General features: G+C 64.3%; 223 protein-coding genes and 1 tRNA gene (1 of these 224 running past the window's edge). 92 read left to right on the forward strand and 132 right to left on the reverse strand.

Features of this window, described 5'->3' with window-relative positions; all coding sequences use genetic code 11:
• From BMI87_RS10570 to rpmC, 18 genes are all read right to left on the reverse strand, one after another.
• Positions 1-936, reverse strand: the 5' portion of a protein-coding gene (locus BMI87_RS10570) for a DUF2252 domain-containing protein (protein WP_078521262.1). 513 nt of this gene lie to the left of the window's left edge; the window shows 936 of its 1,449 coding nt (coding positions 1-936); the start codon lies at positions 934-936; the stop codon falls past the left edge of the window.
• An 83-nt stretch (positions 937-1,019) separates the two neighbouring features.
• Positions 1,020-1,955 (reverse strand): asparaginase, encoded by a 936-nt coding sequence (locus tag BMI87_RS10575; RefSeq protein WP_078521264.1) that lies wholly within the window; start codon positions 1,953-1,955, stop codon positions 1,020-1,022.
• 10 nt (positions 1,956-1,965) lie between these two features.
• The gene (locus tag BMI87_RS10580; RefSeq protein ID WP_078521266.1) at positions 1,966-2,511 is read right to left on the reverse strand and encodes a biotin transporter BioY; all 546 of its coding nucleotides are present in this window, start codon (positions 2,509-2,511) and stop codon (positions 1,966-1,968) included.
• A gap of 1 nt (position 2,512) precedes the next feature.
• A complete protein-coding gene (locus BMI87_RS10585) occupies positions 2,513-3,127 on the reverse strand; it encodes an energy-coupling factor transporter transmembrane protein EcfT (RefSeq protein WP_078521269.1) in 615 nt (204 codons plus the stop codon).
• Positions 3,102-3,848: an energy-coupling factor ABC transporter ATP-binding protein gene (locus BMI87_RS10590; protein ID WP_246832687.1), complete on the reverse strand. Its 747-nt coding sequence runs from the start codon at positions 3,846-3,848 to the stop codon at positions 3,102-3,104. Before BMI87_RS10590 ends, BMI87_RS10585 begins: the two co-directional genes overlap by 26 nt.
• Before the next feature lie 105 nt (positions 3,849-3,953).
• Positions 3,954-5,594: a BCCT family transporter gene (locus BMI87_RS10595; protein WP_078521273.1), complete on the reverse strand. Its 1,641-nt coding sequence runs from the start codon at positions 5,592-5,594 to the stop codon at positions 3,954-3,956.
• A gap of 39 nt (positions 5,595-5,633) precedes the next feature.
• Positions 5,634-6,110 carry a universal stress protein gene (locus tag BMI87_RS10600; protein WP_246831750.1) on the reverse strand — a complete coding sequence of 159 codons (477 nt, stop codon included), beginning with the start codon at positions 6,108-6,110 and terminating at the stop codon, positions 5,634-5,636.
• 824 nt (positions 6,111-6,934) lie between these two features.
• A complete protein-coding gene (gene rpmD, locus BMI87_RS10605; protein WP_075773858.1) occupies positions 6,935-7,120 on the reverse strand; it encodes a 50S ribosomal protein L30 in 186 nt (61 codons plus the stop codon).
• 12 nt (positions 7,121-7,132) lie between these two features.
• Positions 7,133-7,702 (reverse strand): 30S ribosomal protein S5, encoded by a 570-nt coding sequence (gene rpsE / locus BMI87_RS10610; RefSeq protein ID WP_075773857.1) that lies wholly within the window; start codon positions 7,700-7,702, stop codon positions 7,133-7,135.
• Positions 7,703-7,816: 114 nt separating this feature from the next.
• Positions 7,817-8,176 carry a 50S ribosomal protein L18 gene (gene rplR / locus BMI87_RS10615; RefSeq protein ID WP_075773856.1) on the reverse strand — a complete coding sequence of 120 codons (360 nt, stop codon included), beginning with the start codon at positions 8,174-8,176 and terminating at the stop codon, positions 7,817-7,819.
• Positions 8,177-8,187: 11 nt separating this feature from the next.
• On the reverse strand, positions 8,188-8,721 hold the full coding sequence (gene rplF / locus BMI87_RS10620; RefSeq protein WP_078521275.1) for a 50S ribosomal protein L6: 534 nt from the start codon (positions 8,719-8,721) through the stop codon (positions 8,188-8,190).
• A gap of 10 nt (positions 8,722-8,731) precedes the next feature.
• Positions 8,732-9,130: a 30S ribosomal protein S8 gene (gene rpsH / locus BMI87_RS10625; protein WP_152845393.1), complete on the reverse strand. Its 399-nt coding sequence runs from the start codon at positions 9,128-9,130 to the stop codon at positions 8,732-8,734.
• 10 nt (positions 9,131-9,140) lie between these two features.
• Positions 9,141-9,446 carry a 30S ribosomal protein S14 gene (gene rpsN / locus BMI87_RS10630; protein ID WP_075773854.1) on the reverse strand — a complete coding sequence of 102 codons (306 nt, stop codon included), beginning with the start codon at positions 9,444-9,446 and terminating at the stop codon, positions 9,141-9,143.
• Positions 9,447-9,465: 19 nt separating this feature from the next.
• Positions 9,466-10,023 carry a 50S ribosomal protein L5 gene (rplE, locus tag BMI87_RS10635; protein WP_078521278.1) on the reverse strand — a complete coding sequence of 186 codons (558 nt, stop codon included), beginning with the start codon at positions 10,021-10,023 and terminating at the stop codon, positions 9,466-9,468.
• Positions 10,023-10,328 (reverse strand): 50S ribosomal protein L24, encoded by a 306-nt coding sequence (rplX, locus tag BMI87_RS10640; RefSeq protein ID WP_078521279.1) that lies wholly within the window; start codon positions 10,326-10,328, stop codon positions 10,023-10,025. The genes rplE and rplX overlap by 1 nt, the downstream gene beginning before the upstream one ends.
• Positions 10,328-10,696: a 50S ribosomal protein L14 gene (gene rplN, locus BMI87_RS10645; protein ID WP_075773851.1), complete on the reverse strand. Its 369-nt coding sequence runs from the start codon at positions 10,694-10,696 to the stop codon at positions 10,328-10,330. The genes rplX and rplN overlap by 1 nt, the downstream gene beginning before the upstream one ends.
• 76 nt (positions 10,697-10,772) lie before the next feature.
• Positions 10,773-11,006, reverse strand: a complete 234-nt coding sequence (gene rpsQ, locus BMI87_RS10650) for a 30S ribosomal protein S17 (protein ID WP_078521280.1) — start codon at positions 11,004-11,006, stop codon at positions 10,773-10,775.
• A 12-nt stretch (positions 11,007-11,018) separates the two neighbouring features.
• Positions 11,019-11,219 (reverse strand): 50S ribosomal protein L29, encoded by a 201-nt coding sequence (rpmC, locus tag BMI87_RS10655; RefSeq protein ID WP_078521281.1) that lies wholly within the window; start codon positions 11,217-11,219, stop codon positions 11,019-11,021.
• 188 nt (positions 11,220-11,407) lie between these two features.
• Here rpmC and BMI87_RS10660 point away from each other — a divergent pair, with 188 nt between their 5' ends.
• The 3 genes from BMI87_RS10660 to BMI87_RS10670 all read left to right on the forward strand — a co-directional run bounded on the left by BMI87_RS10660 (position 11,408) and on the right by BMI87_RS10670 (position 13,266).
• Positions 11,408-12,043 (forward strand): 2OG-Fe(II) oxygenase family protein, encoded by a 636-nt coding sequence (locus tag BMI87_RS10660; RefSeq protein ID WP_078521283.1) that lies wholly within the window; start codon positions 11,408-11,410, stop codon positions 12,041-12,043.
• Positions 12,044-12,125: 82 nt separating this feature from the next.
• Positions 12,126-12,659 carry a flavodoxin domain-containing protein gene (locus BMI87_RS10665; RefSeq protein ID WP_078521285.1) on the forward strand — a complete coding sequence of 178 codons (534 nt, stop codon included), beginning with the start codon at positions 12,126-12,128 and terminating at the stop codon, positions 12,657-12,659.
• 121 nt (positions 12,660-12,780) lie between these two features.
• Positions 12,781-13,266, forward strand: coding sequence for a hypothetical protein (locus BMI87_RS10670; RefSeq protein WP_078521286.1), 486 nt, complete (start codon positions 12,781-12,783; stop codon positions 13,264-13,266).
• 79 nt (positions 13,267-13,345) lie between these two features.
• Here the strand turns inward: BMI87_RS10670 and rplP are convergent, their stop codons facing one another.
• The 5 genes from rplP to rplB are packed head-to-tail and all read right to left on the reverse strand — an operon-like array spanning position 13,346 to position 15,988.
• On the reverse strand, positions 13,346-13,759 hold the full coding sequence (rplP, locus tag BMI87_RS10675) for a 50S ribosomal protein L16 (RefSeq protein WP_075773846.1): 414 nt from the start codon (positions 13,757-13,759) through the stop codon (positions 13,346-13,348).
• Between the two features lie 14 nt (positions 13,760-13,773).
• The gene (gene rpsC / locus BMI87_RS10680; RefSeq protein ID WP_078521288.1) at positions 13,774-14,481 is read right to left on the reverse strand and encodes a 30S ribosomal protein S3; all 708 of its coding nucleotides are present in this window, start codon (positions 14,479-14,481) and stop codon (positions 13,774-13,776) included.
• The gene (gene rplV, locus BMI87_RS10685) at positions 14,481-14,861 is read right to left on the reverse strand and encodes a 50S ribosomal protein L22 (protein WP_078521290.1); all 381 of its coding nucleotides are present in this window, start codon (positions 14,859-14,861) and stop codon (positions 14,481-14,483) included. Before rplV ends, rpsC begins: the two co-directional genes overlap by 1 nt.
• Before the next feature lie 5 nt (positions 14,862-14,866).
• On the reverse strand, positions 14,867-15,145 hold the full coding sequence (rpsS, locus tag BMI87_RS10690) for a 30S ribosomal protein S19 (protein WP_078521291.1): 279 nt from the start codon (positions 15,143-15,145) through the stop codon (positions 14,867-14,869).
• Between the two features lie 3 nt (positions 15,146-15,148).
• Complete coding sequence (gene rplB, locus BMI87_RS10695) at positions 15,149-15,988, reverse strand: 50S ribosomal protein L2 (RefSeq protein WP_078521293.1); 840 nt, start codon at positions 15,986-15,988, stop codon at positions 15,149-15,151.
• 255 nt (positions 15,989-16,243) lie between these two features.
• Between rplB and BMI87_RS10700 the strand changes: the two genes are divergently transcribed.
• Positions 16,244-16,549, forward strand: a complete 306-nt coding sequence (locus tag BMI87_RS10700) for an SH3 domain-containing protein (protein ID WP_078521295.1) — start codon at positions 16,244-16,246, stop codon at positions 16,547-16,549.
• 131 nt (positions 16,550-16,680) lie between these two features.
• Here the strand turns inward: BMI87_RS10700 and BMI87_RS10705 are convergent, their stop codons facing one another.
• From BMI87_RS10705 to secE, 21 genes are all read right to left on the reverse strand, one after another.
• On the reverse strand, positions 16,681-16,977 hold the full coding sequence (locus BMI87_RS10705; protein WP_078521296.1) for a 50S ribosomal protein L23: 297 nt from the start codon (positions 16,975-16,977) through the stop codon (positions 16,681-16,683).
• On the reverse strand, positions 16,974-17,594 hold the full coding sequence (gene rplD / locus BMI87_RS10710) for a 50S ribosomal protein L4 (protein ID WP_075773839.1): 621 nt from the start codon (positions 17,592-17,594) through the stop codon (positions 16,974-16,976). The genes BMI87_RS10705 and rplD overlap by 4 nt, the downstream gene beginning before the upstream one ends.
• Positions 17,594-18,457 carry a 50S ribosomal protein L3 gene (rplC, locus tag BMI87_RS10715; RefSeq protein WP_078521298.1) on the reverse strand — a complete coding sequence of 288 codons (864 nt, stop codon included), beginning with the start codon at positions 18,455-18,457 and terminating at the stop codon, positions 17,594-17,596. The genes rplD and rplC overlap by 1 nt, the downstream gene beginning before the upstream one ends.
• Before the next feature lie 10 nt (positions 18,458-18,467).
• Entirely contained in the window at positions 18,468-18,776 is a 309-nt protein-coding gene (gene rpsJ, locus BMI87_RS10720; protein WP_036639457.1) for a 30S ribosomal protein S10, read from the reverse strand.
• 213 nt (positions 18,777-18,989) lie between these two features.
• A complete protein-coding gene (tuf, locus tag BMI87_RS10725) occupies positions 18,990-20,165 on the reverse strand; it encodes an elongation factor Tu (protein WP_078521300.1) in 1,176 nt (391 codons plus the stop codon).
• A gap of 60 nt (positions 20,166-20,225) precedes the next feature.
• A complete protein-coding gene (gene fusA / locus BMI87_RS10730; protein ID WP_078521302.1) occupies positions 20,226-22,349 on the reverse strand; it encodes an elongation factor G in 2,124 nt (707 codons plus the stop codon).
• 18 nt (positions 22,350-22,367) lie between these two features.
• Positions 22,368-22,838, reverse strand: a complete 471-nt coding sequence (gene rpsG / locus BMI87_RS10735; protein ID WP_075773836.1) for a 30S ribosomal protein S7 — start codon at positions 22,836-22,838, stop codon at positions 22,368-22,370.
• Positions 22,839-22,850: 12 nt separating this feature from the next.
• A complete protein-coding gene (gene rpsL, locus BMI87_RS10740; RefSeq protein ID WP_038074720.1) occupies positions 22,851-23,222 on the reverse strand; it encodes a 30S ribosomal protein S12 in 372 nt (123 codons plus the stop codon).
• A 244-nt stretch (positions 23,223-23,466) separates the two neighbouring features.
• Positions 23,467-24,204, reverse strand: a complete 738-nt coding sequence (locus BMI87_RS10745) for a phosphatase PAP2 family protein (RefSeq protein WP_168175198.1) — start codon at positions 24,202-24,204, stop codon at positions 23,467-23,469.
• Entirely contained in the window at positions 24,185-25,633 is a 1,449-nt protein-coding gene (locus BMI87_RS10750; RefSeq protein WP_078521306.1) for a glycosyltransferase family 39 protein, read from the reverse strand. Before BMI87_RS10750 ends, BMI87_RS10745 begins: the two co-directional genes overlap by 20 nt.
• Positions 25,608-25,913 (reverse strand): lipid-A-disaccharide synthase N-terminal domain-containing protein, encoded by a 306-nt coding sequence (locus BMI87_RS10755; protein WP_078521308.1) that lies wholly within the window; start codon positions 25,911-25,913, stop codon positions 25,608-25,610. The genes BMI87_RS10750 and BMI87_RS10755 overlap by 26 nt, the downstream gene beginning before the upstream one ends.
• A gap of 5 nt (positions 25,914-25,918) precedes the next feature.
• Positions 25,919-26,668 carry a glycosyltransferase family 2 protein gene (locus BMI87_RS10760; RefSeq protein ID WP_078521310.1) on the reverse strand — a complete coding sequence of 250 codons (750 nt, stop codon included), beginning with the start codon at positions 26,666-26,668 and terminating at the stop codon, positions 25,919-25,921.
• Positions 26,669-26,785: 117 nt separating this feature from the next.
• Positions 26,786-27,496 carry a hypothetical protein gene (locus BMI87_RS10765; protein WP_078521312.1) on the reverse strand — a complete coding sequence of 237 codons (711 nt, stop codon included), beginning with the start codon at positions 27,494-27,496 and terminating at the stop codon, positions 26,786-26,788.
• A 138-nt stretch (positions 27,497-27,634) separates the two neighbouring features.
• Positions 27,635-31,861, reverse strand: coding sequence for a DNA-directed RNA polymerase subunit beta' (rpoC, locus tag BMI87_RS10770; RefSeq protein WP_078521314.1), 4,227 nt, complete (start codon positions 31,859-31,861; stop codon positions 27,635-27,637).
• Between the two features lie 50 nt (positions 31,862-31,911).
• Positions 31,912-36,048: a DNA-directed RNA polymerase subunit beta gene (rpoB, locus tag BMI87_RS10775; protein WP_078521316.1), complete on the reverse strand. Its 4,137-nt coding sequence runs from the start codon at positions 36,046-36,048 to the stop codon at positions 31,912-31,914.
• Between the two features lie 248 nt (positions 36,049-36,296).
• Positions 36,297-36,671 carry a 50S ribosomal protein L7/L12 gene (gene rplL / locus BMI87_RS10780; RefSeq protein WP_078521318.1) on the reverse strand — a complete coding sequence of 125 codons (375 nt, stop codon included), beginning with the start codon at positions 36,669-36,671 and terminating at the stop codon, positions 36,297-36,299.
• A gap of 66 nt (positions 36,672-36,737) precedes the next feature.
• On the reverse strand, positions 36,738-37,250 hold the full coding sequence (rplJ, locus tag BMI87_RS10785; protein WP_078521320.1) for a 50S ribosomal protein L10: 513 nt from the start codon (positions 37,248-37,250) through the stop codon (positions 36,738-36,740).
• A 258-nt stretch (positions 37,251-37,508) separates the two neighbouring features.
• Positions 37,509-38,207 (reverse strand): 50S ribosomal protein L1, encoded by a 699-nt coding sequence (rplA, locus tag BMI87_RS10790; protein ID WP_075773827.1) that lies wholly within the window; start codon positions 38,205-38,207, stop codon positions 37,509-37,511.
• A gap of 3 nt (positions 38,208-38,210) precedes the next feature.
• A complete protein-coding gene (gene rplK / locus BMI87_RS10795) occupies positions 38,211-38,663 on the reverse strand; it encodes a 50S ribosomal protein L11 (RefSeq protein WP_078521322.1) in 453 nt (150 codons plus the stop codon).
• Between the two features lie 106 nt (positions 38,664-38,769).
• Positions 38,770-39,309 carry a transcription termination/antitermination protein NusG gene (gene nusG / locus BMI87_RS10800; RefSeq protein ID WP_075773825.1) on the reverse strand — a complete coding sequence of 180 codons (540 nt, stop codon included), beginning with the start codon at positions 39,307-39,309 and terminating at the stop codon, positions 38,770-38,772.
• Positions 39,310-39,551: 242 nt separating this feature from the next.
• The gene (gene secE / locus BMI87_RS10805; RefSeq protein WP_075773824.1) at positions 39,552-39,737 is read right to left on the reverse strand and encodes a preprotein translocase subunit SecE; all 186 of its coding nucleotides are present in this window, start codon (positions 39,735-39,737) and stop codon (positions 39,552-39,554) included.
• 249 nt (positions 39,738-39,986) lie between these two features.
• On the opposite strand from secE, the gene BMI87_RS10810 reads away from it, so the two are divergent.
• Positions 39,987-40,481 (forward strand): DUF4405 domain-containing protein, encoded by a 495-nt coding sequence (locus BMI87_RS10810; protein ID WP_078521324.1) that lies wholly within the window; start codon positions 39,987-39,989, stop codon positions 40,479-40,481.
• Positions 40,482-40,589: 108 nt separating this feature from the next.
• Positions 40,590-42,959 (forward strand): glycosyltransferase, encoded by a 2,370-nt coding sequence (locus tag BMI87_RS10815; protein ID WP_078521326.1) that lies wholly within the window; start codon positions 40,590-40,592, stop codon positions 42,957-42,959.
• A gap of 3 nt (positions 42,960-42,962) precedes the next feature.
• Here the strand turns inward: BMI87_RS10815 and BMI87_RS10820 are convergent, their stop codons facing one another.
• On the reverse strand, positions 42,963-44,030 hold the full coding sequence (locus BMI87_RS10820; RefSeq protein WP_078521328.1) for a DUF2793 domain-containing protein: 1,068 nt from the start codon (positions 44,028-44,030) through the stop codon (positions 42,963-42,965).
• Between the two features lie 145 nt (positions 44,031-44,175).
• Between BMI87_RS10820 and BMI87_RS10825 the strand changes: the two genes are divergently transcribed.
• Positions 44,176-45,573: a phosphomannomutase gene (locus BMI87_RS10825; RefSeq protein ID WP_078521330.1), complete on the forward strand. Its 1,398-nt coding sequence runs from the start codon at positions 44,176-44,178 to the stop codon at positions 45,571-45,573.
• Here BMI87_RS10825 and BMI87_RS10830 read toward each other — a convergent pair.
• The 3 genes from BMI87_RS10830 to BMI87_RS10840 all read right to left on the reverse strand — a co-directional run bounded on the left by BMI87_RS10830 (position 45,570) and on the right by BMI87_RS10840 (position 50,169).
• Positions 45,570-48,296, reverse strand: coding sequence for a DUF4214 domain-containing protein (locus BMI87_RS10830; RefSeq protein WP_078521332.1), 2,727 nt, complete (start codon positions 48,294-48,296; stop codon positions 45,570-45,572). The two genes, BMI87_RS10825 and BMI87_RS10830, sit on opposite strands and share 4 nt — an antisense overlap.
• A 134-nt stretch (positions 48,297-48,430) precedes the next feature.
• The gene (locus BMI87_RS10835; RefSeq protein ID WP_078521334.1) at positions 48,431-49,084 is read right to left on the reverse strand and encodes an ABC transporter ATP-binding protein; all 654 of its coding nucleotides are present in this window, start codon (positions 49,082-49,084) and stop codon (positions 48,431-48,433) included.
• Between the two features lie 5 nt (positions 49,085-49,089).
• Positions 49,090-50,169: a hypothetical protein gene (locus BMI87_RS10840; protein WP_078521336.1), complete on the reverse strand. Its 1,080-nt coding sequence runs from the start codon at positions 50,167-50,169 to the stop codon at positions 49,090-49,092.
• 225 nt (positions 50,170-50,394) lie between these two features.
• Here BMI87_RS10840 and BMI87_RS10845 point away from each other — a divergent pair, with 225 nt between their 5' ends.
• Positions 50,395-51,192, forward strand: coding sequence for an ABC transporter permease (locus tag BMI87_RS10845; protein ID WP_078521338.1), 798 nt, complete (start codon positions 50,395-50,397; stop codon positions 51,190-51,192).
• Here BMI87_RS10845 and BMI87_RS10850 read toward each other — a convergent pair.
• The 3 genes from BMI87_RS10850 to BMI87_RS10860 all read right to left on the reverse strand — a co-directional run bounded on the left by BMI87_RS10850 (position 51,158) and on the right by BMI87_RS10860 (position 54,977).
• Entirely contained in the window at positions 51,158-52,327 is a 1,170-nt protein-coding gene (locus BMI87_RS10850; RefSeq protein WP_146681579.1) for a hypothetical protein, read from the reverse strand. The genes BMI87_RS10845 and BMI87_RS10850 overlap by 35 nt on opposite strands.
• Positions 52,324-54,810 (reverse strand): glycosyltransferase, encoded by a 2,487-nt coding sequence (locus BMI87_RS10855; protein ID WP_168175199.1) that lies wholly within the window; start codon positions 54,808-54,810, stop codon positions 52,324-52,326. The genes BMI87_RS10850 and BMI87_RS10855 overlap by 4 nt, the downstream gene beginning before the upstream one ends.
• 91 nt (positions 54,811-54,901) lie before the next feature.
• A tRNA-Trp gene (locus BMI87_RS10860) sits at positions 54,902-54,977 on the reverse strand.
• Between the two features lie 163 nt (positions 54,978-55,140).
• On the opposite strand from BMI87_RS10860, the gene BMI87_RS10865 reads away from it, so the two are divergent.
• On the forward strand, positions 55,141-55,701 hold the full coding sequence (locus tag BMI87_RS10865) for a type 1 glutamine amidotransferase domain-containing protein (RefSeq protein WP_078521344.1): 561 nt from the start codon (positions 55,141-55,143) through the stop codon (positions 55,699-55,701).
• Positions 55,702-55,711: 10 nt separating this feature from the next.
• Here BMI87_RS10865 and BMI87_RS10870 read toward each other — a convergent pair whose 3' ends face one another.
• The 4 genes from BMI87_RS10870 to tuf (BMI87_RS10885) all read right to left on the reverse strand — a co-directional run bounded on the left by BMI87_RS10870 (position 55,712) and on the right by tuf (BMI87_RS10885) (position 59,754).
• Complete coding sequence (locus BMI87_RS10870; RefSeq protein WP_078521346.1) at positions 55,712-56,698, reverse strand: zinc transporter ZntB; 987 nt, start codon at positions 56,696-56,698, stop codon at positions 55,712-55,714.
• A gap of 70 nt (positions 56,699-56,768) precedes the next feature.
• The gene (locus BMI87_RS10875) at positions 56,769-57,437 is read right to left on the reverse strand and encodes a CatB-related O-acetyltransferase (protein ID WP_078521348.1); all 669 of its coding nucleotides are present in this window, start codon (positions 57,435-57,437) and stop codon (positions 56,769-56,771) included.
• Positions 57,438-57,560: 123 nt separating this feature from the next.
• Positions 57,561-58,436, reverse strand: a complete 876-nt coding sequence (locus BMI87_RS10880; RefSeq protein WP_108722450.1) for an alpha/beta fold hydrolase — start codon at positions 58,434-58,436, stop codon at positions 57,561-57,563.
• Between the two features lie 142 nt (positions 58,437-58,578).
• Entirely contained in the window at positions 58,579-59,754 is a 1,176-nt protein-coding gene (tuf, locus tag BMI87_RS10885) for an elongation factor Tu (protein WP_078521352.1), read from the reverse strand.
• A 167-nt stretch (positions 59,755-59,921) separates the two neighbouring features.
• On the opposite strand from tuf (BMI87_RS10885), the gene BMI87_RS10890 reads away from it, so the two are divergent.
• Entirely contained in the window at positions 59,922-61,295 is a 1,374-nt protein-coding gene (locus BMI87_RS10890) for a cytochrome P450 (RefSeq protein ID WP_078521354.1), read from the forward strand.
• Positions 61,296-61,427: 132 nt separating this feature from the next.
• Here the strand turns inward: BMI87_RS10890 and parC are convergent, their stop codons facing one another.
• Positions 61,428-63,656: a DNA topoisomerase IV subunit A gene (gene parC / locus BMI87_RS10895; RefSeq protein WP_078521356.1), complete on the reverse strand. Its 2,229-nt coding sequence runs from the start codon at positions 63,654-63,656 to the stop codon at positions 61,428-61,430.
• A 168-nt stretch (positions 63,657-63,824) separates the two neighbouring features.
• On the opposite strand from parC, the gene BMI87_RS10900 reads away from it, so the two are divergent.
• The 4 genes from BMI87_RS10900 (at position 63,825) to BMI87_RS10915 (ending at position 66,150) form a co-directional block, all read left to right on the forward strand.
• A complete protein-coding gene (locus BMI87_RS10900) occupies positions 63,825-64,352 on the forward strand; it encodes an SH3 domain-containing protein (RefSeq protein WP_078542599.1) in 528 nt (175 codons plus the stop codon).
• Positions 64,353-64,473: 121 nt separating this feature from the next.
• Positions 64,474-65,313 (forward strand): SDR family NAD(P)-dependent oxidoreductase, encoded by an 840-nt coding sequence (locus BMI87_RS10905; RefSeq protein ID WP_078521360.1) that lies wholly within the window; start codon positions 64,474-64,476, stop codon positions 65,311-65,313.
• 61 nt (positions 65,314-65,374) lie between these two features.
• On the forward strand, positions 65,375-65,578 hold the full coding sequence (locus BMI87_RS10910; protein ID WP_078521361.1) for a twin transmembrane helix small protein: 204 nt from the start codon (positions 65,375-65,377) through the stop codon (positions 65,576-65,578).
• Positions 65,578-66,150, forward strand: a complete 573-nt coding sequence (locus BMI87_RS10915; RefSeq protein WP_078521362.1) for a cob(I)yrinic acid a,c-diamide adenosyltransferase — start codon at positions 65,578-65,580, stop codon at positions 66,148-66,150. Before BMI87_RS10910 ends, BMI87_RS10915 begins: the two co-directional genes overlap by 1 nt.
• 67 nt (positions 66,151-66,217) lie before the next feature.
• On the opposite strand, the gene BMI87_RS10920 is transcribed toward BMI87_RS10915, so the two are convergent.
• Positions 66,218-68,407 carry a primosomal protein N' gene (locus BMI87_RS10920; protein ID WP_078521659.1) on the reverse strand — a complete coding sequence of 730 codons (2,190 nt, stop codon included), beginning with the start codon at positions 68,405-68,407 and terminating at the stop codon, positions 66,218-66,220.
• 137 nt (positions 68,408-68,544) lie between these two features.
• On the opposite strand from BMI87_RS10920, the gene fsa reads away from it, so the two are divergent.
• The 5 genes from fsa to BMI87_RS10945 all read left to right on the forward strand — a co-directional run bounded on the left by fsa (position 68,545) and on the right by BMI87_RS10945 (position 72,232).
• Entirely contained in the window at positions 68,545-69,195 is a 651-nt protein-coding gene (gene fsa, locus BMI87_RS10925) for a fructose-6-phosphate aldolase (RefSeq protein ID WP_078521364.1), read from the forward strand.
• Positions 69,196-69,338: 143 nt separating this feature from the next.
• Positions 69,339-70,043, forward strand: coding sequence for a DUF484 family protein (locus BMI87_RS10930; protein ID WP_078521366.1), 705 nt, complete (start codon positions 69,339-69,341; stop codon positions 70,041-70,043).
• Positions 70,043-70,963, forward strand: coding sequence for a tyrosine recombinase XerC (locus BMI87_RS10935; protein WP_078521368.1), 921 nt, complete (start codon positions 70,043-70,045; stop codon positions 70,961-70,963). Before BMI87_RS10930 ends, BMI87_RS10935 begins: the two co-directional genes overlap by 1 nt.
• Before the next feature lie 42 nt (positions 70,964-71,005).
• Positions 71,006-71,698 carry a phosphatidylcholine/phosphatidylserine synthase gene (locus BMI87_RS10940; protein WP_146681580.1) on the forward strand — a complete coding sequence of 231 codons (693 nt, stop codon included), beginning with the start codon at positions 71,006-71,008 and terminating at the stop codon, positions 71,696-71,698.
• A 51-nt stretch (positions 71,699-71,749) separates the two neighbouring features.
• The gene (locus BMI87_RS10945; protein WP_078521372.1) at positions 71,750-72,232 is read left to right on the forward strand and encodes a hypothetical protein; all 483 of its coding nucleotides are present in this window, start codon (positions 71,750-71,752) and stop codon (positions 72,230-72,232) included.
• Between the two features lie 4 nt (positions 72,233-72,236).
• Here the strand turns inward: BMI87_RS10945 and BMI87_RS10950 are convergent, their stop codons facing one another.
• On the reverse strand, positions 72,237-73,073 hold the full coding sequence (locus BMI87_RS10950; protein ID WP_078521661.1) for a DMT family transporter: 837 nt from the start codon (positions 73,071-73,073) through the stop codon (positions 72,237-72,239).
• A 142-nt stretch (positions 73,074-73,215) separates the two neighbouring features.
• Between BMI87_RS10950 and truA the strand changes: the two genes are divergently transcribed.
• Positions 73,216-73,983 (forward strand): tRNA pseudouridine(38-40) synthase TruA, encoded by a 768-nt coding sequence (gene truA, locus BMI87_RS10955; RefSeq protein WP_078521663.1) that lies wholly within the window; start codon positions 73,216-73,218, stop codon positions 73,981-73,983.
• Here the strand turns inward: truA and BMI87_RS10960 are convergent.
• On the reverse strand, positions 73,945-76,056 hold the full coding sequence (locus tag BMI87_RS10960; RefSeq protein WP_078521374.1) for a polysaccharide biosynthesis protein: 2,112 nt from the start codon (positions 76,054-76,056) through the stop codon (positions 73,945-73,947). The genes truA and BMI87_RS10960 overlap by 39 nt on opposite strands.
• Positions 76,053-76,670 carry a sugar transferase gene (locus tag BMI87_RS10965; RefSeq protein ID WP_078521375.1) on the reverse strand — a complete coding sequence of 206 codons (618 nt, stop codon included), beginning with the start codon at positions 76,668-76,670 and terminating at the stop codon, positions 76,053-76,055. Before BMI87_RS10965 ends, BMI87_RS10960 begins: the two co-directional genes overlap by 4 nt.
• A 196-nt stretch (positions 76,671-76,866) precedes the next feature.
• Between BMI87_RS10965 and BMI87_RS10970 the strand changes: the two genes are divergently transcribed.
• The 13 genes from BMI87_RS10970 (at position 76,867) to BMI87_RS11030 (ending at position 87,916) form a co-directional block, all read left to right on the forward strand.
• A complete protein-coding gene (locus BMI87_RS10970; protein ID WP_078521377.1) occupies positions 76,867-77,733 on the forward strand; it encodes a branched-chain amino acid aminotransferase in 867 nt (288 codons plus the stop codon).
• Positions 77,734-77,807: 74 nt separating this feature from the next.
• On the forward strand, positions 77,808-78,263 hold the full coding sequence (locus BMI87_RS10975; RefSeq protein WP_078521378.1) for a universal stress protein: 456 nt from the start codon (positions 77,808-77,810) through the stop codon (positions 78,261-78,263).
• Between the two features lie 3 nt (positions 78,264-78,266).
• Entirely contained in the window at positions 78,267-78,725 is a 459-nt protein-coding gene (locus BMI87_RS10980; RefSeq protein WP_078521380.1) for a DUF2267 domain-containing protein, read from the forward strand.
• Positions 78,726-78,795: 70 nt separating this feature from the next.
• Entirely contained in the window at positions 78,796-79,356 is a 561-nt protein-coding gene (locus BMI87_RS10985) for a NifU family protein (protein ID WP_078521382.1), read from the forward strand.
• The gene (gene tsaB / locus BMI87_RS10990; protein ID WP_078521384.1) at positions 79,349-79,999 is read left to right on the forward strand and encodes a tRNA (adenosine(37)-N6)-threonylcarbamoyltransferase complex dimerization subunit type 1 TsaB; all 651 of its coding nucleotides are present in this window, start codon (positions 79,349-79,351) and stop codon (positions 79,997-79,999) included. Before BMI87_RS10985 ends, tsaB begins: the two co-directional genes overlap by 8 nt.
• Positions 79,999-80,424, forward strand: a complete 426-nt coding sequence (locus BMI87_RS10995; protein WP_078521386.1) for a GNAT family N-acetyltransferase — start codon at positions 79,999-80,001, stop codon at positions 80,422-80,424. Before tsaB ends, BMI87_RS10995 begins: the two co-directional genes overlap by 1 nt.
• Before the next feature lie 152 nt (positions 80,425-80,576).
• Positions 80,577-81,566 carry a BMP family protein gene (locus BMI87_RS11000; protein WP_078521388.1) on the forward strand — a complete coding sequence of 330 codons (990 nt, stop codon included), beginning with the start codon at positions 80,577-80,579 and terminating at the stop codon, positions 81,564-81,566.
• Complete coding sequence (locus BMI87_RS11005) at positions 81,566-83,248, forward strand: ABC transporter ATP-binding protein (protein WP_078521390.1); 1,683 nt, start codon at positions 81,566-81,568, stop codon at positions 83,246-83,248. Before BMI87_RS11000 ends, BMI87_RS11005 begins: the two co-directional genes overlap by 1 nt.
• Positions 83,248-84,345 carry an ABC transporter permease gene (locus tag BMI87_RS11010; RefSeq protein WP_078521392.1) on the forward strand — a complete coding sequence of 366 codons (1,098 nt, stop codon included), beginning with the start codon at positions 83,248-83,250 and terminating at the stop codon, positions 84,343-84,345. The genes BMI87_RS11005 and BMI87_RS11010 overlap by 1 nt, the downstream gene beginning before the upstream one ends.
• A gap of 1 nt (position 84,346) precedes the next feature.
• The gene (locus tag BMI87_RS11015) at positions 84,347-85,312 is read left to right on the forward strand and encodes an ABC transporter permease (protein ID WP_078521394.1); all 966 of its coding nucleotides are present in this window, start codon (positions 84,347-84,349) and stop codon (positions 85,310-85,312) included.
• Entirely contained in the window at positions 85,296-86,096 is an 801-nt protein-coding gene (locus tag BMI87_RS11020; protein WP_078521396.1) for a purine-nucleoside phosphorylase, read from the forward strand. Before BMI87_RS11015 ends, BMI87_RS11020 begins: the two co-directional genes overlap by 17 nt.
• Positions 86,097-86,174: 78 nt before the next feature.
• Positions 86,175-87,092 carry a sulfite exporter TauE/SafE family protein gene (locus BMI87_RS11025; protein WP_078521398.1) on the forward strand — a complete coding sequence of 306 codons (918 nt, stop codon included), beginning with the start codon at positions 86,175-86,177 and terminating at the stop codon, positions 87,090-87,092.
• Positions 87,092-87,916, forward strand: a complete 825-nt coding sequence (locus BMI87_RS11030) for a TIGR02186 family protein (RefSeq protein ID WP_168175200.1) — start codon at positions 87,092-87,094, stop codon at positions 87,914-87,916. Before BMI87_RS11025 ends, BMI87_RS11030 begins: the two co-directional genes overlap by 1 nt.
• On the opposite strand, the gene BMI87_RS11035 is transcribed toward BMI87_RS11030, so the two are convergent.
• From BMI87_RS11035 to BMI87_RS11045, 3 genes are all read right to left on the reverse strand, one after another.
• Positions 87,913-88,629, reverse strand: a complete 717-nt coding sequence (locus tag BMI87_RS11035; RefSeq protein WP_078521402.1) for an SDR family oxidoreductase — start codon at positions 88,627-88,629, stop codon at positions 87,913-87,915. The two genes, BMI87_RS11030 and BMI87_RS11035, sit on opposite strands and share 4 nt — an antisense overlap.
• A gap of 50 nt (positions 88,630-88,679) precedes the next feature.
• The gene (locus tag BMI87_RS11040; RefSeq protein WP_078521404.1) at positions 88,680-90,224 is read right to left on the reverse strand and encodes an ATP-dependent RecD-like DNA helicase; all 1,545 of its coding nucleotides are present in this window, start codon (positions 90,222-90,224) and stop codon (positions 88,680-88,682) included.
• 137 nt (positions 90,225-90,361) lie between these two features.
• Positions 90,362-92,332 carry a protein meaA gene (locus tag BMI87_RS11045; RefSeq protein ID WP_246832688.1) on the reverse strand — a complete coding sequence of 657 codons (1,971 nt, stop codon included), beginning with the start codon at positions 92,330-92,332 and terminating at the stop codon, positions 90,362-90,364.
• Between the two features lie 295 nt (positions 92,333-92,627).
• Between BMI87_RS11045 and ccrA the strand changes: the two genes are divergently transcribed.
• Positions 92,628-93,920, forward strand: coding sequence for a crotonyl-CoA carboxylase/reductase (gene ccrA, locus BMI87_RS11050; RefSeq protein WP_078521406.1), 1,293 nt, complete (start codon positions 92,628-92,630; stop codon positions 93,918-93,920).
• Between the two features lie 289 nt (positions 93,921-94,209).
• Here the strand turns inward: ccrA and BMI87_RS11055 are convergent, their stop codons facing one another.
• The 3 genes from BMI87_RS11055 to BMI87_RS11065 all read right to left on the reverse strand — a co-directional run bounded on the left by BMI87_RS11055 (position 94,210) and on the right by BMI87_RS11065 (position 97,177).
• Positions 94,210-94,992: an ATP-binding cassette domain-containing protein gene (locus BMI87_RS11055; protein ID WP_078521408.1), complete on the reverse strand. Its 783-nt coding sequence runs from the start codon at positions 94,990-94,992 to the stop codon at positions 94,210-94,212.
• Positions 94,989-96,065: an ABC transporter permease gene (locus BMI87_RS11060; protein ID WP_078521410.1), complete on the reverse strand. Its 1,077-nt coding sequence runs from the start codon at positions 96,063-96,065 to the stop codon at positions 94,989-94,991. Before BMI87_RS11060 ends, BMI87_RS11055 begins: the two co-directional genes overlap by 4 nt.
• Before the next feature lie 101 nt (positions 96,066-96,166).
• Positions 96,167-97,177: a sugar ABC transporter substrate-binding protein gene (locus tag BMI87_RS11065; RefSeq protein WP_078521667.1), complete on the reverse strand. Its 1,011-nt coding sequence runs from the start codon at positions 97,175-97,177 to the stop codon at positions 96,167-96,169.
• A 186-nt stretch (positions 97,178-97,363) separates the two neighbouring features.
• Here BMI87_RS11065 and BMI87_RS11070 point away from each other — a divergent pair, with 186 nt between their 5' ends.
• Complete coding sequence (locus BMI87_RS11070; protein WP_371326879.1) at positions 97,364-98,578, forward strand: ROK family protein; 1,215 nt, start codon at positions 97,364-97,366, stop codon at positions 98,576-98,578.
• On the opposite strand, the gene BMI87_RS11075 is transcribed toward BMI87_RS11070, so the two are convergent.
• Together BMI87_RS11075 and BMI87_RS11080 are read right to left on the reverse strand one after the other, a co-directional pair.
• The gene (locus BMI87_RS11075; protein WP_078521414.1) at positions 98,566-99,945 is read right to left on the reverse strand and encodes a HAMP domain-containing sensor histidine kinase; all 1,380 of its coding nucleotides are present in this window, start codon (positions 99,943-99,945) and stop codon (positions 98,566-98,568) included. The two genes, BMI87_RS11070 and BMI87_RS11075, sit on opposite strands and share 13 nt — an antisense overlap.
• Complete coding sequence (locus BMI87_RS11080; protein ID WP_078521669.1) at positions 99,945-100,616, reverse strand: response regulator transcription factor; 672 nt, start codon at positions 100,614-100,616, stop codon at positions 99,945-99,947. The genes BMI87_RS11075 and BMI87_RS11080 overlap by 1 nt, the downstream gene beginning before the upstream one ends.
• A 165-nt stretch (positions 100,617-100,781) precedes the next feature.
• Here BMI87_RS11080 and BMI87_RS11085 point away from each other — a divergent pair, with 165 nt between their 5' ends.
• A complete protein-coding gene (locus BMI87_RS11085; RefSeq protein ID WP_078521416.1) occupies positions 100,782-101,942 on the forward strand; it encodes a Do family serine endopeptidase in 1,161 nt (386 codons plus the stop codon).
• A gap of 70 nt (positions 101,943-102,012) precedes the next feature.
• On the opposite strand, the gene BMI87_RS11090 is transcribed toward BMI87_RS11085, so the two are convergent.
• Positions 102,013-103,647 (reverse strand): glycosyltransferase family 39 protein, encoded by a 1,635-nt coding sequence (locus BMI87_RS11090; RefSeq protein ID WP_168175201.1) that lies wholly within the window; start codon positions 103,645-103,647, stop codon positions 102,013-102,015.
• 186 nt (positions 103,648-103,833) lie between these two features.
• Between BMI87_RS11090 and BMI87_RS11095 the strand changes: the two genes are divergently transcribed.
• The 8 genes from BMI87_RS11095 to BMI87_RS11130 all read left to right on the forward strand — a co-directional run bounded on the left by BMI87_RS11095 (position 103,834) and on the right by BMI87_RS11130 (position 112,680).
• Positions 103,834-104,103 carry a YMGG-like glycine zipper-containing protein gene (locus BMI87_RS11095; protein ID WP_075776878.1) on the forward strand — a complete coding sequence of 90 codons (270 nt, stop codon included), beginning with the start codon at positions 103,834-103,836 and terminating at the stop codon, positions 104,101-104,103.
• A gap of 182 nt (positions 104,104-104,285) precedes the next feature.
• Complete coding sequence (cydD, locus tag BMI87_RS11100; RefSeq protein ID WP_078521421.1) at positions 104,286-105,974, forward strand: thiol reductant ABC exporter subunit CydD; 1,689 nt, start codon at positions 104,286-104,288, stop codon at positions 105,972-105,974.
• Positions 105,971-107,632 carry an amino acid ABC transporter ATP-binding/permease protein gene (locus tag BMI87_RS11105; RefSeq protein WP_078521422.1) on the forward strand — a complete coding sequence of 554 codons (1,662 nt, stop codon included), beginning with the start codon at positions 105,971-105,973 and terminating at the stop codon, positions 107,630-107,632. Before cydD ends, BMI87_RS11105 begins: the two co-directional genes overlap by 4 nt.
• 206 nt (positions 107,633-107,838) lie before the next feature.
• Positions 107,839-109,449, forward strand: a complete 1,611-nt coding sequence (locus tag BMI87_RS11110) for a cytochrome ubiquinol oxidase subunit I (protein ID WP_078521424.1) — start codon at positions 107,839-107,841, stop codon at positions 109,447-109,449.
• 6 nt (positions 109,450-109,455) lie between these two features.
• Complete coding sequence (gene cydB / locus BMI87_RS11115) at positions 109,456-110,619, forward strand: cytochrome d ubiquinol oxidase subunit II (RefSeq protein ID WP_078521426.1); 1,164 nt, start codon at positions 109,456-109,458, stop codon at positions 110,617-110,619.
• A 12-nt stretch (positions 110,620-110,631) separates the two neighbouring features.
• A complete protein-coding gene (gene cydX / locus BMI87_RS11120; protein ID WP_078521427.1) occupies positions 110,632-110,751 on the forward strand; it encodes a cytochrome bd-I oxidase subunit CydX in 120 nt (39 codons plus the stop codon).
• Positions 110,752-110,995: 244 nt separating this feature from the next.
• Positions 110,996-111,754: an electron transfer flavoprotein subunit beta/FixA family protein gene (locus tag BMI87_RS11125; RefSeq protein WP_078521428.1), complete on the forward strand. Its 759-nt coding sequence runs from the start codon at positions 110,996-110,998 to the stop codon at positions 111,752-111,754.
• A complete protein-coding gene (locus BMI87_RS11130) occupies positions 111,754-112,680 on the forward strand; it encodes an electron transfer flavoprotein subunit alpha/FixB family protein (protein ID WP_078521430.1) in 927 nt (308 codons plus the stop codon). Before BMI87_RS11125 ends, BMI87_RS11130 begins: the two co-directional genes overlap by 1 nt.
• A 75-nt stretch (positions 112,681-112,755) precedes the next feature.
• Here the strand turns inward: BMI87_RS11130 and BMI87_RS11135 are convergent, their stop codons facing one another.
• A complete protein-coding gene (locus BMI87_RS11135; protein WP_078521432.1) occupies positions 112,756-113,577 on the reverse strand; it encodes a DUF6473 family protein in 822 nt (273 codons plus the stop codon).
• 155 nt (positions 113,578-113,732) lie between these two features.
• On the opposite strand from BMI87_RS11135, the gene BMI87_RS11140 reads away from it, so the two are divergent.
• Positions 113,733-114,608, forward strand: coding sequence for a 3-hydroxybutyryl-CoA dehydrogenase (locus BMI87_RS11140; protein WP_078521434.1), 876 nt, complete (start codon positions 113,733-113,735; stop codon positions 114,606-114,608).
• A 272-nt stretch (positions 114,609-114,880) separates the two neighbouring features.
• Here BMI87_RS11140 and BMI87_RS11145 read toward each other — a convergent pair whose 3' ends face one another.
• From BMI87_RS11145 to BMI87_RS11175, 7 genes are read right to left on the reverse strand one after another with little or no spacing between them, the layout of a single operon-like run.
• Positions 114,881-115,741, reverse strand: a complete 861-nt coding sequence (locus BMI87_RS11145) for a lysophospholipid acyltransferase family protein (protein ID WP_078521436.1) — start codon at positions 115,739-115,741, stop codon at positions 114,881-114,883.
• Between the two features lie 30 nt (positions 115,742-115,771).
• A complete protein-coding gene (locus BMI87_RS11150) occupies positions 115,772-116,044 on the reverse strand; it encodes an HPr family phosphocarrier protein (protein WP_075776868.1) in 273 nt (90 codons plus the stop codon).
• Positions 116,035-116,442 carry a PTS sugar transporter subunit IIA gene (locus tag BMI87_RS11155; protein WP_075776867.1) on the reverse strand — a complete coding sequence of 136 codons (408 nt, stop codon included), beginning with the start codon at positions 116,440-116,442 and terminating at the stop codon, positions 116,035-116,037. The genes BMI87_RS11150 and BMI87_RS11155 overlap by 10 nt, the downstream gene beginning before the upstream one ends.
• On the reverse strand, positions 116,439-117,368 hold the full coding sequence (gene rapZ / locus BMI87_RS11160; protein WP_078521438.1) for an RNase adapter RapZ: 930 nt from the start codon (positions 117,366-117,368) through the stop codon (positions 116,439-116,441). The genes BMI87_RS11155 and rapZ overlap by 4 nt, the downstream gene beginning before the upstream one ends.
• Positions 117,359-117,796 (reverse strand): HPr kinase/phosphorylase, encoded by a 438-nt coding sequence (locus tag BMI87_RS11165; protein WP_078521440.1) that lies wholly within the window; start codon positions 117,794-117,796, stop codon positions 117,359-117,361. The genes rapZ and BMI87_RS11165 overlap by 10 nt, the downstream gene beginning before the upstream one ends.
• The gene (locus BMI87_RS11170; RefSeq protein ID WP_078521442.1) at positions 117,797-119,545 is read right to left on the reverse strand and encodes a sensor histidine kinase; all 1,749 of its coding nucleotides are present in this window, start codon (positions 119,543-119,545) and stop codon (positions 117,797-117,799) included. It abuts the gene before it with no gap.
• 10 nt (positions 119,546-119,555) lie between these two features.
• Positions 119,556-120,257: a response regulator transcription factor gene (locus BMI87_RS11175; protein WP_078521444.1), complete on the reverse strand. Its 702-nt coding sequence runs from the start codon at positions 120,255-120,257 to the stop codon at positions 119,556-119,558.
• Between the two features lie 347 nt (positions 120,258-120,604).
• On the opposite strand from BMI87_RS11175, the gene BMI87_RS11180 reads away from it, so the two are divergent.
• Both BMI87_RS11180 and BMI87_RS11185 read left to right on the forward strand, forming a co-directional pair.
• Positions 120,605-122,203, forward strand: coding sequence for a phosphoenolpyruvate carboxykinase (locus BMI87_RS11180; RefSeq protein ID WP_078521446.1), 1,599 nt, complete (start codon positions 120,605-120,607; stop codon positions 122,201-122,203).
• Positions 122,204-122,314: 111 nt separating this feature from the next.
• Positions 122,315-123,913, forward strand: coding sequence for a phosphatidylserine/phosphatidylglycerophosphate/cardiolipin synthase family protein (locus BMI87_RS11185; RefSeq protein ID WP_168175202.1), 1,599 nt, complete (start codon positions 122,315-122,317; stop codon positions 123,911-123,913).
• Between the two features lie 3 nt (positions 123,914-123,916).
• Here BMI87_RS11185 and rnr read toward each other — a convergent pair whose 3' ends face one another.
• The 3 genes from rnr to dapE form a co-directional block, all read right to left on the reverse strand.
• Positions 123,917-126,223, reverse strand: a complete 2,307-nt coding sequence (rnr, locus tag BMI87_RS11190; RefSeq protein WP_078521450.1) for a ribonuclease R — start codon at positions 126,221-126,223, stop codon at positions 123,917-123,919.
• 166 nt (positions 126,224-126,389) lie between these two features.
• Positions 126,390-126,803 carry a GNAT family N-acetyltransferase gene (locus tag BMI87_RS11195; RefSeq protein WP_371326883.1) on the reverse strand — a complete coding sequence of 138 codons (414 nt, stop codon included), beginning with the start codon at positions 126,801-126,803 and terminating at the stop codon, positions 126,390-126,392.
• Positions 126,803-127,945, reverse strand: coding sequence for a succinyl-diaminopimelate desuccinylase (dapE, locus tag BMI87_RS11200; protein WP_078521454.1), 1,143 nt, complete (start codon positions 127,943-127,945; stop codon positions 126,803-126,805). Before dapE ends, BMI87_RS11195 begins: the two co-directional genes overlap by 1 nt.
• A gap of 296 nt (positions 127,946-128,241) precedes the next feature.
• On the opposite strand from dapE, the gene BMI87_RS11205 reads away from it, so the two are divergent.
• Positions 128,242-129,342 (forward strand): Hint domain-containing protein, encoded by a 1,101-nt coding sequence (locus BMI87_RS11205; RefSeq protein WP_078571202.1) that lies wholly within the window; start codon positions 128,242-128,244, stop codon positions 129,340-129,342.
• Here the strand turns inward: BMI87_RS11205 and BMI87_RS11210 are convergent.
• Positions 129,339-130,097 carry a sulfite exporter TauE/SafE family protein gene (locus BMI87_RS11210; RefSeq protein WP_078521458.1) on the reverse strand — a complete coding sequence of 253 codons (759 nt, stop codon included), beginning with the start codon at positions 130,095-130,097 and terminating at the stop codon, positions 129,339-129,341. The genes BMI87_RS11205 and BMI87_RS11210 overlap by 4 nt on opposite strands.
• Positions 130,098-130,305: 208 nt before the next feature.
• Here BMI87_RS11210 and BMI87_RS11215 point away from each other — a divergent pair, with 208 nt between their 5' ends.
• The 3 genes from BMI87_RS11215 to BMI87_RS11225 all read left to right on the forward strand — a co-directional run bounded on the left by BMI87_RS11215 (position 130,306) and on the right by BMI87_RS11225 (position 133,650).
• Entirely contained in the window at positions 130,306-131,970 is a 1,665-nt protein-coding gene (locus tag BMI87_RS11215; RefSeq protein WP_078521460.1) for an acyl-CoA dehydrogenase family protein, read from the forward strand.
• A 120-nt stretch (positions 131,971-132,090) separates the two neighbouring features.
• Positions 132,091-133,089: an NAD-dependent epimerase/dehydratase family protein gene (locus tag BMI87_RS11220; protein ID WP_168175203.1), complete on the forward strand. Its 999-nt coding sequence runs from the start codon at positions 132,091-132,093 to the stop codon at positions 133,087-133,089.
• A gap of 57 nt (positions 133,090-133,146) precedes the next feature.
• On the forward strand, positions 133,147-133,650 hold the full coding sequence (locus BMI87_RS11225) for a GNAT family N-acetyltransferase (RefSeq protein ID WP_078521463.1): 504 nt from the start codon (positions 133,147-133,149) through the stop codon (positions 133,648-133,650).
• A gap of 183 nt (positions 133,651-133,833) precedes the next feature.
• On the opposite strand, the gene recO is transcribed toward BMI87_RS11225, so the two are convergent.
• A complete protein-coding gene (recO, locus tag BMI87_RS11230; RefSeq protein ID WP_078521464.1) occupies positions 133,834-134,559 on the reverse strand; it encodes a DNA repair protein RecO in 726 nt (241 codons plus the stop codon).
• 86 nt (positions 134,560-134,645) lie between these two features.
• On the opposite strand from recO, the gene BMI87_RS11235 reads away from it, so the two are divergent.
• Positions 134,646-135,269, forward strand: coding sequence for a Pr6Pr family membrane protein (locus BMI87_RS11235; protein ID WP_078521465.1), 624 nt, complete (start codon positions 134,646-134,648; stop codon positions 135,267-135,269).
• On the opposite strand, the gene BMI87_RS11240 is transcribed toward BMI87_RS11235, so the two are convergent.
• The 11 genes from BMI87_RS11240 to BMI87_RS11290 form a co-directional block, all read right to left on the reverse strand.
• Positions 135,259-135,597 (reverse strand): DUF1491 family protein, encoded by a 339-nt coding sequence (locus BMI87_RS11240; RefSeq protein ID WP_078521467.1) that lies wholly within the window; start codon positions 135,595-135,597, stop codon positions 135,259-135,261. The two genes, BMI87_RS11235 and BMI87_RS11240, sit on opposite strands and share 11 nt — an antisense overlap.
• The gene (era, locus tag BMI87_RS11245; RefSeq protein WP_078521469.1) at positions 135,597-136,502 is read right to left on the reverse strand and encodes a GTPase Era; all 906 of its coding nucleotides are present in this window, start codon (positions 136,500-136,502) and stop codon (positions 135,597-135,599) included. Before era ends, BMI87_RS11240 begins: the two co-directional genes overlap by 1 nt.
• Before the next feature lie 265 nt (positions 136,503-136,767).
• Complete coding sequence (gene rnc, locus BMI87_RS11250; RefSeq protein WP_078521471.1) at positions 136,768-137,460, reverse strand: ribonuclease III; 693 nt, start codon at positions 137,458-137,460, stop codon at positions 136,768-136,770.
• Positions 137,457-138,242 (reverse strand): signal peptidase I, encoded by a 786-nt coding sequence (gene lepB, locus BMI87_RS11255; RefSeq protein ID WP_143594857.1) that lies wholly within the window; start codon positions 138,240-138,242, stop codon positions 137,457-137,459. Before lepB ends, rnc begins: the two co-directional genes overlap by 4 nt.
• Before the next feature lie 56 nt (positions 138,243-138,298).
• Positions 138,299-138,700 carry a holo-ACP synthase gene (gene acpS / locus BMI87_RS11260; protein ID WP_078521475.1) on the reverse strand — a complete coding sequence of 134 codons (402 nt, stop codon included), beginning with the start codon at positions 138,698-138,700 and terminating at the stop codon, positions 138,299-138,301.
• Positions 138,697-139,155, reverse strand: coding sequence for a hypothetical protein (locus tag BMI87_RS11265; RefSeq protein ID WP_146681581.1), 459 nt, complete (start codon positions 139,153-139,155; stop codon positions 138,697-138,699). The genes acpS and BMI87_RS11265 overlap by 4 nt, the downstream gene beginning before the upstream one ends.
• Positions 139,152-139,895, reverse strand: a complete 744-nt coding sequence (locus BMI87_RS11270) for a pyridoxine 5'-phosphate synthase (RefSeq protein WP_078521476.1) — start codon at positions 139,893-139,895, stop codon at positions 139,152-139,154. Before BMI87_RS11270 ends, BMI87_RS11265 begins: the two co-directional genes overlap by 4 nt.
• 76 nt (positions 139,896-139,971) lie before the next feature.
• Positions 139,972-140,619, reverse strand: coding sequence for an RluA family pseudouridine synthase (locus tag BMI87_RS11275; RefSeq protein ID WP_078521478.1), 648 nt, complete (start codon positions 140,617-140,619; stop codon positions 139,972-139,974).
• A 39-nt stretch (positions 140,620-140,658) separates the two neighbouring features.
• Positions 140,659-141,039 carry a GFA family protein gene (locus tag BMI87_RS11280; protein ID WP_078521480.1) on the reverse strand — a complete coding sequence of 127 codons (381 nt, stop codon included), beginning with the start codon at positions 141,037-141,039 and terminating at the stop codon, positions 140,659-140,661.
• A gap of 7 nt (positions 141,040-141,046) precedes the next feature.
• Positions 141,047-141,499, reverse strand: coding sequence for a GAF domain-containing protein (locus tag BMI87_RS11285; RefSeq protein ID WP_078521481.1), 453 nt, complete (start codon positions 141,497-141,499; stop codon positions 141,047-141,049).
• Positions 141,496-142,674, reverse strand: a complete 1,179-nt coding sequence (locus BMI87_RS11290; protein ID WP_078521483.1) for an acetyl-CoA C-acyltransferase — start codon at positions 142,672-142,674, stop codon at positions 141,496-141,498. Before BMI87_RS11290 ends, BMI87_RS11285 begins: the two co-directional genes overlap by 4 nt.
• 87 nt (positions 142,675-142,761) lie before the next feature.
• Between BMI87_RS11290 and BMI87_RS11295 the strand changes: the two genes are divergently transcribed.
• Together BMI87_RS11295 and BMI87_RS11300 are read left to right on the forward strand one after the other, a co-directional pair.
• Positions 142,762-143,106 (forward strand): STAS domain-containing protein, encoded by a 345-nt coding sequence (locus BMI87_RS11295; protein WP_078521484.1) that lies wholly within the window; start codon positions 142,762-142,764, stop codon positions 143,104-143,106.
• On the forward strand, positions 143,099-143,614 hold the full coding sequence (locus BMI87_RS11300; protein ID WP_078521486.1) for an ATP-binding protein: 516 nt from the start codon (positions 143,099-143,101) through the stop codon (positions 143,612-143,614). Before BMI87_RS11295 ends, BMI87_RS11300 begins: the two co-directional genes overlap by 8 nt.
• A gap of 43 nt (positions 143,615-143,657) precedes the next feature.
• Here the strand turns inward: BMI87_RS11300 and hspQ are convergent, their stop codons facing one another.
• Positions 143,658-143,984, reverse strand: a complete 327-nt coding sequence (hspQ, locus tag BMI87_RS11305) for a heat shock protein HspQ (protein ID WP_078521487.1) — start codon at positions 143,982-143,984, stop codon at positions 143,658-143,660.
• Between the two features lie 190 nt (positions 143,985-144,174).
• Here hspQ and BMI87_RS11310 point away from each other — a divergent pair, with 190 nt between their 5' ends.
• A complete protein-coding gene (locus BMI87_RS11310) occupies positions 144,175-144,753 on the forward strand; it encodes a lytic transglycosylase (protein ID WP_078521489.1) in 579 nt (192 codons plus the stop codon).
• A 4-nt stretch (positions 144,754-144,757) separates the two neighbouring features.
• Here BMI87_RS11310 and BMI87_RS11315 read toward each other — a convergent pair whose 3' ends face one another.
• From BMI87_RS11315 to BMI87_RS11330, 4 genes are all read right to left on the reverse strand, one after another.
• The gene (locus BMI87_RS11315) at positions 144,758-145,354 is read right to left on the reverse strand and encodes an outer membrane lipoprotein carrier protein LolA (protein WP_078521674.1); all 597 of its coding nucleotides are present in this window, start codon (positions 145,352-145,354) and stop codon (positions 144,758-144,760) included.
• A gap of 229 nt (positions 145,355-145,583) precedes the next feature.
• Positions 145,584-148,748 carry a DNA translocase FtsK gene (locus tag BMI87_RS11320; RefSeq protein ID WP_078521490.1) on the reverse strand — a complete coding sequence of 1,055 codons (3,165 nt, stop codon included), beginning with the start codon at positions 148,746-148,748 and terminating at the stop codon, positions 145,584-145,586.
• Between the two features lie 12 nt (positions 148,749-148,760).
• Complete coding sequence (locus tag BMI87_RS11325; RefSeq protein WP_078521492.1) at positions 148,761-149,939, reverse strand: aminotransferase class I/II-fold pyridoxal phosphate-dependent enzyme; 1,179 nt, start codon at positions 149,937-149,939, stop codon at positions 148,761-148,763.
• Between the two features lie 120 nt (positions 149,940-150,059).
• Positions 150,060-151,376, reverse strand: a complete 1,317-nt coding sequence (locus BMI87_RS11330; protein ID WP_078521493.1) for an amidase — start codon at positions 151,374-151,376, stop codon at positions 150,060-150,062.
• Positions 151,377-151,458: 82 nt separating this feature from the next.
• Here BMI87_RS11330 and BMI87_RS11335 point away from each other — a divergent pair, with 82 nt between their 5' ends.
• Positions 151,459-152,685 carry an FAD-dependent monooxygenase gene (locus tag BMI87_RS11335; RefSeq protein WP_146681582.1) on the forward strand — a complete coding sequence of 409 codons (1,227 nt, stop codon included), beginning with the start codon at positions 151,459-151,461 and terminating at the stop codon, positions 152,683-152,685.
• 10 nt (positions 152,686-152,695) lie between these two features.
• On the opposite strand, the gene BMI87_RS11340 is transcribed toward BMI87_RS11335, so the two are convergent.
• The 5 genes from BMI87_RS11340 to BMI87_RS11360 all read right to left on the reverse strand — a co-directional run bounded on the left by BMI87_RS11340 (position 152,696) and on the right by BMI87_RS11360 (position 156,949).
• Positions 152,696-152,920, reverse strand: coding sequence for a Trm112 family protein (locus BMI87_RS11340; RefSeq protein WP_078521497.1), 225 nt, complete (start codon positions 152,918-152,920; stop codon positions 152,696-152,698).
• The gene (locus BMI87_RS11345; RefSeq protein ID WP_078521499.1) at positions 152,917-153,555 is read right to left on the reverse strand and encodes an LON peptidase substrate-binding domain-containing protein; all 639 of its coding nucleotides are present in this window, start codon (positions 153,553-153,555) and stop codon (positions 152,917-152,919) included. The genes BMI87_RS11340 and BMI87_RS11345 overlap by 4 nt, the downstream gene beginning before the upstream one ends.
• Positions 153,556-153,582: 27 nt before the next feature.
• The gene (locus tag BMI87_RS11350) at positions 153,583-154,500 is read right to left on the reverse strand and encodes a co-chaperone YbbN (RefSeq protein WP_078521501.1); all 918 of its coding nucleotides are present in this window, start codon (positions 154,498-154,500) and stop codon (positions 153,583-153,585) included.
• A 96-nt stretch (positions 154,501-154,596) separates the two neighbouring features.
• Positions 154,597-155,385 carry an exodeoxyribonuclease III gene (locus tag BMI87_RS11355; RefSeq protein WP_078521676.1) on the reverse strand — a complete coding sequence of 263 codons (789 nt, stop codon included), beginning with the start codon at positions 155,383-155,385 and terminating at the stop codon, positions 154,597-154,599.
• Positions 155,386-155,512: 127 nt separating this feature from the next.
• Positions 155,513-156,949: an aldehyde dehydrogenase family protein gene (locus tag BMI87_RS11360; protein WP_078521503.1), complete on the reverse strand. Its 1,437-nt coding sequence runs from the start codon at positions 156,947-156,949 to the stop codon at positions 155,513-155,515.
• A 179-nt stretch (positions 156,950-157,128) separates the two neighbouring features.
• Here BMI87_RS11360 and BMI87_RS11365 point away from each other — a divergent pair, with 179 nt between their 5' ends.
• Positions 157,129-157,782, forward strand: a complete 654-nt coding sequence (locus BMI87_RS11365; protein ID WP_078521505.1) for a peroxiredoxin — start codon at positions 157,129-157,131, stop codon at positions 157,780-157,782.
• 139 nt (positions 157,783-157,921) lie between these two features.
• On the opposite strand, the gene pnp is transcribed toward BMI87_RS11365, so the two are convergent.
• Positions 157,922-160,066: a polyribonucleotide nucleotidyltransferase gene (gene pnp, locus BMI87_RS11370; protein WP_078521507.1), complete on the reverse strand. Its 2,145-nt coding sequence runs from the start codon at positions 160,064-160,066 to the stop codon at positions 157,922-157,924.
• Between the two features lie 264 nt (positions 160,067-160,330).
• Between pnp and BMI87_RS11375 the strand changes: the two genes are divergently transcribed.
• Positions 160,331-161,014 (forward strand): NYN domain-containing protein, encoded by a 684-nt coding sequence (locus tag BMI87_RS11375; RefSeq protein WP_168175204.1) that lies wholly within the window; start codon positions 160,331-160,333, stop codon positions 161,012-161,014.
• Between the two features lie 61 nt (positions 161,015-161,075).
• Here the strand turns inward: BMI87_RS11375 and putP are convergent, their stop codons facing one another.
• From putP to rbfA, 7 genes are all read right to left on the reverse strand, one after another.
• The gene (gene putP / locus BMI87_RS11380) at positions 161,076-162,521 is read right to left on the reverse strand and encodes a sodium/proline symporter PutP (RefSeq protein WP_078521511.1); all 1,446 of its coding nucleotides are present in this window, start codon (positions 162,519-162,521) and stop codon (positions 161,076-161,078) included.
• 254 nt (positions 162,522-162,775) lie between these two features.
• A complete protein-coding gene (gene rpsO / locus BMI87_RS11385) occupies positions 162,776-163,045 on the reverse strand; it encodes a 30S ribosomal protein S15 (RefSeq protein WP_075776826.1) in 270 nt (89 codons plus the stop codon).
• Positions 163,046-163,170: 125 nt separating this feature from the next.
• Positions 163,171-164,196: a calcium-binding protein gene (locus BMI87_RS11390; RefSeq protein ID WP_078521513.1), complete on the reverse strand. Its 1,026-nt coding sequence runs from the start codon at positions 164,194-164,196 to the stop codon at positions 163,171-163,173.
• Positions 164,197-164,283: 87 nt separating this feature from the next.
• Positions 164,284-164,814, reverse strand: a complete 531-nt coding sequence (locus BMI87_RS11395) for a DUF1643 domain-containing protein (protein ID WP_078521515.1) — start codon at positions 164,812-164,814, stop codon at positions 164,284-164,286.
• A gap of 79 nt (positions 164,815-164,893) precedes the next feature.
• The gene (gene truB / locus BMI87_RS11400) at positions 164,894-165,796 is read right to left on the reverse strand and encodes a tRNA pseudouridine(55) synthase TruB (protein ID WP_078521517.1); all 903 of its coding nucleotides are present in this window, start codon (positions 165,794-165,796) and stop codon (positions 164,894-164,896) included.
• A 52-nt stretch (positions 165,797-165,848) separates the two neighbouring features.
• A complete protein-coding gene (locus BMI87_RS11405) occupies positions 165,849-166,589 on the reverse strand; it encodes a phosphodiester glycosidase family protein (protein WP_371326884.1) in 741 nt (246 codons plus the stop codon).
• Positions 166,579-167,010, reverse strand: a complete 432-nt coding sequence (gene rbfA, locus BMI87_RS11410) for a 30S ribosome-binding factor RbfA (RefSeq protein WP_078521678.1) — start codon at positions 167,008-167,010, stop codon at positions 166,579-166,581. The genes BMI87_RS11405 and rbfA overlap by 11 nt, the downstream gene beginning before the upstream one ends.
• Positions 167,011-167,107: 97 nt before the next feature.
• Here rbfA and dapB point away from each other — a divergent pair, with 97 nt between their 5' ends.
• Positions 167,108-167,917: a 4-hydroxy-tetrahydrodipicolinate reductase gene (gene dapB, locus BMI87_RS11415; RefSeq protein WP_078521521.1), complete on the forward strand. Its 810-nt coding sequence runs from the start codon at positions 167,108-167,110 to the stop codon at positions 167,915-167,917.
• A gap of 78 nt (positions 167,918-167,995) precedes the next feature.
• Here dapB and BMI87_RS11420 read toward each other — a convergent pair whose 3' ends face one another.
• Positions 167,996-168,181: a DUF1674 domain-containing protein gene (locus tag BMI87_RS11420; RefSeq protein WP_078521523.1), complete on the reverse strand. Its 186-nt coding sequence runs from the start codon at positions 168,179-168,181 to the stop codon at positions 167,996-167,998.
• Between the two features lie 80 nt (positions 168,182-168,261).
• Between BMI87_RS11420 and BMI87_RS11425 the strand changes: the two genes are divergently transcribed.
• The 12 genes from BMI87_RS11425 (at position 168,262) to BMI87_RS11480 (ending at position 182,292) form a co-directional block, all read left to right on the forward strand.
• Positions 168,262-169,533 (forward strand): RsmB/NOP family class I SAM-dependent RNA methyltransferase, encoded by a 1,272-nt coding sequence (locus BMI87_RS11425; RefSeq protein ID WP_078521525.1) that lies wholly within the window; start codon positions 168,262-168,264, stop codon positions 169,531-169,533.
• Positions 169,534-169,619: 86 nt separating this feature from the next.
• Positions 169,620-171,341 carry a heparinase II/III family protein gene (locus BMI87_RS11430; RefSeq protein WP_078521527.1) on the forward strand — a complete coding sequence of 574 codons (1,722 nt, stop codon included), beginning with the start codon at positions 169,620-169,622 and terminating at the stop codon, positions 171,339-171,341.
• Between the two features lie 64 nt (positions 171,342-171,405).
• Positions 171,406-172,992, forward strand: a complete 1,587-nt coding sequence (gene purH / locus BMI87_RS11435; RefSeq protein ID WP_078521529.1) for a bifunctional phosphoribosylaminoimidazolecarboxamide formyltransferase/IMP cyclohydrolase — start codon at positions 171,406-171,408, stop codon at positions 172,990-172,992.
• An 84-nt stretch (positions 172,993-173,076) separates the two neighbouring features.
• On the forward strand, positions 173,077-173,556 hold the full coding sequence (lspA, locus tag BMI87_RS11440) for a signal peptidase II (protein WP_078521531.1): 480 nt from the start codon (positions 173,077-173,079) through the stop codon (positions 173,554-173,556).
• A 71-nt stretch (positions 173,557-173,627) separates the two neighbouring features.
• The gene (locus BMI87_RS11445) at positions 173,628-174,179 is read left to right on the forward strand and encodes a DUF3035 domain-containing protein (RefSeq protein ID WP_078521533.1); all 552 of its coding nucleotides are present in this window, start codon (positions 173,628-173,630) and stop codon (positions 174,177-174,179) included.
• A gap of 93 nt (positions 174,180-174,272) precedes the next feature.
• Positions 174,273-175,655 carry a pitrilysin family protein gene (locus tag BMI87_RS11450; protein ID WP_078521535.1) on the forward strand — a complete coding sequence of 461 codons (1,383 nt, stop codon included), beginning with the start codon at positions 174,273-174,275 and terminating at the stop codon, positions 175,653-175,655.
• On the forward strand, positions 175,652-176,977 hold the full coding sequence (locus tag BMI87_RS11455; protein WP_078521537.1) for a pitrilysin family protein: 1,326 nt from the start codon (positions 175,652-175,654) through the stop codon (positions 176,975-176,977). The genes BMI87_RS11450 and BMI87_RS11455 overlap by 4 nt, the downstream gene beginning before the upstream one ends.
• 65 nt (positions 176,978-177,042) lie before the next feature.
• On the forward strand, positions 177,043-178,941 hold the full coding sequence (mutL, locus tag BMI87_RS11460) for a DNA mismatch repair endonuclease MutL (RefSeq protein ID WP_078521539.1): 1,899 nt from the start codon (positions 177,043-177,045) through the stop codon (positions 178,939-178,941).
• Positions 178,938-180,116: a DNA recombination protein RmuC gene (locus BMI87_RS11465; RefSeq protein WP_078521541.1), complete on the forward strand. Its 1,179-nt coding sequence runs from the start codon at positions 178,938-178,940 to the stop codon at positions 180,114-180,116. The genes mutL and BMI87_RS11465 overlap by 4 nt, the downstream gene beginning before the upstream one ends.
• 61 nt (positions 180,117-180,177) lie before the next feature.
• Positions 180,178-181,290 (forward strand): aminodeoxychorismate synthase component I, encoded by a 1,113-nt coding sequence (locus BMI87_RS11470; protein WP_078521543.1) that lies wholly within the window; start codon positions 180,178-180,180, stop codon positions 181,288-181,290.
• Entirely contained in the window at positions 181,263-181,880 is a 618-nt protein-coding gene (locus tag BMI87_RS11475) for an aminotransferase class IV family protein (protein WP_078521545.1), read from the forward strand. Before BMI87_RS11470 ends, BMI87_RS11475 begins: the two co-directional genes overlap by 28 nt.
• Positions 181,881-181,947: 67 nt before the next feature.
• Complete coding sequence (locus tag BMI87_RS11480; protein WP_078521547.1) at positions 181,948-182,292, forward strand: DUF3775 domain-containing protein; 345 nt, start codon at positions 181,948-181,950, stop codon at positions 182,290-182,292.
• A gap of 91 nt (positions 182,293-182,383) precedes the next feature.
• On the opposite strand, the gene BMI87_RS11485 is transcribed toward BMI87_RS11480, so the two are convergent.
• Positions 182,384-183,070, reverse strand: coding sequence for a response regulator transcription factor (locus tag BMI87_RS11485; protein WP_078521549.1), 687 nt, complete (start codon positions 183,068-183,070; stop codon positions 182,384-182,386).
• 142 nt (positions 183,071-183,212) lie between these two features.
• On the opposite strand from BMI87_RS11485, the gene ribA reads away from it, so the two are divergent.
• Both ribA and BMI87_RS11495 read left to right on the forward strand, forming a co-directional pair.
• Positions 183,213-184,289 (forward strand): GTP cyclohydrolase II, encoded by a 1,077-nt coding sequence (ribA, locus tag BMI87_RS11490; RefSeq protein ID WP_078521551.1) that lies wholly within the window; start codon positions 183,213-183,215, stop codon positions 184,287-184,289.
• Positions 184,289-184,843: a L,D-transpeptidase gene (locus BMI87_RS11495; protein WP_078521553.1), complete on the forward strand. Its 555-nt coding sequence runs from the start codon at positions 184,289-184,291 to the stop codon at positions 184,841-184,843. The genes ribA and BMI87_RS11495 overlap by 1 nt, the downstream gene beginning before the upstream one ends.
• Here BMI87_RS11495 and BMI87_RS11500 read toward each other — a convergent pair.
• Positions 184,840-185,493, reverse strand: a complete 654-nt coding sequence (locus BMI87_RS11500) for a YggS family pyridoxal phosphate-dependent enzyme (protein ID WP_078521554.1) — start codon at positions 185,491-185,493, stop codon at positions 184,840-184,842. The genes BMI87_RS11495 and BMI87_RS11500 overlap by 4 nt on opposite strands.
• 99 nt (positions 185,494-185,592) lie before the next feature.
• On the reverse strand, positions 185,593-186,639 hold the full coding sequence (locus BMI87_RS11505; RefSeq protein ID WP_078521556.1) for a porin: 1,047 nt from the start codon (positions 186,637-186,639) through the stop codon (positions 185,593-185,595).
• Between the two features lie 350 nt (positions 186,640-186,989).
• On the opposite strand from BMI87_RS11505, the gene BMI87_RS11510 reads away from it, so the two are divergent.
• From BMI87_RS11510 to BMI87_RS11540, 7 genes are all read left to right on the forward strand, one after another.
• Positions 186,990-187,538, forward strand: a complete 549-nt coding sequence (locus tag BMI87_RS11510; protein WP_078521557.1) for a DUF3576 domain-containing protein — start codon at positions 186,990-186,992, stop codon at positions 187,536-187,538.
• 153 nt (positions 187,539-187,691) lie between these two features.
• Positions 187,692-190,325, forward strand: a complete 2,634-nt coding sequence (gene leuS, locus BMI87_RS11515) for a leucine--tRNA ligase (RefSeq protein WP_078521558.1) — start codon at positions 187,692-187,694, stop codon at positions 190,323-190,325.
• Positions 190,312-190,809 carry an LPS assembly lipoprotein LptE gene (gene lptE, locus BMI87_RS11520; protein WP_078521559.1) on the forward strand — a complete coding sequence of 166 codons (498 nt, stop codon included), beginning with the start codon at positions 190,312-190,314 and terminating at the stop codon, positions 190,807-190,809. Before leuS ends, lptE begins: the two co-directional genes overlap by 14 nt.
• Entirely contained in the window at positions 190,806-191,828 is a 1,023-nt protein-coding gene (gene holA, locus BMI87_RS11525; protein ID WP_078521561.1) for a DNA polymerase III subunit delta, read from the forward strand. The genes lptE and holA overlap by 4 nt, the downstream gene beginning before the upstream one ends.
• A complete protein-coding gene (locus tag BMI87_RS11530) occupies positions 191,825-193,012 on the forward strand; it encodes a TIGR03862 family flavoprotein (RefSeq protein ID WP_256376239.1) in 1,188 nt (395 codons plus the stop codon). Before holA ends, BMI87_RS11530 begins: the two co-directional genes overlap by 4 nt.
• Positions 193,013-193,308: 296 nt before the next feature.
• A complete protein-coding gene (locus tag BMI87_RS11535) occupies positions 193,309-194,943 on the forward strand; it encodes a phospholipase C (RefSeq protein ID WP_078521565.1) in 1,635 nt (544 codons plus the stop codon).
• Between the two features lie 4 nt (positions 194,944-194,947).
• Positions 194,948-196,327 carry a cytochrome c peroxidase gene (locus tag BMI87_RS11540; RefSeq protein WP_078521567.1) on the forward strand — a complete coding sequence of 460 codons (1,380 nt, stop codon included), beginning with the start codon at positions 194,948-194,950 and terminating at the stop codon, positions 196,325-196,327.
• A 52-nt stretch (positions 196,328-196,379) separates the two neighbouring features.
• Here the strand turns inward: BMI87_RS11540 and BMI87_RS11545 are convergent, their stop codons facing one another.
• Entirely contained in the window at positions 196,380-196,976 is a 597-nt protein-coding gene (locus tag BMI87_RS11545) for a glutathione S-transferase family protein (protein ID WP_078521569.1), read from the reverse strand.
• Between the two features lie 172 nt (positions 196,977-197,148).
• On the opposite strand from BMI87_RS11545, the gene BMI87_RS11550 reads away from it, so the two are divergent.
• Positions 197,149-198,384: an MFS transporter gene (locus tag BMI87_RS11550; RefSeq protein ID WP_078521571.1), complete on the forward strand. Its 1,236-nt coding sequence runs from the start codon at positions 197,149-197,151 to the stop codon at positions 198,382-198,384.
• Here BMI87_RS11550 and BMI87_RS11555 read toward each other — a convergent pair.
• Positions 198,372-199,223, reverse strand: coding sequence for an SDR family oxidoreductase (locus tag BMI87_RS11555; RefSeq protein WP_078521680.1), 852 nt, complete (start codon positions 199,221-199,223; stop codon positions 198,372-198,374). The genes BMI87_RS11550 and BMI87_RS11555 overlap by 13 nt on opposite strands.
• A gap of 101 nt (positions 199,224-199,324) precedes the next feature.
• Between BMI87_RS11555 and ade the strand changes: the two genes are divergently transcribed.
• The 4 genes from ade to BMI87_RS11575 all read left to right on the forward strand — a co-directional run bounded on the left by ade (position 199,325) and on the right by BMI87_RS11575 (position 203,981).
• Entirely contained in the window at positions 199,325-201,127 is a 1,803-nt protein-coding gene (ade, locus tag BMI87_RS11560; protein ID WP_078521574.1) for an adenine deaminase, read from the forward strand.
• Complete coding sequence (locus tag BMI87_RS11565; protein WP_078521576.1) at positions 201,124-202,599, forward strand: AMP nucleosidase; 1,476 nt, start codon at positions 201,124-201,126, stop codon at positions 202,597-202,599. Before ade ends, BMI87_RS11565 begins: the two co-directional genes overlap by 4 nt.
• A gap of 131 nt (positions 202,600-202,730) precedes the next feature.
• On the forward strand, positions 202,731-203,018 hold the full coding sequence (locus tag BMI87_RS11570) for an HU family DNA-binding protein (RefSeq protein ID WP_075776797.1): 288 nt from the start codon (positions 202,731-202,733) through the stop codon (positions 203,016-203,018).
• A gap of 87 nt (positions 203,019-203,105) precedes the next feature.
• Positions 203,106-203,981, forward strand: a complete 876-nt coding sequence (locus BMI87_RS11575; protein ID WP_078521578.1) for a DMT family transporter — start codon at positions 203,106-203,108, stop codon at positions 203,979-203,981.
• Between the two features lie 33 nt (positions 203,982-204,014).
• Here the strand turns inward: BMI87_RS11575 and BMI87_RS11580 are convergent, their stop codons facing one another.
• From BMI87_RS11580 to dapD, 3 genes are all read right to left on the reverse strand, one after another.
• Entirely contained in the window at positions 204,015-205,253 is a 1,239-nt protein-coding gene (locus tag BMI87_RS11580) for a lytic murein transglycosylase (protein WP_246832524.1), read from the reverse strand.
• A 120-nt stretch (positions 205,254-205,373) separates the two neighbouring features.
• Positions 205,374-205,739, reverse strand: coding sequence for a hypothetical protein (locus tag BMI87_RS11585; protein ID WP_078521582.1), 366 nt, complete (start codon positions 205,737-205,739; stop codon positions 205,374-205,376).
• Entirely contained in the window at positions 205,732-206,559 is an 828-nt protein-coding gene (dapD, locus tag BMI87_RS11590) for a 2,3,4,5-tetrahydropyridine-2,6-dicarboxylate N-succinyltransferase (RefSeq protein WP_078521584.1), read from the reverse strand. Before dapD ends, BMI87_RS11585 begins: the two co-directional genes overlap by 8 nt.
• 81 nt (positions 206,560-206,640) lie before the next feature.
• Between dapD and BMI87_RS11595 the strand changes: the two genes are divergently transcribed.
• Entirely contained in the window at positions 206,641-207,462 is an 822-nt protein-coding gene (locus tag BMI87_RS11595; RefSeq protein WP_078521586.1) for an LOG family protein, read from the forward strand.
• Positions 207,463-207,472: 10 nt separating this feature from the next.
• On the opposite strand, the gene BMI87_RS11600 is transcribed toward BMI87_RS11595, so the two are convergent.
• The 4 genes from BMI87_RS11600 to BMI87_RS11615 form a co-directional block, all read right to left on the reverse strand.
• On the reverse strand, positions 207,473-208,183 hold the full coding sequence (locus tag BMI87_RS11600) for a gamma-glutamyl-gamma-aminobutyrate hydrolase family protein (RefSeq protein ID WP_078521588.1): 711 nt from the start codon (positions 208,181-208,183) through the stop codon (positions 207,473-207,475).
• On the reverse strand, positions 208,180-209,139 hold the full coding sequence (locus BMI87_RS11605) for an amidoligase family protein (protein WP_078521590.1): 960 nt from the start codon (positions 209,137-209,139) through the stop codon (positions 208,180-208,182). The genes BMI87_RS11600 and BMI87_RS11605 overlap by 4 nt, the downstream gene beginning before the upstream one ends.
• A 59-nt stretch (positions 209,140-209,198) precedes the next feature.
• Entirely contained in the window at positions 209,199-210,380 is a 1,182-nt protein-coding gene (gene rlmN / locus BMI87_RS11610; RefSeq protein ID WP_078521591.1) for a 23S rRNA (adenine(2503)-C(2))-methyltransferase RlmN, read from the reverse strand.
• A gap of 133 nt (positions 210,381-210,513) precedes the next feature.
• Complete coding sequence (locus BMI87_RS11615) at positions 210,514-211,029, reverse strand: invasion associated locus B family protein (RefSeq protein ID WP_078521682.1); 516 nt, start codon at positions 211,027-211,029, stop codon at positions 210,514-210,516.
• 166 nt (positions 211,030-211,195) lie between these two features.
• Between BMI87_RS11615 and BMI87_RS11620 the strand changes: the two genes are divergently transcribed.
• Positions 211,196-212,194, forward strand: a complete 999-nt coding sequence (locus BMI87_RS11620) for an asparaginase (protein ID WP_078521593.1) — start codon at positions 211,196-211,198, stop codon at positions 212,192-212,194.
• Here the strand turns inward: BMI87_RS11620 and BMI87_RS11625 are convergent.
• The 6 genes from BMI87_RS11625 to BMI87_RS11650 form a co-directional block, all read right to left on the reverse strand.
• Positions 212,191-213,009, reverse strand: coding sequence for a DUF1217 domain-containing protein (locus BMI87_RS11625; RefSeq protein ID WP_078521594.1), 819 nt, complete (start codon positions 213,007-213,009; stop codon positions 212,191-212,193). The genes BMI87_RS11620 and BMI87_RS11625 overlap by 4 nt on opposite strands.
• Positions 213,006-213,410 (reverse strand): flagellar biosynthesis repressor FlbT, encoded by a 405-nt coding sequence (gene flbT, locus BMI87_RS11630; protein ID WP_078521596.1) that lies wholly within the window; start codon positions 213,408-213,410, stop codon positions 213,006-213,008. The genes BMI87_RS11625 and flbT overlap by 4 nt, the downstream gene beginning before the upstream one ends.
• Positions 213,407-213,781 carry a flagellar biosynthesis regulator FlaF gene (flaF, locus tag BMI87_RS11635; protein ID WP_078521597.1) on the reverse strand — a complete coding sequence of 125 codons (375 nt, stop codon included), beginning with the start codon at positions 213,779-213,781 and terminating at the stop codon, positions 213,407-213,409. The genes flbT and flaF overlap by 4 nt, the downstream gene beginning before the upstream one ends.
• 87 nt (positions 213,782-213,868) lie before the next feature.
• Positions 213,869-215,089, reverse strand: coding sequence for a flagellin (locus BMI87_RS11640; RefSeq protein WP_078521599.1), 1,221 nt, complete (start codon positions 215,087-215,089; stop codon positions 213,869-213,871).
• A 208-nt stretch (positions 215,090-215,297) separates the two neighbouring features.
• Positions 215,298-215,636 carry a flagellar export chaperone FlgN gene (flgN, locus tag BMI87_RS11645; protein WP_078521600.1) on the reverse strand — a complete coding sequence of 113 codons (339 nt, stop codon included), beginning with the start codon at positions 215,634-215,636 and terminating at the stop codon, positions 215,298-215,300.
• Positions 215,629-216,024 (reverse strand): rod-binding protein, encoded by a 396-nt coding sequence (locus tag BMI87_RS11650; RefSeq protein WP_371326880.1) that lies wholly within the window; start codon positions 216,022-216,024, stop codon positions 215,629-215,631. The genes flgN and BMI87_RS11650 overlap by 8 nt, the downstream gene beginning before the upstream one ends.
• A gap of 1,357 nt (positions 216,025-217,381) precedes the next feature.
• Between BMI87_RS11650 and BMI87_RS22545 the strand changes: the two genes are divergently transcribed.
• Positions 217,382-218,128 (forward strand): flagellar hook-length control protein FliK, encoded by a 747-nt coding sequence (locus BMI87_RS22545; protein WP_168175205.1) that lies wholly within the window; start codon positions 217,382-217,384, stop codon positions 218,126-218,128.
• A gap of 9 nt (positions 218,129-218,137) precedes the next feature.
• Positions 218,138-218,821 (forward strand): flagellar hook capping FlgD N-terminal domain-containing protein, encoded by a 684-nt coding sequence (locus BMI87_RS11660; RefSeq protein WP_078521604.1) that lies wholly within the window; start codon positions 218,138-218,140, stop codon positions 218,819-218,821.
• On the opposite strand, the gene ubiB is transcribed toward BMI87_RS11660, so the two are convergent.
• Both ubiB and ubiE read right to left on the reverse strand, forming a co-directional pair.
• Positions 218,818-220,347: a 2-polyprenylphenol 6-hydroxylase gene (gene ubiB, locus BMI87_RS11665; RefSeq protein ID WP_078521606.1), complete on the reverse strand. Its 1,530-nt coding sequence runs from the start codon at positions 220,345-220,347 to the stop codon at positions 218,818-218,820. The genes BMI87_RS11660 and ubiB overlap by 4 nt on opposite strands.
• Positions 220,348-220,350: 3 nt before the next feature.
• Positions 220,351-221,103: a bifunctional demethylmenaquinone methyltransferase/2-methoxy-6-polyprenyl-1,4-benzoquinol methylase UbiE gene (gene ubiE / locus BMI87_RS11670; protein ID WP_078521607.1), complete on the reverse strand. Its 753-nt coding sequence runs from the start codon at positions 221,101-221,103 to the stop codon at positions 220,351-220,353.
• A 76-nt stretch (positions 221,104-221,179) separates the two neighbouring features.
• Here ubiE and mutM point away from each other — a divergent pair, with 76 nt between their 5' ends.
• From mutM to rpsT, 3 genes are all read left to right on the forward strand, one after another.
• The gene (gene mutM, locus BMI87_RS11675) at positions 221,180-222,025 is read left to right on the forward strand and encodes a bifunctional DNA-formamidopyrimidine glycosylase/DNA-(apurinic or apyrimidinic site) lyase (RefSeq protein ID WP_078521609.1); all 846 of its coding nucleotides are present in this window, start codon (positions 221,180-221,182) and stop codon (positions 222,023-222,025) included.
• Positions 222,026-222,111: 86 nt separating this feature from the next.
• Positions 222,112-222,888 (forward strand): enoyl-CoA hydratase, encoded by a 777-nt coding sequence (locus tag BMI87_RS11680; RefSeq protein WP_075776776.1) that lies wholly within the window; start codon positions 222,112-222,114, stop codon positions 222,886-222,888.
• Between the two features lie 208 nt (positions 222,889-223,096).
• The gene (gene rpsT / locus BMI87_RS11685; protein ID WP_078521610.1) at positions 223,097-223,363 is read left to right on the forward strand and encodes a 30S ribosomal protein S20; all 267 of its coding nucleotides are present in this window, start codon (positions 223,097-223,099) and stop codon (positions 223,361-223,363) included.
• The last annotated feature ends 485 nt before the right edge of the window (positions 223,364-223,848 follow it).

Here is a 223,848-nt window from a genome sequence, read left to right on the forward strand (position 1 = left end):
CAGGCAATAGTAGCGCGGCAATCCCAGCGAGGCCGTGCCCTGCCCGTGACGGATGCAGACATCCTTCACCTTCAGCTCGCCCGCGCGACCGCCCGGATCGATCCCGTTCTGTTTGGCCACGTCATTGATGTAGCCCTGAAACTCCGAGATCCGGCTGGAGATCGGCGTCAGTTCGTCATTCGCCCGGAAGCCCCGCCCGGTCTCGTTGAGATAGCGATCCCAGAGCCATTTCTTCCGGCTCTTGCGCGCCTTCTTGAACATCCGCTGGATCACCTTCGGGCTGTTATCGGGGCGCATCTGCTGGCTCGCCTCCTTGTCGTGGCGGGCGTAGAATTCCATCCCGTCGCGATAGCCCTCGACGAATTTGCGCACGATCTTCTCGCGGTGCTTTTTCTTCTGGTCGCCCTCTTCCTTGGCTGCGATCAGAAAGCCCGTGATCCCGCGCTTCAGGTCCCATGTGAAGGGCCCGTAGAGCACGTCGTCGAAATCATTCACGCCGAAGATCGGCACGTTATCGGCATTCGGCATAATCCCGAAATTCTCGGGGTGGACATCGCCGAGCGCCAGCACCGTCGGCATCCGCTCATCCTCGCCCAGCATGTCGCGGTGGAACAGAAGCGAGGTGCCGCGGAAGAAGGAGAACAGCGAATCCGCCAGTTCCTCGAATTTCTCGCTCGCGCCCTCGGCCTTCTCGTCGATCCGCACCGCGTGGTCCTCGATGATCGTCGCGCGCACGTGCAGGCGACGCGCGAGCCCCGTCAGATCGCCCGGGCGCATCACGCAGGGGTATTTCACATAGGCCTCGGCAAGCTCGCGATAGGCCTCGACGCGGCTCTGGAGCTGTTCGACGGGCGCGACCCCGGTGGCCTTGCGCGACCGCTTCGGGCTTTGCGCTTTCGAATTGGAAGATTTCGGCTTGTTGTTGCCTTCGGCCATGGGAGGTGCTCCTTTTCGGGGTTCGCTCTCCTAACGGAAAGGCGGGCGAAGACGTTCCGAAAAACCGGCGTGAGCACCAAAGCTCAGGGCGTATATTCCCCGCAGAGCGCGCGGGACAGGCGGGCGGCCCGCTCCTGTGGATCGTCGAGCGAGAGGACATGGGCGAGCTTGGTATAGGCCGCCTCGGGCGTCATGTCGCGCCCGTCGATCACCCCATGATCGCGCAGGATCGCCCCCGCCGCATAGGTGCCAAGCGCCATGCCGCCCTCGGGACATTGGCTGACCGCGATGACGGGGATCGCGCGGGCCTGCGCAGTGGCAAGCGCTGCCCGCACGCCGGGCGTGTCGGGCGCGGTGCCAGAGCCGTAGCAGCGCAGCACCAGCCCGTCGCAGGTCTTGACGGCATGGTCGAGAAGGCTCTCCTCCGCCCCCGGCGCCACGGCCAGAACGGCAATCCGCGCGGACCGGATCGGGTGGCGCGTCAGGCGCGGCCCCGGCTGACGGGGCGGGATGTCGGAGGGATCGGCGGCAAAGGCGTCGAAGGCGCGCGAATGGCTTTTGCGGACCCGCGCGCCGTGCAGCAGGCGTCCTGCGAATTGCACCCAGACGCCGGGCGCCGCCTGCCCCGCCGCCGCGATCGCGTCGCGCAAGTTGCGCGCGCCGTCATTGCCCTCGACCGACAGCGGCAGCATCGATCCGGTCACGATCACCGGCTTGGCCAACCCTTCGAGCGCGAAGCACAAAGCGCCCGCCGTATAGGCCAGCGTATCGGTGCCGTGGGTCACGATCACGCCATCGCAGCGGTCGTGATGCGCGGCGATGGTCTCGGCGATCCGGTTCCAGTCGGCGGGCGTGGCATTGGCGCTGTCGATCAGCGGATCGAGGCGCAGGGTCTCGACCTCGCGCCCCTCGGGCAAGGTGGCGAGGAACTCCTCGACCACGCCCTGCTGCGGCACGAAGCCCACGTCCGAGGCGACCATGCCGATCGTGCCGCCCGTATGGATCAGAAGCAGCGCCACGCCACGCGTCTCAGTGCCGCGACAGGACGCTGGACGGTCGCGCGCGCGACAGCGACACCGTCAGCGCAGCCACGATCAGCGCCTTGATCATGTCACCCGGGATGAAGACCAGCATCAGCGAGGTGCTCTCGATCAGGCTTTTGCCGAGCGCCAGCGACAGCCCGACGATCCCCATCGCGTAGGACAGCACGATCCCGCCAAGGATCGCCCCCACGAAGACCGAGGCACCCAGCGGCACCGAGCGCCACTTCTCGACGACGAAGCCGGTCAGCCACGCGGCCAGCGGCCAGCTGAACAGGAAGCCGCCCGTCGGGCCGAAGAAGACGCCAAGCCCCCCACGACCGCCGGCCAGCAGCGGCAGACCCACGGCCACCAGCAGCAGGAACAGCAGAACCGCGAGCGCACCGCGCTTCGATCCCAGCACGGCGCCGGCCAGCATGATCCCAAGGCTCTGCGCCGTGATCGGCACCCCGAAGCCCAGCGTGATTTTCGGGATCAGCGCGAGCACCGCAATCAGGGCCGCAAACAGCGCGATCAGCGCGACATTCTTTTCCATCTCAAGTCTCCCTCTCGGATGTGAGCCCTCCCCGGGCCCGTAGCGCATCGCCGACATGGTCGGCATCGTCAAGCGCAAGAAGCGTGAAGGGCAGCACCAGCCGCCAGCTTGGCCGCCGGGTGGCGCGGGCGCGCCAGCTCTCGGTGAGGCGCCCCCCTTTGTTGGTCAGCACCGGCACCATGCGGATCACCAGCGCGATCGCGATCTCCAGCGCGGCGGTCGACAGCCCGAAACGACGCAAAGGCGTCGTCAGCCAGCGCACGACCGAGATCATATCACTCAGCCGCGTCGTCATCGACACGAGGTTCGCCAGCGCCACGGCCGAGACCATCCGCATCACGATCACCGCGCCCTGCACCAGCTCGCCGATCACCGCCTGCCAGATCGCGACGATCACGATGAAGGGCCAGAGCAGTTTCAGCGCCGCCAGACCCGCGCGCAGGAAGGCGCGGCCCGGCAAAGCATAGGCGATCAGGATCGCCGTGACGACGCCCGCAAGGATCAGGGGGCTCTCGATATAGAACAGGCCCACGGTCGCCACGCAGAGCGCTGCGAGCTTCAGACCCGCAGGCCAGTCATGGGCGGCTGTCTTAACGGGAGAGCTGAGCGATATCATCGGCCTCTCCCGCGCGGGTCATCTCTTCGACGTAGACGGGCAGCACCTCGCGCGCCGCGCCATGCATCCGCAGCCGTCCTTGGTCGAGCCAGAGGATTTCGTCGTAATGCTCCAGCTCGCGCGGGTCGTGCGTCACCTGCACCAGCGTCCCGCGATAGAGCGTCAGCGCCCGGCCCAGCTGCGCCTTGGTCGGGATGTCGAGGCCGGAGAATGGCTCGTCGAGGATCAGCAGGTTCGGGGCCATCGCGCTCACCGCCATCAGGCACAGAAGCTGCTTCTGGCCCTGGCTGAGCGTCGTCACATAGGCATCGCGCCACGCCGCTTTGCCGAACTGCTCCAGGGTGCGATCGGCCGCAGCTTCGGCCTCGGGCTTCTTCATGCCCTGCTGGCGCAGCCCGAAGGAAATCTCCTCGATCACGGTCGGAAAGATGATCTGGTGATCGGGGTTCTGGAACAGGATACCGACCTCGCGGAGCGCTGCCTTCCGGTCGGCGGCCAGATCGTGGCCGTTGATCCGCAGACTGCCCCGGCTCGGCGCGATCAGCCCCGCCATCAGTCGCGACAGGGTGGATTTGCCCGACCCGTTGCGCCCCACCACGCCGATGCGCCGGGCGCGGGTCTCCAGCGAAATCCCCTCCAGCACCGGACGACCGTCAAGATCGTGGCCGAGATCGGAAATCGCGATATGGCTCGCGGAGGTTTGGGTCGCGCCGTCAGACATGCGCCGGGTCATATACGCAGACGCGCCGCGTTTCCAGACGCCCTGCACATAGCGAAAGGCGCGCGAGGTCTCCCCCGCGCGCCTTTGTCTCAAATCTTGGCCAGCTTACCGGGGCTCGGTCCGCAGCCCCTTCCAGATCGCCCAACACATCACCAGCAGAACCAGCGTGAAGGGCAAACCGGTCGAGATGACCATCGCCTGTAGCGCGCTCAGACCACCGCCGATCAACAGCACGATCGCGACCGCGCCCTCGAAAGTGGCCCAGAACACACGCTGCGGGACCGGCGCGTCGACCTTGCCGCCTGCGGTGATCGTATCGATCACGAGCGAGCCGGAGTCCGACGAGGTCACGAAGAACACGATGACCAGGACGATCGCGATGACCGAGGTGATCGAGGCCAGCGGTAACCCCTCCAGCATCGCGAAGAGCGACAGCGGCGGGTTGTAGCTATCGATGACCTGCGCCTTCACCAGCGAGCCGGACGGATCCGAGATCACCTGATCGATCGCAACACCTCCGAAGACCGCCATCCACAACACGCAGACGAGCGACGGGATCAGCAGCACGCAGATGATGAACTCGCGCACGGTACGGCCACGCGACACGCGGGCGATGAACATGCCGACGAAGGGCGACCAGGAAATCCACCATGCCCAGTAGAACGCGGTCCAGCCGTCGCGATAGCTGTCATCCGTGCGCCCGATCGGGTTCGACAGCGGGATGATGTCTTTCGCATAGGCCAGAAGACCCTGACCGAAATCGGTGAAGATCATCAGCGTCGGGCCCGCGAAGAGCACGAAGAGCAGCAGCAGCGCCGCGATCCCCATGTTGATCTCCGAGAGCAGCTTCACGCCGCCATCGAGGCCGCGCAGCACCGAGAACAGCGCCACGCCGGTGATCAGCGTGATCAGGATGACCTGCACCGTCGTGTCGATCGGAACGCCGAACACGTGGTTGAGACCCGCATTCGCCTGCTGCGCGCCGAAGCCGAGCGAGGTCGCAAGGCCGAACAGCGTCGCGAACACCGCGATGATGTCGATGATATGGCCGGTCCAGCCCCAGACCTTCTCGCCGAAGATCGGGTAGAAAGCCGAACGGATCGTCAGCGGCAGACCCTTGTTATAGGAGAACAGCGCCAGCGCGAGCGCCACGACCGCATAGATCGCCCAAGGGTGCAGACCCCAGTGATAGATCGTCGCGGCGAGGCCCATTTCTTTGGCCCGTGCGACATTCTCCGGGATCAGGTTGCCGTCCGCATCGAAGGGCGAAGGCGTGCCCAGAGGCTGCGAGACCGCCATGTGATAGACCGGCTCGAGCACGCCGAAGAACATCAGGCCGATGCCCATACCGGCGGCGAAGAGCATCGCGAACCACCCCATATAGGTGAAGTCCGGCTCCGCGTCCGTGCCACCCAGACGGACTGCGCCATAGGGCGAGACGATCAGGGCAAGGCAGAAGATGACGAAGATGTTCGCGGCGCTCATGAAGAACCAGTCGAAGGTCGAGGTCAGCCAGGGGCGCATCGCGCCGAACAGCGAACTCGCCTGCTCAGGCAGAGCCAGCGCGTAGAAGACGAAGGCCACGATGGACAACGCCGAGATCATGAAAACAGGGTTGTGAATGTCGAAACCGAAGGGCCCTACCTGCCCTTCGAGGTTGTCTTGACCGATCTCATAGTCGGTCTCGATCAGTTGTGTGTCCCCTTCGGGGGCAGGGATGCCCTGAACTTCTTCAGGTTCGGCCATATGCCGTCCTCCTGTCCTTATTGGTTATATTGGTCCGCGTTATCCGCGTACGAGAAACACCGACGCATCGCTGTGCGCGGCGAGGTGGCCGCCATGCGACGCAAAGAGATAGTTGGCCGCGTTGGGCACATGCGTGGCCATCACCACCAGATCGGCCCCAAGATCGTCAGCCGTCTTCAGCAGCGTCTTGTCGAGATCAACGGCCGGATCGGGCACGATGACTGCCTTCGACGACCCCTTATGCCCAAACTCGTTGGCATGGCTCTGCGCGAAATCGTCCAGTTTCGCGGCATATTCCTTGGCATTGTGGCCGAATTCGCTCGGCTCTTGGCTAGTGACACCTATGAAAACAACTTCTGCGTCGTGTTTCGCTGCGATTTCCGAAGCGACTTTCAACGTCTTGCCCATCTTCTCGACATGACGCAGGTCGACCGGAACCATGATTTTTTCAAACATATCGATCCGTCCCTCAGTCTTGAAGCGCAGCACCCTATTGCAGGATGCAACGATATCCAACCAACCCAGTGTGTCACATTCGGTTCCGGATTTCGTGAAGAAAAATTAAAGAAATGACATGCCTGTCTCGGGGCCTGCGGCGCGCGGTCACATCGGCGCCGGATTCCGTCCTACGTCGCCGTATGACTTCCAGTTGGCTCAGGAAGGAGAGACCGATGCGTTTTCACAGCTCACTTGGAACAAGACTCGGCGCGGTGATTGCCATGATCGCGGTCGTGGCAGGCACGGCATTGCCCGCGCACGCGGCGCTCACCTCGGCGGAACATAGGGCGGTGCTCGCGGCGCTAGATGACGAGTATCACGCGCAGGCCACCTATCGGGCGATCATGGAGAGGTTCGGCGCCGTGCGCCCCTTCTCGAATATCGAGCGGGCCGAGATCTCCCATGCCGCGGCGCTGATCTCTGTGCTGCGGCAGAACGGGCTACCCGTCCCCGCGAACCCTTATCTGAGTGGGGCGAAGCCTCTGGCCCCGGTGCCGGGCACCTTGACCGAGGCTTGTGCGCTTGGCGTGCAGGCGGAGATGGCCAATTCGGGGCTCTATGACGGGCGGCTCCTGCCGGCGGTCGCCGGGAATGCCCAACTTACCCAGATCCTGACGCGCCTGCGCGATGCCTCTCAGACCAAGCACCTGCCCGCCTTCCAGCGCTGCGGGGCGGTGGGCATATGCAGGGGCGCGGCATGGGCGGCCAAGGGCGCGGCTATGGCGGCGGCAGAGGCCCCGCCTGGAACTGAGGCGCCCTGCCCCCCGAAGACGCACCCCACGAATGCAAAACGCCCCGGCCTTTCGGTCGGGGCGTTTCGTTATTCAGACGAACCGGTCGGCTCAGCCGCGCTCTTCGACGATTTCGACGAGGTGCGGAATCTTCGCGACCATACCGCGGACGGCCGGGGTATCTTCCAGCTCACGGGTACGGTTCATCTTGTCCAGACCCAGACCTTTCAGCGTGGCACGCTGGATGGCGGGGCGACGGATCGGCGAACCGATCTGCTTGACGACGATGGTAGCCATTGATCGCTCTCCTTACGCTTCCGTGGCTTCGGCAGGTGCCTCAGCCTCGGGCTTCTTGAGGATGTCGGCCACTTTCTTGCCGCGGCGCGCAGCCACCTGACGGGGGCTTGCTTCGCGCGTCAAACCGTTCAGCGTGGCACGGATCATGTTGTAGGGGTTCTGGGTGCCGGTCGATTTCGACACGACGTCCTTCACGCCCAGCATCTCGAACACGGCACGCATCGGACCACCGGCGATGATCCCGGTACCTTCCGGTGCGGTGCGCATCACGACCTTACCAGCGCCGTGACGGCCCTCGATGTCGTGGTGCAGCGTGCGGCCATCGCGCAGCGGGACGCGGATCAGGTTGCGCTTCGCTTGCTCGGTGGCTTTGCGGATCGCTTCCGGAACCTCTTTGGCCTTGCCTTTGCCGAAGCCGACACGGCCACGCTGGTCGCCGACGACCACGAGGGCTGCGAAGCCAAAGCGCTTACCACCCTTCACGGTTTTCGACACGCGGTTGATCGCGACGAGGCGATCGGCGAATTCCGGGTTTTCGTCGCGGTCGTCGCGGCGGCCCCGGCGGTTGTCACGTTCTGCCATGAGGCATTCCTTCTCGTGATGGCGTGGTTTCACGCCGTTTGTCTCAATCCAGGTGCCCCGCCCCGAAGGGCGCGGCCCGGATCATCGGGGGGACGCGAACGTCCCCCACCAGTCTTAGAACTTCAGACCGCCTTCGCGGGCTGCGTCGGCGAGCGCCTTGATCTTCCCGTGGAACAGGAAGCCACCGCGGTCGAAGTAGCAGGTTTCGACACCGGCCTTCTTCGCACGCTCGGCGATCGCGGCGCCAACTTTGGCTGCCGCTTCGACGTTGTTCTTGCCGACCACACCGAGATCTTTCTCGAGCGTGGAAGCGGCGGCCAGAGTGCGACCGTTGACGTCGTCGATCAGCTGAACGCTGATGTTTTTCGACGAACGATGCACCGAAAGACGGGCGCGACCAGCGGCCATCTTGCGAAGCTTGTTCCGGACGCGCAGGCGGCGCTTGAGGAACAGATCCCGTTTGCTGTTTGCCATTTTCGCGTTCCTTACTTCTTCTTACCTTCTTTGCGGAAGATATACTCACCCTTGTAGCGGATGCCCTTGCCCTTATAGGGCTCGGGAGCACGCCATTCGCGGATATTTGCCGCGACCTGGCCCACCTGCTGCTGGTCAGAACCTTCCACAACGATCTCGGTCTGCTTCGGAGCGGTGACAGTCACGCCCTCCGGAACCTCGAAGTTGACTTCGTGCGAATAACCGAGCGACAGCTTCAGGACGTTGCCCTGCATCTGCGCACGATAACCAACACCCTGGATCTCCAGCTCCTTCTTGAAGCCTTCGGTCACGCCCTGGACGAGGTTCGCGACCTGCGAGCGGGTCATACCCCACTGCTGGCGCGCGCGCTTCGACTGGCCACGCGGGGTGACGGTGACGGCGTTGTCCTCGACAGCGAGGGTCACGTCGTCGGTCGCGGTGAAGGTACGGGTGCCTTTCGGCCCCTTCACTTCGATGGTCTGGCCCGACAGCTGCGCAGAAACGCCGCTGGGAAGCTCGACCGGTTTCTTACCAATACGAGACATTGAGCCCTCCTTAGAACACGGTGCAGAGCACTTCGCCGCCAACATTGGCGGATCGTGCGTTTGCATCCGACATCACGCCCTTCGAGGTCGAGACGATCGAGACGCCGAGGCCCTGACGGACCGACGGAACGTCTTTCGCGGCCATGTACACGCGGCGACCGGGGGTCGAGACGCGCTGCAGCTCGCGGATGACCGGGGTGCCCTCGTAGTACTTGAGGCTGATTTCCAGCTCCGGATGGCCGGCAGCAGACGTCGCCTGCTCGTAACCACGGATGTAGCCTTCGTCAGCCAGCACGTCGAGAACCCAAGCGCGGAGCTTGGAGGCCGGGGTGCGGACGGTGGATTTGCCACGCAGTTGTGCGTTGCGGATGCGGGTCAGCATATCGCCGAGAGGATCGTTCACAGACATGTCGCCCTCCTTACCAGCTCGACTTCACCATGCCGGGGATCTGACCGTAGGAGGCCAGGTCACGCAGCATGATCCGCGAGAGTTTGAGCTTACGGTAGTAAGCGTGGGGACGACCCGTGAGCTGGCAACGATTGTGCAGCCGGACCGCCGACGAGTTGCGCGGGAGTTCCGCGAGTTTCAGCGACGCCTTGAAGCGCTCTTCCATCGGGCGCTCCTGGTCGTTGATGATTTCCTTGAGCGCGGCCCGCTTGTCAGCGTACTTGTTCACAAGACGCTGGCGCTTCGCTTCGCGCGCAACCATGGATTTCTTAGCCATAAGTTTCGTTCCTCCGCGATCAGGCGTTGAAGGGCATGTTGAAATGCTTCAACAGCGCCTTCGCTTCGGCATCCACGTCAGACGTGGTCACCATGATGATGTCCATACCCAGAACCTCATCGACCTTATCGAAGTCGATCTCGGGGAACACGATGTGCTCCTTGAGGCCCATTGCGAAGTTGCCACGACCGTCGAAGGACGGCTTCACACCGCGGAAGTCGCGAACGCGCGGCATAGCAACGTTGATCAGGCGATCGAGGAATTCGTACATCCGGTCACCGCGCAGGGTCACTTTCGCACCCAGCGGCATCTCTTCCCGGACGCGGAAGCCAGCGATCGACTTCTTCGCCTTGGTCATCACGGCCTTCTGACCAGCGATGAGCGAGAGCTCTTCGGCGGCCTGCTTGACCTTCTTGGTGTCTTTCACGGCTTCGCCGACGCCCATGTTCAGCACGATCTTGTCGAGCTTCGGGATCATCATGTCGTTCTTGTAGCCGAACTCTTCTTTCAGCGCCGCCTTGATGGTGTCGCGGTAAAGAGCGCGAAGACGCGGAGTGTAGGTTGCTTGATCGAGCATCAGATCGCATCCCCCGTGGTCTTGGCGAAACGCACCTTCTTGCCGTCTTCCTCGCGGAAGCCGACGCGGGTGGCTTTGCCGTTTGCGTCCATCAGAGCCAGGTTCGACAGGTCGATCGGCATAGCCTTGGGCTGGCGACCGCCCTGGTTGGACTGGGTCTGACGCTGGTGGCGGATCGCAACGTTCACGCCGTCGACGACAGCTTTGCCGGCTTTCGGGTCAACAGAGGTGATCTCACCCTGCTTGCCCTTGTCCTTGCCAGCGAGAACGACGACCTTATCGCCTTTGCGGAGCTTAGCAGCCATTACAGCACCTCCGGAGCAAGCGAGATGATCTTCATGAAGTTCTTCGCACGCAGCTCACGCACGACCGGCCCGAAGATACGGGTGCCGACCGGCTCGCCCGCGTTGTTCAGGATGACGGCAGCGTTGCGGTCGAAACGGATGGCGGTGCCATCGTCGCGACGAACTTCTTTGGCGGTGCGCACGACGACGGCCTTACGGACGTCACCTTTCTTCACGCGGCCGCGCGGGATCGCTTCCTTGACCGACACCACAATGATGTCGCCCACGGATGCGTAACGGCGGTGCGAGCCGCCGAGGACCTTGATGCACTGAACCCGGCGAGCGCCGGAGTTGTCAGCAACATCCAGATTGGTCTGCATCTGGATCATGGGGTTACTCCCGACCTTTGGGGACGCCTATGCAGTAAGGGCCCCAGGGTTTCGAATACTGACGGATGGCCCCGGCTTACGCCGAAACCACAACCCGCCAGCGCTTGGTCTTCGAGACGGGTGCGCACTCTTCGATGCGAACAATGTCACCGGTCTTGAACTGGTTTTCCGCGTCATGGGCGCGGTATTTCTTGGACTTCCGGATCGTCTTCTTGAGAACCGGATGCGTGAAGCGGCGCTCGACCGAAACGGTTACGGTCTGGTCGTTTTTGTCCGACGTCACGGTACCTTGCAGGATGCGTTTGGGCATAGGAAGCTCTCCTTACTTCGCGGCTTCAGCGGCTTTTTGGTTCAGCACGGTTTTGATACGTGCAACGTCCCGACGAACAGAGCGCATGCGCGCGGTGTTCTCGAGCTGGTTCGTGGCCTGCTGAAAGCGGAGGTTGAAGGCTTCTTTCTTCAGCGAGACGAGCTGATCACGCAGCTCATCAGGCGTCTTCGCCTTGAGTTCTTGGGCGTTCATCCCGGGTCCTTTCTTGGCATCAGAGGGCCCCTCGCGGGTGACCCTGCTTTCTGATGGGTTATGTCGGTCCTGATTTCAGGAACTTGGGGCCAATATCAGAGCGAATCGAATATGGCAAGGATTGTTTGGCCTTCGGCCCGCTTTGGCGTAACAGGGGGATAAATCCACGCCCAGTTGCGAGAGCCCTAATGTCCGAGCCCAAGACCCAGATCGAGTCCCTCTTCGTCACCCGCCTCTACCGCTCTGCCCTATCCGAATTCGGCCCGAAGGTCGATACCGGCGAGCTGGAGGCGTCGTGCTACGCCATCGCCGAAGACGACGAGGCCGGGCAGGACTGGTGCGAGGAGAACGGCTATCCGGGCTACACGTCCTACGCCTCGCTCACTGACCTGCCCTGGCGCTTCCCGATCTTCGCGGACATGGTGAAGGCCCTCGACAAGCACGTCGCGGCCTTCGCCGAGGATCTGCAATTCGATCTGGGCGAGGGCAAGCTGGTGCTCGAAGACCTCTGGATCAACATCCTGCCCGAGGGCGGCACCCACAGCTCGCACCTGCACCCCCATTCAGTGATCTCGGGCACCACCTATGTCGCGATGCCCGACGGCGCCTCGGCGCTGAAACTGGAAGACCCGCGCAGCGCCCGGATGATGGCGGCCCCGACCCGCCTCAAGACTGCGCGGCGCGAGCTGCAGCCCTTCATCTACATCGCCCCCGAACCGGGCGAGGTGCTGCTCTGGGAGAGCTGGCTGCGCCACGAGGTGCCGATGAACATGGCCGAGGACGAGCGGATTTCAGTCAGCTTCAATTACAAATGGGTCGACTGAGGCCAGCGCTTTGATCGTCATCATAGCCAAGCCGCGTGTCACCTGATTTTCTTGCTGCGCAACCAGACACCGGGAGCGCAGCATGAAAACACTCGTCGCCTATGCCTCCAGCGAGGGGCAAACCCGCAAGATCGCGCGGCACGTCGCCGACCGCATCGCCGATCTGGGACACTCCGCCGAATTGATTTCCACCGATGAGGCCGAGGGGATGAACCTCGACCGGTTCGACCGGATCATCCTCGCGGCCTCGATCCATGTCGGACATTATCAGGGCCGCTTCGCCGATTTCGTCGCAGAGCAACGCGACATCATCCGGAACCGCCCGAGCCTTTTCCTCTCCGTGTCCCTGGCCGCCGCCGGTCACGACGCGGAGGATTGGCGCGGCCTCGACAAGATCCTGAAGGATTTCGAAGCCGCGACTGGCTGGACCCCGGATCTGACGGAGCAGATTGCGGGCGCCTACCTGCCGTCGAAATACGATATCTTCCGTCGGTTCGTGATGCGCCGGATCGTGGCGAAGAAAGACCCCGATGCCGATCTCGACGCCGATATCGAATATACCGACTGGGAGGCGCTCGATGCGCTGATCGACGGCTGGATTTCCGACGGAGCCTGATCGCATCGCCAACAACGCAAAAGCCCCGCCATCTCTGGCGTGGCGTTCGTGTTTTCCAAAGCAATACTTTCCGGGAATTCTCGGTTATCGATATGAGTAATCAAAAGTTTCCGAGAGGCCGATGATGCGCCACGCTTTTATCACTTTTTTCTTTTCGACTGTCTTCGCCTCAGCTGCATCAGCCGACTTAGTCGAACCGACCGCAGACGATATCCTCGTGTGGTTCAATGGATGCGTCTCGATCGCTCAGCCGGAAAACAGCCAACTAGGCGCGATCATGTTGGCAAACTGCTCCACGAGAGCAATTACATACTGCAGAATCGCAGAGTTGAAGCCGGAGGGCGCAGCCTGCGTTGCGCGATTGAAAGATGAGTTCACAGCGCGCACTCGTGCGTTGATTCCCTTCCTCGAAGACCAAACTCGCAGTTCCGAGAGCTTCAGAAGGGCGTGGGAAGACACTCTGGCCCAGATCAAAGCCGACCCAAGCGGGCACGAGCGCGAGGTCGATTGCCCGTCCGATACCAGCCAACTGGAATGTGCGGCCTTCAAAGCCGCGCAAGCATGGAGCATTGGCCGTTCCCTCAGGGCGCTCAAGGACTGGAAATAACTCCCATCGGCCACCCAAAAAGCAAAAGCCCCGCCATCTCTGGCGGGGCTTTCGTTTGTCTTCAGCGGTCAGACCGGGATTACCAGTCTTGACGCTCGACGATACGGCAGGCGACCGGAAGCTTGGCCGCGCCGAGGCGCAGAGCCTCGCGAGCGGTCACTTCGTTGACGCCGTCGATCTCGAACATCACGCGGCCGGGCTTGACCTTGGCGGCCCAACGGTCGACCGAACCCTTACCTTTACCCATACGGACTTCGGTGGGTTTCGCGGTGATCGGGGTATCCGGGAAGATCCGGATCCAGACACGACCTTGACGCTTCATGTGGCGGGTGATCGCACGACGCGCAGCTTCGATCTGACGGGCGGTGACGCGCTCGGGCGCCTCTGCCTTGAGGCCGAAGTGACCGAAGTTCAGGTCGAAACCACCTTTGGCTTCACCGTGAATCCGGCCTTTGTGCATCTTGCGGAACTTCGTCCGTTTCGGTTGCAGCATAACTATCTACTCCCTCAGCGATCGCGACGCGGGCCGCGCGGTGCCGGGCCCTCTTGGGCTTCAGCGTGCTTGCGGTCACGAGCTTGCGGATCATGTTCCATGATCTCGCCTTTGAAGATCCAGACCTTCACGCCGATGATCCCGTAGGGGGTCGACGCTTCGGACAGCGCATAGTCGATATCGGCACGCAGGGTGTGCAGCGGCACGCGACCTTCGCGATACCACTCGGTACGTGCGATCTCGGCGCCGCCCAGACGGCCAGCGACGTTCACACGGATACCAAGACCACCCATACGCATCGCGTTCTGCACCGAGCGCTTCATGGCGCGACGGAACGAGACACGACGCTCGAGCTGCTGTGCGATCGACTCGGCGACGAGCTGCGCATCGAGTTCCGGCTTGCGGACTTCGACGATGTTCAGGTGCAGCTCGCTGTCGGTGAAGTTCGCCAGCTTCTTGCGGAGCGCTTCGATGTCAGCGCCCTTCTTGCCGATGATGACGCCCGGACGTGCTGCGTGAATGGTCACACGGCACTTCTTGTGCGGACGCTCGATGATGACACGGCTGATGCCGGCCTGCTTGGCTTCCTCGTGGATGAACTCGCGGATCTTGATGTCCTCGAGCAGCAGGTCGCCGTAGTCTTTGCTGTCGGCATACCAGCGGCTATCCCAGGTGCGGTTGACCTGGAGGCGCATGCCGATCGGATTAACCTTCTGACCCATTACGCTTGCTCCTCAACCTGACGTACCTTGATGGTGATTTCCGAGAACGGCTTCATGATCTTGCCGAAGCGACCACGTGCCCGCGGACGGCCACGCTTCATCACCAGGTTCTTGCCAACCCAGGCTTCCGCCACGACGAGCTCGTCCACGTCCAGGCCGTGGTTGTTCTCAGCGTTGGCGATTGCCGACTGAAGGCACTTCTTCACGTCGAGCGCGATGCGCTTTTTCGAGAAGGTCAGGTCCGAAAGGGCCTTGTCGACCTTCTTGCCACGGATCATCGCGGCGACGAGGTTCAGTTTCTGCGGCGAGGTGCGAAGCATGCGGGTCTTCGCCATCGCTTCGTTCTCCGCCACGCGGCGCGGATTCTTTTCCTTACCCATGACGATTACTTCCTCTTGGCTTTTTTGTCGGCCGCATGCCCGTAATAGGTGCGGGTCGGCGAATATTCACCGAACTTCTGACCGATCATTTCCTCGGTGACGTTCACCGGGATGTGCTTGTGGCCGTTGTAGACCCCAAAGGTCAGACCAACGAATTGCGGCAGGATGGTGGAGCGACGCGACCAGATCTTGATGACGTCGCCTTTGCCCGACTCGCGAGCCTTCTCTGCTTTTTTCAGCAGGTAGGCATCAACGAAGGGGCCTTTCCAAACAGAACGAGACATATGTTAGCGACCCTTCTTCTTCGCGTGACGCGAACGCAGGATATACTGGTCCGTCTTCTTGTTGACGCGCGTGCGCTTGCCCTTGGTGGGCTTGCCCCACGGCGTAACCGGATGACGGCCACCCGAGGTACGGCCTTCACCACCACCGTGCGGGTGGTCGATCGGGTTCATCGCGACACCGCGGACGGTCGGACGGACGCCCATGTGGCGCTTACGACCGGCTTTACCGAGGTTCTGGTTCGAGTGGTCGGCGTTCGACACGGCACCGATGGTCGCCATGCATTCCTGACGCACGAGGCGCAGTTCGCCCGACGAAAGACGCAGCTGAGCGTAGCCACCGTCACGGCCGACGAATTGGGCGTAGGTGCCCGCGGCGCGTGCGATCTGGCCACCCTTGCCGGGCTTCAGTTCGACGTTGTGGACGATGGTACCGATCGGCATGCCCGAGAACGGCATCGCGTTGCCCGGCTTGACGTCGTGACGCGAGCCCGAAACGACCTTGTCACCGACAGCGAGACGCTGGGGCGCGAGGATGTAGGCCTGCTCACCATCTTCATAGTTGATCAGCGCGATGAAGGCGGTCCGGTTCGGATCGTATTCGATCCGCTCGACGGTACCTTGAACATCGAACTTGCGACGCTTGAAATCGACGATGCGATAGAGACGCTTCGCGCCACCACCCTTGTGCCACATCGTGATCCGCCCGGTGTTGTTCCGGCCACCCGACTTGGTCAAACCCTGCGTGAGGGCTTTGACCGGACGGCCTTTCCAAAGCTCCGAACGGTCGATCAGAACCAGCCCACGCTGGCCCGGCGTCGTCGGCTTATACGACTTGAGTGCCATGCTTTCTGTCTTCCGTTGGTTTGCGGCGAGTTGCCCCGCCTGTCTGTGTGTATAGGGCCCCGAAGGTCCCCGAATTCAAAAATCACGGGCCCCGGAACGAATCCGAGGCCGCGAGACTGGCGCGATGTAGCAGGGATGCGGGGGTGAGTCTATAGGCTTGGCCTGTTTTTGCGCGCGATGGTCCAAGCAACTGGCGCTTCGCGGTCCGGACATGCAAAATGGCCTCCGAGGCAGAAGACATAACAGGAGCAACCAATGCGTCCAACCCGAGCAACCCTCCTTGCAGCCACGCTCTGCGCGGCAGCCACCCTCGCCACCCCGACCCTCGCCGACGCGTGGCGCGGCACCTATGAGGTCGCCGGGGTGAAAGGCGAGGACATGCTGAAACTGCGCGCGGGCCCCGGCACCGGCTACAAGGTGATCCTGGGGCTTCCCAACGGCGCGCTCGTCCATGTGCGCAGCTGCGAGCGCAGCGGCAATACCCGCTGGTGCAACGTCTCGCTCGACGTCGCCCGCAACCTGCGCGGCTACGTCTCGGAAAGCTACCTGCGCGAGAAGTGAGGCGCTGGCGCTGCCCGGGCTGGCCGCCCGGGCACTCCATGAGCGGCAAGCGCCCCCTCCCCTAGCGATTACGCAAACGAAAAGGCCCCCGCGGATCGCGAGGGCCTCTCCAATGTCTCAGTCCTACCGGATTACAGGCCGGTGGTGACGTCGATCGTGTTGCCTTCTTCCAGCGTCACGTAGGCTTTCTTGAAGTCCGAGCGACGACCGGGGGTACCCCGGAAGCGCTTGGTCTTGCCCTTGGTGATGGTGGTGTTCACCGCCTTCACCTTGACGCCGAAGAGAGTCTCAACAGCTTCTTTGATCTGCGGCTTCGAAGCGTCTTTCGCGACTTCGAAAACAACAGCGCCGTTCTCCGAGGCCATGGTGGCCTTCTCGGTGATGATCGGCTTGACGATCACGTCGTAATGTTCGGGTTTCGCGCTCATTTCAGACGAGCCTCCAGAGCTTCGACACCCGCCTTCGTGAGCACGAGCGTGTCACGCTTGAGGATGTCATACACGTTGGCGCCCATCGAAGGCAGCACATCGATGCCGTCGATGTTGCGCGCGGCTTGGGCGAAGTTCTCGTTCACCTCGGCCCCGTCGATCACCAGCACCTTCTTCCAGCCCAGCTCCTTGGCGGCTTTCGCCAGCAGCTTGGTCTTGGCTTCGGCGAGCTGCGCGTCCTCAAGGACGATCAGTTTGCCAGCAGCGGCTTTCGACGACAGCGCGTGCTTCAGACCCAGAGCCCGGAACTTCTTGGGCAGGTCGTGAGCGTGGCTGCGCGGGGTCGGGCCCTTGTAGACACCACCCTTGCGGAAGATCGGCGCCTTGCGGGAGCCGTGACGTGCGCCACCGGTGCCCTTCTGACGGTAGATCTTCTTGGTCGAGTAGCTGACCTCCGAGCGGGTGAGAACCGAGTGGGTGCCCTGCTGAGCCTTCGCGCGCTGCCAGCGCACGACGCGATGCAGGATGTCCGCACGCGGCTCGAGCCCGAAGATCTCGTCGGCGAGGTCGATCGAACCGGCCTTGCCGGCGTCGAGCTTGATCACATCGAGTTTCATTACTTGTCTCCTTCGGGCGCGTCGCCGCCGTCTTCGCCTTTTTCGGCTTCGATCGACTCTTCAGCTTCTTTCAGCGCAGCAGCTTCCTGAGCGGCCTGCTCCTCGGCGAGACGCTTGGCTTCGGCTTCAGCCTCGGCAGCAGCAGCGGCAGCGGCTTCTTCAGCAGCTTTCGCAGCGGCTTCGGCAGCCGACTTCAGCGCGGCGGGGTAGATGATGTTCTCGGAGAGCGGCTTCTTGACCGCATCCTTGACCGTCACCCAGCCACCTTTGGCGCCCGGCACCGAACCCTTGACCATGATCAGGCCACGGTCGGCATCGGTCTTGACGACCTGAAGGTTCTGGGTCGTGACGCGCACGGCACCGAGGTGACCTGCCATCTTCTTGCCCTTGAACACTTTGCCCGGGTCCTGACACTGACCGGTCGAACCGTGCGAGCGGTGCGAGATCGACACGCCGTGCGTGGCGCGCAGACCACCGAAGTTGTGACGCTTCATAGCACCGGCGAAACCCTTACCGATCGAGGTGCCCGCGATATCCACGAACTGACCTTCGAAATAGTGGTTTGCGGTGATTTCCTCGCCCACTTCGATCAGGTTTTCTTCAGCGACGCGGAATTCCGCGACTTTGCGCTTCGGGGCGACATTGGCTTTCGCGAAGTGACCACGCAGAGCGGCGGTCGTACGCTTGGCCTTGGCTTCACCAGCGCCGAGCTGAACGGCCGTGTAGCCGTCGGTCTCGGAAGTGCGCTGAGCCACCACCTGAAGCTTGTCGAGTTGGAGAACGGTCACAGGAACCTGCTTGCCGTCCTCAAGGAAGAGCCGGGTCATGCCCAGCTTCTTGGCGATAACACCAGTCCGCAGCATAATGCCCTCCTTACACCTTGATCTCGACGTCGACGCCCGCTGCGAGGTCGAGCTTCATCAGCGCGTCCACGGTCTGGGGGGTCGGATCGACGATGTCGAGAAGACGCTTATGCGTCCGGATTTCCCACTGGTCGCGCGACTTCTTGTCGATGTGCGGACCACGCAGAACCGTGAATTTCTCGATCTTGTTCGGGAGCGGGATGGGCCCGCGAACCTGGGCACCCGTGCGCTTCGCGGTGTTCACGATTTCCTGGGTGCTGGCGTCCAGCACGCGGTAATCGAACGCCTTGAGCCGGATGCGGATATTTTGGCCGGTCATATGTCATGCCTCTTCGCATGGCGTGAAGGTTGAGAGGCAGACGGCACCGAATGTAGCGCCTGCATCGAACCTGAAAATCTTGGCAGATCAGGCGCGTCCTCTATGGCGTCACCCTGAGTCTGTCAAGAGCGAATGGCGCGCCTTTCGGCGCACCATTCAAATTCTTTCCAACTGTCGTTTTCGGGGCCCCGCAGAGGGCCCCGAAACCACCGATCACTCGATGATTTTGGAGACGACGCCGGCGCCGACGGTGCGGCCACCTTCGCGGATTGCGAAGCGCAGACCGTCTTCCATCGCGATCGGGGCGATCAGTTCGACTTCGAACTTCAGGTTGTCGCCCGGCATCACCATCTCGGTGCCCTCGGGAAGGGTCACGGTGCCGGTCACGTCCGTCGTGCGGAAGTAGAACTGCGGACGGTAGTTCGCGAAGAACGGGGTGTGACGGCCACCTTCCTCTTTGGTGAGGATGTAGGCTTCAGCCTCGAACTTCGTGTGCGGCTTCACCGAACCCGGCTTACACAGAACCTGACCACGCTCAACGCCGTCACGGTCCACACCGCGCAGCAGCGCGCCGATGTTGTCGCCAGCTTCACCACGGTCCAGCAGCTTGCGGAACATCTCGACGCCCGTGCAGGTCGTCTTCGAGGTGTCGCGGATACCCACGATTTCCAGTTCGTCGCCGACGTTGATCACGCCACGCTCGACGCGGCCGGTCACAACCGTACCACGGCCCGAGATCGAGAACACGTCTTCGATCGGCATCAGGAAGGGCTGGTCCACGGCGCGCTCCGGCGTCGGGATGTAGCTGTCGACAGCTTCCATCAGCGCACGGATCGAGTTCTCGCCGATTTCCGGATCACGGCCTTCCATCGCGGCCAGAGCCGAACCCTTGATGATCGGGATATCGTCGCCGGGGAAGTCGTAGGACGACAGAAGTTCGCGAACTTCCATTTCCACGAGCTCGAGCAGCTCTTCGTCGTCGACCTGGTCAACCTTGTTCAGGTACACGACCATCGCCGGGATGCCGACCTGACGGCCGAGCAGGATGTGCTCGCGGGTCTGCGGCATCGGGCCGTCAGCTGCGTTCACAACCAGAATCGCGCCGTCCATCTGCGCTGCACCCGTGATCATGTTCTTCACGTAGTCGGCGTGGCCGGGGCAGTCGACGTGCGCGTAGTGACGCGACTCGGTCTCGTATTCCACGTGCGCGGTCGAGATCGTGATCCCGCGGGCTTTCTCTTCCGGCGCGCCGTCGATCTGGTCATACGCGCGGAAATCACCGAAATACTTCGTGATCGCAGCCGTCAGCGTCGTCTTGCCGTGGTCAACGTGGCCAATCGTGCCGATGTTGACGTGCGGTTTGTTACGTTCAAACTTTTCCTTTGCCATGATGGCCTCCTGTCAGTGCGTTGGATTGGAAAGGCGCCGGGTTGCCCCGGCGCACGTCCCTTACGCGTATTTCTTCTGGATCTCGTCCGAGATGTTCTGCGGCACGGCTTCGTAATGGCTGAAGAGCATCGTGAAGACCGCACGGCCCGAGGACATCGAACGCAGGTTGTTGATGTAGCCGAACATGTTGGCGAGCGGCACGAAGGCGTTCACGACGACCGCGTTGCCGCGGGTGTCCTGACCTTGCACCTGGCCCCGACGCGAGGTCAGGTCGCCAATGATGCCACCGGTATATTCTTCCGGGGTCACCACTTCGACTTTCATCATCGGCTCGAGCAGCTTCGCGCCAGCCTTGCGCAGACCTTCACGCATCGCGGCACGCGAAGCGATTTCGAAGGCGAGCACCGAGGAGTCGACGTCGTGGAAAGCACCGTCAACCAGCGCAACCTTGAAGTCGATCACCGGGAAGCCTGCCAGCGGACCGGAGTCCATGACCGACTTGATGCCCTTTTCGACGCCCGGGATGTATTCCTTCGGAACAGCACCACCAACGATGCGGCTCTCGAACGAATAACCTTCGCCCGGCTCGGTCGGCGTGATCTCGAGCTTGACGCGCGCGAACTGACCGGTACCGCCGGTCTGCTTCTTGTGCGTGTAGTCGATCTCGGTCGCGTGGCTGATCGTCTCGCGATAGGCCACCTGCGGCGCACCGATATTCGCCTCAACCTTGAACTCGCGCTTCATGCGGTCGACCAGGATGTCGAGGTGAAGTTCGCCCATGCCCTTCATGATGGTCTGACCCGACTCGAGGTCGGTCTCGACGCGGAAGGACGGGTCTTCGGCTGCCAGGCGCTGAAGGGCGAGGCCCATCTTCTCCTGGTCGGCTTTCGACTTCGGCTCCACGGCGATTTCGATCACCGGATCGGGGAAGGTCATCGTTTCGAGAACGACCTGGTTGTTCGGGTCGCACAGCGTGTCACCGGTGGTGGTCTCTTTCAGACCGGCCAGCGCGATGATGTCGCCCGCATATGCTTCTTCGATCTCGGTCCGGTTGTTCGAGTGCATCATCATCATACGACCGATGCGCTCTTTACGACCTTTGGTCGCGTTCAGGATCGAGTCGCCCTTCTTCATCGTGCCCGAGTAGAGGCGCGTGAAGGTGAGCGAGCCCACGAAGGGGTCGTTCATGATCTTGAACGCGAGACCCGAGAGCGGCTCTTCGTCATCGGCGTGACGCGCGATGTTCCGGGTTTCCGTCTCGTCGTCCGGCGAGAAGCCCATGTAGGCGGGCACGTCGAGCGGCGAGGGCAGGAAGTCGACCACGGCGTTAAGCAGCGGCTGGACACCCTTGTTCTTGAAGGCCGAACCACCCAGAACCGGAACGAAGGACAGCGACAGCGTGCCCTTACGGATCAGGCTGCGCAGCGTTGCGATATCGGGCTCTTCGCCTTCGAGATAGGCCATCATCGCGTCGTCGTCTTGCTCGACGGCGTTCTCGATGAGGTGCGAACGCCATTCGTCCGCAGTCGCCTTCAGATCGTCACGGATCGGCTGACGAACCCAGGCAGCGCCCAGATCTTCGCCTTTCCAGACCCACTCTTCCATGGTGACCAGGTCGACGATGCCTTCGAGTTGATCTTCGGCACCGATCGGGAAGTTCACCGGAACCGGGGTCGCACCGGTGCGGTCTTTGATCATCTTCACGCAGTTGAAGAAGTCCGCGCCGATCTTGTCCATCTTGTTGACGAAGACGAGGCGCGGAACCTTGTAGCGGTCAGCCTGACGCCACACGGTCTCGGTCTGCGGCTCAACACCGGCGTTCCCGTCGAGCAGCGCAACAGCGCCGTCGAGCACGGCCAGCGAACGCTCCACCTCGATGGTGAAGTCGACGTGGCCGGGGGTGTCGATGATGTTCATACGGAACTTGGTATCATCCGTACCTTCGGCGGTCGGATCTTCCTGCCACTGCCAGAAAGTCGTGGTAGCTGCCGAGGTGATGGTGATGCCGCGCTCGGCCTCTTGCTCCATCCAGTCCATGGTAGCAGCACCGTCGTGCACTTCGCCGATCTTGTGCGACTTGCCGGTGTAGAACAGGATGCGCTCGGTCGTCGTGGTTTTACCAGCGTCGATATGCGCCATGATCCCGAAGTTGCGATAACGCTGTAGGGGATATTCGCGAGCCATTGTGGCGTCCTTCCGTTATTACCAGCGATAATGGCTGAACGCTTTGTTCGCGTCGGCCATCTTGTGGGTGTCTTCGCGCTTCTTGACCGCGGAACCACGCGAGTTCACCGCATCCAGAAGCTCGCCAGCGAGGCGCTCTTCCATGGTGTTCTCGTTGCGGGACTTGGCGGCAGCGATGAGCCAGCGGATGGCCAGCGCTTCGCGGCGGGTCGGGCGCACTTCGACCGGAACCTGGTAGGTGGCACCACCCACACGACGCGAACGCACTTCGACCGAAGGCTTCACGTTGTCGAGGGCTTCGTGGAACACCTCGATGGGCTCACGCTTGAGCTTGCCCTCAACGCGGTTGAGCGCGTTGTAGACGATTTTCTCGGCGGCGGACTTCTTGCCGTCGATCATCAGGTTGTTCATGAATTTGGTCAGCACGCGATCGCCATATTTGGCGTCGGGCAGGACTTCGCGCTTTTCAGCGGCGTGACGACGAGACATCTCGAGATCTCCTTACTTCGGACGCTTCGCGCCGTATTTCGAACGGCGTTGACGACGGTCTTTAACACCTTGCGTATCGAGCACACCGCGCAGGATGTGGTAACGAACGCCCGGAAGGTCTTTCACACGGCCGCCACGGATGAGCACAACGGAGTGCTCCTGGAGGTTGTGCTTTTCGCCCGGGATGTAGGAAATGACCTCGAAGCCATTCGTCAGGCGCACCTTGGCAACCTTACGCATAGCGGAGTTCGGTTTCTTCGGCGTCGTCGTGTAGACGCGCGTGCAAACGCCACGCTTTTGCGGGCACTCTTGGAGGTGTTGCGACTTAGAGCGCTTCACCTTGGGCTGCCGCGGTTTGCGGATCAGCTGTTGGATCGTCGGCATTCGGTTCCCCGTTCTGCTGTCAATACTCGCCCCGTTTCCGGAGGCGCCACTTCTCGACGCGTTTCCGCGCGGATTCGCGAAAACGCCAAATCGCATTCCTCCCCGGCCCGAGGACCGCGGCGAATGCGTTGAATTCCAGAGGATCGGGGCGAAGGCCCGGATCATGACCACTAGAAATCGGCGACCCTCCGGGCAGACTTCGCCCGTCAGGTAGCGCGGCGTATAGGGGGAGTCGTTTGGGTTGTCAACTCTCGCGGCGGGTCCGTGCGAGGAGCTGCGCGCCCCACCCCGCAAAGAGGATCCCCCAGAGCAGCCAGGCCACCGTAAGGCTCACCAGCCCGGCGAAATAGGCGTCCGACAGGAAGTGCCGCCCGGTGCCGACCCGCTGCACGATGATGAAGACCGCGACGAAGACGCCGATGGCCCGCAGATAGAGCAATCCCCAGCGCGGTAGGCGCAGCCGCGACAGCTCCGCGCCGAGCCAGATCAGCAGCCCCAGCGCCACCGCCGCCGCCACCTCGCCCGACACGAACGAGCAGTTCCGCGAGCATTGATCGGTGAAGGTGCCCGCGAGGCTGAAATGATGCGCGCCGCCGAAGAGATCGACATCTGCCGGACGCGCGCGTCCCGAATTGGCCTTCAGGATCCCGTTCACGACCACGATCGGGCCAAGCAGGTAGAGCAGGCAGATGAACGCCCAGATCCGCGCAGGCAGGCGCAAAAGCGTGCGATGGCGCAGCCCCGCCCACGGCCAGGCCACGAGCGAGACGAGAAACAGCACGATCGAGACATCCCAGATCCGCTGGCGCAGCCATTCCCAGAGCGGATTGGTGATCACCGAGAACCCCTCCCCTGCCCGGTAGAACAGCCCGGCGACACCGAGATCGAGCTCCGGCACGAAGCGGAACAGCAGGAAGCCCCCGATCCACGCCGCCAGCAACAGGCGGCCCGCGAAGATCATGTCAATTTTCGGAACGGACACAGCGCGCCTCCACCAGATAAGCCGCATAGCCTTTGCCCGCCCATGTCCCGGTTGCGTCGAGTTGCGCCTCGGGGGAAACCGGACCGCTGCCGCAATCGGGCGCGCTATTGGCGATCACCAGCAAACGACCATTATAGTCCTGTGGCAAGGGCCACATCTGCTCGTAATAGCTGTCGGCCCGCACGACAGGCTTCGGCGCGTAGACGGTCACGCCCGCATCCTGCCCGGTATAGAACAGATCGGCGAGGATCGCGCGATTACCCGTGTAGACCGGCACGTCGGCCTCTTTCGCAAGCGTCAGGATCTGGCGGCTCAGATCGGCCTGCCCCAGCCACCGCTTCAGAAGCGGCGCGCCATCCTTCTGCGGATACGGCGCGAGGACCGTCAGCAGCGGGATCGACAGCGCGATCAGACCGTTGATCACGATCGCGATCCAGCGCCAGATGCCGCGCAGCACCATCACAGCCAGAACGGTCCCAGCGAAATAGGCGGCGACCGCCCAGTTGGCATAGGCCCGGTCGAGCAGCGCCTCGATCGTCACCGCGACCAGCGGCGGCACAGAGAGCATCGTCAGCCCGCGCTTCGCCGGATCGCCCCAGCCCGCGTAACCGATCAGCAGCGCCACCATCGTCACCGGCCCGAAGACCGCGAATTGCGAGGCGACGAACTCCACCATCGAGCCGAAATTCAGCGCGGCCCCTTCGCGGACCCAGCCGACATTGTCCATCGTATGCGAGACCGTGGTCAGCCCGTTATTCAGGTTCCAGACCACGTTCGGCGCGATTACCAGTCCAAACGCCAGCGCCGCGATCACCGTGTTGCGCCAGCCGATCCGCCACGCCGGCGCCACGAGCGCCGCCAGCGCCAGACCGGGGATCAGGTAGATCGCAGCGTATTTCGCCATGAAGGCCAACCCCGCCGCCACGCCCGCAGCGAGCGCGTCCGACCAGCGACGGCTCTCGCCGGTGCGATGCAGGAACAGAAGGCTCAGCGCGTAGAAGGGCGCCATCACGGTGTCGGTCGAGATCAGCACCGAGCCGACCGCGACGAAAGGCAGCGTGACATAGATCGCTGCCGACCAGATCGCGACCGAGCGTCCCGCGATCCGAGCGCCCAAGGCGCCAAGCACCAGCGCCGTGATGCCGTGCAACACAGCCCCCGGCATCCGCACCCAAGACGGCGCGTCCGAGCCCGCCAGATCGGTCACCGCGCGCAGCAGCCAGCCGATCAGCGGCGGTTTCGAGTAATAGCCGAAATCGAGATGCTGGCCCCAGAGCCAGTATTGCGCCTCATCGACGAAGAGATCGGTCTTGTTGAACGCCAGAAGTACCAGCCGCAGCGCGGTGACTGCGGCGACGACGATCAGGGCCGGGACGAGCCAACCGTCCCGATCACCCCTGCGTTCAAGCTTCGCGTTTACGCTTGGCATGGATCAGCCACAGATTGCGCCCGTAGATGAACACGCCGAGCGACTGGCCGAGAACGAAGACCGGATCTTTGCGATAGAGCGCATAGGTCAGCAGCATCACGCCGCCGGCGAGCGAGAAATACCAGAATGCCACCGGCACCACGGATTCGCCTTTGCGCTCGGATGCGATCCACTGGACGAGAAACCGCCCGGTGAACATGAGTTGCGCGAGCAGGCCGAAGAGGACCCACCACAGCTCGAGAACGCTGTCCGCGTGAAGCACATCCATCAGCCAGTCCATAGGCGTTACTCCTCGCGCATCACTTCGCCGGGCAGCGCTTTCTTGCGCCGACGGAGAAGCCACGCGACGCCCATCAAATCGACGATGCCGACGAGACCGCGCTGCAGATTGTTGTAATTCGAGCTGCCGCCGCCGCGCGAACGGTGAGCGACGTCGACATGGGCCACCTGCCACCCGTCGCGCGAGAACAGCGCGGGGAGGTAGCGGTGCATATGGTCGAAATAGGGCAGCGCGAGGAACGCCTCGCGCCGGAAAGCCTTGAGGCCGCAGCCGGTGTCGCGGGTGCCATCCTTCAGAATCGCGCCGCGGATCTTGTTTGCTGCCTTCGAGGCCAGCTTCTTGGACATCGTGTCCTGCCGCCCGACGCGTTGACCTGCGACCAGCCCGATCTTCTCGGAATTCGCCGCGCGCAGCGGCGCCATCAGGGCGGGAAGCTCGGAGGGCGGGTTCTGACCGTCGCCGTCCAGCGTGCAGATGATGCTGCCCTTCGCGGCCCGAACCCCCGAATGGACGCCCGCGCTTTGACCGCCCGAAGCACGTTGACCGGCGGCGTTCTTGTGCTGCAGCAGGCGCAGGTTCGGGTGGGTCTTCATCCGCTCGCGCAGGATCTGGTCCATCCCGTCATCCGAGCCGTCATCGACCACGATCACCTCGTAATCGCAGACCGGCGCGCAGGCGGCGTCGATCTCGTCGAGAAGCCCCGCGATGTTCGGCGCTTCGTTCTTCGCGGGGATCACGATTGAAATCTCGGGCATGGGTGCCGGAACTCTCTTGTCGCTGGGCCGGGATGGCGCCGAAGGTGCGGCTCTATTAGACCCGCCACCCGGTCTTGTAAACGGATCATCCCGGGGCAGCCGCGTCCCTGTGGCGGATCAGCCGAATTTCGCGAAAAGCTTCGAATAGCTCGGCTTGAGGGCGTTTCGCATCTCCATTGCACGTTCCATGTCGCCCGCCATCGCCGCATCGTAGAAGAACGCGACAGAGACCGCGAAGCCGTCCACGAGCTTTTGATACCCCATGTCGGTCTCGGCTTCCGGCGCGGGATGCTTGACGATCTGCGCCGCGAGATAGCTCAGAAGCGAGGCATCCGCGATCAGCTGACGCGCGCCCTCGCCGCCCATCCCCGCGTAGTCGCGCGCGAGCACGTCTTCCATCTCCGCGTGATAGGCGTTCATCCGGTCCGAGAAGCCCACAACTCCATTGCGGATATGCAGTTCGCCGATGCTGTCGCGCACCCCTTCGAGGGTCTCATGCGCCTCGGGCAGATTCCCGGCGGCCACCTCTTCCTCGGCCTTCGCCGCTAGCTCGCTGACCTTGTCGAAAGTCGCGCCGAGAACCGCGTCATCGGCATATTGCGGCGGCGGCTCGGCGGTCCAGGCGTCGGACAGCGACTGCCACTCGCCGACGAAGCGATCTAGCGCTGCCTTGGTCTCCGGCTGCTTGCCCTGGTTCGACAGGAACAGCGCCGCGCGGTAGTCGCCATAGGCCTTGCGCAGCTGCGCCTCCGCATCCTGATAGGCGCCCGCAAAGGCAGGCATGGCGATCAGCGCGCTCAGCGCGAACGGGGTGACAAAGCGGATCATCGGGGTCCCTCCTCCGGCAAACAGGCTCTCGCCTTTTCGACGTTACCCTGCCCCAGAGATCGGGTTCGCGCAAAGAAAAACCCCCGCGCGATCTCTCGCGCGGGGGGATGTTTCAGATCGTCTCCAACCGGAGGTGGATCAATCGCGGCTTTCCGGCGTCTCGACCGGACCGAAATCAGCCTCTGCCTCGGCCGGAGCCGCCAGCGCTGCCGCGGCTTCCGCCTCGGCCTGACGCTGCTGGATGACCTTGGAGTCACGCTCGGTCGCGATCTTGCGGACCTTGGTGGTCGCGCCACCGGTACCCGCCGGGATCAGACGGCCGACGATGACGTTCTCCTTGAGGCCCACGAGCTTGTCGCGCTTGCCCTGCACCGAAGCCTCGGTGAGAACGCGGGTCGTCTCCTGGAAGGAGGCCGCCGAGATGAAGGACCGGGTCTGCAGCGAGGCCTTGGTGATGCCGAGCAGCACGGGCTCGCCATGCGCCGGACGCCCACCACGGGCTGCAACCTTGTCGTTCTCCTCGTCGAACTCTGCCTTGTCGACATTCTCGCCTTTCAGGAGCGTCGTATCGCCGGAATCGAGGATCTCGATCTTCTGCAGCATCTGGCGAACGATCACCTCGATGTGCTTGTCGTTGATCTTCACGCCCTGCAGTCGATAGACGTCCTGCACCTCGTTGATGAGGTAGTCGGCCAGAGCCTCGATCCCCATAATGCGCAGAATGTCATGCGGCGCCGGGTTGCCGTCCATGATGTAGTCACCCTTCTGCACGAAGTCGCCTTCCTGCACCGGGATGTGCTTGCCTTTCGGCACCATGTACTCCGCCGGCTCCAGACCATCGTCACGCGGATCGATCGCGATCCGACGCTTGTTCTTGTAGTCCTTGCCGAAGCGCACATAGCCATCGATTTCGGCGATGATCGCGTGATCCTTCGGACGGCGTGCTTCGAAGAGTTCGGCCACACGCGGCAGACCGCCGGTGATGTCCTTCGTCTTCGCGCCTTCGCGCGGAATACGCGCGACGACGTCGCCCGCCTTCACGTCCTGACCGTCTTCCACCGAGAGGATCGCATCCACCGACATGGTATAGGTCACCGGGTTGCCCGCTTCGTTGCGGACCGGCTCGCCATCCTCGCCGAGGATCAGAACTTCCGGCTTCAGCTCGTTGCCCTTGGGCGCAGCGCGCCAGTCGGACACGATCTTCTGGGTCATGCCGGTCGCATCGTCGGTATCCTCGCGCACGGAGATACCCGAGATCAGGTCGACGAAGCGCACCTTACCGGGCTTCTCGGCGATGATCGGCAGGGTGTAGGGATCCCATTCGATCAGCTTGTCGCCGCGACCGACCGACTCGCCATCCTTCACGAAGACCTTGGTGCCGTAGCCGATCTTGTGCGAGGCAAGCTCGTCACCCTGATCGTTCACGATCACGAGCTGCATGTTCCGGCCCATGACGATCTGCTCGCCCATCTCGTTGAGGATGATGTTGGCGTTGCGGAACTCGATCTTGCCTTCCTGGCTGGCCTCGAGGAACGACTGCGAGCCACCCTGAGCAACACCGCCCAGGTGGAAGGTCCGCATCGTCAGCTGCGTACCGGGTTCACCGATCGACTGCGCGGCGATAATGCCCACCGCTTCGCCTTGGTTCACCAGCGTACCGCGTGCGAGGTCGCGACCGTAGCAGAGCGCGCAAACGCCCTCTTCGGCCTCACAGGTCAGCGCCGAGCGGATACGGACGGATTGCACGCCCGCCTGCTCGATCGCGTCGGCCTTGCGCTCGTCGATCAGCTCGCCGGCGCGGACGATCACCTCGTCCTCACCCGGAACCGTCACGTCATCCGCCGCGACACGGCCCAGCACGCGCTCCGAGATCGGAGCGACGATTTCGCCGTCATTCACAGCCGCAGACGCGGTGATCGCGCGGTCGGTGCCGCAATCATGCGTGCGCACGATGCAGTCCTGAGCGACGTCCACCAGACGACGGGTCAGGTAACCCGAGTTCGCCGTCTTCAGTGCGGTATCCGACAGACCCTTACGGGCGCCGTGGGTCGAGTTGAAGTATTCAAGAACGGTCAGACCTTCCTTGAAGTTCGAGATGATCGGCGTCTCGATGATCTCGCCGTTCGGCTTGGCCATGAGGCCACGCATGCCGCCCAGCTGCTTCATCTGCGTCACCGAGCCACGAGCGCCCGAGTGGGCCATCATGTAGACCGAGTTCGGTTCCTGCTCGGCACCGTTCTCGTCATATTTCGGCGCGGAGATGGTGTTCATCATCGCGTCGGTGACCTTGTCGTTACACTTCGACCATGCATCGACGACCTTGTTGTACTTCTCACCCTGGGTGATCAGACCGTCCATGTATTGCTGTTCGAAGTCCTTGACCTGATCGCGGACGGTTTCGACGATGTCCCACTTGTTATCCGGGATCACCATGTCGTCCTTGCCGAACGAGATGCCAGCCTTGAACGCTTCCTTGAAGCCCATGCCCATGATCTGGTCACAGAAGATGACCGACTCTTTCTGACCGCAATAACGGTAGACGGTGTCGATCGTGTTCTGCACGTCTTTCTTACGCAGAAGACGGTTCACCAGTTCGAACGGCGCTTTCGCGTTCAGCGGCAGCAGCGCGCCGAGGCGCACACGGCCGGGCGTGGTCTCGAAACGCTCGTAGACCTCGTTGCCGGTTTCGTCGATCTGCTTGATCCGCGCGGTGATCTTGGCGTGCAGATGCACTTCGCCCGAGTTGAGCGCGTGCTCCACTTCCTCGACCGAGGAGAAGGACATGCCTTCGCCCTTCATGCCTTCGCGTTCCATGGTCACGTAGTAGAGACCCAGAATCATATCCTGCGAAGGAACGATGATCGGCGCGCCGTTGGCGGGCGACAGAACGTTGTTCGTCGACATCATCAGCACGCGCGCTTCCAGCTGGGCTTCCAGCGAGAGCGGAACGTGGACGGCCATCTGGTCACCGTCGAAGTCAGCGTTGAACGCCGAGCAGACGAGCGGGTGCAGCTGGATCGCCTTACCTTCGATCAGCATCGGTTCGAACGCCTGGATACCCAGACGGTGCAGCGTCGGCGCACGGTTCAGCAGAACCGGGTGCTCGCGGATGACCTCGTCGAGGATATCCCAGACCTCGGGACGCTCTTTCTCGACCAGCTTCTTCGCCTGCTTCACGGTGCTCGACAGGCCTTTGGCCTCGAGGCGCGAGTAGATGAAGGGCTTGAAGAGTTCGAGCGCCATCTTCTTCGGCAGACCGCACTGGTGCAGCTTGAGTTCCGGGCCGGTCACGATGACCGAACGACCCGAGAAGTCGACGCGCTTACCCAGAAGGTTCTGACGGAAGCGACCCTGCTTACCTTTCAGCATGTCCGAGAGCGACTTCAGCGGGCGCTTGTTGGTGCCCGTGATGACGCGACCGCGACGGCCGTTGTCGAACAGCGCATCGACCGATTCCTGCAGCATCCGCTTTTCGTTGCGCACAATGATGTCGGGCGCACGCAGTTCGATCAGACGCTTCAGACGGTTGTTCCGGTTGATCACACGACGATAGAGGTCGTTGAGATCCGAGGTCGCGAAACGGCCACCATCGAGCGGGACGAGCGGACGCAGTTCCGGCGGGATCACCGGAAGCACGGTCAGCACCATCCACTCGGGACGGTTGCCCGACTCGAGGAACGACTCGACGATCTTCAGACGCTTGATGATCTTCTTCGGCTTCAGCTCGCCCGTGGCTTCCTTCAGCTCTTCGCGGAGCTGCTCGGCCGTGGCTTCGAGATCGATGCCAGCAAGCATTTCACGGATCGCTTCCGCGCCGATATTGGCGGTGAAGGCGTCCGCGCCGTAGGTGTCCTGCGCGTCGAGATACTCTTCTTCGGACATCAGCTGACCGTATTGCAGGTCGGTCAGACCCGGCTCGATCACCACGAAGTTTTCGAAGTAGAGGATACGCTCGAGGTCGCGCAGCGTCATGTCCAGCATCAGGCCGATGCGCGAGGGCAGCGACTTGAGGAACCAGATGTGAGCGACGGGCGAGGCCAGTTCGATGTGGCCCATACGCTCGCGGCGCACTTTCTGGAGGGTGACTTCGACGCCGCACTTCTCGCAGACGACGCCGCGATACTTCATGCGCTTATATTTGCCGCACAGGCATTCGTAATCTTTGATCGGGCCAAAGATGCGCGCGCAGAACAGACCGTCACGCTCGGGCTTGAACGTACGGTAGTTGATGGTTTCCGGCTTTTTGATTTCACCGAAGGACCAGCTCAGGATCCGCTCCGGCGAGGCGAGCGAGATCTTGATCTCGTCAAACGCCTTCGGCTGCGCGAGCGGGTTGAACGGGTTTTGGGTCAGTTCCTGGTTCATCTGTAAATCCTTGAATGAGGGCGGAAGGGCTTAGAGGAGGGCCGAAGCCCTCACTCGTCATCCTCCGCGTCCAGGAGTTCCATGTTGAGGCCGAGGCCCCGGACCTCTTTGACGAGAACGTTGAACGATTCCGGCACGCCGGCTTCGAAGTTGTCCTCGCCCTTGACGATCGACTCGTAGACCTTCGTCCGGCCTGCCACGTCATCCGACTTCACCGTCAGCATCTCCTGCAGGGTGTAGGCGGCGCCGTAAGCTTCCAGAGCCCAGACCTCCATCTCCCCGAGACGCTGACCACCGAACTGCGCCTTACCACCCAGCGGCTGCTGCGTGACGAGCGAGTACGGACCGGTCGAACGGGCGTGCATCTTGTCATCGACGAGGTGGTGAAGCTTCAGGAAGTACTTCACACCCACCGTGACCTGACGCGCGAACTGCTCGCCGGTGCGGCCATCGAACACGATCGACTGACCGGACTCGTTGAAGCCCGCACGCTTGAGCGCGTCGTTGATGTCGGCCTCTTTGGCACCGTCGAAGACCGGGGTCGCGATCGGAACGCCGGTGCGGACGGCTTCGGCGCTCTCGATGAACGCCTCGTCATCCATACCTTCGATGATCTCGCCGTAAGTCTCGTCGCCATAGCCGATCTTCATCGCCTCGCGAACCGGGGTCAGGTCGCCGTTACGACGATAGGCTTTCAGCGCCTCGTCGATCTGGTTGCCCAGACCGCGCGAAGCCCAGCCCATGTGCGTCTCGAGGATCTGACCGACGTTCATGCGCGACGGCACGCCCAGCGGGTTCAGCACGAGATCGACAGGGGTACCATCGGCGAGGAACGGCATATCTTCCATCGGAACGACCTTCGACACGACGCCCTTGTTGCCGTGACGGCCAGCCATCTTGTCGCCAGCCTGAAGCTTGCGCTTCACAGCCACGAAGACCTTGACCATCTTCATCACGCCCGGAGGCAGATCGTCGCCCTGACGGACCTTCTCGACCTTGTCCTCGAACCGCAGGTCGAGCGCGCGCTTCTGCGCCTCGAACTGGTCGTTGAGGGCTTCGACTTCCTTGGCGTCGCCCTCGTCTTCGAGCGCGAGCTGCCACCACTGGCCCTTCGACAGGGTGCCCAGCAGTTCTTCGTCGATGGTCGAGCCAGCCTTGACGCCTTTCGGCCCCTTCACGGCGGTCTTGCCGGTGATCAGGGTCTTGAGACGCGCGTAGATGTTGCGCTCGAGAATGGCGAGCTCGTCGTCCCGGTCACGGGCCAGACGTTCGACTTCCTCACGCTCGATCTGCAGCGCACGCTCGTCCTTGTCGACGCCGTGACGGTTGAAGACGCGGACTTCCACGATCGTGCCGTAGGCCCCCGGCGGCAGACGCAGCGAGGTGTCGCGCACGTCCGATGCCTTCTCGCCGAAGATGGCGCGGAGGAGTTTCTCTTCCGGCGTCATCGGGCTTTCGCCCTTCGGCGTGATCTTACCGACGAGGATGTCACCCGGCCCCACTTCGGCGCCGATATAGACGATCCCGGCTTCGTCGAGGTTGCGCAGGGCTTCCTCGCCGACATTCGGGATGTCGCGGGTGATCTCTTCCGGACCGAGCTTGGTGTCGCGGGCCGCCACTTCGTACTCGTCGATATGGATCGACGTGAACACGTCGTCGCGGTGGATCCGCTCGGAGATCAGGATCGAGTCTTCGTAGTTGTAGCCGTTCCACGGCATGAAGGCGACGACCACGTTACGGCCGATAGCCAGTTCGCCCATGTCGGTCGACGGACCGTCAGCGACGATCTGCCCCTTCACCACCCGGTCGCCCACTTTCACGATCGGACGCTGGTTGATGGTCGAGGACTGGTTCGAGCGCTTGAACTTGCGCAGACGGTAGATGTCCACGCCCACGTCGCCCGCTTCGAGATCGTCGGTCACGCGGATAACGATACGCTGCGCATCGACCTGGTCGATGATGCCGCCGCGGTTCGCCATGATCGCAGCGCCGGAGTCGCGTGCGACGGTCGCTTCCATGCCGGTACCGACATAGGGCGATTCCGAGCGCAGCAGCGGCACGGCCTGACGTTGCATGTTCGCACCCATCAGAGCGCGGTTCGCGTCGTCGTTTTCGAGGAACGGAATGAGCGCCGCACCGACCGAGACCAGCTGCTTCGGCGACACGTCGATCAGGTCCACCGTTTCCGGCGGGTTGAGCGCGTATTCGCCCGACTGGCGGGTCGAGACGAGATCGTTGATGAACTTGCCGTTCTCATCGAGCGTCGCGTTCGCCTGCGCCACGGTGTGACGCATTTCCTCGGTCGCGGACATGTAGACCACCTCATCGGTGACCTGACCGTCGTTGACCTTGCGATACGGGGTTTCGATGAAGCCGTACTTGTTCACGCGGGCGAAGGTGGCCAGCGAGTTGATCAGACCGATGTTCTGACCTTCCGGCGTCTCAATCGGACACATCCGACCGTAGTGGGTCGGGTGAACGTCGCGCACCTCGAAGCCGGCACGCTCACGGGTCAGACCGCCCGGGCCGAGCGCCGAGAGACGACGCTTGTGCGTGACTTCCGACAGCGGGTTGGTTTGGTCCATGAACTGCGACAGCTGCGAGGAGCCGAAGAATTCACGCACCGCAGCCGCGGCCGGTTTCGCGTTGATCAGATCCTGCGGCATGACCGTGTCGATCTCGACCGAGGACATACGCTCCTTGATGGCGCGCTCCATGCGCAGCAGGCCGACGCGATACTGGTTTTCCATCAGTTCGCCGACCGAACGCACACGGCGGTTGCCGAGGTGGTCGATGTCGTCGATCTCGCCCTTGCCGTCGCGCAGTTCCACCAGGCCCTTGATGCAGGCGATGATGTCCTCTTTGCGCAGCGTGCGCTGGGTGTCCGGCGCATCGAGGTCGAGACGCATGTTCATCTTCACGCGGCCCACGGCCGAGAGGTCGTAGCGCTCGGAGTCGAAGAACAGGCTATTGAACAGGGTGTCCGCGGCCTCGACGGTCGGCGGCTCGCCCGGACGCATGACGCGGTAGATATCCATGAGCGCGGTTTCGCGGTTCATGTTCTTGTCCGACGCCATGGTGTTGCGGATGTAGGGACCGACATTGACGTTATCGATGTCGAGCACCGGGATCTCGGTGATGCCATTGTCGATCAGGGTCTTGATCGAACCGCCCGAAAGCTCGCCGTTCTTGTCGTACTCCGCCGTCAGCTCGTCGCCCGCTTCGATGTAGATGAAGCCGGTTTCGTCGTTGACGATATCCTTGGCGCAGAAGCGGCCCATGATGTGGTCGAACGGCACGAGCAGCTCGGGGACCGAGTTGTCGTCACGCCATTTCTTGACCATGCGCGGGGTCGCTTTCTCGCCCGCTTTCAGGATCACTTCGCCCGACGCCGCATCGACGAGGTCGAAGGTCGGACGGGTGCCGCGCACGCGGTCGGGGAAGAACTTGGTGACCCAGCCCGACTTGCCCTTCGCCGTGTAGGTGACGGTGTCGTAATAGGCATCCATGATGCCTTCCTGATCGAGACCCAGCGCATAGAGCAGCGTGGTCACCGGCAGTTTCCGACGACGGTCGATACGCGCGAAGACGAGGTCCTTGGCGTCGAATTCGAAGTCCAGCCACGAGCCGCGATAGGGAATGATGCGGCAGGCGAAGAGCAGCTTGCCCGAGGAGTGGGTCTTGCCGCGGTCATGGTCGAAGAACACGCCCGGCGAGCGGTGCATCTGGCTCACGATGACCCGCTCGGTGCCGTTCACGATGAACGTACCGTTCTTGGTCATGAGGGGCATGTCCCCCATGAACACGTCTTGTTCCTTGATGTCCTTGACCGAACGCGCGCCGGTTTCCTCGTCCACATCGAACACGATGAGGCGCAGGGTCACCTTCAGCGGCGCCGAATAGGTCATGTCGCGAGCCTGGCACTCGTCGACATCGTATTTCGGTTTTTCGAGCTCGTATTTCACGAACTCCAGAATGGCGTTGTCGTTGAAATCCTTGATCGGGAAGACCGACTGGAAAACGCCCTGGATACCCTCGCCATCGGTGGGCTGATCCACTTCGCCGGAGCGCAGGAACAGATCGTAGGAGGATTTCTGAACCTCGATGAGGTTCGGCATTTCGAGGACTTCGTGGATTTTGCCGTAATAGCGACGGATGCGTTTCTGACCAACGTAAGCTTGAGCCATGCTCTGCGTGACCTTTCGTCTCTTCGCGGCACATGCAATGTCGGGGCCCATTGCACGCCGCAAGGCGAATGAAGGGGGGGCGGTTCCATACCTGCCTCTCGTCCCACCGAAAGGCTCCCGAACCGCGAACACCGCCTTGGAGAAAGCTTCAAACGGGCAAAGCCCTCTCCGAGACAGGTTCGGCTGGGCCCGGGAAAACCCCGGACCCAGCCCTTTTTTCAGATCGGATGCAGTCGCATCCGGCTCGCTTACTTGAGCTCGATTTTCGCGCCAGCGTCTTCGAGCTTTTTCTTGATCTCTTCGGCTTCCGCTTTCGCAGCGCCTTCCTTGACCTTGCCGCCAGCTTCAACGAGCTCTTTGGCTTCTTTCAGGCCCAGGCCGGTGATGCCGCGGACTTCTTTGATCACGTTGATCTTCTGAGCGCCAGCTTCGACGAGAACGACGTCAAATTCGTCTTTCTCTTCAGCAGCTTCTTCGCCACCAGCAGCCGGACCGGCCATCATGACAGCGCCACCAGCGGCGGGCTCGATGCCGTATTCGTCTTTCAGGATGGTTTTCAGTTCCTGGGCTTCCAGGAGGGTCAGACCCACGATTTCTTCGGCGAGTTTTTTCAGATCAGCCATTTTTCAGTTCCTAGATTTGGGTTTCCAACGTCGCGGTTTCAAGCCGCTACGGGACAAGTCGATTGCTTACGCAGCCTTTTCCTCGATGGTCGAAAGGATGCTCGCGATGTTCGAAGCAGGCGCGCCAACGGCACCGGCGATGTTCGAAGCGGGTGCGCCGATCTGCGACACGATCTGAGCGATGAGCTCTTCACGCGACGGCATGTCAGCGACAGCTTTGACACCAGCGATGTCGAGTGCCGAGTCTCCCATTGCGCCGCCGAGGATCGAGAGTTTCTCGTTCTCTTTGGCGTATTTGACGACCACTTTCGCCGCAGCGACAGGGTCCTCAGAATAGGAAAGCACGGTCATGCCCGTCAGGTATTCAGCGATGCTTTCGCAGGGCTGACCTTCAAGGGCGATCTTGGCGAGCTTGTTCTTGGCAACACGAACCGAACCACCCGCTTCACGCATGCGTGCGCGGAGGTCCTGCATGTTAGCAACCGTCATGCCTTCGTAGTGAGCAACCACTACGACGCCAGAGCTTGCGAAGATCTGGCCGAGTTCCTCGACCACTTTCTCTTTTTGGGCTCTATCCACAGTTACACTCCAAGTATGGGGGTTTCCCCCCGGCTCTCATTGTCCCGGTTTCCCGGGGTCGGGTCCGAAGGGCCCGAGGCCAGATCGCCCGAGATCGGCCCGAAGGCCCAAACCCGGAATTGGTCTCGATCCCCATCTCAGGAAGGAAATTAAGCCGTCACCTTGCGGGATCAGGCACCCTCCGTCTCGGACAGGTCAGGGCGGAAGCGTCAGGCCGCCGCCCTACCACCCACCGAGGTTTCCCCCGGTGGAATTCTCTTAGTTGCCGGTCGCCGACGTGATGTCGACGGCGACGCCCGGGCCCATCGTCGAGCTCAGGGACACCTTCTTCATGTAGGTGCCTTTCGCGCCGGCGGGCTTGGCTTTGGTCACGGCATCCACGAAGGCGCGGATGTTTTCGGCCAGCTGCTCCTCGGAGAAGGAGACCTTGCCGATGCCGCCATGAATGACGCCGGCCTTCTCGACCTTGAACTGAACCTGGCCACCTTTCGCCGCTTCGACAGCCGCTTTCACGTCCATCGTCACGGTGCCGACTTTCGGGTTCGGCATCAGGTTGCGCGGGCCCAGGACCTTACCCAGACGGCCGACGATCGGCATCATGTCCGGGGTCGCGATGCAGCGATCGAATTCGATCGTGCCGCCCTGAATGGTTTCCATCAGGTCCTCGGCGCCGACGATATCGGCCCCGGCTTCCTTGGCTTCGTCCGCTTTCGCGCCACGAGCGAAGACAGCCACGCGGACGGTCTTGCCGGTGCCGTTCGGCAGAGCGACGACGCCACGAACCATCTGGTCGGCGTGACGGGGGTCGACACCGAGGTTCATCGCGATTTCGAGGGTCTCGTCAAATTTCGCGTTCGCGTTCGACTTGATCAGCGAAACGGCTTCCTCGACGGAGACGTTGGACTTGCCGGCGAAGGCTTCGCGGGCGGCTTTGGTGCGTTTACCGAGCTTTGCCATGACTTAGCCTTTCACCTCGATACCGATCGACTTCGCGGAGCCGAGGATGATGTTCATCGCGCCTTCGATGTCGTTGGCGTTCAGGTCCTTCATCTTCGCTTCGGCGATCTCACGCACCTGAGCGGCGGTGATGGTCGCGGCGACGACGCGGCCCGGAGCTTCCGAACCCTTCGGACGGTTACGCTTGCCGACCGGCTTGAGGCCGGCTGCCTGCTTGATCATGAAGCTAGCCGTGGGCTGCTTGATCTCGAAGGTGAACGACTTGTCGGCGTAGTAGGTGATGATCGTCGGGATCTTCGCCTGCTTGTCCATTTCCTGCGTCTTGGCGTTGAACGCCTTGCAGAATTCCATGATGTTGATCCCGCGCTGACCCAGCGCCGGACCGACCGGCGGGGACGGGTTTGCGCCGCCTGCCGGAATTTGCAGCTTGAGCTGCCCAACAACTTTCTTGGCCATGTGGCCCTCTCCTTATCACTGTCACGCCCCTAGGGGGTCGCGAAGTTTAGTGGTTCGGTCCGGGCGTCCCTGTCGTGCAGGGCCCCTCGCCTCCCACGGCTCACACTCAGGCGGTTTTCTGCACCTGCGTGTATTCCAGTTCGACCGGCGTCGGCCGACCGAAGATCGAGACGGTGACTTTCAGGCGGCTCGCCGCCTCGTCCACTTCCTCGACCATGCCCGAGAAGCCCTCGAAGGGCCCGTCGGTCACATTCACGTTCTCGCCGACCTCGAAGGTGATGAGGCTGCGCGGCGCGGCCTGCTCACCCGATTCGTCGACACGGCTGAGGATGCGGTTCACTTCCGCATCGCCCATCGGCATCGGCCGGCCCTGCGGCCCGAGGAAACCGGTGACCCGGTTCGTCGAGTTGATCAGGTGATAACCCTTGTCGGTCATCTCCATCCGCACCAGCACGTAGCCCGGCATGAAGCGACGCTCGGAGGTCACTTTCTTGCCGCGACGCACCTCGATCACTTCCTCGGTCGGCACCAGAACTTCCTCGATCTGGTCTTCCAGACCTTGATCGATCACGGCCTGACGGATTTGCTCGGCCACTTTCTTCTCGAAGTTCGAGAGAACGCTCACCGAATACCAACGCTTCGCCATGCCGATTCTTTGCCCCTTGCCGACGACGCCGGAGCGCCGAAAATTCCTGTTATTTCACGGGATTACCCGTGTCTCCCAGAATAAAAAACAGCGCGCACCACGCGAATCGATGCACGCCGCCTCTGGGAAAGTCCCGCCCCTTTACCGCCGGAGCCCTGTGATTTCAAGAGCGTAAGGCCGGAGCGCGATCACTTCCTTGCCGCAACTGCGAATGAGGTCTGGCGGAGAGCGCCGGAAGCCTATCAGCTCCCGATCACCTGCGTCACGCCGAGACGGATGACCCAGTCCACGAGCGAGAAGAAGATTGCCGTCAGCGCAGCCATCGCCAGCACCATGCCGGTCGTCAGCAGAACTTCGCGGCGGCTCGGCCAAGCCACTTTGCCCGCTTCCGAGCGCACCTGCTGGAGAAACTGGAGTGGGTTTGCCATCGTCGTCGTTCCTTACGCGCCCAATGCGGCGCCCTTGAGCCGAAAATACCGCGCCGCTTTCGGCGCAACTGCCGCCAGATACTTGCTCCCCTCGCGGATTTCAAGGCTGTTGCAGCGCTCTGCGCGCGCGCAGGCGCCATGCGCCCACTGCAAGCCGGCTTTGATAACGGAAAATCCATCGATGCGCGTGCAACTTAACATCCGACAACCCGCGCGGTCAGCACAGCCGCGATTCGATAGGAGCCATCGATGCCCGCCATCCTCAACCGCTACGCCACGCCGTTCATCACCGGCCTTTTCCTCGTCTCTTTGATTTCAGGAATCGCCTTGTTCTTCCATTGGGGCAGCGCATGGTTCCACGGCATGCATGAATGGCTCTCGATGGTGCTGATCGTGCCCTTCGTGCTGCATATCTGGAAGAACTGGCGGCCGATGACCAACTACTTCAAACGCGCGCCGATGGGCGTGGCGCTCGCGCTTTCCATCGTGGCGGCGCTGGCCTTCGTCCTTCCCGCCGCGACGAGCTCTCAAAGCGGCGCGCGCGGTGGCCCTCCGCAATTCGCGATCGCGCAGGCGCTGTTGGACGCGCCTTTGTCGGAGGCCGCACCCGTGCTCGGCCTCTCGGGCACCGACGCCGCCGCCAAGCTGGATGCCGATGTGACGCAAAGCCTGACGGAAATCGCCTCGGCGCGTGGAAGCTCCGCCGCGACGCTTGCCCAGCAACTGATGGGGCAGCCGCAATAACGGCCCGTCGCGCCGTGCGGGGCATCTCGGGCGGCGCAAGACGGTTGCGACTGTCACGCAATCGACTAGGGCGACTCTACCAAAGGTTGTTATTCATCAAGGAATTGCATGTCGACTTTCGTTCCGCCGCCGTCAGCCGTCTCACTGCTCCATCGCCTGCGCGGCTATCGCGGAGCGCTGGAGCGGATCGAGAACGGGAGGGTGATCGGCTGGATCGCGAAGAAAGGCGATAGCACTCCGCTCGACATCGAAATCCACTGCAATGCCGGGCGGCTCATCTCGGGGCGCGCGGCGATGTTTCGCGCCGACCTTGCACAGGCTGGCATCGGCGCGGGCAATCACGGCTTCGCCTTGCCGCTGTCGGCGGCCCTGCAAGAGGCCGCGGGCGGCGAGATCAGCCTCCACATCCCCGGCAGCGGCCCAATCGCCACGCTGTGCTTCGACCCCGAAGCGACACCGCATCCGAAAGAGAAAGACGCCCTGCATCGCTATATGCATGGCCCGATCATCACGCTGCGCGCCGCGTCCACCGCACAGACGGACACGCGCGATCTGACCGCGCAGCAACCGCTCTTCGCGGCGCGGTCCGCGCATGGCGAAGACCTGCCCGCGCCTCTCTTTTCCTACATCGATTACGCGCGCCATCGCGCGGGCGTGGCAGAGGAACTCCCCCTCGATGGCAGCGATGCGGCAGTGTCGGACATCCTGCGCTGGTATCTCGACAGCTACGCCGCGCAGCATCCGTCTCAGCAGATCCCACTGAGCCGCGCCGCGATCGACTGGCTCAATGCGCAGACCCGCCCCGGCGGACCGAGCCGCGCGATGGACCTCTTCGGCAAGACCGGCGACCCGGACGCAGCATCCGCATGGGCGCTCCGCGATGCCCCGTCGCTCGGGTTCGGCGATTGCCTTCTCCCCGACAGCCTGATCGAGACGCTGGCAGAGACGAAAGGCTCCAGCCCCTGGCCGATGACCCGCGGGCTTCTGGCCCTGCGCGAAGCGACCCCGCCGCTCGCGCAATTCTCGCCGAAGACCGAGCGTCACCGCCGGATGCTGCATGTGCTCGCGATGATCCTTGCGGTCGAGCGGCCCGAGATCCTGCTGTTCCTGCCCCGCAGTGAAACGAAGACGCTGCTCGAAGGTGGCCGCCTCTCGGATGTCTGCTCGCAACTGCATCCCGGCCCGCCGATCACCCGCGCGCGCTATGCTGCGGCGCTGCGCGAGAAGGGCTTCGACCTCGAGAGCATGTCCTTCCTGCGCACGCCCGACGGCCATCGGATCGCCGCCGCCACGCGCCCCGCTCCCGAAGGCACAGCCGTCGACGTTCAGATCCACGGCCCCTTCGCGAAAGCCTCCGGGTTGGGTCAATCGACGCGGCTGTCGCATGACATTTTGTCCCGCTGCGACGTCACGCTCAACGCGGTGGAAAGCGCGCGCGACAACCCGACGCCCGCGCAAGACGGCGCCAAGACCGCTGCGCCCCGCCCCGCGCGTATCAACCTGTTGCACCTGAATGGCGACGCGGTCCCCCCTGCCTTCGCCTTCGACGCCGACAACTACTCCGACGCCTACAACATCGCCTATATGCATTGGGAGTTGGACCGCGCCCCGGCGTGCCATCACCTCGCGCTCGACCTTGTCGACGAGGTCTGGGTGCCCTCGGAATACTGCGCCGAGATTTACCGCAAAGAGACCGACACGCCGGTGGTGAATGTCGGGATGTGTTATCCCGAACCGCCCGCCATCGACCGCGCCCACGCGCGCAGCGCCCTGCGCCAACGCAATGATTGGCCCGAGGAAAGCTTCGTCTGCCTCGCCAGTTTCGACAGCTTCTCCTTCGTGCAACGGAAGAACCCGCTCGGCACAATCCACGCCTTTCGCGAAGCCTTCGCCGAGGACGCGGAGGTGCGCCTGCTGATCAAGACGCAGAACCGCGGTCATGTCTGCGACGCGGCGCAGGCTACGCTCTGGGCCGAAATCGACCGGCTCGTCGCGGCCGACCCGCGCATCGCTTTGCTCGACGGGACGCTCGATCACGCCGGGGTGCTTGAGCTGATGGCCGGCGCTGACTTATACGTTTCGCTGCATCGCTCCGAGGGCTGGGGGTTCGGCATGCTGGAGGCGATGGCGCTTGGCGTGCCGGTCCTGTGCACGGGCTATTCCGGCAATCTGGAATTCTGCGACGAGGACACTGCGTGGCTCGTGCCCGCGTCCGAGGTCGAGGTCGCGCCGCAGGACTATCTCTATGTCGAGCCCGGAATGCACTGGGGCGAGCCCGATCACGCCGCCGCGGTCGCCCAGTTCCGCGCGGCACGCAGCGAACCGGACGCGCGCAAGAAAAAGGCGGCGCAGGCCGAAGCCTTCGTGCGCCGCCACTTCTCTGCCGATGCGATTGCCGCGCGTTACAACGCCCGCCTGTCCGAGATTTTCACCCGGCTCGACGGGGCGCACAAACCGCTCGCCCGCCCCGCCGAGTGAGCGTCACACCCAGCGCCCGATTGCGGTGACGCTCAGATCGCAGCTCTCGCCGCTGAGGAAACTCGCGCCATTCGCGGGATAGACCACGGCGCGCGCGCCCGAACTTGTGACGCCCTCGACACCCGCGAAAGAGATCGCGCCCGCGCCAATGGCACTGCCCGCCGCGAGGCTGTCCGCATCGAGCGCGACACTCAGACAGGGCGCCTGCGCGAATTGCGCCGGATAGGCCCAGTCCTGCTTGAGCACCCAATCCGCGACATAAGCAAGGCTCACCTGCGCCGAGCAAATCTGCGTGCCATCGGCAAAGCGGATGTAATCACCCGAGGCGGTGCTGCCCTGCTCGATAACGGCGCCCGTCGACACGCCTCCAACCTGCGCAACCGTGCCGACGACACCGCTGCCCGTCAGCGCCCCGTCGATCACCGCGCCTTGCGGCATGGCCGCGCGCCCCGTGACGCCATCGAGGCGCAGCCCCTCGAACCAAGTCGCACCGTCCGCGCTCGTCTTGATTGCGAAATCGTCGCTGCCTGCCACCCCCATCTCGGCCCGGCCCGACCAGTTCGACTGGAACAGAAGACTCGCCGTCTCGCCCGCCGCCGCCTTGTTCAGCTTGAGCTGATGGCCTGCCCCGGCGTGGCTCAGAAGCGTGGCCTCCGCCGAGACGGAAAGCCGGTTCACCGCGTCATAGCCGGTCATGATCCCGACCCCGTCGAGCTGACTCAACTCCGGCAACGGCGGCACGTCCCAAGCGCCCGCGGCGAAGACCAGCTCCACCGCCTCATCCAGCACGAACGCGCGCCAGCCCTCACGCGGGGTCAGGAATTGCCACGCCCCGGCCGCAAATATCGCAAGCGCCCCGTCCTGCCCCGCCCATACGCCCAGCGCCCCGGTCGGCAGCAGATACCGCGCCCCCTCCGGCGGACCGAGCGGCGGTTCGGTCACGCTGCGCGAAATCACCGCAAGCTGCACGAGCGCGTCGAGCCGCTGCAGCGCCTCGTTATGGGTGACGTGTTTCTGGGCTTGGCTGCCAAGGATAAGCGGCAGCGCGAAATTGGCGGTCTGATCGGACATCGGGAGTTCCTGCGCTGGGTTGCGATGGAGGCCGACGATAGGAACCCGGCGTTAACCGTGTTTGAGAGCGGCGCACGGTGCTTGCCTGTCCGCCCCCCTCCCCCTAGGTTCGGCCCAATTTCAACGGCGCAGCATTCGAGGACATATGGCACCGAAATTTGGCACCAGCGGCCTACGCGGCCTCGTCACCGAACTGAACGATGCGCTGGTCACCGATTACACCCGCGCTTTCATTTCGGCCTGCCCACAGGGCGAAGCCGTTCATGTCGGCTGGGACCTGCGCCCCTCCTCCCCCGCAATCGCTGAGACCGTAATCGCCGCGATCCACGCCGCTGGCCTCACCGCCATTCGCGAAGGCGCGCTTCCCACGCCCGCTCTGGCGCTTGCCTCGATGGGCGCGGGCAATTCGGCGATCATGGTTACTGGCAGCCACATTCCCGCCGATCGCAACGGTCTGAAATTCTACGTCCCGCATGGCGAGATCGCCAAAGAGGACGAGGCCGCGATTCTCGACCGGCTCGGTCAGGACCATCCCGCAGCCGAAAAACCGGGACCCGAAATCCCGGGGACGGACAGCGCGGCACGCTACATCGCGCGCTATGTCGACGGGTTCGGGGCGGACGCCCTCGCAGGGCTGCGCATCGGCGTCTATCAGCACAGCTCGGTCGCGCGCGACATCCTCGTCACCGCAGTGGAGGCGATGGGCGCGACCGCGGTGCCACTCGCACGTTCCGACGTTTTCATCCCCGTCGACACCGAGGCGGTCGATCCCGAGACCCGCAAAACCCTGCAACGCTGGTGCGCCGAACACCAGCTCGATGCGGTTATCTCGACCGATGGCGATGCCGACCGTCCGATGCTGAGCGACGAGACCGGCACGCTGATCCCCGGCGACGTGCTGGGCGCGCTGACCGCGCGGCTTCTCGGGGCGAAAATCCTCTGCACGCCGGTCTCCGCCAATACGATGGTCAATGCGATGCCCGAATTCGACAGCATCCATCGCACGAAGATCGGCTCGCCCTTCGTGATCGCCGCGATGGAGGCCGCGCGCGATGCCGATCCCGCCGCGAAGGTCGTGGGCTATGAGCCCAATGGCGGCTTCCTCCTGGGCTTCACCGCGACGGGTCCAGCGGGGCCGATTGCGCCGCTCGCGACGCGCGATTGCCTGCTGCCGATCATCGCGCCGCTCGTCGCAGCGAAACAGGCCGGCACCGCCCTCAGCGGCCTTGTCGCCCAGCTTCCCGCCCGTTTCACGGCGGCCGACCGGGTCGCCGAAGTCCCGACGGACCGCTCGCGCGACTTCATCGACCGCCTTGCTGACGACCCTACCGCCCGGGCGGAATTCTTCAGCGATTTCGTCCCGGCCGAACAGATCGACCGCACCGACGGGCTGCGCCTGACCTTCCCCTCGGGCGAGATCGTCCATCTACGCCCCTCGGGCAACGCACCCGAATGCCGTTGCTATGCCGAAGCCGCAACACCGGAGCGCGCACAGGCCCTCGTGGCGCGCTATCTTGAAGCGCTACGAACTGAACTCGCCTAGCCCGAGACGTCGAACATCCCGTCGGTGAACAGGCCGAGATCGGCATCGATGAACTCGACCGTGACGCCCTGATCGGTGAAGGTCACGCCGGAGCCCGCCTCGACCATATGGCTGCGGGCTTCGGCGGCAGAGCTGTAGTTGAAGCCATCGAAGCTCAGCCGATCCCAGGGCTCGATGTCGATAATGACGTGATGCCCGTCCTCATCGGCGCGGAAGACGAACTGATCCGCCATCGCACCGCCCTGCAGCAGATTGTACCCCTCGCCGCCATCGAGTTGATCCTCGAAGCCGAAAGAGCGGAACCAATCGATCTGCGGCTGCGCCGTCTGGGTGATCATCTCGGGGCTTTGCGCAAATGAGGCGACCACCTTCTCGCGGGTGTAGCCCCCGCTGTCGAGCTGATCGACCCACCATGTCAGCCCCTCGCTATCCGGCGCGCGCCCCAAGACGTTCTGATAGAGAAGCGAGACGAAACCGGCATCGTCGAGATTGCCATAGGTCGACGTGAATTCGGGCGAATTGACGAAGCCGGAGACGACATCGAGAAACTCCATCCCGTCCGCCTGCATCTCGCTCCAATACATCATCCCGCCAAGGTTCGGCTCGCGCCCCAGCGTCGCTTGATACAAACGGAACACGTCATCGGTGAAATCCGTCTGCGCACTGGCATGGCTCAGCATGAGCGTGTCGATCTCTGTCGAATCCCGAAATTCCGGGCTTTCCGAAAATCCCAAAACAATCTCCTCCCGACTTTTTACCCCCTGATCCAGCTGGTCGAGCCAATAGGTCAGCCCCCCGTCATCGGGGTCCCGATCCAGAACATTCTGGTAAAGCAGCGTCAGGAACTCCGCGTCGCTCGTCTCCGCGTAGTTCGACTGGAATTCCGGCGAGTTGATGAACCGATCCGCAACCTCCTGCAGTTCGACCGCGCCGCTCGACAGAAGGTCCGTCCAATAGTGCAGACCGTTCCCATCGGGCGCCCGGTCAAGCGTCGCCTGATAGACCCGGAACACCTGTGCCGCGAACGGGTCGTAGCTGCGATCGATCCGCCCGCCATTGAGCAGATCATCGCCCGCCATGCCTTGCAGGATATCCGACCCGTCATTGCCGACGAGCAGATCATCGCCGCCGCGCCCGTCGATCAGATCGCCCTGCGCGGTACCTTCCTTGTGGATATCGCCGACCTCGAGCGGGTTGATCGCGGTATGCCACAGATCGCGCAGCTCCGAGGTTTCGAAGTCCGCAGCGCTCAGGCTTGAGCCGTCCGCGGTATTCACGATCACCCGCTCGTCGCCGATCCGGATATCCGCCCCCGTCGCGGTCGGGGCGGTGTCCAAAGCCTCCTTGGTGTAGAACCACGCCATACTCGAGAGGTCGAGCCGATCGATGCCGGGCTCGTAATCCATGATGAAATCGGTGCGCCCATCCGCGTCGAGCACGAACACATCCTGCCCCTCGCCGCCCCAGAGGGAATCCGCGCCAGCGCCGTCTTGCAGAATGTCCGCCCCCGCCCCGCCACGGATTTGGTCATCGCCAGCGCCACCGGAAATCTGATCGTTCTCGACGCCTCCGTCTACGCTATCGCCGCCATCGCCAAGCTTCAGCGCCAGACCGGCAGGGCCCAACTCCACCTTGATATGGCTGGTCCCCATCCCCTGGTCGCTCACGCTCGCGGGCACGTCTCCCGCCACGAAAATATCGAGCCCGGTCGCATCGGCGATCATCGCCGCCGCGGCCGGATCAGACAGCGCGGTCTCGAGCCCGTCTGCCAACGTCCCGATCTGGACCAGTTTGCCGCCAGGCAGCAGCGTGAGCAGGCTGACCCCGTCATCGGCGCCTCCGGCCAGCACATAGACCTGATCGCCCATCGTCACGGTTTCGAGTGTCGTCACGCCGTCGAACCGTGTGCCCAGATCGTCATTGATCTGATCGGTGACCGCCATCCGCCCGCCCGGACCAAGCGCCACGACAGAGATCGAGCTCGTTCCCGCGGCCCCCAGAAGCGCGTAGGCCTGTCCGCCCACCTGGATCGTCTCGATCGAATTCGGTGTGTTGATGAAAAGGCCGTCGCGCGCATCGATCTGACTGGCGATTTGCAGCTGTCCCTGCGTATCGAGCGCGAGCGTGGTCAGCGAATTATCCGTCACCGAAGCCGCAAGGATATACTGCGCGCCCTCGATCTCGACAGTGTCGAGCGCATGGACGTCATTCTCTGACCAGACCTCGCCCGCGATGCCCTGCGCGATCTCGGTCATCCGGCCTCCGGCCCCCATCTGCCAGACGTGCAGCCCGCTGCCATGCGACAGGGCCCCGACGAAAAAGCTCTGCGCGTCGAGTTGCAGCGGCGCGATCGCAAGCACCGCACCGGGCGCGACCGCCCCCGGCAGCGTGAACACATCGCTGATTCCGCCGTCATTCTGGTTCAGCCAGACCGCTTGAAACGCACCCGAAGCCGCTCCAGTCACAATCAAGGCCGGGCTGCCGTCGATCGAAATCTCGGTCAGCGTCCCGGCTGCATCCAGCCCCGCACTCTCGCTCAGATAAGCCAGATCGCTCGAATTCAGCCGCGCAGTCAGCGGGATCTGCGAGATACCGCCCGGCGCATTGGAAATCGAATAGAGCGTCGGCCCCGTCTCGCCCTGCACTAGAAGCAGGTCGGTGATCGACGTCAGGAAATTTTCCGCGCCATTCGTAACAGTCGCGACCGGTGTTAATTGAGGCATAGTCACCTCCGCTTTCCATGTTCACACTGTCTCAAATGTGAGGCGTGGCTGGGCACGGAGCGCGGAGGAAAAGCGGCCTAAAAAGGGTTTTCTCTCAATATTTTAATAGAATGCGACGGCTCACAGCGCCCAACTCAAAGCATGTTGCGTTCGTGGCAGGCAATCGCGGCGTTGAGATCGTCGAAAAACTCAAGCCGCCCACGCTCCAGCACCGCGCCGCAATCGCAAATCTCGCGCAACTGGTTCATCGAGTGGCTGACAACAACCGCCCCGGCGTCTTTCAGCCGGTCGCGAAACAGGGCTGCGCTCTTCTCGCGAAACGCGGCATCGCCGACCGCCGTAATCTCGTCGACGAGATAGGTGTCGAAGCTGATCGCCATCGACGCCGCAAACGCCAATCGCGCGCGCATCCCGGAAGAATAGCTGCGCAGCGGCATCCGGAAATGCGCCCCAAGCTCGGCGGTCGCCTCTACGAAAGCCACCATCTCATCGGTGTCCACCCCGTAGATCCGCGCGATGAAGCGGCAATTCTGCGCGCCGGTCAGATCATTGTGAAACGACCCTGCGAAGCCCACCGGGAACGACACGCTGCCCCGCGTGATCACCCGTCCCCGATCGGGCCGCGCGGTGCCTGCGATCATCTGCAGCAGCGTCGACTTTCCGGCCCCGTTTCGCCCTAGCAAGGCGACGGATCGGCCGCTTGGAAAGCTCGCGCAAATATCGCGCGCCACGACCTTCTCGCCACCGGGGACGCGGAAACTCTTGCTGAGGTTTTGCAGCCGGATCATCGCCGTTACCGACGGTCCCGGATCGCGTAGCCCACCAGGATGCCAATCGCCCAAAGCAAAACGAGGCTACCCGCGATCAGCGCTAGAAGCGTCTCCCGCCGTGGATATTCGGCACTTTCGGCAAGGGTCGGCGCCATGAATGTTGCAAGAAACCGGCTTTTCCGGCGCGCCTCGGCCTGAGCCGCGTCATAGCTTGCGCGCGTCGCCGCATACGCACGCTCTGCGAATTCGCGCTCCGCCATAAGCCGCTCGTATTCGCCGACGATGCTCGCGAAAGCCTCTTCCTGGGAGCCGCCATCGATCCCGAGCTTGCGTCGCTCCGCCCCGATTCTGTCCTCGATCACCGCAAGCCTCCGCTCCGCCTGCTTCAACCGCGGGTCCGTCCCGCTGCGCACCGTGCCGCGCAGCAGATCACTCTCGATCATCACCTGCGCCTGCTGTTCGAGCAGCGACCCCAGAACCCCCGCCCGACTTTGCAAATCCATCTCCGGACTGATCAGTTGGTGGCGATTGCGGAAAGTGGTGAGCGCCGTGCGCGCCGTCGTCAGACGCGCCTCGGCGCGCCGCAACTCCCCGCGCGCATGGCGAATCGCATCCTCGCGCGCGGCGTTGCTGAGCCGGTTAATCATCGCAGAGCTTTGTGCCATCAAGGTCTGCGCGATCCGCTGTGCCGCGCCCGGATCGAAAGCACGCACCTCGATGTCGAGCAGCCCCGCGCCCGCCCCGTGCCGCACATGAACCATGCGGTTCCAATAGGCGACAAGCTCCTCGAGAGTGGCGTCGCCAGGAAGCCCGAAGACCGGATCGGATCGATCGCGCGACCAGATGGCCCTCAGATCGAGCGCGTCGTCGATCTGCGCAACAAGGCTCGGGCTTTGGATGAATTCATAGAGAATGTCGGTGTCGCTCGAAGACGCGCCCGACAGGCTGGACAGACCGCCGAAAAGATCGAGCGCCGGCGCCATTTCCTCCCGCTGCACCGTGAAGCCGACGCGTGAAACGAACTGATCCGCCGCCTGCGCATAGAGATAATAGGCCGCCACCAAAACCGGCGCGATCACCAGCGCCAGGAAGCTTAACGCCACAGTCTGATGCCGCCGCCGCCAGCGCGCCTTGCGTGCGGGAGGCGCGTATGCGCTCGGCACTGGCCGGAGCGGCACTGGCACTTCGCGCAACCCAGCCCCCTTTGCGAGGACGGGTATCGCCTGCGCAGGCTCGTTAACCGCGTGTTTCACAATTGGCTCCACTATCGGTCGCGTCAGGGTCCAGTGAACACGACCCGAATTGAAAACCGGTAAACGAGGCTCGAAATGTTCTCCTCCCGCGCGGCGCGCATCCCTGCCCGGTCCTTCCCGGCGCTCCGCGCCATCGGCGCGCTTATTCTGCGCGAGATGTCGGCAAGCTACGGTCGCTCACCGGGGGGCTATCTTTGGGCGTTGCTCGAGCCGATCGGCGGCGTCGCCCTGTTGACGCTGTTCTTTTCGCTGACCTTTCACGCCCCGCCGCTCGGGGCCAGTTTCGCCCTTTTCTACGCGACGGGGTTGCTGCCTTTCATGTTGTTTTCAGACGTACAGTCGAAGGTCGCCAATGCCCTCACCTACTCGCGCGCGCTCCTCGCTTATCCCACTGTGAGCTTTGTCGACGCGCTCATCGCACGGCTCGCTCTGAATGCCCTGACGAAACTTGTTGTTTCCTACCTCGTCCTTCACGGATGCCTCCTGATGTTCGACACCCGCGCGAGCCCGGATCCGCTGCGTATCTTCGAAGCAGCAGGTCTCGCCGTACTGCTGTCCTTCGGGATCGGCACCCTGAACTGCTACCTCTTTCTGCGCGCGCCGGTCTGGCAGCAGATATGGTCGACCCTGATGCGACCGATGTTCCTGATTTCCGGAGTCTTTTTTCTCACCGACCAGTTGCCGCGCTGGGCCGCGGATACCCTTTGGTTTAACCCGCTGGTCCACGTGATCGGCTATCTGCGGCGCGGCTTTTTCCCGACCTATCAGCCCGATTATCTCTCTGCGTTCTACGTCATCGGCGTATCGCTCGTGGCCTTGGCCCTTGGCCTTTTGGCCCTCAGGACGAACTACCGGGATCTTCTCGCAAGGTGAACGATCTGGGCCGCGGCGTTTGATCTCGCGGCGCTCCAAGGAGCGCGGTCCGCCACCGAAGGGAACGGTCCGCGCGCAGAAGGTTACCGAGCCGCTCCGCTATAGACTCGTCGAGTGCACCAAGCTGGGCACCCTCAGACAACGGCTTTGAAAGAAGCCCTCCCGCAAACGCGCACAATTCATCGAGATCATCGAGTGGCGCCGGGCCGCGCTCTATTTCAGGATGATACGGATATGGCGCCGTCCAGAGCGGGTCATCGAATATTTGCTCCGCTTGTACGGCGGGTAAGACGCGCTCGAGCTCTCGACGATGGCTCTGTGCAAGCCGCTGCAGTGTCTCGACGTGGCGTGGCGCGATCGCCCACGCGCGGCGCAGCGTGGGGCCGTTCGCCATTTGCCGTTGCAATACAAACTCGATCTCCGCGCGATGGCTGTCCGGCCGAAAACGGCGATTGCGCAGCAAAAAACCAAACTGTGCTGCGCTGCCCGTGCTGTTGCATGGTCCGATTGCGTTGCCCGGCGTTCCCAGCAAAGCGTCGGCGAAGGTGACCACATCCTGCTTTGCTGGCGCGACCTGCAGTCCTACGTTGGGAATGCGCGCCCAGGCTGCGAGATCTCCGCCAAAGCTGAACGGGACACGGCGGGACGAAAGCCAATCGTCGAAGCGGGGCCGGCTCCAGACACCCCATTGCCAGAACGCCGCGTTCATCCACGTTAGGGGCGGACGCAGAAAGGCCAGCACGGTCACGGGCGGATGGCCGAGGTCAGAAAGTAGCCGCGTGAAGAAATCGGGCCGACGAATCCAGCCCTCATTCGAGATGAACGGGATATAGCCGCGCCGCCGCGCGCGTGCGATCTCGCGCAAGACGAAATCGCCGAGAGCTTTCCCCACGACCTCCCGGCCGGGATCGGGCATCGAGACATAGCCATAGGGAGACAACGCGGCAGCGCGGCGCACGGCCCCGCCACGCAACGGCATAAGTTTGCCGCCCACCCGCACCGCACCGATATAGCGCACACGCAAACCTGTGCGCGACGGCCGGTCCGGTTCCGCGCTCCATGCTGCTTGAAGGGCCGAACTGCCGCATTTCGGGGCCCCTATATGGAAAATCGCATGACTGTCTTCGATCGTCATGCCACCCGCCGCTGCATAGCGGGCGCCCCGACGAGACAATCGATGTCTATATCCAATGGCCACCATGGCACCGGCAAGACGCCGCCCTGTGCGCCGGCGGCTCTGACCGCTTCAGCTTGAGCGCCGAGGTCGAAACAATACACGGACAGGCCGGTGGCGAGCGCCTCATGCGTGGTGAAGGAAAAGGTCTCCGGCCAGAGCGATGGGATGAACCATCGCTCAATTCCGTACCGTGCGATCAGCATCTGCAAATCTGTGGGCTCAAATGGGCCGTGGACGTGGTTCGGCGTGCCCAAATGAAACCGCGGATCGAGACTTCCCAACAGCACGAGCCGCGCGCGGCCATTGGCGGCGAAGGTCTCGCCCAGAGCTTCGACAACTGCGGCACCTTTGTGGACGCCGATATGACCAAGCACGCCGACAACAGAGCCCGCAGCGCGGCGATCTGTCCGGGGTCTAGGAGGCATATGGATGAGAGGCGCAGGCCGAGCCACATCATGCGGTTTGCACTCGATCTTATGCACGAGGTCGGGGCGGGCCGAAGCCACAATTTCTGCGGAGCTGCGCGAGAAAACCTGCAATCGCGTTGCGCTGGTCAGTGCCGCGCCCCAAGCGCTTTCCCAATCCGACAGATCGTCGGTCGAAGAGCGCTGAGACGGCTTTCGAGACTTGGCCCGAGGGCCGTTGTATTCGGGGATCTCGCGCAAGCTGTTTGGCGCACGCAGGAGCGTGTAGGCCTCGTTTAGGGGCAAGTAGTCGTGAAACAGGATATCGAGCCGCTGTCCCGCGGATAGGTCCGTCAGCAACGCAGGAATCTCAAGTGGGGCCGGATGTCCGACGCCGCAGGAGTAGATGACGTGGCGATCCGGCAGAAGCCTCAGCAGGGATAGCACCACCGCGCGATCCGATGTCTCGATCGTGCTCAAACCGAGCGGGTCGTGAAGCTCGATAGACCAGCGCGCGGCACCGCCGACGCGAAGAACGATGCCCCGCCGCCCGGCGCGAAGCTCCGAGGCGACTTCTTTGCGCAACCACATCTCCGCACCGCCGCCGAGGGAATGTCCGAGCCATATCTTGATCGGCTCGGTTTGCAGTGCTCCCGCTCGGGCCAGGGCGAGCGCGAAACGCGGGGGCGCAAGCGGATCGCTGGCGAGGAACCGATCGACGGCGCGCGGATAGCTTGGATAGCGCCTCTCGATCGTCGCCTGATTGCAGTCGAGCAGCTTTCGACGCGTTGCCGCGCCGAAGGAGGCGCTACCGCGATGTTCCACGAAGAGCGAGCCGATCCCGATATGCCGCCCGCCGAGCCGCCGCGCCTTCTGACACCAATCCGTCTCCTCCCCGTAGCCGCGCCCAAACGCAGGGTCGAATTGCGGAAGCTTGGCAAGAAAGCGCGGTGCGAGCGCCATACAAAAGCCGATCCCGGTCGGTAGTTCGGCGCGCGCCTGCACAGGATTCATGCGCGCGGCGACGGCGTCGATTTGATCGACGGCCCCGGGCGGCAGATCGCTCCGCGCTCCGGCTGTCGGCACGGACAATATCTGCGCGTCATTCGACATCGGTGTGACGCTTGCAACCTGCGGATCGGAAAGCGGAGCAACAAGCCGCGACGCCCAGCCCGCGGGCACGAGGGCATCGGAATTCAGCAAGACTACGGGGCGCTCGGGAAAGTGCCTGCGCGCCGCCCCGAACCCGCGATTAACCGATGCGACAAAGCCGAGATTTGCGTCATTTTCCAGAAGCGTCACATTGGCCCGGCCAGCACACCAATCGCGCAGAAACGGCCGCATCTCTGGATCGGTCGAGCGATCCTCGATCACGATCAGATGCCAGTCGAGATCGGTGTGCTGCACGACGCGGGCGAGCGCCTCGCGCAGCAGCGCCCGCGCGTTGAACACCGGCAACACGATCACGATCCCGGGGAACGTGGGCGGCTCAGTCGGCGACGAGCCGCGGAGAAGGTCGGACGGCAGGGTCACGCCCCGCGACAGCCCCACGAAACCGAGCGCGGATTTCACGCGAATCCCCGCGGCACCGTCGTCGTGGTTTCGCCAGCGCCAGATATCGCGAGCATGACGGGCGATTCGCCACAGGAACACCGGGGCGATGCGCAGCTGCCCCCATGCGAGGCGAACCCTGCCAATCGGCGGCAAAACCCAGCTTTCCTCACCCTGCCCATCGGCATCCGTATCGGGAATGGCCAGTTCCACCTTGTCGGGCCAGAAAGGCACGTCAAAGGCAAACTTCGCCAGCCCCGATGGATCAGGCTCGAGCGCGCAGCGCTGCGCCACGCTCCCCAACCGTAAAATCAGCTCACACGCATCGATTCGGCCTTCCAGACGAAGGCGGTTGCCGCGGAAATCGTAGCGCGTGACATGCAGCCCCCGAGCCGCCGCGTGCGGCCCCAGATCCGGCACCCTTCGCGAAATCCGGAGATTCGCATCCACATATCGCTGAAAGACACGGAAAATTCTGCCAAGCACGACGGTTCCTCGCGACAGCGCCCAAAACCGGCGTCAGAGGACGCCACTTCGGGAACGTTACGCGAACAAACGTAAATTTTCAGGAAACGGCTGGCAGGGGCAGAGGGACTCGAACCCGCGACCCTCGGTTTTGGAGACCGATGCTCTACCAACTGAGCTATACCCCTAGGCCGTGGCGTGGGTGCTAAAGTCTCACGCGACCGAAATCAAGTGCCTTTCCACCGATCTTTCGCATTTCCCCGCCGAAGAAATCGCCGTGGAACGCATGCCGGGCGCAGATCGTTTTTCTTCCGAACCTGCGCAAACTGCGCCTCAAGGAAAGGAAAGCAAATGCCCAAGATTTCCGAAGCCCGCATTCTGATCATGGCTACCGACGGTTTCGAGCAAGCCGAATTGACCGTTCCGCGCGACAAGCTGACCGAGGCCGGCGCGAAAATCGACCTCGCCTCGCTCAATGGCGAAGACATTCGCGGCTGGGACGAGACCGACTGGGGCGAGACCGTTTCGGTCCAATGCAAGATCTCCGACGTCGTCGCCTCCAACTACGATGCGATCGTTCTCCCCGGCGGTCAGATCAATCCCGACCTTCTTCGCGTCGAGAAAAGCGCGCTGGACCTGCTGCGCAGCTTCTACGACCAAGGCAAAGTCGTCGCCGCGATCTGCCACGCGCCATGGCTCCTGATCGAGACCGGCATCGCCAAGGGGCGCAAGATGACCTCGTATCATTCGGTGCGCACCGATGTCGAAAACGCCGGCGGCGACTGGGTGAACGAATCCGTGGTGTCCGACAATGGCGTCGTCACATCGCGCAACCCGAACGATCTGGAAGATTTCGTCGCCAAGATCATCGAGGAAGTGCAGGAAGGCCGCCACATGCGCGAGGCCGCCTGATCGCGCGCGACTACCGCTTCCTGCGCTTCGAATAGAGGCGCAGGAGGCCCATGACCATCAACTGCGCGGCGACAATCACCACGCAGACGACCACCAGATAATCGAACGCATTGTCGGAGTTCAGCCCCGGCATCCCGCCAATGTTGACCCCGAACAGACCGGTAAGAAACCCGAGCGGCAGGAAGATCGTGGAGACGACCGACAGGACGAAGGTGTTGCGGTTGACCCGGTCAGAGAGTTGGCTCGACAGTTCTTCGCGGAGCACCTGCGCTTGATCGCGCAGCTCGTCCATATCTTCCGAAATCCGCGTCATCTTCAGCGCTTCTTCCTCGATCTCGCGCCGCGTGACCTCGTCGATGATCGGGCTCGCCGCCTGTGTCAGACGGATCAACGCCTCGCGTTGCGGCGCGAGGTAACGCCGCGCCGCGATCACCTGCAGCCTCAAATCCAGAACGTCGCGGCGCATGTGATCGGCCTGCCCGCCATAGACCTGATCTTCCAACGCCTCGGCACGCTCGTCCAACTCGGTCTGGAACACCCCGATATTGCCGACGATATCCTCGGTCAGTCGCACGAGGAAGGTCCCCGCATCGCTGGGCCCTTTGCCGTCGCGGATCGCCGCGTTCATCCCTTCGATCGCGCGCACCCGCTTGCGTGAAATCGTCAGGATGCGCTGCCGGTCGAGATACATCCGCAGCGAGACCATATCCTCGGGGTCTTCGCCCTCGTTGAAGTTGATCGCGCGCAGGATCACCAGAAGCCCCTCGCCGATCTGACTCATCCGCGGGCGCGTATCGACGTCGAGCAACGCCTCCACCGCCTGCGGGTCGAGGTAATCCAGCTCCTCGCGAATCCAGCGCTGTGCCTGCGGATGCGTCCCGTCCAGATGCGCCCAGGCGAGCCGCTCGTCCCGCAACGCCTCGACGATGTCGGCGGGCCCGTCGGGATCGGGCGCACCCGTCAGGATATGCGAGAAGAGGATCGGGCTGTTGGTCATTCGGGCTCCGGGAGAAATCGTAGCGTTGCCCAGAGCCTAGCGTCGTTGCGCGCAGCGGCAAGCCTCTCGCTCAAGGCGCGTGTTCGGCCAGCGCCGCCACATCCCCTGCCTCCAGCGCGGGCAACGCCCTCTGGATCGCCTCCACCGGCAAGTCCCACCACGCCAGATCGAGCAATCGTGCAATCTCATCGGGGCTGAACCGGGACCGCACCACGCGCGCCGGATTGCCCGCGACGATTGCAAAGGGCGGCACATCCTGCGCGACAACCGAGCCAGCCGCCACGATCGCCCCCGCCCCGATGTGCACACCGGGCATCACCATCGTGTTGAAGCCGAGCCAGACATCCGGCCCGATCACGGTGTCGCCGATCGCGGCATTCTCCTCGAGATATTTCCCGGCCGTCTCCATGTCGAAAATCCGAAACGGATAGGTGGTGATCCCGCCCATCGGATGATTGGCCGAGGCGGTGATGAAGCGCACCCCATGCGCGATCTGCGCGAAGGGCCCGATCACCAGCCGCTCGGGGCAGCCGGGATAAAGGTAGGGCGCAAGCTCCGCCGCCGCGTCCGTCACGGGGGCAAGCGGGCTGTAATAGGCATAGCGACCGACCTCGATATTGGGATGATCGATCACCGCCTGCAGGAACACGGTCGGTTCATGCGGCGTGCCATCGGGCAGAAGAACGGGATTACGGGTATCGGGCGCAGGAAAGCGCCGCGGCAGCGGATGGGCAGACATGGAGAGACCTCTCTCGATCAGAGTTTCAGGGAAACGGGATCAGAAAAGGGTCTTGTCCATCGGAGCCTCCATCATGCGCTTCATCAGTCTAGCGCAAGCGACGGGGCCGCGCCAGCCGCCCGCTTACAGCTTGCGCGCAAGCCAGCCCTTCACCGCCTCCGCGATCTGCTCCGCCGCCTCCGGGTCGAGGTGGAAATGGTGGTCGCCCGCGATCTCGTTGCTCTCGTAATCGGCGATGAGCTCGCCCCCCCACTGCGCCAGCTCCGCCGTGCCCTCGCGCTGCGCCCGGATCCCGTCCCCGGCCCAGATGTTAAGGACCGGCGCCCGGATCGCCCGCAGCACCGCCTCCACATCGTCGCGGTCGAGCTTCACCGCCGAGCTCGCGAACAGCCGCCGGTCGCCGCGCAGATGCCAGCCCTCCGGACCTTCTTCCAGCGCACGCTCCGCCAGCGCCTCGGCCACCGCGCGCGCATTGCCCTGCCCCGCGCGGCGCGCGATATAGTCCTCACGCGTCGGGAAACTGCGCGCGGGCCGCGCCGCCTGCGTTGGCACCTCGGTCAGATAGGCGCGCAGGGTTGTGACGAAATCCTGCGCCACCGGCTCGGGGACCAGCGAATCGAGCGCGATGACCCCGCGCACCCGCTCCGGCATCGCCGCCGCCAGCAGCGCCGAGATATTGGCGCCGCGCGAATGGCCCAGCAGCACGCAGTCCTCCCAGCCCAGAGCGTCGAGCACCCGCTGGATCTGCGGCAGGTCGTCCCAGATATTGTAGCTCGCATGGGCCGCGCGATGCCCGCTCAGGCCCTGCCCGCTCAGATCGAGCGCGACGACGTGGCAACCCTCGAGCCGCGGCGCGAGCGCGGCAAAGCTGTCCGCATGATCCATCCAGCCATGCAGTGCCAAGACCGGAAGACCGTCCTCGGGCCCCCAGGCCCGCCCAGAGATCCGCAGCCCGTCCACATCCCAATGGCACTCGCGTGCCGCAGTTGCCTCTGCCATGTCCCGCATCCTCCCCCATGGTCCGCCCGCAGAAGACCTAGCGCGACATGCCCGCAATTACGACCACCCGCACAGGCCCTTCACGCAAAGCAAAAGGGCCGCCCAACCGGGCGGCCCTTCGCAAATCGCTATGATCCGAGGATCACGCGATGATTTTGGAGACGACGCCGGCGCCGACGGTGCGGCCACCTTCGCGGATTGCGAAGCGCAGACCGTCTTCCATCGCGATCGGAGCGATCAGTTCGACTTCGAACTTCAGGTTGTCGCCCGGCATGACCATCTCGGTGCCCTCGGGAAGGGTCACGGTGCCGGTCACGTCCGTCGTGCGGAAGTAGAACTGCGGACGGTAGTTCGCGAAGAACGGGGTGTGACGGCCACCTTCCTCTTTGGTGAGGATGTAGGCTTCTGCCTCGAACTTGGTGTGCGGCTTCACCGAACCCGGCTTACACAGAACCTGACCACGCTCGACGCCGTCACGGTCCACACCGCGCAGCAGCGCGCCGATGTTGTCGCCAGCTTCACCACGGTCCAGCAGCTTGCGGAACATCTCGACGCCCGTGCAGGTCGTCTTCGAGGTGTCGCGGATACCCACGATTTCCAGTTCGTCGCCGACGTTGATCACGCCACGCTCGACGCGGCCGGTCACAACCGGACCACGGCCCGAGATCGAGAACACGTCTTCGATCGGCATCAGGAAGGGCTGGTCCACGGCGCGCTCCGGCGTCGGGATGTAGCTGTCGACAGCTTCCATCAGCGCACGGATCGAGTTCTCGCCGATTTCCGGATCACGGCCTTCCATCGCGGCCAGAGCCGAACCCTTGACGATCGGGATATCGTCGCCGGGGAAGTCGTAGGACGACAGAAGTTCGCGAACTTCCATTTCCACGAGCTCGAGCAGCTCCTCGTCGTCGACCTGGTCAACCTTGTTCAGGTACACGACCATCGCCGGGATGCCGACCTGACGGCCGAGCAGGATGTGCTCGCGGGTCTGCGGCATCGGGCCGTCAGCTGCGTTCACAACCAGGATCGCGCCGTCCATCTGCGCTGCACCCGTGATCATGTTCTTCACGTAGTCGGCGTGGCCGGGGCAGTCGACGTGCGCGTAGTGACGCGACTCGGTCTCGTATTCCACGTGCGCGGTCGAGATCGTGATCCCGCGGGCCTTCTCTTCCGGCGCGCCGTCGATCTGGTCATACGCGCGGAAATCACCGAAATACTTCGTGATCGCAGCCGTCAGCGTCGTCTTGCCGTGGTCAACGTGGCCAATCGTGCCGATGTTGACGTGCGGTTTGTTACGTTCAAACTTTTCCTTTGCCATCTCGCGGGGCGCCTCTGGTTAGGGGGCCGCTAGCAGCGAGCCCGAGTCAATATCGCGCGCTACCTATTGCGCTGGCGGGGAAAAATCAAGCCCGGAATGCAGGGTTTCCCCTGTCTGTGTTCGCGGTTTCCCTTGGGCGGCGACCGGCGCCGCACTACCATCTCTCCATGGATTACGCTGCGACAGACGACACCCACCGCCTTCCGGCCCGCGCGCCCCTTGCCGAGCATCCGCTGGGCATCTTCGCGAGCTTCCGCGCTGCGCGGCGCAACCTGTTGGAAATCATACCGGAACTGGCGACCCATGCGCCGATCATCTCGGGCAATACCGGGGCGCGCTGGCATATGGTGATGGACCCCGACAGCCTGCGCCACATCCTCAAGACGCGCGTCGAGGATTATCCGAAATCGGTGGTGACCAAACTCATTCTCGGCCCTGCCGTTGGGGAAGGGCTGTTCGTCGCAGAAGGGGCCGAATGGCGCTGGCAGCGCCGCGCCGCCTCTCCGGTCTTCGCCGCGCGCAACATGGAGGCGCTCGCCCCCGTCATGGGCGCCGCAGCGGAGGCCTCTGCCGCACGTATCAGCATCGCCGCCGATACCGGCCGCGCGGTGGACCTGCATCAGGAAATGGTGGCCGCGACCTTCGAGGTGATCTCGGACGTGACCTTCTCGGGCGACGAGGGCTTCGACCGTGCCGCGATCCATCGGGCGATCGACGCCTATATCGCGCAGACGGCGAAGGTGTCGCTTCTGGATCTCTTCGCCCTGCCCGCCTGGGTGCCGCGCCCGCATCGGGTGATCTCCTCAGGCGTCGTGCGCGACCTCAAGCGCCATGCCGACCGCGCGATCGAGGCCCGGCGCGCGGGCGAGGCGAAAGCTGTGCCCGACCTTCTGGACCTGCTCGATGGCGCGCAGGACCCCGAAACCGGCCGCGAGATGAGCCCCGCCGAGCTGCGCGACAACCTGCTGACCTTCATCGTCGCAGGCCACGAGACGACCGCGCTGACGCTCGCCTGGGCGCTCTATCTCTGCGCCTTCGACCCGGAGGTGCAGGAGGCCGCCCGCAGCGAGGCGCAGGCCGCGCTTGGCGCGCGCGCAGCGACCGTCGACGACCTCCCCCGCATGCCCCTCATCGCGCAGATCGTGAACGAGAGCCTGCGCCTCTACCCGCCTGCGGGCTTCCTGTCGCGCACGGCGCGCAAACCCGACACGCTTCTGGGGCGCGAGGTGCGCGCGGGCGACACGGTGATGCTGCCGATCTACGCGCTCCACCGCCACCACGCGCTGTGGGACGACCCGCATGCCTTCCGCCCGGACCGTTTCGCCAATCCGACGCATGACCGCTTCGCCTTCCTGCCCTTCGGGGCCGGGCCGCGGATCTGCATCGGCGCAGGCTTCGCGATGCAGGAGGCGCAGATCATCCTCGCCACGCTCCTCGCCCGGTTCCGCTTCACCGCCGTGCCGGGGCGCGAGCCTGTGCCGGAGATGATCCTGACCACGCGCCCAAAGGGCGGCATCTGGCTGACAGCGGAGCGCGCGTGACGGGCGAGAGCAAACACTCACCCTTCGCCTTGGCGAAAATATCCCGGGGGTGAATTGCCCGACAGGGCAAGAGGGGGCAGCGTCCCCTGCCGGATCGCCCGGGCCTGCCCGGACGATCCCTCAGGCAAAGCCTCAGGTGAACCTGTTATCCCGCGGGAAGCCACGCGGCGCCATACGGCCCGCCGAGGCCCGCTTGCCGGTCCATTCGGCGAGATCGGTCTCGGTCCGGGTGCGGCCAGCCGGGTCCTTCCAGCTCAGACCATCGGCCAGGGTGAAGGTCTTCGCATCGCTCAGCCCCCCATCCTTGTATTTCTGCAGCCGGACGCCCTTGCCGCGCGCCATTTCGGGCAGTTCTTCCAGCGGGAAGACCAGCAGCTTGCGGTTCTGACCGACGCAGGCAACCGTGTCGCCGTCGATCTTCGAGCAGACGGTGGTTTTCGCCGCGCCCTTCATGTTCAGAACCTGCTTGCCCGATTTAGTCTGCGCCACGAGCTCCTCGCCCGGACAGACGAAGCCGTCGCCATCCGAGGAGGCCAGCAGGTATTTCTCGCCCGCCTTCGGCAGCAGCAGATGCGTCACCTCCGCCTCGTTGGGCAGATCGACCATCAGCCGCAGCGGCTCGCCCATGCCGCGCCCGCCGGGCAGATTCGCGCCCAGCACGGTATAGGCACGACCGTTCGAGCCCATCGCGACGATCCGGTCCGTGGTCTCGGCATGCATGGCGAACATCGGCCCGTCGCCATCCTTGAACTTCACCTCGGCATCGAGCGCGTTGTGGCCCTTCATCGCCCGGATCCAGCCCATCTTCGACAGGATCACGGTGATCGGCTCACGCTCGATCATCGCCTCGATCGGCACTTCCTCGACCTCGCCGGCCTCGGCGAAGCCGGTGCGTCGCGCGCCGCCCTCGGCATTGCGGCCGAATTTCTTGTCGATGTCTTTCAGCTCACCGCCGATCGTCTTCCATTGCAGTTTTTCGGAAGCGAGTAAGTCTTCCAGCCCCGAGCGCTCCTCGATCAGCGCATCACGCTCACGCTTGAGCTCCATTTCCTCGAGCTTGCGCAGACTGCGCAGGCGCATGTTGAGGATCGCTTCGGCCTGCACGTCGGACAGCTCGAACTCGGCCATCAGCATCGCCTTGGGCTCGTCCTCGTAGCGGATGATCTCGATCACCCGGTCGAGGTTCAGGAAGGCGATGATGTAGCCTTCGAGCACTTCGAGACGCGCATCGATCTTGTCCATCCGGTGCTGCGAGCGGCGCAGCAGCACCTCGCGCCGGTGATCGAGGAAGGCGCGCAGCACCTCCTTGAGCGAGCAGACCTTCGGCACCCGCCCGTCGATCAGCACGTTCATGTTGAGCGAGAACCGGACCTCCAGATCGGAGTTCTTGAACAGCATCCCCATCAGCATCTCAGGCTCGACGGTGCGCGATTTCGGCTCGAGCACGATGCGGATATCGTCGGCGCTCTCGTCGCGCACATCGGCCAGCGCGGGTACCTTGCGGGTCTGGATGACCTCGGCCAGACGCTCGATCAGCTTGGATTTCTGCACCTGATAGGGGATCTCGGTCACGACGATCTGCCATTGACCGCGACCCAGCTCCTCCTTCTCCCAACGCGCCCGCAGGCGGAACGCGCCGCGGCCCGTGCGATAGGCGTCGCGGACATTCTCGGGCGGCTCGACCAGCACACCGCCGGTCGGGAAATCGGGGCCGGGGATATGCTCGACCAGCTCGTCATCGGTGATGCCGGGGCGCTTTATCATCTCCAAAAGCGCCTCGACCAGCTCGCCGAGATTGTGCGGCGGGATGTTCGTGGCCATGCCGACCGCGATGCCGCTTGCGCCATTGGCCAGCAGATTCGGGAAGGCGGCGGGCAGCACGACCGGCTCGGTCAGCGTGCCGTCGTAGTTCGGGCGGTAATCGACTGCGTCTTCGGCAAGACCTTGCAAAAGCGCCTCGGACGGAGAGGCAAGACGCGCCTCGGTGTAACGCGAAGCTGCCGGGTTATCGCCGTCGATATTGCCGAAATTGCCCTGCCCGTCGACGAGCTTGTAGCGCATCGCGAAATCCTGCGCGAGACGCGCCATCGCGTCGTAGATCGCGGCATCGCCATGGGGGTGGTAGTTCCCCATCACGTCGCCCGAGATTTTCGCGGATTTCCGGAAACCGCCGGTCGGCGACAGCTTCAGCTCGCGCATCGCGAAGAGGATGCGCCGATGCACCGGCTTCAACCCGTCGCGCGCATCGGGCAGCGCCCGGTGCATAATCGTCGAGAGCGCATAGGTCAGATAGCGCTCGCCGATCGCGCGGCTCAGCGGTTCGGAACTGGTGGAGAGGGGATTTTCTTCGTCACTGCTCATGCGGATTTACTAAAGCCGCGCCCGATCCCGGTCCAGCGGGAAAAGCAGGAATAGGAATTTCCATGGAACTTTTCCCCCGTCGGCGGAATTTCACCGACCTAGAGCAGAGAGAATCGTGTTAATATTTTCACGCTTCCCCAGCTGCCAATCGGAATCAGGGGGTTGATCATGGGCAAGTTGTTGCTGACCACTTTGGCGGGTATTTACGCCGTTATGGCCATCGCCGGACGCGACGTTCCCGGGAACGTCGAACAGGCCTCTGCGGCCACGTCGAATGACACCGTACAGGTCTCACGCGCCGCGAGCGATAATCAAGAGCTTTCGGCCAGCGAAGCTCCTCAAATTGTCGCGAAGGCTGCCGCCGCATCGCAAGCCAACACGCCGAAGATCGAGAAAGCCTCGTTGATCACCCGCGTCACGCCGAACGCGCGGATGCCGGGCCCCGAGCTCAAACCGTCGCCGGAATATCGCGACACCTCGGCGCCGAAAGTCGAGGGCGGCACGCTCTGGAGCGTGTCTGCCAATGCGCTCAACGTGCGCTCCGGCCCGTCCACCAGCGACAGCGTGATCGACCGCGTCCGCAAGAACGACGAAGTGCTCGTCGTGGCCGAAATCGGCGGTTGGGCGAATGTAAAGATCGAGGGCGACGGCACCGAAGGCTGGGTCTCGAAGAAGTACCTGCGCCCGGCAAATTGACCTAAAGCGGCCTGCCAGCCGCTAAAATCTTGCCTTTTCAAATGGCTCGAAATACCCCCGTCGGAGGCAAATCTCCGGCGGGTTTTTCTTTGCGCTGCCGGATCAGAGGGAAGGCGCGCGCATGGCCAAGACGATCCTTATCACTGGATGCTCCTCGGGCATCGGCTATGACGCGGCCCACGGGCTTAAAGCCGCGGGCTGGAAAGTCTTCGCCACCTGCCGCCGTGAAGAGGATTGCGAGCGCCTGCGCTCCGAAGGGCTGATCTCCTTCCAACTCGACGTGGCCGATCCCGAAAGCATCGAGGCTGGCTTCAACGAGGCACTGGCGCGCGGGCACGGTCGGCTCGACGCGCTCTACAACAACGCAGCCTTCGCCTGCCCCGGCGCTGCGGAGGACATCCCCCCCGGCGCGCTGCGCGAGATTTTCGAGACCAACCTGTTCGGCCTGCACGACCTGACGACCCGCGCGATCAAGGTGATGCGCGCGCAGGGCGACAATGGCGAGGGGCGCATCCTGCAATGCTCCTCGGTGCTGGGCTTCGTCGGGCTGAAATGGCGCGCGGCCTATGCCTCGACGAAATTCGCGCTGGAAGGGCTGACCGATGTGATGCGGCTCGAGATGGCCGATACGAATATCAAGATCGTGCTGATCCAGCCCGGCCCGATCACCTCGAAAATCCGGGTCAATTCGATCCCGCCTTTCGAGAAATGGGTGGATTGGGAGAACTCCGCCCGCCGCGCGCAATACGAGGGAAGTCTGCTCAAGCGCCTCTACCAAAGCCGCGGCAAGCCCGACACGTTCGAACTGCCCCCCTCCGAGGTGACCAAGGCGATCCTCAAGGCGCTCGAGGCCCCGAACCCGAAGCCGCGCTACAAGATCACCACGCCGACCAAGGCAATCAGCGTCGTGCGCCGCTTCCTGCCGGACCGGATGCTCGACTGGGTGCTGGACAAGGGCTGAAAATCCTTTCGCATTTTCGTGATCTCCAGCTATGTCTTGAGCCCAGAGGGAGAGAGACTACATGCGCAACGACCCGTTATTTTATGTCGTCGCTCTGGCGAGTTTGGCGGTTCTGGTGATCTTGATGATCGGCATCGCGGGCTTCGGACGCGGGGGCGATTTCAACAAGAAACATGCCAACAAGCTGATGCGGTTGCGCATTGCCGCCCAGGCGGTCGCGATCGCGCTGATCCTGTTGTTCGTTTATCTTAGAAGGGGTGGCTGATGGTCGTTCTCAATCGCATCTACACGCGCACCGGCGATGCCGGGGAAACCGCGCTCTCGAACGGGGTGCGTGTCGCCAAACATTCCGCGCGCGTGACCGCCTATGGCACCGTGGACGAGCTGAATGCGACCGTGGGCATTGCGCGCCTGCATGCAGATGAGGCGCTGCAAAAGCAGCTCTCCGTGATCCAGAACGACCTCTTCGATCTGGGCGCCGATCTGGCGCGGCCCGATATGGAGCATGACGACGAGGCGGGCTACCCGGTCCTGCGCATGGTCGAGTCCCAGGTGACCCGGCTCGAGACCGAGATCGACGCGATGAACAAGAAGTTGGAGCCGCTGCGCAGCTTCATCCTGCCCGGCGGCACGCCGCTTGCCGCGCACCTTCACATGTCGCGCACCGTGGCGCGCCGCGCCGAGCGTGAAACCGTCTCGCTGGCCGCAATCGAAGGTGTGAACGAATGGGCGGTGAAATATCTCAACCGCCTGTCCGACTGGTTCTTCGTCGCAGCCCGGATCGCGAATGACGACGGCAAGGACGATGTGTTGTGGGTTCCCGGAGCGAACCGCTGACGAAGTCAGTGGCGGGGCTTCCGGTGGAAGCACCGGCGAAGGGAAGGGGAAGCCGCTAAGCGCCTCCCTATAGGAAGCTCTGCGGATCGATATCGACCGCGAGCCGCGCATTCGTCGGCAGCTTCAGCCCCTTGAGCCAAGCCTTGAGCGCGCCCTGTAGCGGCGCGCTTTTCTCTGCCTTCACCAAGAGCCGCACCCGATGCCGCCCACGCACCCGCGCGATCGGCGCAGGCGCCGGCCCGAAGACCTGCGCCCCGATCCGGCGAAGCGCGGCATCGTTGCGCGCGAGGTGGTTGCCCACCTCAAACAGCGGCTGCAAATCCGGCCCCGACAGGATGATCCCCGCCATCCGCCCGTAAGGCGGCACACCCTGCGCCTGCCGCGCGGCGGCCTCCTGCGCCCAGAACGCCTCCTCGTCGCCGCCCAGAATCGCGCGGATCACCGGATGCTCGGGCTGATAGGTCTGCAATAGCGCCGCGCCCTTCTCCTCGGCGCGGCCAGCCCGGCCCGCCACCTGCCGCATCAGCTGGAACGTCTTCTCCGCCGCGCGCAGGTCCGACCCCTGCAGCCCCAGATCAGCATCGATCACCCCCACCAGCGTCAGCCGCGGGAAGTTATGCCCCTTCGCCACGATCTGCGTGCCGATGATGATATCCGCCTCGCCCTGCGCGATCTCCGCGATCTTCTCCTTCAGCGCGCGGGCCGAGCCGAACAGGTCCGAGGACAGCACCGCCAGACGCGCCTCGGGGAAGCGCTCCGCGACTTCCTCGGCCAGCCGCTCCACCCCCGGCCCGACGGGTGCCAACTTGCCCTCCACCTCGCAGCTCGGACATTTCACCGGGATCGGCTTGGTCTCGCCGCATTGGTGGCAGACGAGCCGCTTGAGGAAACGGTGCTCCACCATCCGCGCGTCGCAATGGTCGCAGCCGATCTGATGCCCGCAGGCGCGGCAGATCGTGACCGGCGCATAGCCGCGACGGTTGAGAAACAGCATCGCCTGCTGCCCCTCGGCAACCCGCGCCAGAACCTCCTTCACCAGCGTCGGCCCGATCCAATGCGCGCTCTCGATCGCCTCGTCGCGCATGTCGATCGTGCCCATCTCGGGCAGTTCCGCCGTGCCGAACCGCGCGCCCAGATCGAGCCGTTGATATTTCCCGGCCTCTGCATTCGCCCATGTCTCGAGGCTTGGCGTCGCCGAGGCCAGCACCACCTGCGCGGAACAGCCCGAGGCGCGCAGCACCGCCATGTCGCGGGCGTTATAGAGAACGCCCTCCTCCTGCTTGTAAGAGCTGTCATGCTCCTCATCGACCACGATCAGCCCCAGATCGCGGAACGGCAGGAACAGCGCCGAGCGCGCGCCGACGACAAGCTGCACCTCGCCCGCACCGCAGGCCTTCCACAGCCTGCGCCGCTCGCTCTGCGTGACGCCGGAATGCCATTCGCCGGGACGCGCGCCGAACCGCGCCTCGACCCGCGAGAGAAATTCCGAACTCAGCGCGATCTCGGGCAGCAGCACCAAAGCCTGCCGCCCCTTGCGCAGACATTCCGCGACCGCCTCCAGATAGACCTCCGTCTTGCCCGAGCCGGTCACGCCCTTCAGAAGCGTCGTCGAATAAGCCCCGGAGCCCGCGCGTAAAGCCTCCGCCGCCGTGGTCTGTGCCTCCGACAGCGCCTTGCCGGGCCGCGCCGGATCGAGCCGCGGGAACGGCTGATCGCGCGGCACCTCCGCCTCGATCAGCGCGCCGGTCTTCACCAGCCCTTTGACCACCTGCGTCGTCACCCCGGCCAGATGCGCCAGCTCGCTGAGGTAGAAGCCCGCACCGCCATGCTCTTCCAGCAGCTCCAGCACCCGCGCCCGCGCATCGGTCATCCGCGACGGCTCCCGATCACCCAGCCGGTAAATCGTTCGCATCCCCGGCGGGTCGCCCAAGCCCGGCGCCCGCGTCGCAAGCCGCAGCACCTGCGGGAGCGGCGTCATCGTGTATTCCGCCATCCGCTCCAAAAACACCCGCAGCTCGTCGCGCATCGGCGGCACGTCGAAGACCCGGTTCACCGCGCGCAGCTTGGCGGCGTCGAAACCGCCCTCGCCCGGTCCCCAGACCACGCCCAGCACTTTGCGCGGCCCCAGCGGCGCCTCGACGAAAGCCCCGTTGTAGCAGCCACCCTCCGGCGCGCGATAATCGAGCGGGCGCCCGATCGGCTCCGCCGTCAGTACCGCGACCCGCGCGCCCTCTTCGAACCAACCGGGTTCAGACATCGCCATGCCTTCCAACTGCACTAAATATCCCGGGGAGCGGCGAAGCCGCGGGGCGGAGCCCCCGTCCTGCTGCGACCTCTTTCGCCGTCGCCACTTTTGCGCTAACACGCTCGCGACTGCTGCCAAGGAGAGCTGCCATGAAATTCTTCGTCGATACCGCCGACACCGCCGCGATCAAGGAACTCAACGATCTGGGCATGGTCGATGGCGTGACCACCAACCCGTCGCTGATCCTTAAATCGGGCCGCGACATTCTCGAAGTCACCAAGGAAATCTGCGACATGGTCCACGGGCCGGTCTCGGCCGAAGTCGTGGCCACCGAAGCCAAGGACATGATCGAAGAAGGTATGAAGCTCGCCAAGATCGCCCCCAATATCGCGATCAAGGTTCCGCTGACCTGGGACGGCCTGACCGCTTGCAAGGCTTTCGCATCCGAAGGCCACATGGTCAATGTCACGCTGTGCTTCTCGACCGCGCAGGCGATCCTCGCCGCGAAGGCGGGCGCGACCTTCATCTCGCCCTTCATCGGCCGTCTCGACGACATCAACCTCGACGGGATGCAGCTGATCGAGGACATCCGCACGGTCTATGACAACTACGACTTCACGACCCAGATCCTCGCCGCGTCGATCCGTTCGGTGAACCACATCAGCGACGCTGCCCGCATCGGCGCCGACGTGATCACCGCACCGCCGGCGGTCATCAAGTCGATGGTCAACCACCCGCTGACCGATAAGGGTCTGGCCCAGTTCCTCAAGGACTGGGAAGCGACCGGCCAGAAGATCTGATCTTCTCGCGTGAGTCCGATACAGCAAAGGCCCGCCTCTCCGGCGGGCCTTTTTCGTCGAACGGGCCGATTTTTTCGACTGCGTCGCGGGGCGCATCGTGTATGCTTGGAAAAAATGATGCATCGACCAGCGACGAGACAGGCATGACCGAACCGGCCCTCGTGGAGCAACTCCGCGACAAGATCATTTCCGACCCTGACGTGATTCTCGAGGACCGCGACCTGATGCGGGCGCTGATCGCTGCGAACGAGGCCGCGATGGGCGGCAATATCGTCGATCTGCGCGGCGCGGCCATGTCCCGGCTCGAGGCGCGGCTCGACCGGCTGGAAGACACCCACCGGTCTGTCATCGCGGCGGCCTATGAGAACCTCGCGGGCACGAACCAGATTCACCGCGCGGTGCTGCGGATGCTCGACCCGCATGACTTCCAGTCCTTCCTGTCCAACCTCGCGACCGAAGTGGCCGAGATCCTGCGCGTCGACGCGGTGCGCCTCGTGCTGGAAAGCCACCAGAACGAGAACGACCCGGCGCTGCGCCAGCTGGGCGAGGTGCTCTGCGTGGCCGAACCCGGCTTCATCACCGAATACATGCGCGGCGGGCGTGGCGGGCAACCGCGACAGGTCGTGCTGCGCCAGACCGTGCCGGGCTCCGAGGCGATCTTCGGCGAGACGGCGAACTGGGTGCGCTCCGAGGCGCTGATGCAACTCGATCTGGGCGAAGGCCGCCTGCCCGGCATGCTGGTCATGGCCGCCGAGGACCCGCATCAGTTCAAACCGTCGCAAGGCACCGACCTTCTGGCCTTCTTCGCAGGCGTATTCGAACGCACGATGCGCCGCTGGCTGGATTGATGGCGGAGCCGTCCGCAGGGTTGCAAGACGCGCTCGCCGAATGGCTGAGCCATTTGCGCGGGCTGCGCGACGCCTCCGATCACACTATCACCGCCTACCGGCACGACGTGGCGAGCTTCTTGGGTTTTCTGCAAACCCATCATGGCGAGAGCCTGGGCACCGCCCGGATCGCAGAACTTGGCCCCTCCGATATGCGGGCCTGGATGGCGCATGAACGCGGCCGAGAGGTCTCGTCGCGCTCGCTCGCCCGCGCGCTTTCTTCGGTGAAAAGCTTCATCCGCTGGCTCGCCGATCGCGACGGGTTCGACGCGAGCCATATTCTCTCGACCCGCAGCCCGAAATATCAGCGCAAACTGCCGCGCCCGCTGAACGAGGACGCCGCGGCCGGGATGATCGAACAGGTCGACACGCAGGCGATGGAACCGTGGATCGCCGCGCGCGACGCCGCCGTGCTGACCCTGCTTTATGGCTGCGGGCTGCGAATCTCCGAAGCGCTCGCCCTACGCGCCGAGGCTCATCCTCTGCCCGAGGTGCTGCGCATCCGCGGCAAGGGCGACAAGGAGCGGCTTGTGCCGGTCGTGCCCGCCGCCCGCGAGGCGGTCGCGGAGTACATGCGCCTGTGCCCCTACCCCGCCGAGCCGGATGCGCCCTTGTTCTACGGCGCACGCGGAAAGCCGCTCAATCCGCGCATGATTTCCAAGGCGATGGAGCGGGCGCGCATGTCGCTGGGCCTGCCCTCCACGGCGACCCCGCACGCGATGCGCCACAGTTTCGCGACGCATTTGCTGGCGGCCGGCGGCGACCTGCGCGCCATTCAGGAACTGCTGGGCCATGCGAGCCTCGGCACGACCCAAATCTACACCGCCGTCGATGCCGCGCGGCTGATGGAAATCTACGACAAGAGCCATCCGCGCGCCTGAAGTTCGCTTGCCCCTGCGTCGCAAATCCGGCATCACGGGCAGATGGATATCCGCATCAAAGCCCTGTTCGTTCACCTCCTCACCGCCACCGGCGCCGTGCTGTCGATGCTCGCGCTTCTCGCGGCTGCGGAGGGCGAATGGGCGCTGATGTTCCTCTGGCTCGTCACCGCATTCTTCGTCGACGGGATCGATGGCCCGCTCGCGCGGCGCTATGATGTGAAGGCGAATTTCCCGCTTTATGACGGCGTCCTGATGGACCTGATCATCGACTATCTGACCTATGTCTTCATCCCCGCCTTCGCGCTGTTCCAGTCGAGCCTGCTGCCGGGATGGACGGGCTGGCTCGCGATCATCGCGATCACCTATGGCAGCGTCGTCTATTTCTCCGACACCCGGATGAAGACGAAGGACAACTCGTTCCAGGGCTTCCCGGGCGCGTGGAACATGCTGGTGCTGGTGCTGTTCGCGCTCAAGCCCGGCTATTGGACGATCCTTCTCGTCGTCGTGGCGCTCGCCATCGCGATGTTCCTGCCCCTCAAGTTCATTCACCCGGTGCGCACGAAGCGCTGGCGCGTAGTCTCCTTGCCGATGGCGCTTTTGTGGACGTTCTTCGCGGGCTGGGCCGCATGGGTCGACTTCGATCCGGCAAGCTGGGCGCATTGGGGGCTGGTCGTCACGTCCATCTACCTGCTGCTCGTCGGCATCGTGCAACAAATCGTTCCCGAAAGACGTTGATCCTGCGGTGGCCGTACCGGCTACCCGCACCAACATCTTTCAGGAGGCCACATGCGTCGTACTCTCGCGCTCCTCGTTCTCGCCCTCTCCGGGCACGCGGCTATCGCCGCGCCGGACTACCTCGACGACCGCTCGACCCCCGCGGCGCTGGTCCGCTCGCTCTACAATGCGATTTCGCTGCAACAATATGCCCGCGCCTGGAGCTATTTCGCCGATGCCGAAAAGGAGCGCGATTACGCGGATTTCGCGAAAGGCTATGCCGATACCGCGGCGGCTTCGGTCACGGTCGGCCCGGTGACATCGGAAGGCGCGGCGGGCTCGATTTACACTACGCTCGGGGTGACGGTGACGGCGCGGACCACCGATGGCAATACCGAAAGCTTCGGTGGTTGCTACGTCGTCCGCCAGATTCAGCCCGCAATCCAAGAGCCACCTTTCACACCCCTTCAGATCGAAGACGGGCATCTCGTGCCGCGGCCCGCGGACGACGCCATGCCGAGCAGCTGCGACGCGCAAGGCAAGCCGCAATTCTGAGCGCTCAGACCCGCGTCAGCACCACGCCCGAGACGATCAGCAGCGCCGCCAGCGCCTTCGTCATCCGCATCTTCTCGCCGAAGACGAGCCAGCCGATCAGCACCGCGAACAGGATCGAAGTCTCGCGCAGGGTCGCGACCAGCGCGATCGGCGCGCGGGTCATCGCCCAGATCGAGATCGCATAGGCCGCATAGGAAGCCGCTGCCCCTAGCGTCGCGATCCCCCATTCGCGTGGCGCGGCGCGCAACATCGCGGTCCCGCGCAGCCCGACCATGCCCGTCGCGAAGAACACGCCGCCCAGCACCATGATCCATCCGACATAGCCCACGGGCTCGCCCGAGATGCGCGCACCCATCCCGTCGACCAGCGTATAGCTCGCGGTCGCCAGCGCGGAGCCCAGCGCATAGGGCAGCAGGCGGCGGCTTTCGCCATCGGTGAACACGCCGCGCGCCATCAGGGCGATTCCGAGCCCCAGCACCGCGATCCCCGCATATTCGAGCCCGCTGATCGCATCGATCGCCAGCGCAGCAGAGACGATCGCCACCATCATCGGCGCGGTTCCGCGCGCGATCGGGTAGACCCGGCTCAGATCGCCCTGCTCATAGGCATGGGCGAGGAAGAACTTGTAGCCGAAATGGATCACCCCCGCGGCGAGGATCCAGCCCAGCGCGGCGCTGTCCGGCAAGGGGCGCGACAAAGCCACGACAAGCCCGATCAGAGCCTCGGCAATGGACAGCATCACCATGGCGCGGATTTTCGAGCCGCCCAGGCGGATCAGCGCATTCCACAGGGCATGCAGGAAGGCCGCGCCCAGCACCGCCGCCATGATCGTCAAACTCATATCCGCGCCCTTCTCTGCCCGACCGGCCATCGGTAGCTCCGGGTCATGACGAGGGCAAGCCGCCCCGTGCAGGGGTCCGCAATCGCGGCGCATGGCCGGGAGGGGATTGCGAAACGGGGCGCGCTCGGGCTATGGCCGCTCCATGCCGAGATACGCGTTCAAAATCGAATATGACGGGGGGCCCTTTGCCGGGTGGCAGCGTCAGGCCGACCAGCCTTCGGTGCAGGGCGCGGTCGAGGCGGCTTTGGCGAAGCTCGAACCCGGCCCCCATACGATCGCGGCGGCTGGTCGCACCGATGCGGGCGTTCACGCCACTGGGCAGGTCGCCCATGCCGATCTGACGAAGGATTGGGACCCGTTCCGGCTGTCGGAGGCGCTGAATTATCACCTGCGCCCCGCGCCGGTCGCGATCCTCGCCTGCGCCCGGGTCGAAGACGAATTCCACTCCCGGTTTTCTGCACTAGAGCGGCGCTACCTGTTCCGGCTCGTGCAACGCCGCGCGCCGGTGACCCATGATCGCGGGCTGGTCTGGCAGGTGCTCAACCCGCTCGATATCGAGGCGATGCGCGAAGGGGCCGCGCATCTGATCGGGCATCATGACTTCACCACTTTCCGCTCGACCATGTGCCAGTCGAACTCTCCAGTTAAAACGCTCGACGAGATCCGGATCGAGTCGCTCGACATCCCGCATGGGCGCGAGGTCCGGTTTCATTTGCGCGCGCGCAGCTTCCTGCACAATCAGGTCCGCTCGATCGTCGGCACGCTGGAGCGCGTCGGCGCCGGATCCTGGCCGCCCGAGCGCGTGGGCGAAGCGCTCGCCGCGCGCGACCGCGCCGCTTGCGGACCGGTCTGCCCGCCGCAGGGCCTCTATCTAAGCGCGGTCGGCTATCCCCACGATCCTTTCGCCTGACGCGACCCGAGCGCCCGGCGGGGCGGGACGCATTGGCGTTGGCAGGGCGATGCCGCGCGTCTGAGCGAGAGCGAAGCTCCGGCCCTCTGTCACGGAACACGCGACCCGGCTTCCAGGCGTTCCATCTTGCCAGCACATCTCGCTATCGGCCGGCTCGATATCGCGTTCTTCCGCACTTGGTGCGCTGAACGCCTCACCTAGACATGGCGCGGGGACTTGGCTCTCCTCGCCGCGCAGCCGTGACATGAGCGCCTCCAGCCGCTCCCGGCAACGCTGCGCCACAGCCACATCTAGATCACGCAGAAGCAGGGCGGTCCCGCGCTCCGAGAGGTGGGCCACGGCGGCATGCCTGATCTTCGGATGCGCGGTCGCGCGGCTATGCGCGCCGGTCACGGGTGCCTCGTGCAACTTCTCCCCCCTCCGCAAACCGATCCGCAACAACTCGATCTCGCCGTCTGGACAGTCTGGCCCGCGCAGCCGTAACCCGCGCGCCTCGACCATCTGCCGGGCGAGATCGCCGATCCGGATCGGTGCGCCCATATCGAGCGCATAGACCCGCCCCGAGACCTCCCAGCGGCCCGCGATCAGCACGAGCCGCGCCGCTTCGGCGATGGTCATGAAATAGCGTGTGGCGTCAGGATCGGTGAGCGTGATCGGGCCGCCTTGGGCGATCTGCCGCTCGAAGATCGGCACGACCGATCCAGACGAGCCGATCACATTGCCGAAGCGCACGATCGAGAAAACCGTCGCGCCCACGCGGGTCGCAAGATCCTGCACCACCAGCTCGGCCATTCGTTTCGACGCGCCCATGACCGAGCTCGGTGCAATCGCCTTGTCGCTGGAAATCAGCACGAACCGCGCAACTTTCGCCGCCCGCGCGCCCCGTGCGAGGCAGACCGTGGCGGTGACGTTATTCGCGAATCCGGAAAGCGGGTTTTCTTCCACGAGCGCGACGTGCTTGTAAGCGGCGGCGTGGAACACAGCGTCGATCGCCTCGCGTGCGAAGATCTCCCGCACCAGCGCCGCGTCCCCGGCGGAGCCGAGCCGGGTGACGAGATCGACACCCGCGCGGGCGGCGAGCGGCGTCAGGTCGGACAGTAGAGCGAACAGCGCGGGTTCCGAGAGTTCGAGCAGGACGAGTTTCGTCGGGCCACAGGCGAGAATCTGACGACAAAGCTCTGCCCCGATGGAGCCGCCCGCCCCCGAGATGAGCACGGATTTTCCGCAGTAGAACTCCGCCTCGGGCGGGTCGCCCCCGGTGATCTCGCAGCGGCCCAGCCAACGCTCGGGGCGCACCGGTTCGAGCCGCGCGGCAAGATCCGCGCCGCCGACCAGCAGGGCGAAATCCGGCAGCGCCTCGCAGCGCAATCCACGGCGCGAGAGGTCACGCGCCAGCGCGGCCTTGCGCGGCTCGGGCAGGCGCGGATCGGCGAGGACGACGCGATCGACATTGAACTTGCGGATCAGCGCCTTGCGCGCCGCGGGACCCAGAACCGGCACCCCGTCCAACGTCGCGCCGCGCAAAACCGGGCTGTCGTCGAGATAGGCGCAGGTCAAGAACCCGGATCGGTCGCGCAACGCCCGTGCCAACGCGATCCCCTCCGGCGTCGCACCGTAGATCGCGATGCGCGAGACGACGTTCGAGCGTCGATAAAGCCGTCCCGTCAGCGCCAGAAGCGCCCGGCGCTGGACCACGATGCCCGATAGAAACGCGCAACCGAAGAAGAGCGCAGTGCCGCCACCCTGCCATCCGAGGCCGACCCAGAGGGTCAGTGCAAGAAGGCAGGAGAGGACGACCGACTTTCCCGCCCCCAGCATGGCGAAGTCCTTCAGGGGCAGGCGCGCCAAGCCGGTGCCAAGGCTTGCCACCGCGGCGAGACCGCTCCCGATCAGGACCAGGAGCCAGGCATTCTCCCCGAGGCTCCAGCGGCTCAAGGCACGCGTGAGTTGCAACACCAACGCAAGGCACGCCATCGCGAGCAGCGCATCGAGCGTCGCGATGACAGCCGCCTTGCGCGGGCGCGACAGCGCGATCAGGCGCGTCGCGATCTTGTCGGTTAGCGCTTCCCTCACGCGATCCCTCCGCGCAGAGTTTGCCAGATCAGCGCAAGATCGAGCCGCCACGAGGCCTGTCTTTGGTAAAGCAGATCGAGCCGGGCTTTCTCGGGGACGCAAGCCTGATCGTAGATTCGTCGCGCTTCTTCGGCTGTCCGACATCGCGCCAGCAGACGCGCCTCTTTTTGTGCGAACTGCACGCTCGCGAGCCCGGTGATCCCCGGGGGGCTTGCGAGCACCTGCGCGTAGAGCTGCGGGAAACGCGCAACCACCTCGCGCAGCGGAGGGCGCGGTCCGACGAAGCTCATATCGCCGCGAAGTACGTTCCAGATTTGCGGCAACTCATCCGCGTGGCACCGGCGCAGGATCTGCCCAAGCGGGGTGATCCGCGCGCGCTTATGCCCGGCGGTGATGCCGTGATCGCCCGCCTCCGCCTCCATCGTGCGGAACTTCCACATCTGAAAGCTGCGCGTGGGACTGTGCATCCGTTCGCCGCCGTAGAACCACGGTCGCCCCTGCACCAGTGCAACCGCCAACCAGACCAGCACGATCAGCGGCAAGACCACGGGCAGCGCCAGCACCGCCAGCGTCAGATCGAAGAGACGTTTACGCCTGCGCCGGGCCGGGGTCATGCCAAATCTCCAGTTACGGGTAGCCACAAGGGGCGAAACTTCCGCAAGCCTAGGCAGGTCGCGGTTGCCATGCGGTTAACGCTCAACCGCACCGAGACGCGACCGGACCTTACGACACCTGACACCGATACAATCGGTCGTATGGACTTCGCGAGGCGCGAGTGGTTGGATCGCGCCCGATACGAAGGAGGCACCGATGGCATTCGGCAAAAACATCCGCACATGGTTCGAAGGCGCATGGCACGAGGGCGATATCGCCGTCATGCGCGCCGCCGATCACGGGCTTTGGCAAGGCAGCTCGGTCTTTGACGGGGCGCGGCTTTTCGACGGGGTCGTCCCCGATCTCGACGCGCATTGCGCGCGCACCAACCGCTCCGCCGAGGCGCTGATGATCACGCCGACCCTCGCCGCCGAGGAGATTGTCGAGATTGCGCGCGAAGGCCTGCGGAAATACGACAAGGGTACTGCCGTCTACGTGCGCCCGATGTATTGGGCGATTGCGGGGTCCGATCTGGGCGTGGCGCCGAAGCCCGGCGAAACCGGATTCGCGCTCTGCCTCGAAGAGGTGGCGATGCCCGATCCCGGCAAGTCGACGACGCTGACCACCACGCAATTCCGCCGTCCCGTTCTGGCCGATAACGTCACGGATGCGAAGGCGGGCTGCCTCTATCCGAACAACGCCCGGATGCTGGTCGAGGCGCAGCGCAAGGGCTTCGGCAACGCGCTCGTGCAGGATGCGATGGGCAATGTCGCCGAAAGCGCGACCGCGAATGTCTGGATGGTGAAGGATGGCGAGTATTTCACGCCCATGCCGAACGGCACCTTCCTCGCGGGGCTCACGCGCAAGCGGATCATGGGCCTGCTGCGCGAGGGCGGCGAGACGGTGCATGAAGCGGTGCTGACGCTCTACGATTTCCGCAATGCCGACGAGGTCTTCCTGACCGGCAACTTCGCCAAGGTCACCCCGGTCGCGGGCTTCGACGATGTCAGCTACACGCCCGGCAAGGGCACGCAGCGGGCGCGCGAGGCCTATATGGACTGGGCGCAAGGGTCACCGCTTTGAGCCTCGACACCCCCGCGGTTGCCAAAGACCTCGCGCCGGGCGATGATCCACGAACACCCCGTCCCGGAGGAGCCATGCGCAAGTTTCTGGTTGTGCTCGACGATACCCGCGAATGCCTCAACGCGATGCGTTTCGCGGCGATGCGCGCGAACCATACCGGCGGCGGCGTGATCATCCTGTCCGTGATCCCGCCCGACGAATACCAACACTGGATCGGCGTGGCCGAGATCATGCGCGAAGAAGCCCGCGAGCGGATCGAGGCGCATTTCGAGGTCTTCGCGAAATGGATGCGCGACCGTCAGGGCGTGGAGCCGGAACTGGTGATCCGCGAGGGCGAGCCCGTGCCCGAGATCATCGCCGTGATGGACGAGCATCCCGAGATCGGCGTGCTTGTCCTCGGTGCAGGCTCCGGCAAAGGCGGCGCGGGGCCGCTGGTCAGCCAGATGGTCAAACAGGCCGGGACGCTACCCTGCCCGCTGACGATCGTGCCGGGCGAGATGTCGAAGGAAAAGCTCGAACAGATCACCTGACCGATGCCGATGCCCTGGACCTATCGCCACGCGCAGAAGGAGTTCGCCTCCTTCCTCGCCGATGCGCGCGATCGGATGGGCCTCGACTCCGACAACATGACCTACACGGCGGTGGAGGGCGTCTTCGTCACCTTCCGTGCACGGCTGCGCCCTGTCGAGGCCATCGCCTTCGCCGATTGCCTGCCTGCGGTGTTGCGCGCGATCTTCCTGTACCACTGGGATGTGATGGCGACGCCGCGCCCGTTCGGCAGCCGGACCGAGATGACCCGCGAAGCGCAAGCGTTGCGCCCGCATCACAACCTGACCCCCGACAACGCCATCGAGGCCACCGCCTTTGCCCTCTGGCGCCACGTCAATCATCGTGACTTCGAGGCCGCTCTCGCGCGGATCGGACCGGAAGCGGAGGCGTTCTGGCGCCCGGAGGTCACCGATCCCGCCCAGATCGCGCCGCGCATCATCTAGCGCATAGCCGCGATTACTTGATTAATTCAGTCGGAAGGCGCATATGAGCGGCAAGCCAAGGAGGCACGCGATGTTTATTCAGACCGAGACGACCCCGAACCCCGCGACGCTGAAATTCCTGCCCGGCCAGACCGTGCTGGAGACCGGCACCGCTGATTTCCCCACCGCCGAGACGGCGGCCAAATCGCCGCTGGCCAAGCGCGTTTTCGCAGTGCCCGGCGTGACCGGCGTGTTCTTCGGCTCGGACTTCGTCACCGTGACGAAAGATGACGCGACCAGCTGGGATCACGCGAAACCGGCGATCCTCGGCGCGATCATGGAGCATTTCCAATCCGGCGCCCCGGTGATCGAAGGCGAAGCCGCGCCCTCGGGCCATGCCGAGCATGACGGCGAGGACGGCGCGATCGTCTCGCAGATCAAGGAACTGCTCGACACCCGCGTGCGCCCGGCCGTGGCGCAGGACGGTGGCGACATCACCTTCCACGGGTTCGAGCGTGGCGTGGTCTACCTGCACATGCAGGGCGCCTGCGCCGGTTGCCCGTCTTCGACGCTGACGCTCAAGATGGGGATCGAGAACCTGCTCAGACACTACATCCCCGAGGTTTCAGAGGTCCGTCCGGTCAATGCCTGATCTGACGCTAGGCTTCGACACATCGGCCGCGCATTGCGCGGCCGCTTTGCTGTCGGGTGATGACTGCCTCGTCGCGCGACACGAGGAAATGGGACGCGGACAGGCCGAACGGCTGATGCCGCTTCTAGAAGAGGTGCTCGCAGAGGCAGGCGTCGGCTGGCGCGACCTGACGCGGATCGGCGTCGGGATCGGACCGGGGAATTTCACCGGCGTCCGCATCGCCGTCTCCGCCGCGCGTGGATTGTCGCTGAGCCTGAGAGCGCCAGCGCTCGGTGTTTCGATCACCGACGCGGCGCAATTCGGCAGCGAAGGTCCGGTGCTTGCCGCCGTCGCAGCGCCGCGCGAACGCGTCTATCTCGAGGGCTTCCGTACCGCACAGGCCATCCCGCTGGATCTGCATGAGCTCGACGCGCTGCCCGAAGGTCTGGCCGAACCCGGACTGACCTGCATTGGCACCGCCGCCGACGAGGTCGCCCAGCGGATCGGCGCCGCCGCCGCGCCCGCCGCTTTCGCCCCCGCCGAAGCCATCGCACGGATCGCAGCCTCTCGCGAATTCATCCCCGGAGAGCGCCCGGCACCGCTCTACCTGCGCGCGGCCGATGCCGCCCCGCCCTCCGACCCGCCGCCGAGGATCCTCGACTGATGCGCGCCGAAGCCCTCGCCGAGCTGCATGCCGCCTGCTTCACCACACCACGCCCGTGGACCGAGGCCGAATTCCGGGATCTGATACGCGGCCCCGGCACCTTCCTGTTGAACGAAAACCGAGGCTTCCTGCTGGGACGCGTCATCGCGGGCGAAGCCGAGCTTCTGACCCTGGCGGTCGACCCGAAAGGCCGCCGCAACGGCACGGGCCGCGCGCTGGTCGAGCGGTTCGCACAGGAAGTCGAGGCGCTTGGGGCCGAAAGCGCCTTCCTCGAAGTCTCCGCCGAGAACGACGCCGCGCGCGCGCTTTATGCCGCGACCGGCTGGAAGGAATCGGGGCGCCGGAAAGGCTATTACCGCAGCCCGGAAGGCGATCGCATCGACGCTCTCGTTCTCACTTTGCCGCTCGCTAGAGCGACAAGCTGACCGTTCAATCAAATTTGTCTTGCGACCTCGCGTCATCCACAACTTGACGCTTGACCCCTTTGGCAAGCTCTGCCCAAATCGCCGGGTCCGCGCGCTGAACCGAGCGCGCCAACAGGCTTATCCAACAGGGCCATAACGTTCGGGAGTAATCCATGACCTATTTCACCAAGTTCCTCGGCGCCGCGACCGCGCTCGCGCTCAGCGCCGGGGCCGCGCTGGCCGATCCCGCGATCATTTACGATCTGGGCGGCAAATACGACAAGAGCTTCAACGAGGCCGCCTTCAACGGCGCCAAGCGTTGGGCCGAAGAGACCGGCGGCTCCTACAAGGAACTGGAAATGCAGTCGGAAGCTCAGCGTGAGCAGGCCCTGCGTAAACTGGCCGAGTCGGGCGCCAACCCGATCGTGATGACCGGCTTCGCCTTCGGCGACACGCTCAACACCGTCGCTCCCGACTATCCCGACACCAAGTTCGCGATCGTCGACATGGTCGTCGACCAGCCCAACGTCGAGTCGATCGTCTTCAAGGAAGAGCAAGGCTCCTACCTCGTCGGCATGATGGCCGCGATGGCGTCGAAAACCGGCACCGTCGGCTTTGTCGGCGGCATGGACATCCCGCTGATCCGCAAATTCGCCTGCGGTTACGTTCAGGGCGTGAAAGCCGTGAACCCCGACGCGAAAGTCATCCAGAACATGACCGGCACGACCCCGGCGGCGTGGAACGACCCGGTGAAGGGCGGCGAGATCGCCAAGGCCCAAATCAGCCAGGGCGCGGACGTGATCTACGCAGCCGCTGGCGGCACCGGCATCGGCGTTCTGCAGGCAGCCGCGGATGGCGACGTCCTGTCGATCGGCGTGGACAGCAACCAGAACTACCTGCACCCGGGCAAGGTCCTGACCTCGATGCTCAAGCGTGTCGACAACGCCGTCTATGACGCGTTCTCGGCGGGCCCCGATCTGAAGCCGGGCATCAAGGTGATGGGTCTGGCCCAGAACGGCGTCGGCGTCGCGATGGACGACAACAACAAGTCGCTCGTCACGCCCGAGATGGAAAAAGCGGTGGAGCAGGCGAAAGCCGACATCGCGTCGGGCAAGATCGAAGTGCATGACTACATGTCGGACGACAGCTGCCCGGTCGAGTGATGAGCACAACAGAGTCGAACAACGCGGGGCGGCAGGCAACTGCCGCCCTTGCCACTGAAAACGCCAGCGATGCGGCCGAAGCGGCCCACGCTGCCGCCACGCCCACGGGCGCGCCCGCGATCGAGCTGAAAGGCATCTCGAAAGCCTTTGGCACGGTGCAAGCCAACAAGGACATTTCGATCCGGGTCATGCCCGGTACGATCCACGGCATCATCGGCGAGAACGGCGCGGGGAAATCCACGCTGATGTCGATCCTGTACGGCTTCTACAAGGCGGATGCGGGCGAGATCTGGATCAAAGGCAAGCACACCCATATCCCCGACAGCCAGGCCGCGATCAGCGCCGGCATCGGCATGGTCTTCCAGCACTTCAAGCTGGTGCAGAATTTCACCGTGCTCGAGAACATCATCCTTGGTGCCGAGGATGGCGCGCTGCTGCGCCCCTCGCTCTCCAAGGCCCGCAAGGAACTCAAGCGCCTCGCCGAGGAATACGAGCTCAACGTCGATCCCGACGAGAAGATCGAAGAGCTATCCGTCGGCCACCAGCAGCGCGTGGAAATCCTCAAGGCGCTCTATCGTCAGGCGGATATCCTGATCCTCGACGAGCCGACGGGGGTGCTGACGCCCGCCGAGGCCGACCACCTGTTCCGCATCCTCGATTTCCTCCGCAAGGAAGGGAAGACGATCATCCTGATCACCCACAAGCTGCGTGAGATCATGGAGATCACCGACACGGTCAGCGTGATGCGCCGCGGCGAGATGACGGCGACGGTGAAGACCGCCGAGACCTCGCCCGAGCAACTGGCCGAGCTGATGGTCGGCCGCAAGGTTCTGCTCAACGTCGACAAGACCGCCGCACAGCCCGGCAAAACCGTGCTGGAGGTCGAGAACCTCCGCGTGAAAGACGAAGACGGGATCGAGCGCCTCAAGGGCATCAATCTTGAAATCCGCGCGGGCGAGATTCTCGGCATCGCGGGCGTGGCGGGCAACGGCCAGTCCGAACTGCTGGAAATCCTCGGCGGTTTCGCCAACGGCACCGGCAACATTCGCATCAACGGCGAAGAGATCGACCTCACCGGCAAGCATAGCGACGGTCAGTCGCGCCGCCGCCGGGGCATCTCGCACGTCCCCGAAGACCGCCACAGCCTCGGCCTGATCCTCGATTTCGCTGCGTGGGAGAACATGGTCTTCGGCTATCACTCCGATCCGGCCTATCAGAAGAACCGCTTCGTGATGGACAATGCGGGGATCGTGGCCCACACGGCCGAGGCGATGGAACGCTTCGACGTGCGCCCGCCGATCCCGACCCTGCCCGCGAAAAGCTTCTCGGGCGGCAACCAGCAAAAGATCGTGCTGGCCCGCGAGATCGAACGAAGCCCGGCGCTGCTGCTGGTCGGCCAACCCACCCGCGGCGTCGATATCGGCGCGATCGAATTCATCCACAAACGCATCATCGAACTGCGCGACCAAGGCGCTGCGATCCTGCTGGTATCGGTCGAGCTTGACGAGATCCGGGCGCTCTCGGACCGGGTCGCGGTCATGTTCGACGGGCAGATCATGGGCATCGGCCCCGTCGAGACCGCCACCCAGACCGGCATGGGCTGCCTGATGGCGGGCATGGGCGGCGAGGACGTGCGCGGCATGGACGGCTGGACGATCGCCGCGCCCGAGGAGAGCCAATAATGGAAAAGACACCGAAATGGGTCGATGTGGCCCTGATCCCGCTCCTCAACCTGCTGATCGCTTTCGTGATCTCGGGGATCGTGGTGCTGCTGATCGGCGAAGACCCGATCAAGGCGATCAAGGTCATGGTCTCGGGCGCGCTCGGCTCGCCCTATGGCTGGGGCTACACGCTCTATTACGCGACCAACTTCATCTTCACCGGCCTCGCGGTCGCGGTCGCCTATCACGCCAGCCAGTTCAATATCGGCGGCGAGGGGCAGGCGACGCTCGGCGGGCTTGGCGTGGCGCTGGTGCTGCTGGCCTTCCCGTGGCCGCATTGGACCATCGCGCTGATCGCGGCGATGGCGGGCGGCGCGATCTTCGGCGCGGCCTGGGCGGCGATCCCGGCCTATCTGCAAGCCAAGCGCGGCAGCCATATCGTGATCACCACGATCATGTTCAACTTCATCGGCGCGGCGGTGCTGAACTACATGCTGGTCAACGTGCTGCGTCCGCGCGGCTCGATGGACCCGGCCACCGCGCGCTTCGGACCTGCGACGCATCTGCCGACCTTCCATGACTTCCCGCTGATCGGTCAGTTCTTCTCGAAATCGGTCCCGGCAAACGTGTCCTTCTTCGTGGCGATCCTCGCCTGCTACCTCGTCTGGGTGCTGATCTGGCGCACCAAGCTGGGCTTCGAGATCCGCGCCTTCGGGCGGTCGGAGACGGGCGCGCGCTATGCGGGCATCTCTCCGGTGAAGATCGTCATGGCAGCGATGCTGATCTCGGGCGGCCTCGCCGGTCTGATGGCGATCAACAACGTGATGGGCGAGGCGCATCGCCTCGTGCTGAACTCGGTCGAGGGCGCGGGCTTCATCGGGATCGCAGTCGCCCTGATGGGCCGCAACCACCCGTTCGGTGTGTTCCTCGCCGCGCTTCTCTTCGGCTTCCTCTATCAGGGCGGCGGCGAGTTGGCGCTGGAAACCACGATCCCGCGCGAGCTAATCACCGTGATCCAGGCGCTCGTGATCCTATTCACCGGGGCCTTCGACAACATGCTGCGCGCACCGATCGAGAGCTTCTTCGTCGCGCGCGCCAACGCCCGGAAGGAGGCGTGAGATGGATTTCGCAACGATCATCGAAATTCTCGATAGCGCGGTTCGCCTCGGCACGCCGCTGCTGCTCGCCTGCCTCGCAGGTCTGTTCTCGGAACGCGCGGGCATCTTCGACATCGGCCTCGAGGGCAAGATGCTGATGGCCGCCTTCTTCTCCGGCGCGGTCGCGGCGGTGACGGGCAATGCGTGGCTCGGGTTGCTGGCGGGTGTGGGGGGCTCGATGAGCCTCGCCTTCGTGCATGGCCTCGCCTCGATTACCTTCCGCGGCAATCAGCTGATTTCCGGCGTCGCGGTAAACTTCCTTGCCTCGGGCTTTACCGTTCTGATCGCGCAAAGCTGGTTCCATCAGGGCGGTCGCACGCCGCAACTGTCGGGCAACGGGCGCTTCGATCCGATCACCCTGCCCGGCGCCGAGGCGGTGAAGGATGTGCCCTTCCTCGGTCCGATCTACTCGAACCTTCTCTCGGGCCACTCGATCCTCGTCTATGTCGCCTTCGCGATGGTGCCGATCACCTGGTGGGTGCTGTTCCGCACCCGCTTCGGCCTGCGCCTGCGCGCGGTGGGCGAGAACCCGGAATCGGTCGACACCGCAGGTATCTCGGTCATTCGGATGCGCTACACCGCCGTCGCCATCACCGGCGTGCTGGCGGGTCTGGGTGGCGTCTATCTGGCGACCGGCCTCGCGGCTGGCTTCGTGAAGGAAATGACCGCCGGGCGCGGCTATATCGCTCTCGCGGCACTGATTTTCGCGAAATGGCGGCCTGTTCCGGCGCTTGGGGCGACGATGCTCTTCGGCCTGCTGGAAGCGATCTCGAACCGCTATCCGAATATCGATCTGGGCGTCGTGACGCTGCCGATCCAGTTCATGCAGGCAGTGCCCTACATCCTCACCGTCATCATCCTCGCGGGCTTCATCGGCAAGGCGATCCCGCCGCGTGCAGGGGGGCAGCCCTATGTCAAAGAGCGCTGAACTCGCACAACTGATCCGCGAAAGCGCGGGCGACGAGGCCCCGCGCCTCGGCCTGATCCTCGGCTCCGGCCTCGGCCATCTGGCCGAGGAGGTCGAGGGCGTGGCGATCCCCTATTCGGAGCTTCCGGGCTTTCCTCATGCGGGCGTCTCGGGCCACAATCCGAAGCTGGTGATCGGCACGCTCGAAGGCGTCCGCGTCGCCGTCTTCGGCGGTCGGGTTCACTATTATGAACACGGCAACCCCGCCGAGATGCGCCTGCCGCTGGAGATCCTCAAGGCGCTCGGCTGCGAGAGCCTGCTGCTGACCAATGCGGCCGGCAGCCTGCGCGAGGACATCCAGCCCGGCGGGCTGATGATGCTCAACGATCACATCAACTTCTCGGGCAACAATCCCCTGATTGGCGAGCCGTCGGACGCCCGCTTCGTGCCGCTGACCGAAGCACATGACCCGGAGATCCGCGCCGGGCTCCAAGCCGCAGCGAAGGCCGAAGGGATCGAACTGCCCGAAGGCGTCTATTGCTGGTTCTCCGGACCGACCTTCGAGACCCCTGCCGAAATCCGCGCCGCCAAGGTCTTCGGCGCCGATGCGGTGGGCATGTCGACCGTGCCGGAAGTGATCCTCGCGCGCTTCCTCGGCCTGCGCGTCGCCGCCGTCTCCGTAATCACCAATATGGGGGCGGGCATGGCGCAGGAGAATATCAGCCACGAGCAGACCAAGGCGATCGCGCCGATGGGCGCAGCCAAGCTCGAACAGGTTTTGCGACGATATCTGCAACAGTTGTAACCCTGCGGCACGGCGGGGTTTGACTTCGCCTGCCCTTCGGGGACACTAACGATGCAACCTCCTCAGCGGGTGCAGTTCATGCAGATCTACCTGCCCATCGCCGAAGTCTCGGTCAATATCTTCACCCTGCTGGGGCTCGGCGGTATCGTGGGGCTTCTCTCGGGCCTGTTCGGCGTGGGCGGCGGCTTCCTGATCACCCCGCTTCTGTTCTTCATCGGCATCCCGCCATCCGTCGCCGTGGCGACCGGCGCGAACCAGGTCGTCGCCTCGTCCGTGTCGGGCGTTCTGGCGCAGCTCAAACGCAAGGCGGTCGACATTCCGATGGGGCTCGTGCTGCTGGTGGGCGGCCTGCTCGGCTCGGCGAGCGGCATCTACGTCTTCAACCTGCTGACCGAGCTGGGCCAGATCGACCTCGCGGTGCAGCTTTGCTACGTCGTCTTCCTCGGCCTGATCGGCCTTCTGATGCTGCAAGAGGGCATCCGCACCATCCAAAAGCAGCGCAAGGGCGGTGGCGTGCGCAAGAAACGCGTGCAGCACACTTGGGTCCACAAGCTGCCCTTCAAGTTCAAGTTCCGGGCCTCGGGCCTCTATATCTCGGTGATCCCGCCGCTGCTGGTCGGGGTCGCGGTCGGCATCCTCGCGGCGATCATGGGCGTCGGCGGCGGCTTCATCATGGTTCCGGCGATGATCTATCTGCTCAACATGCCGACCAAGGTCGTGATCGGCACCTCGCTGTTCCAGATCCTGTTCGTCTCGGCCTTCACCACGCTGATGCACGCGATCACCAACCAGACGGTGGACGTAATGCTGGCGCTCCTGCTGATCGTCGGCGGCGTGATCGGCGCGCAGATCGGCTCGCGTCTCGGCGCGCGCCTCAAGGCGGAACAGCTGCGCATCCTGCTGGCGCTTCTCGTGATCATCGTCGCGGGCAAGCTCGGCCTCGACCTCGTGCTTCATCCGAGCAACCTCTACTCCATCGCGACGGGGGGCGAATGATGATCCGCACCGCCCTCCTCGCCCTCGGCCTCTGCGCTGTGGCCCTGCCCGCTCTGGCACAGGACCAACAGGTTCTGCCCGCGCGTCCGGGCATGCCGATCACCAATCGCCCCGAACCCGATGAGCAGATCGTGGCAGGCCTCAGCCGCGACAATATCGGGATCACCACTTCGTTCGACGGCAGCCAGATCCTGATCTACGGCGCCATCAAACGCGAGAAGCCGGAGCCCGAAGGGCAGAAGCTCGCCGTGATCGTGACGCTCGAAGGGCCGCTCGGCCCAGTCACCATCCGCAAGAAATCGCGTGAATTCGGGATCTGGGTGAACACGGCTTCGGTCGGCGTCGCCGCTGCCCCCAGCTATTACGCCGTCGCCACCTCCGGCCCGCTCGGCGATATCCTCGATCGGCGCACCGACACCCAGCAGCGGATCTCGATTCCGCTCGCGATGCGCGCTTTCTCCGGTCCGATCACCGTCGACGATTCGATCCCCTTCACCGAGGCGCTCGTCGATATCCGAAAGGAACAGGGGCTCTACAAACTCGAGACCGGCGGCGTGCATATCGTGGATAACACGCTGTTCCGCGCCGATTTCGCGCTGCCTGCGAACCTCACCGAGGGCGATTACAAGACCCGCATCTTCCTGCTGCGCGATGGCAAGCTGGTGGACAAGTACCAATCCGCGATCGAGGTGCGCAAAGTCGGGCTGGAGCGCTGGCTCTACACGCTCGCGCATGAGAATGCGGCGCTCTACGGGCTCTTGTCACTCGCGCTTGCGGTCTTCGCGGGCTGGGCGGCCGCCGCGATCTTCCGCTTCGTGCGTTAACCGCGCCCGACGAAGGGCATCGCGCTCGCCATCACCGTCATGTTGAGCACATTCGCCTCGAGCGGCAGCGAGGCCATGTGCAGCACCGAGCGCGCGACATTGGCCACGTCCATCGTGGGCTCCGCCGTCTTTGTCGCCGCCGAATCCATGTACGCCAGAAGCCCCGTGCGCGCATTGCCGACGTCGATCTGTCCGCAGGCGATGTCGAAATCGCGCCCGTCCAGCGCGATCTGCTTGGTCATGCCGTTGATCGCGTGTTTGGTGGTCGTATAGGCGAGCGATTTCGCGCGCGGCACCTGCCCCGAGATCGAGCCGTTATTGATGATCCGCCCGCCGCGCGGCGCCTGCCCCCGCATCTGCCCGAAAGCGGCCCGGGCGCAGAGAAACATCCCCGTCAGGTTCACCGCGATACAGGCGTCCCAATCCTCCAGCGTGACCTCGTCGGGCAAGGCCGCAGGCGGGAACATCCCGGCATTGTTGAACAGCAAGTCGATCCGCCCGAACTTCGCGACGACCTCGGCAAAGGCGCGCTCCACCGCTGTTGCATCGCTCACATCGCAAGCCACCGCCAGCCCGTCGCCTTGCGCGGCGACCTCCGCCAGCTTGTCCTCCGAGCGCGCCAGACAGGCGACCTGCCAGCCTTCGGCCAGCGCGGCCTCTGCCACTGCGCGCCCGATCCCGGCGCTCGCCCCGGTCACCACCATCACGCCCATCTCGCCCCTCCTTCGCCTTGGCTCAAATATCCCCGCCGGAGGCTCCTGCCCTATCCGTCCTGCGGTTCGGCTTTCAGTTCCAGCTTACCGCCGCCTTTCGGCAGGTCGTCAATGGTCAGCGGCGCCGAGGGCCGCGCCAACCGCGCCCGCACCACCCACAAGAGTCGATGCTGCGCCCGGGTGATCGCGACATAGGCGAGGCGCTTCCACAGCGGGATGCCCGCCTCGATGCGCCCTGCCCGGTAGGCGGCGTAGATATCGGGCGCGAAGACCTGCACGTCTTCCCATTGCGAGCCCTGCGCCTTGTGGATCGTCACCGCCGCGCCATGCAGGAAGGTCGCGCCCATCCGGGCCGCGAACGGAATGAACGGCTCCTCCTCGTCGGGCATTTCGATCTTCACGATCGAGGCCGCCGAGAGCCGCGGATCTTCCGCCCCCATCACATGCAGCCGCGAGAAGCCGGGCTTCTTGCCGGGGCCGAGATAGATCACCTGCGCGCCCTTGATCAGCCCGCGCGCCTCCAGATCGATCCGCTTCTTGCGGTGCTTCACCGGCAGTTCGATCCCGTCGCAGATCAGGGGCTCGCCCGGCAGCATCATGTCGGCTGGCGCGGAATGCGCGGCGCGGAACGCATGGATCAGCCGGATGCGCGTGGCGTTGCGCCAGACCAGCACCGGCGAGCGCGCCATCAGGTCGCTCTCCACCCGCTCGGCCCAGACGACGCGGTCGTCCTTGGCGGCGGCCTTCTCGATCTCGCGCTCGAATTGCTCGAAGGTCACGCTCTCATCGCCCAGCATATGCGCCAGATCGAGGATCGGGTTATCCTCGGCCTGCCGGTGGATACGGTGCAGGATGTGTTTTCGCTCGTCGGGCAGACGCTCGAAGACCATCTCGCCCGACTGGTTCACAGGCGCCAGCTGCGCCGGGTCGCCGAACAGCACCAGCGTCGGGAAAATTTCGCGCAGATCGTCGAACTGGCGCTCGTCGAGCATCGAGGCCTCGTCGACAAACCCGATATCGAGCGGGTCTTCGCGCCGCTTCCAACCATTGATGAAATCCGAGCCGCGCAGCCCCGCCGAGGCCAGCGCCGCCGGGATCGACTTGTGCAGCTCGTAGAACGCCTTCGCCCGGTCGAGCGTCGCTTCGGTCAGGCCCATCTCGATCAGCAATTCGGGCTTGGGCCGCTCGCCCTGCCCGGTCAGCCATTCCGCGATCCGCTCATATTCGGGATCGTAGACGGGCGTGTAGAGAATGCGGTGGATCGTCGTCGCGGGTACGCCACGCGACCGCAATACGCTCGCCGCCTTATTCGTGGGCGCGAGGATCGCCAGCGTGCGCTTTTCGCGGCGCCGCTTGCCCTCGAAATCGCCCGAGACCAGATCGACGCCTGCCGCCTCCAACGCTTTATAGAGCTCCGCCAGAAGTAGCGTCTTGCCCGACCCCGCCTTGCCGATCACCGAAAGCACGCGATTGCTGCCGCTTTCCGGTGTCATCGAGCCTTCGAGAATATCCACCCCCGCCGCCTCGAGCGCGGAAGCAACGGCATCCCAAGCCTCGGCCTGGTCCTCGGAAAACTGGATCATGGGGGTCGTCATGGCGCGACCTTACCTGCGCACCTTGGCGGGCGAAAGGGCGCGGTTTTCGCGGGGTCCGACGCCGGGAGCCTCCGGCGGGGATATTTGGGTCGAGAAGAAGACGCCTGCTTCTTCCCGATCCCAAACGGGCTGCGCGCTCAGGCGGCTTTTTCGGCCGGGGTCGCGAGCGTCACGATATCCATCATGATCCGGTTCAGCTCGAAATCCTTGGGCGTGTAGACGCGCGCGACGCCGAAGCTCAGGAGCTTCTTCGCGTCTTCCTCGGGGATGATCCCACCGACGACGACCGGCACGTGATCGAGGCCAGCCGCGCGCATCCGCTCCATCAGCTCCTCGATCAGGGGCATATGCGAGCCCGACAGGATCGACAGCCCCACCACATGCGCCTCGTCCTCGATTGCCTTGGCGACGATCTGTTCGGGCGTCAGGCGGATGCCGTCATAGGTGATGTCCATGCCGCAATCGCGGGCGCGGAAGGCGATCTGCTCGGCGCCGTTCGAGTGGCCGTCGAGGCCCGGCTTGCCGACGAGGAATTTCAGGCGACGACCCAGCTGCGAGCTGACCGCATCCACGGCCTCGCGGATATCGTCGAGCCCTTCGGTCTGGTTCGAGGGCGAGCGCGAGACGCCCGTGGGGCCGCGATACTCGCCATGAACGGCGCGCATCACGCCCGCCCATTCACCCGTGGTCGCGCCCGCTTTCGCGGCGGCAATCGAGGCTTCCATGATGTTCTTGCTGGCCTTCGCGTCTGCCTTGAGTTGCGCGAGCGCATCCTGCACCGCGGCCTCGTCACGCTCGGCGCGCCAGGCGTTCAGACGGTCGATCTGCTCCTGCTCCACCGCCGGGTCCACAACCATGATGCCGCCATCGCCTGCGGTCAGCGGCGAGGGCTCGCCCTGCTGCCAGCGGTTCACGCCGACAACGATGGTCTCTTCGGCCTCGATCCGGTTGATCCGCGCGGCATTCGATTCCACCAGACGCGATTTCATGTAGTCGATCGCGGCGATCGCCCCGCCCATCGAGTCGAGCGTTTCCAGCTCGGCGCGGGCGCCGTCCTTCAGCGCCTCGACCTTCGCACTCACCGCCGGGTTGCCGTCGAAGAGATCGCCATATTCGAGAAGGTCGGTCTCATAGGCCATGATCTGCTGCATCCTGAGCGACCATTGCTGATCCCAGGGGCGCGGCAAGCCGAGCGCTTCGTTCCACGCAGGCAGCTGCACGGCGCGGGCGCGCGCGTTTTTCGACAGCGTCACGGCCAGCATCTCGATCAGGATGCGGTAGACGTTGTTCTCGGGCTGCTGTTCGGTCAGGCCGAGCGAGTTCACCTGCACGCCATAGCGGAAACGGCGGAATTTCTCCTCTTCGACGCCGTAGCGCTCGCGGCAGATCTCGTCCCACAGCTCGGTGAAGGCGCGCATCTTGCACATCTCGGTCACGAAGCGGATGCCCGCATTCACGAAGAAGGAGATCCGCCCGACCATCGCGGGGAAGGCCTCTTCCGGCACCTTGGTTTTCAGATCGTCCAGCACCGCAATCGCGGTCGCCAGCGCGAAGGCCAGCTCCTGCTGCGGCGTCGCCCCGGCTTCCTGCAGGTGGTAGGAACACACGTTCATCGGGTTCCATTTCGGCAGGTGCTCGCGGGTATAGGCCGCGACATCGGTGATCATCGCGAGCGAGGGCTTCGGCGGGCAGATATAGGTGCCGCGCGACAGGTATTCTTTCACCAGATCGTTCTGCACCGTGCCCTGCAGCTTCGACACATCCGCGCCCTGCTCCTCGGCCACCGCGATATAGAGCGACAGGAGCCACGGCGCGGTCGCGTTGATCGTCATCGAAGTGTTCATCTGCTCGAGCGGGATCTCATCGAACAGCGCGCGCATGTCGCCCAGATGGCAGACCGGCACACCGACCTTGCCCACCTCGCCGCGCGACAGGACATGATCGCTGTCATAGCCGGTCTGGGTCGGCAGGTCGAAAGCCACGGAGAGGCCCGTCTGCCCCTTGGCGAGGTTGTTGCGATAGAGCGCGTTCGAGGCGGCAGCCGTGGAATGGCCCGCATAGGTGCGAAACAGCCAGGGGCGGTCTTTGGCGGGCATCGTGTCGGTCATGGCGGCCTCCATCGGAATACGAATCTTCGTTGCGCAATATTGTTGCGCGTTGGGATGGTTTAAATTGAATTTTGTGATCCTGTCAATTCGCTGCAACGCGGCGTGGCTGGCTTTCACGCAGCGTCCGCGTAGCGAGGCTTGATAAATAGGGGTTTGCCCGCAGCCCTAAAATCGAGAGGGACATAAAATTACAAAAACGGAACGTCAGGGATTGAAAAGTTGCGCAGCCATGCGTATCCCTCTGAACGAACACCGCCCGATTCTGCGGCGCGGCAAGGACAGACAGGAGAGAGCCATGGCCCTTGATCAGGAAACCGGTATCGCGCCCTACGATGCGCCGGAGAAGGACCTTTACGAGATCGGCGAGATGCCGCCCCTCGGCTACGTCCCCCCGAAAATGTACGCTTGGGCGATCCGTCGCGAACGCCATGGCGAGCCCGAGCAGTCTTTCCAGCAGGAAGTCGTCGACACCTGGGAGATCGACAGCCACGAAGTGCTCGTCCTCGTGATGGCCGCGGGCGTGAACTATAACGGCGTCTGGGCCGGTCTTGGCGTTCCGATTTCGCCCTTCGACGGCCACAAGCAGCCCTATCACATCGCGGGCTCGGACGCGTCCGGCATCGTCTGGAAGGTGGGCGACAAGGTCAAACGCTGGAAAGTCGGCGACGAAGTGGTGATCCACTGCAACCAGGACGATGGCGACGACGAGGAATGCAACGGCGGCGACCCGATGTTCTCTCCCTCCCAGCGGATCTGGGGCTACGAGACGCATGACGGCTCGTTCTCGCAGTTCACCCGCGTGCAGGCGCAACAGCTGATGCCGCGCCCGAAGCACCTGACCTGGGAAGAGGCCGCCTGCTACACGCTGACGCTGGCCACTGCCTACCGGATGCTGTTCGGTCACCACCCCCATGAGCTCAAGCCCGGTCAGAACGTGCTGGTCTGGGGTGCCTCGGGCGGTCTGGGTTCCTACGCGATCCAGCTTGCGAACACCGCAGGCGCCAACGCGATCGGCGTGATCTCGGACGAAAGCAAGCGTCAGTTCGTGATGGACCAGGGCGCCAAGGGCGTGATCAACCGCAAGGACTTCAAGTGCTGGGGTCAGCTGCCCACGGTCAACACGCCGGAATATAACGAGTGGCTGAAAGAGGCCCGCAAGTTCGGCAAGGCGATCTGGGACATCACCGGCAAGGGCGTGAACGTGGACATGGTCTTCGAACACCCCGGCGAGGCGACCTTCCCGGTCTCGACGCTGATCGTGAAGAAGGGCGGGATCGTGGTGATCTGCGCGGGCACGAGTGGCTTCAACTGCACCTTCGACGTGCGCTACATGTGGATGCACCAGAAGCGCCTTCAGGGTTCGCACTTCGCCAACCTCAAGCAGGCGGCCTCGGCCAACAAGCTGATGGTGGAGCGGCGTCTGGACCCCTGCATGTCCGAGGTCTTCCCGTGGGATCAGATCCCGCAGGCCCACACCAAGATGCTGCGCAACGAGCATAAGCCGGGCAACATGGCCGTGCTGGTGCAGGCGCCCAAAACCGGGCTGCGTACCTTCGAGGACGCGCTGGAAGCGGGTCGCCGCAACTGACGAGCCGTTGTTGTTTCACGGGAAACCCGCGCTCGGGAGGGCGCGGGTTTTTCTATTTTGGGTGAGGGACGCGCCCGAGCCTTGGGTGGGCGCTTTGATCGGTTCGTGGCTGGGCACTTTATCTCGCAAGCCCGTCGCCCATTCGTTCCCGCGCTGACATCGCCAATGCGCTCTCCCAGGGGGAGGGTCGGGCGCGGCCCGGGGCTGGTCGCCCCGCGCCAAGGACGCAGCCCCAAACGAAAAACGCCCGGCCGATCCGACCGAGCGCTTAGGGCTCTCTTGCCTGCCCTCAAGCAGCTTCGTTCGCATCCTCGGGCTGCTTCGCGCCGGTCATGTAGGCCACCGCATCCGACATCGAATGGTTCTTCGGATCGATCACGCAAAGCCGCTTGCCCAGCCGGTGAACGTGGACCCGATCCGCCACCTCGAACACATGCGGCATATTGTGCGAGATCAGGATGATCGGCAGACCTTTTGCCTTGAGATCAAGGATCAGGTTGAGCACCTGACGGCTTTCCTTCACGCCCAGCGCCGCCGTCGGCTCGTCCATGATGATCACCTTCGACCCGAAGGCCGCCGCACGGGCCACCGCCACGCCCTGACGCTGACCACCCGACAGCGTCTCGACCGCCTGATCGATGTCCTGAATGGTCGCCAGCCCCAGATCGTTCAGCTTCTCGCGGGCGAAGGCGCGCATCGCGGGCTTGTCGAGCATCCGCAGCCATTTGCCCATCGGACCGGCGCGGCGCAACTCGCGCCCGACGAACATGTTGTCCACGATCGACAGCGCGGGAGAGAGCGCGAGCGTCTGGTAGACCGTCGCGATCCCGGCATCCTGCGCCTCCAGCGGGCTCTTGAAGGAGATCGGCTTGCCTTCGAGCTTGATCTCGCCCTCGTCGGCCGTAACGGCCCCGGAGATCGCCTTGATGAGCGAGGATTTCCCGGCCCCGTTATCGCCGATCACGGCAAGGATTTCGCCCGGGTAGAGATCGAAGTCGCACTCGTCGAGGGCGGTGACGCGGCCATAGCGTTTGACCAGACCGCGTGCGGTGAGAATGGGTTCTTGCGTCATGCCGAAACCTTTCTGATCCATTGGTCGATAGCGACCGCGATGATGATGAGCCAGCCGATGGCGAAGACCTGCCAGAGCACGTCCACATTCGCGAGCCGCAGCCCCGACTGGAACACGCCCACGATCAGCGCCCCGAACAATGCGCCGAGGATCGAGCCGCGCCCGCCGAAGAGCGAGATGCCCCCGATCACCACGGCGGTGATGGAATGCAGGTTCGCCTCGTAGAAGGCCTGCGGCGAGATCGATCCCACGCGGCCGATCGACGCCCAGGCTGCGATCGCGCAGACGAGACCCGCCAGACCGTAGACCGACAGCAGCGTGCGGTCGGTGCGGATACCCGCGAGTTCCGCCGCCTCCTTGTCGTCGCCCACGGCATAGACGTGGCGGCCCCAGGCGGTCTTGTTCAGCAGATACCAGAGCACTAGGAACACCACGACCATCAGGACCGAGCCATAGGTCAGTCGCGCATTGCCGACGGTGATCGTGTTGCCGAAGAATTTCAGAAGGGGCGCGAACTTGTCGATATCCTGCGAGCGGATCGACTGCGCGCCCGAAAGCCACAGGTTCAGCGCGTAGAAGATCGACCAGGTGCCGAGCGTGGTGATGAAGGGCGGCAGTTTCACCTTGGTGACGAGGAAGCCGTTCAGCAAACCGGCGCCGGTGCCGCCTGCGAAGGAAATCAGCAGCGCGATCGGTGCGGGCACGCCCATGTAGACGGCAAGGTTGCCGGCGATGACCGACATCAGCACCATGATCGCGGCCACCGAAAGGTCGATGCCTGCGGTCAGGATGATCAGCGATTGCGCCGCAGCCAGCATCCCGATGATCGAGACCTGCTGCATGATCAGGGTCAGGTTGAAGGCCGAGAAGAACTTGCCCCCTGCGACCAGGCCGAACACGGCGACGGACAACAGCAGCACGATCACCGGCACCATCGTCGGATTGCCGTGCAGCCCGTGCTGGATCGTGCCGAGAAGCCCGCGTTTCTTACTCTTGAAGGCCGCGACGGTCTTGTCGCTTTGGTCGAGGCCGTGCTCGAAGGACTGGCCGCGAGGCGGAACGGTCTGGGTCATGTCCGTCATCCTCTTTGTGCAATGTGGGGTGAAGGGCCGTCACGCGGCCCAAAGGAAAGGGCCACCGCGCGGGGCGGCCCTTCCGGTCTTTCAGGCGGGGATCAGCCCCAGCACTGCTTCAGGCCTTCTTCCGACGAGATCGAGTCGATGCCATCGACCGGCTGGTCGGTGATCAGCGTCACGCCGGTGTTGTAGAAGTCGAGACCTTCGGAGTTCTGCGGCTTGGTGCCGTCCTTGGCGAAGGCCGCGATCGCTTCGATGCCCATCGAGGCCATCTTCAGCGGGAACTGCATCGAGGTCGCGCCGATGATGCCTTCCTTGACGTTCTGCACGCCCGGGCAGCCGCCATCGACCGAAACGATGATCGCCTGATCCTGCATGCCGACCGATTTCAGCGCCTCATAGGCACCAGCGGCAGCGGGCTCGTTGATCGTGTAGACGACATTGATGCCCGGATCCTTCTGGAGAAGGTTCTCCATCGCCGTGCGGCCGCCCTGCTCGTTGCCGTTGGTCACGTCATGGCCGACGATGCGCGGATCGTCTTCGTCGCCGATCTTCTTCTCGTCTTTGATGTCGATGCCGAAGCCCTTCATGAAGCCCTGATCGCGCAGGTAATCGACCGAAACCTGGCTCGGGTTGAGGTCGAGGAAGCCGATCTTCGCATCCGCAGCCTTGTCGCCCATTTTCGCCTTGGCCCACTGACCGATCAGCTCGCCTGCCTTGAAGTTGTCGGTGGCGAAGGTCGCATCCGCGGTGTCGGCGGGTTCGAACGGGGTGTCGAGCGCGATCACCAGCGCACCGGCCTCGCGCGCCTTCGTAACCGCAGGCGCAAGCGCACGGCTGTCGGACGGGGTGATCAGGATACCCTTGGCGCCTGCCGCGATGCAGCTTTCGACCGCCGCGACCTGGCTTTCCACGTCGCCGTCGAGCTTGCCCGCATAAGTGTTGAGCGTGATGCCCATCTCTTTGGCCTTGGCCGAGGCACCCTCTTTCATCTTCACGAAGAACGGGTTGGTGTCGGTCTTGGTGATCAGGCAGGCAGTGGTTTCCGCCCAAGCGCCCGTCGCCATCAGGCCAAGCGCGGTTGCACCGAGAATTGCGGTTTTCTTCATCATGTCAGGTCTCCTCCCAGAAACAATTCAGCCGTCTCTCCGATCGGCTTCGAGGCAAATCATGTGCGAAGACGGGGCGACTCGTCAATAGATAAGTCACGTGGATTTATTAATTGACAGAACACCCTCTGGAAGCCGATAAATACTCAGCGTAACTTAAGCGCGAGCAGCCTCGGAGAATGAACTGTGCCCCAGCGCGTGATGGAAATGATCAAGACCGCCCCGGTGAAAATTGGCACGGATCATTCCTCAATGCGCAACCGCAACGAACGGCTGGTGATGTCGCTGATTCGCCGCCGTGGCGCCTTGGCGAAATCAGAGATCGCGCGGATGACCGGCCTCTCGGCGCAGACCGTTTCCGTCATCATGCGTGCGCTCGAAGATGAAGGCTTCCTGCTGCGCTGCGACCCGGTGCGCGGCAAGGTCGGCCAGCCCACGGTGCCGATGCGCCTGAACCCGGAAGGCGCCTATTTTCTGGGCCTGAAGGTCGGACGCCGCCGCAGCGAGGTGATCCTGATCGACATGATGGGCACGCCGATCTCGCGCAGCGTCTCGCGCCACGACTACCCCACCGCCGCCGACACCATCGCCTTCGCCATCGACGCGATCGCGCGGATGGTGACGGAGTTGCCCGCCTCGAAACGCGAGCGCATCTCGGGTCTCGGCATCGGCGCGCCGTTCCGGATGTGGGACTGGGGCGTCGCGCTCGGCCTCGACGAAAGTGCGATGGCCGATTGGCGCGAGCGCGACATCCGTGCCGAGCTGGAGGCAATCTACCCATTCCCCGTGGTGCTGGAAAACGACGCCTCCGCCGCCTGTTCGGCAGAGCTGTTGCTGGGCGATCAGACCCTGCCGGACGATTTCCTCTATGCGTTCGTGGGCTTCTTCGTGGGCGGAGGACTGGTGATGAACGGCTCGCTTGTGACCGGTCCCAACAACAATGCGGGCGCGCTTGCCTCGATGCCGGTGCCCGACGGTCACGGCGGGCAATGCCAGTTGCTCGACGTGGCCTCGCTCTCAGCCATCGAAGCGGCGATGGCGGAGCGCGGCCTCAATGCGAGCTTCCTCTGGGAGCGGCGCGACGAATGGGACCTTCCCGAAGACATCGTCGAGGACTGGCTCGCGAAAGCGGCGCGCGGCCTCGCGACTGTCGCCGCCTCCTCGGCGGCGCTGTGCGATCTCGACGCGATCGTAATCGACGGCTGGATGCCTGACGATCTGCGCGCGCGGCTCGTCGCCGCCACCGAAGCGGAACTGGCGAAGATCAACCTCTCGGGCGCGGGCGTTCCGATCGTGCGCGAGGGGCAGGTGGGCCCCGATGCCCGCGCGCTGGGGGCCGCGACCCTGCCGCTGAGCCTGCGTTTCCTGACCGAGATCGACCTGCCCGATCAGGCCGACTGACCCGTCGCGGCGAAGCGCAGCGACACGATCAGGCCGGGGCGATTGTCGGACAGCTCCAGCTCCGCCTCGTGCAGCCCCGCCACCGCATGAACCAGCGCAAGCCCCAGCCCATTGCCCGGCGTCGTGCGCGAGCGCTCCAGCCGATAAAGCCTACGCAGAACCTTCTCGCGCTCCGCCTCGGGAATGCCGGGGCCATGATCGGCGACGCTGAGCGTGATTGCACCGCGCTCGCGAGACAGAGCCACCGCGATCTTCGGCGCGGGCCCGCCATGGCGGATCGCATTCTCGATCAGGTTCGACAGCATCTGCCCCAGCAGCCCCCGGTCGCCATGCACCATCAGCGGCGCATCGGGCCGTTGCAGGGTCAGCGCCCCGCCCGCCTCTTCGGCGCTCGCCTCGTAGAGCTCGGTGATATCGGCCGCGAGCGCGCCCAGATCGACCCGCGCGAAGCGCGCTTTTGGACTGCCGCCCTCGATCTGCGCAATCCGCAGGAGCGAGTGGAACACGGCCACCGCGCGTTCGGCCTCGGTGCCCGCCTGCTCGGCCAGCGCCCGGGGCGGCGTGTCCTCGGGCAAAGCCTCTTGCAGCTCCGACAGCAGCACGGAAATTCGCTGCATCGGCGTCTTCAGATCATGTGCAATATCGGCGGAAACCTGACGCAGCGCCGCGACCGTCGCCTCCTGCGTCTCGGCCATCACGTTCAGCCGCGCCCCGATCCGCGCAAGGTCGTCGCCTTTCCGGGCCTTCACCTCATCGCGCGGCACTCGCGCCTCCAACCGCCCTTCGGTCAGATCGTCGAGCGTCTCTTCGATCGCGCTCACCCGCTTGCGCGCCCGCATCCCGACCCAAGCGCCATAGGCCGCAGAGACCAGCAGCGACGGCACAAAGGAGAAGACGAGGATCGCGAGGAAGGTCGAGGTCAGTTCCGCAATCGGCGCGCGGCTCTCCCCGATCACCAGCAAGCCACCCGCAAGCGGCATCGTCAGCGTGAAATAGCCATGTTTCGAAAGCGGCGCATATTCGGGATGCCGCGAGATGACCCAGCGGTCGCCCTGATGCGTGACCCGCACATTGCCGACCTGCCGCCCATCCGACATCACGAAGGCGATCGCCCGCTCGGACGGGTCCGAGGCCCGCGCCTCCGCCGAGACGATCACCGAGAGAGTCTCGGGATTGGCCGCGACCTGAAACACCGCCGTCTGCTGCTTGAGATCGGCGCGGATCGAATCCTCGGTCGAGGAGCGCAGCGCGACATAGGCAAAGCCCAGCGTCACCAGAAGGATTGCGAAGACGATCCCCATCAGCCCGAGCGCCTGCCGCAGCGGCGTCGAGGCAAGGATTTCCGCGCGGTTCAGACGTGCCTTCATCAGCCCTCGATCCGGTAGCCCGCGCCGCGCACGGTGTGGATGAGGTCACGGTCGAACGGTTTGTCGACCTTGTTCCGGAGCCGCGAGATATGGGTTTCCACGACATTGGTCTGCGGATCGAAATTCAGATCCCAAACGCCCTCCAGCAACATCGTCCGGGTCTGCACCCGGCCCTTGCGGCGCAGCAGGAATTCCAGAAGCGAGAACTCCCGCGGCAAAAGGTCGATCTCCTGCCCGCCGCGCGTCACCTTGCGCGCGATCAGGTCCATCTTCAGATCGCCTGCCTCGAGCATCACCTGCTCCGACTGCGCCTGCGGACGGCGCGCCAGTGCGGCGAGCCGCGCCGAGAGCTCGCCGAAGGCGAAGGGTTTCACGAGGTAATCGTCCGCGCCTGCGTTGAGCCCCTCGATCCGGTCATCCACCCCGCCGATCGCGGTCAGGAAGATGATCGGCGTCGTGACCTTCGCGGCGCGGATCGCGCGGGTGATCGAAAGACCGTCCAGTTCCGGCAGCATCCGGTCGATGATCATCACGTCATAGGTCCCGCCCAGCGCTTGGGTCAGCCCGTCGCGGCCATTCGCGAGATGGTCGACCGTGTGGCCCTCTTCGCGCAGGCCCCGCAGCACGTAATCGGCGGTGGTCGCGTCGTCTTCGATCAACAGCAGTTTCATCGCACTCGCTTTCTCGGTTCGCGACATATGTGGCCGATGCCACCGCACAAGTCACGCACCCCTCCCCTAAAGGTGAAAAGGATAACAGCTCTGCAATCTTCCCGCAGAGTCCCTGACAGGCTAGGCCCTCACATAGGGTGCATACCTGTCAACAAGGAGAGAAACATGCAGGACTTCCGCAAAGCCCCCCTGCTGCGCACCCTCGCCACCACCGCCATGCTCGGCGCAGGCGCCGTTGCGACGAGCGGTCTGGCACTGGTCCCGAACGTGGCTGCCGCCGAAACCTTCACCAACACCGTCGATCTGGTGAAGAAGGTGATGCCCGCCGTGGTCACCATCGAGATCAAGAAGCAGGCCAACGATCAGGAAATGGCCCAGATGGGGATGCCGCAGGATTTCCCCTTCGAGTTCTTCCAGCGTCGTTTCGGCATGCCCGACATGGGTCCGGGTCCCAACGGTCAGGGCCAGCAGATGCAACGTCCTGAGATCACCGGCCTCGGCACCGGCTTCATCATCCAGAAAGACGGCCATATCGTCACCAACGCCCATGTCGTCGACGGTGCCGAGAGCGTGAAGGTCACCTTCTCCGACGGCTCGACCGCAGATGCGAAAGTGATCGGCGAAGACAAGGCCACCGATATCGCCGTGGTCAAGGTCAACACCGACAAGGACCTGCCGACCGTGGGCTTCGGCGACAGCCAGGCTGCGCAGGTCGGCGAGCCGGTCGTGGCGATCGGCAACCCGTTCGGCCTTGGCACCTCCGTGTCGACCGGGATCGTTTCGGCCAAGGGTCGGGACTTGAAATCGGGCCCGTTCGATAACTACATCCAGACCGACGCAGCCATCAACAAAGGCAACTCGGGTGGCCCGCTCTTTGATGCCCAAGGCGAAGTGATCGGCATGAACACCGCGATCCTGTCGCCCACCGGCGGTTCCGTCGGGATCGGTTTCTCGGTGCCCTCCGACACGATCAAGGGCGTCGTCGCCGATCTGCAGAACGACGGCACCGTCAAGCGCGGCTTCCTCGGCGTGCAGATCCAGCCGGTCAGCGAAGACATCGCGGCGGCGCTGGGTCTCGACAAGCCCGAAGGCGTGCTCGTGGCCGATGTGTCGTCCGATACGCCCGCGAAGAAAGCTGGCCTGAAGCGCGGCGACATCATCGTCGGTGTCGATGGCAAGCCGATGAAAGAGCCCCGCGATCTGACCCGTGCGATCGGGTCCGACGCGCCGGGCACCGAAGTGCAGCTCTCGCTGCTGCGCGCGAACAAGCCGCTCACGCTCTCCGTCACTCTTGATGAGCGGCCCACCGAGAAGACCAAGTCATAATACTTGAAGTCTATCGGTTAGAAGGCACGCCCGGAGCATCTGCTTCGGGCGTGTCTTTTAGTTTGGAGGGTCAGTTTGCGCTGCTGGGCGCGGCAGTCGACACGGGCGCGGGCGCAGGGTCGGAGGTAGGCGGCACGATCGTCTCCGCCACCTGATAGAGCCGCCAGTCGTCCTGCCGGAAATGCCGCTCCGCGATCTGGCTCAGACCGTCGGCGCCCTCGATCGGCTTCGCGGCGAGGATCAGACCGCCGGGATGATCCGCCATCCAGCGCCCCAGATCGGCGCTGTTGCCAAGCACCGTCACAGGCTTCTCGAGCCGCGCGACGAACGAGAACTGTCCCGCATAGCCGCGATCGGTGGTCGCCACACCATTCTCGGAATGCGCGGCGATCAGGCTCGCGATCGGCGCCGGATCGTAGACTTTCCAAAGGATCGGCCAGACCATGATCTGAATGGCGATCAGCACCAGTGGCGCGACGAAGGCTTCGGCGAACCACCCCTGCCGCGCTTTCAGCACGATCAGCGCGCCGCCCACGAGCAGCGCCACACCCGCGATCACGAAGAGCCACGAGCCGGTGCCCTCGGGCAGTTCCGGGAACGCCCCGAAATGCACCGATGCCGCAGCGATCGCCGTCGCCACGCCGGGCAGAAGCCACAGCAACCGCAGCCAGCGCATCCGGCGCTCCGCCGTGGGCAGCAGCCCCGACAGGATCAGCGCCAGCGCAGGCAGTTCCGGCACGAGGTAATGCGCCTGCTTGCCCGAAATCAGCGAAAAGGCGAAGAAGGCGGTGGCGAACCAGACCGCCACCATGCGCGTGCCCGCATCCTCCCAAAGCCGCGAGGGTTTGAACGTGGCCAGCCCCGCGCGGCTCCAGCCCCACGGCCAGAGGAAGAAAGGCAGCAGCGCCGCGAAGAACCAGACGGGGCGGCCATGGGCGAAGCTTTCCACCATCCGCCCGGCGCTTTGCTTCCACAGGATCTGCTCGCGATATTCCGCCCCGCCGAAGATGATCGCCGGACCGAGCCACAGAAGCACGATGCCGAAACCGATCAGAAAACTGATCCCGATCCGCGCATACCACTGCTTGAGCGCGGGCCGCTCTGTCCCGGTCGCCCAAAGCGGCATCAAAAGCGCAGTCGGCAGCACATGCACGAGGATCACCGGCCCCTTGGCGAAGACGCCGAAGGCCAGCGCGAAGCCGAGCCCGATCACCGGCGCGAACCGATCCGTGTCGCGCATCGCCCAGACCGCGAGCATCCCCAGCAGAGTCGCCGCCGTCAGCATCGTGTCGAACATCGTCGTGGAGCCGAAGAGCAGAAATACCCCGCTCGTGCCGAGGATCAGCGCGGCGAGCCCGGCGCGCTCGGGCTCCTCCGGCCAGAGCCTGCGCGCGAGCATCGCCACCAGCCCGACCGACAGCAGCCCGAAGGCGGGCGCGACCAGCCGCGCCGCCCATTCGCTGGGGCCCGTGACGCTCCAGACGATATTGATGAGCCAGAACAGAAGCGGCGGCTTGTCGGAATAGATCGCCCCGTTGAGATGCGGCACCAGCTTGGAGCCGCCCTGCCACATCTCCCAGGCGACGGTGACATAGCGCGTCTCGTCGATCGCCATCAGCGGGCGCATGACCATCAACACCACCGCGCTCAGCGCGAAAAGGAAAAGCGCCCCGATCAGGGGAACGCGCCAAGCGGTCGAACTCATAGGCGTGTCTTTCTGTCGTCTGTGTCGAAGGGTTCCATATTGCTTGACCCCCGAATGACCTCGCATGTCAAGCCACACGACCATCACGGCTTCAGGATACGGGCTCAAAACTAATTAAGAAAAACTTGGAACTGCCCGGAGAGGGGCGACGTTGGATGTCGAAGATACAGAAGGGAGACACGTACCATGAAGAAGATGTTCCTCATCCTGCCGCTCAGCGCCACCGTTGCTGTTGCAGGCTGCCAGATGTCGCAACAAGACCGCGCTGCCGCGACCGGCGGTGTTGCCGGTGCCGCTATCGGCGCTGCTGTTTCGGATGACGGCGACCGCGTCCAGAACGCCGCGATCGGCGGCGCAGTCGGTACCGTTGCCGGCGCTCTGATCGGCAAAGCCAACCAGCCGGGTCAGTGCCGCTATCGCGACTCCTATGGCCGCGAGTACATCGCGCCCTGCTAAGGCCCCGCCACAGGTAACCTCGAAAACCGTTCGGACCCTCATCCGAACGGTTTTTTCATGCGCGAATGGCGGAACGTGCCGCAGACGTGACAAGCGCGGATTGTCGCACGCCATTGCCGCAGCCCCTCTGCCCGGCTATCTCCACAGCCAAGCGCGACAGAGAAAAAGACCCCAAAATTCCTATGACAGACGCCACGACCGAAGCGCCGAAGCCGAAAGCCGTTCTGGCCCGTATCGCTCAGCCGGTGGCGGGAAAGTTGAAGCTCGCCGGATGGCTCGGCGTAGCCTCGGCGCTGATCTGGCCCGCGCAGGCCGCACTGATCGGGCTGGTGCTGGGCGATCTGGTCGCGCCCGGGGTAAGCCCCGCGCTTTCGCCGCTTGCCGGGGCCGCGGGTTTCGTGGCGCTGGCGCTCGTGCGGATCGTGCTCGACTGGATTTCGCAGAAGCTTTCCGCCGATGCCGCCGAGGTCGTGCTGCGCGAGAGCCGCGAGACACTGATCCGAAAGGCGCTGCGTCAAGCCAGCGGGGCCGCCGCGTTGTCGCCTGCGGAACTGGCCTCGCTCTCGGCGGAGAAGCTCGGCGCACTCGGTCCTTGGGCCACGCGCTACCAGCCCGCCTTCCTGCGCGCCCGGATCATCCCCCTCGCCTTCATCCTGCTCGCCGCCACGCAAAGCTGGGCGGTCGCGGGCATCTTGCTGATCGCGGGGCCGCTGATCCCGCTCTTCATGGCGCTTGTGGGCATGGCCGCGCAGGACGCCTCGGAAAAGCAGATGGTCGAGATCGGCTCTCTGAACCGCCTGCTGATCGACCGGATCGCCGCGATCACCGATCTGCGGCTTCTGGGCGCGGAGGCCCGCTCGCGCGCCGATCTTGAGACCAAATCCGAAGACCTCCGCGTCCGCACGATGGCGGTTCTGCGGGTGGCCTTCCTCTCCTCGACGCTTCTGGAACTGTTCGCCGCGATCGGCGTGGCGCTGGTCGCGGTCTATGTCGGCTTTTCGCTGATCGGCTGGATGAATTTCGGCACATGGGGCAGTAAGATGACCCCGGCCGAGGGGATTTTCCTGCTGATGATCGCGCCCGAGTTCTTCCAGCCGCTGCGCGATCTGGCAGCCGCGTGGCATGACCGGGCCGCCGCGCTCGCCGTGGCCTCCGAGCTGGAGACGACCGAGACTGCCATCGCCAAGGCCAACACGCTGATCGGCACCGGGGGCGAAGGCACGGCGCCGCAGCTTGGCGCGCTGCGTTGGCACGGTCTGCAAATTCGCCCCGGCGAGGCCTCCGATCCGATCCCTCTGCCCGATGGCGACATCGCGCCGGGCGAGGCGGTGGCGATCACCGGGCCGTCGGGCGCGGGCAAGACGACGCTTCTGACCGCGCTGGTCGGGCTGATCCATCCCGAGGCGGGGGAGATCACACTGGGCGACACCGCGCTGACCGAGCAAAACGCCGATGACTGGCGCGCGGCCTTCGGCTGGATTCCGCAAAGCCCGCGCTTTGCCGATGCGAGCCTGCGCGAGCTGATTACGCTGAACCGTCCCGGCGATCTCGATGCAGCGCTGGAGGCTGCGCAGGCCACCGAGGTCGTCGCGGGCCTTCCCGGCGGGCTCGACGCCCGGCTGGGCGATATGGGCGGCGGCGTCTCGGGTGGCGAGGCGCGGCGTCTGCTGATCGCGCGCGCCCATTACGCGGGTCGCCCGATCGTGCTGGCCGACGAACCGACCGCCGATCTCGATGCCGAGACGGGCGCCAAGGTGATCGCGGCGCTGCTGGCGCTGCGCGCCCACGGCACCACCTTGATCGTCGCGAGCCACGACCCCGCCCTCGTTGCCGCGATGGACCGCCAGATCGACTTGGAGGGCGCAGCATGAAGACCCTTCTGACCCTCACCGCCCGCCTGATCGCCGATCAGAAATGGGCCTTCAGCCGAGGCCTCGCGCTATCCTTCCTCGTGCTCGCAATGGGGGCGGCACTGCTCGGCCTGTCGGGCTGGTTCATCACCGCCTCGGCCTTGGCCGGGATCACGGGGCTGGGCCTCAACTTCAATTTCTTCACCCCCTCGGCAGGCGTGCGCGGTCTCGCGCTCGGTCGCGCTGTGTCGCGCTATGGCGAGCGGCTCTTGACCCATGACGCCACGCTGCGCGCGCTGGCCAAGCTGCGCATCGACCTGATGGATGGCGTCTCCCGCCGCCCGCATGAGGAACAGGCGCGGCTGCGCGGTGCGCAGGCGCTGAACCGGATCACCTCGGATGTGGATGCGCTGGACGGCGTGCTGCTGCGGCTGGTCATCCCCTTCCTCGCAGGCGGCATGGTGCAGATTGCGGCTCTTCTGATGCTGTGGTGGCTCGAAGGGCTGCCGATCGGGCTGGCGGTCTTCCTGATCTACCTGCTGGGCGGCGGGCTCGGGCTGATCTGGGTGGCCCGCGCCGCCCGCCACGATGCCCGCGCCGCCGAAACCGCGCTGCAAAACATCCGCCGCCGCGCGCTGGAGACGATGCGTGCGCGCGCCGATCTGGCCGTGGCCGGACAGTTGGAAACCGCCACAGCACAGACCTTGGCCGAGGTCGAGGCCGAGGCGCTGGCGCGGCGCAATCTCGAGGCGCTCGACCGGCGCGTGGGGGCCGTGATTTCGGCAACCACCGCGCTTGCCGGAGCCGCCGCTCTGGCTATCGCCGGGCAAATGGCGCTAACATGGCAGATCACGCCCGCCCGCGCCGCGATGGGCCTGTTCGTCGCGCTGGCGCTGGCCGAGTCGCTGATGCTGCTCCGTCGCGGCATGGCAGAAATCGGGCGGATGCAGGAAGCAGGCGCGCGGGTCATCGATCTGACCGATACGCCAGCACGCGCCCAGCCAGACGGCCACGCCCCCACCGATGCGGGCGCCCCGCTGATCGAGTCCCGCAACGTGGCCTTCACCCGTGCCAAGAGCGCCGCGCCGCTCTTTTCCGATCTGACCTTCAGCCTCGCGCGCGGTGAGACGGTGATGCTCGCCGGGCCTTCGGGCGCGGGGAAATCCACCGCGCTCGCCGTGCTGTCCGGCCTTCTCAAGTCTTCCGGTGGCGAGATCACGGTCAAAGGCCGCGCGCTGCCCGACTGGCCCGAGGGAGCGCTGCGCGATGTGCTCACCATGGTCCCGCAGCGCAGCCAGCTGATCGGCGGCACCATCGCCGAGAACCTCGCGCTCGCCCTGCCGCCCGAGGCGCAGCTCGATGAAGACGCGGCTTGGGCCGCGCTGCGCGCCGTCGCGCTCGATGAGGTGATCGCCGCGCGCGGTGGCCTTGAGGCACGGCTTGGCGAAGGCGGCACCGGTCTTTCGGGCGGCCAGACGAAACGCCTAGCGCTGGCCCGTGCGGCTTTGCGCCAGCCCGACATCCTGCTGCTGGATGAGCCCACCGAAGGGCTCGACGCGCCGACGGCCGCTGCGACTCTCTCCGGATTGCGCGCGCTTTTGCCCGACGCAGGCTTCCTTCTGGTGTCTCACCGTCAGCCCGATCAGAGCGCCGCCACGGGCACCATCGCGCTGAAATGACGCACGACCTGCGACAATAAGTCCTTAATTTTATGTGACATATTGTCGTTCACGGCTCTTCACACCTCCGTGCGACACATCGTCAATTTGATTTGGCTCAATGTCAGGCGCAGACCGCCCGCCCATAAGCTGCATCCAGGAATAATATTTCCGAGAAACTCGGCTTTTGGCGAGGTCGGGTGCAAGTAGGGAAACGGAGAACGAGAATGGATTTCGGGATCGTTGAGCTGTCACGGCTGCAATTTGCCATGACCGCCATGTATCACTTCCTCTTCGTGCCGCTGACGCTTGGTCTGTCGATCATCGTGGCGATCATGGAGACGGTCTATGTGATGACCAACCGCCCCATCTGGCGGCAAATGACCAAGTTCTGGGCCACGCTGTTCGGCATCAATTTCGTGCTGGGCGTGGCCACGGGCCTCACGATGGAATTCCAGTTCGGCATGAACTGGAGCTACTATTCGCACTATGTGGGTGACATCTTCGGCGCGCCGCTCGCCATCGAGGGCCTGATGGCCTTCTTCATGGAAGCGACCTTCGTCGGGTTGATGTTCTTCGGCTGGGAGAAACTCTCGCCGGTCAAGCACATGGTCGTCACCTGGCTCGTCGCCATCGGGTCGAACTTCTCGGCGCTCTGGATCCTCATCGCCAATGGCTGGATGCAGAACCCGGTCGGGGCGCATTTCAACCCGCTGACGATGCGGATGGAGATGACCTCCTTCTTCGACGTCGTGTTCAACCCCGTCGCGCAGGCCAAGTTCGTGCACACGGTGTCGGCAGGCTACGTCACGGCGGCTGTCTTCGTGATGGGCGTGTCGAGCTGGTACATGCTCAAGGGCCGTCATTTCGAACTCGCCCGCCGCTCTATCGCGGTCGCGGCCGCCTTCGGTCTCGCCTCGGCCCTGTCGGTCGTCATCCTCGGCGACGAGTCGGGCTACGAGACGACTCACAACCAGAAAATGAAGCTCGCCGCGATGGAAGCAATGTGGGAGACCGAACCGGCCCCCGCCTCCTTCACCCTCTTCGGCATCCCCGACCAGCAAGATCGCGAGACCAAATACGCGATCCACATCCCGTGGGTGATGGGCCTGATCGGCACCCGCTCGCTGACCGAGCAAATCACCGGGATCGACGAGCTCGTGAAAGGCTCGGAAGAGCGGATTCGCAACGGTATCGTCGCCTATGACGACCTGCTGAAGATCCGCGAAGCCAAGGGCGATGTCCCGCCCGAAGTCACCAAGCAGTTCAACGAAAACGTCGGCGATCTGGGCTACGCCTATCTGCTCAAACGCTACGTGGACGATCCGCGACAGGCGACCGATGCGCAGATCAAGATGGCCGCGGATGACACCGTGCCGACGGTCTGGCCGATCTTCTGGTCTTTCCGCCTGATGGTGGCGCTTGGCTTCTCCTTCATCGCGCTGATGGTCTACTTCTTCGTCGTCTCGAACTGGAAGGGCATGCAATATCCGCGTTGGGCGCTGCGTCTGGCCGTGATCGTCATCCCCGCCCCGTGGATCGCCGCGGAACTGGGCTGGTTCACCGCCGAGTTCGGACGCCAACCCTGGACGGTGGACGGCGTGTTGCCGACGGCACTCTCGGTCAGCCACCTGTCGGTGGGCGACCTACTGTTCACGCTGCTGGGCTTCGTGGCCTTCTACACCGTGCTCTTCGTCATCGAGATGGGCCTGATGATCAAATACATCAAAAAAGGCCCGTATCAGGATGTCGAGGTCACTCAAGAGTGGCTGCAGCGCCATGACGACCGCCTGTCCGGTCGCGACGGCAACGCCCCTGTCACCATGCCTGCGGAGTAAGAACCAATGATCCTCTATGAACTCATCCCCCTCGACGTTCTGCGCGTCATCTGGTGGCTGTTGCTGGGCGTCCTGCTGATCGGCTTCGCGCTCACCGACGGCTTCGATATGGGCGTGGGGGCCCTCCTGCCCTTCGTCGGCAAGACCGATAGCGAGCGCCGCGTGGCGATCAACACGGTCGGCCCGGTCTGGGAAGGCAACCAGGTCTGGTTCATCCTCGGCGGGGGCGCGATCTTCGCGGCCTGGCCACCGCTATACGCGGTGAGCTTCTCGGGGTTCTATCTCGCGATGTTCCTCGTGCTCGCGGCGTTGATCCTGCGCCCCGTCGGCTTCAAGTATCGCTCGAAGCGCGACTCGGCTGCTTGGCGCAACGGCTGGGACTGGGCGCTCTTCGTGGGCGGCGCGGTGCCGGCACTGATCTTCGGCGTGGCCGTGGGCAACGTGCTGCAAGGCGTGCCCTTCGAGCTCAACGACATGCTGATGCCGCTCTATCCGGGCAACTTCATCATGAAGCTGCTGGGCCTTCTGAACCCCTACGCGCTGCTTGCGGGCGTGGTGTCGCTGTCGATGCTGATGATGCATGGCGCGGCGTGGCTCTCGGTGAAGACCGAAGGCGCGGTGAAGGTTCGCGCGACCGAGATCGGCTCCGTTGCGGGCATGGTGGCCTTCGTGGCCTATATCCTCGCGGGGATCTGGCTCGCCTTCGGGATCAAGGGCTACCACATCACCTCGGTGGTGCCGGACAACGGCCCCTCCAACCCGCTCTTCTCGACGGTCGAGCATAGCGGGAGCTGGATGCAGGCCTATGCGGACCGCCCGTGGATCGCGATTGCGCCGATCCTCGGCCTCGCGGGTATCGCGATGGCGGTGCGGGGGCTGCGCGCCGGGCGCGAAGTCTCGACGCTGCTCTGGTCGAAATTGGGCATCTTCGGCGTGATCTCCTCGGTCGGCCTGACGATGTTCCCCTTCATCCTGCCGAGCTCGAAAATGCCCGACGCCTCGCTGACGGTCTGGGACGCTTCGTCCTCGCACCAGACGCTGTTCATCATGCTCGTCTGCGCGCTCATCTTCATGCCGCTCATCCTCGCCTATACCGCATGGGTCTATAAGGTCCTGTGGGGCAAGGTGACGGTCGAAGACGTCGAGCGCGACAGCCATACCGTTTACTAAGGAGACAGACAGATGTGGTATTTCGCATGGATCCTCGGGCTTCCGCTGGCCGCTTTGGTCGCCGTCGCCAACGCGATGTGGCTCGAGATGCAGAATGACTGCAAGATCGCCGGTGAGTGCAAGGACGACTGACCTTGCCCGGCAAACAAACGCGAAAGGCCGCCTTCGGGCGGCCTTTTTCATGGACGGATCGTGGACACAGCGCGACGCTAGGGCAATTCGCACGCACCGCTAGCGCAAACAGTCGAAAAGACGTGACGTTTCAGGGCCAAAACGAGGCGTTTTCCCCCTGTCCCTTCGCCCTTTGCTCTTGTAACAAAATTGCCGAATGAATCCGTTCGCCGCAATTTGGCGGACTACACAAGGGAGACACGCCATGAAGGTTCTCGTGCCTGTGAAGCGCGTGATCGACTATAACGTGAAAGCTCGCGTGAAAGCGGACGGAAGCGGTGTCGATCTCGCCAATGTCAAAATGTCGATGAACCCGTTCGACGAAATCGCTGTCGAAGAGGCGATCCGTCTGAAGGAGAAGGGCGCCGTCGAAGAGATCATCGCGGTCTCCATCGGCGTGAAGCAGGCGCAGGAAACCCTGCGCACCGCGCTCGCGATGGGGGCGGATCGTGCGATTCTCGTGGTCGCCGCCGATGACGTGCAGACCGATATCGAGCCGCTGGCCGTCGCCAAGATCCTCGCCAAGGTCGTCGAGGAAGAGCAACCCGGCATGGTGATCCTCGGCAAGCAGGCGATCGACAACGACATGAACGCGACGGGCCAGATGCTGGCGGCGCTTCTGGGCTGGGGTCAGGCGACCTTTGCCTCGGAAGTCGTGGTCGAGGGCGAGGCCGCGAAGGTCACCCGCGAAGTCGACGGCGGTCTGCAGACCATCGAGGTCAAGCTGCCCGCGATCGTCACCACCGACCTGCGTCTGAACGAGCCGCGCTACGCGTCGCTGCCGAACATCATGAAGGCGAAGAAGAAGCCGCTCGACGAGAAAACCGCCGACGACTACGGCGTCGACGTCTCGCCGCGCCTCGAAGTGGTGAAGACCACCGAGCCCGAAGCGCGTCAGGCTGGCGAAATGGTGCCGGATGTCGACACGCTGGTTGCGAAACTCAAAGAGAAGGGGGTCGTGTGATGGCCGTTCTGCTGCTGGGTGAAGTGAATGATGGCGAACTGTCGGTCGACGCGACCGCCAAGGCCGTCTCCGCCGCGAAATCGCTGGGCGATGTGACCGTGCTCTGCGCGGGTGCCTCGGCTGCTGCCGCGGGTGAAGCCGCCGCCAAGATCGACGGTGTCGCGAAGGTTCTCGTGGCCGAGGACCCGTCGCTGAGCCACCGTCTGGCGGAGCCGACCGCCGCGCTGATCGTGTCGCTCGCGGGCGATTATTCGCATATCGTGGCGCCTGCCACGACCGATGCGAAGAACGTGATGCCGCGCGTGGCAGCCCTTCTCGACGTGATGGTGATCTCGGATGTCTCCGGCGTCGTCGATGCCGACACGTTCGAGCGCCCGATCTACGCGGGGAACGCGATCCAGACCGTGAAATCGAAGGACGAGAAGAAGGTCATCACCTTCCGCACCTCGACCTTCGACGCCGCCGGCGAAGGCGGTTCGGCTTCGGTCGAGACCGTCGCCATGTCGGACGCGCCCGCTCTGTCGAGCTGGATCGAAGACAAGGTCGCCGAGAGCGATCGTCCGGAGCTGACCTCGGCGAAGATCGTCGTGTCGGGCGGCCGTGGCGTCGGCTCGGAAGAGGACTTCAAGGTGATCGAAGCACTGGCCGACAAGCTTGGCGCTGCTGTGGGTGCCTCGCGCGCCGCCGTCGACTCGGGCTTCGCACCGAACGACTGGCAGGTCGGTCAGACCGGCAAGGTCGTGGCCCCTGAGCTCTACATCGCCTGCGGCATCTCGGGTGCTATCCAGCACCTCGCCGGCATGAAGGACTCGAAGATCATCGTCGCGATCAACAAGGACGAAGAAGCGCCGATCTTCCAGGTCGCCGATTACGGCCTGGTCGCGGACCTCTTCGAGGCTGTTCCGGCGCTGACCGAGAAGCTCTGATCCTCGGAAGGGGCACTGCCCCCCGGGAGAGTTGAACCAATTAGAAAGGGCGGGGAATTTCCCCGCCCTTTCCTGTTAGAGAAATGGCTGCAGCGCAGGCGCGAGGGCCGCGGCGATCTCCTCATGCACCAGCGGCCCCGGCACCATTTCCGCCGCAGGCTCTTCCAGCGCGGAGAAATGCATCCCCGTCGTGCCCGCACTGCGCGCCGTCACCGAAGGCTCGACCCGCACGATATCGGCCACGAGCGGTCGCAACGTCTCCACCATCGCCTCCGTCACCATCAGCGGCTCGTGTCCGAGCGTGTCGCTATGCGCCGGATCGTGGAATTCGCCCAGCCACAGAAGCAGCTTGCGCCCCTTGATCTTGGCCAGAAGCGCGGTCATCCGCTGCAGCCACGCCTCCTGCAATTCGACCTCGAGCAAGGCGAATTTCTCGGGCTCGCGTTCTTTCAATGCGCTCAGCATGTGGCGGGTGAAATTGAACTCGGTGAAATCCACGCCGCGGAAGATCGAGCGCATCAGGCTCGACGCGCGCAGGAAGCGATCATTGCGACGCGGATGCACCGCATAGAAGCGGTTCGACATGTTCTGCGCGCCGAGCAACTGGATCACCGTGACCTTCGCGGCCTCCGATGCGGCGGCGAGTTGCGGCTCGTGCAGGAACACGTCGATCCCGGCATTCAGATAGCCGAAATTCACCACCGGCATCTCCAGCCGCGCCTCGAGCAGCGCGGGCCAGGGATGCTCCACGAATTTACCATAGGTCTCCGTCCCGCCCATCGCGGCGATGAAATCGCCTTGCAGCGCACGGCGCGGCCCGCGGAACAGCAGTTTGGATTTCCCGTATCTGCACGGGAAGTAATCGAGGGCGCCATCGCCCGTATATTCGAAAGCCATTTTCCCACCTCAGTCTGTGTTCGACTCACCCGAGGCCAGATTGCGCCCAAAATCTTGCCAAACGGCTAATGTTAAAATGATCTCAGCCCTGCGTTTCGCTTGCATGGACCGAGCGGAGAACTATGGTCAGGACGCAAAGCGTGAGAGGGAAAATTATGGCGATCGAGAAAGTGGGCATCGTGGGTGCAGGGCAGATGGGCAATGGCATCGCCCATGTCTTCGCGCTGGCCGGATATGACGTTCTGCTGAACGACATCAGCGAAGACGCGCTGACGAAGGCGCTCACCACGGTTACCAAGAACCTCGATCGACAGGTGTCGCGCGGCAAGATCTCGGAAGACGAGAAAAACACCGCGCTGAAGAAGATCACTACGACCACGAAACTGAGCGATCTGGGTCCGACCGATCTGGTGATCGAGGCCGCGACCGAGCGCGAGACGGTCAAGCAGGCGATCTTCGAAGACCTGCTTCCGCATCTCAAGCCGACGACGATCCTGACCTCGAACACCTCGTCGATCTCGATCACGCGGCTCGCCTCGCGCACCGACCGGCCCGAGAAATTCATGGGCTTCCACTTCATGAACCCGGTGCCAGTGATGCAACTGGTCGAGCTGATCCGCGGCATCGCGACCGATCAGGAAACCTACAAGGCGCTGCACGAAGTGGTGGAAAAGCTCGGCAAGACCGCCGCGTCTGCCGAAGATTTCCCGGCCTTCATCGTGAACCGCATCCTGATGCCGATGATCAACGAGGCGGTCTATACGCTTTATGAAGGCGTGGGGAACGTGCGCTCGATCGACGAGTCGATGAAGCTCGGTGCGAACCATCCGATGGGGCCGCTGGAGCTGGCCGATTTCATCGGGCTCGACACCTGCCTCGCGATCATGAACGTACTGCATGACGGTCTCGCCGACACCAAGTACCGCCCCTGCCCGCTTCTGACGAAATATGTCGAAGCCGGCTGGCTCGGCCGCAAAACCGGGCGCGGCTTCTACGACTATCGCGGCGAAGAGCCGGTGCCGACGCGCTGAAACGACGGACTCGAGGGGCCCTGCCCCTCGCGGCTTTGCCGCTCACCCCGGGATATTTTCCAAGAGCGAATACAAGATGGATCGACACCCGGCTCGGGCCGCGATTGCGGGGGAACCGGGTGTCTTCGCTCTTGCGGCCATCGGCGTCCCCGCCTGTGCCGCAAAGACAGACTGCCCCGAGTCTCGTTAAGACCGAGTAAGCGGCTTCGCTCTTTCAAAATATCCCGGGGGGCGGCGGAGCCGCGGGGGCAGAGCCCCCTCCACCAGTCGTCTTACAGCGCCAGCGTTTCCGCCCGCAGGTCCGCGAGGAACTTGCGCGGGTTCTGCAGCGCCTCGGCGATCTCTTCGGGCCGCTTCGCCGGACCGATCGCGGGGTTCTGCGGCTTGTTCAGCGCACGTTTGATCTCATAGAGCAGAAGCCCCTGCCGCACCGTCGCGCTCAGCTTGTTAGCGATCTGATAGGCGCGCGAATTCTGGCCCGGGAAGTGGATCGGCAGCACCGAGGCGTTCGACCGGGCGAGCATCTTCGCGGTGAAGGGGTTCCATTCCTGCTCGATCACCGGCCCCATCAGCGTTTCGGAATGCGCCACCTGCCCCGCCGGGAACAGAACCACCACGCCGCCGCGCTTGAGCTGCGCCATGCAGGCCGCGCGCATCTTGAGGCTGTCCTCGCGGGCATTGGGCTCGTGCGGGAAGGGCACGGGCAGCATGTATTGCTCGACCTCGGGAATCCCGGTCAGCAGAGAGCGGGTCAGGATCAGGAAATCGTCACGCACCTGACCGATCAGGTAGGCCAGCACCATCCCGTCCACCAGCCCGTGCGGGTGGTTGGCGACGACCACCAAGGGGCCCTCTTTCGGGATATGGGCGATCTGTTCGGGCGGCGTCGTGACATCGATCCCCATCACGTCGAGCGCCTGCGGCCAGAACTCGGCCCCGACCGGGGCGCCGCGTTTCTCGAACTTGCGGATCAGATGCAGAAGCTGCGCCTTCGCGGTCAGCCATTCCAGGGTGCGGATCGTGCCGACCTTGAACGGATTGGAAAACGTACCCGCATAGGACAGACGGCGCTTGTCATAGGGTCGCGATACCGCTTGCGCGGCGTCGATTGCGATGTCGCTCTCTTGGTTCATTGGGCGAACCCTCTCGCTGGGTGCGGAGCGTCACATACCTTCGCCGAACTTGTCGGCCACCAATGCCTGAAGCGCATCGGCGAGCTTTTCTGCCTCGGCCCCGCTTGTCGTCACTTCAATAGTGGTTCCACGCGAAGCTGCCAACATCAAAAGCCCCATGATCGAGTCGCCAGAGACCGACTGGCCGTCCTTCGCCACCGTCGCACGGGCGTCATGATCCTCGACAACCTCGACGAAACGGGCAGAGGCGCGCGCATGCAGGCCCTTCTCGTTCACGATCTCCAACTCGCGGGTCACGGACATTTCACCACTCCCGCTTGGGCATTGTAACTATTAATATATTTTCGCCCCGCATCGAGCGCGGCCTCGACCGCGGCATGGACCGCGAGGCTGCGCGATTTCGCCAGCTTGATCAGCAGCGGCAGGTTCGCACCGTAGATGATTTCGCGGTCTCGCGCCTCGCAGGCCATCAGCGACAGGTTGGACGGAGAGCCGCCGAACATGTCGGTCACAACCACGACACCGGTGCCGTCATCGACCGCATCTGCGGCGGCGCGAATCTCCGCCTGCTTGCCCGCGCGGTCGTGATCGTCCTCGATCGTGATGGCACGAATGCCGCGCTGCGGGCCCACGACATGCTCTATAGCGGCGAGATATTCGCGCGCCAGACCACCATGTGCCACGATCACGATACCGATCACGCGCCCGACCTCACCTTCGTTTCTTCGTTCTCGGCATGGCCGAGACGCTCCAATTCCCTATGACGTTTAGACACGCGCCACCCTGCTTCCGCAAGCGCTTTGGCGATGCTCTCGGTCATTGCAACCGAGCGGTGTTGCCCCCCGGTACACCCGAAGCCGACCGAGAGGTAAGCCTTGCCCTCCGCGACATAGGCGGGAAGCAGGAACAACAGCAGATCGAGCACGCGCTGGTGGAACTCCGCAAAGCGGGGATCGGCGGCGACATAATCGGCGACCGCCGCGTCGCGCCCGTCAAGCGCGCGCAGCTCCGGCTCCCAATGGGGATTGGCGAGGAAGCGGCAATCGAACATCAGATCGAGCCCGCGCTGCACCCCGCGTTTGTAGCTGAAGGAATTCACCGTGACCGAGAGCGCCTCGGTGCGGCCCGTGTCAAAGAAGCGCCCGACCTCGGCGCGCAGATCATGCGGGCTCATCTCGGAGCTGTCGATCAGGACATCGGCGCGCATCCGGATCGGCGAGAGCAGGTCCATCTCCTGCGCGATCCCTGCGCCGGGGTCTTCCTCGGGCGACAGCGGATGGCGGCGGCGCGTCTCGGAGTAGCGCCGTTCGAGTACTTCGGGGCGCGCATCGAGATAGAGCAGGTCGAGATGCAGGTCCGGGCGCTTGGTCAGCATATCGACCAGTTCGATCAGCGCCGCGGCCGAGAAATCGCGCCCGCGTACATCTACGCCAAGCGCGACCGGGCCGGTCAGATGCCCCTTGAGAAGGCGCGGCACGAGACTCAGCGGCAGGTTGACGATCGGCTCGTAGCCCAGATCCTCCAAAGCGCCGATTGCGGTGGTGCGGCCCGCACCTGACGGGCCGGTCACCAGCACGACGCGCTGGCCAGCCTGTGCCCATACCGGATCGGATCGGGTCACGCCCATCGGCCCCCTTTCAGCCATTGCAAGATTGCCACATCAAGATGACCATGCTGCACGCGCAGCACAAGGGGCAGATTGACCTCCAACACCCTGTCTTTTCGACAGGTTGGCAGGCGTTCGACCTCTTCTCGATCAAGATCGACCAGCAAGGTGATGCGGGCCTGCGACAGGTGATCGGCGCGCAGGATACCCACGCCACGCGCCTCGATCCGGCCCGCGATCGCCTCCGGTGCGCTTGCGATCAGCGCCCCATTTTCGGCGCGCAGGTCGACCCGGTCATCGGCGACGAGTGACGCCCCCAGCGCCATCAACCGCAACGCGAGAAGCGACTTGCCACTGCCAGAGGCTCCACGAATGAGAACGCCGCGCTCGGGGTCGAGCGCGACGGCACTGGCATGGAGATTGGTCGAGAGGTCGTCCGACCCGGTCATTCAGCTTACCGGCAGGCCCACGACGAAACGCGCGCCCAGAGGATCGGAGGTCCGGTCGGCATCGGTGGGGCGGATATTCTCGGCCCAGATCACGCCGCCATGGGCTTCGACGATCTGCTTGGAGATCGCGAGGCCAAGACCCGAGTGATCGCCAAACTGCCCCTCGGGACGCTCCGAATAGAACCGCTTGAAGACCTTGGTCAGCGCCTCTTCGGGAATGCCCGGCCCGGTATCCTCGACCACGACCAGCACACGATTGTCGCGCTGGCGTGCCCAGACCCGCACCGCGTCGCCCTCTTCGCAGAACGAGGTCGCATTGGTGATGAGGTTCACGAAGACCTGCGCCAGACGCGCTTCCAGCCCCGAGATGACCACAGATTGCGACGGCAGGTCGGTAATGAAATCGACGCCCTTCTCGCGCGCCTGCTGCCCGAGGAATTCGCTGAGATTCGACACCATCTTGATCAGGTCGAACCGCTCTTCCTCTTCTTTCACCAGCTCGGAATCGAGCCGCGATGCATTGGAAATGTCACTCACAAGACGATCCAGTCTGCGCACGTCGTGATCGATGACTTCCAGAAGGCGGGTGCGCTGCTCCTCCTTCTTGACCATATGCAGCGAGGCCACGGCAGAGCGCAGACTGGCCAGCGGGTTCTTGATCTCGTGGGCGACGTCGGCGGCGAACTGTTCGTTCGCATCGATGCGTTCGTAAAGCGCGCCGACCATGCCGCGCATTGCGCCCGACAATCGTCCGATCTCGTCAGGTCGCGCGGTCAGGTCGGGGATGCGCACCCGGGCGGGCGCCATCTTGCGCGCGTTCTTGTCGCGCCCGATTTCGGCAGCGGCGGCAAGATCGGAAAGCGGGTTGGCGATGGTCGAGGCCAGCACCAGCGACAGCCCGATCGAGACGATGATCGCGATCACGAACATCTGCAGCACCTGCTCGCGCTCGACACGGACCAGCGCGTCGATCTGCCCCGCGACGGAGATCAGTCCGACCACGCCCACGACGCGATCGCCCTGCCGGATCGGGGTGGCGACGGCGAAGATGGTCTCGCCGGCGGCGTTCTTCTGCGAGGCGATCTTGGTGCGGCCGTCCAGCGCCGTGGGCACCAGATCTCGCACCATGTCGAGCGCGCTATCGGCGGCGGTGCCGCCACCGCGCTCGAACAGACCCGCGACCGAGTCCCAGATCTGACCGAGAAAATCGCTGAGCACGGTGGAGCGCTTGTCGAAATTGAGCCCGTCGACCTCTTCGACCGGCGCGCGGTCGCCCGTGGTCGTCGTGCCGAGCAGCGCCGCACTGGGATCGAACAGGTAGAGATCGGCGCCTTCGGGCAGCTCCATCCCGCGGATCGTCGCGAGCGGGTCGAGCCCGTCACCGGCGGCCAGATTGACCGGAGCCCCCGCCGGAAGCTGCGCCTCGAACACGTCTGCGGCCAGTTGCGCCTCGTTCACCAGCCCGCCTTCGCGCTGCAGCACGAGGCTGTCACGAAACGGGTTGAGGTAGAGCACGCCGGTCACCAGCACGATCATCGCCAACAGGTTGAAGGTGATGATCTTGCGCGCCAGCGGCGAGCGGTTGAGCGAGAACATCGACCGCCGCGCCCGACCCTTGCGCAGATCGTCGTCGACGATATCGGCCGGGCCGATCCAATCCTCGCCGAGCACGACTTCCGTTTCCGGCGCGCGACGGGCGAAGTTTGAGGAGCGCTTTCGAGCCAATCCGATCTTCCCGGCAATACTCATCTACGTAGCATCACTCTTCGTTATACCGGTATCCGATGCCGTAGAGTGTCTCGATCGCCGTGAAATCATCATCGACGCTGCGCATCTTCTTGCGCAGGCGCTTGATGTGGCTGTCGATCGTGCGGTCGTCGACATAGACCTGATCGTCGTAAGCCACGTCCATCAGCTGATCGCGCGATTTCACGAAACCGGGCCGCTGCGCGAGCGCCTGAAGCAGCAGGAATTCGGTCACGGTCAGCGTGACGTCCTTGCTCTTCCAGGTCACCGCGTGGCGCAGCGGGTCCATCTCGAGCGAGCCGCGCACCATTACCTTGGTGTCTTCGGTCGAGGCGACCTCGCCGGTCGAGATCGCTTCCTGCCGGCGCAGCAGCGCGCGGATGCGTTCGACCAGAAGACGCTGCGAGAACGGCTTCTTGACGTAATCGTCCGCGCCCATGCGCAGGCCCAGAACCTCGTCGATTTCGTCGTCTTTGGAGGTCAGGAAGATCACCGGCATCGCGGTCTTCTGGCGAAGCCGCTGCAGCAGCTCCATGCCGTCCATTCGCGGCATCTTTATATCCAGAACCGCCATGTCCGGGAGACGCTTGGTGAACGCGTCGAATGCAGCCTGTCCATCGTTATACGTTTCGACATCGTAACCTTCCGCCTCGAGCGTCATCGAGACAGAGGTCAGAATATTGCGGTCGTCGTCGACCAGCGCGATTCTCGACATGTCGGAATATCCCTTCACTGCTACTTTATAGTTATTACACGCATATTCCGCGTTCGTTGCCTTCAAATCAACAAAAAGCTGCGAATCACCAAGGTTTCGCGAATCATCAGAGCCAGAATTTCCGAACCTTTGACTAATTTGCCTCACCTTTCCGCGACATTTCGCCGTGATTGCGCTAAACCTAGAAATGGTTGCGCTAACTCCCCCTATCCATTCTGTTCCTTCGCAAAATTGTCATGCTATAGGCGATCCATCCGGGTAACATTGTTGCTCGGATCGGCGCTTCGAGGCCCCGACGCGCCGGGAATAACCCTGTGAACGCCGCGCGACGGCATCGGGAGCATCAGATGGACATTGGACGCGTTAACCCCGCGAAACGGCTGGAAGATCAAGGCATCGAAGGTCTCGGGAATGTCTATTACAACCTGCTGGAACCGGCGCTGATCCAAGAAGCGATCAAGCGCAACGAAGGTACGCTCGGCAAGGGTGGCGCCTTCTACTGCACCACCGGGAAACACACGGGCCGGTCGCCCAAAGACAAGTTCGTCGTGCGCACCGCCTCGGTCGAAGACAGCATCTGGTGGGAGAACAACTCCCCGATGGAGCCCGAAGCCTTCGACCGCCTCTATGCCGACATGCTGGAGCATATGAAGGGCAAGGATTACTTCGTCGAGGACCTCTTCGGCGGTGCCGATCCCGAGCATCGTCTCGACGTGCGCCTCGTGGCGGAGATGGCTTGGCACGGGCTGTTCCTGCGCACCATGCTGCGCCGCCCCGAGCGCGAGGAGCTCGACGCGTTCAACCCGGAATGGACGATCATCAACTGCCCGAGCTTCAAGGCCGATCCCGAGAAGCACGGCTGTCGCTCGGAAACCGTGATCGCACTGAACTTCGAGAAGAAGACGATCCTGATCGGCAACACCGCCTATGCGGGTGAGAACAAGAAGGGCGTCTTCACCCTTCTCAACTACATCCTGCCCGGCGAAGGCATCATGGCGATGCACTGCTCGGCCAACCACGCGATCGACGATCCCGACGATGCGGCGGTCTTCTTCGGCCTCTCTGGCACCGGCAAGACGACGCTCTCGGCCGATCCCTCGCGCATCCTCGTGGGCGATGACGAGCATGGCTGGTCGCATAACGGCATCTTCAACTTCGAAGGCGGCTGCTACGCCAAGACGATCAACCTGTCGAAAGAAGCCGAGCCGGAGATCTACAACACCTGCTCCATGTTCGGCACCGTGGTCGAGAACATGGTGTTCGACGAGGAGACGCTGGAGCTGGACTTCAACGACAACTCGATCACCGACAACATGCGCTGCGCCTATCCGCTGCACTACATCCCGAACGCCTCGGATACCGCGATGGCGGGCCAGCCCAAGAACGTGATCATGCTGACCTGCGACGCCTTCGGTGTCCTGCCGCCCATCGCGCGGCTGACCCCGGCGCAGGCGATGTATCACTTCCTGTCGGGCTTCACCTCGAAGACCCCGGGCACCGAGGTCGGCGTGGTCGAGCCGCTCCCGACCTTCTCGACCTGCTTCGGCGCGCCCTTCATGCCGCGTCGCCCCGAGGTCTATGGCAAGCTGCTTCAAGAGAAGATCCGCAACACCGGCGCGTCGTGCTGGCTGGTGAACACCGGCTGGACCGGCGGCGCTTTCGGCACCGGCTCGCGGATGCCGATCCGGGCGACCCGTGCGCTGCTGAAAGCCGCGCTCGACGGCTCGCTGCATGACGTGCAGTTCCGCAAGGATCCCAACTTCGGCTTCGAGGTTCCGGTCTCGGTCCCGAACGTCTCGGACGTGCTTCTGGACCCGCGCCGCACCTGGGACGACGCGGCGGCCTATGATGCGCAGGCGCAGAAGCTGGTGGAGATGTTCTCGGACAACTTCGCGCAATACGTGCCCTATATCGACGACGACGTGAAAGCCGCGGCAATCGGCTGATCCGCTGAACCCGGAACACGAGATTTTTAAGAAGGCCGGCGATCACGTCGGCCTTTTTCATGTGCGACGCCCACTTTCCTAAACCCTTGAACCGCCTACATGATGCCAGCCATGAAACTGGAACTGCTTCATATTCTGGGCTTCGCCCTGATCGCCGGCCTCATCGCGCTGGCCGGTCTGACGCTGATCGTCGCACGGCTGTCGCATCGGCGTCCGAAAGGCCCGTTCCCCAAGTCCCATATGCAGCTCGCCCCCGAAACCGGGCGCTTCGCGATGGCGTTGCAGAACCGGCTCGCTGGAATTGAGACAAAGAGCGCGGTCCAGCTGCTTGCCGATCCGCTCGACGCGCTGGCGGCGCGGCTGGAACTGATCGACGCGGCGGAGGTCTCGCTCGATCTGCAATATTACATCTGGCAGAACGACACGGCGGGCGCGATCATGCTCGGCGCGCTGCGCAAGGCGGCCAAGCGCGGGGTCCGTGTCCGGCTGCTGATCGACGATAACGGCACGGCGGGGATGGACCGCACGCTGGCCGCGCTCGACCAGTTGCCCAATGTCGACGTGCGCCTGTTCAACCCCTTCCCGATCCGGACCGCGCGCTTCCTGGGTTACCTGTCCGATTTCCGCCGCCTGAACCGCCGGATGCACAACAAGGCGATGATCGCGGATGGGCGGATGGCGATCCTAGGCGGGCGCAATATCGGCGACGACTATTTCAACAGCCTCTCCGAGAGCGGGCTCTACATGGATCTCGACGTCGCCGTCGCGGGTCCGGTTCTGGCGCAGATCGGCAAGCAGTTCGACCTGTATTGGAACGCGCCCCCCGCGATCCCTGCGGAAAAGATGCTGGGCGACTGCGAGGCGAAGGAGGCCGAGACCATCATCAAGACCGAAGAGGTCCGCCTCTCGGAGCCCGAGGCGAAGCGTTATGCGGACGACCTGCAGCATCCCGACCGGACGTCGCGGCTGCTGTCGGGCAAGGCGCGGGTGATCTTCGCCGAGGCGCAGCTGATCTACGACCACCCGTCGAAAATCCGCGGGCTTTTGCAGGGACGCAAACTGCTCTGGCAATATCTGGTGCGCGCCTTGGGGCAGCCGCTGGAAGAACTGGTGCTGGTCACGCCCTACCTCGTGCCGACGCGGACCGGGGTGCGCTATCTCAAGCGGATCGCGAAGTCCGGGGCGACGATCAAGGTGCTGACGAATTCCTATGCCGCGACCGATGTGGCGCTGGTCCATTCCGGCTATGCGCATCGCCGTAAGGGGCTGTTGCGCGCGGGCATCGAGCTTTACGAATACGCAGCCGACGCCGAAGACCGCCGCCCGAGTGAGCGCAACCGGCGCGAGCGGCTGCTGGGCTCCGATATTCGCGGCACCTCTCCGTTCTCGCGCAACAAGCTGCATGCCAAGGTCTTCGCGGTGGATCGCGCGCGGGTCTTCATCGGCTCGTTCAACTTCGATCCGCGCTCTATGCGGCTCAATACAGAGCTGGGCATCGTGATCGACGCGCCCGAGATCGCGACGGAAATCTCCGAGACCTTCAAGGAATTCATCCCCGCCCGCGCCTGGCGGCTGCGGCTGACACGGACCCAGCGGCTGCGCTGGTCGCGCCCCGGGCACGGCGTGCGCAAGCGCGAGCCGGGCGTGCCCTTCTCGCACCGCATCTTCCTTTGGATCGCGCAGCGCCTGCCGATCGAGTGGATGCTGTAAGCCTCAGCTCTTGCGCGTGCGTTTCACCTTGCGCGCGACCGCCTTCTTCTTGGCGGCGTCGCGGGCCGGTTTGCGCGGCCCCTTGCCGGGCCCTTTGCGCGGCGGGCGCGTACCGGGACGGCGGCCCTTGCGGCGCTTGCCGTCGCCCGAAGGCATCCCCTGCCCTTCGACTTCCAGCAGCTCCAGCATCAGCCCGCCGGTGATCGGCACGGCCTCCGACAGCCGCACCCGGACGCGCTGGCCGATGGTGATGACCATCCCGGTATCCGAGCCCACCAGCTCCTGCGCCTCGCGGTCGAAATGGAAGAATTCGCGCCCGATCTCGCGGATCGGGATGAGCCCGTCCGCGCCGGTCTCGTCGAGCTTCACGAAAGCGCCGAATTTCTGCACGCCCGAAATCCGCCCGGTGAACTCGCTGCCCACCCGGTCCGACAGGTAGGCGGCCAGATAGCGGTCGGTCGTGTCGCGTTCGGCCACCATCGAGCGACGCTCGGTGTCGGAAATCTGCTTCGCGGTGTCTTCGAGGTTCTCAATATCCCACGCGCTCAACCCGTCTTTGCCCCAGCCATGGCCGAGGATCAGCGCGCGGTGCACGATCAGGTCGGAATAGCGCCGGATCGGTGAGGTGAAATGCGCATAGGAGCGCAGTGCGAGGCCGAAATGCCCGTAGTTCGTCGGCGCGTAATAGGCCTGCGTCATCGAACGCAGCGTCGATATATTGATCAGTTCGTCGAACTCGGAGCCCTCGGACTGGCTGAGCAGGTTGTTCAGATGCGCGGTCTGCAGCACCTGCCCCTTCGCGAGGTTGAAGCCCGAGGCCTGCGCCACTTCGCGCAAGGCTTCGATCTTCTCGAGACTCGGTTCCTCGTGAACACGATACAGCAGCGGACGGCGCAGCTTTTCCAGTTCCTCGGCGGCGGCCACATTGGCCAGCACCATGAACTCCTCGATCAGCTTATGCGCATCGAGCCGCTCCTTGAACCGGATCGAGGCGACATGGCCATCGTCGCCGATCACGATCTGCCGCTCGGGCAGGTCCAGCTCCAGCGGCTGACGGATCGCGCGGGCATGTTTGAGCGCCTCGTAAGCCTCGTAGATCGGGTCGATGATCTCCTCGACCATATCCTCGGTCTTCTCGTCCGGATTGCCGTCGCGCGCCGACTGCACCTGCCCGTATTCGAGCGAGCCGACCGAGCGGATCATCCCGCGCGTGAAGCGGTGGCTGACCTTGCGGCCCTGCGCGTCGATCTTCATCCGCACCGCCAGCACCGCGCGATCCACGTTCTCGTGCAGAGAGCACAGATCGCCTGACAGACGATCCGGCAGCATCGGCACGACGCGGTCGGGGAAATAGGTGGAGTTGCCGCGCTTGCGCGCCTCGCGGTCCAGCTCGGAGCCCGGGGTCACGTAATGCGCCACATCGGCAATCGCGACCCAGATCAGGAAGCCGCCCTCGTTCTTCGGATCGTCATCGCGGATCACCAACACCGCATCGTCGCGGTCGCGCGCATCCGCCGGGTCGATCGTGACGAAAGACAGCTTGCGCAGGTCTTCGCGATCCCCCAAGGGCGCGGGCTCTGCGGCATCGGCCTCGGCCACGACCGCATCGGGGAAATCGTCGGGGATGCCATGTTGGTGGATCGCGATGAGCGAGACCGCCTTCGGCGCGGACGGATCGCCCAGCACCTCGATCACGCGCGCCTTGGGCAGCCCCATGCGGCCGCGCGGCCCGGTCTGTTCGGCCTCGACCAGCTCGCCATCCTTGGCGCCCTGCGTGACCGCCGCCGGCACTTGCCATTCATTGCCGACCCCCTTGTCGATCGGCATGATCCGCCCGCCCTCGGCATTCTTGCGGAAGATGCCGACGATGCGATGCGAGGCCTGCCCGATCTTGCGGATCAGCCGCGCCTCGTAGCCGTAATCCTCATCCTCGACCGGGGTCAGGCGGCCGAGGATACGGTCGCCCTCGGCCAGCGTGGGATCGCCGTCCTTCGGAACGAAGAGCACAAGCGGCGCAGGCCCGTCACCGGTCCATTCCGCAGGCTCGGCCCATTGGTCGCCCTGACTATCCTCGCGCATCACACGCAGCACGGACACCGGCGGCAGCACGTTGGGATCGCGGAAATTGCGGCGGCGCTTCTCGATCAGGCCTTCCTCGGCCATGTCCTTGAGAATGCGCTTCAGCTCGATCTTCGCCTGCCCCTTCACACCGAAGGCCCGCGCGATATCGCGCTTGGCCCCTTGGTCGGGGTTGTCGTTCAGCCAGTCGAGGATTTGCTGGCGCGAGGGGATGGGGGCAGGTTTGCTCATGGGTTTGCCTAACATGGGGCGTGAGGGGCGTCACTCAAAGAGTGTTGCGCTAATTCTGGGTCTCGAGGGGCGCTGCCCTCGCGTGCGCAGGCGCGCATGGCTTAGGCGGAGGGGGCTCTGCCCCCGCGCTGACGCGCCCCCCGGGATACTTGGATCAAGAGGAAGCTCAGAGCGGTTTTTCCATATCGCGATGCGGGATGCCCGCGTCGTCGTAATCCGCGCCGTAGGGCACGAAGCCGAGCTTCTCGTAGAACGGGATCGCGTAGCTCTGGGCCGAGAGATAGGCACGGGTGCAGCCCATCTCCTCGAACCGTTCGCAGGCGTCGTGCACCAGCGCCGCGCCAAGCCCGGTGCCACGCGCGGATTTCGCCACGCAGATGCGACCGATCTTGCCGGTCTCACCCTTGCGGATCAGCCGCGCGGTGCCGAGCGGCGTGCCATCCTCGCTGGCCAGAAGATGGACCGCCTGATCGTCGAGATCGTCCCATTCCTCGGGCTCCGGGATGCCCTGTTCTTCGATAAACACGGCGCGGCGCAGCGCGTGGCAGGGCGTGTAATCGGTGACCGGCTCGATCTTGATCATGCGAAATAGTCTCTCAATATGCGGGCATAGACGCGCGTGAGCGCTTCGATCTGATCGAGCGGCACGCGCTCGTCCACCTGATGCATCGTCGCGCCGACGAGGCCGAATTCCACGACCGGGCAGTGATCCTTCACGAAGCGCGCATCCGAGGTGCCGCCCGAGGTGGACAGCTCCGGCGCGCGGCCCGTTTCCGCCTGGACCGATTTCGCGACGAGATCGACGAAGGGACCGGGCGGCGTGACAAAGCTCTCGCCCGAGATATCGGGGTTGAGCGCGATACGGATGCCGGTCTCGGCGGCGATCTCGGAGGCCATCGCCTCGGCCCAGGCGATCAGCCCCTCGCCGGTATGCGCATCGTTGAAGCGGATATTCACGGTCGCGCGCGCCTTGGCCGGGATCACGTTATTGGCCGGGTTGCCGCAATCGATGGTGGTGATCTGCAGGCTCGACGGCTGGAAATGATCGGTGCCATTGTCAAGCGGCTCTGCGGTCATCCGGCCCAGCAGATCGACCAGCGCATGCAGCGGGTTCTTCGCGCGATGCGGATAGGCGGCATGACCCTGCACGCCCTCGGCCTCGATGTAGAAGCTGAGCGAGCCACGCCGCCCGATCTTCATCATCTCGCCCATCTCATTGGGGCAGGTCGGCTCGCCCACGAGGCAGACCGACATCGCCTCGCCCTCGGCCTTCATCCAATCCAGAAGCGCCCGCGTGCCGTCGCGGCCCGGCCCTTCCTCGTCGCCGGTGATGGCGAGGATCACCGCGCCGCCGGGCGGCGTCTCGGTCACGAAATCCACCGCTGCCGCTGCGAAGGCCGCCACGGCGGTCTTCATGTCGGTCGCTCCGCGCCCCCACATCACGCCATCGACGATCTCGGCGCCGAAGGGATCATGCGTCCAGGCGGCGGCATCGCCCACCGGCACGACATCCGTGTGCCCGTTGAAGCCGAAGCTTTTCGCCGCCCCCTTCGCGCCCCAGCGCGCGTAGAGGTTCGGCGTGCCATTGCGATCGACGCGCGTGCAGGTGAAACCCGCCCCGCTCAGCAAGCCTTCCAGCAACACAAGCGCGCCACCCTCCTCTGGGGTCACCGAGGGGCAGCGGATCAGATCGGCGCTCAGGCGGATGGGATCGGTCGTCATGGGCACTCCTTTTCAGCGCTACAGGCTTAGAGCGCCGAGGCCCTCGGGGCAATGGCTGTTGCAGGCTCGACACCGGGCGCAAGTGACGCGGAGACAGGGGCTACCCAAAGGCAGGTCGCGGTGTCATGATATGTCAAAAGCAAAAGCCCGAAATCGGGCATATCGAGCAGGGCAAAGCCCGTAGTCAGACGCAAAAGACCCATGCGCGGCCCATTCAGGCGGCGCGCGTTTTCCGTGTCGGCTTCCCCGGGCGCGGAGACAGGCATGGGATCACGGCAGCATTCGGAGCGTCGCGGATGAGGGCGCAACAGGGCTGGATCGGTGCGCAGATCGCGCATCGCGGCGCGGTCAGGTTCGACGAGCGCAGATTGCCGGAGCTGCTCGCACGGGGCAGCCTGATGCTGGAATTCACCCTGATGCGCGGCGAGCAATCGCCCCTGCCATTGATCCATCTGCATCAGCGCGAAGGCTGGCGGAATTTCCTCTCGCTCAATCTCGATGTCGACGGGCGCATCGTGCTGGCGCAGCGGCGCGGCTCGGCGGTCCATGCGATCTCGATCGACGCTACGCAGGAGCGGCTGACCGGTGGGCGGATGCGGCTCATTTGGCGCTGGGACGGGCCGGGACGCGAGAGCCTGCTGACGCTGGAGGCGCTCGATCAGCGCACGATCCGGCAGCAGGCGGGCGTGGCCCCGCTGCCGCTGACCCGTGACGAGGCCGCCGCCCTGCTCGATCCGGCGGGGCCCGCGCGGATCGGGCCGCGCGTCGACTGGCTGGCGCTTGGCGATCATCTGCAACCGATGGGACCGGCGGGCTGTTTCGCCCCCGCGACCCCGATCCAGACGCCGGAGGGCGCGGTGCCTGCCGCGCGGCTTCGCGAAGGCGATCTGGTCGAGACCATCGATGCCGGACCGCAGCCGGTGCTCTGGTCGGGCCGGGTCAGCCTCCCTGCGATCGGGCACCTGCGTCCGGTGAAGCTCTGTGCGCCGGTCTTCTCGGCGCGGCAGGATCTGTGGGTCATGCCGCAGCACCGCGTGGCGCTGAGCGGGCCGTCGGTGGATTTCATCTTCGGCGAGGACGAGGTGCTGATCGAGGCGCGCTCGCTGGCCGACGGCTGCGCCGCGCTGCAACCCGATTGCCCGGGCATTCTGGAATGGCACGGGCTGCTGCTGGGCGGCCATCACCTGCTGATGGCGGATGGCTGCAAGCTGGAGAGCCTGCATATTGGGCGGCTCGCCCGGCAACCGCTTCTGGCGGCGACGACGGCCTTTGCGGGGCTTGTGCGCGAGGGCGGGGTGCCGCTCCATCGCAAGCCGGTGCGCAAGATCGTCTCGGGCTATGAGGCGAAGACGCTGGCCTCCGCCCGCCGTCAGGGGCTGCGCCCCTTCGTGGCTTAACCCATCAGCGCACGGCGCAGCAGGTTCAGCCCGGCCACGCCCAGCAGGATCAGCGTCCACCACCGGAAACGCTCCGGGTCGAGCCGGTCCTGCGCCTTGAAGCCCAACTTCATCCCCGCCAGCGCGGGCAGGATCATCAGAAGCGACAGCGGGATCGTCTGCGCGTTCAGCACGCCCGAGACCAGATGCGAGCCGGTCAGGATGATCGCCCCGGTCAGGAAGACGACGCCGAGGATGCGCACGGCCTCCTGTTTCGGCGCGTCGATCGAGATCAGGTAGATGATCAGCGGCGGCCCCCAGATCCCGGAAATTCCGCCATAGAGCCCCGCGACGATGCCCAGCCCCGTCTCGGTCACCGCGCGGTGGCGCGTGGGCATCGGGATCTGCCGTCCCGAGATCTGCCAGATCGAGAAGGCGACGATCGGCCCGCCCAAGAGCGCGTACATCACCGGCTGCGGGATCACGTCGACGAGGGTCGCGCTGATCGGGATGAAGACGATGATCATTGCGATGAACAGCCGGTAATTCTTGATCGAGCCCACCGCCGCGCCGACTCCCTGACGGAAGGCCTGCATCACGTTGGTCACCAGCGTCGGCAGGATCAAAAGCGCCAGTGCCTGATGCGGCGGCAGGAAGGACGCGAAGCTCGACAGCATGATCATCGGCATCGCGAAACCGACCGCGCCTTTCACGAAACCTGCGAAAAGCGTGACGCCAAGCGCCGCGAATATTTGCCAAACTTCCATCCCGAACATGCGCGTTCCCTTCTGTGTCCCGCGTCGCTTCTACCGGGTTACGCCGCGGGATGCAGCCGTGAAGCGACGTGAAATGAGGCGGATACCCGACCGCGCCGACAACCTCCGCGACATTATCCGTCGCAATCACCTTCATTTGCGAATTTTTATTGCGCTGCGGTTGCGAAGTAACTAGACAGGCTGCAACTGCAGAATAAGGAGCCGACTCATGGCACATGACGGGGCCGATATGCCGACGACGATCATTCTGGACGACCTGATGGGCCTCGCGGAGGCGAGCCTGCCCGAACTGGAGACGCTGGTCTCCGACGCGACCGCGAGCCTGCGCGCCGCGACCGAGAAAGACGGCCGCATTTCCGGCGCTGCGCTCGAGGCGAACCAATATCGCGCCCATGGTCTTGCCTGGCTGACCACCTATCAGCAGTCGCTCAAGCAACTGCACGGCTGGGCCGCACGTCTGGCCGAGGAAGGCAAACTGGGCGAGATGGAGAAGCTGATCGTGCAGATCGGCTTCGGCGAATATCTCGCGCAGATCGCGGGCGGCATCCAGATGAACCAGGGCGAGATGGTGCGCCTGGCCGATATGGACGTCAGCTGGACCCCGTCCGAGGCTGCCGCGAAGCTGATCGCCGAGGGCAATTCGAACGCCGCCCGGATGCGTCTGGTCGAGCTGATGCGCGACGTTCAGGGCCGTTCGGTCTTCGGCAATTCGGGTCTCGACGAAGAGCTCGAGATGATCCGCGAGCAGTTCTACCGCTACGCCGAGGACCGCGTGAAGCCGAACGCGCATGAATGGCACCTCAAGGACGAGCTGATCCCGATGGAGATCATCGAGGAGCTCGCCGAACTGGGCGTCTTCGGCCTGACCATTCCGGAAGAATATGGCGGGCTGGGCCTGTCGAAAGCCTCGATGGTCGTCGTGACCGAGGAGCTTTCGCGCGGCTACATCGGCGTGGGCTCGCTCGGCACCCGGTCCGAGATCGCCGCCGAGCTGATCATCTGCGGCGGCACAGAGGAGCAGAAGCAGAAATGGCTTCCGGGCCTGTCGTCGGGCGAAATCCTGTCGACCGCCGTGTTCACCGAACCGAATACCGGCTCGGATCTGGGCTCCTTGCGCACCCGCGCGGTCAAGGATGGCGACGACTGGCTGGTGACCGGCAACAAGACGTGGATCACCCATGCGCAGCGCACCCATGTAATGACGCTGCTCGCACGCACCGATCCCGCGACCGACAACTACAAGGGGCTGTCGATGTTCCTGGCCGAGAAGACGCCGGGCACCGATGACAACCCCTTCCCCACCGAGGGCATGACCGGCGGCGAGATCGAAGTGCTCGGCTATCGCGGCATGAAGGAATACGAGCTCGGCTTCGACAATTTCCGCGTGAAGGGCGAAAACCTTCTGGGCGGCGAAGAGGGCAAAGGCTTCAAGCAGCTCATGGAGACGTTTGAATCCGCCCGCATCCAGACCGCCGCCCGCGCCGTGGGCGTGGCGCAATCGGCGCTGGAGATCGGGATGCAATACGCGATCGACCGCAAGCAATTCGGCAAGTCGCTGATCGAATTCCCGCGCGTGTCGTCGAAGCTCGCGATGATGGCGGTGGAGACGATGATCGCCCGCCAGCTGACCTATTTCTCGGCCTGGGAAAAGGATCACGGCCATCGCTGCGATCTGGAAGCCGGTATGGCGAAACTGCTGGGTGCGCGGGTGGCGTGGGCCGCTGCCGACAACGCGCTGCAGATCCATGGCGGCAACGGTTTCGCGCTGGAATACCAGATCAGCCGCATCCTCTGCGACGCGCGTATCCTGAACATCTTCGAGGGTGCCGCCGAGATTCAGGCGCAGGTTATCGCGCGGCGTCTCCTCGGCTGAGCCAGCGAAACTCTATTCAACGGGGCGATGCGGGCGAACCTCGCATCGCCCCGTTCTGATTTGACACCCGTGCAACGCCCCCGCAAGCTGAACGACGAGGTTCAGCACAATGGAGGGCGCATGGCTCGCACAATTCTGGTCACAGGCATCACCGGCTTCATCGCCAAACGCATTGCCTATGACCTTCTGGCGCAGGGCGAGATCGTGCGCGGCACGCTGCGCAAGGCCAGCCGCGGCGAGGAGGTGAAAGCCGCCTTGAGTGACCTCGGCCCCGAAGCGCTGGAACGGCTGAGCTTCGTCGAGGCCGATCTGATGGCGGACAAGGGCTGGGACGCGGCGATCGCGGGGGTCGACGCCGTGATCCACACCGCCTCCCCCTTCCCGCTCAGCAAGCCGAAGAACGAGGCCGAGGTGATCCAGCCTGCGGTCGAGGGCACCAAGCGGGTGCTGAGCGCTGCGCAGGCCGCCGGTGTGACCCGCGTGATCCAGACCTCCTCGATGGAGGCGGTGATGCATGGCGTGACCTCCGACCCAATGACCGAGCGCGACTGGTCGAACCCGCGCGCACCGACCTGCAGCCCCTATACGCGCTCGAAGATCTTCGCAGAGGAAGCGGCGTGGGAATTCATCGAGGATCATCACGAGATGCGTCTGACCGTGATCAATCCCGGCCTCGTCTGCGGCACGCCGATGGATCGCCATACCGGCTCGTCCGTCGCGGTGATCGAGCGGCTGATGGCGGGCAAGGACCCGATGGCGCCGGAGTTCGATATTCCGGTGGTCGATGTGGCCGATGTCTCCGCCTGCCATGTCGCGGCGCTCGACCGGACCGAGAGCATCGGTCGCCGCTACATCTGTGCGGAAAGCTTCATGTCCTTCCTCGAGATGGCGCGCGTGCTGAAGGCCGAGTTCCCCGAGCGCAAGATCCCGACGCGGAAGGCGCCGAACTGGATCGTCTCGATCCTCGCGCTGTTCGACGAGCAGATCGCGCTGATCAAGCCGATGCTGGGGATGAAGATGCACCTCAGCCACGAGGCCGCGACCCGCGATCTTGGGGTAGAGTTCGTGTCCGCCGCCGAGGCCGTGCGCCGCACCGGACATTTCATCGTGCAGAAATAGCGTTGCGCTCGCCCGGTTTCGCGGCCAAATCTGGCGCGAGGAACTGGAGGGGCGCAGATGATCCGCGACGCAAGACCGCAAGACGCAGAGGCGATCACCGAGATTTACAATGACGCGGTGCGCAACACGACCGCGATCTGGAACGAGATCGAGGTCGGCCCCGAGAACCGCCGCGCCTATATCGCGGATCGGCAGGCGGCGGGTTATCCGGTGCTGGTCTGGGAGGAAGACGGGCGTGCCGTGGGCTATGCGAGCTTCGGCCCGTTCCGCCCCCATGACGGCTATCACCTGAGCGTCGAGCATTCCGTCTATGTCCACCGCGACCACCGCGCGGGCGGCAAGGGCGCGAAGCTGATGGAAGCGCTGATCGCGCGTGCCAAAGAGGGCGGATTTCACGTCATGGTCGGCGCGATCGACGCTGCGAATGAGGGCTCGATCCGGCTGCATGAGCGGCTGGGCTTCACGCAGGTGGGCTTGATGCCGCAGGTGGGCAAGAAGTTCGGGCGCTGGCTGGATCTGGCGCTGCTGACGCTGTTGCTGGACGATCGCGAGCGGCCTTGAGCACCACGGCGGGTTTCCAACTATAGCACGGGGCGACTAGCCCCGGGCCGCGCCCGACCCTCCCCCCGGGAGGGCGCATTGGCGAAGACAGTAAAGGCACGACCGACCTACGGGCTTGCGAGATAAAGCGCCCAGCCACGAGCCGAACAAAGCGCCCACCCGAGGCTCGGGCGCGTCCCTCCGTCAGCGCGCACTTCGCCCCAGCAAATCCACGAAACGCTGCCGCGCCTCGGGCAAGGGGCGATCCCCCAGATCGGGCGCCATCCGTTCGCCAAGGAAAAACCCGGTCAGCCGCAGCCCCTGCACGATCTCGCCAAGGCTCGCGGGCCCCTGCCCCAACAGGCACAGCGGCAGCGGCAACAGTCTCGGCGCCCATTCCCCGGCCCCTTGCCGGCTGACGGCACGGCCCGAGCGCGGGCTGACATAGGCCAGATCGTCGCGCGACCCGGTGACCGCACACCGCGACAGGTCGAGCCCGTAGCCCATATCTTCCAGCAGCCCCAACTCCCAGCGCAGATAGGTCGGCACCCAGTCGCCGCCCTCGGCCATCGCATCGAACAGCGCCTCGGAGGCCATGAACAACGCGTCATGCGACTCACGTTCGGGTAGCGTGAACCGCAGAAGCGCCGTCACCGCGTTCAGCCCGGCCAGCGCCTGCCGGTCCGACAGGATCACCGCGCGGCTCTGCAACGGCTCGATCGTGTAGCTGCCGAGGTGATCTTCCAGCCGCGCGCGCCACGTCGCCGTGACCCGGTTTCCCGGCTGCAAGATCCCCGTCATCTTGCGCGACGCCCCGCCGCGCACGACCCCCGCATGTCGTCCATGCGCCGAGGTGAACAGCTCGACGATCATCGAGCTTTCGCCATGCGGTCGTGCCGAGAGGATCGTGCCGAGGTCTTGCCAGTCCATGCGAGGGACTATCCTTTCCGTGACGTTGCGGCGCAAGCGGCTTCGTGAATTGCGCAGACGTCGCGCGCCGCACTAGCTTCACACCCATGAAACGCGCCTCAATCCTTTTCGCCGCCCTGATCGCCCTCGTCGAGTTGGCGGCGTTCGGCGCGAGCTTCGTCAACAACATGGCTGAACACCCCCATGCCGCCGTGCCGCTGGGCATCCTGTGGCTGATGTTTCGCTACTTCACGATCTGGACGAATACTCTAGTGGGCCTCGCCTTCGGCTGGATGGCGTGGCGCAAGCGGGCACTGGCGAAGCCGTTCCTCGCGGCGCTGGTGCTATGGATCCTGATCGTCGGCGTGGTCTACCACCTGCTGCTGGCCGGCGACGCGCCGCTGCACGGGCTCGATTACGTCTCGAACCTGCTCTACCACACCGCAGCGCCGATCCTCGTGCCGGTCTGGTGGCTGGCTTTCGCGCCGAAAGGCGGGCTCACGAGCCACCACGCCGTGATCTGGCTGGCGTGGCCGCTGGTCTATCTGGTCTATGCGGTGATCCGGGGGCTGGAGACCGGGTTCTACCCGTACTTCTTCCTCAACCTCGACAGGCTCGGATGGGGCGGGCTGGGCCTGTGGTGCGTGAAATTCCTCGTGGCCTTCTGGATCGGCGGGCTGGTGATCGTGACCTTGGGCCGCGGTCTCAACCGTCTCGGGATCAGCCGCTGAGGCCATCCTCGTCAAGCATCGTGCGCCCTTCGCGGCTCTCGATTTCGATCACCCAGAGGTCCGGGTCGAAACTGCGTTGCTTGCGGATGCTGGCATCGACCTCGGCCTCGGGACCGTCATGCAACAGCATCCACGCGCTTTTGCCGGTCATCAGATCGGCACGCCGCTCGTAGCTTTGCGCGGTCCCGTCGAGCCGCGCGCATTTCACCAGCACGGCCCCCGAAGACGCCTGCCCATGCGCGGTGACATAGGCCGGGATATTCGCCAGCTCCAGCCGCTTGAGATAGGCGCGGACCCAGAAATCCGTGGTCAGACGCGCCTCGCTCATCACTTCGAGTCCTTGAAATCGAGACCCATCTCGGAATAGCGCTCGGCCTCTTCCAGCCAGTTCGGGCGCACCTTCACCTGCAAGAACAAATGCACGGGCCGGTCGAGAAATTCGATCAGCTCCTCGCGCGCGGCTTTCGAGATCGCCTTGATCGTCTCGCCGCCCTTGCCGAGGATGATCCCCTTGTGACCGTCGCGCGCGACGTAGATCACCTGATCGATCCGCGCAGAGCCGTCCTTGCGCTCTTCCCAGCTCTCGGTCTCGACGGTCAGCTGGTAGGGCAGTTCTTCATGCAGACGCAGCGTCAGCTTCTCGCGGGTGATCTCCGACGCGATCATGCGCATCGGCAGGTCGGCGATCTGGTCTTCGGGATAAAGCCACGGCCCCTCGGGCATCTCATCCGCAAGCCATTCCTTGAGGTCCTGCACGCCGTAGCCACGCTCGGCGGAGATCATGAAGGTCTTGGTGAACTGGTACGCCTCGTTGAGCTTCGCAGTCAGGCCCAGAAGCTCCTCGGATTTCACCTTGTCGATCTTGTTGATCGCAAGCGCCACCGGCTGCGTGCCTTCGCGACCGCGCAGGGCTTCAAGGATGCTCTCGACACCCGGCGTCAGTCCGCGATGCGCCTCGACCAGCAGAACGATCATGTCGGCATCGGCCGCCCCGCCCCAAGCCGCGTTGACCATCGCGCGGTCCAGACGACGGCGCGGGCGGAAGATGCCGGGCGTGTCGACGAAGACGATCTGGCTCTGGCCTTCCATCGCGACGCCACGGATGCGGGCGCGGGTGGTCTGCACCTTGTGGGTGACGATCGAGACCTTCGCGCCCACCATCGCGTTGAGCAGCGTGGATTTGCCCGCATTGGGCTCTCCGATCAGGGCGACGAAACCGGCGCGTGTGGTCATGGGTGTTCCTTTTTGGCGATACGCGAAGCGATACGGGGCGCGGCGTAGCTTATAACGGCCCGCGTTGCCAGTCATCTTGTCATGTGGCTTGTGCGACGAGGGCCGCGCCCGATCCTCGGGTGGGCGCTTCGCTTCGTTCGTGGCCGGGCAGTTTATCTTTCAAGCCCGAGTGGCGGATATGCCCGCGCCGACATCGCCAATGCGCCCTCCCATGGGGAGGGTCGGGCGCGGCCCGGGGCTGGTCGCCCCGCGCCAAGACCTTGACTCAACCCTCGGCGCCCTCTTCCAGACGTTTCAGCAGCGTCTTCGCAGCGGTCATTTCGCCCTGACGCTTCGAACCGGCCTTGGCCGTTTCGCGCGCGCCGTTCTCCAGACGCACCTCGATGGTGAAATTGGGGGCGTGATCGGGACCGTCGCGATGGATGATCTCGTAGTGCGGCGGTGGCAGACCGCGGGCCTGCGCCCATTCCTGCAGCGCGGTTTTCGGGTCGCGCGCGTCTTCCTCGACGCTGTCGAGCCGATCTTCCCAAAGCCGCAGGATCAGCACTTTCGCCGCATCGAACCCGCCATCGAGATAGACCGCGGCGATCACCGCCTCCATCGCGTCGCCCAGCAGCGCCAGCTTGCGCCGTCCGCCGGTCATCATCTCGGACCGGCCGAGCTTGAGCACCGCGCCAAGGTCGATCTTGCGGGCGATATCGGCGCAGGCTTCCTTGCGCACGAGCGCGTTGAAGCGCGGCGCCATCTGGCCCTCGGAAGCGGCACGATCGCCAAGGAACAGGGCTTCGGCCATCACGAGGCCCAGAACGCGGTCGCCCAGAAATTCCAGCCGCTGGTTGTCGGGCCGGGTCGGCGTGGAGATCGAGCTATGCGTCAGCGCGCGCGCCAGCAGCTCGGGCCGTTTGAACTTATGCCCGAGGCGCTGCTCGAATGCCTTGATCTCCGCGCTTAGCTTCAATTGATCGCCTTGAAGAACCGATCCGGACGCCAGGTCCAGAAGTAGAACAGCGAGCGACCCGCCGAGGAGAACATCACCCGGTCGGCCCGGCCGATCAGGTTCTCTTTCGGGACGAAGCCGAGACCGCCCACCGATTGCGGGAAGCGGCTGTCTTCGGAGTTGTCGCGGTTGTCGCCCATGAAGAAATACATGCCCTCGGGCACGGTGTAGACGGGCGTGTTGTCCACGGGGCCGTCATTGTTGATCTGCAGAATGTCATGCGTGACGCCATTGGGCAGCGTCTCGGCATAGCGCTTCTTGATGCAGGTATCGCCCATGCCCACCGGCGCGTTCGAGCAGCGCGGCAGCAGCCCCTGCGGGCCCTGCGGCTGCATGACTTCCTCGAAATCGGGCTCGGGCTTCATCTCGACCGCCTTGCCGTTGATCTGCAGCACGCCGTTGATCATCTGGATCTTGTCGCCCGGCAGGCCGATCAGACGCTTGATGAAATCGACGTTCTTGGTCGGGTGACGGAACACCACGACGTCGCCGCGCTCGGGGTCGCTGGCCAGCAGGCGCCCGTCGAAGGGGCAGGCCGAGAACGGGCAGGAATAGCGCGAATAGCCATAGGCCATCTTGTTCACGAAGAGGAAGTCGCCGATCAGCAGCGTGTCCTTCATCGAGCCCGAGGGAATCCAGAAGGGCTGGAAGAACAGCGTGCGGAACACCCCCGCGATCACCAGTGCCCAGACAATCGTCTTGATCGTGTCGAGGATACCGCCCTCGGCCTTGTTCTTCGCCATTATCTCTTACCCTGCCTCAAAATTCCTTGGCCTCAATACGCGGCCTCGCGCCCGAGTCAAGAAAGCTTGCGGGCCTCGATCACGACGAAGGCCTGCGCCCAGGGGTGGTCATCGGTCAGCGTCACATGGATGACGGACTCGTAACCCTCTGGTGTCATTTCCTTAAGCCGGTCCGCCGCCCAGCCCGTGACCTGCATCACCGGCTGCCCGGTTGGCAGATTCGTGACCGCCATATCCTTCCATGCGATGCCCATGCGCAACCCGGTCCCAAGCGCTTTGGAACAGGCCTCCTTCGCCGCCCAGCGCTTAGCATAGGTGCCCGCCACATCCTTGCGGCGCTCGGCCTTGCGCTGCTCGGTCTCGGTGAAGACCCGATTGCGGAAGCGGTCGCCAAAGCGTTCGAGCGTGCGCTCGATCCGCTCGATATTCGCGAGATCGGTGCCGATACCGAGGATCATGGGGCGACCTCGGTGGCGATTACGCCCGTCGCCTGATTGAGCGTCATGCGCAACTGATGCGACATCGCGTCGCCCGTGCCGTCATAGGTGGAGACCGGCAGCATGAGGCTCAACCCGGTCGCGGGATCGTAGCTGGCCGAGAGCGCCGCGAAATCGACTCCACCGAAGCCGGTGTCCTTTGCAGCCGAGATGACCCGGCATTGCCGCCCGCCGACCTCGTCATAGGGGGGCGATAGGACGAGAATATGGAACGCCGCCGCAGCCGGCTCGATCGTGTCCATCAGCGCCAGCCGCACCGCGCCATTGGCGAAAGTCGCGGTATTCTCCGACCAAGGCTCGACGATATTGTCGGCGCGCGCAGCGAAATCGCAGGGCCCGACATAGGCCGGACCTGCCTGCGCCGCGCAAGCCGCGCCAAGCAACACACCTGTCAGCATGACGCCGCGCAGCTTCATCCCCGCGCCGCATCCATCAGCTTGCGCATATGCACGATCGCGGGACCGAGCCCCACGAAGATCGCCTCGGAGATCAGGAAATGGCCGATATTCAACTCGCGGATCTGCTTCATCTCGGCGATCGGTTCGACCGTCTCATAGGTCAGACCGTGGCCCGCATGCACCTCCAGCCCGAGACTGTCGGCATAGGCCGCGCCTGCTTTCAACGCCTCCAGCTCGGCGTCGCGCGCGGCGAAATCGCCCGCGTAATGCATGTCGCAGAAATGGCCCGTATGCAGTTCGATCACCTGCGCGCCAATCTTGGCCGACGCCTCGATCTGCGCCGGATCATGGCCGATGAACATCGACACGCGGATGCCCGCCTCGACGAGCGGCCCCACGTAATCGGTCAGCCGCGACAGATCGCCCGCGACGTCGAGACCGCCTTCTGTCGTCACCTCTTCGCGCTTTTCCGGCACGATGCAGCAGGCATGGGGCAGATGGCGCAGCGCGATCTCCTGCATCTCGGGCGTCGCGGCCATCTCGAAATTCAGCGGGATGTCGATGCCGCTGCGCAGCGCGTCGATATCCGCGTCGCGGATATGGCGGCGGTCTTCGCGCAGATGCGCGGTGATTCCGTCGGCCCCGGCCTGCTCGGCCAGACGCGCGGCGCGCAGCGGGTCAGGATAGGCCGCGCCGCGGGCATTCCGCACGGTGGCCACGTGATCGATATTCACACCAAGGCGCAAAGGTTTGGGCATCGGGCTCTCCGCAATAAATCTCGCAGGAGTATGCCTGCGCGCGCAGGCGGGGAAAAGACCTGCGATTGTATCGGTTTCAGAACGGGACCGGCGCGGTGAAGGTCATATGCATGCCGCCATCGGGATGCCGAAAGCGCAGGGTCTCGGCATGGAGCATCAGGCGCTCGAACGCCTGCGCCGGGCCTTCGGCATAAAGCGGATCGCCCAAGATCGGATGACCCAGTTCAGCCATATGCACCCGCAGCTGGTGGCTGCGCCCCGTGATCGGCATCAGCCGCACGCGCGTCGTGCCGTCCTCATGGCGCATCACCCGCCAGTCGGTCTGAGCGGGGCGTCCGTTCTCGTGATCGACATGCTGGCGCGGGCGGTTCGGCCAATCGACACACAGCGGCAGATCGACCCGGCCTTCCTTCTCGGCCAGCTCACCCCAGAGCCGCGCCTGATAGGCTTTCTTCGTCTGGCGTTTCTCGAATTGCAGGCCAAGATGGCGCTGCGCGTGGGGCGTCAGCGCGAAGACCATCACGCCCGAGGTATCGGTATCGAGCCGGTGAACCAGCAGAACCTCGGGGTAAATCCCCCGCAGCCGCCCGATCAGGCAATCGGCCTTGTCCGGCCCCTTGCCCGGCACCGAGAGCAGCCCCGCCTGCTTGTCGACCACGAGGATTTCGTGATCGGCATGAAGGATGCGCGGGGCATCCTGTGGCGGGTCATAGACGTAACTCATGCGCTGCGAGATGCACTGCGCCGCCTGTCGGGTCAAGCCTCAGGGCGATTGCGGCGGCCCCGGCTCGATTTCGTAGTAATCGCCCTTGTCGGCCACGAAGATATGCTCCGCCATCGAAAGCCCTGTCGGCAGGCCGAGCGTGCCCGCAGCAACCGAAATCCGCCCCTCACCGTCCAACCGCCAGAACAGGGAGCTGCCGCAGACCGCGCAAAAGCCCCGCTCCGCCGTCTCTGACGAACGATACCAGCGCAGCCCGTCGCGGTTGATCAGCACAAGCTGATGGTCATCGATCTGCGAGGAGGCCCAGACATGGCCGGACGTCTTGCGGCATTGGCTGCAATGGCAGGCCACCACAGGCCGCATGTCGCCCTCGACCTCGTAGCTGACAGCCCCGCAGAGGCACCCGCCGGTATGTTTCATGGCTTCCTCACAAATGTCCGAACACGTCTTTCAGGATCGCTTCCAGCGCCGCGGCATCCTCTTCGGTGAAGGCGTCGGGCTGGTCGCTGTCGATATCGAGCACCGCGATGATACCACGCTGCGCATGGACCGGGATCACCAGTTCCGAGCGGGTGGAGCTGGCGCAGGCGATATGACCGGGGAAGGCCTCGACGTCGGGCACGACCTGCGTGCGCCCTTCGCGCGCCGCCGCCCCGCAGACCCCGCGCGAAAACGGGATCACGAGGCAGCCATGCCCGCCCTGATAGGGGCCGATCTTCAACAGTTCCGGTTCGGTGACCCGGTAGAACCCGGTCCAGTCGAAGCGGTCATCCGCATGGTGGATTTCGCAGGCCAGCGTCGCCATCAACGCGACCTCGTCGGTTTCACCCTCGGTCAGCGCAGCGATGCGTTTCGCCAGATCGTCGTAATCCACGCTCATACCCGTTCGATCGCGATGGCCGTGCCCTCGCCCCCACCGATGCAGATCGCGGCCACGCCGCGCTTGAGATCGGCCTTTTCCAGCGCGTTGAGCAGCGTCACGATGATCCGTGCACCCGACGCGCCGATCGGATGGCCGAGCGCACAGGCGCCGCCATTCACGTTCACCTTGTCATGCGAGATGCCCAGCTTGTGCATGAAGGCCATCGGCACGACCGCGAAGGCCTCGTTGACCTCCCACAGATCGACGTCATCGACCGTCCAGCCCAGCTTTTTCAGCAGCTTCTCCGCCGCCGGAACCGGCGCCGTCGGGAAATCGGCCGGCGCCTGCGCATGGCTCGCATGGCCCAGAATTCGGGCGCGGATCGGCAGGCCCTCGGCCTTCGCCGCAGCCTCCGAGGCCAGCACCAGCGCCGCCGCCCCGTCCGAGATCGAGGACGAATTCGCCGCCGTCACCGTGCCGTCCTTGCGGAAGGCGGGCTTGAGATGCGGGATCTTGTCGGGGCGCGCATTGCCCGGTTGCTCGTCGATGGAAACCACCGTCTCGCCCTTGCGGGTCTTCACGGTCACCGGCGCGATCTCACCCGCGAAAGCCCCGGATTTCTCCGCGGCAACGGCACGGTTCAGCGAGGCCACCGCGTAATCGTCCTGCGCCTCGCGGGTGAACTGGAACGCCTGCGCGCAATCCTCGGCGAAGGTGCCCATCAGACGCCCCTTGTCATAGGCGTCCTCCAGCCCGTCGAGGAACATATGATCGAGCGCCTGAGCATGGCCGAGCCGTGCCCCTGCGCGCATCTTCGGCAGCATGTAGGGCGCGTTGGTCATGCTCTCCATGCCGCCCGCGACCATCACCCCGGTCTGGCCGAGCGCGATCTGGTCGTAGGCCACCATCGCCGCTTTCATGCCCGAGCCGCACATCTTGTTCAGCGTCGTCGCGGGCACCTCCTCGCCAAGACCCGCCGCAAAGCCTGCCTGCCGCGCGGGCGCCTGCCCCTGACCTGCGGGCAGCACGCAGCCCATCAGCACTTCCTCGATCCGCGCAGGCGCAACGCCCGCACCGTCCATCGCCGCCTTGATGGCGGTCCCGCCCAGTTCCGACGCAGGCACACCTGCAAACACGCCCTGCATTCCGCCCATCGGCGTGCGCGAGGCTCCGACGATCACCACGTTTTCCATGATATCCTCCAAAATTCTGTCCCACGGATACCGAATGGTAAGCATTGCCGTCTAGCCTTCCCGTCAGATCAACCGTGGGAGTCGGACATGAACCTCACTGCCGAAGCGCTGGAAGGCGCGCTTGTCGTCCATCTGGCCGAGGCGCGGCTGGACGCTGCCATCGCGATCCGGTTCAAGGAAAGAATGCGCGATGTGACCGTGCAACCGGCGGCGCGGGTGCTGCTGGACCTCTCGAAGGTGGAGTTTCTCGACAGTTCCGGGCTGGGTGCGGTGGTGGCGGTGATGAAATCGCTCGCGCCGGGGCGGCAGCTGGAGCTTTGCGGGCTGACGCCGAATGTCGCAAAGGTTTTTCGCCTGACCCGGATGGATTCGGTGCTGCCAATCCACGCCGACCTCGAAGCCGCGCTGGGGGAGGGCCGGAAATATGCGTGAGCGTGTGAGACCGAAATCGCCCCCCAGCACCCCGCGTCCTAGCCCGCACCCGCAGCAGGCGGAAGTGCGGGTCTTCAACCTCAGCTTCCCGGCGACACCGATCGCGGTGCGCGACGCGCTGCGGGCCGCCGTGGCGCGTTTCATCCGTCTGATGACCGAGGAAGAGGCCGGGACGCTGGAATTGATTCTCGCGGAAATCCTCAACAACATCGTCGAGCATGGCTACGGCGATAGCGGCAAAGGCACGATCTCGCTCTCCATCGCGCGCGACGGTAAGGGGCTCACCTGCTCGGTCAGCGACGACGGGGTCGCGCTGCCTCCTGCCTGCCTCGATCTGGAAGACCGCGACCCGGAGCGGCCCGACCCGACCAGCCTGCCCGAAGGCGGCTTCGGCTGGTTCCTGATCCGCGATCTGGCGACCGATCTGGGATACCACCGCGAGGAGGGGCGCAATCTGCTCGCCTTCCGCATGCCGCTAGACCCGATCGAGATGCGACAGGCGGGATAGGGCCCCTGCCCGACCCGCGCCCTTGCGACATGCCCGGCGCGGTTCAGTTCAGTTGGAATTGCAGCCGGTAGGAGCCGTTGCCGAATTCGCCGAAGAGATCCTCGAGATCGGGATGGCTTACCGGCTCGCCGGAGAAATCCGCAACGAGGTTCTGCTCGGACACATAGGCCACGTAATAGCTTTCGTCGTTCTCTGCGAGCAGGTGGTAATAGGGCTGGTCCTTGGACGGGCGCGACTCCTCGGGGATCGCGTCATACCATTCCTGCGAGTTGGAGAAGATCGCATCGACATCGAACACCACCCCGCGGAACGGGTGGTTGCGATGTCGCACCACTTGGCCGATGTGATATTTCGCGTGCGTGGTATGCATATCTATCCTCATACCTCAATTCTAAATCGTGAAACCGCTCAGGTCCACGTTTTCGCCTCATTTCCGCCGGAAACAGATTGTCCGATTCGTCGCGACAGTCCGCTGATCCTGTGCGTTTCCCGGTTTTCGAACGGGCCAATTACGCATAGACTGACAAAAAACAAGGCCGTCAGAGCAAAGAAGAGCAGTTATGAAGAAATACCTCGCCCTCGGCGTAGTGCTTGCGGTGGCCGCCTGCGGAGGCGGACCGTCCAAGCCCCCGCGCAATCTTGATGACGCCTGCGCGATCATCAAAGAACGCCCGCAATACTTCAACGCCATGCGCCGGACGGAGGCCCGCTGGGGCGTGCCGGTCGCCGTGCAGATGGCCACGATCCACCAGGAAAGCAAGTTCGACGGCAATGCGAAGACGCCGCAGCGCTTCGCGCTCGGGATCATCCCGCTTGGCCGCCAGAGCTCCGCCTATGGCTACAGCCAAGCCCTTGACGGCACCTGGGATGAGTATCGCGAAGATACCCATCGCTTCGGTGCAAGGCGCAACCGCATCGCCGACGCCACCGACTTCATGGGTTGGTACATGGACGGCACGCAGAAGAAGCTTGGCATCTCCAAGGCCGATGCGCGCAACCAGTATCTGGCCTATCACGAAGGGCGCGGCGGCTACTCGCGCGGGTCACACCGGTCGAAATCCTGGCTTCTCGCCGTGGCCGACCGCGTCGCGTCCCGCGCGCAGATGTATCAGATTCAGCTGCAATCCTGCCGGCGCTGAGAAATCAGCGCCGCTGGGCCAACGCCTGATCGATGGAGAACATCGACGTGGCGAAGTTGCCGCCCTTTTGCAGGTTGTTCAGGATCGTCGTGGTCTTCTCGCCCGACTGGTTGGTGATCACCCACTGGCGCAGCTCGACCGGCCCGTCAGTGAAGACCAGCTGAATATTCCCGTATTCGGGATGCTGCGGATCCTGCGCGGTCACGATCGTCTTCGGCCCGTCCGTCGTGTAGCCCACGACCATACCATTGCGGTTCAGGTCGATATTGCGGCCCAGGATCAGGTTCAGCGGCGTCTTCACCAGCGGATATTGCTCCGGCGGCTGGTTCGATTTCGGATCGAACACCGCAACCCGGTTGGCCGAGGCCAGCACCAGCGTCTTGTCGTTATTGTACTGGAAGCGCGCCCGACCGGGCCGCTTGATGAACAGCTTGCCGGTCGAGATCGACCCGTCCGAATTGACCTGCGTGAAATCCGACGAGGCGGAGGTCAGCGAGTTCAGATAGGACGATATCTGATTCAGCGAGACTTTCCCGGCCGAAGCCGGAAGGGCGAGCGCCAGCGTGAAGATCGCGGCGAGCAGGATGCGGATCTGTTTCATGACCATAGATTTAGGCACTCCTTGCGAAAGCGGAAGTCCCGCCGTAACGCGCCAATCGCGCTGCGGGTCCGTCTTGAGCGCATTTGCGCCTAACAGGGGATGTCATTCAATAACAGCGCCCCCGTATCGGATCACGGCGCCCGGCGGTCGTCCCGAGTAAGAGCCCCCTGAAACGCAAAGCGCCCCGAGGTCTCCCCCGGGGCGCATCGCATTTCTGGTTGTGACCGGCTTACTGCTGCTCGGGCACGAGGATTTCGCGCTTCCCGACATGGTTGGCCGAGGACACGATGCCCTGATCTTCCATCTGCTCCACGAGGCGCGCGGCCTTGTTATAGCCGATGCCCAGCTTGCGCTGGATATAGGAGGTCGAGCATTTGCGATCCTTTATCACGATGCCCACCGCCTGATCGTAGAGCGCATCCTCGCCGCCGGTATTGCCGCCGGTGTTGAGGCCGAGCACCGCGTCAATATCGCTCGCCGTGTCGTCATCGGGACCTTCGACCACGCCCGACATGTATTCCGGCGGACCGAAGCTCTTGAGGTGGTTGACGATTTCCTCGACTTCCTCGTCGGAGACGAAGGGCCCGTGGCAACGGGTGATCTTGCCGCCGCCTGCCATGTAGAGCATGTCGCCCATGCCCAGAAGCTGCTCGGCGCCCTGCTCGCCCAGAATGGTGCGGCTGTCGATCTTCGACGTCACCTGGAAGGAGATCCGGGTCGGGAAGTTCGCCTTGATCGTGCCGGTGATGACATCGACCGAGGGGCGCTGCGTGGCCATGATCAGGTGGATCCCGGAGGCCCGCGCCATCTGCGCCAGACGCTGAATGCAGGCTTCGATCTCCTTGCCCGCGACCATCATCAGGTCGGCCATCTCGTCGACGATGACGACGATATAGGGGAAGGGCTCGGGCTGGAATTCATCCGTCTCGAAGATCGGCTCGCCGGTCTCTTCGTCGAAGCCGGTCTGCACGGTGCGCTTGAACATCTCGCCCTTGTCGAGGCTTTCCTTCACGCGGCCGTTGTAGCCTTCGATGTTGCGCACGCCCATCTTGGACATCTTGCGATAGCGCTCTTCCATCTCCGAGACGACCCATTTCAGCGCGACGACCGCCTTCTTCGGATCGGTCACGACCGGCGACAGCAGATGCGGGATGCCGTCATAGACGGAGAGTTCGAGCATCTTCGGGTCGATCATGATCAGGCGGCACTCTTCCGGCGTCAGACGGTAGAGCAGCGACAGGATCATCGTGTTGATCGCCACCGACTTACCCGAGCCGGTCGTCCCTGCGATCAGCAGGTGGGGCATCTTGGCGAGGTTGGTCACGATCGGCTCGCCGCCGATGGTCTTGCCCAGAGCCAGCGGCAGCTTGATATTCTTGTCGTCGAAATCGCGCGCCGAGAGGATCTCGCGCAGCACGACCTTCTCGCGGTGATCGTTGGGAAGTTCGATGCCGATCACCGAGCGGCCCGGCACGGTCGAGACACGTGCCGACAGCGCCGACATCGAGCGCGCGATATCGTCGGCCAGACCGATCACACGGCTGGCTTTCAGACCCGGCGCCGGCTCGAGTTCATACATCGTGACGACGGGGCCGGGGCGGACCGAGACGATCTCGCCCTTCACACCGTAATCGTCGAGCACGGTCTCGAGCATCCGCGCGTTCTCTTCCAGCGCTTCATCCGAGAGCTGGTGACGCTGGATCGTCGTGGGGTTCGTCAGCAGCGACAGCGGCGGCATTTCGAAGGGCGCGGTTTTCGGCTTCTCGAAAGCCATCTTCGGCTGCGCCTCTTCGATCGCACGACGCGAGGGGGCTGCGGGTTTCGCCGCAGGCTGCACGACGCGCTTCGGCTCGGGCTGCTTGATCACCTGACGGTCGAGACCGCGCGCGGAGGCCGGGATCTCCGGCACGACGTCTTCCTCGATCCATTGCGCAGCGCCCGACTCGTCGAAGGAGGTGGGCTCGCCCGCGTAGAAATGCTCGGTGCGCATGTCGCGGGGATCGGCCTCGAAGCCTTCGTAATCCGGGTGGGTCCAGTCGCGGCTGTCATCGTCCGCGTAGTCATAGTCCTGCGCGACCTGCTCCGCCGCCGTCATTTGCGGCTCGTCGGCACCAGCATAGGCCATTTCGGGCGCATGCTCGGCGGCAGCGGCAGGCGCGCCGAAGCCCGGCATGAAGCGCGGCTTGGCCTTGAGCGGCGGCTCGGCGCGCAGTTGCGGCTCGGCCCGCAGCGGCGGCTCCTGATGCACGACCTGCGGCTGGCGCGGTGCTCGCGCGAGGCGCTTGGCGACGGCGGCCAGGACCGAGGCCGAAGGACGCGGCGGCTCCGGCTCGGGGTCGGCGAAGGTCTCGGGCATATCGTGATGCAGCGGGGCCTCAGGCTCGGGCGCGTAATCGGTAACGATCGGCGCCGACTTGCGGTTCTGCACTGCTTGGCTGATCCGGGCGCGAATGCGGTCCTCCGTCGGCGCTGCGAGCTGCGGCTGGTCATCCCAATAGGGCTCGGTCTCGAACAGTTCGGGCGAGGCGTCGTAGGGATCGTAATCCGGCTCCACCGGGCGACGGATCCGCGACAGGAAGGACGGACGTGCCGCCGGAGCCGCTTCGACCTCGGGCGCCCAGTCATGCGCGGCATAGGCCTGCTGCTCTTCCCAGGCCGCCAGCTCTGCGGCGCGTTCGGCCGCTTCCGCGCGGCGCTGGCGCGCACGCTCTGCCGCCGAGCGAGCGCCCATGACCGAGGCCGAAGCCCCACGGCCCAGAAGGTTCATCGCGCCGACATAGATCGCGACCGTGCCGAGCCACATGAAACGCGTGATTGCTTGCAGCTCCGGCTTGGTGAAACCGAGAACGAAGGTCGCCATGGCCAGCATCGCCGCGGCGAGGACCAGCGACAGGAGCTTCAGCCCGACCACGCCCGAGATCGGGACGATCCCGAGCATCGCGCCCGCGATCATGTCGCCGAAATGCCCACCGAGGCCAAAGGCCTGCCCCCATTGATCGCCCGGCACCAGAAGGGCCGCGTAAACGGCGGCGACGGCCACTGCGATCGGGAAGAAGATCATCCGTGACACGAGACGCTCTTCGCCGCGATGGGTGATCATGCGCAGTCCCCAGGCCACCAGCGCCGCGGGCAGCAGCCACGCGCCGTGCCCGACGATCACGAACAGGGGCGAGGCGATCCCGGCGCCGATCCGGCCCAGCCAGTTCTGCACCGGCTCATCCGAGGACGCCATCCAGCTTGGATCTTCGGGGTGATAGGAGAAAAGCATCATCGCGGCGAGCAGGCCGAAGACGACCAGCAGCCCCCCTACCAACTCTTTGCCACGCCGTTCCAAAACGGCTTGCGTGTCCTGATCGAAAAGCGGATCGCGCTGTCGAACCTGATAAGATGCCATAACCTACCGTCCTCAACCGTATAGGCAGTCGCGGAGCTGCATCAGCCCGCGCTGCGTTTCTGCTTTTGGAGCGACCAGAGCCACTCTGATATATTTCTGGCCGGGGTTTTCCCCGTTCACCTCGCGCGCGAGATAGGCGCCCGGCAGCACGCGAATGCCGGTTTCTGTCCAAAGCTTGAGCGCCGCCGCCTCCCCGTCTTCGATGGGAAGCCAGAGGAAGAAGCCGCCCTGCGGCAGCTGGAAGCCATCGACGCCGTCGAAGATCTGTCCCGCGATCTCGTATTTCTCGGCGTAGAGGCGACGATTTTCCGTGACATGGGCCTCATCCGCCCAAGCCCGCTCGGCCACGCGCTGCAGCGGCTGCGGCAGCGGCGCGCCGGCATAGGCGCGCAGGCGACGGATATGTTTGATGCTTTGCGGCCCGGCAGCGAGGAAGCCCGAGCGCAGACCCGGCAGGTTCGACCGCTTCGAGAGCGAATGGAAAATCACCACGCGCTCGGGGTCGATGCCCTCCTCGGCGGCGACCTGTGCCGCACCGGGCGGCGGGGCCTCGCGCCAGATCTCGGAATAGCACTCGTCGGCGAAAACGATGAAATCGTGCTTCTCGGCCAGATGCAGCAGATCGGCCAGAAATTCGCGGCTCGCGACTGCACCCTGCGGGTTCGAGGGCGAGCACAGATAGGCCACGGTGATGCGGTCCAGCACCTCGGGCGCAAGTGCCGAATAATTAGGCAAAAACCCGGTATCAGCGCCCGCGGGCACGAAAACCGGCTCCGCGCCGACCGCAGCCGCCGCCACCGCATAGACCTGATAGAACGGGTTCGGGATCGCGATCACGGGCGTTTTGCCGCGTTTCGTCTCGGGCGAAAGCGCCATCGCGGCGTTGTAGAGACCCTCGCGGGTGCCGTTGAGCGCCATGATCCGCTCGGGTCCGATCTCGACCGAATAGCGCCGTTTCAGCCAGCCAGAGATCGCGTCCAGCAATTCGGGCGTGCCGTCATTGGCGGGATATTTCCCAAACTCTCCAAGGCTTTGCGCGATCACATCGCCGACGAACTCGGGCATGGGATGGCGCGGCTCACCGATGGACATGGCCAAGACGTCGCCGCCCGGTTCATGCGAATCGAGCAGCGCGCGCAAACGCGGAAATGCGTATTCGGGCAGGTTCGAAAACCGCTCGGGAAAGTCCATCTGTGCCTCATCGAATGGGGTCTATGTCGCCCCTTATTGCCGACGAGGTTACAAAAGCTCCGCCGTTTCGTCCAGAAAAAGACAAGCTCCAGAGCGGGTTGACCACAAGAAATGTGGTTTTCAGGCCAGCGACGATTCGGCGGCCATCCCCAAACGCAGCAGCCGATCCTCCGTCATCGGCGGCGCCATCAGCGAAATCCCGCAGCTTGGGATGCCCGTCGGGAGGTTGAGCGCACACAGCCCCAGCACGTTGCCGATCCGGGTATTGCGCAGCGCGAGCACGTTCTCTTCCTGGAAATAAGCCTTGTCGCTCAGAAGGCGGCGCACATCGGGCGGCAGGATCGGCGAGGTCGGCACCAGAACGGCGTCATATTCCGCGGTCGCCTCCAGATAGGCGGCGCGATAGCCCGCCAGCTCGTGCCAGCCTTTCGCGTAATCCGAGGCCAGCGCGTCGCGCCCGCTGCGGAACCGCTCGAGGATCACCGCGAACATCTTCTCGGGCGCGGCTTCGATCTCGTGCTTCCACTCGCCATAGGCTTCGGGGGCGAAGAGAACACCGGAAAGGTCCATCGCCGGGCGCACCATCGGCAGGCCCCGCCGCTCGATCACCGCACCCGCCTTGGCGAAGGCCTCGACGGCCCGCTCGAAGCCCTGCACCGGCTTTTCCCGTGTGCCTTCGAAGGCCAGCCCTTCGAGCACCAGAAGCCGTTTACCCTTGAGGCTCGTCTCGCGCAGGTCCGGCGCGGCGCGGCGTTCCAGCAGCGCGAGCACATGCGCGGCATCCTCGACATTGCGGGTGATCGGCCCGACCGTGTCGAAGGTCCGGCACAGCGGCACGACGCCTTTCGTCGTGATCCGCCCATGTGTCGTCTTCAGCCCCACGAGATCGTTCCATGCCGCCGGAATACGCACCGAGCCGCCCGTATCAGAACCGATCGCCGCCGCAGCCAAGCCGCGCGCGACCGACAGCGCCGCGCCCGAGGACGAACCGCCCGGCGCGAGTTCGGGATCATGGATATTCGGCGGCGTCGCGGTCATCGGGTTCACGCCCAACCCGGAGAAAGCCAGCTCCGTCATATGCGTCTTGCCCAGACAGACCGAGCCGCCCAGCGTGGCTTCGATCAGCACATCCGCATCGCGCTCGGGCACGCGCCCGGCCAGCAGCCGCGAGCCCGCCTCGGTCGCGACCCCGGCGGTGTCGTAAAGGTCCTTCCAAGACAGCGCGACCCCGTCGAGCATCCCGCGTCTGGTTCCCTGCTTGGCGCGTTGATGCGCAGCCATTGCCTCGTCCCGGGCCCGCTGCGCCGTGAGACGCGCATAGATGTCCTCTGAGGCTTCAGCCGCCTCCAGATAGGCCTCGGTCTGCTCCACCGGATCGAGCTGACCGGCGGCAATTGCCCGCCCTTGTTCCGCAGCCCCTGCCAACCGCCATTCCATGCCCGCCTCCTTCGTTCTTTCCGCCACGCTAGCGACAGTCCCGCGCATGGACAATCCCGCTTCCAGCGCCATAGTAAGCGCCATGAAACACGATTCAGACGTCATCATCGCGGGCGGCGGGCTCAACGGCCCCGCCTTGGCGCTTGCACTGGCCTCCGCCGGCCTGTCCGTGACCCTTGTCGACGCCGCTCCGGCACGCCAGCGCGCGACCGACACGTTCGACGGCCGCGCCTATGCGCTGGCCATCGCGTCGCAGAAATTGCTGCACGCCATTGGCGTCTGGGACGGGCTGGCCGATCAGGCGCAGCCGATGATGGAAGTGAAAGCCGCCGATGGTCACGCAGGCGAAGGGGCGGCCCCTTTCTTCCTGCATTTCGACGCGCGCGAGCTGGATCAGGCGCCGGTCGGCTACATGCTGGAGGATCGCTACCTCTATCGTGCCTTCCTCGATGCGATGGAGGCGAGCGACAAGATCACGCTGCTGCACGAGACGCAGGTAACAGGGCAGCAGGTCGTGCCGGGCGGGGTCGAAGTGAGCCTGTCCACCGGCAAGACCCTGACCGCGAAGCTGCTGATCGGGGCCGATGGTCGCCGCTCAGGCGTGGCCGAACGCGCCGGGATCACCCGCGAAGGTTGGGGCTACGGCCAGACCGCGCTTGTCGCGGCGGTCGAGCACGAGAAGCCCCATAACGGCATCGCGCAGCAGTTCTTCATGCCGACCGGGCCGCTCGCCATCCTGCCGCTGAAGGGCAACCGGTCGTCGATCGTCTGGAGCGAGACCGAGGAGAACGCGAAGACGATCTCGGCGCTGGATGACGATGATTTCCTCGCCGTGCTGCGCCCGCGCTTCGGCGATTTCCTCGGCGAGATCAAACTGGCCGGTCCGCGCTTCTCCTACCCGTTGAACCTGACGCTTGCGAAAGCCTATGTCGCGCCGCGCGTGGCGCTGGTGGGCGATGCGGCGCATGGCGTGCATCCGATCGCGGGCCAAGGCCTGAACCTCGGGCTACGCGATGTGGCGGCGCTGGCGGAGATCGTGGTGGAGGCAATGCGCCGCGGCGAGGATATCGGCGCCGAGGACGTGCTGGAGCGCTATCAGGGCTGGCGGCGCTTCGATTCGACGTCGCTCGCGCTTGGCATGGATACCGTGAACAAGCTCTTCTCGAACGACAATCCGCTGCTGAAAGCGGGGCGCGATCTGGGGATGGGTCTGGTGCAGGCGATCCCGGGGCTGCGGCGCGGCTTCATGCAGCAAGCGGCGGGCCTGTCAGGCCCCCTGCCCCGCCTGTTGCAGGGCCGCGCGCTTTAAACGCCGCGCCTTATTCGTCGATCCGCCGGGCCTCGTCTGCGAGAAGGATCGGAATGCCGCCCCGGATCGGGAAGGCCAGTTTCGCGGGCTGCGAAACCAGTTCCTGCTTCTCGGCATCGTATTTCAGCACCGCATGGGTCAGCGGGCACACGAGCGCCTCCAGCATGTGCCGGTCGAACAGCGGCTTCTCGCGGGCCGTCTCGGGCGCCGGTGCGCTCTCAGTCTCGTCGCTCATTGCAACCGCTCCTCTCCGCCGCCATGCAGCGCATATTCGATCAGGGTCACCAAGGTCTCGCGCCGGGTGGCCAGACAGGGTGCCTCCAACAGCGCCTGCTTGTCCTCCGGCTCCAGCGGCAACAGCATCCCGAGCGAGTTGATCAGCAACTCGTCATCGGCATCTTTCAGCGTTTCCCAATCGGTATCCAACCCCTGCGCGTGGAAAAACTTCGCCAGCAGGTCGAGAAACTCGTCGCGGTCGAAACCGGTGTCATGCTCGGCCGCACCCAGATCGCGCTCGAACCCGGCCCAGCTGACCTCGGCGCGGATATAGGGGGTGAACCCGTCGATCTGTTTCACGATACGATAGCGCGAGATCCCCGACAGGGTGATCATGTAGCGCCCGTCCTCGGTCTCGGAAAACCCGGTCAGACGGCCCGCACAGCCGATCGTGTTGAGGTGGTTCTGCCCCTCCGGCCCCTTGATCGGCTGAATCATCCCGATCAGCCGAGACTTGGTCTTCATGCAATCTTCGATCATCTGCAGATAGCGCGGCTCGAAGATATGCAGCGGAAGCCGCGCCCGGGGCAGCAGCAGCGCACCGGGCAGCGGAAAAAGCGGAAGGATTTCGGGCAAGTCGCCTTTCTTCATCATGCGGATGAAACTAGCGCGACCCTGCCCTCAGGCAAATATCATCGACGACAGACGACGGCGGCCTTTTGCCACGATAGGATCGTTCGGCTTGAGCGCGTCGAAAATGGTGAAAAGCTGCGTCTTCGCGGCCTCGTTGTCCCATTCGCGATCCCGGCGGAACAGCTCGAGCAGCTGGTCCACGGCTTCCTCGACATTGCCCGCCGCATAAAGCGCCTGCGCATAGTCGAAGCGCGCCTGATGATCGTCGGGATTGGTCTCGACCTTGGCTTTGAGATCGTCGAGCGGCCCCGCCGATTGCGCCTGTTTCGCCAGATCGAGCTGCGCGCGCGCGGCTTCCACCGGGGCGCTGTCGGACAGTTTCGGGGGCACGGCGGCCAAAGCCGCGCCTGCCGCATCCAGTTGGTCCAGCGCGATGCGCGCGCGGATCAGGCCGCCATGGGCCTCCGCCAGCTCGCCATCTTCTTCGAGGATCGCCGCAAAGGTCTCCGCTGCGTCTTCCGCCGCGCCCTCGGCCAGCATGGCTTCCGCCGCCTCGACCGCATCGCCCAGACCATTGCCGGCCTCACCGCCGGACGCTTCGATCAGCTTGGACACGAAGCTCTTGATCTCGGAGGGCGGCAGCGCGCCCTGGAAACCGTCGATCGGCTGGCCCTGCCAGAAGGCGTAAACTGTCGGGATCGACTGCACCCGCATCTGACCCGCGATCATCTGGTTTTCGTCGACATTGACCTTGGCCATCACGACCGCGCCTTTCGCGGCTTCGACCTCGGCTTCCAGCGCCGGGCCGAGCTGCTTGCACGGGCCGCACCACGGCGCCCAGAAGTCGACGATGACCGGCACGGTCTGCGATTTCTCGATCACCTCGGCCATGAAGTTGGCTTCGGTCACGTCCTTGACGTATTCGCTCTTGCCTGCGGCCTTGGCGCCGCCACCCAGTTCCAGCATGTCCGTCTCCCGAAATTGCGGAGGATTTGCTTTCCTATATGGCCTCGGATGGGCCGAACGCAAACCCGTTTGACCGCGGCGCGCTGCCGCAAGCGATTACAGATCGAAGGTCGCGAATACCGGCGCGTGATCGGAGGGCTTCTCCCAACCGCGCGCCGCCCGCAGCACGCGGCTGCCATGGGCCGCGTTCGAGATATCCGGCGTCGCCCAGATATGATCGAGCCGGCGGCCCTTGTCGGCGGCATCCCAGTCGCGCGCCCGATAGGACCACCACGAATAGAGAAGCCCCTCGGGGATATCCTGCCGGGTGATGTCCACCCATTTGCCCGCCTCCATCGCATCGTGCAGATGCTCGACTTCGATCGGCGTGTGCGAAACGATCTTCAGAAGCTGCTTGTGGCTCCAGACGTCATCCTCGCGCGGCGCGATGTTCAGGTCGCCCACGAGGATCGATTTCTTCGGACCTTCCGCGGCGAAGTGATCGCGCATCTGAGTGAGGTAATCGAGCTTCTGCCCGAACTTCTCATTCACCTCGCGGTCCGGCACGTCGCCGCCCGCGGGGACATAGAAGTTGTGGATCGTGACGCCATTTTCGAGCGTCCCCGCGACATGACGCGCATGGCCGAGATCGGCGAAATCATGGGCGCTGTTCTCTTCCATCGGGATTTTCGAGAAGATCGCGACGCCGTTATAGCCCTTCTGGCCGCGCGCAACCATGTGGGTGTAGCCCAGTGCCTTGAACCCCTCGAGCGGGATCTTCTCGACCGGGCTCTTGCATTCCTGCAGGCAGAGCACGTCGGGCGCCTCTTCCTCCATCAGCTTGCGCACAAGCCCCTCGCGCAGCCGCACCGAGTTGATGTTCCAGGTCGCCAGCGTGAAGCTCATCTCATTCTCCCGTTCCAAAAGCCGCGCGATCATGTCGAAGGGCGGCCGCTTTCGCAACCGCCCCTGTTCCTCTTGGCAGAAATATCCCGGGGTGAATTGGCCGATAGGCCAAGAGGGGCAGCGCCCCTTACTCAGCCCAGCCCGAGATCGACTTCACGTCGCAGAATTCCTCGATGCCCCAGCGGCCACCCTCGCGCGCCCGGCCAGAGGAACCCACGCCGCCGAACGGCGCGCCTGCGCCACGGTCCTGACCGTTCATCTCGACCATCCCCGAGCGCAGCTGCCGCGCCAGACGGTTGCGCCGCGCGCCATCGCCCGATTGCAGGTAATTGGTCAGACCGTAAGGCGTGGCATTGGCCACCTCGATTGCCTGCTCCTCGCTGTCGAAGGGCATGATCGACAGGACGGGGCCGAAGATTTCCTCGTTCATGATCGTCATCGAGGGATCGCAATCGGCAAAGACCGTCGGACGGACATAGAAGCCGCGATTGAGATGCTCGGGCCGTCCGGGACCACCCGCGACGAGCTTCGCGCCCTCCGCGATGCCGGTCTCGATCAGGCCCTGAATCTTGTCGAACTGCGCCTTGTTCACGACCGGGCCGATATGTTTGCCCTCCTCGCGCGGGCTGGCCACCTGCGTGGCCTCTGCGGTCTGGCGCGCGATTTCCACGGCCTTGTCATAGGCCGACCGCTCGACCAGCATCCGCGTCGGCGCGTTGCAGCTTTGGCCCGAGTTCTGGAAGCAGTGCTTTACGCCGCGCGCCACCGCATCCTCATCCGCATCGGCGAAGATCAGGTTGGCGCCTTTGCCGCCCAGCTCCAGCGTCACCCGCTTGAGCGTATCGGCCGCCGCCTTCGAGATGGCCTTGCCAGCCCGGGTCGAGCCGGTGAAGGAAATCATCTCGACGTCCGGATGGGTCGAAAGCTGCGTGCCGACGCCAACGCCATCGCCATTCACAAGGTTGAACACGCCCTTGGGCAGACCCGCCGCGTCGAGGATTTCCGCAAACAGCAGCGAGGAGAGCGGCGCTTCCTCGGACGGTTTCAGCACCATCGTGCAGCCCGCGAGGATCGCCGGGATCACCTTCAGCGTCACCTGGTTCATCGGCCAGTTCCACGGCGTGATCAGCCCGACGACGCCGACGGGTTCATAGGCGATCATCGCGCCCGGCGTGCCGTCGCCCAGCGGATGCACCCAGTCGAAGGCTTTCGCCGCGTCGATGAAGTTCTTGATGTGATAGGCCCCCGCGCCCCACTGGTTCTTGCGCGCCAGATCGATCGGCGCGCCCATCTCGAGGCTCATCGCCTGCGCCATGTCCTCGGCGCGCTCGGCATAGACCTTGGCGATCCGCTCGACCGCCGCGATCCGCTCTGCCGGGTCCGTCGCCTTCCAGCCGGGCAACGCCGCCTTTGCCGCAGCGACCGCCGCATCCGTGTCGGCCTTATCGCCAAGCGAGATCACCGCGCAGGGATCCTCAGTGGACGGGTCGATCACCTCGTACTCGCGCGCCGCCTTGGGCGCGACCCATTCCCCATTGATGTAGAAATTCCGCTTCTCGATCATTTCAGCCTCCGGCACACAGATGTCGCGCGCGAGCGTTTCACCACTCCCCGTCCTGCGCAAGGCCTGACGAAAGGTCGCAGGCTCCGAGTTTAAAAAGGTTCTAAACTGGCTGGAATGGGCCCCGGCGAGGGCTTATATCCCGGAAAGACGTGATTTTACGCAAACACAGGAGGTTTTTCATGGGCCTGCGTATCAATGACACCGCTCCCGATTTCACCGCTGACTCGACCGCTGGCGAGATCAAGTTCCACGACTGGATCGGCGACAGCTACGCCATCCTGTTCTCGCACCCGAAAGACTTCACCCCGGTTTGCACCACCGAGTTCGGCGCAGTTGCTCAACTCGCCCCCGAGTTCGAGAAGCGCAACACCAAGGTCATGGGCGTTTCGGTCGATAGCGTCGAAGAGCACGTGAAGTGGAAATCGGACATCGAGCAGGTCGCCGGCGCGCCCGCGAACTTCCCGATCATCGACGACACCTCGCTGAACGTGTCGAAGCTGTATGACATGCTCCCCGCCGATGCCTACATGCCCGACGGCCGCACCGCCGCGGATTCGGCCTCCGTGCGCACCGTCTTCATCATCGGCCCGGACAAGAAAGTCCGCCTGACCATGTCCTACCCGATGTCGGTCGGCCGCAACTTCGCCGAAATCATCCGCGCGCTCGACGCCGTTCAGGCGACCGACGGCAAGCCCTTCGCGACCCCCGCGAACTGGGTGCCGGGTCAGGACGTGATCGTCGCGCTGTCGGTCTCGACCGACGAGGCGAAAGAGAAGTTCGGCGAAGTCGACGTCAAACTGCCCTACCTGCGCACCGTCAAGTCGCAGGGCTGAGCCCAGCTTACCCGCTTACGAGAGAGCCCCGGCAGCGTCCGGGGCTTTTTCATATCCGCGCCACCCAGCCGGCGCGCGAAAAGCAAAAGGCCCCGGATCGCTCCGGGGCCTTTCTCAATCTTCCAGCGGATCAAACCGATCAGTCGGCTTTCTCTTCACGCTTTTCCGGCGCGATTTCTTCGCCGGTTTCCTGATCGACCATCTTCATGCCAAGGCGCACCTTGCCGCGATCGTCGAAGCCCAGAAGTTTCACCTTCACTTCCTGACCTTCCTTGAGCAGATCGCTCGGGTGGTTCAGGCGCTTGTTGGCGATCTGGGACACGTGGACGAGACCGTCACGCTTGCCAAAGAAGTTCACGAAGGCGCCGAAATCGACGAGCTTCACGACCTTGCCGGTGTAGATCTGACCCTCTTCGGGCTCAGCCACGATGGCGTGGATCATGTCATGCGCTTTCTTGATGGCCTCGGCATTGGCCGAAGCAATCTTGATCACGCCGTCGTCATTGATGTCGACCTTGGCACCCGACACTTCCACGATCTCGCGGATGACCTTGCCGCCCGAACCGATCACTTCACGGATCTTGTCGGTGGGAACGGTCATCGTCTCGATGCGCGGAGCGTGGGCGGAGAATTCCGTGCGGCCCGCGGAGAGCGCCTTGTTCATCTCGCCGAGGATGTGCATGCGGCCAGCGCGTGCCTGCTCCAGAGCTTTCTCCATGATCTCGGCGGTGATGCCGGCGACCTTGATGTCCATCTGCAGCGAGGTGATGCCCTCTTCGGTGCCTGCGACCTTGAAGTCCATGTCGCCGAGGTGATCCTCGTCGCCAAGGATGTCGGTCAGAACGGCCCAGGAGCCATCCTCTTCGAGCACCAGACCCATCGCGACACCCGCCACGGCCGATTTCAGCGGAACGCCCGCATCCATCATTGCCAGCGAGCCACCGCAGACCGACGCCATCGAGGACGAGCCGTTGGACTCGGTGATCTCGGAGACGAGACGGATCGTGTAGGGGAAGTCGGTCGCAGCCGGGAGAACCGCCTGCAGCGCGCGCCACGCGAGCTTGCCGTGGCCGATCTCACGACGACCGGGCGAACCGACGCGGCCCACTTCGCCGACCGAGTAGGGCGGGAAGTTGTAGTGCAGCAGGAAGTTCGAGCGCGAGTTGCCGTGCAGCGCATCGATGATCTGCTCATCGTCGCCGGTGCCCAGCGTGGTCACGACCAGCGCCTGCGTCTCACCGCGGGTGAACAGCGACGAGCCGTGGGTGCGCGGCAGCAGACCGGTTTCCGCCACGATCGGGCGAACCTCGTCCAGCGCACGACCGTCGATGCGGCGACCGTTCTTCACGACGTCACCACGCAGAACAGCCGATTCCAGCTTCTTCATCGCGGTGCCCAGCGTCGGATCTTCGAGCTGCTCTTCGGTGAGCTGCGACTTGATCTCTTCCTTGGCGGCGTTGACGGCGGCCACGCGCTCTTGCTTGTCCGAGATCGCGTAAGCGGCACGCATCTTCTCTTCGCCCAGACCTTTGACGGTCTCGAGCATCGCCGAGTAGTCGGGCGCTTTGAAGTCGAAGGGCTCTTTCGCGGCGGCTTCGGCGAGATCGATGATCATGTCGATCACCGGCTGCATCGCGTCATGGCCGAACTTGACCGCGCCCAGCATCTCGGCTTCGGACAGCTCGTAAGCTTCCGATTCCACCATCATCACGGCGTCCTTGGTGCCCGCGACGACGAGGTCCAGACGCTGCTCGGGGTTCTCCCGCAGCTTCTGCATGTCGTCGACTTCGGGGTTCAGGATGTATTCGCCATCCGAGAAGCCGACGCGCGCAGCGGCGATCGGGCCCATGAACGGCACGCCCGAGATCGTCAACGCGGCCGAAGCGGCGATCATCGCGACGATGTCGGGCTCGTTGACGAGGTCATGCGACAGCACGGTGCACATCACGAGCACTTCATGCTTGAAGCCTTCCACGAAGAGCGGACGGCACGGGCGGTCGATCAGGCGCGAGGTGAGCGTCTCTTTTTCGGACGGACGAGCCTCACGCTTGAAGAAGCCGCCCGGCACTTTACCGGCGGCATAGTATTTCTCTTGGTAGTGAACCGTGAGCGGGAAGAAGTCCTGGCCCGGCTTCGGTTCCTTGGCAAAGGTCACGTTGGCCATGACGGAGGTTTCGCCCAGAGTGGCGATGACCGAACCGTCAGCCTGACGGGCAACCTTGCCGGTTTCCAGAGTGAGCTCTTCTTCGCCCCACTGGATGGATTTTTTCACAACATTGAACATTCAGCGTATCCTGTCTGGGAGCTCTCACGGGCGTATCCCGTGTCTCCCGATTTGAATGGCGGCCCCATTGCCGCCGCCCCCTTATCCTGTTGCACGCGCCCGGGGGCTCGAGGCGTCACGTCTCAGATGGGCCTGCCAATACAGGAAATGAAGGGGTTTGGGAAGCGAAGAGTCCTTAGGGAAAGAAACGGCCAACGCCCAATTCTAGCCAGATTGGCACGCCACCCTCAGCCGGTAGTTATTAACATTGATCATTGTGACCCCATGAGCAAACCCACAGCCCTTTTCATCGATGGCGAGAATATCTCCGCCACTTTTGCTTCCCAGATCCTCAAGTTCGCGCCAGGCGCTTTCATCCGGCGTGCCTACGGTGATGTCGCGCAGATTAGATCGTGGGGCGACAGCCCTTCGATCCGGCTGGTGCATTCCGGAAGCGGCAAGAACGCAGGAGACGTGTTGCTCGCCCTCGACGCACTCGAGCTCGCTTTGGAACGACGCGCCGAACGGTTCGTCATCGCAAGCTCCGATGGTGACTTCACCCACCTCGCGACCAGGCTCCGCGAAAAAGGGATGGAAGTGCTCGGCGTCGGACAGGAGAAAGCGCCGAAGGCATTTCGTGAAAGCTGTTCAGTGTTTCATCTGCTGAAGTCAAAAACGACCGCAGCTCCGGCACGACCGCCAGCAGTCAAGAAATCTGCCAGTCTCGATGAAAAAATTTGCGCAGCGATCGAGACACACAGCAAGGACGGCGCTGGAGTGCCTCTCGCGGAACTGGCCACGATCATGAAGAAAGACCACGGGGTCTTAATCGGGAACTTGCCAGATAAAAAGTGGCGCCCCTATTTCTCGAACCGTCCGAACCTCTTCGCGCTTGATCCAAAGGGGCCCAAGGCACGCGTGCGATGCCGTCCTAATGGATTTTCTCAACTTTCCGCCGCAGCGAAATAGCCAGAATGCAAAACGCCCGCCCCTTTCGGGACGGGCGCAATGATGCGCGTAAGCTCTTCGATCACTCGATCGGGCGGAACTCGCCTCTGTCTTCGGACGCGAGGCTCACCACCACGATGGCGATGAAGGCCGCGATGAAGCCCGGGATGATCTCGTAGAGGAACGAGCCCCAGCCCAGCGAAATCCAGACGATCACGGTCAGCGCACCGACGACGAGGCCAGCCACGCCGCCCAGACCCGTCATCCGCTTCCAGGTCAGCGACAGGATGATCAGCGGACCGAAGGCGGCCCCGAACCCGGCCCATGCGTTCGACACGAGGCCTAGCACTTTGCTGTCGGGGTTCGACGCGATGATGATCGCAGCGATCCCCACAGCCAGCACCGCGAGACGGCCGACATTCACCAGCGTGCGGTCCGACGCGTCCTTGTTGAAGACGATCTTGTAGAAGTCTTCGGTCAGCGACGAGGACGACACCAGAAGCTGGCTCGACACGGTCGACATGATCGCTGCCAGAAGCGCAGCATAGAGGAAGCCGGTCACCAGCGGATGGAACAGCAGGTTCGACAGGATGATGAAGATCGTCTCCGGATCCTGCACGTCGAGCCCGTTACGCTGCGCATAGGCGCGGCCGAAGATACCGACCGAGATAGCGCCGATCAGCGAGATCGCCATCCAGCCCATACCGATATTCCGTGCTTTCGGCACATCGGCAACCGAGCGCACGGCCATGAAGCGCACGATGATATGCGGCTGGCCGAAATAGCCCAGACCCCAGGCGACCGCCGAGAGCCAGCCCGCGAAGGTCAGCCCGTTCGTCATCGAGAGGAAATTCGGGTCGATATCGGTCAACCGGCTCGCAGCCGCGTCCACGCCGTCGCCCTGACCGGTCGTGAGGATCACGATCGGCATGATGACGAGCGCGAGCATCATGATGCAGCCCTGCACGAAATCGGTGAGCGACACCGCGAGGAAGCCGCCGATCACGGTGTAGACCAGCACGACACCCAGCGTCAGGATCACGCCGGTCATGTAGCTGCCACCGAAGGCGCTGGCGAAGAGCTTGCCACCGCCGACGAGGCCCGACGCGGTGTAGACCGCGAAGAACACCACGATGATCACCGCCGAAACCATCCGCAGCAAGGTCGCGTGGCTCGGGAAGCGATTGGCGAGGAAGCCGGGGATGGTCAGCGCGTTGTCATAGCGCTCGGTCTGCTCGCGCAGGCGCGGCGCCACGACGATCCAGTTCACGAAAGCGCCGACGAAAAGGCCGATGCCGATCCAGCTTTGGGTCAGGCCCGACACGAAGAGCGCGCCCGGCAGGCCCAGAAGCAGCCAGCCCGACATGTCCGATGCGCCTGCCGACAGGGCGGCCACCGCGGGCGGCAGGTTACGCCCGCCCAGCATATATTCCTCGGAGCTCGACGTGGACTTGCGCCACGCATAGACCCCGATGGCCAGCATCAGCACGAAATACAGTGCCAAGCTGATCCAGACTCCGATCTGCATATCTCAATCCTCCCTGTTAACGCACCTGCAAGGTAGGGCAGATGCTTGCGTTTTCCCGTTTGGAGCGGACGATACAGGAGGACAAGAAGTCGAACCGACCAAAGTTTTTTGGTGGGAAGATCATTTACCCAAAAGTTTTTAAATTTGCAGGCAGAAGGACTGTTGTTGCCAATTTTCGCAATTCAGTCGGAATAGTGCAAATGAAAACGCCCGCACCAAAGGCACGGGCGTTTCGAATTCCAATCCGAGGCGGATTAGCGGCGCAGGCCGAGACGCTCGATCAGCGACTGGTAACGTGCGACGTCTTTCGCCTTCAGGTAGTCGAGCAGCTTGCGGCGCTGCGCGACGAGCATCAGAAGACCACGACGCGAGTGGTTGTCTTTCTTGTGCTCTTTGAAGTGCTCGGTCAGGTTCGCGATGCGCTTGGTCAGAACTGCGACCTGAACTTCGGGAGAACCGGTGTCACCTTCTTTGGTGCCGTATTCCTTGATAAGCGCGTTCTTGTCTTCGACAGTGATCGACATCGGGATCTCCTTACATTGAGGGTTCGGGCGCAAGCCGGGATGTCGTCCAGCAAGGTCCATAGACTGCCCCTTTCGGAACAGATGCGCGCGTATAGACGCGAATCGTCTTGTTGAAAAGCCTTATTTCAAAGCGCTATGGCCTGCTGCGCCGCGAATTGCGCAGGCGTGAGCAGCGCCACGTCCTGCGCGCTCAGCCCCGCCGCGTCCAGCACCTCGGCCAGCCGGATGCCGTCGAGCAGGATCCACGCCGCATCGGGATGCGCCTCGGAAGGCTCGATACTGATCTGCGGCGTGGCGGTGCCCTGCGGATCGTAGATGACCGCCAACCGATCCTGCCCGACCGTGTAATCTGCGATTGTCGCAGGGGCGTCCGGATCGATCCAATCGCCCAGCGCGAAACTGTCGCCCTCTTCGCCGCCATGCAGCCAATCGCCCGAGCCGCCTAGCAGCACGTCCTCCCCTGCCCCGCCATTGAGCGTATCGGCATCGGCCGCCCCCGCATCGCCCGTCTCCGTTGTGACGCCGATCAGCAGATCGTTCCCGGCGTCGCCGTTCAACTCGTCGCGCCCGGCATCGCCGGTCAACGTATCCGAGCCATCCGCCCCGATCAGCGTATCATCGCCGGCACCGCCCGCGAGCATATCATCGCCCGCGCCGCCGATCAGCGTGTCCTCCCCGGCCTCGCCAAAGAGCCGGTCCGCGCCGAACCCGCCCGAGAGGAAATCCGCCTCCGTGCCGCCGACGAGTTCATCCTCGCCGTCGCCGCCGGTCAGCGTGTCGGCCCCCGCGTCGCCCCAGAGCGTATCTTTCCCGGACGCCCCGAGGAGCTGGTCGTCGCCGTCCCCGCCCCAGAGGCTGTCATCGCCATCATAGCCATTGATCTGATCGTCGCCCGCCTCACCAGCGATCGCATCGTCGGAGGTATCGCCCCAAGTGATGTCATCCCCCGGTCCCGGCTCGGACGGCGAGACCGGCGCGGGTGCGATTTCTCCGGCGCTGACCTCGGCCAGCAGAGAGACCTCGCCAACCTCGGCATCAGCGGTCTCGAGATCGTCCGGCGGCGTCTCCTCCTCGGGTTCGGAGGATACCACCATGAGACCCGCCGTGGCGCCCGCCATCAGCAGGCCCAGAAAACCCGACAGAAACAACATCTCTCTCACCCCCGTGAAGATGCGAGAAATCTACCGTTGCCGGCGCGGATACCCTAGAAAACAAGCGTTAAATGCTTAACGGCGCGCTCAGCCTTCGGGGGTGGACCACAGCTCGGGCTGATGCTCATAGGCGATATAGAGCGGATGTTTCGGCGCGCCCGCCTTGGTCAGGCCGAGGTGATGCAGCGCCCGACCGCTTTCGCGAAGTAGGCCCTCCACCGCAGCGCCCCGCGACAGATGCGCGCCATGCGCGCCCCAGGCGCAGATGATCCGGTCCTCGGGGCCGCCCGCCCAGTCGAGGCTCTCGCGGATCGCCGCATCGTTCTCCGGCCCGACCGGGTCCGGCTGCGCCCGCATCACCTTCGGATCGGTCGCGCGATAGGCGAAGATATTGGTCACCCGGAACGCCCCGAAGCCCAGCGCCCGCGCGCGGCGCTCGCAGCGCTCCACGGTCGGGTCGTTCTGCACCTCGGTCGCGGTCGAGGGGTTGAGCATGATGAACAGCGCCCGCGGCTTGCTGTCATCCCAGACCCGCGTGAGCAGATAGCGGTAATTCTCGCAATCCGAATAGACCGCGATGGAGGGGGCGTCGCCTTTGATATGCTCGCGGGTGATCATCTCTCGTCCTAACCGTAATGTGCGTGACAGAGGGCGGATGCCTCCGGCGGGGATATTTGGACCAAGGGGAAGGGGCGCGTCAAAGGTTGAAGACGCGGCTCGGATGGACCTCGCCGGATTTATAGATACCGACGGCAAGCGGCTTGCCGTCATGGCTGACCCAGACTTCCTCGCCCCATTCGGCCTCGCCCGGCAGCACCATCCCCGGATTGCCGTTCTTCAGCCGCACCGCGCCCTCGGGCGTAGCCTTGAGCTGCGGCAGATCATCAAGGCCCAACTCCACGGGCAACAATTTTTCGTCGAGCTCGGGCGTCTTCGCCAGCTCTTCGATCTCTTCCAGCGTGATCCCGTCGCTCGCCTCGAAGGGCCCCGACCATTCGCGGCGCAGCCAGAGGACGTGGCCGAGACAGCCGAGCTTCTGACCCAGATCGCGCGCGATGGAGCGCACATAGCCGCCCTTGCCGCAGACCAGCTCCAGCTCGACGGTGTCGGCATCGGGACGGCCCAGCATCACGAGGCTTTCGACGTAGAGAGGCCGCGCGGCCAGTTCCATTTCCTCGCCCGCACGGGCCAGCGCATAGGCGCGCTCGCCATCGACCTTCACGGCGGAGAACTGCGGCGGCACCTGTTCGATATCGCCTTCGAAGGCGGTCAGCGCGGCGGCAATCTCTTCATCCGTGGGGCGCAGATCGGAGGTCCGGGTCACCTCGCCCTCGGCATCGTCGGTCTTGGTCGCAGCGCCCAGCCGCACCTGAAACCGGTAGCATTTCAGCGCATCGGTGATGAACGGCACCGTCTTCGTGGCCTCGCCCAGCGCGACCGCCAGCACCCCGGTCGCCGCCGGGTCGAGCGTGCCCGCATGGCCCGCCTTCTTGGCGCCCAGCGCCCAGCGCACCTTGTTCACCACCGAGGTGGAGGTGATGTCTGCGGGCTTGTCCACGATCAGCCAGCCGGAAATGTCGCGACCCTTCTTGCGTGCCATGAGGCCTCCATATTCGACAGGGTGCGCCTGCTAGCCCAAGCGGCGCGAGCCGTCAATCTCCAGCAGCGGGGGCGGCAGGCGCGATCAGTGCGACGATCGGTCCCATCGGCAGGCCCATATCCTCACGCCCCTGACCGGGCACGGTCAGCCGCGAAATCTTGCCGTCGAGATAGAGCGCGTTCGGCACCTGCATCTCGTCACGGAAGAAACGGCCGAATTCGTGAAAGCTCACTGGCGCGTCGGAGATCGCGAAATAGGCGGTCTTGCCATCGGCCGAGACCCCCACCCCGTTGCGGATATTCTTCGACGTGCCATCGGCGAGAAATTTCGGATGCAGCGCGCCGTCGATCACCAGCATCGGCCCCGATTGCGTCGCATAGGTGCAGTCCTTCGGATCGGCGGCGAAGGCGCGCGATTCCGTCACCGAGAACCTGTCTCCGATGCAGAAGACCCCGTTGGGCAGCAGGCCGAAATTGCCCGGCCCTTCCGAGGTGACGATCGAATGCAGCTCTTTGCCGTTCTCGATGAACAGACCCACCGGCTTGCGATCAGGATGGTACATCCCAGCATTCATCGCGAAGACGACACGGTCGCCCTGGGGAACGACCTCGGAAAGCCGCTCGGGCGTGCCGATCAGATTGCCGTCGGGATCGTCGAGGAACAGCTTCAGGTCCTGCCCGAGCTTGGCTTCGCAGACCGTGTAGGTCGTTCCGTCGAAGCTGCGATCCGCACAGGGTGCGTCGGCCAGCGCAGGCGTGGCCAGCAGCATCAGCGCCGCAGCATTAGTCGCGATCGTCTTCATCGTCTTCGTCATCGTCGCGCGCAGCGATATCGCGCTGCACCGTCTCGTCCGAGAATATCCGACGCGTCTCATCGAGACGGTCATAGGTCTCGTCCAGCCGGAAGCGCAGATCGGGGCTGTACTTCGCGGTCATTTCCTTGCCGAGCAAGCGGCGCAGTTCGCCCTTGTTGCGCGCAAGCGCCGCGATCAGCTCTTTCCCGCCTTCGCCGCCCAAGGGCGTGACATAGGCGGTCGCGACCTTCAGGTCGGGAGAGCAGCGCACCTCGCCCACCGTCACCGAGACGCGGTTGAGGTCGGGATCATGCACATCGCCCCGCATCAGGAGGTCCGACAGCGTGCGTCGGATCAACTCGCCCATGCGAAGCTGACGTTGCGAAGGGCCATCGCCCGAGGAGAAACGGTTCTTTGCCATGGCGCTCACATAGGGCGTCTGCGGGTTTTGCGCAACGGGGGCTTTGCCAAGCCCGCCTGTGCAAGCTAGATAGCGCGAAACCGTGAAGGAGAAAGACATGAGCGACCTGCCGGGCATCGTGATTACCGGAGCGTCGGGCCGGATGGGCCAGATGCTGATCCGCACCGTGAGCGAGAGCGACAAGGCGCGCCTTGTGGGCGCCGTCGAACGCACGGGCCACGACTGGGTCGGCAAAGATCTGGGCGAGGCGATGGGCGGCGCGCCGAACGGCGTGATCGTGACCGACGATCCGCTCGAGGCGTTTTCCGGCGCGCAGGCGGTGATCGACTTCACCGCGCCCGCCGCAACCCGCGAATTCGCCAAGATCGCGGCGCAGGCACGCCTGACCCATGTGATCGGCACGACCGGCATGGACGAGGACGACATCGCGGCGCTCGCACCTTGCGCGCGGCACGCCGTGATCGTGCGGGCGGGGAACATGAGCCTTGGGGTGAACCTTCTCACGCAGCTGACGAAGAAAGTCGCACAGGCGCTCGATGCCGATTGGGATATCGAGGTGATCGAGGCGCATCACAACAAGAAGGTCGACGCGCCCTCGGGCACCGCGCTGATGCTGGGCGAGGCGGCGGCGGAAGGCCGTGGCATCTCGCTCGAAGACAATCGCGAGTCGGGCCGCGACGGAATCACCGGCGCGCGCAAGCATGGTGCGATCGGCTTCTCGGCCATCCGTGGCGGCGATATCGTCGGTGAGCATGACGTGCTGTTCGCCGGTATGGGCGAGCGGATCATCCTGCGCCATGTCGCCACCGATCGCGCCATCTTCGCGCGCGGCGCGCTCAAGGCCGCGCTCTGGGGTCAGGACAAGCGCCCCGGCGAATACGATATGCTGGACGTGCTGGGGCTCTGAAAGGCGCCCTCTTCCTCTTGGTTCAAATATCCCGGGGGTCCGGGGGCAGCGCCCCCGGCCTCTGAGACCGCGCCTCGATCAGAAGTCGATCGCGAGGCCTTTCTTCTCCCAATCGCCGTAGCGCACGGGCTCGGGTCCGTCGCGGCCGCCAAGCTCGGTCGGCAGTTCCGCCGCCTGCGCGTTCTTGCGGCGCTCCTCGGCTTCGGCGAGCGCGCGGATCGCGGCGGGCGGCAGGTCGCGGGTCTCTTCGGGCTGATCGGACATGGCGCGTACTTTCTTGTCTGTGGATCGGGGCATGATATAGGCCCGTGCTTAAGCCGCAACAAGCCAGGAAGCCGCAGCCCATGTCCAGACCCGACCCCGCGCGCCGCGCAGCCCTTGGCCTGATTGTGGGCGTTCTCGAGGATCGCGAGAGCCTCGCCGAGCAGATCGGTGCGGAGGCGCTCGACGGGCTGGAGCCGTCGCAACGCGCTCGCGCCCAGCGCCTCGCGACGACGACGCTGCGCCATTTGGGCCGCGCCGACCGGATCATTAAACCGCATCTGCGCCGCCGCACGCCAACGGATGTGATGGCGATCCTGCGGCTGGCCACGGTCGAGCTGCTGGAAGAAAAGCAAGCGCCGCATGGCGTGGTCGATGCGGCCGTGACGCTGGTGAAATCGGCCGGACCGAAGCTGCAAAGCTTCTCGGGGCTGGTGAATGCCGTGCTGCGCAAGGTCTCCGAGGAAGGCGAGAAATGGGCCGCGACGCCCGCGCCGGAAATGCCGGGCTGGCTGCGCGGGCGCGTGATGTCGTCCTTTGGCAAAAAGGCCGCGCAGGCTATGGAACTCGCCCATTTGGCGGGCGCACCGCTCGATCTGAGCGTGAAGGACGATGCCGCAGGCTGGGCCGAGACGCTGGGGGCGAGGCTTCTGCCGACGGGATCGCTGCGGCTGACCGATCCGGGCAAAGTGTCCGAGCTGGCCGGTTTCGAAGACGGCGCGTGGTGGGTGCAGGATGCCGCCGCCGCGCTGCCGGCGAAGCTGCTGGCCCCTGAGGCGGGCGCACGCGTGCTCGACCTGTGTGCGGCCCCCGGCGGCAAGACGTTGCAACTCGCTGCGATGGGGGCCGATGTGACCGCCCTCGATATTTCCGAGGCGCGGCTGGAGCGGCTGGCGGAAAACCTCGACCGGACGCAGATGGAGGCCGAGATCGTCGCCGCCGATGCGCTCGAATGGGAGCCTGACGCGCCCTTCGACGCGATCCTGCTCGATGCGCCCTGCTCGGCCACCGGCACGATCCGCCGCCATCCCGACCTGCCCTTCATCAAGGACGGCGCCTCGATCAAGCCGCTTTTCGCGCTGCAGGAACAGCTTCTGAACCGTGCGCTGCAATGGCTCAAGCCCGGCGGCACGCTGGTCTATGCGACCTGCTCGCTTCTGCCCGAAGAGGGCGAGGCGCAGATCAAGGCGGCGCTTGCCCGGCATCCGGACCTCACCGTGATCCGTCCCGACCTGCCCGGCATCGCGCCCGACTGGATCACCGAGGAGGGCGGGCTGCGGCTGCGGCCCGATTTCTGGCCTGATCTCGGGGGGATGGACGGGTTCTACATGGCGCGACTGCAACGCTCTGCGTGAACCGACCGCCGAGGCGGTGACAGCGCGCCTGCCTCCCAGTAACGTGACCGCATTCCCCGACAGAAGGGCATGCAAGCGGCAACGGAATGGGTAAGGACAGAACCCGATCATCGGCAAAATTCGGCACGGCGCTGAACCGCCTTGCTGCTGCGCGCGCAGGCCGTGCGCAGACGGCGACCGGATTCGTCAGCCAGCCCGAGCCGCGCACGATCGGCTCTTACGCCAAGGGCCGACAACTCGTGCAGGGCAACTTCCTGTTTGCGGGCTCTTTGATCGAAGGTCCGGGGGTCAATATCTGGGATCTGCCGATCCCCGGCCCGGCTTTCGAGGATGCGCTGCAGGGCTGCGGCTGGCTCGACGATCTCGCGGCGCTGGGCACCCGCGAGGCGCGCCTGCGCGCACAGGACTGGGTCTTCGGCTGGATCGACCGCTTCGGCGACGGCAGCGGTCCGGGCTGGACCCCCGATCTGACGGGCCGCCGCCTGATCCGCTGGATCAACCATGCAATCCTGCTGCTGAACGGACGCGAGCGCGAGGATGCCGACCGGTTCTTCCGTGCACTCGGCCAACAGACGATCTTCCTTTCGAAACGCTGGGCGGGCGCGGCCTGCGGGCTGCCGCGGTTTGAGGCGCTGACGGGGCTTGTCTATGCGGGGCTCGCCCTGACCGGGATGGAGCGCCATGCCGACCCCGCGCTGGAGGCCCTGTCGCGCGATTGCGCGGTGGAGATCGACGCCGAGGGAGGGATCGCGACCCGAAACCCCGAGGAACTTCTGGAAATTCTGACTCTCCTGAACTGGGCGGCAGAGGCGCTGGAGACGGCAGGGCGCACGCCGCCCGGTCCGATCCTCGATGCGATCGCGCGGATCGCGCCCACTCTGCGCGCGCTGCGCCACTCCGATGGGGCACTGGCGCGGTTTCACGGTGGTGGACGCGGACCCGAAGGGCGGCTCGACACTGCGCTCTCGGCGACCGGTATCCGCAGCGTCCGGCGCGAGCCGATCGCGATGGGTTTCGTGCGGATGCAGGGCGGGCGCGGCTCGCTGATCATCGACGCGGCACGACCGCCGCAGGGCGAGGCCTCGGCCAATGCCCATGCTTCGACACTGGCCTTCGAACTGACCTCGGGCCGCCGCCCGCTTATAGTCAATTGCGGCTCGGGTGCGCAATTCGGCTCTGACTGGCACCGCGCAGGCCGCGCCACCGCCAGCCATTCGACCCTCTCGATCTACGGCTATTCCTCGTCCCGCCTCGGCCCCGAGCGCCTGTTCGGACGGGCCCCGCGCGCCTATCTCGACAAGACGCCGAAAACCGTCTGGTTCAAGCCCGACGACCTGTCCGAGACCGGGATGATCTTCGGCCATGACGGCTATGCCGAGACCCATGGCATGTCGCATATCCGGGAACTGGACCTGAGCGTCGACGGGCGCGAGTTGCGCGGGCGCGACACGCTGGGCGCGATGACGCCTGACGACATCGACCGGTTCGACCAGATCTTCGAGCGTGAGGGCCTGCGCGGCATTCCCTTCGACATCCGCTTTCACCTGCATCCCGATTGCGACGCGGCGCTCGATCTGGGCGGCACCGCCGTCTCGGTCGCGCTGCGCACCGGAGAAATCTGGATTTTCCGCCATGACGGGGTCGCCGATCTGGCGCTGGAACCCTCGGTTTACCTCGAAAAAGGGCGCATTCGCCCGCGTCCCGCGCAACAGATCGTGCTTTCCAGCAAGGTTCTGGACCGGGCTTGCCAGATTGGCTGGACCTTTTCGCAAGCACGCGATAACTCCACGGCCATCGACGCGCCCTGACCTTGGGGCAGATCCCGAGGATGGCCCTGGGCGCCCCTGACCTGAGCCTTGCGAGGAGCTGCCCGTGACCCGCCCGATCCCCCTGACCCGTGCGCTGATTTCCGTTTCCGACAAGACCGGACTGGTCGACTTCGCCCAGGCGCTTGCCGCGCGCGGCGTCGAACTTCTCTCGACCGGCGGCACCGCCAAGACCCTGCGCGAAGCTGGCCTCAGCGTGCGTGACGTCGCCGATCTGACGGGCTTCCCGGAGATGATGGACGGCCGCGTGAAGACGCTGCATCCGAAAGTGCATGGCGGCCTGCTCGCGCTGCGTGACAACGAAGAGCACCTCGCCGCGATGGAAGCGCACCAGATCGAGGCGATCGACCTGCTGGTGGTGAACCTCTACCCGTTCGAGGAAACGGTCGCGAAGGGCGCCGATTACGACACCTGCATCGAGAATATCGATATCGGTGGTCCGGCGATGATCCGGGCTGCGGCGAAGAACCACGCCTTCGTGTCGACCGTCGTGGATGTCGAGGATTACGCCGCCGTTCTGGAAGAGCTCGACGCGAATGACGGCGCGACCTCCTACCCGTTCCGCCAGCGCCTCGCTCAGATCGCCTATGCCCGCACCGCGGCCTATGACGCCGCCGTCTCGACCTGGATGGCGGGTGCCATCGGCGAAGAAACCCCGCGCCGCCGTGCATTCGCAGGCACGCTCGCGCAGACCCTGCGCTACGGCGAGAACCCGCATCAGTCGGCGGCCTTCTATCTCGACGGCACGAACCGCCCCGGCGTCGCGACCGCCAAGCAGCTTCAGGGTAAGGAGCTGAGCTACAATAACATCAACGACACCGATGCCGCCTATGAGCTGGTTTCGGAATTCGGCACCGAAAAACCCGCCGTCGCGATCATCAAGCACGCCAACCCCTGCGGCGTTGCGACCGGCGAGACCGTGATCGAGGCCTATAAGCGCGCCTTCGACTGCGATCGCACCTCGGCCTTCGGCGGTATCATCGCGCTGAACCAGACGCTGGATGCGGCGACCGCCGAAGAGATCACCAAGATCTTCTCGGAAGTCATCATCGCGCCCTCGGTGGACGACGCCGCGAAAGAGGTCATCGCGAAGAAGAAGAACGTGCGCCTGCTGGAAACTGGCGGCCTGCCCGACATCACCGCACCGATCACGACCTATCGTCAGGTCGCGGGCGGCTTCCTCGTGCAGGACAAGGACAATGGCGTGATCACGCTGGACGATCTGAAAGTCGTGACCGAGCGCCAGCCCTCGGAACAGGAGCTCAAAGACCTGCTGTTTGCGTGGAAAGTCGCGAAACACGTCAAGTCGAACGCGATCATTTACGTCAAGGACGGCGCGACCGTCGGCGTGGGCGCGGGCCAGATGAGCCGTGTCGACTCGACCCGGATCGCGGCGCGCAAGGCTGAAGACATGATGGAAGCCGCTGGCCTGACCGAGACGCCCACCAAGGGATCGGTCGTGGCGTCCGACGCCTTCTTCCCCTTCGCTGACGGTCTGATCACCGCGGCTGAGGCCGGCGCCACCGCGATCATCCAGCCCGGCGGCTCGATGCGCGATCAGGAAGTGATCGACGCGGCGAACGAGCGCGGCCTCGCGATGGTCTTCACCGGAATGCGCCATTTCCGCCACTGATCTGCCGGTATCTTTGCGTAGCCCGGTAGATACCGGGCTGCGCCTTCTGGCATGAAGACGTGACGAGAAACAAACGAGGGCCAGATGCGGCTAGCAGCGAAAGTGACAGCGGGCGTCCTGCTCCTCGACCAGGTGTCGAAATATATCGTCGTGCAGGGGATGCATCTCGATCAGCGCGGCGCGATCGACGTGGTCCCGCCCTATCTCAACTTTCGCATGGCATGGAATCGCGGCGTCAATTTCGGCCTGTTCTCCGGTGAAACCGACTGGATGCGCTGGGTGCTGATCATCGTCGCGCTGGTGATTTCGCTCTGGGTCTGGGTCTGGATCGCGCGTGAGCCGCACTCGGCGCGGGTGAATATCTCGGCAGGGCTGCTGGTCGGCGGTGCGCTTGGCAACGTGGTCGACAGGCTCGTCTATGGCGCGGTGGCGGACTTTCTGAACATGTCGCTGCCGGGCTGGCAGAACCCCTATTCTTTCAACGTCGCCGATGTGGCGATTTTCCTCGGCGCGGTCGGTCTGGTGCTGTTCACCGGCAAGGACCATCGCGCCAACGACGGCTAGCCTGTTTTTCGCAGGTGACGACGCTCCAATGTTGCGTTAAGACGGGGGCGGAACTGGCAAGGGAGTGGTTCATGCAGGCGAAGATCGGCACGCTCGGACTCGCGTTTACAGCGGTACTGACGCTGGCTGCCTGCGGCAATTCCCGCGACCCCAGCCTGATGAATCTGCGCTCTTCGCATCAAGGCCCCGATGAATTCGGCGTGATCCCGACGAAGCCGTTGGAGATGCCGGAGAATCTCGCTGCGCTGCCGCCGCCCACGCCGGGTGGCAAGAACATCACCGATCCCACGCCCGAGGCCGATGCCGTCGCCGCTCTTGGCGGCAATCCGCGCCGCCTCGACGAGACCGGTCAGGTCCCGACCTCGGATCGTGCGCTGGTCTCCGCGGCATCGCGTTACGGCAGCCAGTCGGGCATCCGCCAGACCCTCGCCGCCGAGGATTACCAGTGGCGCAAGGATCACGACGGTCGCCTGCTCGAGCGTCTGTTCCAGGTCTCGGTCTATTACAAAGCCTATAAGCCGATGGAGCTCGACCAGTCGGCAGAGCTTGAGCGTTGGCGCCGCCTCGGCGTCGTCACCCCCGGCGCCCCGCCCTCGGGTGCAGCGCAACAGGCGGTCAAGTAACTCGAAAAATCATCACGAGGACGTCACCGGCGTTTGCACGTCGGGCGAGAGTGCTTATCTTCGCTCAAACTGTGTCTTGTGAGGAGTTGGGCATTGCGTGCATTTCTGTTCGCCCTGCTGACATTGGCAGGTCTGAGCCCGGCGGTGGCCGGTGACGTCTCTACCTTCGAGTTGGAAAACGGCCTGAAAGGCGTCGTGATCGAGGATCACCGCGCTCCGGTCGTGGTCCATATGGTCTGGTACAAAGCCGGATCGGCCGACGAGAAGCGCGGTAAATCCGGCATCGCCCATTACCTCGAACATCTGATGTTCAAGGGCACCGACACGATGGCACCCGGTGAGCTGTCGAAGACGGTCGCGGCCAATGGCGGCTCGGACAACGCCTTCACCAGCTACGACTACACCGCCTATTTCCAGCGCATCGCGGCCGACCGGCTGCCGCTGGTGATGAAGATGGAAGCGGATCGGATGCGCAATCTGCGGATCTCGCCCGATGACGCGAAGACCGAGCTGCAGGTGATCCTCGAAGAACGCGCGCAACGCACCGATTCCAACCCGCGGGCACTGTTCAACGAACAGGAGCGCGCCGCCCAGTTCCTCAACTCGCCTTACGGCACGCCGGTCATCGGCTGGCGCAAGGAGATGGAAGGGCTGACCCGGCAGGACGCGCTCAACTGGTATCACGAATATTACGCACCCAATAACGCGATCCTCGTGGTCGCGGGCGATGTGAAGCCCGACGAGGTGAAGGCGCTGGCCGAGAAGTATTACGGCAAGCTGAAACCGACCGAGGACCTGTCGCCCCGCGCCCGTCCGCAGGAGCCGCCGCAACGCGCCTCGCGGCACCTGACCTTCGAGGACCCGCAGATCGCCCAGCCCTATCTGGTGCGCAGCTACCTCGCCCCCGAGCGCAACCCGGGCGACCAGAAGCGCGCCGCCGCCCTGACCGTTCTGTCCGAGATTCTCGGCGGCAATCAGGCGACCTCCGTGCTGGGCCGCAAGCTGATCTATGGCGACGGCACCGCGATCTATGCGTCGAGCTATTACGACGGCATGTCGATCGATGCGACGACCTTCAATCTCTCGGTGATGCCCGCCAAGGATGTGAGCCTCCCCGAGGCCGAAAAGGCGCTCGACACGGCGCTGAAGCAATTCCTGAAGGAGGGCATCGACCCCGAGCAATTCGCCCGCATCAAGACGCAGGTGAAGGCCGCCGAAATCTATTCGCGCGACAACACGCAAGGCCTCGCGCGGCGCTATGGCGAGGCGCTGGCCTCGGGCTTCTCGGTGAAAGACGTCGAGGATTGGCCGGACGTTCTGACCTCGGTGACGGAAGAGGACGTGATGGCCGCCGCCCGCGACCTGCTCCAGAACAAGGACTCGGTGACGGGCTATGCCAAGCGCCCCGATGACGCCCCCACCGAAGCTGCGGCCCCCGCCGCACCGCCCGCGCCTGCGCAGGAGATCACCCAATGATCCACACCCGTTTCCCGATCACAGCGCGCCTCGTGATGGCGTCGCTTTTCGCCTTCGTGCTGGCGCTGCCTGCCCGTGCGATCGACATTCAGCAGGTCACCTCACCCGGCGGAATCAAGGCATGGCTGGTGGAGAATCACGACATTCCCTTCACCGCGCTCGACATCGCCTTCCGCGGCGGCGCGAGCCTCGATGCGACGGGCAAGCGCGGCGCGATCAACCTGATGACCGCCACGCTCGAAGAGGGCGCGGGCGAGAAGAACTCGCAGCAATTCGCCGAGGCCGAGGAAGCGCTGGCCGCGCAGTTCGGCTTCGACGTGGGCGACGACTCGCTCGATATCTCGGCCCGGATGCTGACCGAGAACCGCGACAAATCAATCGATCTTCTGCGCGAGGCGCTGGTCAATCCGCGCTTCGATCAAAGCGCGATCGAACGCGTTCGCCAGCAGGTGCTGGCCGTGATCGCATCTGACAAGCAAAACCCCAACGACATCGCGGCCGAGAAATTCCGCGAGATCACCTATGGCGATCATCCCTATGGCAGCTCGCTCAACGGCACCGTCGAGAGCGTGAAGGGCCTCACGCGCGAGGACCTGTTCGAAGCCAAGGACCGCGTGATGAGCCGCGATCACTTGGTAGTCTCCGCCGTGGGCGACATCACCCCGGAAGAGCTCCGGCCGATGCTCGACAAGCTGCTGGGCGATCTGCCCGCCAAGGGCGCCGACATGCCGCCCCCCGCCGACCCCAGCTTCAAGGGCGGCGTGACTACGGTCGATTTCGACAGCCCGCAATCGGTGGTGATGTTCGGCCAGAAGGGGATCGGCCTGAAAGACCCCGATTTCTTCGCGGCCTATGTGCTCAACCAGATCGTCGGCGCGGGCGGGTTCTCGTCGCGACTGATGGACGAGGTGCGCGAGAAGCGCGGCCTGACCTATGGCATCGCCTCCTATATCGTCGACAAGGATCTGGCGAAGACGTGGCAGGGCAGCTTCGCCTCCGCCAATGAGAAGGTCGCCGAGGCGATCTCGGTCGTCAAAGAGCAGTGGAAGAAAGCGGCGACGGGCGATGTCACCGACAAGGAGCTGGAGGACGCCAAGACCTACCTCACCGGCGCCTATCCGCTGCGTTTCGACGGCAATGGCACGATCGCGGGTATCCTGACGGGGATGCAGCTCAACGAGATGGCCCCGAGCTATATCGACACCCGCAACGACAAGGTGAACGCAGTCACGAAGGCCGATGTCCAGCGCGTCGCCAAGCGTATCCTGAACCCCGACAACCTGACCTTCGTGGTCGTCGGACGCCCGCAGGGCCTGAACTGATTTGGCTGGGGATAGCTGGCGCGAATCTCTTTAGATGAGCGCCGCGCCATGCTATCCCTAGTGGAATGAACCAGCACAACCGCAATATCGGCGCGTCTGAGCGCCCCGTGATCCGGCAGCTCGATGACGCTGCGGCAAACCGCATCGCAGCGGGCGAAGTGGTCGAACGTCCGGCCTCGGCGGTGAAAGAGCTGGTGGAGAACGCGCTGGATGCGGGCGCGTCGCGGGTCGCGGTGGAATATTGCGATGGCGGCAAGACGCTGATCCGCGTGACCGACGACGGCTGCGGGATGACCGCCGACGATCTGCCGCTGGCGCTCTCGCGCCATGCCACCTCGAAGATCGACGGTTCGGACCTTCTGAACATTCACACCTTCGGCTTTCGTGGCGAGGCGCTGCCCTCGCTCGGCGCGGTCGGGCGTCTGACGATCACCTCGCGCGTCGACGGTCTCGACGCCTTTCAGATCGGCGTGGCGGGCGGCCAGATCGGTCCCGTGAAACCGGCGGCGTTGAACCGGGGCACCGTGGTCGAACTGCGCGACCTGTTCTTCGCCACGCCCGCGCGGCTGAAATTCATGCGCACCGACCGGGCCGAGGCGCAGGCGATCGCCGATGTGATGAAGCGGCTGGCGATGGCGGAGCCCTATGTCAGCTTCACCCTCACCGATGTGTCCAATGGCAAATCGCGCGAGATCTTCCGCGCCGATGGAGAGCAGGGCGAGTTGTTCGATGCGCTCTCGGAACGTCTGGCCCGGGTGATCGGGCGCGCCTTCGCGGATAACGCGGTGAAGATCGACGCCGAGCGCGAAGATATCCGCCTGACCGGCTACGCGGCGCTGCCCACCTATTCGCGCGGTGCGGCGGTGGAGCAGTTCCTCTTCGTCAATGGCCGCCCCGTGCGCGACAAGCAGCTGACCGGGGCGCTGCGCGCGGCCTACATGGATTTCCTCAGCCGCGAGCGTCACCCCGCCGCCTGTCTGTTCCTGACCTGCGAGCCCGAGCGCGTCGACGTCAACGTCCACCCCGCCAAGGCCGAGGTCCGCTTCCGCGAGGCCGCGACCGTGCGCGGGCTGATCGTGACCGGGCTACGCCATGCGCTGGCGCAGGCGGGGCACCGGGCGTCCTCGACCGTCTCGGATGCGACGCTTGGCGCGATGCGGCCCGAACCAACCGCCGATCAGCCGCCGCGCATCTACCAGATGGATCGCCCGAGCCTTGGCGCGATGCGCTCGTCCTACTCCGCGCAGGCGCCGCTGCCCGATCCGGGCTATCAGCCCCCCTCCTACCAGCAGCCCTCCTTCCAGGAGGCCCCGGCGCCCAGCTTCGACTATGCGCCCTCGGCCCGCGCCGAGGCCCCGGCGCCCGCCGAACCCGCGCTGACCGAGAAGCCCTTGGGCGCGGCGCGGGCGCAGGTGCATGAGAATTACATCATCGCCCAGACCGAGCGCGGTATCGTCATCGTCGATCAGCACGCGGCGCATGAGCGGCTCGTTTATGAGAAGCTGAAAGGCCAGATGGCCGAGAATGGGGTGCCCGCGCAGGCGCTGCTGATCCCGGAGATCGTCGAACTCAGCCAGGGCGACGCCGCGCTGCTTTTGGAACATGCCGACGCGCTCGCCCGCCTTGGCCTCACCATCGAACCCTTCGGCGGCAGCGCGATCGCGGTGCGCGAGACCCCCGCCGTTCTGGGCGAGATCAATGCCGAGGGGCTGCTGCGCGACGTGCTCGACGAACTCTCCGATCTGGGCGACAGCCAGTTGGTGCAGGCCAAGATCGAAGCTGTGCTCAGCCGCATGGCCTGCCACGGCTCGATCCGCTCGGGTCGGCAGATGCGCGCCGACGAGATGAACGCGCTGCTGCGCCAGATGGAGGCCACGCCCCATTCCGGCCAGTGCAACCATGGGCGCCCGACTTATGTCGAATTGAAGCTCAGCGATATTGAAAGACTGTTTGGCCGCACATGATCCAGCTTGGCGATATGACTCTGACCCTGAACGACCCGCTGACGCTCGGCCTTCTGCTCGGCAGCGCGGCACTTGTTATCCTGCTGATCCTGATGGTCGCCATGCTGCGTGCTGCGGGCCGTCAGACCCGTGCGATGGACCCGATGGTCGGTCAGATAAACCTTCTCGCTCAGCGGGTGCAAAGCCTCTCGGACGGGCAGCAACAGCTATCCGGCGGGCTGCATCACGTCTCCGAGGCGCAGGCCGCGAGCCAGACCAAGGTGCTCGCCCTTATGGAAAGGCGTCTGGCCGAGGTTTCGCGCGGCATGTCGGAAAGCCTGCATGGCACCGCCACCCGCACGGCGCGCTCGCTTGGCGACCTGCATCAGCGACTGGAGGCGATCGACAAGGCGCAGGCCAATATCGAGAAGCTTTCCGGCAATGTGCTGGGCCTGCAGGACATCCTGTCGAACAAGCAGACCCGTGGCGCTTTCGGGGAGATTCAGCTGCACGATATCGTCGGCAAGGCGCTGCCCTCGGACAGTTTCACGATGCAGGCGACGCTTTCGAACGGGAAGCGCGCGGATTGCCTGATCCATCTGCCGAACCCGCCCGGCCCCATCGTGATCGATAGCAAATTCCCGCTGGAAGCCTATGAGGCGCTGCGCCGCGCCGACACGCAATGGGAGCGCCAGGAGGCCAGCCGCGCGATGAAAACGGCGGTGCGCGCCCATATCAAGGCGATCTCGGAGAAATACATCCTCGAAGGCGAGACGGCGGACGGCGCGCTGATGTTCCTGCCTTCCGAGGCGGTCTATGCAGAGTTGCACGCGAATTTCCCCGAACTGGTGCGCGAAGGCTTTGCCGCGAAGGTCTGGATCGTCTCGCCCACGACCTGCATGGCGACGCTGAACACGATGCGCGCCGTGCTGAAAGATGCGCGGATGCGTGAACAGGCGGGCGCGATCCGGAAAGAGCTGGCCGCGCTTTATTCCGATGTCGACCGGCTCGGCACCCGTGTCGAGAACCTCGACCGACATTTCGGGCAGGCTGCGAAAGACATCTCCGAGATCAAGATCTCCGCCGAGAAGGCCGGGAAACGCGCGCGCCGCCTCGACAATTTCGATTTCGAGGAGCTGGCCCCCGATACGGCCGCACAGCCGCTGCTTGTCTCGACCGCCGAAAAGAAGGCCTAAGCGGCGCCAAGCGTCGCTTTTCGGCTGCGCGCCCCTTCGGAGATTGGCATAGAGTGCGCCCATGAGTGACGAGGTCCGTTTCGACAGGGGGCCGGACGGTCGGCCCTGCCGCTTCCGCGAGCCCCATGAGGTCATCCGCGCCGACGCGCCGGAGGATCTGCCCGCGGCGTTCGCGGCGATCACGCGCGCGCAGGATGAGGGGCGCTGGCTGGCCGGGTTCGCCTCCTACGAGCTGGGCTATTGTCTGAGCGAACGCCTCGCACCGCTCCTGCCCGAGAACCGCGATCTGCCGCTGCTGGCCTTCGGGGCTTACGACGTGCCCGAGGATGTCCCGCCGCCGATCTCGGAGAACGCGCCGCAGATCGAGCTGGGCGAGCCGCTCTGGTCGGAGGCGCGCTATGCCGAGGCCTTCCGGACGGTTCACGATTATATCGGCGCGGGTGATTGCTATCAGGTGAACCTGACTTTCCCGATCCCCGTGACGAGCAGTGCCGCGCCCGAGGCGCTATATGCGGCCCTCGCCAGCGCGGGCCAAGTCCCGCATGGGGCCGATGTCGCGCTGGCCGGGGTGCGTTTGCTGTCACGTTCGCCCGAACTGTTCTTCCGGGTCGAGGGCGGCAAGATCGTCACCCGACCGATGAAAGGCACCCGCCCGCGCGGGGCTACGCCCGATGAGGACGCCGCTCTGAGATCCGATCTGATGGGGGCCGAGAAGGACCGCGCCGAGAACCTGATGATCGTCGATCTGCTGCGCAACGACATCTCGCGCATCTGTAAGCCGGGTTCGGTCAAGGTGCCGCGCCTTTTCGAGGTCGAGACCTATCGCTCGGTCCACCAGATGATTTCGGAGATCGAGGGCGAACTGGTCCCCGGCACCGGCCTGCCCGAGATCCTGCGCGCGATGTTCCCCTGCGGCTCGGTCACCGGCGCGCCGAAGATCCGCGCGATGGAGATCATACTGGAGCTGGAACCTGACCCGCGCGGCATCTATTGCGGCGCGATCGGCTGGGCCGCGCCCGATGGCCGGATGGAGTTCAACGTCGCGATCCGCACGCTGATGCAAACCGGCCCCGGCGGATGGCGAGTGAATGTCGGCGGCGGGCTCGTCTATGATTCCACCGCCCACGGTGAATATGAGGAAGCGCTTTGGAAAACCCGGTTCCTGAAGATCTGAAACTGATCGAAACCTTCGGCTGGCATCCCGGCGAAGGCATCCGCCGCCGCGACCGCCATATAGCCCGGCTGACGCGCGGCGCTGAGCAGCTTGGCTATCCGCTCGACGGAGAGGACCTGACGGCAGCCCTCTCGACAGTCTCCGGCGAGAGACCGCTGCGGGTGCGCCTGACCCTCGACGCCAAGGGCGCAATCGAGATCACCTCAGCTCCCCTGACGCCAACCACCACGTGGCGCCTTCATATCTCGGGCGTCACCCTCGACAGCCAGGACCCGATGCTGCGCCTCAAGACCACGGCGCGCGCGCCCTACGATGCCGCCCGCGCCGCCCTGCACGCGGGCGTGGACGAGGCGATCCTGCTCAACGAACGCGGCGAGATCTGCGAAGGCACGATCACCAATCTCTTCCTCAAGCGCGACGGAATTTACCTGACCCCGCCGCCAACCTGCGGCTTGCTGCCAGGCATCCTGCGCGAGGAGATGCTGGAGACAGGGGCCGCCCGCGAAGCCGTCCTGCGGCCCGAAGACCTGGCGCAAGGCGAGGTCTTCATGGGCAACTCCCTGCGCGGCCTGATCCCGGCGCAGTTATGACGCGACACGCAAACGCTTGCGCAGGCCGTGCAATGGCGAGATGATGAGCCCAAGAACGGAGGCAGCCATGCTCACCATCAGCCCGGCGAAAATCGCCCATGTCATCATCCGCGCGCGCAAGTTTGACGCGGACGTGCCCGGCTCGGGTCAGGCCCGCGAGTTGCGCGCCTTCATCGCGGCGCTGAACGAGGATGAAAAGGCATCGCTGACCGCGGTGATGTGGATCGGGCGCGACACCTATGACGCGTCGGAACTCGAAGAGGCGATCGCCACCGCCAAAGCCGAGGCGACCGCGCCGACCGAGGATTACCTGCTGGGCAATCCGATGCTGGCCGACCATCTCGAAGACGGGCTGAACGCGCTCGGCATCTCGCTCGAAGAGGCCGAGGAAGACATCTACCCCACGGTCTGAGCGGCGCGCTCCGACCATCGAAAACGACAAAGGCGGCCCCCGCAGGAGCCGCCTTCCTCATTTCCAACCTTGGTGCACGAAACGCCTCGGATCAGGCCACCAGACGATAGCCGCCCGATTCCGTCACCAGCAGGCGCGCATTCGAGGGATCGGGCTCGATCTTCTGACGCAGGCGATAGATATGCGTCTCGAGCGTGTGGGTGGTGACGCCCGCATTGTAACCCCAGACCTCGTGCAGCAGCACATCGCGCGGCACCACGCCGTCGGTCGCGCGGTAGAGGAACTTGAGGATGTTGGTTTCCTTCTCGGTCAGGCGCACCTTGCGGTCCTTGTCGTCCACCAGCATCTTCATCGCGGGCTTGAACGTATACGGGCCAAGCTGGAAGACGGCGTCTTCGGACTGTTCATGCGTGCGAAGTTGGGCGCGCAGACGGGCCAGAAGCACCGGGAACTTGAAGGGTTTGGTAACGTAGTCGTTGGCGCCGGAGTCGAGGCCAAGGATCGTGTCGGCATCGGTATCATGGCCGGTCAGCATCACGACCGGGCATTTCACGCCGCTCTTGCGCAGCTTCTTGCACAGTTCGCGGCCATCGGTATCGGGAAGGCCCACATCCAGCACGACGAGGTCGTAAAGCGTCGATTTCGCCTTATCTACCGCTTCGTGACCATTGCTGGCCTCGAAGACCTCGAAATCATCGGTCGCGACAAGCTGCTCGGCGAGCGCCTCGCGCAGATCGTTGTCATCGTCAACCAAAAGGACCTTCTTCAATGATGCCATGTCCTGAGCCTCCATATGTGTTCGACGAATAGCTGTTGCCCTTTCACAGCGATGGCAAGGGTGGTGAAACCTATCTCACGCTGACGTGTCGAATCACCGGGAGATATTTCAATTTGTTACAGTCGAGGCTATCTCAGAGCGCATGACCGGCAATTTTTCCCTCGGGCCGAGCCCGGCTGAACGACTGAATCGCGCCCGCGCCGATCTGCGCATGGGGCTGCCCGTTTTGCTGTCCGATCACCTTACCGTGGCGGTCGAGACGCTCTCGCCCGAGCGGCTGGCGGCGTTGCGCGCGCTGGGACCGCTGACGCTGGTCCTGACCGCGCGCCGGGCCGAGACGCTGAAAGCGCGCGTCTATGACGCCGATATCGCCCGGATCGAGGTGCCCTCTGACGCCGATCTGCTCTGGCTGCGTGCGCTCGCCGATCCGGCCGACGATCTGCGCGTGCCGATGAAAGGCCCGCTCAAAGCGCTTCGCGGCGGCGATGCGGACCTCGCCCGCGCCGCGATCCGGCTGGCGAAGTCGGCGCAGCTTCTGCCCGCAGCGCTGATGGTCGCAGCGCCCGACCCTGCGCCGACGGGGCTGACCTGCATCACCGCCGAAGAGGCGCTGGCCGCCGCCGACATCCCGCAGGCTTTCGCCCCGGTCTCCGCCGCGCGTGTGCCGATGCGCGCCGCCGAAGCCGGTCGGCTGCATATCTTCCGCCCGGACAATGGCGCCGAGGAGCATTACGCGATCGAGATCGGTCGCCCGGATCGCTCCAAACCCGTGCTCGCGCGGCTGCATTCGGCCTGCTTCACCGGCGACGTGCTGGGCTCGCTGAAATGCGATTGCGGCCCGCAGCTGGATGCGGCGCTGACGCTGATGGGGCATGAGGGCGCGGGCATCCTGCTCTATCTCAATCAGGAAGGGCGCGGGATCGGACTGGCCAACAAGATGCGTGCCTATTCGCTGCAGGATCAGGGTTTCGACACGGTCGAAGCGAACCACCGGCTCGGTTTCGAGGATGACGAGCGCGATTTCCGCATCGGCGCGGCGCTGCTGCGCAAGCTCGGGTTTTCGCAGGTGCGGCTGCTGACCAACAACCCCGCCAAGGTCGCGATGCTGGAGGCCAATGGCATCGACGTGACCGAGCGCGTGCCGCTGAAGGTCGGCATGAGCCGCCATAACGAGAACTACCTCGCCACCAAGGCCGCGAAATCGGGGCATATCCTGTGATGCGCCTCACGCCCTCCGGGCTGCTGTTCCGCGGCCGCCGCTTCCCGGTCGAGATCGGCCGCGGCGGCGTCAGTGGCCGCAAGCAGGAGGGCGACGGCGCGACTCCTTCGGGGCGGCTGCATATCCTGCGCATGTTCTACCGCGCGGATCGGATCGTCGCGCCTCAGGACTGGGCCGAAGCGATCGGCCCACGCGATCTGTGGTGCGACGCGTCCGGGGATTCGGCCTATAATCATCTGGTCCGCGCGCCCTACCCCGCCTCGCATGAGGCGATGCGGCGCGCCGATCCCCTCTACGACATCGTACTGGTGACCGATTGGAACTATCCGACCGCGGAGGCAGGCAAAGGCTCGGCCATCTTCCTGCATCAGCGCCGCCGCGCGGGCTACCCGACTGCGGGCTGTCTCGCCTTCCGCCGCGATCACCTGATCTGGATCGCGCAGCGCATCGCACCGGGTGAGCCGCTGGAGATTGCCCTTCGGCTTGGCGGAAATATCCTCCGGGGGTCCGGGGGCGGACAGCCCCCGGCGCTCAACGCCCGCGACAAAGCTTAGGAATAGTCGCGCGCGCCGAAGATCGCCGAGCCCACGCGCACATGGGTCGCGCCGGCCGCGATCGCTTTCTCGAAATCGGAACTCATCCCCATCGACAGACCGTCGAGCCCGTTGCGCCCGGCCATCTCGGCCAGCATCGCAAAATGCGGTGCGGGGTCCTCGGATTCGGGAGGAATACACATCAGACCGACGACCGGCAGGTCCTTCCCGCGCATATCCGCGACGAAAGCGTCGAGATCATCGGGCAGCACGCCCGCCTTTTGCGGCTCGCACCCGGTATTTACCTGAATGAAGAGATCGGGCGAGGCCCCGCGCGTCTGCGCCAGATTGGCCAGCTTCTTGCCCAGCGAGGGCCGGTCGAGCGTGTGAATCGCCTCGAACAGCTCCACCGCCAGCTTCGCCTTGTTCGATTGCAGCGGCCCGATCATATGAACTTCGCAGCCGGGAAATTCCTCGCGCCAGGCGGGCCACTTGCCCTGCGCTTCCTGCACATAGTTTTCGCCGAACAGCCGATGGCCTTCGCGCAAAACCGCCTCGACTCGCTCGGCGGGCTGAACCTTGGACACGGCGATCAGTTTCACCGATCCCGCATCGCGCCCTGCCTCTGCTTCCGCTTTCGCGATCCGCGCCTGAATCTCGCTCAGTCCCATCTGGCCCTCCGTCGTCAGCGCGCCCAAGAAACACCGCCGGGCCCAAAAAGAAAAGAGCGGGCGCAAGGCCCGCTCTTCCCATCGTTCTGTCCCGAAGGATTAGAACGAGAACGTCACGCCGAGGTCGGCGATCGGGTCGGTGTCGCTGTTGTCGTTGTCAGCGATACCGCCTTTGATCGACGCGCCGCCGCCGAGGTCGTACTCAGCGCCAATGCCGTACCAGGTCACGTCGTCATCCGTGCCGGCCAGAGCGTTGTTGTCCTTCTTGTACTGGACGTAGCCGCCAACAGTGGTTGCACCGAAGACCGACGAAGCGCCGATGCCATACCAGTCGACGTCAGCGTCTTGACCACGGTGAGCGATCACGCCTTTGACCGAGGTGTTGCCGAACTGACCGACGCCAGCCAGCGAGATCATGTCGACGTCCGTGCTGCCGCCGAAGCCGTTGCGGCCGTTCGCGTACTCGTAGCCCATGCCGACGGTGTAGTTGCCGAAGGTGTAAGCACCGGCGATGGCGTACTCTTGGGTCACCGAGGTGCTGATCGAGGTGGCCAGCGAGGTGACGGTCGAAGCGCCGATCGACACCGGAACACCGAGACCGCCGACGGTCAGAGCGTTGGCTTTGCCGTCCGACATCGAGGCTGCGACCGAGAACGCACCGAAGGTGCCGGTGTACAGCAGGTTCGGGCCGGAGTTGGCGCAAGCGCTGACGCCGGTCGGGGTCGTCGGGTTGAGATCTTGACAGTCGACGTTGCCGCCGTTGTCAGCCGTCAGGTAGCCGATGTCGTTGCCACCGCGACCGTCGAGGTCGGTGTAACCAACTTCGTAGAAGTCGCCGAACAGAGCTTCCGGAGCGCCGACAACGTCGCCCATCGAGAGCTTGCCGAACGCGCCCGAGATGTAGACCGAAGCCTCGGTGCCGCGGGTAGCACCGATAGCTTGGTCAGCACGGACGGAGCCGCCGAACTCGAGGCCACCGTCGGTGGTGCCCGAAGCGGTGAACGAGACGCGGATACGGCTCGAGAAGTTCCAGTCGGAGCCGTTATACACGACACCCATACGGCCGTCGCCGCCAACCGAGACCTCAGCGGCAGCGATGCCAGCCGAGAACACGAGCGCGGTCGTCGCGAAGAGAACCTTTTTCATCGTTTTCCCTCATTGTCTTACAGGTAACCCCCAACCTGGGGAATCCGAAGTTGGGTATGACGGTGTTTTCTCTCCCCACCCCTTTCATTGCAACTCAAAGCGCCCGCCCGGGTCGAATAGGGTGGTTGATGGTGCAGACATGTCACAGTAACGTCAGCGTGCAATTGCGGTTGGCCTCTGACACCGCCCTACAATGCTCCTTACACGCGCGTATAGCGGCATCGGCTTGCATTCCCCCGAGGCGCCGGTCGGTCGAAATCCGGGGGCAAAGGGGAAAAACCTTGTCGGGCTGGGGGCCATGAGCTAGAGAAAAGGCAATCAATGACGCAGGCCGACGGGGACAGCTTCGCATGACTTCCAGAACCCTTTTGAAACGCACGGCAATTCTGGGCGTGTGCCTCGTGCTCGCAGGCTGCGGCAAGGGTATCTCGAGCGGCAACATCTTCTCGGGTGGCGGCGGAGCTACCGCTTCACAGCGCGAAGCCAATCAGCTCGACCACACCCCCGGCTCGAACGAAGCCGTGATCGACGGCCCGACGCGCCGCGTTCAGAAGAAATCGACCGTTTGGGATATTTTCGGCGGAAATGGCGATCCGAACATCACCGTCGAGGTGAACAAGTATCTCTGGCAGGCTTCGCTCGAAGTGCTCGACTTCCTGCCGATTCAAGAGGTTGATCCCTTCTCCGGCGTCATCGTGACCGGCTATGGCACCCCGCCGGGCGGCGGTCGCGCCTATAAGGCTACGGTTTACGTCACCGATCCGGCGCTTGATGCGCGCTCGCTGAAAGTGTCGATCCGCACCCAGGGCGGCGCAGTTTCCGCCGATACGCAGCGCGCCGTGGAGAACGCGATTCTCACCCGTGCACGTCAGCTGCGGGTCCGCGACTCGCAACTCTGATTCCCGCAAGGCGACCGCAAGACGCATTCAGATCCCCGCCCGAGCCAGCCTCCGGCGGGGATATTTCTGTCCAAATGAGCGCGGCGGCTGGACCTCGCCCCCAAGGCCAGTGTAGCAAGCTCGCGCAGAATTCGACGTGATGAGGGGCCCGACATGGCACGCTACGAACCGAGCCAGAGCGAGACGAAATGGCAAGAGGCTTGGAACAAGGCGGATCTCTTCGCCGCGCGCCGTGATCCGGCAAAGCCGAAATATTACGTCCTCGAGATGTTCCCCTACCCGTCGGGCCGCATCCATATGGGCCACGTGCGCAACTACACGATGGGCGACGTCGTCGCGCGCTATAAGATGGCCAAGGGCTTTTCCGTGCTGCATCCGATGGGCTGGGACGCCTTCGGGATGCCCGCCGAAAACGCCGCGATGGACAATAACGGCCACCCGAAGGACTGGACCTACGGCAACATCGCCGTGATGAAGGACCAGATGAAGCCGCTGGGCCTCTCGATCGACTGGTCGCGCGAATTCGCGACCTGCGACCCGGACTATTACGGCCAGCAGCAGGCAATGTTCATCGACATGCTCGAGGCCGGTCTCGTCTATCGCAAGAACGCGGTGGTGAACTGGGACCCGGTCGACATGACCGTGCTGGCCAATGAGCAGGTGATCGACGGCAAGGGCTGGCGCTCTGGCGCGGAAGTCGAACGCCGCGAGCTGACGCAGTGGTTCTTCAAGATCTCCGACTATGCCGAGGAATTGCTCGACGCGCTGGATAACCTGAAAGACTGGCCCGAGAAGGTGCGCCTGATGCAGGCAAACTGGATCGGCAAGTCGCGCGGTCTGCAATTCGCCTTCTCGACGGTGGAGGCGCCGGAAGGCTTCGACCGGCTCGAGGTCTACACGACCCGCCCCGACACGCTGCGCGGCGCGAGCTTCGCGGCGATCTCGCCCGATCATCCGCTGGCCAAGCATCTGGAGCGGCACGATCCCAAGGTTGCGGAATTCGTCGCGAAATGCCGCGCGGGCGGCACGACGGAAGAAGCCATCGAGACCGCTGAGAAGCTGGGGATGGATACCGGCATCAAGGTCCGCCACCCGCTCGACACGAGCTGGGAACTGCCGGTCTATATCGCCAACTTCATCCTGATGGATTACGGCACCGGCGCGATCTTCGGCTGCCCGGCGCATGACGCGCGCGACTTCGAATTCGCGACGAAATACGAGCTGCCGATCACGCCCGTCTTCGAGCCGGTCGAGGGCGACTATCCCGAGGCCGAATACGTTCCGCTCAAATCCGAGAAAGTCCGCTACATCCGTGGTTTCGCGGGCGACGAAGTGCAGACCGGCGAAGAGGGCGTCGCGAGTGCGATCGCCTTCTGCGAGGAAAACGGCATCGGTCAGGGCGTGACCAAGTTCCGCCTGCGCGACTGGGGCCTGAGCCGCCAGCGCTACTGGGGCTGCCCGATCCCGGTCGTGCATTGCGAGACGTGCGGTGTGGTGCCGGAGAAGAAGGAAAACCTCCCCGTCGAGCTTCCCTACGATGAGGACGGCCAGAAGATCGACTTCTCGATCCCCGGCAACCCGCTGGATCGTCATCCGAGCTGGCGCGACTGCACCTGCCCGAACTGCGGCGGGCCGGGTCAGCGCGAGACCGACACGATGGATACCTTCGTCGATTCGAGCTGGTATTACGCGCGCTTCACCTCGCCCGGTGCCGCCACGCCGACCGATCCGGCCGAGGCCGAGTACTGGATGAACGTCGATCAATATATCGGCGGTATCGAGCATGCGATTCTGCACCTGCTCTATTCGCGCTTCTATGCCCGCGCGATGCACAAGACCGGCCACCTGCCCGCAAAAGCGATTGAACCTTTCGACGCGCTGTTTACCCAAGGCATGGTGACGCATGAGATCTACCTCACGCGCGACGCGAAGAATCGTCCCGTCTATCACCTCCCCGAAGAGGTCATTATCAAAGAAGTGGACGGCAAGAGACTTGGCCTTTTGAAAAGCGAATTCGATGACAGCATCGATTTTGATACGCAGTATACCTTGGCTGCTCTCACCCAAAAAAACGTCGAAACCATCCCCTCGGCCAAGATGTCGAAATCGAAGAAGAACGTCGTCGATCCGATGAACATCATCGCCGAGTTCGGGGCCGATACCGCCCGCTTCTTCGTGATGTCCGACAGCCCGCCCGAGCGCGACGTCGAATGGACCGCCGCCGGCGCCGAAGCCACGTCGAAATTCCTCGCCCGCGTGCACCGCATTGCCGACGATATCGCCAATTCGGATGCACCCGCGAACGAGGCCGAGGATACGGCGCTCCTGAAGGCCACCCATAAGGCCATCGACGAAGTCACCAAGTCGATCGAGGGCTTCACCTTCAACAAGGCGGTCGCCACGCTTTACGGCCTGACCAACACGATGTCGAAGTCGAAGGCCGGGGCGGACACCAAGCGCGACGCGATGAAGCTTATGGCGCAACTGCTGGCACCGATGGTCCCGCACCTCGCCGAAGAGGTCTGGTCGATGCTGGGCGGCGAGGGCTTCGTGATCGCAGCCCGCTGGCCCGAGGCGGACCCGGCGCTGCTGGTCGAGGATTCGGTGACGCTGCCGATCCAGATCAACGGGAAGCGCCGCGCCGAGATCTCGGTGCCCAAGGACATGCCGAAGGAAGAGGTTGAAAAGCTGGTTCTGGCCGACGAAGCTGTCGTGAAGGCGCTGGCCGGTGGCCAGCCCAAGAAGCTGATCGTTGTGCCGGGGCGGATCGTCAATGTGGTCATCTGACAGACGCGGATTTCTGGGGCTCGCAGGGGCCGCTGGCCTGCTCGCGGGCTGCGGCTTCACCCCGGCCTACGGGCCTCAGGGTGGGGCGGCGAAGCTGCTCGGAGGGGTCGAACCGGCTGCGCCCACGACGCGCGATGCTTTCGCCCTCGTGCAGCAGCTGAACGCCCGGCTTGGACCGTCGCAGGTCACCCGCTACCGGCTCGACTACAAGATCGACACCGAGGCGCTGGGTCAGGGCATCTCGCCCGACAACGCCACGACGCGCTACCAGCTCAACGGCACGGTGGATTACACGCTGCGCGATGCGGCGGATAATGCCGTGCTGCTGACCGGGCGTGTCACCTCCTTCACCTCGTGGTCCGCGACCGGCACCGTAGTCGCCTCGCAGGCCGCGCAGGAAGACGCGCATCGCCGGTTGATGGTGATCCTCGCCGATCAGATCGTGACGCGCCTGCTGTCACAAGCGCCTGGTCTGCCGGAATGAAGCTGACCGGCGTAGCAGCGACCCGCTATTTCGCCAAACCCGAGCCCGAGCGCACCGGCCTGCTGATCTTCGGCGGCGATGCGATGCGCGTGGCCCTACGCCGTCAGGAAGTCATCGCCGCGCTGATCGGCCCGAAGGGCGAAGAAGAGATGCGCCTGAGCCGGATCGCGGGCGGCGATCTGCGCAAGCAACCCTCGCTGCTGCTCGATGCGATCAAGGAGGTCGGCTTCTTCCCCGGCCCGCGCGTGGCTTTCGTCGAAGACGCGACCGATGCGGTCTCGGACGCGGTGAAGACCGCGCTCGAGGAATGGCGCGAGGGCGATGCGCAGATCGTGGTCACCGCAGGCTCGCTCGCCGCGAAATCGAAGCTGCGCAAAGCCTTCGAGGGCCACAACAACGCTTATTCCGTCGGCATCTACGACGACCCGCCGAGTCGCGAGGAAATCGAGGATATCCTGCGCCGCGCCGGTCTGCGCGATATCTCGAACGACGCGATGACCGACCTCGTGGCGCTGTCGCGCGCACTCGATCCGGGCGATTTCCGCCAGACCGTCGAGAAAATCTCGCTCTACAAATTCGGCGACACCACGCCACTTGGCCCCGCCGACGTGGCCGCCTGCGCGCCGTCTTCGGTCGAGGCGGGCGTCGATGACGTGCTCTCGATCGTGGCCGAGGGCCGCGCGCCCGAGCTTGGTCCGGTGATGCGGCGGCTGGAAAGCCAAGGGGTGCAGCCCGTGCAGCTCGCGATCGCCGCGATGCGCCATTTCCGCGCGCTGCATGCCGCGGCCTCCGACCCGCAGGGCCCCGGTGCAGGCATCGCCCGGATGCGCCCGCCGATCTTCGGCCCGCGCCGCGACCGGATGCAGCGGCAGGCGCAAAGCTGGGGCATGTTCAAGCTGGAGACCGCGCTGAAGGAATTGGTCGAGACCGATCTGACGCTGCGCTCCGCCAGCCGCGCGCCGCAAATGGCGGTGATGGAGCGCGCGCTGATGCGGCTCGCGATGCTGGCCCGGCGGTGAGCGCGGCGGCAAAATCCGCGCTCGTCATCGGTGGCGGCCCGGCGGGCCTGATGGCAGCCGAGGAACTGGCGCGGGCCGGCGTCTCCGTCACACTGGCAGAGGCCAAACCGACGCTTGCGCGCAAATTCCTGATGGCGGGAAAATCCGGGCTGAACCTGACGAAGGATGAGCCGCTCGACGCCTTCCTGTCCCACTATTCCCACCCGCAGATCGTCGCGATCACCCGCGAATTCGGCCCGGAGGCCACGCAAACATTCTCCCGCGATCTGGGTGTCGAGCTGTTCACCGGCTCCACAGGCCGGGTCTTCCCAACCGTGATGAAAGCCTCGCCGATGCTGCGCGCCTGGATCGCGCGGCTCGAATCCCTTGGCGTCACGATCCGCACCCGCTGGCGCTGGCAGGGCTTCGACGGCGACGCGATGATCTTCGACACGCCCGAGGGACGTCAGAGCCTGAGGCCGAACGCCACGATCCTCGCGCTCGGCGGCGCAAGCTGGCCGCGGCTTGGCTCGGATGCGGCGTGGGTGCCGTGGCTGAGCGCGAAAGGCGTGGAGATCGCCCCCTTCGCCCCCGCCAATATGGGCTTCGAGATCGACTGGTCGGCGCATATGGCAAGCCAGCTTGGCCAGCCCGTGAAAGGTGCTGCGCTGATTACGCCGACGCGGCGCACGCGCGGGGAATTCGTGATCTCGGAGCGCGGGCTCGAAGGCGGCGGCATCTACGAACTCTCCGCCGAGTTGCGCGAGGGCGCGCCGCTGAGCCTCGATCTCGCCCCGGATCAAAGCGCCGAAGACCTCGCCGCGCGGCTTGCGAAGATCCCGCCGAAACAAAGCCTGACCAACCGCCTGCGCAAAGGCGCGAAGCTGGACCCGGTGAAGCTCGCGCTCGCGCTGGAATGGGGCCGCCCGCTGCCCAAAGACCCGGCGCAGCTTGCGACCACGCTCAAATCCCTGCCCGTCCCGCTCGGCCCGCCGCGCCCCATCGCCGAGGCGATCTCTAGCGCGGGCGGCATCGCATGGGGCAGCCTCACCGACGATCTGGAACTGACCGCCCTCCCCGGCCTCTATGCTGCAGGCGAGATGCTCGACTGGGAGGCCCCGACGGGCGGCTATCTGCTGACCGCCTGCCTCGCTTCCGGCCGCCATGCCGGACGCGCTGCGGCCCAACGGCTCTCTTCCCCTTGATAGAAATATCCCGGGGGAGGTCCGTAGGACCGGGGGCAGAGCCCCCTCTTTCCGCATTGCTTGTCGCCCTCCGGCGACGGGGGGCAGAGCCCCCCTCACCCGTCGCGCATCGCCACCGCCCAGGCCGATCACCGAACGCTCACGCTGCATCCCATCCGCGTGCATCCGCGCGGGTCTCACCCAGTGGTGATGGTGCGTGAGCGAGACTGTCACCAAATTGCCAAACGCCGTTCCTAGCGAGATGCCACGCGCCCCGTAGCTCACGGGGAAGCTGCCATTTGAATGAGGGACTTTAGATGACCGACACGCTCCGCCTCACCGGTGCCGTCAGCGCGCTCGCGCTGACTTGCGCCGCCGCGACCGCCCAAGCGGGCACCACCGCCGCCGCCGACACCCAGACCGCCACCCCGATCAAGCATCTCGTGGTGATCTTTCAGGAAAACGTCTCCTTCGACCATTACTTCGCGACCTACCCGAACGCTGCGAACCCCAAGGGCGAGCCGCGTTTCACCGCCGCGAAGGACACGCCCAAGGCCGATACGCTCGCAAGCGCCGGTCTGCTGAAGACCAACCCCAACAAGACCAATGCCGCCAATGGCGCGAATGCCGCCGCCCCGTTCCGGCTCGACCGGACGCAGGCCGCGACTGCGGACCAGAACCACGGCTACACCGCCGAGCAGGCCGCGTTCCACGGCGGCAAGATGGATGCCTTCCCGGCCAATACCGGCAAGGGCACCAAGGGCGGCACGGGCGCCTTCGGCACCAAGGGTCAAGTGATGGGCTACTACGACGGCAATACCGTCACCGCGCTGTGGAACTACGCGCAGGCCTACGCGATGAACGACAACGCCTTCTCGAGCACCTTCGGCCCCTCGACGCCGGGCGCGATCAACCTCGTCTCGGGTCAGACCAATGGCGCGGTGCTGCCCAAGGGCTACAAGCTCGCGGCCGATGGCACCTATGACAAGGGCCGCGTCGTGCCCGACGGCAATGGCGGCTGGACGATGATCTCGGATCTCGACCCGACCGGCGATGTCTGCTCGAACCCGAAATACCCGACCACGCTGATGGGCGGCAAGAATATCGGCGATCTGCTGAACGCAAAACACGTAACCTGGGGCTGGTTCGAGGGCGGCTTCGATCTGACCGCGGTGAACGGCAACGGCACTACCGGCTGCGACCGCTCGTCGCTCTCGCAGGTGACCGGCGAGACCTCGAAGGACTACATCCCCCACCACGAACCCTTCCAGTATTACAAATCGACCCAGAACCTCGATCACACCCGGCCCTCCTCGGTCGATGCGATCGGCACCTCGGACGATGGCGGCGCGAACCACCAATATGACAGCAAGGATTTCTACGCTGCGCTGAAGAACGGCAACCTGCCGGCGGTGACGTTCCTGAAAGCGTCCGCCTATCAGGACGGCCATGCGGGCTATTCCGACCCGCTCGACGGGCAGGAGTTCATCGTCAACGCGGTCAATGCGCTGCAGCAATCGAAGGGCTGGAAGGACACGGCGATCGTCGTGACCTATGACGACTCCGATGGCTGGTATGACCACGCGATGGCGGTGGTGAACGGCTCGAACATCCCGGTCGCGGGCTATGACGTACTCAATGGCAGCAACTGCGCCAGCGACAAGACGCTGCCCGGTCTCGACGGCAAGCCAGCGCAGGGCCGCTGCGGCTACGGCACCCGCATCCCAATGCTGGTGATCTCGCCCTATGCGAAGAAGAACGCGGTGGATCACACGCTGGTCGATCAGTCCTCGGTCACCAAGTTCATCGAGGATAACTGGCTGAACGGGCAGCGCATCGGTCAAGGCTCCTTCGATGCACAGGCGGGCAATCTGAACGGCATGTTCGACTTCTCGAAAGCGGGCAATGGCAAGCTGATCCTCGACCCGGCCACCGGCACCCCCAAGGGCTGAGGTGATGAGATTGCCGAACCTACGATTGATCACTCCCAAGACGATCCGTTCGGCAGAGGGGGCCGCGAGCATCACGCTCGCGGCCTTCCTTTCGGCCGCCTCCGTCGGTGCGGCGACCGATCCCGCGCCGGATGCAACCGCGCCCGGAGATGCCGATCTGAGCGCCGTAGCCGCGATCGGCAAGGCGCTGTTTTCCGACCCCACGCTGTCAGCCAGTGGCCAGATGAGCTGCGCGAGCTGCCACGACCCGAACAATCACTTCGCCCCCGCCAATGCCCGCGCGGTGCAGCTTGGCGGGCCGCATCTCGACCTGCCCGGGCTGCGTGCGGTGCCCTCGCTCACCTATAGGCTCCAGACGCCGCCCTTCACCTTCGGCGTGCTCGACCCGACCTCGGAGGCGGGCGAGGCCGCGCCGCAGGCGGTCGCACAGCAGGGGGCGGGCGCGAAAGAGACGGCAGGGCCAAGCGCCTCCACGCTGCCCGCGCCGCAAAAAACCGCTGGCGCGCCCGCTGCCGCGAGCCCGGTGCCGCGCGGCGGTCTGTTCTGGGACGGGCGCGCAGACACGCTGCAAGAGCAGGCGCTGGCCGTCCTCTTCACCCATTTCGAGATGGCAGAACCCGACCGCGCAACCCTCGCTGCAACCTTACGAGCGCGCTACGGCGACCGCTTCGCGCAGCTCTTCGGCGCTGCCGTGCGGGACGACGACAAGATGCTGATCGACGAGGCTGCCTTCGCTCTGTCGCGCTACCAGACCGAGGCGGTGGAATTTCACCCCTATACCAGCAAATACGATGCCGTTCTCGCGGGTGAGGCGCAGCTGTCGCCCCCAGAGGCCCGCGGGCGTGCGCTTTTCGACGATCCGAGGAAAGGCAATTGCGCGGCCTGTCATCTCGACACGCGGTCCGCCGACGGTCGTCCGCCGCAATTCACCGATTACGAATACGAGGCGCTCGGCGTGCCGCGCAACCCGGCGATCCCGGCCAATGCCGATCCGCATTATGTCGATCTCGGCCTCTGCGGCCCGCTGCGCCATGATGCGATTTCGACGCAGCCCGGCAATTGCGGGATGTTCAAGACCCCGAGCCTGCGCAATGTCGCGACCCGGCACGTCTTCTTTCACAACGGGGTCTATACGAGCCTGAAACAGGTGCTGCGTTTCTACGCCAAGCGCGACAGCGACCCGCGCGCGATCTATCCCATACGCGACGGTCAGGTTGAGCGGTTCGACGATCTGCCCGCCCGCTATCAGGGAAATATCGACCGCGCCGATGCGCCGTTCGGACGCGCGCCCGAGGATGGCGACGCGCTGACCGAGGCCGATCAGGCGGATATCATCGCCTTCCTGCAAACCCTCACCGACGGCTACTCACCCTCGGACGAGTGAATTGGGTCAAGGCTGATTGCCGGTGCGGAGTGGGGGCTCGCAGGCCGCCCCCTCACCCGTCGCGCATCGCCACCGCGCGCTTATAGGCAGGTCGCGCCCGCATCCGATCGTGATATTCGCTCAACCGATGCTCGACGATCGGAAACTTCGCCATCAGCGCCCAGTCGAGGCAATGCGCCAGAATGATATCGGGCACGGTCATTTCATCGCCCATCACGTACTCGCCCTCGCCCATCCGATGGATCAGCGTGCGCTGCGATCGCTCGAACTCCCAGCGCAGCGAATTCTTGATGCCCGACAGCCGCAACTCCTCCGGCAGGATGAAGCTGTGCCGCGCCGCCGTCCAAAGATTCGCGTCGAATTCATCGAGCAGGAACTGCGTCAGGCTGTCCTGCCGCGCGCGTTCCAGCGTGCCCGCCTCATGGGTAAATTTCCCATGCGCATCCGCGAGATAGGTGAGGATCGCCGTGGAATCGGTGATCGGCGTGCCGTCGATGACCAGCACCGGCACCTTGCCCGCCGGGTTGAAAGCGACGACATCGTCCGAGCGCGGCGCGGCCCGCACATGCTGATACTCCGCGCCCAGTTCCTCCAGCATCCACAGCACGCGCAGCGTCCGCGAGCCGACCGTTCCGATAACCGTATACATCCTGCCTCCCGTCGAAAGTCGCGACATTGGGCCACGGCTGCGGGGGAGGTTCAAGGGCACCGCACAATCATCTCCGCGCGATTGTGACCCGGACAAGCCCGCGATTGACGCGCTGCAGCATACATGTCGATATGCGGCCCGCGCGGAAGGGAGATCCGCCGGGAGATGTAAAATGACACAAGCCAAATTGTTCACGCCGGTTCTGATCGGCGGTGCCGTGATCCTGATGCTGAGCTTCGCCATCCGGGCGAGCTTCGGCGTTTTCCAGATTCCGATCGCCAGCGAGTTCAACTGGCCACGCGCCGAATTCTCACTCGCCATCGCGGTGCAGAACCTAGCCTGGGGGATCGGGCAGCCGATCTTCGGCGCGATCGCCGAGCGCTGGGGCGACCGGCTGGCGATCGTCCTCGGCGCGCTGGTCTATGCGCTCGGTCTCGTGCTTTCGGCCTTCGCGGTGGAGCCGGGGCAGCATCAGCTTCTGGAAATCCTCGTGGGCTTCGGCATCGCGGGCACGGGCTTCGGCGTGATCCTCGCCGTGGTGGGCCGCGCGACCTCGGACGAGAACCGCTCGCTCGCGCTTGGCATCGCGACGGCGGCAGGCTCGGCCGGACAGGTCTTCGGCGCGCCGATGGCGGAACTGCTGCTCGGCCATTTCCCGTGGCAGACGGTCTTCGTGATCTTCGCCGCCGTGATCCTCGCCTCGCTGACCTTCCTGCCGCTGATCCGCGCGCCCGAGCGCGCCAGCCGTGAGGAGATGGCCGAAAGCATGGGCAGCGTTCTGATGCGCGCCTTCCGCGATCCGTCCTACACGCTGATCTTCCTCGGTTTCTTCTCCTGCGGCTATCAGCTGGGCTTCATCACCGCGCATTTCCCCGCGATGGTGACCGAGATGTGCGGCGCGGTGCCGCCCGGTTCGCTGCTGGCCGGGATCGGGATCGAGACGACCTCGGCGCTCGGCGCTGCCGCGATCTCGGTGATCGGCCTCGCCAATATTGCGGGCACGATCTTCGCGGGTTGGGCGGGCAAGCGCTATTCGAAGAAATACCTTCTGGCGGGGGTGTATCTGCTGCGGACCTTCGTCGCCGGTGCCTTCATCCTGACGCCGATGACGCCCGCGACGGTGCTGATCTTCTCACTCGCGATGGGGGCGCTGTGGCTCGCGACCGTGCCGCTGACCTCGGGGCTGGTCGCGCATATCTACGGGCTGCGCTACATGGGCACGCTCTACGGGATCGTCTTCTTCTCGCACCAGGTGGGCGCCTTCCTCGGCGTTTGGCTGGGCGGCAAGCTCTACGACATCTACGGCGATTACACGCTGGTCTGGTGGGTCGGCGTGGGCGTCGGCGCATTCTCGGCCATCGTGCACCTGCCGGTGCGTGAAAAGCGGGTCGAGCTTCAGCCCGCCTGATCGAGCAGTGCGCGCAGCCCCTCGCGGTAATCCGGGTAACGCAGCGTGACGCCAAGGTCGCGTTTGATCTTGTCGTTCCGCACCCGCTTGCTCTCAGCATAGAAGCTGCGCGCCATCGGGCTGAGATCGGCCTCCTCGAACGGGACCTCGGGCGGCAGCGGTAGATCGAGCAGCTCGGCGGCATAGGCGATCACGTCCTGCGGCGGGGCGGGATCGTCGTCGCAGACATTATAGACCGCGCCGGGATCGGGATGCTCGATCGAGGCCAGCAGCACCTGCGCGATATCCTCGACATGGATGCGCGAGAAGACCTGCCCCTCCTTGACGATCCGCCGGGCCTTGCCCTGCCGCACCTTCTCGAACGGCCCGCGCCCGGGGCCGTAGATGCCCGCAAGCCGGAAGATATGCAGCGGCAACCCGTGAGCCGCAGTCAGCGCGCCCCACGCCGCCTCGGCCTCCACCCGCGCCTGTCCGCGCTTGGTCGAGGGGGTCAGCGGCGTCGCCTCATCGACCCAGCCGCCCGCGTGATCGCCATAGACGCCGACCGTTGAAAGATAGCCGATCCACTCCAGATGCTGCGCTGCAGCAATTTCGGAATGCTGCGCAGCGAGAACCGGGTCTCCCTCGGGTCCCGGGGCCACGGAACTCAGCAAATGCGTCGCCTGATCGAGCGGCAGAGGCCCGCCTTCCCAGATCAGCGGCTCCACCCCTTCGCTGCGCAGCATTTCCGCCTTCTCGGTGCTGCGCGTGGTGCCGACCACCCGCCAGCCGCGCGCCAGAAGAAGCGGCGCGAGGGCACGGGCGGAATAGCCATGTCCGATGGAAAGAAGCGTCGGCATCACGGCCCCCTTTGCGTTTCTGTCATCCGTCATAGGTAGAGGCTGTGTGAAGGCATAACAACGTCTCTTGAACCTTCCCGCACGCAATGACAGGCTTGGACATGGAACAGAAGAACAAGATCAAATCCTGGCCCGAAGCCGCACCGCGATTGATTGCCGTGGCTGCCGGGCGCGAACCCGCCGACCTCGTGATCCGGGGTGGCAAATGGGTCAATGTCCACACACGTGAGGTTCTCGAGGGCTACGATATTTCCGTTGTCGAGGGGCGATTTGCCGCCGTGGCCCCCGATCTGTCGGACAGTATCGGCCCCGACACCGAAGTGATCGAGGCCGAGGGGCGCTACATGGTGCCGGGCCTGTGCGATGCGCATATGCATATCGAGAGCGGGATGCTCACGCCCGCCGAATTCGCCGCCGCGGTGATCCCGCATGGCACGACGAGCATGTTCACCGATCCGCATGAGATCGCCAACGTGCTGGGGCTCGACGGCGTGCGGATGATGCATGACGAGGCGCTGATGCAGCCGGTCAACATCTTCACCCAGATGCCCTCCTGCGCGCCCTCTGCGCCGGGGCTGGAGACCACGGGTTTCGAGATCACCCCCGAGGATGTGGCCGAGGCGATGACATGGCCCGGCATCATCGGTCTGGGCGAGATGATGAACTTCCCCGGCGTGATCAATGCCGACCCGAAGATGCTGGCCGAGATCGCCGCGACGCAGAACGCGCATAAGACCGTGGGCGGGCATTACGCCTCCCCCGATCTGGGCGCGCCGTTCCGCGCCTATGTCGCGGGCGGGCCCGCCGACGATCACGAGGGCACCTGTGAGGCCGACGCGATCGCGCGGGTGCGCAACGGGATGCGCTCGATGATGCGGCTGGGCTCGGCTTGGTATGACGTGGAGACGCAGATCACCGCCGTCACCGAGAAGGGCCTCGATCCGCGCAACTTCATCCTGTGTACCGATGATTGCCATTCCGGCACGCTGGTGAATGACGGACATATGAACCGCGTCTTCCGCCATGCGGTGGAGTGCGGGGCCGATCCACTGGTCGCGCTGCAGATGTGCACGCTCAACACCGCGACCCATTTCGGGCTGGAGCGCGAGCTGGGCTCGATCACGCCGGGCCGCCGGGCCGATGTGATCCTGACCTCGGATCTGGCGACCCTGCCGGTCGAGCAGGTCATCGCGCGGGGCAAGACCGTCGCGAAGGATGGCGAGCTGCTGGCGGAGTGCCCGCATTACGACTGGCCCGACAGCGCCCGCAACACGGTGCATCTGGGCAAGACCCTGACGGCAGCCGATTTCGAGATTGCCGCGCCGGAGGGGGCCAATACGGTCACCGCCCGCGTGATCGGCGTCGTCGAGAACCAGGCGCCGACCAAGGCGCTGACGGCAGAGCTGAACGTGACCGACGGGCTCGCCCAGCCCGACACCGCGAAGGACATCGCGCAGATTGCGCTGGTGGAGCGCCATCAAGGCACCGGCGGCGTCACCAACGGCTTCGTCTCGGGCTTCGGCTACAAGGGGCGCATGGCCATGGGCTCGACCGTGGCCCATGACAGCCACCACATGATCGTGGTCGGCACCGACCGCGAGATGATGGCTGCCTGCGCCAATGCGCTTGGCGAGATGGGCGGCGGGGTCTCCGTCTGGAAGGACGGGGAAGAGATCGCCGCCGTGCCGCTGCCGATCGCAGGGTTGATGTCGGACGATCCGGCGCAGACCGTGGCCGCACGCGCCGCCAAGATGGTCGAGGCGATGGGCGCCTGCGGCTGCACTTTGAACAACGCTTACATGCAGCATTCGCTGCTCGCGCTCGTCGTCATTCCCGAGATCCGCATTTCGGATCTTGGCCTCGTCGACGTGACGCGTTTTGAACTGACGGATCTTTTTGAATGAACGAAACACTAGACCTCATCACCCCGGAAATCACTGCTGCGGAGAGCTTCACCGATGCCGCCGAGGCCGTCGCCCGGCTCGAGGCGCTTTATGACGAGGCGACGGCTTTCCTGCTCGAGAAATTCAACGAGACGCTGGAGAGCAAAACCGCGCGGAACCGCTTTCGTGCTTTCTACCCGGAAGTGCGCATCTCCGTCTCCTCGCATATCAAGGCCGATAGCCGATTGAGCTTCGGCCATGTGGCGCTGCCGGGCACCTACACCGCGACGATCACGCGGCCCGACCTGTTCCGCAATTACCTGACGCAGCAGCTGGGCCTCCTGATCAAGAACCACAATATCCCGGTTACGATCGGTCCCTCGGACACCCCGATCCCGGTGCATTTCGCCGTGGCCGCGCATCCGGAAGTGACCGTGCCGCAGGAAGGCGTGCTCGACTTCTCGCTGCGGGACGTATTCGACGTGCCGGATCTTGCGGGGATGAACGACGATATCGTCAACGGCATGGCGGGGCCGAACCCGGATGGCTCGGGCCACCTTGCGCCCTTCACCGCGCAGCGGGTGGATTACTCGCTGGCGCGCCTGTCGCATTACACCGCGACCAAGGCCGAGCATTTCCAGAACCATGTGCTGTTCACGAACTACCAGTTCTATGTCGACGAGTTCGAGGCCGTCGCGCGGCGCCTGCTGGGCGAAAAGGACTCGGGCTACACGAGCTTCGTCGCGCCGGGCAATCAGGAGATCACCGACCCGCAGGATGAGATTCCGGGCCTCGCGAAACTGCCGCAGATGCCCGCCTATCACCTCAAACGCGCCGATGGCGGCGGGATCACGCTGGTCAATATCGGCGTCGGCCCGTCGAACGCGAAGACCGCGACGGACCACATCGCCGTGCTGCGCCCGCATGCCTGGCTGATGGTCGGGCACTGCGCGGGCCTGCGCAATTCGCAGCAGCTTGGGGACTTCGTCCTCGCCCACGCCTATCTGCGCGAAGACCATGTGCTCGACGACGATCTGCCCGTCTGGGTGCCGATCCCGGCGCTGGCCGAGATCCAGATCGCGCTGCAGGAAGCGGTGGCCGAAGTGACGAAGCTGGAAGGCTACGAGCTGAAGCGGATCATGCGGACCGGCACTGTCGCCACCATCGACAACCGCAACTGGGAGTTGAGAGACCAATCCGGCCCGGTTCATCGCCTGAGCCAGTCACGCGCGGTTGCGCTCGATATGGAAAGCGCCACGATCGCGGCGAATGGCTTCCGCTTCCGGGTGCCCTACGGCACGCTTCTCTGCGTCTCGGACAAACCGCTGCATGGCGAGCTGAAGCTGCCGGGCATGGCGACCGAATTCTACCGCACGCAGGTGGCGAGCCATTTGCTGATCGGCATCCTCGCGATGGAGAAACTTCGCGAGATGCCTCTGGATCGGATTCACAGCAGGAAATTGCGTAGCTTCGAGGAAACAGCTTTTCTGTGACGTGGGAAAAACCCGCCCATTCTGGGAAAAGGGCTTGCCATGCTCAATAAAAACGTGTGGAACATGGCCCACCAACCGTGCAACGCGGACGAAATTGACCCTGGATTACCGGGGCGGAGAGAGGAACGAATATGTCGAAACCGATGACCAAGACCCAGCTGGTGGCAGCCCTCGCCGAGGCGATGGACGCCGACAAGAAGACGGCTTCGGCCGCACTCGACGCGATCACCGACGTCGTCACCAAAGAAGTGTCGAACGGCGGCGCCGTTACCCTGCCGGGCATTGGCAAAGTCTACTGCCGCGAGCGCCCCGAGCGCATGGTCCGCAACCCGGCCACCGGCGAGCAGATGCAAAAGCCGGCTGACAAGCAGGTCAAAGTGACCGTGGCGAAAGCGCTCAAGGACAGCGTGAACTCCTGATCGCAGGTCTCTCTCAATCGAGGGACAGCCAATTTTTTAGGGCGCTCGCGAGCAATCGGGGCGCCCTTTTTCAGGCCCGGAGGAAAGATGGATCTGCGCGCGATCGGAATGGGGCTCGCCTTTGCCCTGATGTGGTCTTCGGCTTTCACGTCCACGCATATCATCGTGGCAGAGGCTCCGCCCCTTGCAGCCCTTGCCCTGCGCTTCGCGCTGTCCGGGGGGATCGGCATCGCGCTGGCGCTGGCCTTCGGCCAAAGCTGGCGGCTGAGCCGAGCGCAATGGCGCGCCACGATCATCTTCGGAATTTGCCAAAACGCGCTCTACCTAGGGTTTAACTGGGTCGCGATGACCACGGTCGAAGCCTCGGTCGCGGCGATCATCGCCTCGACCATGCCGCTGATCGTCGGCGCGCTCGGCTGGATCGTCTTTCGCGACCGGATTCCGCCCCTCGGCATCGCCGGGCTGGTGGCAGGCTTCGCGGGCGTCGGCATCATCATGGGCGCACGGCTGCAAGGCGGGATCGACCCGTTCGGGCTCGGCCTCTGCGTCGCGGGCGCATTGGCGCTGGCGGTGGCGACGCTCACCGTCCGCGGTGCGAGCGGCGGCGGTGGCGGCGTGCTGATGATCGTCGGCCTGCAGATGCTGGTGGGCGCGGTGAGCCTCGCTGTCGTCTCCGCCTTCACCGAGCATCTGGACGTGACCGTGACGCCGAAACTGGCGCTGGCCTTCACCTACACGGTGATCGTGCCGGGGCTGATGGCGACCTGGGTCTGGTTCCACCTCGTGGGGCGCATCGGCGCGGTGCGCGCGGCGACCTTCCACTTCCTGACGCCCGTCTTCGGCGTCGCGATCGCTTGGGCGGTGCTGGGCGAGCATGTCGACTGGCACGACGCGCTTGGCGTTCTGGTGATCGCAGGCGGCATTCTGGCAGTGCAGATCTCAAAGCAAGAGGCGCGGAGGTAACCCCCCGCGCCCCTGCACTTCACGCCCGGCAATTCACGAACCGCGCAGCACCTGCAGCAGCTCCAGCGTGGCGTAACCATCGGGCGGCAGACCGCGCGATTTCTGAAAGGCCACGATCGCCTTCGACGTATTCGCGCCGATCTTGCCGTCCGTGCCGTCCGTATCGAAGCCCGCCGCGGTCAGACGTTCCTGCAGTTCGACCTTCTGCTTGGAACTGAGCGGCTTGCCCGTGCGGGGCCAATCTTGCACGAAGGGCCCCTTCCCTTTCAGACGATCCGAAAGATGCCCGACGCCAATCACGTAGCTGTCGGCGGAGTTGTAGCGCGAGATCGCGCGGAAGTTGCCGAAGATCATGAAGGCCGGGCCTTTCGCGCCCGCAGGCACGAGGATCGACGCCGAGCCGTAATTCGGCACCGTGCCGCCCGTGGCCGAGCGCACGCCAAGCGCCGCCCAGTCGGCGGGGCTCTTCTTCGTGCCCTTGCCGGTGAGGCCGTAGTTGAAGCCTGAGGGCAGGATGACCTCGACGCCCCAGGGCTGCCCCTTCGACCAGCCCGAGCGCGCCAGGTAGGCCGCCGTCGAGGCCAGCGCATCGGTCGGATCTTCCGACCAGATATCGCGCCGACCATCGCCGGTGAAATCGACAGCATAGGACAGGTAGGAGGTCGGGATGAACTGCGTGTGGCCCATCGCCCCGGCCCAAGAGCCGGTCATGTGCCGCTCGTCGACGTCGCCCGACTGGATGATCTTGAGCGCCGCGATCAGCTGCTTGGCGAAGAACTCGCCGCGCCGCCCGTCATAGGCCAGCGTCGCAAGTGCCGGAATGATCGCCGTCTTGCCACGATAAGCGCCGTAGCGGCTCTCCATACCCCAGATCGCGACGACGACCTCTTTGTCGACGCCGTATTTGCGCTCGATCGCGTTCAGCTGCCGGTCGTACTGGCGCAGCATCTGCTTGCCGGTTGCGACACGCTCATCCGAAACCGCGCTGTCGAGGTAGTCCCAGATCGACTTGGTGAACTCCGATTGGTAGCGGTCGCGCTCGATCACCTTGGGATTGTAGCGCACATCGGCCATCGCGCGATTCCAGGTGTATTCGGTGATGCCGTTGGCCAGCGCACGGGATTTGAAGCCCGCGAGGAAGGACTCGAAACGCGCTTCCGTCGCGGCGTCCGTCGGCGGGATCGGGTCCGCCACGGGCGCGCTGCCCCGCGCCAGCGGCCGGGGCGAGGATTCGGGGGGCCCCGCACAGGCCGAAAGCGCAGAAAATGCCATAAATGTCAGTGGGATGATCTTGCCGGGAATTGCCATTGTGCCTGCTCGCTGTTTTGCTCTTTGAACCAGTGTATCAACGGTTCGTGAGGTTTCAACGGGCGTCAAAAGACACTCAATGGCTTACTGGAGCGGCTTCTTGTCGTTGCCGAAAAACGGCTCCATCTGGGCGATGATCACGGAGTTCTCGTCGAGCGCGCGTTGCATCAATTCACGTTCCGCATCGTCGATCTCATGGCCCTGTTTCTCGCGCTCCGCGAGCGTGCCGTAACCCGTGACGTCAAGCGGCGCCATCTCGGCCTGCTTGAGGATCGCCACGGTCTCGCGCACGGCCTCTGCCTCGTCCACGCCCGAGGCATAGCACAGCAGCCCCGCCCCGGACGCGCCTTTTGGCAGACCGTCATTGGGCGAACGACCAACCTCGACCAGCAGGGTAAAGACCTGCTGGCGCGAGGGTTTCTTCTTCGGCTTTTCCGGCTTCTCAGTCACGCAGCAGCTCGTTGATGCCGGTCTTCGACCGGGTTTGCGCATCGACGCGCTTCACGATCACCGCGCAATAGAGGTTGATGCCGTTCTTCGAAGGCATCGAGCCCGAGACGACGACCGAATAGGGCGGCACTTCGCCATACATCACGTCGCCGGTCTCGCGGTCGACGATCTTGGTCGACTTGCCGATATAGACGCCCATGCCCAGGACCGAGCCTTCGCGGACGATGCAGCCTTCGACGACTTCCGAGCGCGCGCCGATGAAGCAGTTGTCTTCGATGATGGTCGGGCCGGCCTGCATCGGCTCCAGCACGCCGCCGATACCGACGCCGCCCGAGAGGTGGACGCCCTTGCCGATCTGCGCGCAGCTGCCGACGGTAGCCCAGGTGTCGACCATCGTGCCCTCGTCGACATAGGCGCCGAGGTTCACGAAGGAGGGCATCAGCACAACGCCCGGCGCGATATAGGCCGACTTGCGCACGATGCAGTTCGGCACGGCGCGGAAACCGCCGGCTTTCCACTCTTTGTCGCCCCAGCCTTTGAACTTGCTGTCGACCTTGTCCCACCAGTGGCCGCCCTGCGGGCCGCCATCCTGCTGCTCCATGTCCTTCAGACGGAAGCCGAGCAGAACCGCCTTCTTGGCCCATTGGTTCACATGCCAGTCGCCGTTCTCGCGTTTCTCCGCAACACGCAGCTCGCCGCGATCCAGCGCGTTGAGCGTATCTTCGATGGCCTCGCGGGTCTCACCGCCGGTCGAGGGCGTGATGGTGTCGCGGGCTTCCCAAGCGGCTTCGATTGCAGTTTCGAGCGCGGCGTTCGACATGGGCAAATCCTCTTTCAGGTGGCCTTTACAGCGTTCACGCTATAGTTGGTCAAAGCGAAACGCGCAATGAGCAGGTGCCCCATGAAGGACGACACGACGCATTCGTTCCGCCACTCGCGGGACGACGCGCAGACCGCAAAGAACATTCCCGACACGCCACAGACCCGCGCGCCCGCCTATCGGCTGGCCTATACGGATGTGGATTTCATGCTGCGCGACGAGCTGCGCCCGGTGCGGCTGCAGCTCGAATTGCTCAAGCCGCAGCTGATCATGGACGAGCGCGGCATCGAGTCGACCATCGTCATGTTCGGCGGCGCGCGCATCCCCGCGCCCGAGAACAAGGCCAACGCGAAAACCGAATATCTCGCGGAACTGTCGGGTTACTACGAAGAGGCGCGCATCTTCGCGCGCGAAATGACCGAACGCTCGATGCAGGAATACGGCCGGGAGAACGTGATCTGCACCGGCGGCGGCCCCGGCGTGATGGAGGCGGGCAACCGCGGCGCGCATGAGGCGGGCGGTCAGTCCATCGGCCTCAATATCGTGCTGCCGCATGAGCAGGCGCCGAACGAATACGTCACGCCCGATCTGACCTTCAACTTCCACTATTTCGCGATCCGGAAGATGCATTTCCTGATGCGCGCCCGCGCCGTGTGCGTCTTCCCCGGCGGCTTCGGCACGCTCGACGAGATGTTCGAGGCGCTGACCCTGATCCAGACGGGCCGGATGTCCAGAATTCCCTTCATCCTGTTCGGGCGGCAGTTCTGGGAAGAGATCATCAACTGGGATCGGCTGGCCGAGGCCGGGACGATCTCGCCCGAGGATCTCGATCTGGTCAGCTTCGTCGAGAGCGCCAAGGATGCCGTCGCGATCATCGACAATTGGAATTACGAGAACTGCTGAGGCGCGGCGCTCAGGCCTTCGCCTCGGCGCTGACCTCGGGCAATTGCGCGCGGTGCTCATGGCTTGCGCGCGCTGCCGCTACCAGCGCCCGGAATAGCGCGCGCTGCCGGTGCGCATAGGTGAGGTATTCCGGGTGCCACTGAACGCCCAGCGCAAAAGGCTCCTCGACCCGCTCGACTGCCTGCACCATCCCCGAGCCGTCGCGCGCCGCAACCCGTAGCCCGTCGCCCAAGCGATCCACGGCCTGACTGTGCAACGCGTTGACCCGCATCGGCGCGAGCCCCGCCAGCGCACCGAGCCGCGAGCCGGGTTCGACGCGAACGTCCTTCTTCGGCAGAAGCGTCGTATGTTTATGCGCGTTGTAATGATCGTAGGCGTCCTGATGCAGATCGCCGCCCAGCGCGACATTGATCATCTGCGCGCCGCGGCAAATCCCCAGCACCGGCTTGCCCTGCGCCATCGCTTCCTCGACGAGGCATTTCTCCAGCTCGTCCCGCGCCGGGTCGAGCACCGCGCTCGCGATAAGATCGCCACCATAGAGTTCGGGTGAAATGTCATCGCCGCCGCCCACGATCACGCCGTCGACATGCTGTACTTCGGCGCGCTTGCCCGCGACCCAGCGGACTGAGCGCCCGCCCGCCAGCCAGACGCCGAAGGCGATGAACGGGTAGACCCGCCACCCGGTGCGACGCGATGTCGATATGCCGATCAGGGGCTTCATCTATGCCCGGCAAGCCTCAGGATTTTCTCGCAGATCTCGACCCATTTCCCGCCCAGCAGATGGAATTCGGTCTTCGCCGTCAACCATTCGCGGCACATCAGGCCCAACAGCTCGGGCTCCGCCGCGAGCGTCTCCACGAACCACCAACGCCGCCATTCGCTGTCGAGTGACCAGGTCTCATCGTCGATACGGCAATCGGGCAGACGGAAATGGAAGGCGGGGCGCGGTGAAACGGTGCCCCCCTTCCCTTCCTCCGGTGCAATCAGATCGGGCCGTAGCTCGCAGAAGATCGGCAGCATATCGAGCCCGTGGTTCCGCGACAGCGTGTGCTTGCGATAGGTGACGATCACCTCGTCGAGCGCGGCATCGGGGCCAAGCCGCGCCAGATCCTCGATCAGCTTCTTCGGATAAGGCGCAGTGAAAGGGAGCACTTCGCGCGTCCTCTCGATCGGCCATGTCTCGCGCATCCACTCCTCGATCAGCGCGAAGGCCAGAAGCGGGCGGACGATATCCTCAGCCTTACTGGATGCGATCTCCGGGTTGAGATGAAGGCCGAACCCATAGAGCAAAGATCGCCCCGTGCCTTGCGCGCCTTCGCTGCGCAGCAATTCAATGAAATCAGAGAGTTGCAGAAGGCCTTCGCGGTCCAGCGGCTCGGTCACGATCTCGACCGGAATGACCTCGCGCCCGATGCGCAGACCAAGCTCCTTGAGCGCGCCGTCGGCTTGCTTGCGCACCGAAATGTCGAGATAGACCTGCAGATCGCCGAGCTTCGTACCGGTGACTTCCCAGTCCTGACCGTCGCTGCGCCGCGCCTCGCCCCCCAGAGCCTGCGCGGCGATCTGCGCGATGCGCGCCTCGGTCAGCCCGGCAAACTCGATCTCCACGCCAGTGCGGCGCGGCTTTCCCTCGGCATTACAGGGCTTTGGAAGCGGGGCGATGGCCTCTCGCGTCATGACGTCTCCGGTTACTTCCCACACGCAGCGTCAATGCAGAAGCGGCGAAGCGGGTTCCCTTAAAGCCCCGCCTCAGCCTGAATCTGCGCCCGCGACTTGCGCGCCCGCTCGGTCGCCGATTTCAGCTGACCGCAGGCGGCCATGATGTCTTCGCCGCGCGGCGTGCGGATCGGCGAGGCATAGCCCGCCTTGTAGATGATGTCGGCGAAGCTCTCGATCCGCTCCCAATCGCTGCGCTCATAGGGCGCGCCGGGCCATTCGTTGAACGGGATCAGGTTGATCTTCGCGGGGATGCCGCGGATCAGCTTCACCAGTCGGCGCGCGTCCTCGTCGCTATCGTTCACACCCTTGAGCATGACGTATTCGAACGTGATCCGCTCGGAATTCGACAGGCGCGGATATTCCCGCAGCGCGTTCAGCAGCGTCTCGATATTCCAGCGCTTGTTGATCGGTACCAGCTTGTCGCGGACCTCATCGGTCGTGGCGTGGAAGGACACCGCCAGCAGACAGCCGATCTCCTCGGCGGTCTTCGCGATCTCCGGCACGACGCCCGAGGTCGACAGCGTGATCCGGCGGCGGCTGAGGCTGATGCCTTCACCATCCATCACGACCTGCATCGCGTCGCGGACATTTTCGAAGTTATAAAGCGGCTCGCCCATGCCCATCAGAACGACATTCGACACCAGACGGGTCTCGTTCTTCGGGCTGTTCTTCTCGGGCCATTCGCCAAGATCGTCACGCGCGAGCATCACCTGACCGACGATCTCGCCGGGGGTCAGGTTGCGCACGAGTTTCTGCGTGCCGGTGTGGCAGAACGAACAGGTCAGCGTGCAGCCCACCTGGCTCGAGATGCACAGCGTGCCGCGGCTTTCCTCAGGGATATAGACCGCCTCGACCTCGTGCCCGCCGGCGATCTTCAGGAGGTATTTCCGGGTGCCGTCCTCGGAGACCTGCTTCGACACGATCTCGGGCAGGGTAATCTCGAACTTCTCGGCCAGCATCGCCCGGTAATCCTTGGCGAGGTTGGTCATCGCCGCGAAATCGCGCACGCCCCAGTAATAGAGCCACTGCCAGATCTGGCCGACGCGCATCTTCGCCTGCTTCTCGGGCGTGCCCGCCTCGATCAGCGCCGCGCGCAGCTGGTCACGGGTGAGGCCGATGAGGTTCACCTTGCCGCCTTCGGGCAGCTTGCGCGGGATCGTGTGCACGTCTTGCGTGATCGGAGCCTGAGACTGGGTCATCGCATGTTTCCTTGAAATGAGGCGCCTCATATAGGGGATTCGCCCCTGCATTAACAGGGGGCGTCGCGCTTTTGGCTCGAACGCGAAAACCCCGGCGCATGGCCGGGGCTCCAATGTCAGGCGCGAGGGCGGCTTACTGGCAGCGCTGCTCGGCTTCGGTGGTCGCGGCGGTGAAGCCCATCAGCGAGAACGTGTCCTCGGTCTGGGTACCACGGCTCGAACGACCGGTCAGCTTCACGTCGGACCCGGCCTTGAGCGCGCCGATGATCTTCGCGTCCTCTTCCGGCGATCCGGCCCAAGCGCCGCCGCCATCGGTGAAGAGCGTGTATTTCTGACCGCCGACTTCGAGATCGACCGTCGAGCCATCCGCAAAAGGATAGCCGCCCATGAACGAAATCTCGGGCTTCTTGCCCGGACGGTAGGTCACGAACAGCAGGATATCCCCGCGGTTCACCTGCACGACCTTGCCGCCTTTGGTGTTGACCGTCTTCTTCGGTTTCGACACGCCCCAGCACTCTTTCGGATCGTTATCGACGAAGACGCTCCAATCGGTATTCGCCGCGACGCGGTTGGTGCTTTCCTGCGCCATTGCGCCATGCCCCGCCCCGATCATGAGCGCGGCGACCGCCGCGATCCGCAGACCCTTCATCATCATGCTTACAGCCTCCAGCTGTCAGGTTGCCTCTGCATCGCCCGGGCCGGTCACCCTGTTTTCGGTGGCGAATGCGTTTTCCTCTCGATAACACTCATTTAACCTAAAAAAGCCTAGGGGTAAAACCCCGCGATGGCGAGATTTCGCGCATAGGAGGCAGGCGATGACGGCACCGGAGGCAATGATCGAGCTATGGCGCGGGGGGATGTGTGAATCCGTCCATCACGGTCATGCGGTGATCTTCGGCCCGGAGGGGATCGAAGCCTCCTGGGGCGATCCCGAAGCCGTTATTTTTCCGCGCTCATCCGTGAAGATGATCCAGGCCCTGCCGCTGCTGGAAAGCGGCGCGGCGGAGGCCGCCGGGCTGACGACGCGCCAGCTCGCCCTCTCCTGCGCGAGCCATTCCGGCGCGCATATGCACCGCGCGGCGGTCGAAGACTGGCTCGCGACGCTTGGGCTGGGCGATGACGACCTGCGCTGCGGGGCGCATCTGCCGCGCGACAAGGCCGAGAAGAAGCAGCTGATCTGCTCGGATCACGCGCCTTGCCAAGCGCATAACAATTGCTCGGGAAAACATGCCGGGTTCCTGACGCTGAACAAGCATCTGGGCAGCGGCCCTGACTATGTGGAGATCGATCACCCCGTGCAGCGGGCCGTGAAATCCGCCTTTGAAGAGGTGACCGAAGAGACCTCGCCGCGCTACGGGATCGACGGATGCTCGGCCCCGAATTTCGCGACCAGCCTCGCCGGTCTCGGCCGCGCGATGCAATTCTTCGCGGCGGCGACCTCGGACGGCGATCTGCGGGCGCGCGCTGCGACCCGTCTGGTCGATGCGATGATGGAGCATCCAGAGCTCGTCGCGGGCGAAGGCCGCGCCTGCACCGAGATCATGCGAGAGGCGAACGGGCGCGTTGCCGTCAAAACGGGTGCGGAAGGTGTCTATGTCGCCATGCTTCCGGATCAGAAGCGCGGCGTCGCTCTGAAGATCACTGATGGCGCGACCCGGGCCTCGGAAGCGGCGATGATCGCACTGCTGATCCGCCTCGGTGCGCTCGATGCCGACGCGCCCGTGGTGCACCGCAGATTGACCGGCCCGATCACCAATTGGCGCGGTCTGAAAACGGGCGAGCTGCGCCGTGCCGCGCAGTTTCCTAAAGCCTAGAGCCGAAGGTAGAGACTCTGCGCCCCTGCGCTCTGCAACAGGCTGAGCGCGACATTCTGCGATGAGACGCTGGTCACGCTCGAGAGCTGCGCACGAAGCAAATAATCCCGCGTCAAGACCTTCAGCTTGTCGGATGCACCGAGCTCCGCAGGATCAGAGGTCCCATAGGTGCGTTGCGCTTTGGACATATAGATTTCGCGCTGCTGATCGACATCAAGCGCGCCAACGCTGGGTGGCAGGTTGAGCGCAGTCTGGAACACCCTACTCAGGGATGGCGATCCGATAATCGTGTACCACTTCGCAGTCTCGGAGACATCCTTCGCCGCGAGCTCAGGAAGGTCGCGTTGTAACGACATCGCCATGCGCAGGTCATTATCGACTTCGCCAACCGCGACCTCGAATTCTCGGGTCTGAAATTTCGTCAGAATCTCGTCCGCGAAAGTCGAAAGCTTCGTTCGCGGAACGGAGTAATCTCCGAAACCGAAGGCCGTGGTCAGCGCGAGGTAGCTTTTGTCCGACAGCTTGTTGGCCAGCGCCGTTCTGTCCAAAGAGCCTTCCTCGAGCACTTTTCGGATGAAGTATTTATTGTCGATATCCGCATCGAGACCGAATGCACCGAGCGCCACACCGAGCAGACGCCGATCGTCCACCAAAGCCTGCGCCGTATCGATCTGTCCGATCGTCTCCCGGAAATAGGCATCGAGGCGTTGGTTTTCCGTCGACGCCGCGAAAGCGGCCTGCTGCGTTTCCATCGTGCGCGAGAGAAATTGCCACCCCGCAAACCCGGAAAAAGGGACGACCGGCTGATACGTCATGGCGCGCCTGCGGCGAGGAGGCGTTCCTCCCGTGGAAGAAGCGTCCGCAGCGCTTTCAGCGCCTGGTAATGCTGGTTCTCGATCACGGCGAGCGTGGCTGCATTAAGCTGCGCACGGCTATCTTGATCCTTGAGAACTTGACTGAGCTGTTCGATCCCCCGAAGCAACTGCATCTTCGCCTCTTGCGGATCGGTGTCGCCGGAGAGCACGAGCTGCGCGATATAGCAAACCCGACGGACCGGGGTGTTGACCTCTCCGGGATGGATCGCGTCGCGCAGCCGAAGAATGTTTGCGTTCGGCGTCATGATCGCGAGTCGCGATCGGCGATCCCCATTTTCGATGACGGCACCGTTGATCAGCACTCTCTCTTTCGGGGCGAGTTTCAGAACGAGGCCGCTCATTGCTTTGCCCCGTCTTGTCGCAACCCGCGCATGATGGCGGTGTTCACGTCGATCAGCGCATCGACCGACCGGTCTTGCGAAAGCACGAGGCGGCTATGCGCCTGCGTGAACTCGTGCAGGAAAAAGATGCGGGCGCGAAGATCTTGCGGCAAGCCATTCTCTGGATCGGCGACATCCGCCGCAAGCGCGGTCCAGAGGCGGCGGTTTTCGAAGATCGCTTCTGCCAGCGCGGCAAAAGGGGCACCTTGCGAAGAAACCTGTTTGAGGCGGCGCGTGATCCGGGCGAAGAGTTCGAATTCGAGCCCTCGCGGCGTGCGCATCGGCTGGCTGGGATTGGAATAGGCCGTTTTGGCCAAAGTCGTCGCGTACACGGGAAATCCTTCCGGTGACTGAAACTGATCATGCGCGCGGCACATGAGGGAAGCGGGGGCGCCAAGTCAGGCGCCCCTACCCGAGCCTTAGCGGAACAGCGAAAGGATGTTCTGCGGCTGCTGGTTGGCGATCGAGAGCGCCTGGATACCCAGCTGCTGCTGCGTCTGCAGCGCCTGAAGACGGGCCGAGGCCTCTTCCATGTCCGCATCGACGAGCGTGCCGATCCCCGCCTTGAGCGAGTCACTCAGCTTCGAGATGAAATCGGCCTGAGTCTGGATGCGACCCTCGGCCGAACCGAAGGCCGAAGCGGCATCGGTCGCAACCTGGATGAGCGTCTCGATATTGGTGAGCGCGAGCGCCGGATCCCCGCCATTGCCAGCGTCGACATTGATCGAGCTGAGCAGGCCGAGGCCGCCCGCACCGGCGTTTTCATACTGGCCGGTGATGGTCAGCGAGTCCGCGCCGCCATTGGTGATCACGATCGTGCCGGCATTGGCGATATTGTAGTCGACCGTGACATTGGCGCCGGAATTCTCAATCGCCGATTTCAGCCCGACAGCCACGACATCCGCCGTCGTGGTGGAGGCGATGTCTTCCGCCGTCACGGTGTAGGACACCGCGTAGTCGCCCAGCGTCATGTTGATCGTGTCGCCCGCCGCGAGGTTGGTATCGACGATCACCACGGTGCCGTCATCATCCGAGCCGCCGTTCGCATCGCGCGAGAAAGAGAAGGCATCATCGGTCGTCGCGGTGACGCCATCGGTGCCGGTGAAGACATCGGCACCGACGTAACCGCCAACCGACAGATCCTGCGCCGCAACGCCGATATGCTTGGCGGCCACCGAGCCGTCGGACGCACGATCGAGCGAAGAGAGCACGTTCACGGTCGCGGCCGAAGAGCCGTCGACGAGGTTGAGCCCGTTGAACTGAGCGGCCCCGACCACCGATTTGATCTGCTCGCGCAGCGCGTCGACGTCGGTCTGCAGCTTCGCCTGATCGACGTTCTGCTCTTGCGCGGCGACGATCTTGCCTTTCATCTCGGTCAGAAGGTCGGTCACGGTTTCCGCCGCCTGGCGGGCGACGGCGACCGTCGATTCGCCGAGGGCGAGGCTATCGGAAATCCCCGAGAAGCCTTTCACATCGGACTCCATGACTTTCGAAATCGCCCAGACCGCCGCGTTGTCCTTCGCCGAGCCGACGGCTTTGCCGGTCGAGATTTCGGACTGCGTGGTGGCGAGGCCGGAATTGATCCCCTTGAGGGTCTGTAGCGCAACCATCGCGCTGCTATTCGTCAGAATGCTGGACATGATTTATCCTTTTAGTGTCGACGCTTTGCGTCACTCGATTGCAAAGCCGCGTGTTCGACGCGGCACTCAAGGCTTTCTGACCAATGCGCCTCCTGAGCTGTGAGGCGCGCCATCGCTTGGATGCGTCGCCACCATGGCCCTCCAAAGGCTAACAATCTGCTAAATCCCTCTCCCGACCTCTCAACAAATTCCTTTCATGATTAACAGCTTATGCACGACGCTCGAAATCTCCGCTGCCGCGGCGGATGGGCCGCGGTCGCCCTTCCTTGTCATAGGACTCGAAGCCTTTCGCCGCCGTCACGATCGTTTTTAAACGAGCCTGCGCCGCACGAACCCCGGCAAGCGCTGAGGCCAATAGCGTCTGATTCTCGCGTGCAAGCGCACGGATTTTCTCGACCGTGTCGCCATCAAGTTTCGTCAGCGCAGCCATCGCGCGCTCCTTTCGGTCGCTCAGCCCGACAAGGTCGGAAAAATCCGCCGAACGGATCGCTTCCCGTTCGAGCCGCAGCAGCGAGATCAGCTCTTCCGCAGCATTCGTATCAGACATCCTGCCCTCCGTTCTTGAGCGATTCGAAGATGACTTCCGCAAGGCCAATTCCCCCGGCGTCGACCATGGCCTTGGACTGTTCGGCTCTCAGGAAGGACGTGAATTGCTCTTCGCCAATTCCACCGCCGAAAGCACCGCTTGCGGTTTTCATGCCCACCTCTTTAAGCATTTCCGACAGGAACCCGGCCTCTAGCGCCTTCGCTTGCTCAAGCAGCTTGGCATCATGCGAAGAGAGACCAGCCGCGTGCGGCAGCGGTGATACGGTCGGACTGTGCATCGAACTCTCCAGTTGCAGATAATTTTCTGCACTCTGCCAGTCGGGCGTAAAGAATCGGTAAGTTCCTGCGGCGATAGTGGCCTCGACACAGACAGAAGTCGTGAGGACCATGATTCCTTTTCCGATTCCAGAAACGCTGAAAGGCCCGAGCGGCCATCTCAAGGCAGCAGCGAGACCTACCGATACGGCGGAGTCGCCGGGCGGGACCTTCACGCTTGAAGAAGAGGCCGCGCCAAAAACCGTCGCAGCCCTTCGTGGCGTTAACTCGGTTGAGGAGCCGGAGGGAGGCGCCGAAAAGGACCCGCAGTGTGAGGCTAAAGATGCTCAAGTAGCGCTGACGAACGGATCAGGCGCTCGAGACTTGGCTGGCAGCGATTCTGACATTGCGCTGCCCGGTCCGCAGGGCCCGTTCGGCCCGACGCGGTCGGCTCTCACAGTCGCCCCAGACCATCCCACAAAGCTCGATGGTCAAAAAAAGCCCGTGGGGCGCATTGTCTCGCATGATGGCCGCGCGACGTCTCGACTGAACGAAAAAGGAGACCGGGAGAGGGTTTCGCTCGCTCACACGGAGACTAACAAAATCGAAGCGAATATCCCTGACACGGCTTCGGAAAGCTCAATGCGTTCTGTGCAACTCTCGAACGTGATGACCGTTCAGCCACAGATCGACACGCAAAACGCTGGCTTCGTGAAAGATGGAACGCTCTCAATACTCGTTAAAAATGATGCGGCGACCGTTGCGCCTCACGATGCGAGCGGTTGGGTGCAAAGGTCTGCTGAAACTGGCGGAAATTCGGCGGTAGTTGTGTCGTCAAAACCCGTGGTGTTTGTCCCCGGGATTGATAGCGCTCAAAGTGCAGAGCCCGCATTGAAAGTTCCGACGCTCACAGCATCCGATGCAGTGGGGACAAAGGCAGGAAACGTTGAAACCAAAAGCACACCGCAGAAGAACGCAACTAGCTCGGGCCCTCTTCGTCCCGACGGTCGTTCAGAAATGGCGCTTCTACGGGGCCCGAATGCCGCGCCTTCTTTCCATTCACCTGCTGCAACACGTACCCCTCTGGCAGGCAAACAACCTGAAAGCTCGCCCGTCTTTGGCCAAAATAGCGCCCAAACCCAACCGACCGAAGCGTCAGCTGGGGCTGCGCGCACCGATGCTCCAGAAACTGATCCGACGCTGACCGGGGTGAAGAAACGCGCAGGAGACCAGGCAGCGCCGGCCTTCTCTCCACTGCACTCCACGCTCGCCGAGCCGCCCAGTGCGAAAACGCGAGCATCAACGGTCGCAGACGTCAAATTGGGCGCTAAGGAAGCACCGCAGCCCGTCGAGGCAAGCGTTGTCTCTTCGAGACTACAGCAGGTCGCGAACCCAAATGCCCCACAGCACGAGTTTGCGACCGAGGCCTCCGCCCCCCCGTCAAATGTCGGCGCCTCTGGAGCGGTTGCGCGCCCTCCGCCGCAGCAGAACATGTCACCGATACTGAGCGTCGCGCAAAGCGATGCGCCGCAGCATGAAAAGGCCGAGGCGCCCGAGAGGTCGACCCGGCTGGAGGCCGCACCGCTCCCTTCGGGTGCCATACCCTATGCCCCACCCGCGCCCGCCCTCAAACGCATGGATCACGCACGGGCAACCTATCTCACGACGGCAGAGTTGGGCGCGACCAAGAGCAATATGGACGCCCCCGAGCTGACCGCCACGCGGGCCCATGTCGGTGAGACCGCAGAGACATGGGCCGCGGGCTCCGCCCCTCTGATCACCGCGTCGGGTGGGTCGGGGCATACAAGCGCGGCGGTGCCCCCCGCGCCCGCTTCTATCGCGCAGTCGATTGCCCATCAGATCGGTATCTCACTGCCACGGATGCCCGATCGACCGGTGGAGATTGCGCTTTCACCGGAGGAACTGGGCCATGTGCGCATGACCCTCCATGCGAGCCAGAATGGCATGACGGTGGCGATACAGGCTGACCGTGCCGAGACGCTCGATCTCATGCGCCGCCATATCGACACACTCGCGCGCGAGATGCACGACATGGGCTATGGCGCGCTCGATTTTCAGTTCAGCCAGCGCGACGAGCGTCCGCAGCAACGGCCCGACATGCTCGACGGCTTGGGCGCTGGCCCGGACCTAGACCCAATTGAAACGCCGATTGCCCCGGCCCCACGCGCGACCGTGCGCCTCGCCCCCCCGCAAAGCGGGCTCGATCTGCGGATGTAGGAGACGACCATGACCACCACTTCCCCCATCACCTCGCCGTCCTCCCCGACGTCGGCCGTTACCGCCGCGCAGAACGGCACCGGCACCAAAGCGCCCTCGGCGCTGAGTTCGGATTTCGAAACCTTTCTGACGATGCTGACCGTTCAGATGAAGAACCAGGACCCGCTCAACCCGATCGAAAGCGCGGATTTCGCGGTGCAGCTCGCGACCTTTTCGGGCGTCGAACAGCAGGTGAAGACCAACGACCTTCTGACCGCTCTGTCTGGCCAGACCGGGCTCGGCGGGTTGAGCGAACTGGCGGGCTGGGTCGGGATGCAGGCGCGTGCCGAGGCGCCGAGCTACTTCGACGGCGCGACGCCCGTGGATCTCGCGCCAGCCGCGCGATCGGGGGCCGATGCCGCGGTTCTCGTGGTCACGGATTCCACCGGGCGTCAGGTCGCGCAGAAACCGATCTCGCCCGCACTCGACAGCTATGCCTGGGACGGCACAAACGACGCAGGTCAGCTACTGGGCGCGGGTCAATACAGTTTCGCGCTGCAAAGCTACGCCTCGGGAAGCTTGATCGGCACCGACCCGGTTGCGGCCTACACGCGCGTGACCGAGGTGCAATCAGGCGCGGACGGCGCGCTGCTGACGCTTCAAGGCGGGGCCACGATCGCCGCGGGCACGGTCAGTGCGTTGCGAGAGAATTAAAGCAACTCACCCAGCACGACGCCGAGCAAAAGCAGGGCCGTCCCCGCAGAGATCAGCGCCGCGTAGCGCCAGCGGGTTACCGTCAAGGGGGGCGGCGTCGGCTCGGTCTGTTTGCGGATCGCCGCTTTCACGAGGTCGGGGAGTTCCGGCCCGAAGCGGCCCAGCACCTGCACGGTCTTGCGCAGGTCATTCGCGATGGCGCGCGGGCCAAGGCTCTCGCGGATGTATTTCTCCACGACCGGCTTGGCGACTTCCCACATATTGATCGACGGGTTCAGCGAGCGGGCGACCCCCTCGACAACCACCATCGTGCGCTGCAGCAAGATCAGCTGCGTCTGGGTCTGCATCCCGAACCGCTCGGTTACCTCGAAGAGATAGGCCAGCAACCGCGCCATCGAGATATGCGTCGCGTCCATCCCGAAGATCGGCTCGCCGACAGCGCGCAGCGCCAGAGCGAACTCGTCGACATCGCGATCGGCGGGGACGTAACCGGCCTCGAAATGCACCTCGGCCACGCGTTTATAGTCGCGCTGGATGAAGCCCATGAGAATCTCGGCATAGACCCGGCGGGTATATTCGTCGATCTGCCCCATGATCCCGAAATCATACGCGAGGATATCGCCGTTCCCGGCCACCTTGAGATTGCCGTGATGCATGTCGGCATGGAAAAAACCGTCGCGCAGCGCATGGCTGAGAAAGAGCTGCAAGACGCGCTCGCCAATGCCCGAAACATCATGGCCCGCCCCGCGCAGACCGTCCGGGTCGCCCATCGGCAGCCCCTCGGCCCAGTCGAGCACCATCACCCGCTTGGCCGAGAGGTTCCAGACCGGCTGCGGCACCACGAAACCTGCATCGCCTTCAGTATTCGCGCCGAATTGCGAGGCCGAGGCCGCTTCCAGACGCAAGTCCAGCTCGCCCATCACAACGGATTCGAAATGCTTGATCACCTCGCTCGGGCGCAAGCGGCGCGAGGCGGGAGAAATCCGCTCGATCATCGCGGCGGCGAAATGGAAGGCGTCGAGATCGCGGCGGAAGGCGCGCTCGATCCCCGGACGCAGCACTTTCACCGCGACGCGCTCGCCCGTATCGGCGCGGCGTGCGGAATGGACCTGAGCGATCGAGGCGGCGGCGACGGGCTCGGAAAACTCCATGAACAGCTGATCGGCAGGCGCGCCCAGTTCTTCCTCGACCATGCGTTTGGCCACGGAAGTCTCGAAGGGCGGCAGTTTGTCCTGCAGCACGCGCAGCTGATCGGCGAGCTCCGAGCCGACCACGTCGGGCCGTGTCGAGAGGACCTGACCGAATTTGATATAGGCCGGGCCCAGCGCAGTGATCGCACGCGTCACCGGCGGCAGTTCCGGATCGCCCTTGTAGCCGAGCCACGCAAACGGCGCGCTGATCGCATAGGCCACGGCGCGCAACCGCGGCGGCGCGTCCATCGCTTCGAGCGCCTGATGCATCGCACCCGTGCGGATGAAGGTCGCGCCCGTCCGGATCAGGCGCCAGATATTATGGGGTCCGCGCATCGGTTAAAGTTTCCAGCCCGAATGCAGCGCCGCGATCCCCATCGAGAGGTTCCGGTAGGAGACATTCTCGAACCCGGCCTCGCGGATCATCTGCGCGAATGTCTCCTGCGTCGGGAATTTGCGGATCGATTCCACCAGATACTGATAGCTGTCGCGGTCATTCGCGACGATCTCGCCCATCTTCGGAATCACGTTGAAGGAATAGAGATCATAGGCCTTCTGCATCATCTCGTTCGGGATCTGGCTGAATTCGAGCACCATGATCCGCCCGCCGGGCTTGAGCACCCGGTAGGCCTCCGAAAGCGCATCAGGAATGCGCGTCACGTTCCGGATGCCGAAAGAGATCGTGTAGACGTCGAAGGAGTTATCCGCGAAGGGCAGCGCCATCGCATCGCCCACGACCCAGTCGAGACTGTCGGCCATGCTTTCGGCCTCGGCGCGCTTGCGGCCTTCGACCAGCATCGATTCGGTCATGTCGCAGACCGTCGCGTGGCCCGAGCCTGCGCGCTTGAGGAAGCGGAAGGACACGTCACCCGTGCCGCCGGCCACATCGAGCAGCTTCTGGCCCGGCCGCGGCGCGAGCCAATCCATCATCGCGTCCTTCCAGACACGGTGGATGCCCATGCTCATCAGGTCGTTCATGATGTCGTATTTCGATGCCACTCGCGAAAACACGCCGTGAACCATGCCTGCCTTGGCATCTTCGTCCACGGTCTGAAAACCGAAATGCGTGGTCTTTGATTGCTCTGCGCTCATGGGCCCTTGCCGTTCCTCATTTCACCCCCTTCTTATAGGGGCCCTTTGCCCCAAGACAATGCGATGAGGAGGAACGATGCCCGAATTGCCCGAGGTCGAGACGGTTCGTCGCGGGTTGGTCCCGGCCATGGAAGGCCATCGGATCGAGCGCGCCGAAGTCAATCGGCCCGACCTGCGCTGGCCTCTGCCCGAGCGGATGGCCGAGCGGTTGCAAGGTGCCCGCGTGGACCGACTGCGGCGACGGTCGAAATACATCCTCGCCGATCTCGACAACGGGGAGAGCCTGCTGATCCATCTGGGCATGTCCGGGCGGATGCTGGTGTCGGGCGTGACGCTCGGCGAATTTCACCTCGATCATCCGGCGCCCGCCAAGCACGATCACGTTGTTTTGCACATGTCCGGCGGCGGGCGCGTGACCTTCAACGATGCGCGCCGTTTCGGGGCCATGGATCTGGTGCTGACCGAGCGCGAGCAGGCCCATTGGCTGCTGGCGGGGCTGGGCCCCGAACCCTTCGGCAACGATTTCCACGAAGACTATCTGGTCGAGGCGCTCAAACGCCGCGCGACCCCGATCAAATCCGCGCTGCTCGATCAGCATGTCGTGGCGGGTCTGGGCAACATCTATGTCTGTGAAGTGCTGCACCGGGCAGGTATCGATCCGCGCCGTCAGGCGAAGCGGATTTCGAACCTGCGGCTCGCATCGCTAGTGCCGATTATCCGCGAGGTGCTGACCGAGGCGATCTCGGCCGGCGGCTCGTCCCTGCGTGACCATCGTCAGGCGGATGGGGAGCTGGGATATTTCCAGCACAGCTTCCATGTCTACGACCGCGAGGACACGCCCTGCACCACCTGCGCCACCCCGATCCGGCGCATCGTTCAGTCGGGACGTTCGACCTTTTTCTGCCCGTCTTGCCAGAAATGACGCAGCGCCCTCGCATCATAAGACGCTTGATCTGATTTGATGCTCTGCTAGGAGTCCCGTTCAGAGACAAGGAAAGGCAAGACCGAATGGCCTACCAGACCCTGATCGTCGAGATCGAGGATTACGTTGCCCTGATCCGGCTCAACCGCCCCGACGCACTGAACGCCCTGAACTCCCAATTGCTGGGGGAACTGGCCGAGGCGCTGAAATCGGCGGAAGAGAATGACAAGGTGCGTTGCATCGTCATCACCGGTTCGGAAAAGGCCTTCGCGGCTGGCGCAGACATCAAGGAAATGTCGGAAAAGAGCTTCGTGGACATGTTCACGAGCGACTTCTTCGGCAAGGAAGCGGATGCCATCAACCGCATCCGCAAACCGATCATCGCTGCAGTGGCGGGCTACGCGCTCGGCGGCGGCTGTGAACTGGCGATGATGTGCGATTTCATCATCTGCGCGGAGAATGCCAAGTTCGGCCAGCCCGAGATCAATCTCGGCGTGATTGCCGGAATCGGCGGCACCCAGCGCCTGACGCGCTTCGTGGGCAAGTCCAAGGCGATGGACATGCATCTCACGGGCCGCTTCATGGATGCGGGCGAGGCCGAACGGTCGGGGCTCGTCAGCCGGGTCGTCCCGAACGCCAAGCTGATCCCCGAGACGATGGCCGCGGCGCAGAAGATCGCCGAGAAGTCGATGCTCGCGACCCGCGCCGCGAAAGAAGCGGTGAACCGCTCCTACGAGACGACGATGAACGAGGGCATCCTGTTCGAGCGTCGTCTGTTCCACGGGCTGTTTGCGACGGACGACCAGAAAGAGGGCATGGCCGCCTTCCTCGAAAAGCGCGAGCCGCAATTCCGCGACAAGTGAGCCCTTAGGGCTATCAACGCGACAGCAGATGGCGGGGCTTCGGCCCCGCTTTTCATTATTCCCTTTCCCTTTCACGCATTTTGGCTTATGAGGCCGCCTCACATGCGCGTGGAGCCCGCTTAGGCTAGAATCATCTAGGTTCGCTGGAGCCCGGGGTCTGTCGTGCGATTGAAAGATTTGAACAGACCCGGAAAGTGGGAAGATACACATGGCTAACACGCCCCAGTCCAAGAAACGCGCCCGTCAGAACGAGCGCCGCCAAGACGTCAACAAAGCACGTCGTTCGCGCATCCGTACCTTCATCCGCAAAGTCGAAGAAGCCATCACTTCGGGCGACTACGAAGCGGCAACCAACGCTCTGCGCGCGGCTCAGCCCGAACTGGCTCGCGGCGTCACCAAAGGCGTTCTGCACAAGAACACCGCATCGCGCAAAGTCTCGCGCCTCGCTTCGCGCGTGAAGGCCCTCAAAGCCTGATCTGCGTCCCGGAGCGAACTGGCTCGGGAATACGCTGGATTCCTTAAGAAAAACGCGTCTGCCTATCTGGCAGGCGCGTTTTTTTCTTGGACAATCAACGCCTTGACACAAAACTGTTGCAGTTTTGCGCAGCCCCCTCAGATTCGTTTCGGGGAATCTCACGTCAAGCGCAAAGGTCGGTTGCCTGCGGGCTCACCAGCTTGCTAGCTTCTACCTGCGATTCACGTCGCCTTGGGGGACATGACGCATTTATCTGGCCGTCGAGGGCAAATAAGTCTGCCACGACAAATGAAAAAGCCTGGCGGCGACCAGCGAAATGCGATTCCGATTCTCGAGGGGATATAACCCCTCACTTTCGGCAACTCTGCCTGACACCGGGTTTCAGCCCCGGCAGGTAGGTCGTGTCTGTTTGTAATCGAGGCCGGCCTGCCAGCCGGGCTTGCCGCAATGCCAAGGGACGAAGACGCACCTGATTTGTGTTTGGC

It is taken from the genome of Thioclava sp. F28-4 (genome assembly GCF_002020045.1).
GTDB lineage: Bacteria > Pseudomonadota > Alphaproteobacteria > Rhodobacterales > Rhodobacteraceae > Thioclava > Thioclava sediminum.

Excerpts from the sequence above, each read along its gene's own strand:
- BMI87_RS10755 (WP_078521308.1), bottom strand. The coding sequence starts at position 25,913 with ATGGACTGGCTGATGGATGTGCTTCACGCGGACAGCGTTCTCGAGCTG.
- ribA (WP_078521551.1), top strand. The coding sequence starts at position 183,213 with ATGACCGGCAATTTTTCCCTCGGGCCGAGCCCGGCTGAACGACTGAAT.
- rplN (WP_075773851.1), bottom strand. The coding sequence starts at position 10,696 with ATGATCCAGATGCAGACCAATCTGGATGTTGCTGACAACTCCGGCGCT.
- BMI87_RS10920 (WP_078521659.1), bottom strand. The coding sequence starts at position 68,407 with ATGTCTGAACCCGGTTGGTTCGAAGAGGGCGCGCGGGTCGCGGTACTG.
- BMI87_RS11125 (WP_078521428.1), top strand. The coding sequence starts at position 110,996 with ATGAAGGTTCTCGTGCCTGTGAAGCGCGTGATCGACTATAACGTGAAA.
- BMI87_RS11280 (WP_078521480.1), bottom strand. The coding sequence starts at position 141,039 with ATGAAACATACCGGCGGGTGCCTCTGCGGGGCTGTCAGCTACGAGGTC.
- BMI87_RS11240 (WP_078521467.1), bottom strand. The coding sequence starts at position 135,597 with ATGAGCGAGGCGCGTCTGACCACGGATTTCTGGGTCCGCGCCTATCTC.
- BMI87_RS11495 (WP_078521553.1), top strand. The coding sequence starts at position 184,289 with ATGCGCCTCACGCCCTCCGGGCTGCTGTTCCGCGGCCGCCGCTTCCCG.
- rpsG (WP_075773836.1), bottom strand. The coding sequence starts at position 22,838 with ATGTCTCGTCGTCACGCCGCTGAAAAGCGCGAAGTCCTGCCCGACGCC.
- BMI87_RS11315 (WP_078521674.1), bottom strand. The coding sequence starts at position 145,354 with ATGAAACAGATCCGCATCCTGCTCGCCGCGATCTTCACGCTGGCGCTC.
- BMI87_RS11485 (WP_078521549.1), bottom strand. The coding sequence starts at position 183,070 with ATGGCATCATTGAAGAAGGTCCTTTTGGTTGACGATGACAACGATCTG.
- BMI87_RS11175 (WP_078521444.1), bottom strand. The coding sequence starts at position 120,257 with ATGTCGAGAATCGCGCTGGTCGACGACGACCGCAATATTCTGACCTCT.
- BMI87_RS11505 (WP_078521556.1), bottom strand. The coding sequence starts at position 186,639 with ATGAAAAAGGTTCTCTTCGCGACGACCGCGCTCGTGTTCTCGGCTGGC.
- rplB (WP_078521293.1), bottom strand. The coding sequence starts at position 15,988 with ATGGCACTCAAGTCGTATAAGCCGACGACGCCGGGCCAGCGTGGGCTG.
- BMI87_RS11010 (WP_078521392.1), top strand. The coding sequence starts at position 83,248 with ATGGAAAAGACACCGAAATGGGTCGATGTGGCCCTGATCCCGCTCCTC.
- BMI87_RS10965 (WP_078521375.1), bottom strand. The coding sequence starts at position 76,670 with ATGACCCCGGCCCGGCGCAGGCGTAAACGTCTCTTCGATCTGACGCTG.
- leuS (WP_078521558.1), top strand. The coding sequence starts at position 187,692 with ATGGCACGCTACGAACCGAGCCAGAGCGAGACGAAATGGCAAGAGGCT.
- rbfA (WP_078521678.1), bottom strand. The coding sequence starts at position 167,010 with ATGGCAAAGAACCGTTTCTCCTCGGGCGATGGCCCTTCGCAACGTCAG.
- BMI87_RS11455 (WP_078521537.1), top strand. The coding sequence starts at position 175,652 with ATGATCCACACCCGTTTCCCGATCACAGCGCGCCTCGTGATGGCGTCG.
- rpsL (WP_038074720.1), bottom strand. The coding sequence starts at position 23,222 with ATGCCGACGATCCAACAGCTGATCCGCAAACCGCGGCAGCCCAAGGTG.
- rplP (WP_075773846.1), bottom strand. The coding sequence starts at position 13,759 with ATGCTGCAACCGAAACGGACGAAGTTCCGCAAGATGCACAAAGGCCGG.
- BMI87_RS11085 (WP_078521416.1), top strand. The coding sequence starts at position 100,782 with ATGCAGGACTTCCGCAAAGCCCCCCTGCTGCGCACCCTCGCCACCACC.
- mutM (WP_078521609.1), top strand. The coding sequence starts at position 221,180 with ATGCCCGAATTGCCCGAGGTCGAGACGGTTCGTCGCGGGTTGGTCCCG.
- BMI87_RS11500 (WP_078521554.1), bottom strand. The coding sequence starts at position 185,493 with ATGGGACTGAGCGAGATTCAGGCGCGGATCGCGAAAGCGGAAGCAGAG.
- BMI87_RS11425 (WP_078521525.1), top strand. The coding sequence starts at position 168,262 with ATGTCCAGACCCGACCCCGCGCGCCGCGCAGCCCTTGGCCTGATTGTG.
- holA (WP_078521561.1), top strand. The coding sequence starts at position 190,806 with ATGAAGCTGACCGGCGTAGCAGCGACCCGCTATTTCGCCAAACCCGAG.
- BMI87_RS10765 (WP_078521312.1), bottom strand. The coding sequence starts at position 27,496 with ATGATCCGCTTTGTCACCCCGTTCGCGCTGAGCGCGCTGATCGCCATG.
- rpsJ (WP_036639457.1), bottom strand. The coding sequence starts at position 18,776 with ATGACCGGCCAAAATATCCGCATCCGGCTCAAGGCGTTCGATTACCGC.
- BMI87_RS10820 (WP_078521328.1), bottom strand. The coding sequence starts at position 44,030 with ATGTCCGATCAGACCGCCAATTTCGCGCTGCCGCTTATCCTTGGCAGC.
- flbT (WP_078521596.1), bottom strand. The coding sequence starts at position 213,410 with ATGAGCGGCCTCGTTCTGAAACTCGCCCCGAAAGAGAGAGTGCTGATC.
- BMI87_RS11620 (WP_078521593.1), top strand. The coding sequence starts at position 211,196 with ATGACGGCACCGGAGGCAATGATCGAGCTATGGCGCGGGGGGATGTGT.
- rpsN (WP_075773854.1), bottom strand. The coding sequence starts at position 9,446 with ATGGCTAAGAAATCCATGGTTGCGCGCGAAGCGAAGCGCCAGCGTCTT.
- flgN (WP_078521600.1), bottom strand. The coding sequence starts at position 215,636 with ATGTCTGATACGAATGCTGCGGAAGAGCTGATCTCGCTGCTGCGGCTC.
- BMI87_RS11095 (WP_075776878.1), top strand. The coding sequence starts at position 103,834 with ATGAAGAAGATGTTCCTCATCCTGCCGCTCAGCGCCACCGTTGCTGTT.
- BMI87_RS11090 (WP_168175201.1), bottom strand. The coding sequence starts at position 103,647 with ATGAGTTCGACCGCTTGGCGCGTTCCCCTGATCGGGGCGCTTTTCCTT.
- BMI87_RS11140 (WP_078521434.1), top strand. The coding sequence starts at position 113,733 with ATGGCGATCGAGAAAGTGGGCATCGTGGGTGCAGGGCAGATGGGCAAT.
- BMI87_RS11055 (WP_078521408.1), bottom strand. The coding sequence starts at position 94,992 with ATGACGCAAGAACCCATTCTCACCGCACGCGGTCTGGTCAAACGCTAT.
- BMI87_RS11065 (WP_078521667.1), bottom strand. The coding sequence starts at position 97,177 with ATGAAGAAAACCGCAATTCTCGGTGCAACCGCGCTTGGCCTGATGGCG.
- BMI87_RS11295 (WP_078521484.1), top strand. The coding sequence starts at position 142,762 with ATGAACCTCACTGCCGAAGCGCTGGAAGGCGCGCTTGTCGTCCATCTG.
- BMI87_RS11265 (WP_146681581.1), bottom strand. The coding sequence starts at position 139,155 with ATGAAGCTGCGCGGCGTCATGCTGACAGGTGTGTTGCTTGGCGCGGCT.
- fusA (WP_078521302.1), bottom strand. The coding sequence starts at position 22,349 with ATGGCTCGCGAATATCCCCTACAGCGTTATCGCAACTTCGGGATCATG.
- BMI87_RS11535 (WP_078521565.1), top strand. The coding sequence starts at position 193,309 with ATGACCGACACGCTCCGCCTCACCGGTGCCGTCAGCGCGCTCGCGCTG.
- BMI87_RS11285 (WP_078521481.1), bottom strand. The coding sequence starts at position 141,499 with ATGAGCGTGGATTACGACGATCTGGCGAAACGCATCGCTGCGCTGACC.
- BMI87_RS10995 (WP_078521386.1), top strand. The coding sequence starts at position 79,999 with ATGCGCGCCGAAGCCCTCGCCGAGCTGCATGCCGCCTGCTTCACCACA.
- BMI87_RS11355 (WP_078521676.1), bottom strand. The coding sequence starts at position 155,385 with ATGAGCTTCACGCTGGCGACCTGGAACATCAACTCGGTGCGGCTGCGC.
- BMI87_RS11680 (WP_075776776.1), top strand. The coding sequence starts at position 222,112 with ATGGCCTACCAGACCCTGATCGTCGAGATCGAGGATTACGTTGCCCTG.
- BMI87_RS10660 (WP_078521283.1), top strand. The coding sequence starts at position 11,408 with ATGTCCGAGCCCAAGACCCAGATCGAGTCCCTCTTCGTCACCCGCCTC.
- lspA (WP_078521531.1), top strand. The coding sequence starts at position 173,077 with ATGCGGCTAGCAGCGAAAGTGACAGCGGGCGTCCTGCTCCTCGACCAG.
- BMI87_RS10815 (WP_078521326.1), top strand. The coding sequence starts at position 40,590 with ATGTCGACTTTCGTTCCGCCGCCGTCAGCCGTCTCACTGCTCCATCGC.
- BMI87_RS11060 (WP_078521410.1), bottom strand. The coding sequence starts at position 96,065 with ATGACCCAGACCGTTCCGCCTCGCGGCCAGTCCTTCGAGCACGGCCTC.
- BMI87_RS11110 (WP_078521424.1), top strand. The coding sequence starts at position 107,839 with ATGGATTTCGGGATCGTTGAGCTGTCACGGCTGCAATTTGCCATGACC.
- rpsC (WP_078521288.1), bottom strand. The coding sequence starts at position 14,481 with ATGGGTCAGAAGGTTAATCCGATCGGCATGCGCCTCCAGGTCAACCGC.
- BMI87_RS10940 (WP_146681580.1), top strand. The coding sequence starts at position 71,006 with ATGGATATCCGCATCAAAGCCCTGTTCGTTCACCTCCTCACCGCCACC.
- BMI87_RS11465 (WP_078521541.1), top strand. The coding sequence starts at position 178,938 with ATGATCCAGCTTGGCGATATGACTCTGACCCTGAACGACCCGCTGACG.
- BMI87_RS11565 (WP_078521576.1), top strand. The coding sequence starts at position 201,124 with ATGAACGAAACACTAGACCTCATCACCCCGGAAATCACTGCTGCGGAG.
- tuf (WP_078521300.1), bottom strand. The coding sequence starts at position 20,165 with ATGGCAAAGGAAAAGTTTGAACGTAACAAACCGCACGTCAACATCGGC.
- BMI87_RS10900 (WP_078542599.1), top strand. The coding sequence starts at position 63,825 with ATGGGCAAGTTGTTGCTGACCACTTTGGCGGGTATTTACGCCGTTATG.
- BMI87_RS10875 (WP_078521348.1), bottom strand. The coding sequence starts at position 57,437 with ATGTCTGCCCATCCGCTGCCGCGGCGCTTTCCTGCGCCCGATACCCGT.
- lptE (WP_078521559.1), top strand. The coding sequence starts at position 190,312 with ATGTGGTCATCTGACAGACGCGGATTTCTGGGGCTCGCAGGGGCCGCT.
- BMI87_RS10930 (WP_078521366.1), top strand. The coding sequence starts at position 69,339 with ATGACCGAACCGGCCCTCGTGGAGCAACTCCGCGACAAGATCATTTCC.
- BMI87_RS11130 (WP_078521430.1), top strand. The coding sequence starts at position 111,754 with ATGGCCGTTCTGCTGCTGGGTGAAGTGAATGATGGCGAACTGTCGGTC.
- BMI87_RS10915 (WP_078521362.1), top strand. The coding sequence starts at position 65,578 with ATGGTCGTTCTCAATCGCATCTACACGCGCACCGGCGATGCCGGGGAA.
- rplF (WP_078521275.1), bottom strand. The coding sequence starts at position 8,721 with ATGTCTCGTATTGGTAAGAAACCGGTCGAGCTTCCCAGCGGCGTTTCT.
- fsa (WP_078521364.1), top strand. The coding sequence starts at position 68,545 with ATGAAATTCTTCGTCGATACCGCCGACACCGCCGCGATCAAGGAACTC.
- BMI87_RS11360 (WP_078521503.1), bottom strand. The coding sequence starts at position 156,949 with ATGATCGAGAAGCGGAATTTCTACATCAATGGGGAATGGGTCGCGCCC.
- rpsH (WP_152845393.1), bottom strand. The coding sequence starts at position 9,130 with ATGTCTGTGAACGATCCTCTCGGCGATATGCTGACCCGCATCCGCAAC.
- BMI87_RS11275 (WP_078521478.1), bottom strand. The coding sequence starts at position 140,619 with ATGAGTTACGTCTATGACCCGCCACAGGATGCCCCGCGCATCCTTCAT.
- BMI87_RS11420 (WP_078521523.1), bottom strand. The coding sequence starts at position 168,181 with ATGTCCGATCAGCCCGAAGAGACCCGCGACCTGCCGCCCGCCGCGATC.
- BMI87_RS11335 (WP_146681582.1), top strand. The coding sequence starts at position 151,459 with ATGAAACACGATTCAGACGTCATCATCGCGGGCGGCGGGCTCAACGGC.
- BMI87_RS11605 (WP_078521590.1), bottom strand. The coding sequence starts at position 209,139 with ATGACGCGAGAGGCCATCGCCCCGCTTCCAAAGCCCTGTAATGCCGAG.
- BMI87_RS11235 (WP_078521465.1), top strand. The coding sequence starts at position 134,646 with ATGAAACGCGCCTCAATCCTTTTCGCCGCCCTGATCGCCCTCGTCGAG.
- BMI87_RS11040 (WP_078521404.1), bottom strand. The coding sequence starts at position 90,224 with ATGACGACCCCCATGATCCAGTTTTCCGAGGACCAGGCCGAGGCTTGG.
- BMI87_RS11035 (WP_078521402.1), bottom strand. The coding sequence starts at position 88,629 with ATGGGCGTGATGGTGGTGACCGGGGCGAGCGCCGGGATCGGGCGCGCA.
- BMI87_RS11595 (WP_078521586.1), top strand. The coding sequence starts at position 206,641 with ATGAAGGACGACACGACGCATTCGTTCCGCCACTCGCGGGACGACGCG.
- ubiE (WP_078521607.1), bottom strand. The coding sequence starts at position 221,103 with ATGAGCGCAGAGCAATCAAAGACCACGCATTTCGGTTTTCAGACCGTG.
- BMI87_RS11215 (WP_078521460.1), top strand. The coding sequence starts at position 130,306 with ATGGCACATGACGGGGCCGATATGCCGACGACGATCATTCTGGACGAC.
- BMI87_RS11105 (WP_078521422.1), top strand. The coding sequence starts at position 105,971 with ATGAAGACCCTTCTGACCCTCACCGCCCGCCTGATCGCCGATCAGAAA.
- BMI87_RS11540 (WP_078521567.1), top strand. The coding sequence starts at position 194,948 with ATGAGATTGCCGAACCTACGATTGATCACTCCCAAGACGATCCGTTCG.
- rpmD (WP_075773858.1), bottom strand. The coding sequence starts at position 7,120 with ATGGCTACCATCGTCGTCAAGCAGATCGGTTCGCCGATCCGTCGCCCC.
- BMI87_RS10975 (WP_078521378.1), top strand. The coding sequence starts at position 77,808 with ATGCGCAAGTTTCTGGTTGTGCTCGACGATACCCGCGAATGCCTCAAC.
- BMI87_RS10970 (WP_078521377.1), top strand. The coding sequence starts at position 76,867 with ATGGCATTCGGCAAAAACATCCGCACATGGTTCGAAGGCGCATGGCAC.
- BMI87_RS11615 (WP_078521682.1), bottom strand. The coding sequence starts at position 211,029 with ATGAAGGGTCTGCGGATCGCGGCGGTCGCCGCGCTCATGATCGGGGCG.
- BMI87_RS10590 (WP_246832687.1), bottom strand. The coding sequence starts at position 3,848 with ATGTCTGACGGCGCGACCCAAACCTCCGCGAGCCATATCGCGATTTCC.
- BMI87_RS10835 (WP_078521334.1), bottom strand. The coding sequence starts at position 49,084 with ATGATCCGGCTGCAAAACCTCAGCAAGAGTTTCCGCGTCCCCGGTGGC.
- tuf (WP_078521352.1), bottom strand. The coding sequence starts at position 59,754 with ATGGCAAAGGAAAAGTTTGAACGTAACAAACCGCACGTCAACATCGGC.
- BMI87_RS10670 (WP_078521286.1), top strand. The coding sequence starts at position 12,781 with ATGATGCGCCACGCTTTTATCACTTTTTTCTTTTCGACTGTCTTCGCC.
- BMI87_RS11180 (WP_078521446.1), top strand. The coding sequence starts at position 120,605 with ATGGACATTGGACGCGTTAACCCCGCGAAACGGCTGGAAGATCAAGGC.
- BMI87_RS11445 (WP_078521533.1), top strand. The coding sequence starts at position 173,628 with ATGCAGGCGAAGATCGGCACGCTCGGACTCGCGTTTACAGCGGTACTG.
- rpmC (WP_078521281.1), bottom strand. The coding sequence starts at position 11,219 with ATGAACGCCCAAGAACTCAAGGCGAAGACGCCTGATGAGCTGCGTGAT.
- nusG (WP_075773825.1), bottom strand. The coding sequence starts at position 39,309 with ATGGCGAAGCGTTGGTATTCGGTGAGCGTTCTCTCGAACTTCGAGAAG.
- BMI87_RS10700 (WP_078521295.1), top strand. The coding sequence starts at position 16,244 with ATGCGTCCAACCCGAGCAACCCTCCTTGCAGCCACGCTCTGCGCGGCA.
- rplX (WP_078521279.1), bottom strand. The coding sequence starts at position 10,328 with ATGGCTGCTAAGCTCCGCAAAGGCGATAAGGTCGTCGTTCTCGCTGGC.
- recO (WP_078521464.1), bottom strand. The coding sequence starts at position 134,559 with ATGGACTGGCAAGACCTCGGCACGATCCTCTCGGCACGACCGCATGGC.
- BMI87_RS11075 (WP_078521414.1), bottom strand. The coding sequence starts at position 99,945 with ATGAAGGCACGTCTGAACCGCGCGGAAATCCTTGCCTCGACGCCGCTG.
- rplC (WP_078521298.1), bottom strand. The coding sequence starts at position 18,457 with ATGCTGCGGACTGGTGTTATCGCCAAGAAGCTGGGCATGACCCGGCTC.
- BMI87_RS11480 (WP_078521547.1), top strand. The coding sequence starts at position 181,948 with ATGCTCACCATCAGCCCGGCGAAAATCGCCCATGTCATCATCCGCGCG.
- BMI87_RS11220 (WP_168175203.1), top strand. The coding sequence starts at position 132,091 with ATGGCTCGCACAATTCTGGTCACAGGCATCACCGGCTTCATCGCCAAA.
- BMI87_RS11345 (WP_078521499.1), bottom strand. The coding sequence starts at position 153,555 with ATGATGAAGAAAGGCGACTTGCCCGAAATCCTTCCGCTTTTTCCGCTG.
- BMI87_RS10585 (WP_078521269.1), bottom strand. The coding sequence starts at position 3,127 with ATGATATCGCTCAGCTCTCCCGTTAAGACAGCCGCCCATGACTGGCCT.
- BMI87_RS10870 (WP_078521346.1), bottom strand. The coding sequence starts at position 56,698 with ATGACCAACAGCCCGATCCTCTTCTCGCATATCCTGACGGGTGCGCCC.
- rpsO (WP_075776826.1), bottom strand. The coding sequence starts at position 163,045 with ATGTCGATCACTGTCGAAGACAAGAACGCGCTTATCAAGGAATACGGC.
- rlmN (WP_078521591.1), bottom strand. The coding sequence starts at position 210,380 with ATGACCCAGTCTCAGGCTCCGATCACGCAAGACGTGCACACGATCCCG.
- rpsE (WP_075773857.1), bottom strand. The coding sequence starts at position 7,702 with ATGGCAGAACGTGACAACCGCCGGGGCCGCCGCGACGACCGCGACGAA.
- rplL (WP_078521318.1), bottom strand. The coding sequence starts at position 36,671 with ATGGCTGATCTGAAAAAACTCGCCGAAGAAATCGTGGGTCTGACCCTC.
- BMI87_RS10905 (WP_078521360.1), top strand. The coding sequence starts at position 64,474 with ATGGCCAAGACGATCCTTATCACTGGATGCTCCTCGGGCATCGGCTAT.
- rpsQ (WP_078521280.1), bottom strand. The coding sequence starts at position 11,006 with ATGCCCAAACGCATCCTGCAAGGTACCGTGACGTCGGACAAAAACGAC.
- BMI87_RS11650 (WP_371326880.1), bottom strand. The coding sequence starts at position 216,024 with ATGGTCCTCACGACTTCTGTCTGTGTCGAGGCCACTATCGCCGCAGGA.
- rplR (WP_075773856.1), bottom strand. The coding sequence starts at position 8,176 with ATGGCAAACAGCAAACGGGATCTGTTCCTCAAGCGCCGCCTGCGCGTC.
- tsaB (WP_078521384.1), top strand. The coding sequence starts at position 79,349 with ATGCCTGATCTGACGCTAGGCTTCGACACATCGGCCGCGCATTGCGCG.
- BMI87_RS10845 (WP_078521338.1), top strand. The coding sequence starts at position 50,395 with ATGTTCTCCTCCCGCGCGGCGCGCATCCCTGCCCGGTCCTTCCCGGCG.
- BMI87_RS10865 (WP_078521344.1), top strand. The coding sequence starts at position 55,141 with ATGCCCAAGATTTCCGAAGCCCGCATTCTGATCATGGCTACCGACGGT.
- BMI87_RS11300 (WP_078521486.1), top strand. The coding sequence starts at position 143,099 with ATGCGTGAGCGTGTGAGACCGAAATCGCCCCCCAGCACCCCGCGTCCT.
- BMI87_RS10880 (WP_108722450.1), bottom strand. The coding sequence starts at position 58,436 with ATGGCAGAGGCAACTGCGGCACGCGAGTGCCATTGGGATGTGGACGGG.
- BMI87_RS10760 (WP_078521310.1), bottom strand. The coding sequence starts at position 26,668 with ATGCCCGAGATTTCAATCGTGATCCCCGCGAAGAACGAAGCGCCGAAC.
- BMI87_RS11030 (WP_168175200.1), top strand. The coding sequence starts at position 87,092 with ATGATCCGCACCGCCCTCCTCGCCCTCGGCCTCTGCGCTGTGGCCCTG.
- rplD (WP_075773839.1), bottom strand. The coding sequence starts at position 17,594 with ATGAAACTCGATGTGATCAAGCTCGACGCCGGCAAGGCCGGTTCGATC.
- BMI87_RS11025 (WP_078521398.1), top strand. The coding sequence starts at position 86,175 with ATGCAGATCTACCTGCCCATCGCCGAAGTCTCGGTCAATATCTTCACC.
- BMI87_RS11210 (WP_078521458.1), bottom strand. The coding sequence starts at position 130,097 with ATGTTCGGGATGGAAGTTTGGCAAATATTCGCGGCGCTTGGCGTCACG.
- BMI87_RS11145 (WP_078521436.1), bottom strand. The coding sequence starts at position 115,741 with ATGAACCAAGAGAGCGACATCGCAATCGACGCCGCGCAAGCGGTATCG.
- BMI87_RS11270 (WP_078521476.1), bottom strand. The coding sequence starts at position 139,895 with ATGCCCAAACCTTTGCGCCTTGGTGTGAATATCGATCACGTGGCCACC.
- rplA (WP_075773827.1), bottom strand. The coding sequence starts at position 38,207 with ATGGCAAAGCTCGGTAAACGCACCAAAGCCGCCCGCGAAGCCTTCGCC.
- putP (WP_078521511.1), bottom strand. The coding sequence starts at position 162,521 with ATGCAGATCGGAGTCTGGATCAGCTTGGCACTGTATTTCGTGCTGATG.
- dapD (WP_078521584.1), bottom strand. The coding sequence starts at position 206,559 with ATGTCGAACGCCGCGCTCGAAACTGCAATCGAAGCCGCTTGGGAAGCC.
- rplE (WP_078521278.1), bottom strand. The coding sequence starts at position 10,023 with ATGCTCGATCAAGCAACCTACACTCCGCGTCTTCGCGCTCTTTACCGC.
- BMI87_RS22545 (WP_168175205.1), top strand. The coding sequence starts at position 217,382 with ATGTCACCGATACTGAGCGTCGCGCAAAGCGATGCGCCGCAGCATGAA.
- BMI87_RS11340 (WP_078521497.1), bottom strand. The coding sequence starts at position 152,920 with ATGAGCGACGAGACTGAGAGCGCACCGGCGCCCGAGACGGCCCGCGAG.
- secE (WP_075773824.1), bottom strand. The coding sequence starts at position 39,737 with ATGGCAAACCCACTCCAGTTTCTCCAGCAGGTGCGCTCGGAAGCGGGC.
- BMI87_RS11555 (WP_078521680.1), bottom strand. The coding sequence starts at position 199,223 with ATGCCGACGCTTCTTTCCATCGGACATGGCTATTCCGCCCGTGCCCTC.
- BMI87_RS11045 (WP_246832688.1), bottom strand. The coding sequence starts at position 92,332 with ATGACCGACACGATGCCCGCCAAAGACCGCCCCTGGCTGTTTCGCACC.
- era (WP_078521469.1), bottom strand. The coding sequence starts at position 136,502 with ATGACCACACGCGCCGGTTTCGTCGCCCTGATCGGAGAGCCCAATGCG.
- truB (WP_078521517.1), bottom strand. The coding sequence starts at position 165,796 with ATGGCACGCAAGAAGGGTCGCGACATTTCCGGCTGGCTGATCGTGGAC.
- BMI87_RS11150 (WP_075776868.1), bottom strand. The coding sequence starts at position 116,044 with ATGTCCGTGACCCGCGAGTTGGAGATCGTGAACGAGAAGGGCCTGCAT.
- ade (WP_078521574.1), top strand. The coding sequence starts at position 199,325 with ATGGAACAGAAGAACAAGATCAAATCCTGGCCCGAAGCCGCACCGCGA.
- rpoB (WP_078521316.1), bottom strand. The coding sequence starts at position 36,048 with ATGGCTCAAGCTTACGTTGGTCAGAAACGCATCCGTCGCTATTACGGC.
- BMI87_RS10705 (WP_078521296.1), bottom strand. The coding sequence starts at position 16,977 with ATGAGCGCGAAACCCGAACATTACGACGTGATCGTCAAGCCGATCATC.
- BMI87_RS10890 (WP_078521354.1), top strand. The coding sequence starts at position 59,922 with ATGGATTACGCTGCGACAGACGACACCCACCGCCTTCCGGCCCGCGCG.
- cydB (WP_078521426.1), top strand. The coding sequence starts at position 109,456 with ATGATCCTCTATGAACTCATCCCCCTCGACGTTCTGCGCGTCATCTGG.
- BMI87_RS10980 (WP_078521380.1), top strand. The coding sequence starts at position 78,267 with ATGCCGATGCCCTGGACCTATCGCCACGCGCAGAAGGAGTTCGCCTCC.
- BMI87_RS11390 (WP_078521513.1), bottom strand. The coding sequence starts at position 164,196 with ATGTTGTTTCTGTCGGGTTTTCTGGGCCTGCTGATGGCGGGCGCCACG.
- BMI87_RS11570 (WP_075776797.1), top strand. The coding sequence starts at position 202,731 with ATGTCGAAACCGATGACCAAGACCCAGCTGGTGGCAGCCCTCGCCGAG.
- BMI87_RS11310 (WP_078521489.1), top strand. The coding sequence starts at position 144,175 with ATGAAGAAATACCTCGCCCTCGGCGTAGTGCTTGCGGTGGCCGCCTGC.
- BMI87_RS11225 (WP_078521463.1), top strand. The coding sequence starts at position 133,147 with ATGATCCGCGACGCAAGACCGCAAGACGCAGAGGCGATCACCGAGATT.
- BMI87_RS10910 (WP_078521361.1), top strand. The coding sequence starts at position 65,375 with ATGCGCAACGACCCGTTATTTTATGTCGTCGCTCTGGCGAGTTTGGCG.
- BMI87_RS11580 (WP_246832524.1), bottom strand. The coding sequence starts at position 205,253 with ATGGCATTTTCTGCGCTTTCGGCCTGTGCGGGGCCCCCCGAATCCTCG.
- BMI87_RS10825 (WP_078521330.1), top strand. The coding sequence starts at position 44,176 with ATGGCACCGAAATTTGGCACCAGCGGCCTACGCGGCCTCGTCACCGAA.
- BMI87_RS11020 (WP_078521396.1), top strand. The coding sequence starts at position 85,296 with ATGTCAAAGAGCGCTGAACTCGCACAACTGATCCGCGAAAGCGCGGGC.
- BMI87_RS11510 (WP_078521557.1), top strand. The coding sequence starts at position 186,990 with ATGACTTCCAGAACCCTTTTGAAACGCACGGCAATTCTGGGCGTGTGC.
- rpoC (WP_078521314.1), bottom strand. The coding sequence starts at position 31,861 with ATGAACCAGGAACTGACCCAAAACCCGTTCAACCCGCTCGCGCAGCCG.
- BMI87_RS10945 (WP_078521372.1), top strand. The coding sequence starts at position 71,750 with ATGCGTCGTACTCTCGCGCTCCTCGTTCTCGCCCTCTCCGGGCACGCG.
- rpsS (WP_078521291.1), bottom strand. The coding sequence starts at position 15,145 with ATGTCTCGTTCTGTTTGGAAAGGCCCCTTCGTTGATGCCTACCTGCTG.
- BMI87_RS10750 (WP_078521306.1), bottom strand. The coding sequence starts at position 25,633 with ATGCCAAGCGTAAACGCGAAGCTTGAACGCAGGGGTGATCGGGACGGT.
- BMI87_RS10935 (WP_078521368.1), top strand. The coding sequence starts at position 70,043 with ATGGCGGAGCCGTCCGCAGGGTTGCAAGACGCGCTCGCCGAATGGCTG.
- BMI87_RS11205 (WP_078571202.1), top strand. The coding sequence starts at position 128,242 with ATGAGGGCGCAACAGGGCTGGATCGGTGCGCAGATCGCGCATCGCGGC.
- BMI87_RS11080 (WP_078521669.1), bottom strand. The coding sequence starts at position 100,616 with ATGAAACTGCTGTTGATCGAAGACGACGCGACCACCGCCGATTACGTG.
- BMI87_RS10665 (WP_078521285.1), top strand. The coding sequence starts at position 12,126 with ATGAAAACACTCGTCGCCTATGCCTCCAGCGAGGGGCAAACCCGCAAG.
- BMI87_RS11015 (WP_078521394.1), top strand. The coding sequence starts at position 84,347 with ATGGATTTCGCAACGATCATCGAAATTCTCGATAGCGCGGTTCGCCTC.
- acpS (WP_078521475.1), bottom strand. The coding sequence starts at position 138,700 with ATGATCCTCGGTATCGGCACCGATCTCGCGAATATCGAGCGGATCGAG.
- BMI87_RS11185 (WP_168175202.1), top strand. The coding sequence starts at position 122,315 with ATGAAACTGGAACTGCTTCATATTCTGGGCTTCGCCCTGATCGCCGGC.
- BMI87_RS11600 (WP_078521588.1), bottom strand. The coding sequence starts at position 208,183 with ATGAAGCCCCTGATCGGCATATCGACATCGCGTCGCACCGGGTGGCGG.
- BMI87_RS11365 (WP_078521505.1), top strand. The coding sequence starts at position 157,129 with ATGGGCCTGCGTATCAATGACACCGCTCCCGATTTCACCGCTGACTCG.
- rpsT (WP_078521610.1), top strand. The coding sequence starts at position 223,097 with ATGGCTAACACGCCCCAGTCCAAGAAACGCGCCCGTCAGAACGAGCGC.
- BMI87_RS10830 (WP_078521332.1), bottom strand. The coding sequence starts at position 48,296 with ATGCCTCAATTAACACCGGTCGCGACTGTTACGAATGGCGCGGAAAAT.
- rnr (WP_078521450.1), bottom strand. The coding sequence starts at position 126,223 with ATGAGCAAACCTGCCCCCATCCCCTCGCGCCAGCAAATCCTCGACTGG.
- BMI87_RS11325 (WP_078521492.1), bottom strand. The coding sequence starts at position 149,939 with ATGGACTTTCCCGAGCGGTTTTCGAACCTGCCCGAATACGCATTTCCG.
- BMI87_RS11330 (WP_078521493.1), bottom strand. The coding sequence starts at position 151,376 with ATGGAATGGCGGTTGGCAGGGGCTGCGGAACAAGGGCGGGCAATTGCC.
- mutL (WP_078521539.1), top strand. The coding sequence starts at position 177,043 with ATGAACCAGCACAACCGCAATATCGGCGCGTCTGAGCGCCCCGTGATC.
- BMI87_RS11430 (WP_078521527.1), top strand. The coding sequence starts at position 169,620 with ATGGGTAAGGACAGAACCCGATCATCGGCAAAATTCGGCACGGCGCTG.
- BMI87_RS11660 (WP_078521604.1), top strand. The coding sequence starts at position 218,138 with ATGACCACCACTTCCCCCATCACCTCGCCGTCCTCCCCGACGTCGGCC.
- BMI87_RS11005 (WP_078521390.1), top strand. The coding sequence starts at position 81,566 with ATGAGCACAACAGAGTCGAACAACGCGGGGCGGCAGGCAACTGCCGCC.
- BMI87_RS11165 (WP_078521440.1), bottom strand. The coding sequence starts at position 117,796 with ATGACCGGGTCGGACGACCTCTCGACCAATCTCCATGCCAGTGCCGTC.
- ccrA (WP_078521406.1), top strand. The coding sequence starts at position 92,628 with ATGGCCCTTGATCAGGAAACCGGTATCGCGCCCTACGATGCGCCGGAG.
- BMI87_RS11575 (WP_078521578.1), top strand. The coding sequence starts at position 203,106 with ATGGATCTGCGCGCGATCGGAATGGGGCTCGCCTTTGCCCTGATGTGG.
- rplK (WP_078521322.1), bottom strand. The coding sequence starts at position 38,663 with ATGGCCAAGAAAGTTGTTGGGCAGCTCAAGCTGCAAATTCCGGCAGGC.
- BMI87_RS11550 (WP_078521571.1), top strand. The coding sequence starts at position 197,149 with ATGACACAAGCCAAATTGTTCACGCCGGTTCTGATCGGCGGTGCCGTG.
- BMI87_RS10950 (WP_078521661.1), bottom strand. The coding sequence starts at position 73,073 with ATGAGTTTGACGATCATGGCGGCGGTGCTGGGCGCGGCCTTCCTGCAT.
- truA (WP_078521663.1), top strand. The coding sequence starts at position 73,216 with ATGCCGAGATACGCGTTCAAAATCGAATATGACGGGGGGCCCTTTGCC.
- rplV (WP_078521290.1), bottom strand. The coding sequence starts at position 14,861 with ATGGGTAAGGAAAAGAATCCGCGCCGCGTGGCGGAGAACGAAGCGATG.
- BMI87_RS11375 (WP_168175204.1), top strand. The coding sequence starts at position 160,331 with ATGAGCAAACCCACAGCCCTTTTCATCGATGGCGAGAATATCTCCGCC.
- dapB (WP_078521521.1), top strand. The coding sequence starts at position 167,108 with ATGAGCGACCTGCCGGGCATCGTGATTACCGGAGCGTCGGGCCGGATG.
- BMI87_RS10810 (WP_078521324.1), top strand. The coding sequence starts at position 39,987 with ATGCCCGCCATCCTCAACCGCTACGCCACGCCGTTCATCACCGGCCTT.
- BMI87_RS11625 (WP_078521594.1), bottom strand. The coding sequence starts at position 213,009 with ATGACGTATCAGCCGGTCGTCCCTTTTTCCGGGTTTGCGGGGTGGCAA.
- BMI87_RS11640 (WP_078521599.1), bottom strand. The coding sequence starts at position 215,089 with ATGTCCAGCATTCTGACGAATAGCAGCGCGATGGTTGCGCTACAGACC.
- cydD (WP_078521421.1), top strand. The coding sequence starts at position 104,286 with ATGACAGACGCCACGACCGAAGCGCCGAAGCCGAAAGCCGTTCTGGCC.
- BMI87_RS11545 (WP_078521569.1), bottom strand. The coding sequence starts at position 196,976 with ATGTATACGGTTATCGGAACGGTCGGCTCGCGGACGCTGCGCGTGCTG.
- BMI87_RS11395 (WP_078521515.1), bottom strand. The coding sequence starts at position 164,814 with ATGATCACCCGCGAGCATATCAAAGGCGACGCCCCCTCCATCGCGGTC.
- cydX (WP_078521427.1), top strand. The coding sequence starts at position 110,632 with ATGTGGTATTTCGCATGGATCCTCGGGCTTCCGCTGGCCGCTTTGGTC.
- BMI87_RS11170 (WP_078521442.1), bottom strand. The coding sequence starts at position 119,545 with ATGAGTATTGCCGGGAAGATCGGATTGGCTCGAAAGCGCTCCTCAAAC.
- BMI87_RS10985 (WP_078521382.1), top strand. The coding sequence starts at position 78,796 with ATGTTTATTCAGACCGAGACGACCCCGAACCCCGCGACGCTGAAATTC.
- pnp (WP_078521507.1), bottom strand. The coding sequence starts at position 160,066 with ATGTTCAATGTTGTGAAAAAATCCATCCAGTGGGGCGAAGAAGAGCTC.
- dapE (WP_078521454.1), bottom strand. The coding sequence starts at position 127,945 with ATGACGACCGATCCCATCCGCCTGAGCGCCGATCTGATCCGCTGCCCC.
- BMI87_RS10580 (WP_078521266.1), bottom strand. The coding sequence starts at position 2,511 with ATGGAAAAGAATGTCGCGCTGATCGCGCTGTTTGCGGCCCTGATTGCG.
- hspQ (WP_078521487.1), bottom strand. The coding sequence starts at position 143,984 with ATGCATACCACGCACGCGAAATATCACATCGGCCAAGTGGTGCGACAT.
- BMI87_RS11470 (WP_078521543.1), top strand. The coding sequence starts at position 180,178 with ATGAGTGACGAGGTCCGTTTCGACAGGGGGCCGGACGGTCGGCCCTGC.
- ubiB (WP_078521606.1), bottom strand. The coding sequence starts at position 220,347 with ATGCGCGGACCCCATAATATCTGGCGCCTGATCCGGACGGGCGCGACC.
- BMI87_RS11135 (WP_078521432.1), bottom strand. The coding sequence starts at position 113,577 with ATGGCTTTCGAATATACGGGCGATGGCGCCCTCGATTACTTCCCGTGC.
- BMI87_RS11290 (WP_078521483.1), bottom strand. The coding sequence starts at position 142,674 with ATGGAAAACGTGGTGATCGTCGGAGCCTCGCGCACGCCGATGGGCGGA.
- BMI87_RS10595 (WP_078521273.1), bottom strand. The coding sequence starts at position 5,594 with ATGGCCGAACCTGAAGAAGTTCAGGGCATCCCTGCCCCCGAAGGGGAC.
- BMI87_RS11320 (WP_078521490.1), bottom strand. The coding sequence starts at position 148,748 with ATGGCATCTTATCAGGTTCGACAGCGCGATCCGCTTTTCGATCAGGAC.
- BMI87_RS11000 (WP_078521388.1), top strand. The coding sequence starts at position 80,577 with ATGACCTATTTCACCAAGTTCCTCGGCGCCGCGACCGCGCTCGCGCTC.
- lepB (WP_143594857.1), bottom strand. The coding sequence starts at position 138,242 with ATGGCGAAGAACAAGGCCGAGGGCGGTATCCTCGACACGATCAAGACG.
- BMI87_RS10850 (WP_146681579.1), bottom strand. The coding sequence starts at position 52,327 with ATGACGATCGAAGACAGTCATGCGATTTTCCATATAGGGGCCCCGAAA.
- rapZ (WP_078521438.1), bottom strand. The coding sequence starts at position 117,368 with ATGGGCGTGACCCGATCCGATCCGGTATGGGCACAGGCTGGCCAGCGC.
- BMI87_RS11350 (WP_078521501.1), bottom strand. The coding sequence starts at position 154,500 with ATGCTGGAACTGGGTGGCGGCGCCAAGGCCGCAGGCAAGAGCGAATAC.
- parC (WP_078521356.1), bottom strand. The coding sequence starts at position 63,656 with ATGAGCAGTGACGAAGAAAATCCCCTCTCCACCAGTTCCGAACCGCTG.